This window comes from Paracoccus yibinensis, from assembly GCF_030846195.1.
GTDB lineage: Bacteria > Pseudomonadota > Alphaproteobacteria > Rhodobacterales > Rhodobacteraceae > Paracoccus > Paracoccus yibinensis.
Map to the genome: position 1 here is coordinate 1 of NZ_JAVCWH010000003.1, position 224,714 is coordinate 224,714.

The 224,714-nt window shown below is 66.1% G+C and carries 216 protein-coding genes, 1 tRNA gene and 2 pseudogenes (1 of these 219 running past the window's edge); 78 read left to right on the top strand and 141 right to left on the bottom strand.

Going from position 1 to position 224,714, the window contains the following annotated elements; all coding sequences use genetic code 11:
* Positions 1-897 precede the first annotated feature (897 nt).
* From RAH32_RS07165 to RAH32_RS07185, 5 genes are all read right to left on the bottom strand, one after another.
* Positions 898-2,607, bottom strand: coding sequence for a dihydroxyacetone kinase family protein (locus RAH32_RS07165; RefSeq protein ID WP_306606600.1), 1,710 nt, complete (start codon positions 2,605-2,607; stop codon positions 898-900).
* Positions 2,608-2,715: 108 nt separating this feature from the next.
* Positions 2,716-3,531 carry a sugar phosphate isomerase/epimerase family protein gene (locus tag RAH32_RS07170; RefSeq protein WP_306606602.1) on the bottom strand — a complete coding sequence of 272 codons (816 nt, stop codon included), beginning with the start codon at positions 3,529-3,531 and terminating at the stop codon, positions 2,716-2,718.
* Between the two features lie 49 nt (positions 3,532-3,580).
* On the bottom strand, positions 3,581-4,339 hold the full coding sequence (locus RAH32_RS07175; RefSeq protein ID WP_306606604.1) for an SDR family NAD(P)-dependent oxidoreductase: 759 nt from the start codon (positions 4,337-4,339) through the stop codon (positions 3,581-3,583).
* Between the two features lie 21 nt (positions 4,340-4,360).
* Positions 4,361-5,401 carry a transketolase family protein gene (locus tag RAH32_RS07180; RefSeq protein ID WP_373429681.1) on the bottom strand — a complete coding sequence of 347 codons (1,041 nt, stop codon included), beginning with the start codon at positions 5,399-5,401 and terminating at the stop codon, positions 4,361-4,363.
* A 5-nt stretch (positions 5,402-5,406) separates the two neighbouring features.
* Entirely contained in the window at positions 5,407-6,261 is an 855-nt protein-coding gene (locus RAH32_RS07185; protein WP_306606607.1) for a transketolase, read from the bottom strand.
* Between the two features lie 297 nt (positions 6,262-6,558).
* Here RAH32_RS07185 and RAH32_RS07190 point away from each other — a divergent pair, with 297 nt between their 5' ends.
* The 5 genes from RAH32_RS07190 to RAH32_RS07210 all read left to right on the top strand — a co-directional run bounded on the left by RAH32_RS07190 (position 6,559) and on the right by RAH32_RS07210 (position 11,288).
* Positions 6,559-7,533, top strand: a complete 975-nt coding sequence (locus tag RAH32_RS07190) for a TRAP transporter substrate-binding protein (protein ID WP_306606609.1) — start codon at positions 6,559-6,561, stop codon at positions 7,531-7,533.
* A 1-nt stretch (position 7,534) separates the two neighbouring features.
* Complete coding sequence (locus RAH32_RS07195) at positions 7,535-8,101, top strand: TRAP transporter small permease (protein WP_306606611.1); 567 nt, start codon at positions 7,535-7,537, stop codon at positions 8,099-8,101.
* An 8-nt stretch (positions 8,102-8,109) separates the two neighbouring features.
* Positions 8,110-9,357 (top strand): TRAP transporter large permease, encoded by a 1,248-nt coding sequence (locus RAH32_RS07200; RefSeq protein WP_306606613.1) that lies wholly within the window; start codon positions 8,110-8,112, stop codon positions 9,355-9,357.
* A gap of 7 nt (positions 9,358-9,364) precedes the next feature.
* Complete coding sequence (locus RAH32_RS07205; protein WP_306606616.1) at positions 9,365-10,252, top strand: NAD(P)-dependent oxidoreductase; 888 nt, start codon at positions 9,365-9,367, stop codon at positions 10,250-10,252.
* Between the two features lie 61 nt (positions 10,253-10,313).
* Positions 10,314-11,288 (top strand): LysR substrate-binding domain-containing protein, encoded by a 975-nt coding sequence (locus RAH32_RS07210; RefSeq protein ID WP_306606619.1) that lies wholly within the window; start codon positions 10,314-10,316, stop codon positions 11,286-11,288.
* A 28-nt stretch (positions 11,289-11,316) separates the two neighbouring features.
* On the opposite strand, the pseudogene RAH32_RS07215 reads toward RAH32_RS07210, so the two are convergent.
* A pseudogene (locus RAH32_RS07215) lies at positions 11,317-11,432 on the bottom strand (IS5/IS1182 family transposase); the annotation flags it as partial.
* Positions 11,433-11,632: 200 nt separating this feature from the next.
* Here RAH32_RS07215 and RAH32_RS07220 point away from each other — a divergent pair.
* Complete coding sequence (locus RAH32_RS07220) at positions 11,633-12,634, top strand: TAXI family TRAP transporter solute-binding subunit (protein ID WP_306606621.1); 1,002 nt, start codon at positions 11,633-11,635, stop codon at positions 12,632-12,634.
* A 79-nt stretch (positions 12,635-12,713) separates the two neighbouring features.
* Positions 12,714-14,777, top strand: a complete 2,064-nt coding sequence (locus RAH32_RS07225) for a TRAP transporter permease (protein ID WP_306606623.1) — start codon at positions 12,714-12,716, stop codon at positions 14,775-14,777.
* A 91-nt stretch (positions 14,778-14,868) separates the two neighbouring features.
* On the opposite strand, the gene RAH32_RS07230 is transcribed toward RAH32_RS07225, so the two are convergent.
* From RAH32_RS07230 to RAH32_RS07265, 8 genes are all read right to left on the bottom strand, one after another.
* A complete protein-coding gene (locus RAH32_RS07230) occupies positions 14,869-15,888 on the bottom strand; it encodes an FUSC family protein (RefSeq protein WP_306606625.1) in 1,020 nt (339 codons plus the stop codon).
* Positions 15,889-16,113: 225 nt separating this feature from the next.
* Positions 16,114-17,319 (bottom strand): AI-2E family transporter, encoded by a 1,206-nt coding sequence (locus RAH32_RS07235; RefSeq protein WP_306606627.1) that lies wholly within the window; start codon positions 17,317-17,319, stop codon positions 16,114-16,116.
* Between the two features lie 132 nt (positions 17,320-17,451).
* Positions 17,452-17,940, bottom strand: a complete 489-nt coding sequence (locus tag RAH32_RS07240; protein WP_306606628.1) for a hypothetical protein — start codon at positions 17,938-17,940, stop codon at positions 17,452-17,454.
* Positions 17,941-18,066: 126 nt separating this feature from the next.
* Positions 18,067-18,402 (bottom strand): penta-EF hand family protein, encoded by a 336-nt coding sequence (locus RAH32_RS07245; protein WP_306606629.1) that lies wholly within the window; start codon positions 18,400-18,402, stop codon positions 18,067-18,069.
* Positions 18,403-18,500: 98 nt separating this feature from the next.
* Complete coding sequence (locus tag RAH32_RS07250; RefSeq protein WP_306606631.1) at positions 18,501-19,127, bottom strand: hypothetical protein; 627 nt, start codon at positions 19,125-19,127, stop codon at positions 18,501-18,503.
* A gap of 54 nt (positions 19,128-19,181) precedes the next feature.
* Positions 19,182-20,024, bottom strand: coding sequence for a hypothetical protein (locus tag RAH32_RS07255; RefSeq protein ID WP_306606632.1), 843 nt, complete (start codon positions 20,022-20,024; stop codon positions 19,182-19,184).
* 320 nt (positions 20,025-20,344) lie between these two features.
* Positions 20,345-21,727, bottom strand: a complete 1,383-nt coding sequence (locus tag RAH32_RS07260; RefSeq protein ID WP_306606634.1) for an ATP-binding protein — start codon at positions 21,725-21,727, stop codon at positions 20,345-20,347.
* Positions 21,727-22,440 (bottom strand): response regulator, encoded by a 714-nt coding sequence (locus RAH32_RS07265; RefSeq protein WP_306606636.1) that lies wholly within the window; start codon positions 22,438-22,440, stop codon positions 21,727-21,729. The genes RAH32_RS07260 and RAH32_RS07265 overlap by 1 nt, the downstream gene beginning before the upstream one ends.
* A 260-nt stretch (positions 22,441-22,700) precedes the next feature.
* On the opposite strand from RAH32_RS07265, the gene RAH32_RS07270 reads away from it, so the two are divergent.
* Positions 22,701-23,129 (top strand): DUF2238 domain-containing protein, encoded by a 429-nt coding sequence (locus RAH32_RS07270; RefSeq protein WP_306606638.1) that lies wholly within the window; start codon positions 22,701-22,703, stop codon positions 23,127-23,129.
* Between the two features lie 23 nt (positions 23,130-23,152).
* Here RAH32_RS07270 and RAH32_RS07275 read toward each other — a convergent pair whose 3' ends face one another.
* From RAH32_RS07275 to RAH32_RS07295, 5 genes are read right to left on the bottom strand one after another with little or no spacing between them, the layout of a single operon-like run.
* The gene (locus RAH32_RS07275) at positions 23,153-24,196 is read right to left on the bottom strand and encodes a c-type cytochrome (RefSeq protein ID WP_306606640.1); all 1,044 of its coding nucleotides are present in this window, start codon (positions 24,194-24,196) and stop codon (positions 23,153-23,155) included.
* Positions 24,193-24,789, bottom strand: coding sequence for a cytochrome c oxidase assembly protein (locus RAH32_RS07280; RefSeq protein ID WP_306606642.1), 597 nt, complete (start codon positions 24,787-24,789; stop codon positions 24,193-24,195). Before RAH32_RS07280 ends, RAH32_RS07275 begins: the two co-directional genes overlap by 4 nt.
* Positions 24,786-25,172 (bottom strand): hypothetical protein, encoded by a 387-nt coding sequence (locus tag RAH32_RS07285; RefSeq protein WP_306606644.1) that lies wholly within the window; start codon positions 25,170-25,172, stop codon positions 24,786-24,788. The genes RAH32_RS07280 and RAH32_RS07285 overlap by 4 nt, the downstream gene beginning before the upstream one ends.
* 11 nt (positions 25,173-25,183) lie before the next feature.
* The gene (locus tag RAH32_RS07290; protein ID WP_306606646.1) at positions 25,184-27,730 is read right to left on the bottom strand and encodes a cbb3-type cytochrome c oxidase subunit I; all 2,547 of its coding nucleotides are present in this window, start codon (positions 27,728-27,730) and stop codon (positions 25,184-25,186) included.
* The gene (locus tag RAH32_RS07295) at positions 27,727-28,719 is read right to left on the bottom strand and encodes a cytochrome c oxidase subunit II (protein ID WP_306606648.1); all 993 of its coding nucleotides are present in this window, start codon (positions 28,717-28,719) and stop codon (positions 27,727-27,729) included. Before RAH32_RS07295 ends, RAH32_RS07290 begins: the two co-directional genes overlap by 4 nt.
* Before the next feature lie 745 nt (positions 28,720-29,464).
* Here RAH32_RS07295 and RAH32_RS07300 point away from each other — a divergent pair.
* On the top strand, positions 29,465-29,632 hold the full coding sequence (locus RAH32_RS07300) for a hypothetical protein (protein ID WP_306606650.1): 168 nt from the start codon (positions 29,465-29,467) through the stop codon (positions 29,630-29,632).
* Positions 29,633-29,806: 174 nt separating this feature from the next.
* Here the strand turns inward: RAH32_RS07300 and RAH32_RS07305 are convergent, their stop codons facing one another.
* Positions 29,807-31,477 (bottom strand): electron transfer flavoprotein-ubiquinone oxidoreductase, encoded by a 1,671-nt coding sequence (locus tag RAH32_RS07305; protein ID WP_373429682.1) that lies wholly within the window; start codon positions 31,475-31,477, stop codon positions 29,807-29,809.
* Positions 31,478-31,705: 228 nt separating this feature from the next.
* Here RAH32_RS07305 and greA point away from each other — a divergent pair, with 228 nt between their 5' ends.
* Positions 31,706-32,176: a transcription elongation factor GreA gene (gene greA / locus RAH32_RS07310; RefSeq protein WP_306606651.1), complete on the top strand. Its 471-nt coding sequence runs from the start codon at positions 31,706-31,708 to the stop codon at positions 32,174-32,176.
* A gap of 4 nt (positions 32,177-32,180) precedes the next feature.
* A complete protein-coding gene (locus RAH32_RS07315; protein ID WP_306606653.1) occupies positions 32,181-33,095 on the top strand; it encodes a hypothetical protein in 915 nt (304 codons plus the stop codon).
* Here RAH32_RS07315 and RAH32_RS07320 read toward each other — a convergent pair whose 3' ends face one another.
* Positions 33,096-33,578 (bottom strand): GNAT family N-acetyltransferase, encoded by a 483-nt coding sequence (locus tag RAH32_RS07320; protein WP_306606655.1) that lies wholly within the window; start codon positions 33,576-33,578, stop codon positions 33,096-33,098.
* Positions 33,579-33,706: 128 nt separating this feature from the next.
* Between RAH32_RS07320 and RAH32_RS07325 the strand changes: the two genes are divergently transcribed.
* Positions 33,707-34,414 (top strand): AzlC family ABC transporter permease, encoded by a 708-nt coding sequence (locus RAH32_RS07325; RefSeq protein WP_306606657.1) that lies wholly within the window; start codon positions 33,707-33,709, stop codon positions 34,412-34,414.
* The gene (locus tag RAH32_RS07330; RefSeq protein ID WP_306606659.1) at positions 34,411-34,743 is read left to right on the top strand and encodes an AzlD domain-containing protein; all 333 of its coding nucleotides are present in this window, start codon (positions 34,411-34,413) and stop codon (positions 34,741-34,743) included. The genes RAH32_RS07325 and RAH32_RS07330 overlap by 4 nt, the downstream gene beginning before the upstream one ends.
* On the opposite strand, the gene RAH32_RS07335 is transcribed toward RAH32_RS07330, so the two are convergent.
* Genes RAH32_RS07335 through RAH32_RS07350 form a run of 4 tightly spaced genes read right to left on the bottom strand, consistent with a single transcriptional unit; the run spans position 34,731 to position 38,300 of the window.
* Entirely contained in the window at positions 34,731-35,354 is a 624-nt protein-coding gene (locus tag RAH32_RS07335) for a hypothetical protein (protein ID WP_306606661.1), read from the bottom strand. The two genes, RAH32_RS07330 and RAH32_RS07335, sit on opposite strands and share 13 nt — an antisense overlap.
* 19 nt (positions 35,355-35,373) lie before the next feature.
* Positions 35,374-35,532: an aa3-type cytochrome c oxidase subunit IV gene (locus RAH32_RS07340; RefSeq protein ID WP_306606663.1), complete on the bottom strand. Its 159-nt coding sequence runs from the start codon at positions 35,530-35,532 to the stop codon at positions 35,374-35,376.
* Positions 35,533-35,586: 54 nt separating this feature from the next.
* Complete coding sequence (locus RAH32_RS07345; protein WP_306607702.1) at positions 35,587-36,603, bottom strand: MBL fold metallo-hydrolase; 1,017 nt, start codon at positions 36,601-36,603, stop codon at positions 35,587-35,589.
* Entirely contained in the window at positions 36,603-38,300 is a 1,698-nt protein-coding gene (locus RAH32_RS07350) for an acyl-CoA dehydrogenase (protein ID WP_306606666.1), read from the bottom strand. Before RAH32_RS07350 ends, RAH32_RS07345 begins: the two co-directional genes overlap by 1 nt.
* 111 nt (positions 38,301-38,411) lie before the next feature.
* Between RAH32_RS07350 and RAH32_RS07355 the strand changes: the two genes are divergently transcribed.
* On the top strand, positions 38,412-39,359 hold the full coding sequence (locus RAH32_RS07355; protein ID WP_306606668.1) for an L-threonylcarbamoyladenylate synthase: 948 nt from the start codon (positions 38,412-38,414) through the stop codon (positions 39,357-39,359).
* 67 nt (positions 39,360-39,426) lie between these two features.
* Here the strand turns inward: RAH32_RS07355 and RAH32_RS07360 are convergent, their stop codons facing one another.
* Positions 39,427-40,854, bottom strand: a complete 1,428-nt coding sequence (locus RAH32_RS07360; protein ID WP_306606670.1) for a Glu/Leu/Phe/Val family dehydrogenase — start codon at positions 40,852-40,854, stop codon at positions 39,427-39,429.
* A 229-nt stretch (positions 40,855-41,083) separates the two neighbouring features.
* Between RAH32_RS07360 and RAH32_RS07365 the strand changes: the two genes are divergently transcribed.
* From RAH32_RS07365 to RAH32_RS07380, 4 genes are all read left to right on the top strand, one after another.
* On the top strand, positions 41,084-41,734 hold the full coding sequence (locus tag RAH32_RS07365) for a TetR/AcrR family transcriptional regulator (RefSeq protein WP_306606673.1): 651 nt from the start codon (positions 41,084-41,086) through the stop codon (positions 41,732-41,734).
* A gap of 103 nt (positions 41,735-41,837) precedes the next feature.
* Positions 41,838-42,200 carry a hypothetical protein gene (locus RAH32_RS07370; protein ID WP_306606675.1) on the top strand — a complete coding sequence of 121 codons (363 nt, stop codon included), beginning with the start codon at positions 41,838-41,840 and terminating at the stop codon, positions 42,198-42,200.
* 4 nt (positions 42,201-42,204) lie between these two features.
* Positions 42,205-42,492 carry an I78 family peptidase inhibitor gene (locus RAH32_RS07375; protein WP_306606677.1) on the top strand — a complete coding sequence of 96 codons (288 nt, stop codon included), beginning with the start codon at positions 42,205-42,207 and terminating at the stop codon, positions 42,490-42,492.
* A 63-nt stretch (positions 42,493-42,555) separates the two neighbouring features.
* A complete protein-coding gene (locus RAH32_RS07380) occupies positions 42,556-42,888 on the top strand; it encodes a DUF2794 domain-containing protein (protein WP_306607704.1) in 333 nt (110 codons plus the stop codon).
* 10 nt (positions 42,889-42,898) lie between these two features.
* On the opposite strand, the gene hrpB is transcribed toward RAH32_RS07380, so the two are convergent.
* Complete coding sequence (gene hrpB / locus RAH32_RS07385) at positions 42,899-45,358, bottom strand: ATP-dependent helicase HrpB (protein ID WP_306606678.1); 2,460 nt, start codon at positions 45,356-45,358, stop codon at positions 42,899-42,901.
* A 111-nt stretch (positions 45,359-45,469) separates the two neighbouring features.
* Here hrpB and RAH32_RS07390 point away from each other — a divergent pair, with 111 nt between their 5' ends.
* The 4 genes from RAH32_RS07390 to nagA are packed head-to-tail and all read left to right on the top strand — an operon-like array spanning position 45,470 to position 49,871.
* Positions 45,470-46,837, top strand: coding sequence for a YcjX family GTP-binding protein (locus RAH32_RS07390; RefSeq protein ID WP_306606680.1), 1,368 nt, complete (start codon positions 45,470-45,472; stop codon positions 46,835-46,837).
* Positions 46,834-47,889: a YcjF family protein gene (locus RAH32_RS07395; protein WP_306606682.1), complete on the top strand. Its 1,056-nt coding sequence runs from the start codon at positions 46,834-46,836 to the stop codon at positions 47,887-47,889. Before RAH32_RS07390 ends, RAH32_RS07395 begins: the two co-directional genes overlap by 4 nt.
* Positions 47,890-47,913: 24 nt before the next feature.
* The gene (locus RAH32_RS07400; RefSeq protein WP_306606684.1) at positions 47,914-48,750 is read left to right on the top strand and encodes a glucosamine kinase nucleotide-binding domain-containing protein; all 837 of its coding nucleotides are present in this window, start codon (positions 47,914-47,916) and stop codon (positions 48,748-48,750) included.
* A complete protein-coding gene (gene nagA, locus RAH32_RS07405; RefSeq protein ID WP_306606686.1) occupies positions 48,747-49,871 on the top strand; it encodes an N-acetylglucosamine-6-phosphate deacetylase in 1,125 nt (374 codons plus the stop codon). The genes RAH32_RS07400 and nagA overlap by 4 nt, the downstream gene beginning before the upstream one ends.
* Here the strand turns inward: nagA and ilvD are convergent.
* The 3 genes from ilvD to RAH32_RS07420 all read right to left on the bottom strand — a co-directional run bounded on the left by ilvD (position 49,858) and on the right by RAH32_RS07420 (position 52,680).
* Positions 49,858-51,696, bottom strand: coding sequence for a dihydroxy-acid dehydratase (ilvD, locus tag RAH32_RS07410; protein ID WP_306606688.1), 1,839 nt, complete (start codon positions 51,694-51,696; stop codon positions 49,858-49,860). The genes nagA and ilvD overlap by 14 nt on opposite strands.
* A gap of 92 nt (positions 51,697-51,788) precedes the next feature.
* Positions 51,789-52,103: a DMT family transporter gene (locus RAH32_RS07415; protein WP_306607705.1), complete on the bottom strand. Its 315-nt coding sequence runs from the start codon at positions 52,101-52,103 to the stop codon at positions 51,789-51,791.
* 91 nt (positions 52,104-52,194) lie between these two features.
* Entirely contained in the window at positions 52,195-52,680 is a 486-nt protein-coding gene (locus RAH32_RS07420; RefSeq protein ID WP_306606690.1) for a pyridoxamine 5'-phosphate oxidase family protein, read from the bottom strand.
* 156 nt (positions 52,681-52,836) lie between these two features.
* On the opposite strand from RAH32_RS07420, the gene RAH32_RS07425 reads away from it, so the two are divergent.
* From RAH32_RS07425 to RAH32_RS07435, 3 genes are all read left to right on the top strand, one after another.
* Positions 52,837-53,625 carry an inositol monophosphatase family protein gene (locus RAH32_RS07425; RefSeq protein WP_306606692.1) on the top strand — a complete coding sequence of 263 codons (789 nt, stop codon included), beginning with the start codon at positions 52,837-52,839 and terminating at the stop codon, positions 53,623-53,625.
* Between the two features lie 52 nt (positions 53,626-53,677).
* Positions 53,678-54,676, top strand: a complete 999-nt coding sequence (locus tag RAH32_RS07430) for a DMT family transporter (RefSeq protein ID WP_306606694.1) — start codon at positions 53,678-53,680, stop codon at positions 54,674-54,676.
* A gap of 78 nt (positions 54,677-54,754) precedes the next feature.
* Positions 54,755-55,129 (top strand): hypothetical protein, encoded by a 375-nt coding sequence (locus tag RAH32_RS07435; RefSeq protein WP_306606696.1) that lies wholly within the window; start codon positions 54,755-54,757, stop codon positions 55,127-55,129.
* 3 nt (positions 55,130-55,132) lie between these two features.
* On the opposite strand, the gene RAH32_RS07440 is transcribed toward RAH32_RS07435, so the two are convergent.
* Complete coding sequence (locus tag RAH32_RS07440; RefSeq protein WP_306606698.1) at positions 55,133-57,202, bottom strand: lytic transglycosylase domain-containing protein; 2,070 nt, start codon at positions 57,200-57,202, stop codon at positions 55,133-55,135.
* Between the two features lie 109 nt (positions 57,203-57,311).
* Between RAH32_RS07440 and dapA the strand changes: the two genes are divergently transcribed.
* On the top strand, positions 57,312-58,187 hold the full coding sequence (gene dapA, locus RAH32_RS07445) for a 4-hydroxy-tetrahydrodipicolinate synthase (RefSeq protein WP_306606700.1): 876 nt from the start codon (positions 57,312-57,314) through the stop codon (positions 58,185-58,187).
* Positions 58,188-58,281: 94 nt separating this feature from the next.
* Entirely contained in the window at positions 58,282-58,455 is a 174-nt protein-coding gene (locus RAH32_RS07450) for a hypothetical protein (RefSeq protein WP_306606702.1), read from the top strand.
* An 11-nt stretch (positions 58,456-58,466) separates the two neighbouring features.
* Here RAH32_RS07450 and RAH32_RS07455 read toward each other — a convergent pair whose 3' ends face one another.
* Complete coding sequence (locus RAH32_RS07455) at positions 58,467-59,066, bottom strand: HNH endonuclease (RefSeq protein WP_306606704.1); 600 nt, start codon at positions 59,064-59,066, stop codon at positions 58,467-58,469.
* A gap of 185 nt (positions 59,067-59,251) precedes the next feature.
* Between RAH32_RS07455 and RAH32_RS07460 the strand changes: the two genes are divergently transcribed.
* Positions 59,252-59,677, top strand: a complete 426-nt coding sequence (locus RAH32_RS07460; protein WP_306606706.1) for a VOC family protein — start codon at positions 59,252-59,254, stop codon at positions 59,675-59,677.
* A gap of 52 nt (positions 59,678-59,729) precedes the next feature.
* Here the strand turns inward: RAH32_RS07460 and RAH32_RS07465 are convergent, their stop codons facing one another.
* Genes RAH32_RS07465 through RAH32_RS07475 form a run of 3 tightly spaced genes read right to left on the bottom strand, consistent with a single transcriptional unit; the run spans position 59,730 to position 61,646 of the window.
* Positions 59,730-60,383 carry an alpha/beta hydrolase gene (locus RAH32_RS07465; RefSeq protein ID WP_306606708.1) on the bottom strand — a complete coding sequence of 218 codons (654 nt, stop codon included), beginning with the start codon at positions 60,381-60,383 and terminating at the stop codon, positions 59,730-59,732.
* The gene (locus RAH32_RS07470; RefSeq protein WP_306606710.1) at positions 60,380-61,027 is read right to left on the bottom strand and encodes a DNA-3-methyladenine glycosylase family protein; all 648 of its coding nucleotides are present in this window, start codon (positions 61,025-61,027) and stop codon (positions 60,380-60,382) included. Before RAH32_RS07470 ends, RAH32_RS07465 begins: the two co-directional genes overlap by 4 nt.
* A complete protein-coding gene (locus RAH32_RS07475; protein ID WP_306606712.1) occupies positions 61,020-61,646 on the bottom strand; it encodes a GntR family transcriptional regulator in 627 nt (208 codons plus the stop codon). The genes RAH32_RS07470 and RAH32_RS07475 overlap by 8 nt, the downstream gene beginning before the upstream one ends.
* 59 nt (positions 61,647-61,705) lie before the next feature.
* On the opposite strand from RAH32_RS07475, the gene RAH32_RS07480 reads away from it, so the two are divergent.
* Genes RAH32_RS07480 through RAH32_RS07490 form a run of 3 tightly spaced genes read left to right on the top strand, consistent with a single transcriptional unit; the run spans position 61,706 to position 63,842 of the window.
* On the top strand, positions 61,706-62,404 hold the full coding sequence (locus RAH32_RS07480; RefSeq protein ID WP_306606714.1) for a pyrimidine 5'-nucleotidase: 699 nt from the start codon (positions 61,706-61,708) through the stop codon (positions 62,402-62,404).
* Positions 62,405-62,449: 45 nt separating this feature from the next.
* The gene (locus tag RAH32_RS07485) at positions 62,450-62,635 is read left to right on the top strand and encodes a hypothetical protein (protein ID WP_306606716.1); all 186 of its coding nucleotides are present in this window, start codon (positions 62,450-62,452) and stop codon (positions 62,633-62,635) included.
* 7 nt (positions 62,636-62,642) lie between these two features.
* Positions 62,643-63,842, top strand: a complete 1,200-nt coding sequence (locus tag RAH32_RS07490; RefSeq protein WP_306606718.1) for a UbiH/UbiF family hydroxylase — start codon at positions 62,643-62,645, stop codon at positions 63,840-63,842.
* A 17-nt stretch (positions 63,843-63,859) separates the two neighbouring features.
* Here the strand turns inward: RAH32_RS07490 and RAH32_RS07495 are convergent, their stop codons facing one another.
* On the bottom strand, positions 63,860-64,774 hold the full coding sequence (locus RAH32_RS07495; protein WP_306606720.1) for a LysR family transcriptional regulator: 915 nt from the start codon (positions 64,772-64,774) through the stop codon (positions 63,860-63,862).
* A 90-nt stretch (positions 64,775-64,864) separates the two neighbouring features.
* On the opposite strand from RAH32_RS07495, the gene metF reads away from it, so the two are divergent.
* Positions 64,865-65,734 carry a methylenetetrahydrofolate reductase [NAD(P)H] gene (gene metF / locus RAH32_RS07500; protein ID WP_306606722.1) on the top strand — a complete coding sequence of 290 codons (870 nt, stop codon included), beginning with the start codon at positions 64,865-64,867 and terminating at the stop codon, positions 65,732-65,734.
* Between the two features lie 71 nt (positions 65,735-65,805).
* Here metF and RAH32_RS07505 read toward each other — a convergent pair whose 3' ends face one another.
* Positions 65,806-66,960: a type III PLP-dependent enzyme gene (locus tag RAH32_RS07505; RefSeq protein ID WP_306606724.1), complete on the bottom strand. Its 1,155-nt coding sequence runs from the start codon at positions 66,958-66,960 to the stop codon at positions 65,806-65,808.
* A 173-nt stretch (positions 66,961-67,133) separates the two neighbouring features.
* Between RAH32_RS07505 and RAH32_RS07510 the strand changes: the two genes are divergently transcribed.
* Positions 67,134-67,565 carry an Lrp/AsnC family transcriptional regulator gene (locus RAH32_RS07510; protein ID WP_306606726.1) on the top strand — a complete coding sequence of 144 codons (432 nt, stop codon included), beginning with the start codon at positions 67,134-67,136 and terminating at the stop codon, positions 67,563-67,565.
* Positions 67,566-67,569: 4 nt separating this feature from the next.
* Here RAH32_RS07510 and RAH32_RS07515 read toward each other — a convergent pair whose 3' ends face one another.
* Positions 67,570-68,199, bottom strand: coding sequence for a winged helix-turn-helix transcriptional regulator (locus RAH32_RS07515; RefSeq protein ID WP_306606728.1), 630 nt, complete (start codon positions 68,197-68,199; stop codon positions 67,570-67,572).
* An 86-nt stretch (positions 68,200-68,285) separates the two neighbouring features.
* On the opposite strand from RAH32_RS07515, the gene RAH32_RS07520 reads away from it, so the two are divergent.
* The 4 genes from RAH32_RS07520 to RAH32_RS07535 all read left to right on the top strand — a co-directional run bounded on the left by RAH32_RS07520 (position 68,286) and on the right by RAH32_RS07535 (position 73,601).
* A complete protein-coding gene (locus RAH32_RS07520) occupies positions 68,286-69,014 on the top strand; it encodes a DUF1428 domain-containing protein (RefSeq protein ID WP_306606730.1) in 729 nt (242 codons plus the stop codon).
* Complete coding sequence (locus RAH32_RS07525) at positions 69,014-69,802, top strand: VOC family protein (RefSeq protein WP_306606732.1); 789 nt, start codon at positions 69,014-69,016, stop codon at positions 69,800-69,802. The genes RAH32_RS07520 and RAH32_RS07525 overlap by 1 nt, the downstream gene beginning before the upstream one ends.
* Complete coding sequence (locus tag RAH32_RS07530; RefSeq protein WP_306606734.1) at positions 69,799-70,440, top strand: glutathione S-transferase family protein; 642 nt, start codon at positions 69,799-69,801, stop codon at positions 70,438-70,440. The genes RAH32_RS07525 and RAH32_RS07530 overlap by 4 nt, the downstream gene beginning before the upstream one ends.
* Positions 70,441-70,511: 71 nt before the next feature.
* The gene (locus tag RAH32_RS07535) at positions 70,512-73,601 is read left to right on the top strand and encodes a valine--tRNA ligase (protein ID WP_306606736.1); all 3,090 of its coding nucleotides are present in this window, start codon (positions 70,512-70,514) and stop codon (positions 73,599-73,601) included.
* 72 nt (positions 73,602-73,673) lie between these two features.
* On the opposite strand, the gene RAH32_RS07540 is transcribed toward RAH32_RS07535, so the two are convergent.
* The 23 genes from RAH32_RS07540 to cyoA form a co-directional block, all read right to left on the bottom strand.
* On the bottom strand, positions 73,674-74,774 hold the full coding sequence (locus RAH32_RS07540; RefSeq protein ID WP_373429697.1) for a pyridoxal phosphate-dependent aminotransferase: 1,101 nt from the start codon (positions 74,772-74,774) through the stop codon (positions 73,674-73,676).
* The gene (locus tag RAH32_RS07545; RefSeq protein ID WP_306606740.1) at positions 74,771-75,007 is read right to left on the bottom strand and encodes an Lrp/AsnC ligand binding domain-containing protein; all 237 of its coding nucleotides are present in this window, start codon (positions 75,005-75,007) and stop codon (positions 74,771-74,773) included. The genes RAH32_RS07540 and RAH32_RS07545 overlap by 4 nt, the downstream gene beginning before the upstream one ends.
* A 28-nt stretch (positions 75,008-75,035) precedes the next feature.
* Positions 75,036-76,406: an MATE family efflux transporter gene (locus RAH32_RS07550; RefSeq protein ID WP_306606742.1), complete on the bottom strand. Its 1,371-nt coding sequence runs from the start codon at positions 76,404-76,406 to the stop codon at positions 75,036-75,038.
* Positions 76,407-76,484: 78 nt separating this feature from the next.
* Positions 76,485-76,832, bottom strand: a complete 348-nt coding sequence (locus tag RAH32_RS07555) for a hypothetical protein (protein WP_306606744.1) — start codon at positions 76,830-76,832, stop codon at positions 76,485-76,487.
* A gap of 1 nt (position 76,833) precedes the next feature.
* The gene (locus RAH32_RS07560; protein WP_306606746.1) at positions 76,834-77,763 is read right to left on the bottom strand and encodes a DnaJ C-terminal domain-containing protein; all 930 of its coding nucleotides are present in this window, start codon (positions 77,761-77,763) and stop codon (positions 76,834-76,836) included.
* A gap of 57 nt (positions 77,764-77,820) precedes the next feature.
* Positions 77,821-78,879 (bottom strand): aldo/keto reductase, encoded by a 1,059-nt coding sequence (locus RAH32_RS07565; RefSeq protein ID WP_306606748.1) that lies wholly within the window; start codon positions 78,877-78,879, stop codon positions 77,821-77,823.
* 60 nt (positions 78,880-78,939) lie between these two features.
* Positions 78,940-79,692: an ABC transporter ATP-binding protein gene (locus RAH32_RS07570; RefSeq protein WP_306606750.1), complete on the bottom strand. Its 753-nt coding sequence runs from the start codon at positions 79,690-79,692 to the stop codon at positions 78,940-78,942.
* Positions 79,693-79,762: 70 nt separating this feature from the next.
* A complete protein-coding gene (locus tag RAH32_RS07575; protein WP_306606752.1) occupies positions 79,763-80,641 on the bottom strand; it encodes an ABC transporter ATP-binding protein in 879 nt (292 codons plus the stop codon).
* Positions 80,638-81,543, bottom strand: a complete 906-nt coding sequence (gene nikC / locus RAH32_RS07580; RefSeq protein WP_306606754.1) for a nickel transporter permease — start codon at positions 81,541-81,543, stop codon at positions 80,638-80,640. The genes RAH32_RS07575 and nikC overlap by 4 nt, the downstream gene beginning before the upstream one ends.
* Positions 81,540-82,499 carry an ABC transporter permease gene (locus tag RAH32_RS07585; protein ID WP_373429698.1) on the bottom strand — a complete coding sequence of 320 codons (960 nt, stop codon included), beginning with the start codon at positions 82,497-82,499 and terminating at the stop codon, positions 81,540-81,542. Before RAH32_RS07585 ends, nikC begins: the two co-directional genes overlap by 4 nt.
* Positions 82,500-82,607: 108 nt before the next feature.
* Positions 82,608-84,206: an ABC transporter substrate-binding protein gene (locus tag RAH32_RS07590; RefSeq protein ID WP_306606755.1), complete on the bottom strand. Its 1,599-nt coding sequence runs from the start codon at positions 84,204-84,206 to the stop codon at positions 82,608-82,610.
* A gap of 92 nt (positions 84,207-84,298) precedes the next feature.
* The gene (locus tag RAH32_RS07595; RefSeq protein WP_306606757.1) at positions 84,299-85,459 is read right to left on the bottom strand and encodes a hypothetical protein; all 1,161 of its coding nucleotides are present in this window, start codon (positions 85,457-85,459) and stop codon (positions 84,299-84,301) included.
* Complete coding sequence (locus RAH32_RS07600; protein ID WP_306606758.1) at positions 85,453-86,067, bottom strand: hypothetical protein; 615 nt, start codon at positions 86,065-86,067, stop codon at positions 85,453-85,455. Before RAH32_RS07600 ends, RAH32_RS07595 begins: the two co-directional genes overlap by 7 nt.
* A complete protein-coding gene (locus tag RAH32_RS07605; RefSeq protein ID WP_306606760.1) occupies positions 86,064-86,963 on the bottom strand; it encodes a vWA domain-containing protein in 900 nt (299 codons plus the stop codon). Before RAH32_RS07605 ends, RAH32_RS07600 begins: the two co-directional genes overlap by 4 nt.
* Positions 86,951-87,898, bottom strand: a complete 948-nt coding sequence (locus RAH32_RS07610; protein WP_306606762.1) for a VWA domain-containing protein — start codon at positions 87,896-87,898, stop codon at positions 86,951-86,953. The genes RAH32_RS07605 and RAH32_RS07610 overlap by 13 nt, the downstream gene beginning before the upstream one ends.
* Complete coding sequence (locus RAH32_RS07615) at positions 87,895-88,233, bottom strand: hypothetical protein (RefSeq protein ID WP_306606764.1); 339 nt, start codon at positions 88,231-88,233, stop codon at positions 87,895-87,897. The genes RAH32_RS07610 and RAH32_RS07615 overlap by 4 nt, the downstream gene beginning before the upstream one ends.
* Positions 88,230-89,075 carry a DUF58 domain-containing protein gene (locus tag RAH32_RS07620; protein WP_306606767.1) on the bottom strand — a complete coding sequence of 282 codons (846 nt, stop codon included), beginning with the start codon at positions 89,073-89,075 and terminating at the stop codon, positions 88,230-88,232. The genes RAH32_RS07615 and RAH32_RS07620 overlap by 4 nt, the downstream gene beginning before the upstream one ends.
* Positions 89,069-90,028: an AAA family ATPase gene (locus tag RAH32_RS07625; RefSeq protein ID WP_306606769.1), complete on the bottom strand. Its 960-nt coding sequence runs from the start codon at positions 90,026-90,028 to the stop codon at positions 89,069-89,071. Before RAH32_RS07625 ends, RAH32_RS07620 begins: the two co-directional genes overlap by 7 nt.
* A 326-nt stretch (positions 90,029-90,354) precedes the next feature.
* A complete protein-coding gene (locus RAH32_RS07630; protein ID WP_306606771.1) occupies positions 90,355-91,038 on the bottom strand; it encodes an SURF1 family protein in 684 nt (227 codons plus the stop codon).
* Positions 91,035-91,451, bottom strand: a complete 417-nt coding sequence (locus RAH32_RS07635; RefSeq protein ID WP_306606773.1) for a cytochrome o ubiquinol oxidase subunit IV — start codon at positions 91,449-91,451, stop codon at positions 91,035-91,037. Before RAH32_RS07635 ends, RAH32_RS07630 begins: the two co-directional genes overlap by 4 nt.
* Positions 91,451-92,068 carry a cytochrome o ubiquinol oxidase subunit III gene (cyoC, locus tag RAH32_RS07640; RefSeq protein WP_306606775.1) on the bottom strand — a complete coding sequence of 206 codons (618 nt, stop codon included), beginning with the start codon at positions 92,066-92,068 and terminating at the stop codon, positions 91,451-91,453. The genes RAH32_RS07635 and cyoC overlap by 1 nt, the downstream gene beginning before the upstream one ends.
* 3 nt (positions 92,069-92,071) lie before the next feature.
* Positions 92,072-94,078: a cytochrome o ubiquinol oxidase subunit I gene (cyoB, locus tag RAH32_RS07645; RefSeq protein ID WP_306606777.1), complete on the bottom strand. Its 2,007-nt coding sequence runs from the start codon at positions 94,076-94,078 to the stop codon at positions 92,072-92,074.
* A gap of 9 nt (positions 94,079-94,087) precedes the next feature.
* On the bottom strand, positions 94,088-95,275 hold the full coding sequence (cyoA, locus tag RAH32_RS07650) for a ubiquinol oxidase subunit II (protein ID WP_306606778.1): 1,188 nt from the start codon (positions 95,273-95,275) through the stop codon (positions 94,088-94,090).
* A 226-nt stretch (positions 95,276-95,501) separates the two neighbouring features.
* Here cyoA and RAH32_RS07655 point away from each other — a divergent pair, with 226 nt between their 5' ends.
* Positions 95,502-96,821: an MFS transporter gene (locus RAH32_RS07655; protein ID WP_306606780.1), complete on the top strand. Its 1,320-nt coding sequence runs from the start codon at positions 95,502-95,504 to the stop codon at positions 96,819-96,821.
* A gap of 9 nt (positions 96,822-96,830) precedes the next feature.
* Here the strand turns inward: RAH32_RS07655 and RAH32_RS07660 are convergent, their stop codons facing one another.
* The gene (locus tag RAH32_RS07660; protein ID WP_306606782.1) at positions 96,831-97,721 is read right to left on the bottom strand and encodes a LysR family transcriptional regulator; all 891 of its coding nucleotides are present in this window, start codon (positions 97,719-97,721) and stop codon (positions 96,831-96,833) included.
* A gap of 167 nt (positions 97,722-97,888) precedes the next feature.
* Here RAH32_RS07660 and RAH32_RS07665 point away from each other — a divergent pair, with 167 nt between their 5' ends.
* On the top strand, positions 97,889-98,782 hold the full coding sequence (locus RAH32_RS07665) for a DMT family transporter (protein ID WP_306606784.1): 894 nt from the start codon (positions 97,889-97,891) through the stop codon (positions 98,780-98,782).
* On the opposite strand, the gene RAH32_RS07670 is transcribed toward RAH32_RS07665, so the two are convergent.
* The 8 genes from RAH32_RS07670 to cls form a co-directional block, all read right to left on the bottom strand.
* Complete coding sequence (locus RAH32_RS07670) at positions 98,745-100,937, bottom strand: malate synthase G (RefSeq protein WP_306606786.1); 2,193 nt, start codon at positions 100,935-100,937, stop codon at positions 98,745-98,747. The two genes, RAH32_RS07665 and RAH32_RS07670, sit on opposite strands and share 38 nt — an antisense overlap.
* A 127-nt stretch (positions 100,938-101,064) precedes the next feature.
* Positions 101,065-102,360 carry an AI-2E family transporter gene (locus RAH32_RS07675; protein WP_306606788.1) on the bottom strand — a complete coding sequence of 432 codons (1,296 nt, stop codon included), beginning with the start codon at positions 102,358-102,360 and terminating at the stop codon, positions 101,065-101,067.
* Between the two features lie 22 nt (positions 102,361-102,382).
* Positions 102,383-103,609: a saccharopine dehydrogenase family protein gene (locus RAH32_RS07680; RefSeq protein WP_306606790.1), complete on the bottom strand. Its 1,227-nt coding sequence runs from the start codon at positions 103,607-103,609 to the stop codon at positions 102,383-102,385.
* A gap of 35 nt (positions 103,610-103,644) precedes the next feature.
* Entirely contained in the window at positions 103,645-104,745 is a 1,101-nt protein-coding gene (nspC, locus tag RAH32_RS07685; protein ID WP_306606792.1) for a carboxynorspermidine decarboxylase, read from the bottom strand.
* Positions 104,746-104,831: 86 nt separating this feature from the next.
* Positions 104,832-105,179, bottom strand: a complete 348-nt coding sequence (locus tag RAH32_RS07690; RefSeq protein WP_306606794.1) for a hypothetical protein — start codon at positions 105,177-105,179, stop codon at positions 104,832-104,834.
* A gap of 10 nt (positions 105,180-105,189) precedes the next feature.
* Positions 105,190-105,960, bottom strand: a complete 771-nt coding sequence (locus RAH32_RS07695; protein ID WP_306606796.1) for a DUF6478 family protein — start codon at positions 105,958-105,960, stop codon at positions 105,190-105,192.
* 56 nt (positions 105,961-106,016) lie between these two features.
* Entirely contained in the window at positions 106,017-106,295 is a 279-nt protein-coding gene (locus tag RAH32_RS07700) for a 4a-hydroxytetrahydrobiopterin dehydratase (RefSeq protein ID WP_306606798.1), read from the bottom strand.
* Between the two features lie 6 nt (positions 106,296-106,301).
* The gene (gene cls, locus RAH32_RS07705) at positions 106,302-107,729 is read right to left on the bottom strand and encodes a cardiolipin synthase (RefSeq protein WP_306606800.1); all 1,428 of its coding nucleotides are present in this window, start codon (positions 107,727-107,729) and stop codon (positions 106,302-106,304) included.
* A 91-nt stretch (positions 107,730-107,820) separates the two neighbouring features.
* Here cls and accD point away from each other — a divergent pair, with 91 nt between their 5' ends.
* Together accD and RAH32_RS07715 are read left to right on the top strand one after the other, a co-directional pair.
* Complete coding sequence (gene accD / locus RAH32_RS07710) at positions 107,821-108,741, top strand: acetyl-CoA carboxylase, carboxyltransferase subunit beta (protein WP_306606802.1); 921 nt, start codon at positions 107,821-107,823, stop codon at positions 108,739-108,741.
* Positions 108,742-108,801: 60 nt separating this feature from the next.
* Positions 108,802-110,073 carry a bifunctional folylpolyglutamate synthase/dihydrofolate synthase gene (locus RAH32_RS07715; RefSeq protein ID WP_306606804.1) on the top strand — a complete coding sequence of 424 codons (1,272 nt, stop codon included), beginning with the start codon at positions 108,802-108,804 and terminating at the stop codon, positions 110,071-110,073.
* A gap of 253 nt (positions 110,074-110,326) precedes the next feature.
* On the opposite strand, the gene zapE is transcribed toward RAH32_RS07715, so the two are convergent.
* Positions 110,327-111,436 carry a cell division protein ZapE gene (gene zapE, locus RAH32_RS07720; protein WP_306607709.1) on the bottom strand — a complete coding sequence of 370 codons (1,110 nt, stop codon included), beginning with the start codon at positions 111,434-111,436 and terminating at the stop codon, positions 110,327-110,329.
* Between the two features lie 101 nt (positions 111,437-111,537).
* On the opposite strand from zapE, the gene RAH32_RS07725 reads away from it, so the two are divergent.
* Together RAH32_RS07725 and RAH32_RS07730 are read left to right on the top strand one after the other, a co-directional pair.
* Positions 111,538-112,185, top strand: a complete 648-nt coding sequence (locus tag RAH32_RS07725; RefSeq protein ID WP_306606805.1) for a 5'-methylthioadenosine/S-adenosylhomocysteine nucleosidase — start codon at positions 111,538-111,540, stop codon at positions 112,183-112,185.
* Positions 112,186-112,236: 51 nt separating this feature from the next.
* Positions 112,237-114,033 carry an ABC transporter transmembrane domain-containing protein gene (locus tag RAH32_RS07730; protein ID WP_306606807.1) on the top strand — a complete coding sequence of 599 codons (1,797 nt, stop codon included), beginning with the start codon at positions 112,237-112,239 and terminating at the stop codon, positions 114,031-114,033.
* On the opposite strand, the gene RAH32_RS07735 is transcribed toward RAH32_RS07730, so the two are convergent.
* Complete coding sequence (locus tag RAH32_RS07735) at positions 114,034-114,468, bottom strand: CAP domain-containing protein (protein WP_306606809.1); 435 nt, start codon at positions 114,466-114,468, stop codon at positions 114,034-114,036.
* 269 nt (positions 114,469-114,737) lie between these two features.
* Between RAH32_RS07735 and lysM the strand changes: the two genes are divergently transcribed.
* The 6 genes from lysM to RAH32_RS07765 all read left to right on the top strand — a co-directional run bounded on the left by lysM (position 114,738) and on the right by RAH32_RS07765 (position 119,818).
* Entirely contained in the window at positions 114,738-115,253 is a 516-nt protein-coding gene (gene lysM / locus RAH32_RS07740) for a peptidoglycan-binding protein LysM (protein ID WP_306606811.1), read from the top strand.
* A 140-nt stretch (positions 115,254-115,393) separates the two neighbouring features.
* Entirely contained in the window at positions 115,394-117,277 is a 1,884-nt protein-coding gene (locus tag RAH32_RS07745; RefSeq protein ID WP_306606812.1) for an acyl-CoA synthetase, read from the top strand.
* 89 nt (positions 117,278-117,366) lie between these two features.
* Positions 117,367-118,476 (top strand): glycosyltransferase 61 family protein, encoded by a 1,110-nt coding sequence (locus tag RAH32_RS07750; RefSeq protein ID WP_306606814.1) that lies wholly within the window; start codon positions 117,367-117,369, stop codon positions 118,474-118,476.
* The gene (locus RAH32_RS07755; RefSeq protein ID WP_306606816.1) at positions 118,473-119,321 is read left to right on the top strand and encodes a glycosyltransferase; all 849 of its coding nucleotides are present in this window, start codon (positions 118,473-118,475) and stop codon (positions 119,319-119,321) included. Before RAH32_RS07750 ends, RAH32_RS07755 begins: the two co-directional genes overlap by 4 nt.
* Before the next feature lie 3 nt (positions 119,322-119,324).
* Positions 119,325-119,603, top strand: a complete 279-nt coding sequence (locus RAH32_RS07760) for an HNH endonuclease family protein (protein ID WP_306606818.1) — start codon at positions 119,325-119,327, stop codon at positions 119,601-119,603.
* 71 nt (positions 119,604-119,674) lie between these two features.
* Positions 119,675-119,818, top strand: a complete 144-nt coding sequence (locus tag RAH32_RS07765; RefSeq protein ID WP_306606820.1) for a hypothetical protein — start codon at positions 119,675-119,677, stop codon at positions 119,816-119,818.
* A gap of 244 nt (positions 119,819-120,062) precedes the next feature.
* Here the strand turns inward: RAH32_RS07765 and RAH32_RS07770 are convergent, their stop codons facing one another.
* The 9 genes from RAH32_RS07770 to RAH32_RS07810 all read right to left on the bottom strand — a co-directional run bounded on the left by RAH32_RS07770 (position 120,063) and on the right by RAH32_RS07810 (position 130,060).
* Positions 120,063-121,055 (bottom strand): hypothetical protein, encoded by a 993-nt coding sequence (locus RAH32_RS07770; protein ID WP_306606822.1) that lies wholly within the window; start codon positions 121,053-121,055, stop codon positions 120,063-120,065.
* Positions 121,052-122,707, bottom strand: a complete 1,656-nt coding sequence (gene ettA / locus RAH32_RS07775) for an energy-dependent translational throttle protein EttA (RefSeq protein ID WP_306606824.1) — start codon at positions 122,705-122,707, stop codon at positions 121,052-121,054. Before ettA ends, RAH32_RS07770 begins: the two co-directional genes overlap by 4 nt.
* Before the next feature lie 58 nt (positions 122,708-122,765).
* Positions 122,766-123,608 carry a sulfotransferase family protein gene (locus RAH32_RS07780; RefSeq protein WP_306606826.1) on the bottom strand — a complete coding sequence of 281 codons (843 nt, stop codon included), beginning with the start codon at positions 123,606-123,608 and terminating at the stop codon, positions 122,766-122,768.
* Positions 123,609-123,622: 14 nt separating this feature from the next.
* Positions 123,623-124,258, bottom strand: coding sequence for an MT-A70 family methyltransferase (locus RAH32_RS07785; RefSeq protein ID WP_306606827.1), 636 nt, complete (start codon positions 124,256-124,258; stop codon positions 123,623-123,625).
* A gap of 79 nt (positions 124,259-124,337) precedes the next feature.
* Complete coding sequence (rimO, locus tag RAH32_RS07790) at positions 124,338-125,714, bottom strand: 30S ribosomal protein S12 methylthiotransferase RimO (RefSeq protein ID WP_306606829.1); 1,377 nt, start codon at positions 125,712-125,714, stop codon at positions 124,338-124,340.
* Positions 125,715-126,291: 577 nt separating this feature from the next.
* Positions 126,292-127,062, bottom strand: a complete 771-nt coding sequence (locus RAH32_RS07795) for an ABC transporter permease (RefSeq protein WP_306606831.1) — start codon at positions 127,060-127,062, stop codon at positions 126,292-126,294.
* Positions 127,059-128,000: an ABC transporter ATP-binding protein gene (locus RAH32_RS07800; RefSeq protein ID WP_306606834.1), complete on the bottom strand. Its 942-nt coding sequence runs from the start codon at positions 127,998-128,000 to the stop codon at positions 127,059-127,061. Before RAH32_RS07800 ends, RAH32_RS07795 begins: the two co-directional genes overlap by 4 nt.
* Positions 128,001-128,012: 12 nt before the next feature.
* A complete protein-coding gene (locus RAH32_RS07805) occupies positions 128,013-128,594 on the bottom strand; it encodes an NADPH-dependent FMN reductase (RefSeq protein ID WP_306606835.1) in 582 nt (193 codons plus the stop codon).
* 197 nt (positions 128,595-128,791) lie between these two features.
* Positions 128,792-130,060 carry a 4-aminobutyrate--2-oxoglutarate transaminase gene (locus tag RAH32_RS07810; protein WP_306606837.1) on the bottom strand — a complete coding sequence of 423 codons (1,269 nt, stop codon included), beginning with the start codon at positions 130,058-130,060 and terminating at the stop codon, positions 128,792-128,794.
* A gap of 122 nt (positions 130,061-130,182) precedes the next feature.
* Between RAH32_RS07810 and RAH32_RS07815 the strand changes: the two genes are divergently transcribed.
* Positions 130,183-130,605 carry an META domain-containing protein gene (locus RAH32_RS07815; protein WP_306606839.1) on the top strand — a complete coding sequence of 141 codons (423 nt, stop codon included), beginning with the start codon at positions 130,183-130,185 and terminating at the stop codon, positions 130,603-130,605.
* A 4-nt stretch (positions 130,606-130,609) separates the two neighbouring features.
* Positions 130,610-131,335, top strand: coding sequence for a rhomboid family intramembrane serine protease (locus RAH32_RS07820; RefSeq protein ID WP_306606841.1), 726 nt, complete (start codon positions 130,610-130,612; stop codon positions 131,333-131,335).
* Here RAH32_RS07820 and mnmC2 read toward each other — a convergent pair.
* Positions 131,332-132,003, bottom strand: coding sequence for a tRNA (5-methylaminomethyl-2-thiouridine)(34)-methyltransferase MnmC2 (gene mnmC2, locus RAH32_RS07825; RefSeq protein WP_306606843.1), 672 nt, complete (start codon positions 132,001-132,003; stop codon positions 131,332-131,334). The two genes, RAH32_RS07820 and mnmC2, sit on opposite strands and share 4 nt — an antisense overlap.
* A 10-nt stretch (positions 132,004-132,013) precedes the next feature.
* On the opposite strand from mnmC2, the gene RAH32_RS07830 reads away from it, so the two are divergent.
* On the top strand, positions 132,014-133,060 hold the full coding sequence (locus tag RAH32_RS07830; RefSeq protein WP_306606845.1) for an NAD(P)/FAD-dependent oxidoreductase: 1,047 nt from the start codon (positions 132,014-132,016) through the stop codon (positions 133,058-133,060).
* Positions 133,061-133,114: 54 nt separating this feature from the next.
* On the opposite strand, the gene RAH32_RS07835 is transcribed toward RAH32_RS07830, so the two are convergent.
* Positions 133,115-133,636 (bottom strand): NnrU family protein, encoded by a 522-nt coding sequence (locus RAH32_RS07835; protein WP_306606847.1) that lies wholly within the window; start codon positions 133,634-133,636, stop codon positions 133,115-133,117.
* A gap of 67 nt (positions 133,637-133,703) precedes the next feature.
* On the opposite strand from RAH32_RS07835, the gene RAH32_RS07840 reads away from it, so the two are divergent.
* Positions 133,704-134,267, top strand: a complete 564-nt coding sequence (locus RAH32_RS07840) for a DUF4202 domain-containing protein (protein ID WP_306606849.1) — start codon at positions 133,704-133,706, stop codon at positions 134,265-134,267.
* Positions 134,264-134,944: a CbiX/SirB N-terminal domain-containing protein gene (locus RAH32_RS07845; RefSeq protein ID WP_306606851.1), complete on the top strand. Its 681-nt coding sequence runs from the start codon at positions 134,264-134,266 to the stop codon at positions 134,942-134,944. Before RAH32_RS07840 ends, RAH32_RS07845 begins: the two co-directional genes overlap by 4 nt.
* On the opposite strand, the gene RAH32_RS07850 is transcribed toward RAH32_RS07845, so the two are convergent.
* Positions 134,939-135,652, bottom strand: coding sequence for a GNAT family N-acetyltransferase (locus RAH32_RS07850; RefSeq protein ID WP_306606853.1), 714 nt, complete (start codon positions 135,650-135,652; stop codon positions 134,939-134,941). The genes RAH32_RS07845 and RAH32_RS07850 overlap by 6 nt on opposite strands.
* A complete protein-coding gene (locus RAH32_RS07855; RefSeq protein ID WP_306606855.1) occupies positions 135,652-136,392 on the bottom strand; it encodes a competence/damage-inducible protein A in 741 nt (246 codons plus the stop codon). Before RAH32_RS07855 ends, RAH32_RS07850 begins: the two co-directional genes overlap by 1 nt.
* A 106-nt stretch (positions 136,393-136,498) precedes the next feature.
* Here RAH32_RS07855 and map point away from each other — a divergent pair, with 106 nt between their 5' ends.
* Entirely contained in the window at positions 136,499-137,296 is a 798-nt protein-coding gene (gene map, locus RAH32_RS07860; protein ID WP_306606857.1) for a type I methionyl aminopeptidase, read from the top strand.
* Positions 137,297-137,308: 12 nt separating this feature from the next.
* Here map and RAH32_RS07865 read toward each other — a convergent pair whose 3' ends face one another.
* The 4 genes from RAH32_RS07865 to kynU all read right to left on the bottom strand — a co-directional run bounded on the left by RAH32_RS07865 (position 137,309) and on the right by kynU (position 143,767).
* On the bottom strand, positions 137,309-140,359 hold the full coding sequence (locus RAH32_RS07865; protein WP_306606859.1) for an efflux RND transporter permease subunit: 3,051 nt from the start codon (positions 140,357-140,359) through the stop codon (positions 137,309-137,311).
* Positions 140,356-141,453, bottom strand: a complete 1,098-nt coding sequence (locus RAH32_RS07870; RefSeq protein WP_306606861.1) for an efflux RND transporter periplasmic adaptor subunit — start codon at positions 141,451-141,453, stop codon at positions 140,356-140,358. Before RAH32_RS07870 ends, RAH32_RS07865 begins: the two co-directional genes overlap by 4 nt.
* Positions 141,450-142,514 (bottom strand): efflux RND transporter periplasmic adaptor subunit, encoded by a 1,065-nt coding sequence (locus RAH32_RS07875; RefSeq protein ID WP_306606863.1) that lies wholly within the window; start codon positions 142,512-142,514, stop codon positions 141,450-141,452. Before RAH32_RS07875 ends, RAH32_RS07870 begins: the two co-directional genes overlap by 4 nt.
* A 65-nt stretch (positions 142,515-142,579) precedes the next feature.
* Entirely contained in the window at positions 142,580-143,767 is a 1,188-nt protein-coding gene (gene kynU / locus RAH32_RS07880) for a kynureninase (RefSeq protein ID WP_306606865.1), read from the bottom strand.
* A 16-nt stretch (positions 143,768-143,783) separates the two neighbouring features.
* On the opposite strand from kynU, the gene RAH32_RS07885 reads away from it, so the two are divergent.
* Positions 143,784-144,623: an alpha/beta hydrolase gene (locus RAH32_RS07885; RefSeq protein WP_306606867.1), complete on the top strand. Its 840-nt coding sequence runs from the start codon at positions 143,784-143,786 to the stop codon at positions 144,621-144,623.
* Here the strand turns inward: RAH32_RS07885 and RAH32_RS07890 are convergent.
* Entirely contained in the window at positions 144,613-145,083 is a 471-nt protein-coding gene (locus RAH32_RS07890; protein ID WP_306606869.1) for a YbaK/EbsC family protein, read from the bottom strand. The two genes, RAH32_RS07885 and RAH32_RS07890, sit on opposite strands and share 11 nt — an antisense overlap.
* Positions 145,084-145,160: 77 nt before the next feature.
* Between RAH32_RS07890 and RAH32_RS07895 the strand changes: the two genes are divergently transcribed.
* Both RAH32_RS07895 and RAH32_RS07900 read left to right on the top strand, forming a co-directional pair.
* A complete protein-coding gene (locus RAH32_RS07895; RefSeq protein ID WP_306606870.1) occupies positions 145,161-145,502 on the top strand; it encodes a DUF8846 family protein in 342 nt (113 codons plus the stop codon).
* An 87-nt stretch (positions 145,503-145,589) separates the two neighbouring features.
* Complete coding sequence (locus tag RAH32_RS07900) at positions 145,590-146,846, top strand: lytic murein transglycosylase (protein WP_306606872.1); 1,257 nt, start codon at positions 145,590-145,592, stop codon at positions 146,844-146,846.
* 55 nt (positions 146,847-146,901) lie between these two features.
* On the opposite strand, the gene RAH32_RS07905 is transcribed toward RAH32_RS07900, so the two are convergent.
* The 8 genes from RAH32_RS07905 to RAH32_RS07940 all read right to left on the bottom strand — a co-directional run bounded on the left by RAH32_RS07905 (position 146,902) and on the right by RAH32_RS07940 (position 154,850).
* Positions 146,902-147,621, bottom strand: a complete 720-nt coding sequence (locus RAH32_RS07905; protein ID WP_306606874.1) for a ZIP family metal transporter — start codon at positions 147,619-147,621, stop codon at positions 146,902-146,904.
* A gap of 60 nt (positions 147,622-147,681) precedes the next feature.
* A complete protein-coding gene (locus tag RAH32_RS07910; protein ID WP_306606876.1) occupies positions 147,682-148,173 on the bottom strand; it encodes an RNA pyrophosphohydrolase in 492 nt (163 codons plus the stop codon).
* Positions 148,166-149,596: a S41 family peptidase gene (locus RAH32_RS07915; RefSeq protein WP_306606878.1), complete on the bottom strand. Its 1,431-nt coding sequence runs from the start codon at positions 149,594-149,596 to the stop codon at positions 148,166-148,168. The genes RAH32_RS07910 and RAH32_RS07915 overlap by 8 nt, the downstream gene beginning before the upstream one ends.
* A gap of 17 nt (positions 149,597-149,613) precedes the next feature.
* Positions 149,614-150,795 carry a murein hydrolase activator EnvC family protein gene (locus RAH32_RS07920; RefSeq protein WP_306606880.1) on the bottom strand — a complete coding sequence of 394 codons (1,182 nt, stop codon included), beginning with the start codon at positions 150,793-150,795 and terminating at the stop codon, positions 149,614-149,616.
* Positions 150,792-152,309, bottom strand: coding sequence for a 2,3-bisphosphoglycerate-independent phosphoglycerate mutase (gene gpmI, locus RAH32_RS07925; RefSeq protein WP_306606882.1), 1,518 nt, complete (start codon positions 152,307-152,309; stop codon positions 150,792-150,794). Before gpmI ends, RAH32_RS07920 begins: the two co-directional genes overlap by 4 nt.
* A 205-nt stretch (positions 152,310-152,514) precedes the next feature.
* A complete protein-coding gene (gene rlmH, locus RAH32_RS07930) occupies positions 152,515-152,982 on the bottom strand; it encodes a 23S rRNA (pseudouridine(1915)-N(3))-methyltransferase RlmH (protein WP_306606884.1) in 468 nt (155 codons plus the stop codon).
* 12 nt (positions 152,983-152,994) lie between these two features.
* Complete coding sequence (gene rsfS / locus RAH32_RS07935; RefSeq protein WP_306607711.1) at positions 152,995-153,360, bottom strand: ribosome silencing factor; 366 nt, start codon at positions 153,358-153,360, stop codon at positions 152,995-152,997.
* A gap of 134 nt (positions 153,361-153,494) precedes the next feature.
* Positions 153,495-154,850: a mechanosensitive ion channel family protein gene (locus tag RAH32_RS07940; RefSeq protein WP_306606886.1), complete on the bottom strand. Its 1,356-nt coding sequence runs from the start codon at positions 154,848-154,850 to the stop codon at positions 153,495-153,497.
* A gap of 215 nt (positions 154,851-155,065) precedes the next feature.
* Between RAH32_RS07940 and leuC the strand changes: the two genes are divergently transcribed.
* On the top strand, positions 155,066-156,502 hold the full coding sequence (gene leuC / locus RAH32_RS07945; RefSeq protein WP_306606888.1) for a 3-isopropylmalate dehydratase large subunit: 1,437 nt from the start codon (positions 155,066-155,068) through the stop codon (positions 156,500-156,502).
* A gap of 45 nt (positions 156,503-156,547) precedes the next feature.
* Here the strand turns inward: leuC and RAH32_RS07950 are convergent, their stop codons facing one another.
* Positions 156,548-157,132, bottom strand: coding sequence for a hypothetical protein (locus tag RAH32_RS07950; RefSeq protein ID WP_306606890.1), 585 nt, complete (start codon positions 157,130-157,132; stop codon positions 156,548-156,550).
* Between the two features lie 99 nt (positions 157,133-157,231).
* On the opposite strand from RAH32_RS07950, the gene leuD reads away from it, so the two are divergent.
* Positions 157,232-157,837, top strand: coding sequence for a 3-isopropylmalate dehydratase small subunit (leuD, locus tag RAH32_RS07955; RefSeq protein WP_306606893.1), 606 nt, complete (start codon positions 157,232-157,234; stop codon positions 157,835-157,837).
* Between the two features lie 88 nt (positions 157,838-157,925).
* Here the strand turns inward: leuD and RAH32_RS07960 are convergent, their stop codons facing one another.
* From RAH32_RS07960 to RAH32_RS07980, 5 genes are all read right to left on the bottom strand, one after another.
* Positions 157,926-159,032, bottom strand: coding sequence for a site-specific DNA-methyltransferase (locus tag RAH32_RS07960; protein WP_306606894.1), 1,107 nt, complete (start codon positions 159,030-159,032; stop codon positions 157,926-157,928).
* A 114-nt stretch (positions 159,033-159,146) separates the two neighbouring features.
* Positions 159,147-159,779 (bottom strand): ribonuclease HII, encoded by a 633-nt coding sequence (rnhB, locus tag RAH32_RS07965; protein WP_306606897.1) that lies wholly within the window; start codon positions 159,777-159,779, stop codon positions 159,147-159,149.
* Positions 159,776-160,255: an ureidoglycolate lyase gene (locus RAH32_RS07970; protein ID WP_306606898.1), complete on the bottom strand. Its 480-nt coding sequence runs from the start codon at positions 160,253-160,255 to the stop codon at positions 159,776-159,778. The genes rnhB and RAH32_RS07970 overlap by 4 nt, the downstream gene beginning before the upstream one ends.
* A gap of 21 nt (positions 160,256-160,276) precedes the next feature.
* Positions 160,277-161,983 (bottom strand): glycosyl transferase family 90, encoded by a 1,707-nt coding sequence (locus RAH32_RS07975; RefSeq protein WP_306606900.1) that lies wholly within the window; start codon positions 161,981-161,983, stop codon positions 160,277-160,279.
* Positions 161,980-163,206 (bottom strand): MFS transporter, encoded by a 1,227-nt coding sequence (locus RAH32_RS07980; protein ID WP_306606902.1) that lies wholly within the window; start codon positions 163,204-163,206, stop codon positions 161,980-161,982. Before RAH32_RS07980 ends, RAH32_RS07975 begins: the two co-directional genes overlap by 4 nt.
* A gap of 205 nt (positions 163,207-163,411) precedes the next feature.
* On the opposite strand from RAH32_RS07980, the gene hutC reads away from it, so the two are divergent.
* The gene (gene hutC, locus RAH32_RS07985; protein ID WP_306606904.1) at positions 163,412-164,098 is read left to right on the top strand and encodes a histidine utilization transcriptional repressor HutC; all 687 of its coding nucleotides are present in this window, start codon (positions 163,412-163,414) and stop codon (positions 164,096-164,098) included.
* On the opposite strand, the gene RAH32_RS07990 is transcribed toward hutC, so the two are convergent.
* On the bottom strand, positions 164,095-165,234 hold the full coding sequence (locus tag RAH32_RS07990; protein WP_306606907.1) for a TRAP transporter large permease subunit: 1,140 nt from the start codon (positions 165,232-165,234) through the stop codon (positions 164,095-164,097). The genes hutC and RAH32_RS07990 overlap by 4 nt on opposite strands.
* A gap of 244 nt (positions 165,235-165,478) precedes the next feature.
* Between RAH32_RS07990 and RAH32_RS07995 the strand changes: the two genes are divergently transcribed.
* Both RAH32_RS07995 and RAH32_RS08000 read left to right on the top strand, forming a co-directional pair.
* Complete coding sequence (locus RAH32_RS07995) at positions 165,479-166,756, top strand: L,D-transpeptidase family protein (RefSeq protein ID WP_306606909.1); 1,278 nt, start codon at positions 165,479-165,481, stop codon at positions 166,754-166,756.
* The gene (locus RAH32_RS08000) at positions 166,753-167,517 is read left to right on the top strand and encodes an extensin-like domain-containing protein (RefSeq protein ID WP_306606911.1); all 765 of its coding nucleotides are present in this window, start codon (positions 166,753-166,755) and stop codon (positions 167,515-167,517) included. The genes RAH32_RS07995 and RAH32_RS08000 overlap by 4 nt, the downstream gene beginning before the upstream one ends.
* On the opposite strand, the gene RAH32_RS08005 is transcribed toward RAH32_RS08000, so the two are convergent.
* The 10 genes from RAH32_RS08005 to RAH32_RS08050 form a co-directional block, all read right to left on the bottom strand.
* Positions 167,518-168,258 carry a Crp/Fnr family transcriptional regulator gene (locus RAH32_RS08005; protein ID WP_306606913.1) on the bottom strand — a complete coding sequence of 247 codons (741 nt, stop codon included), beginning with the start codon at positions 168,256-168,258 and terminating at the stop codon, positions 167,518-167,520.
* 99 nt (positions 168,259-168,357) lie between these two features.
* On the bottom strand, positions 168,358-169,692 hold the full coding sequence (locus tag RAH32_RS08010; protein WP_306606915.1) for a FliI/YscN family ATPase: 1,335 nt from the start codon (positions 169,690-169,692) through the stop codon (positions 168,358-168,360).
* 167 nt (positions 169,693-169,859) lie between these two features.
* Positions 169,860-171,080, bottom strand: a complete 1,221-nt coding sequence (locus RAH32_RS08015; protein WP_306606917.1) for a winged helix-turn-helix domain-containing protein — start codon at positions 171,078-171,080, stop codon at positions 169,860-169,862.
* Positions 171,081-171,247: 167 nt separating this feature from the next.
* Positions 171,248-172,885, bottom strand: a complete 1,638-nt coding sequence (locus tag RAH32_RS08020; protein ID WP_306606919.1) for an AAA family ATPase — start codon at positions 172,883-172,885, stop codon at positions 171,248-171,250.
* Between the two features lie 76 nt (positions 172,886-172,961).
* Positions 172,962-173,756 (bottom strand): hypothetical protein, encoded by a 795-nt coding sequence (locus RAH32_RS08025; protein WP_306606921.1) that lies wholly within the window; start codon positions 173,754-173,756, stop codon positions 172,962-172,964.
* Between the two features lie 23 nt (positions 173,757-173,779).
* The gene (locus RAH32_RS08030) at positions 173,780-175,084 is read right to left on the bottom strand and encodes an HlyD family type I secretion periplasmic adaptor subunit (RefSeq protein WP_306606923.1); all 1,305 of its coding nucleotides are present in this window, start codon (positions 175,082-175,084) and stop codon (positions 173,780-173,782) included.
* Positions 175,085-175,116: 32 nt separating this feature from the next.
* Complete coding sequence (locus RAH32_RS08035) at positions 175,117-177,093, bottom strand: cadherin-like domain-containing protein (RefSeq protein WP_306606925.1); 1,977 nt, start codon at positions 177,091-177,093, stop codon at positions 175,117-175,119.
* Entirely contained in the window at positions 177,090-178,841 is a 1,752-nt protein-coding gene (locus RAH32_RS08040; protein ID WP_306606927.1) for a type I secretion system permease/ATPase, read from the bottom strand. The genes RAH32_RS08035 and RAH32_RS08040 overlap by 4 nt, the downstream gene beginning before the upstream one ends.
* 75 nt (positions 178,842-178,916) lie before the next feature.
* A complete protein-coding gene (locus RAH32_RS08045) occupies positions 178,917-188,210 on the bottom strand; it encodes a peroxidase family protein (protein WP_306606929.1) in 9,294 nt (3,097 codons plus the stop codon).
* A 1,019-nt stretch (positions 188,211-189,229) separates the two neighbouring features.
* Complete coding sequence (locus RAH32_RS08050; RefSeq protein ID WP_306606930.1) at positions 189,230-189,541, bottom strand: hypothetical protein; 312 nt, start codon at positions 189,539-189,541, stop codon at positions 189,230-189,232.
* On the opposite strand from RAH32_RS08050, the gene RAH32_RS08055 reads away from it, so the two are divergent.
* The 10 genes from RAH32_RS08055 to RAH32_RS08100 all read left to right on the top strand — a co-directional run bounded on the left by RAH32_RS08055 (position 189,513) and on the right by RAH32_RS08100 (position 195,180).
* Positions 189,513-189,899: a FlgB family protein gene (locus RAH32_RS08055; RefSeq protein WP_306606931.1), complete on the top strand. Its 387-nt coding sequence runs from the start codon at positions 189,513-189,515 to the stop codon at positions 189,897-189,899. The two genes, RAH32_RS08050 and RAH32_RS08055, sit on opposite strands and share 29 nt — an antisense overlap.
* Entirely contained in the window at positions 189,899-190,291 is a 393-nt protein-coding gene (gene flgC / locus RAH32_RS08060; protein WP_306607712.1) for a flagellar basal body rod protein FlgC, read from the top strand. Before RAH32_RS08055 ends, flgC begins: the two co-directional genes overlap by 1 nt.
* Before the next feature lie 12 nt (positions 190,292-190,303).
* Positions 190,304-190,588, top strand: coding sequence for a flagellar hook-basal body complex protein FliE (gene fliE / locus RAH32_RS08065; RefSeq protein WP_306606933.1), 285 nt, complete (start codon positions 190,304-190,306; stop codon positions 190,586-190,588).
* Positions 190,589-190,591: 3 nt separating this feature from the next.
* The gene (locus RAH32_RS08070) at positions 190,592-190,858 is read left to right on the top strand and encodes a flagellar biosynthetic protein FliQ (protein ID WP_306606935.1); all 267 of its coding nucleotides are present in this window, start codon (positions 190,592-190,594) and stop codon (positions 190,856-190,858) included.
* Between the two features lie 2 nt (positions 190,859-190,860).
* The gene (locus tag RAH32_RS08075) at positions 190,861-191,577 is read left to right on the top strand and encodes a flagellar hook-basal body complex protein (RefSeq protein WP_306606937.1); all 717 of its coding nucleotides are present in this window, start codon (positions 190,861-190,863) and stop codon (positions 191,575-191,577) included.
* Between the two features lie 11 nt (positions 191,578-191,588).
* Positions 191,589-192,374, top strand: a complete 786-nt coding sequence (gene flgG, locus RAH32_RS08080; protein WP_306606939.1) for a flagellar basal-body rod protein FlgG — start codon at positions 191,589-191,591, stop codon at positions 192,372-192,374.
* Positions 192,371-192,787 carry a flagellar basal body P-ring formation chaperone FlgA gene (gene flgA / locus RAH32_RS08085; protein ID WP_306606941.1) on the top strand — a complete coding sequence of 139 codons (417 nt, stop codon included), beginning with the start codon at positions 192,371-192,373 and terminating at the stop codon, positions 192,785-192,787. The genes flgG and flgA overlap by 4 nt, the downstream gene beginning before the upstream one ends.
* Before the next feature lie 9 nt (positions 192,788-192,796).
* A complete protein-coding gene (gene flgH / locus RAH32_RS08090; RefSeq protein WP_306606943.1) occupies positions 192,797-193,522 on the top strand; it encodes a flagellar basal body L-ring protein FlgH in 726 nt (241 codons plus the stop codon).
* 8 nt (positions 193,523-193,530) lie between these two features.
* Positions 193,531-194,142 carry a hypothetical protein gene (locus RAH32_RS08095; RefSeq protein ID WP_306606945.1) on the top strand — a complete coding sequence of 204 codons (612 nt, stop codon included), beginning with the start codon at positions 193,531-193,533 and terminating at the stop codon, positions 194,140-194,142.
* A 63-nt stretch (positions 194,143-194,205) separates the two neighbouring features.
* Positions 194,206-195,180 (top strand): glycosyltransferase family 2 protein, encoded by a 975-nt coding sequence (locus RAH32_RS08100; RefSeq protein ID WP_306606947.1) that lies wholly within the window; start codon positions 194,206-194,208, stop codon positions 195,178-195,180.
* Here the strand turns inward: RAH32_RS08100 and rfbA are convergent.
* The 10 genes from rfbA to RAH32_RS08150 all read right to left on the bottom strand — a co-directional run bounded on the left by rfbA (position 195,150) and on the right by RAH32_RS08150 (position 205,809).
* Positions 195,150-196,028 (bottom strand): glucose-1-phosphate thymidylyltransferase RfbA, encoded by an 879-nt coding sequence (rfbA, locus tag RAH32_RS08105; protein WP_306606949.1) that lies wholly within the window; start codon positions 196,026-196,028, stop codon positions 195,150-195,152. The two genes, RAH32_RS08100 and rfbA, sit on opposite strands and share 31 nt — an antisense overlap.
* Positions 196,025-196,882: a dTDP-4-dehydrorhamnose reductase gene (rfbD, locus tag RAH32_RS08110; RefSeq protein ID WP_306606951.1), complete on the bottom strand. Its 858-nt coding sequence runs from the start codon at positions 196,880-196,882 to the stop codon at positions 196,025-196,027. Before rfbD ends, rfbA begins: the two co-directional genes overlap by 4 nt.
* Positions 196,879-197,919 carry a dTDP-glucose 4,6-dehydratase gene (rfbB, locus tag RAH32_RS08115; protein WP_306606953.1) on the bottom strand — a complete coding sequence of 347 codons (1,041 nt, stop codon included), beginning with the start codon at positions 197,917-197,919 and terminating at the stop codon, positions 196,879-196,881. The genes rfbD and rfbB overlap by 4 nt, the downstream gene beginning before the upstream one ends.
* Positions 197,916-198,476 carry a dTDP-4-dehydrorhamnose 3,5-epimerase gene (gene rfbC / locus RAH32_RS08120; protein WP_306606955.1) on the bottom strand — a complete coding sequence of 187 codons (561 nt, stop codon included), beginning with the start codon at positions 198,474-198,476 and terminating at the stop codon, positions 197,916-197,918. Before rfbC ends, rfbB begins: the two co-directional genes overlap by 4 nt.
* Positions 198,477-198,565: 89 nt before the next feature.
* Positions 198,566-199,666: a flagellar basal body P-ring protein FlgI gene (locus tag RAH32_RS08125; protein WP_306606957.1), complete on the bottom strand. Its 1,101-nt coding sequence runs from the start codon at positions 199,664-199,666 to the stop codon at positions 198,566-198,568.
* A complete protein-coding gene (locus tag RAH32_RS08130; RefSeq protein ID WP_306606959.1) occupies positions 199,666-200,676 on the bottom strand; it encodes a flagellin family protein in 1,011 nt (336 codons plus the stop codon). Before RAH32_RS08130 ends, RAH32_RS08125 begins: the two co-directional genes overlap by 1 nt.
* 3 nt (positions 200,677-200,679) lie before the next feature.
* Positions 200,680-202,131, bottom strand: a complete 1,452-nt coding sequence (gene flgK / locus RAH32_RS08135; RefSeq protein ID WP_306606961.1) for a flagellar hook-associated protein FlgK — start codon at positions 202,129-202,131, stop codon at positions 200,680-200,682.
* Positions 202,132-202,143: 12 nt separating this feature from the next.
* On the bottom strand, positions 202,144-203,460 hold the full coding sequence (locus RAH32_RS08140) for a flagellar hook protein FlgE (RefSeq protein ID WP_306606963.1): 1,317 nt from the start codon (positions 203,458-203,460) through the stop codon (positions 202,144-202,146).
* A gap of 69 nt (positions 203,461-203,529) precedes the next feature.
* Positions 203,530-204,267 (bottom strand): flagellar motor protein MotB, encoded by a 738-nt coding sequence (locus tag RAH32_RS08145; protein ID WP_306606965.1) that lies wholly within the window; start codon positions 204,265-204,267, stop codon positions 203,530-203,532.
* A 93-nt stretch (positions 204,268-204,360) separates the two neighbouring features.
* Complete coding sequence (locus tag RAH32_RS08150; protein ID WP_306606966.1) at positions 204,361-205,809, bottom strand: aldehyde dehydrogenase family protein; 1,449 nt, start codon at positions 205,807-205,809, stop codon at positions 204,361-204,363.
* A 154-nt stretch (positions 205,810-205,963) separates the two neighbouring features.
* Here RAH32_RS08150 and RAH32_RS08155 point away from each other — a divergent pair, with 154 nt between their 5' ends.
* Entirely contained in the window at positions 205,964-206,620 is a 657-nt protein-coding gene (locus RAH32_RS08155; protein ID WP_306606969.1) for a peroxiredoxin, read from the top strand.
* On the opposite strand, the gene RAH32_RS08160 is transcribed toward RAH32_RS08155, so the two are convergent.
* The 9 genes from RAH32_RS08160 to RAH32_RS08200 form a co-directional block, all read right to left on the bottom strand.
* Positions 206,621-207,547: a glycosyltransferase family 25 protein gene (locus tag RAH32_RS08160; protein WP_306606972.1), complete on the bottom strand. Its 927-nt coding sequence runs from the start codon at positions 207,545-207,547 to the stop codon at positions 206,621-206,623.
* Positions 207,447-208,202: a hypothetical protein gene (locus RAH32_RS08165; RefSeq protein WP_306606974.1), complete on the bottom strand. Its 756-nt coding sequence runs from the start codon at positions 208,200-208,202 to the stop codon at positions 207,447-207,449. The genes RAH32_RS08160 and RAH32_RS08165 overlap by 101 nt, the downstream gene beginning before the upstream one ends.
* 1 nt (position 208,203) lies before the next feature.
* A complete protein-coding gene (locus RAH32_RS08170) occupies positions 208,204-209,100 on the bottom strand; it encodes a hypothetical protein (RefSeq protein WP_306606976.1) in 897 nt (298 codons plus the stop codon).
* 119 nt (positions 209,101-209,219) lie between these two features.
* Positions 209,220-211,364 carry a polyribonucleotide nucleotidyltransferase gene (gene pnp, locus RAH32_RS08175; RefSeq protein WP_306606978.1) on the bottom strand — a complete coding sequence of 715 codons (2,145 nt, stop codon included), beginning with the start codon at positions 211,362-211,364 and terminating at the stop codon, positions 209,220-209,222.
* Positions 211,365-211,659: 295 nt separating this feature from the next.
* On the bottom strand, positions 211,660-212,217 hold the full coding sequence (locus RAH32_RS08180) for a hypothetical protein (protein ID WP_306606980.1): 558 nt from the start codon (positions 212,215-212,217) through the stop codon (positions 211,660-211,662).
* Positions 212,218-212,382: 165 nt separating this feature from the next.
* Positions 212,383-212,652, bottom strand: a complete 270-nt coding sequence (gene rpsO / locus RAH32_RS08185; RefSeq protein WP_306606982.1) for a 30S ribosomal protein S15 — start codon at positions 212,650-212,652, stop codon at positions 212,383-212,385.
* Positions 212,653-212,792: 140 nt separating this feature from the next.
* Positions 212,793-213,713 carry a calcium-binding protein gene (locus tag RAH32_RS08190; protein ID WP_306606984.1) on the bottom strand — a complete coding sequence of 307 codons (921 nt, stop codon included), beginning with the start codon at positions 213,711-213,713 and terminating at the stop codon, positions 212,793-212,795.
* A gap of 164 nt (positions 213,714-213,877) precedes the next feature.
* Positions 213,878-214,003: a type B 50S ribosomal protein L36 gene (gene ykgO / locus RAH32_RS08195; protein ID WP_028725484.1), complete on the bottom strand. Its 126-nt coding sequence runs from the start codon at positions 214,001-214,003 to the stop codon at positions 213,878-213,880.
* Between the two features lie 77 nt (positions 214,004-214,080).
* Positions 214,081-214,155 (bottom strand) — tRNA-Val (locus RAH32_RS08200).
* Between the two features lie 155 nt (positions 214,156-214,310).
* Between RAH32_RS08200 and RAH32_RS08205 the strand changes: the two genes are divergently transcribed.
* The 3 genes and pseudogenes from RAH32_RS08205 (at position 214,311) to RAH32_RS08215 (ending at position 216,051) form a co-directional block, all read left to right on the top strand.
* Positions 214,311-215,177 (top strand): N-formylglutamate amidohydrolase, encoded by an 867-nt coding sequence (locus RAH32_RS08205; protein WP_306606987.1) that lies wholly within the window; start codon positions 214,311-214,313, stop codon positions 215,175-215,177.
* Positions 215,178-215,189: 12 nt separating this feature from the next.
* A pseudogene (locus RAH32_RS08210) lies at positions 215,190-215,794 on the top strand (SPFH domain-containing protein).
* On the top strand, positions 215,791-216,051 hold the full coding sequence (locus RAH32_RS08215; RefSeq protein WP_306606989.1) for an NfeD family protein: 261 nt from the start codon (positions 215,791-215,793) through the stop codon (positions 216,049-216,051). The pseudogene RAH32_RS08210 and the gene RAH32_RS08215 overlap by 4 nt, the downstream one beginning before the upstream one ends.
* A gap of 50 nt (positions 216,052-216,101) precedes the next feature.
* Here RAH32_RS08215 and RAH32_RS08220 read toward each other — a convergent pair whose 3' ends face one another.
* Together RAH32_RS08220 and pyrF are read right to left on the bottom strand one after the other, a co-directional pair.
* Positions 216,102-216,836, bottom strand: coding sequence for a DUF998 domain-containing protein (locus RAH32_RS08220; RefSeq protein WP_306606991.1), 735 nt, complete (start codon positions 216,834-216,836; stop codon positions 216,102-216,104).
* Between the two features lie 46 nt (positions 216,837-216,882).
* Positions 216,883-217,566: an orotidine-5'-phosphate decarboxylase gene (pyrF, locus tag RAH32_RS08225; RefSeq protein ID WP_306606993.1), complete on the bottom strand. Its 684-nt coding sequence runs from the start codon at positions 217,564-217,566 to the stop codon at positions 216,883-216,885.
* 154 nt (positions 217,567-217,720) lie between these two features.
* Between pyrF and clpB the strand changes: the two genes are divergently transcribed.
* Positions 217,721-220,357, top strand: a complete 2,637-nt coding sequence (gene clpB / locus RAH32_RS08230; RefSeq protein ID WP_306606995.1) for an ATP-dependent chaperone ClpB — start codon at positions 217,721-217,723, stop codon at positions 220,355-220,357.
* 275 nt (positions 220,358-220,632) lie between these two features.
* On the opposite strand, the gene dxs is transcribed toward clpB, so the two are convergent.
* The 5 genes in view from dxs to RAH32_RS08255 are tightly spaced (at most 42 nt apart) and all read right to left on the bottom strand, a layout consistent with a single transcriptional unit that may run on beyond the window.
* Positions 220,633-222,549 carry a 1-deoxy-D-xylulose-5-phosphate synthase gene (gene dxs / locus RAH32_RS08235; RefSeq protein WP_306606997.1) on the bottom strand — a complete coding sequence of 639 codons (1,917 nt, stop codon included), beginning with the start codon at positions 222,547-222,549 and terminating at the stop codon, positions 220,633-220,635.
* A 42-nt stretch (positions 222,550-222,591) separates the two neighbouring features.
* Positions 222,592-223,452: a polyprenyl synthetase family protein gene (locus tag RAH32_RS08240; RefSeq protein WP_306606999.1), complete on the bottom strand. Its 861-nt coding sequence runs from the start codon at positions 223,450-223,452 to the stop codon at positions 222,592-222,594.
* Positions 223,452-223,688, bottom strand: a complete 237-nt coding sequence (locus RAH32_RS08245; protein WP_154764573.1) for an exodeoxyribonuclease VII small subunit — start codon at positions 223,686-223,688, stop codon at positions 223,452-223,454. The genes RAH32_RS08240 and RAH32_RS08245 overlap by 1 nt, the downstream gene beginning before the upstream one ends.
* Positions 223,685-224,605 carry a histone deacetylase family protein gene (locus RAH32_RS08250; protein ID WP_306607003.1) on the bottom strand — a complete coding sequence of 307 codons (921 nt, stop codon included), beginning with the start codon at positions 224,603-224,605 and terminating at the stop codon, positions 223,685-223,687. Before RAH32_RS08250 ends, RAH32_RS08245 begins: the two co-directional genes overlap by 4 nt.
* 11 nt (positions 224,606-224,616) lie before the next feature.
* On the bottom strand, positions 224,617-224,714 hold the 3' end of the coding sequence (locus tag RAH32_RS08255; protein ID WP_306607005.1) for an MFS transporter. It continues 1,531 nt past the right edge of the window; 98 of the gene's 1,629 nt are visible here — the last part of the coding sequence; its start codon lies beyond the right edge, outside the window; it ends in the stop codon at positions 224,617-224,619.

Below are 224,714 nucleotides of genomic sequence, written 5' to 3' on the forward strand. Positions count from 1 at the left end.
TCCGTGTTCCTCTCCGCCCCCGCCTCCGACTACATCAACGGCGCCGTCCTCAACGTCGATGGAGGCTGGCTTGCAAGGTAGGCTGTATCGGGAGTTCTTGATTTATCACTTGCGCCAGACCGATTGAATCAGGTGTTCAGTCCCGGCATCTGGTGGATCGGGTCCATGGGAAATTGATCTGGCTCTGATCTTGCAGATGTCTTCGTGAAGCGCAGGGCTCGAACCGATGGAGCCACGACGGCTCGCTCGATACCAACGAAAAGGCAGAGCTTGCCTTCAGCGGTCTGAAGTTCGGCAATGTCGATGTGACCCGCAGGTCCACGAAGCGGAAGAAGCCGATGAGGGAGCGATGACGTTCTGAGGTTTCGGCTGGTCCCCCTCGGGGTCCGGCAGTCGCGAAATGGCATGGCTACGGACACCGGTGCAATGCTGAGCGTTTTCAGATGGGCGACGGACGGCTGAAGGGCGTAGCCCCCCACAGTCAGCTTCGGTCGGGGTCGTTGAACGAGGTTCCCTGGGCCGGTCATAAAGTTCTCGACTTTCGCCCCTTGCACCCTGCGCCACCATTTTCTGATTGATGCCCAGCTCTCTGCCCAGCGTCGCGAGGGAGGCGCGCAATCGTTGTCTCGCAGGTGGGATGGCGTGCGTGGTCGTGACGAACCTGTCCCATACGCCCGTCCTTTCCTGCCGCCATTGAAGCTGCTTCCCGGAAGGCATGCCGGCAATGTCTGGAGCGGATCGGAAATCCAGGGTCAGGCGATCATCGTCACGGAACTCGCTTCCTGGAGTGTGCGAGAAAGCCGTGCATATACCATTTTACATCGGATCCAGACTATCAAGGCCGATACAAGTGCCGGTTTGGACAGGGCGGACGCCGGCCGCGCCTGCCCCAAGGCCTTATTCCGACAGGTTCGCACCCACCACCCGCGCGCACAGCGCCAGCGACACCGCGCCCGCGTCGGGATGGCCCAGGCTGCGCTCCGCCAGGGGGCGCGCGCGGCCCAGGCGGGGGACCAGTTGCGCGGTGGCGTCGGCGGCCTCGGTTGATCGCGCGGCGGCGGCGGCCCAGGCCACGCCCAGGGTTTCGCCCGCAGCGACCTGGTCGTTCAGCACCCGGACGAAGGGCACAAGCGCATCCACCAGCGTCTTGTCGCCGACCTGGGCACCGCCCAGCCGGACGATGGCCTCATGCGCCGCCTGCGCGCCTTGCGCGATGGTCTGGGCCGAGGGCTTCTCGGCATCGCCAAGCACCTGCCCCCATGCCCGCAGCGCCACGCCCCACAGCGCGCCCGAGGTGCCGCCCGCGCGGTCCGCCCAGGCATCGCCCGCCAGGGACAAGATGGTCCCCGCCCCGGCCCCCGCGATCACCGCCTGCTCGGCGGCAACGGCGGCGGCGGCCGAGCCGCGCGCCATGCCCTGCCCGTGGTCGCCATCGCCCGCCTGCGCATCGATACGGCCCAGTTCCTCTTCGGCATCGGCCAGGGCAGCCGCGACATGGCCGATCAGGGCTGCCACGCGGCGCCCGGCTTCCTGCGATGCCGGGCTGCCGGGGACGATCTCGGCCAGGGCCTCGGTGCCCGCCTCCACCGCTTCCGTATCCAGCGGGCGCGTCACGCTGCCCTTGCGGAAGGCAGGCGCGTCGGCGGGCGCGCGCCAATAGCCCTCAAGCTCGTCGTCCAGCCAGGTGAGGGTCAGCGAACAGCCCGCCATGTCGAGGCTGGTGACGAACTCGCCCACCTCGGGCTCGACCACGGTCAGGCCCGCATCCGCCAGCATCCCCGTCAGGTGGTGCCAGAGGACGAACAGTTCCTCGTATTTCGTGCGGCCCAGGCCGTTCAGGATCACGGCCACGCGGCCGTCATGGCCCGCCGGGCGTTCGGCCAGCAGCGGCTCCAGCAGCGTGCGCGCCAGATCCATGGCGGGCATCATCGCCTGCGTGCTGATGCCCGGCTCGCCATGGATGCCCAGGCCCATGCCGACCTGGCCCGTGTCCACCGTGAACAGCGGCCGGCCCTGCCCCGGCAGCGTGCAGCCGTCGAAGGCCACCCCGAAGGACACAGTGGCCTCGTTGACCTTGGCCGCGACCGCCATCACGGCATCCATGTCCAGCCCGGCTTCGGCGGCAGCACCGACGATCTTGAAGACCGGCACGTCGCCCGCGACGCCCCGCCGCTTGCTGCGCTCATCGGCCCCCGCACTTGCCACGTCGTCGGTCACGGCCAGGATGCGCGCGTCGATGCCCTCGGCCCGCAGCCGTTCGGCAGCCGCGCCGAAGTTCAGCACGTCGCCCGCATAGTTGCCAAAGCCCAGGATCACCCCGCCGCCCCGATGCGCCGCCTTGGCCACGCCATGGATCCAGGCGGTCGAGGGAGAGGCGAAGACATCCCCCGCCACAGCGGCGTCGGCGAACCCTGTGCCGACATAGCCCAGGAAGGCCGGGTAATGCCCGGACCCGCCGCCCACCAGCAGCGCCACCTTGCCGCGCGCGCCCGGCGCGGCCCGCACGGCGCCGTGCGGGACCATGGTGACCCGGTCGGCATTGGCTGCGCAAAAGCCCTTCAGGGCGGTTTCGGCAAATTGCTCGGGCCGGTCAAAAACCTTCGTCATGTGCAGACGGTCCTCCCCCTCAGGATCTCTCGGATATGATCGTGGTTCCGGGCGCAGACCCCCAACGCCCGTCACCGCCATGATGTTCGCCCAGAAAGGGGCCGAAGCCTATCGCCCCGCCACCAGCGTTTTCGCCGCGGCGACCGTGCGGCCAAGCCATTCGTGCTCCAGTGCTCGCGTAGCCTCCATGTCGTCGGAATGGGGCAGCCAGTGTTCCAGGATCACGCTCATGTCGGGATCGCGGTCCGACAGGGCGTCCAGAACCTGCGTCAGTTCGGCGCGGCCCTCGCCCAGGGGCGTTCCGTGGATGCGGAAGCCCACGCCATAGGGGTCGGGCGTGATCTGGTAATCCTTGAAGTGCAGGTTGATGGCATAGGGCGCCAGCATCCGCACCGTTTCCATGGGCCATTCGCCCGCGCAGATGGAATTCGCCACGTCCAGGCAGACGCCAAGCGCATCGTCGGCCACCGTATCCAGCAACTGCACCATGCGGGGCGAGGGATAGTTGAAGTGGTTCTCGATGGCGAAGCGCAGGCCCGCCGCCTTGCCGTCGGGCAAAAGCTCGCGCAGTTGCGCGGCCAGATCGGGGACCGGGATCAGCGCGTCCTCGGCGTCTAGGGCGACGCGCAGGATGTTCGACCCGATGCGTTGGCCGATGGGGATATAGCGGGCCAACTCCTCGGAGTTGAAGGACTGGGTGCCGACTTCCAGCGTCATGCCGTATGCGTTGGCGCGCGCCTTCAGCGCCAGATGGTCCTCGGCAGACAGGCGGTCCAGCGGCAGGTTGTCGGCATACTGGACGACCGACAGGCCGTGGCCATGGGCGATCTCCAGCACCTCCATGGCCGTCATGGGCGTAGGCGGCTGCCTGTCCTTGATGCCGATGGACCAGCGAAAGGCATAGCTGCCGAGGCCGAGTTTCATGTCTTTCCCCCCGTTGAAAGGGCGCCGGTTTCCCGGCGCCGCAAAAGCCTCAGTGGATCAGCGATCCGCCGTTCACATCGACCTCGGAGCCGGTGACATAGGACGAGATGTCGGATGCCAGGAACAGCGCGCAGCCCGCGACCTCGTCCGCGGTGCCGGGGCGGCCCATGGGGATGCCTGCGTTGATGGTCACGCGCATCTCGTCGGTCAGTTTCCCGGCGGTGATGTCGGTGGCGATGAAGCCGGGGCAAATCGCGTTGACGCGGACGTTGTCGGGCGCCAGTTCGCGCGCCATGGCCTTGGTCAGGCCCAGGACGCCCGCCTTGGCCGCCGAATAATGCGGCCCGCCGAAGATGCCGCCGCCGCGCTGCGCGGACACCGACGACATGTTGACGATCTTGCCCGACTTGTTTTCGCGCATGTGCGGGATCACCGCCTGGCTGCAATAGAGCGTGCCGCGCAGGTTCACGTCCAGCACGTCGTCGTAGTTCTTCGGGCCGATGTCCATGATCTTCAGCGGCTGGGTTATCCCTGCGTTGTTGACCAGGATGTCGATGCGGCCCCACCGCTGGATCAGCGCCTCCATCACCTGCCTCACGCCCTCCTGGTCGGTGACGTTGCAGGCCATGCCGACGTGGTTTTCGCCCAGGCTTGCGGCGGCTTCCTTGGCAGCACCCTCATCCAGATCCAGGATCGCGACGGTGGCGCCGTGCTGCGCGAACAGCCGCGCGGTGGCCAGGCCCAGGCCGCGTTTCGACGCGGCGCCGGTGATGACGGCGTATTTGCCGTCCAGCAGTGCTGTGGTCATGGGTTTCCTCCCTTCAAGAATTCAAAGCCAGCCGCGAACCTGGCGGATGATCGCCTCGGTCGAGATGCCGTAGCGGTCGTGCAGCGACGGCAGCGCGCCCGCGTCCAGAAACTGGTCCGGCAGGCCGATCATGCGGAACTGCGGCGTCACGCCATGGGTCAGCAGCGTCGATGCCACCGCCTCGCCCAGGCCGCCGACGACGGTGTGGTTTTCCGCCGTTACGACCAGGCGGCCGGACTTGCCGGCCTCGGCCAGGATGGTCTGCACGTCCAGCGGCTTGATCGTCGGGCAATGCAGCACGGCCACCGATGTGCCGTCCTTTTCCATCGCCACGGCGGCGTCCAAGGCGCGCATGGTCATGAAGCCGGACGAGATGATCAGCACGTCTGTCCCGTCGCGCAAAAGCTTGGCCTTGCCCAGTTCGAACCTGTAGTCGGGGCAATGCTTGCGGATCACGGACGGGACGTTGCCGCGCAGCAGGCGCATGTAGACCGGGCCGGGATGGGCGGTGATCGCGGGCACGGCCTCGGCCACGTCGATGGCATCGCAGGGGTCCACGATGGTCAGGTTGGGCAGACCCCGGAAGATCGCCAGATCCTCGGTCGCCTGGTGGCTGGGGCCATAGCCGGTGGTCAGGCCCGGCAGGGCGCAGACGATCTTGACCGGCAGGTATTCCTCGGCGATCGCCATGGCGATGAAGTCATAGGCGCGGCGGGACGCAAAGACCGCATAGGTGGTGGCGAAGGGGATGAAGCCCTCGCGCGCCATGCCGGCGGCGGCGGAGACCATCACCTGTTCGGCCATGCCCATCTGGTAGAAGCGGTCGGGGAAGGCTTTCGCGAAGACATGCAGGTCGGTGTATTTGGCAAGGTCAGCCGTCAGCCCGACGATGCGGTCGTTCTTCTTCGCTTCCTCAACCAAAGCGTGCCCAAAGGGCGCGGGAACGGCGTCATAGCCTTCCGCCGCCAGCGAGGCGATCATGGCCGAGGTCTTGCCCCCGCCGCCCCCAGACTGGCGCGGTTCCCATTTGCGATGCGGGTCATAACGGTGCTGGATGGTCATGGGCGTCACTCCGGCCGGGTTTCGTCAAGAACGGTCAGGGCCTTTTGCCATTCGTCGGCTTCCACGCGGACGAAATGCGTGATCTCGCGGCTTTCCAGGAAGGGCACGCCCTTGCACATCACCGTGTCGCAGACGATGGCGCGGGGACGGTCGTCCTGAAGGGTGCGGGCGGCGTCGAAGGCCGCGACCAGGGCGTCGATGTCGTTGCCGTCCACGCGCTGCACATGCCAGCCGAAGGCCGCCCATTTGTCGGCCAAGGGTTCGGCGGACAGGGTTTCGGTGGATTTGCCGTCGGCCTGCTGGTCGTTGAAATCGACGATGCAGATCAGGTTCGACAGCTTGTGGTGCGCGGCGGCCATCGCGGCTTCCCAGGTGGACCCTTCCCCCAGCTCGCCGTCCGACATCAGGTTATAGACGAAGGCGAGGTTGCCCTTGGCCTTCAGGCCCATTGCCATGCCGACGCCGATGCCAAGGCCCTGGCCCAGCGAGCCGCCGGTGATCTCCATCCCCGGGGTATAGGCGGCCATGCCGGACATGGGCAGGCGGCTGTCGTCGGCGCCATAGGTTTCCAGTTCCGCCTCGGGCAGGACGCCCGCCTCGATCAGCGCGGCATACAGCGCGATGGCATAGTGGCCGATGGACAACAGGAACCGGTCGCGGCCTTCCCATTCGGGATCGGCGGGGCGATAGTTCAGCGCGTGGAAATAGGACACCGCCAGAACGTCCGCGACGCCCAGGGCCTGTCCGACATAGCCTTGTCCCTGAACCTCGCCCATGCGGACCGCCTTGCGGCGGATTTCCCAGGCACGGCGCGCAAGACTGGTGTTCGACAGCATCGCTGCCGAGCGTTCATGTTGCATGATTCCTCCTCCGGCGGCAGGTCGCGTCGGGACCCACGGCGCCTTTTAGGAAGCGCCAAAGCCCCGCCGTTTCAATTAAGATTTCCTGCAGACCTGCTAAGCACAGCTTAGGTGACGCAGCGGCGGGAATCAGACAGGGTTCCTTCCAGCCGGGCGAGGAGGACGCTTTGGCCCCCAACCTTGTGCAGCCGATCCTGAACGCCGCAAGCCTGTTCACGCCTTGACGCCAGGACCGTTGCACATGACCGGGGTCTGCCTTCCTCTGGCCTGGACAGCAACAGCTCTGGGAGGGGCCACATGAAACTTCGTCACATCCTTGCCGCCACGGCGATCGCGCTTTGCGCGGGTCCGGTCGCGGCCCAGAACTTCCAGTTGTCGCACAATGCGGCGGCGGGCAATCCCAAGGACGTCGCGTCCGAGAAATTCGCCGAACTCGTCAAGGAAAAGTCCGGCGGCCGGCTGAACATCGACGTGGGCGGTTCCGCGCAGTTCGGCGATGACGCCGAGACGATCACCAACATGCGCCTTGGCACCATCGCCTTTTCCGCGAACTCGCAGGGCGCGACATCCGCCGTGGTGCCGGAAATGGCGCTGCTGGGCCTGCCCTTCCTGTTCCAGACCCTGGACCAGGCCGAGGCGGTGATGGATGGCCCCGTGGGCGACAAGATCGAGGCCGCGGCCGAGGCGCAGGGCCTGGTCGTGCTGGGCTGGTGGAACAACGGCATCCGCCAGGTGTCGAATTCGAAACAGCCGGTCACCACGCCCGCCGACCTGGCCGGCATGAAGATCCGCACGCCGCCCGATCCGATGACCATCGACATCTTCACCGCGCTTGGCGCCTCGCCCACGCCGATGGCGTTCTCGGAACTGTATATCGCCTTGCAGCAGGGCGTGGTGGACGGCCAGGAGAATCCGCTGATCAACATCCACTCGTCCAAGCTGCACGAGGTCCAGCCCTATATCTCGCTGACCAACCACAAATACGAGGCGACGCCGCTTCTGGCCTCGAAGATGGTCATGGACACACTGTCGCCCGAGGACCAGCAGATCATCCGCGACGCCGCCCAGGAAGCGGGCGAGTTGAACCGCCAGATGGTCAAGGACCAGACGGAATCCCTGAAGGGCGAACTGGAAGCCTTCGGAATCAAGTTCAACGAGGTCGATCCCGCGCCCTTCGTCGAGGCGACGCAGCCGGTTTACGAGAAATGGCGCGGCCAGTTCCCCGACCTGGTGGACGAGATCGTCGCCGCCGCCAAGGCCGCGGGCCAGTAAGATGCAGGCGGCGGGAATCCCCTTGGGCAACGGCAGGGCGGATCCCGCCGTCTTGCGCGTGGCCAATGCGGTCGGCCTGGTGCTTGACCGCATCGCCGTCCTGATCGCCACCACGGCGGTCGTGATCATCTTCCTGGCGCTGATGGCCGAGGTCGTCGTGCGCTACATGACATCGGCCGGTCTTGGCTGGCCGAACGAGGTGCCGAACGTGCTGTTCCCCTGGCTGATCATGGGCGGCATCGTGATCGGCGCGCATCGCGGCGCCCATATCGCGGCAGAATTCATCCGCGGGCACCTGTCCCGGTCGCAACTGCGGGTGCTGATGATCTTCATCCACCTTCTGGTCGGGGCGGTCTTCGCCGCGCTGGCCTGGCTGTCGCTGGGCGTGATCCAGATCACCAGGACGCAGGTCTTCCCGATCACCGGCATCGGCCAGGCCTGGGCCTATGGCTCGATGCTGTTCGGCTTTGGCGGCATCGCCATCGCCTCGCTGGTGAACGCGGTTCGCGTGGCCCATGCCGCCGATCCCGGCGCCCTTGACCACACCGATACGGAGCACATGACATGACCTTCGTCATGACAGGCCTTTTCGCCGTCTTCCTGGTGCTGTCGGTCCCGGTCGGCTATGCGCTGATCGTCGCCGCGGGCACCGCGATCCTGTGGCAGGGCGGCACGCCCACGGTGCTGGCCGTGGTCAAGCTGTTCCAGCCGACGCAAAGCTTTCCGCTGCTGGCGATCCCCTTCTTCATCCTGTCCGGCTCGCTGATGATGTCGGGCACGCTGGGCCAGAAGCTGGTGGCCTTCGCAGCCGCCATGGTCGGCCGCTTCCACGGCGGCATGGGTCAGGTGACGGTCGTGGGATCGACGATCTTCGGCGGCGTCTCGGGGTCCGCCGTGGCCGAGGCCTCGGCCCTGGGATCCATGCTGATCCCCTGGCAGAAGCGCGAGGGTTATCCCGGCGGCTTCGCGGCGGCCGTGACCGCCTCCTCCTCGACCATCGCCGGGCTGATCCCGCCGTCGATCCCGCTGATCCTGTATTCGACGGTCTCGAACGCCTCGATCGCCTCGCTGTTCTCGGCGGCGATCCTGCCGGGGCTGATGCTGGCTGCGGGCTTCATGGGGGTCTGCTACTTCTCGGGGCGGCTGCGGAACTTCCCGCGCCTGACCGACCGGTCGCAGTTCAAGGGCTTCGGCGCATCGGTCCTGGCCGCGCTGCCGGCCCTGGCGATGCCCTTCTTCATCATCGTGCTGCTGCGCGCGGGCATCGCCACCCCCACCGAGGTCAGCGTCATTGCCGTCTTCTATGCCCTGGTGGTCAGCGCGCTTCTGTATCGCGACCTGACGCTGGCGCGGATCAAGGATGCGCTTGTCGGCACGGTCATCACCACGGGTGTCGTGATGCTGGTCATCACCGCGTCAAGCCTGGTGGGCCATGTCCTGATCACGGAGCGGATCCCTGCCATCGTCGCCACCTGGTCGCAGCAGACGCTGGGCACGGCGGTGCTGATCATCCTGATGATGAACATAATCATGCTGATCGTCGGCATGTTCCTGGACCTGCCGGCCGCGATCCTGCTGCTGGGTCCGACCTTCGTGGCCATCGGCGCGGCCATCGGCATGGACCCGATCCAGCTGGGCGTGATGATCTGCATCAACCTGTCCATCGGCCTGTTCACGCCCCCCATCGGCACCACGCTGTTCATCGGCGCGGCCATCGCCCGCGTGCCGATCGGCGCCGTGGTGAAAGAGTTGTGGCCCTTCTACCTGGTGGCTTTTGTCGTGCTGATCCTGATGTCCTATGTCCCTGCCTTCACCATCTACTGAGGCCGCGATGACCGACGCAAAGACAATCGCCTTCGTGGGCCTCGGCTCGATGGGCCTGCCCATGGCGGGGAACCTCGCGAAGGCGGGGCACCAGGTGCGCGGCTTCGACAGGCGCAAGGCCGCCATGGACAGCCTGGCCGCGCAGGGCGGGATCCGCGTGGCCGACCTGGCCGGGGCCTGCGAGGGCGCGGATCTTCTGGTGCTGATGGTGGTCAATGCCGATCAGGCGCGCTCCGTGCTGCTCGACGAAGGCGCCTTGGCGGCCTTGCCGCAGGGCGCGCGGGTCTGCCTGATGGCGACCTGCCCGCCCGACGAGGTGACGCGGCTTGCGGCCGATGTCGCCGCCCAAGGGCGAGAGTTGATCGACTGCCCCGTCTCGGGCGGGGTGGTGGGCGCACAGGGCGGCACGCTGACCATCATGGCGGCTGCCCCCAGGGCCAGCTTCGAGGCCGTGGCCCCGGTCCTGCGGGCCATGGGCGACAAGCTGTATCATGTGGGCGAAACCCCCGGGCAGGGCGCGACCGTGAAGGCGATCAACCAGCTTCTCTGCGGCGTCCACCTGGCCGCCGCTGGCGAGGCGCTGGCGCTTGGCCGCAAGGCGGGCGTCGATGGCGCGACCCTGCTGGAGATCGTGGGGGGATCGGCCGCGTCCAGCTGGATGCTGAAGGATCGCGGCCCGCGCATGTTGCAGGACGATCCCCCCGTCACAAGTGCGGTGGACATCTTCGTCAAGGATCTGGGCATCGCCCTGGCCGCAGGGCGCGGGGCGGGAATGGCGCTGCCGCTGGCGGCTGCCGCGCACCAGATGTTTCTGGCCGAAAGCGGATCCGGCAACGGCCTTGCCGACGACAGCCAGGTCATCGCCGCCTATCGCCGGCTGAACGGCATGTCCTGAATCAGGCGGGGGCGTCTTGACGGTTGCCCCCGCGCACGGTCCTGTGGTGTCGGAGGATCCGATGCCGCTGAACCCCAACCTGAACTCCCTGGCCTATTTCGAGGCCGTGGCCCGCACCGGCCGCGTGACCGACGCGGCAGCGGAATTGGGCGTCTCCACCGCCGCCGTCAGCCAGCAGTTGAAGCAGCTCGAAGAGCAATGGGGCGTCAAGCTGTTTCGCCGCCAGGACCGCCGCCTGTCCCTGACGCTGGACGGCGAGATGCTGTTCCAGACGACCACCGCGGCCTTCCGCATGATCCGCGGGGCGCGGTCGGCGGTGCTGCGCCAGAACGACAACCAGCAACTGTCCATGCGCTGCAGCCCCAGCTTCGCCGTGCGCTGGCTGACGCCGCGTCTCAAGGATTTCCTGGATCTGAACCCGGACTGGGGGGTGCGCATCGACGCCTCGCCCGATTTCTCGGACTTTGAAACCGAGACGACGGATCTGGACCTGCGATACGGTTCGGGCCATTGGCCGGGACTGCATGCGGAATGCATCATCAGCGACTATGTCGTGCCCTTGTGCAGCCCCGATTACCGCGACCGGCTGCGCAGCCTGTCGGACGATCCTGCCCGCCAGCTTGCCGGGGCGCGGCTGATCCATTCGGTCAAGGCGCGGTATCAGTGGGATCTGTGGCTGGCGGTCCATGGCGTGGATTTCCCGGTCAAGCAGGCGCCGCTGCGCTTCGACAGATCCTCGATGGCGATCCAGCTTGCCCGGGACGGGGCGGGCGTGGTGCTGGATTCGGTCACATTGGCCTTCGACGAGATGGAACGGGGAACCCTGGTCCCGCTTTCGACAGGTTTCCCCGCGGTCGAGTTTCCCGCCTACTGGATCGTCTGCCCGGCGCGGCACATGAACCGGCGTATCGTGCGGCTGTTCATCACCTGGGTGCAGGCGAACGGCGCCCGATTCCAGATGGCGTCGCGACAGCTTCTGGAAAGGACGGGCTGTTCGATCCGGATGGCGGAGGCCGGCGAACCGGGCCTGCTATAGGCAACCACCCCGCCTTGCTGTCCCAGAAGCCGCAGCCCAACTCCACCGGCAACATGCGCCAAGGACAGCCGCTCTGCAGGACAAACATGATCCTGTCAGGGCAACGCGATCCCGGATCCGGGGCCGCCACTTTCGCGGCGCGGGAATGCCGCGTCAGTCGCGGGTCAAACGCCGCCCGAAAGGCGCGAAAGACGCGCGTGATTGGCATGAAACAGCCGGTCATTGCCAGGGATCAAGCCGCAAGGGTCTGGAAGCAGGCTCTCAAGATTACCATGGCTAATGGTTGTGACCGCCGCTTCCTGTGCTAACCTGCGAGTGAATTGGCAATAAACCAGGTCGAGGTCATGAAAATCAAAGCACTTCTTGCAGCATTCGCAATCGCAGTCTCGCTGGGTCAGGGAGCCTCTGCGCAGGAAATGTCGTTCTTCCGCATCGGCACCGGCGGCACGGCAGGCACCTATTACCCGATCGGGGGACTGATCGCGAACGCGATTTCGAACCCCCCGGGATCGCGGGCCTGCGAGGACGGCGGCTCTTGCGGCGTGCCGGGACTGGTGGCGACCGCCGTGGCCTCGAACGGGTCGGTGGGCAATGTCAATGCGATCAACGGCGGCGCGATGGAGGCGGGCTTCACCCAGTCCGACGTCGCCTATTGGGCGCAGACCGGCACCGGCTTGTGGGAAGGCCAGCCCGCGGTCGAAAAGCTGCGGCTGATCGCGAACCTTTATCCCGAAAGCATCCATCTGGTCACGCGCGCAGATGCGGGGATCGAGTCCGTGGCGGATCTGAAGGGCAAGCGCGTTTCGCTGGACGAACCCGGATCGGGCACGCTGGTGGATGCCAAGATCATCCTCGAAGCCTATGGCCTGTCGGAAGCCGACGTGACGGCGGAATACCTCAAGCCCGACCAGGCGGCGGATCGGATGCGCGACGGCGCGATGGACGCCTTCTTCTTCGTGGGCGGCTATCCGGCCGGCGCGATCGCCGAACTGGCCAGCCAGCATGACGTGAAGCTGGTTCCGATCGCCGGCCCCGAGGTCGAGAAGCTTCTGGAAACCTATGACTTCTTCGCCACCGACAACTTCCCGGCGGGCACCTATGAGGGCCAGGAGGCCGACGTTCCCACCATCTCGGTCGGTGCGCAGCTTGTCACCTCGGCCGACCAGCCCGAGGAATTGATCTACGGCATCACCAAGGCCCTCTATAACGAGAACACGCAGAAGCTGTTCGCGGCGGGCCATGCCAAGGGCAAGCAGATCACGCTGGACAGCGCGACGCAGGGCGCGGGCATTCCGTTCCACCCGGGCGCCGAGCGGTTCTACAAGGAAGCCGGCAAGCTTCAGTAAGCGCGGGTCCGAACCGGTTCGAAGGACGCGGGCCAAGGCCCTGCGTCCTTTTTCCGTTTCCTGCAACAAGGAATGATCCATGAGTGAAACGTCCCGCCCCATGTCCGAAGCGGAACTGCGCGCCCTCGAAGAGGAATACGACCCCGAGGCCCGCTTCCGCACCGTCCTGCGCCCCGTCGCGATCCTGACTGCGGTGATCCTGTTCCTGCTGTCGGTTTATCACTTCTACACGGCGGGCTTCGGCATCCCGCGCGCCACGACCCATCGTGGTCTGCACATGGGCGTGTCGCTGTTCGTGATCTTCCTCAGCTTCGCGGCCTTCAACAGCGGCCGCCACAAGACCACGGGCTTCGTCATCCTGGGCATCCCGGTCTATGACTGGCTGTTCGCCATCGCCGGGGCGGTCAGCGCCTTCTATGTGCCCTGGATCTATGACCAGTTGGCCTTTCGCGTGGGCAACCCGCTGACGCTGGATATCGTCATGGGCACCCTGCTGCTGCTGACGCTGATGGAGGCCGTGCGCCGGTCGATGGGCTGGCCCCTTCCGGTGATCGCCCTTCTGTTCATCGCCTATGCCTATTGGGGCCAGTCGATGCCGGGGATCCTGGTCCATCCCGGCGCGGACTGGAACACGATCATCAACCACCTGTATCTGACCTCGCAGGGGATCTATGGCACTGCGCTTGGGGTGATCGCGACCTATGTGTTCCACTTCGTGCTGTTCGGGGTGATGGCGCAGAAGATCGGCCTGGGGCAGCTTTTCATCGACCTGGCGACCGCGTTGACCGGCCGCTTCTCGGGCGGGCCTGCCAAGGTGTCGGTCGTGTCCTCGGCCATGCTGGGCACGATTTCGGGGTCGTCCATTGCCAACACGGTGACGACGGGCGCGCTGACCATCCCGGCGATGATCAAGATCGGCTTCCGCCGCCATTTCGCCGCCGCGGTCGAGGCCGCGTCCTCGACCGGCGGGCAGATCACGCCCCCGGTGATGGGGGCGGTGGCCTTCCTGATGGTGGAATACCTGGGCATTCCGCTGCGCACGATCCTGATCGCGGCCATCGTGCCTGCCTTCATGCATTTCTTCGGCGTGCTGGTCCAGGTCCACCTGGAAGCCAAGCGCCTGGGCATCCGCGGCCTGACCAAGGAGGAACTGCCCAAGGCCGGCAAGGTCCTGCGCGAAGGCTGGCTGTCGGTCGCGCCGCTGATCCTGCTGGTCTGGATGCTGATGTCCGGCCGCACGCCCTTCCTGTCGGCCTTCTGGGCGATCACGGCCTGCATGGCCGTCTATCTGATCCAGCGGGTCATGGCGTCTGGCCCCGTGGAAGGCATCAAGGAAACAGCCGCCGGCATCTTCGACGGCTTCGTGTCCGGCGCGCGCCAGTCGCTGTCGGTGACCGCCGCCGCCGCCCTTGTGGGCGTCGTCATCGGCATCGTCACGCTGACGGGGGTGGGCTTCAAGATCGCCTTCATGGTGACCTCGGTCGCGGCCAGCGGGGCGGCGGATTTCCACGCCTTCCTGGGCTTTCTGCCGTTCGAACTGTTCAGCGTCCAGACCCTGACCCTGCTGTTCACGCTGGTGATGACGGCCGTGGTCTGCATCCTGATGGGCTGCGGGGTGCCCACGACCGCCAACTATATCATCATGGTGGCCGTCGCCGCGCCCGTGCTGGGGATGTTGAACGTGGAACCGCTGGTGGCGCATTTCTTCGTCTTCTACTTCGGGGTGCTGGCGGATGTGACGCCGCCCGTGGCGCTTGCCGCCTATGCGGGGGCGGGGATCGCGGGGGCCAACGGCTTCAAGGCGGGCAACACGGCCTTCCGGCTGTCGATGGGCAAGGCCCTTGTGCCCTTTGTCTTCGTCTTCTCGCCGTCCTTGCTGATCGTGACGCAGGCCTTCACGCTGCCCGACTTCCTGCTGGCCTTCACCGGCGCGGTCCTGGGCATCGTGGCGCTGTCGGTCGCGATCACCAACTGGCTGTTCGCCCCGCTCTGGGTGATCGAGCGGATCGCCCTGGTCCTGGCCGCGATGCTGCTGATCGCGCCCGAGCCGGTTTCGACCGCCCTGGGCTTTGCGATCCTGGCTGCCGTGACGGCGCGGCATTATCTGGGACGGCGCGACACTTCCGCAACCTTGGCACCCTGACAAGACACACCTGCCGGAGGAGCAGCATTCCCTGCCCTCCGGCGCCTGGACGCTTGCGCGATCATCGTCATCAGGACGTATTTCCGCCGGATCAGCCTTGCCTCTGACAAAGGGTGGCAAGTTCTGATAATGTCTTTCGCACCTGGAGAAGCCCGAAAGCCAAGGCACTGCGGTTCTGGTGCTGGTCGGAACGCGGATTATCCTCCTCCAGCACCGCCCTGAGGCTTTTCAGCGCCTCGTCGATCTCATGGGTTCGCTGCTTCCATCCTTTCTCTCCTTCTGCCAAGGCTCTCAGCAGGGCGCAGGTCTGACGGCGGAGGGTGCTGACCTCCTCCTCCATGTCGGAGGTGTGTGTGGCAGATGCCGCATCGGGTTCGGCGGCACGGTCGAGGATGATGATCGAATTGTAAAGCCGGCGAAGCGCCTCGAGACGGCGCTGCCGTTCCGCGCAATCGGCAAGCTTCACGGCGCCCAGGGCTTCCTGTGCCTGCTGGATCGCCTTGTGGTAATCCGAGACGTGATCCGGCGGCGCAGCGTCCGCTCCCTCCTGCGTCACGGCCTCCAACGCATCCTCCAGGCGCGTTGCCGTTGCCAGCAAGGCCGTGCGGAAATGGCGATCAAAGCGCGATTCGGCGCGATCCGGCCAGACCAGCAACGAGACGAACACCCCCAATGCCGCCCCCAGGCCGATGGCCAAGGCCCTTGCGCCCGCCGTCCCCAGGGCCTCTGCTTCCGGGGCCAGGGCAATCGAGACCGCTGCAACGGCGCCATAGGACCAGTCAGGACGCAACCCGGCAATGCCACCGACGACCAGCAATGACAGGAAAAGCGCCGCGGATGCGCCCCAGACATCGGGAAGCAGGGTGACGCAGGCAAGACTGATCAGGCTGCCTGTCACCGTCGCCTGCAGGCGCGTCCAGGCTGCACCCATCGTTCCCCCCACCGAAGGCTGGATGATCAGCACCGCGCTGAGGATGGCCAGGAAAGCCTCTGCAGGGTTCAGCCGGGTCATGATGAGATAGGTCGCCAAACCGGCAAGGGCCGATTGCAGCGCCCGCCGCAGCATGTCGCGCGCGTCGACGCGGGACGGATGGATGAACCGTTCTAACAACGTTGCCTCGTCAGTTGCCTGTCATGTGCCAACAAAAGAGAGAAGCGCCTCGAAGCACAAGTCTGGCGTCATCCACGGGGTCATTGGCCCTGACTCTCCGAGAAACGGCAGCAGGGCCTGCAATTGACCAGGCCAGAACAGTCACCAGTTGCACATGCTCACTGTCTGCTGGCGCTCTTGCCAAGACGGAACCAGCCTTTTCCGGGTTAGATAACGGAATAGCCGTCAATCGGGATGAGTCACCTGCTGGTCCAGTTCTTCAAGGTCGCCAAGATTGCTCAGCATCAGCGCAAGGGGCCGCAGGTGTTCGACATGCAGGCAGACGACCATCACCGTGATGGTCAGCGGCACCGCCAGGATTGCACCTGCAATTCCCCATATCCAACCCCACAGCAGCAGCGAAATCAGCACGACAAGAGAGGACAGCGAGACCTGCCTGCCCTGCACCCGCGGATCGACATAGTTGCCCATCACCTGCTCGATGACCAGAATCCCGGCTGCGACGACGACCGCCGTGCCGGGATCCTTCTGCACCACGGCGTAGAGGATCGGCGGGACCCCGGCGATGATCGAACCAAGCGTAGGCACATAGTTGAGGGCGAACGCCAGAAGACCCCAGACCACAAGCAGGTCCACCCCCAGAAACCACAGCCAACCGACGTAAAGGGCTGCCGTGATGACCCCGAGGATCGTGCGCGCGATGAGATAGCGCCGCAGCAGGGCAGAGATGACCGCGATCGCATCCACGGCCGCGTTGCGGGTGGAGGCGTGCAGGACGCTGTCGATCTTTCGGCGCCACTCCGGCGCCTCGACGAGCATGATGAGCGTCAGAAAGATCACGAGCAAGGTGGCAACCAACGTTGCACTGGCCGCGCCCAGGATCTTCGTGGCGATCCCGGATGCCCAGGACCCCAGTTCCTCGACAGCGGCGCCTTTTGAAAGGATCTGGACAATCCGGTCGTAAAGGTCCTGAAGATCTTGGGGGTGCGAGCCAGCGGAAGAGCGTCCGGGCTCCTGCGCGGCGGAGGCGGACATGGCTGTCGCCGAGGCATCCGCGGGGGAATTTCCCAGAATGCTTCGAAACTCCTGTCCGAACTGGGGCAGCAGGCTGCCACCAGCGCCTGGTGAAGGAAAGCGTTCGACAAGCTGTTGTGCCGCCATCCAGATCATGCCGACAAGCACCAGCAGGAAAACAAGGATCGCGCCCATTGCGGCGACATGGCCGACCCAGGTGAACCTGGGGGGCATCCGTTCCGCGACGCGCCGGTCCAGGGGCGCCACCAGCAGGGCGAGGAGAAAGGAAAACGCGACGGGAACCATGAAGGCAGCCGTTACATGCAGTGCCCAGCCCACCAGGATCACCGCAATGACGACCAAGGGCGGCCGGAAAGACGCGCGGGAAGCCTGCCGGGATGTCCTGGGGGTCTTCATCTTGCGTCTTTCCTGAGGGTCATTGCCGACAAGGTTGTCAGCCGCGGGCGCATCCGGCACAGGAGTCCTTCTTGTCCTGCCTTTCCTCCGCCGGAACCGACCGCCCCGGCAGAAGGATGGGCCAAGCGCGGATCAGTTTTCGGCCACTTCTCCGGCGGCGGCACGCGTGCCAAGTTCAAGCTGCCGTATCGCGCTTTCGACTGCCACGGGATCCCACATGTTCGGCGTGGCCGGCTGTGCCTGCGTTGCCATGAAGCCTTCCTCGGCAGGCTCTCCCGCCTTGGAGGCAGCGCCGGTGCTTTCGTTGCCCGAGGGCGCGGCCTGGGCCGCCAAACCTTCTGCAGATCCCGATGGCGCGGGCAGAGGCGCGGCAAGTGCGAGCAGGTTCCCCGCAGGTCCGACGATCATGTAAAGGACAGAGTCGGTCGCGGATGTCCCCTTCAGGACGCTGGACCCCGTCACCTCCTCGACGTCGCGCATTCCGACCTTTTCGGCCTCGTTCTTGGCGGCCTCGCTGCCGGTTTCCTGCGGCTGCTGCGCCCACAAGGGCGTGGCTGCCAGGGCCAGACCAAGCGCCGCGGCAATGCCCGTGCTGCTTCTTTTCAAATTCTCCGTCATCATGAGGGTTCTCCTGCAATCGGATTACTGGATCCACCGGCCACCTGCCTTGGGTGGTTTGCCCGGCATCAAGCCGGACGGGCGGTCGAGGCAGGGCGGGCCTCGAGGCCTGCCCTGCGCAGCGGACGGTCAAACGTCCCAGAAGCCTTCGTCGCCCAGATCGTCGCCGATGGCTCCGAACTCCGGCTCCTCGATCACGCCGCTGTTGTCCCGGTCGTAGGAATCGAACACGCCGGCATTGTATTCGTCCTCGCTCAGCGCGCCGTCATCGTCTTCGTCCCAGGCGTCGAAGGCAGTTTCGTTCTCGCCGAAGGCGGAACTCCAGCCGTTGCCGAATTCGTCCTGGTTCAACGCGCCGTCGCCGTCGCTGTCCCATTCGGTCATGTCCTGGGCCAATGCCGGGGTTGCGGTCAGGGCTGCAAGGATGGCGCCAATTCCGGCGATCTTTTTCAGTTCCAAGGTCATGTTGTCCTCCAAATCATCGTTCAGGCGGTGTCTGCCGCCGCTTGCTTGACCGACTGCGCCGCATGATCTTCCGATCCCGGCGCAGCCCGGGCCGTCGTTCAGACGTCCCAGAGGCCTTCGTCGCCCATGTCATCGCCGATATCGGCAAGCTCGGGTTCTTCGATCAGGCCGTCGTCGTCGTCGTCATACCGGGCGAAGATCCCTTCGCTCAGCTCCTCCTTGGTGACGCCGCCATCGGCCGTCGTGTCGAATTCGCCAAAGGTGCCCCAGGTCTGGAAGCCGGTCTGGAATTCGTTGCTGAGGATGATCCCGTCGCCGTCGATGTCCCAGGCCTCGAAGCCGATCACGTCCTCGGCCGGCTCTGCCTCGGCATCGGCCTCCGCGGTCACGTCCGGGTGGTGGAAGTGCCAGAAACCGCCATCGCCGAAGTCACGTTCGAAGGCCCCGTATTCGGCTTCTTCGATCGCATCGGTCGAATCCGCGTCATAGCGGCTGTAGATCCCGCCACCAAATTCGGTTTCCGAAAGGACGCCGTCGCCATCTTCGTCCCAGCCGGCAAAGTCCACCCGCTCAAGGAAGCCTTCGCTGAATTCCTCGACGCTCAGGGTGCCGTCCGTATCCGCGTCCCAGGCGTCGTATTCCCAGGCAGCCTGGGCAAAGGCTGGCGCGGTGAACAGAAACAAGGCCAGAAGGCCGGTTCCGGGCAGTTTGATGCGATTCATCATGATCTTTTCTCCAATTTGCTTGAATGCAGTGTGTCAGGGGTTTCCCGACGCGGTTCAGTTCCCGGTCTGGGCACCGCTGGTCCCGTCTTCCGGGGTGGCCGGATCGGCCGGGGCGTCTGCGTCCTGGCTGGCGCCGCCAGCCTGATCCGCATTCGCCTGGTCCGCAGCCGCGCCCTCGGGCGGCTGGCCCGTGGCAGAGGCAGCGCCGCCCGTGTCCTGCTGTCCTGAACGCGGCTTTCCGTCGGGGCCATAGAACGTGATGTCCGCCCCGGTCAGCAGGGACGCCTCGATGTCCTTCACGGCCAGGCGGCGCAGGCTTTCCTCGATCTGCGACCGCACCTGGTCCAGCGGCGGCACATCGTCGGACGTGACCGCCTGCAAGGCCGCATGGGCCTGTTCGACGGCAGCCGGTGTCACGCGATCCTGCAATTCGCGCCGCAGCCAGACCTGCACAAGGGCGCTCTTCTCGGCGGCTTGCGTGGCCTGCGACACCAGCGACTGGACCTCGGGATCCTGTGCCAGGTTTTCGGACCGTGCCTTCTGCACGATGGCTTCGCGCAGCAGCAACTGCTGAAGCGCAAGCGAGGCCACGATCTCGGGCGGCTGGGCGCTGAGGGGCGGCGGAAGCGCGCCGATCGCCGTCAGCAGATCGGAATTGCGTATCTCTGCCCCGCCGATGGTTGCCAGCAGCGCGTTGTCGATGGCGGCCGGGGAAGACTGCCCTTCGGCATCCTGAGCCGGTTCCTCCATGGGCTGCGCCTGCCCGGCGCCTGCCGTGTCTGCCTCTGCAGCAGGGGTTTCCTGGGCCAGGGCGGCGCCCGCCCACAAGGGAATGCCCAGCATTGCTGCAGCGGCGGAATTGATCAGTCTGGTTCTGGCACAAGCGGTGAAAGCCATGTCCATCTCCTTTCGGCTTTGGTCTGCAAGACGTGCGGCCCCGCCCTGGGGAAAGCCGAAGCCGCACCGGCACGATGGCCGCACCCCCAACCTTAAGCGATGGGGGCAAGCCGGATTCGGGTCATGTTTGTCGAGGCTGTGACAGCATGTGACAGGCAGAGCCGCCGACACATCTTGACGCCATCTGCCGCCGAAAAACCGATGGCAGAGCAACTTGGGTCACAGTTGACCAGCAGGGAACGAATCAACGGGAACGCCGCGCCGCGCCTGGGCGGCGGGGAATGTTCGCGCCCGCCGACTGCGGACCGGAGCCGGGCCGGTCACAGGGGAAGGACAAGCTGGGCGCAAAGCCCCCCCTGGCTGCGATTGCTCAACCGCACCTCGCCGCCGTGATCCTCGGCGATGGCTTGCGCGATGCTCAACCCAAGCCCGATCCCCCCCGAACCGGCGGATCGGGCCTTGTCGCCGCGATTGAAGGGCAGGAACACCCCTTCAAGCTCGGACGCGGGAATGCCGGGTCCGCGATCCTCGACCGAAATGATGACGGCATGGGGGGTGGCTTGGATGCTCACGCGGGCCTTCTGACCGTATTTGAGGGCATTCTCGATCAGGTTCGTCACCGCCCGCTTGATGCCCACGCGCTTGCAGGACAGGATGACCCCGGACGCGCAGTCGCAATCGATCATGGCGCCGCTGTCCGACAGATCGTCGCAGATGCTGGCGACCAGGGCGCCAAGGTCGATGCGGCTCTTGACCTCGGCATCGTCCGTTGTCCGGGCGTAATGGAGGAAGGTGCCGATGATGGCGTCGATGTCGTCAAGCGCCCGCAGGTTCTTGTCGCGCTCGGGAGAGGCAGGCATCATCTCGGTCCGCAGCCTGATCTGGGTGACGGGCGTTCGCAGATCATGGGAAATGGCCGCCAGGAATTCCGTCCTGCCGCGGATGAGGCGTATCAGGCGGCGCTGCATCTTGTTGAAGGCCGTTGCCGCCAGGACCACCTCGCTTGGGCCGGAAACAGGAAGCGGCGCCGAGAACAGGTTGCGTCCCAGCCGCTCGGACGCCTCGGACAGACGGGCAAGCGGCTGTGTGACCCGCCTGACCAGCCAGAACGCGACCAGGGCGATGGCGATCGCGCTCGAGATGATGTTGGCAAGGAAAAGACTGGGAAGGGACACCCGTTGCGGGCCAAGAAGGCCGATGAAGTTGATCCATTGCCGGTCGTCGTGCCGCATCGAGATGGTCAGCGCGGACCCCTTGTCGGGATCGTTGCGGGCATAGGCGGGCGATCCCGCGCGCCCCGACGGATCGAATGGCGGGGGCGTGATCGGGTATTCCTCGGCTTCGATGAAGCGGACGCGCAGGTCGCCTTCGGCGATGCGGGGCACCTGGGTCCGCAGATAGGCCGCGATGTCGCGTTCCGTCCTGGTCGGTTCCGGCACGACCACGGCGGGTTTGTCCGACAGCCAGACGCGCAGGTTCCGGCTGTCCGAGAAGGATATGATGCTGTCGTGCCAGTCCGCAGGCACTTCATGCAGAAGGCGGCTGATGTCGGCGGCCCGTTCGGCCCGGTCCACGGCCTCGGTCACTGCAAGCGTATCGCGCCGGTCGAGGGCATAGAAAAGCAGGCCGGCTGCATGGGACAGGATGAAGCTGGCGACGATGATCGCAGCCGTGCGGAACCGCATGCTGGCGTAGAAGGCCATCAGGTCACGTCCGGCGTGAACAGATAGCCGTCGCCCCAGATCGTCTTGATGATGCGCGGCTCTCGCGGGTCGTCGCCCAGCTTGCGGCGCAGCCGGCTGACCTGGATGTCGATGCTGCGGTCCGAAATGATCGCCGAACGGCCATGGGTGGCGTCCAGAAGCTTCTCTCGCGACAGCACGACCTGCGGCCAGGTGAGAAAGGCGATCAGCAGTTCGTATTCCGCGCTGCTGAGCAGGACGACGATCTCGTCGGTGGAGATCAGTTCCCGCTTGCCGGTATCAAGGCGCCATCCGTCGAAGGAAACGAACCTGGAGGCCGGTTCCGTGGAAGCGGGCCTTTGGCTGTTGCTCCGGCGCAGCACGGCCTTGATGCGGGCCAGCAGTTCGCGCCCGTGAAAGGGCTTGGGCAGATAATCGTCGGCCCCCATCTCGAGGCCAAGGACGCGATCGAAGTCATCCCCTTTCGCGGTCAGCATGATGATCGGGGTCATGACGCCGGTCGCCCGCAGCTCTCGGCAGAAGGTCAGGCCGTCCTTGCCGGGCAGCATCAGATCCAGGACCATGAGGTCCACCGCGTTCCGTTCAAGCATCCGTTGAGCGGACCGGACATCCGAGGCCTGACTGGCCTGATAGCCGTCGGCCGCGATGACCTGTGACACCAGATCGCGGATTTCGGGATCATCATCGACAATCAGAATATGATGATCAGACATTTCCCTGCGCCTTTGTTGGTGGACGTCGCTTGCTATCGCCCAAGTATGCCCCGGGCGCCTGCGGAACGCAGGGAAAAGTGGTGACAGAATGTGTCCGCAAGCGCGGCCTGTCACAAACTGGCACAGCTTGGAAAAAATCGCCGCGCATCTTTGCGGGATTATGCCTTAGACAGGTCTGGTGATTTCAGAGCGGCCCTTATGGGAAATGCAGGCGTCCGGTGGCCAGAGGCGGTTGCCGGGGGTATCAGATGAAGGGAACGATGATGCAGTCTACCTTGCAAGGGCGGCTTGTCGCCTGGATCTGCGCGGCGATCCTGATTGTCGCCAATGTGGCAGGCTATGCCTTCGACCTTTATGCCATGGCCTGGTGGTTCGACCGCGTCCTCCATGCCGCCACGATCTTTGCTTTGACCCTGTGGCTGGCGCTGATCATCTGCGCGCCGGCATTCCGGCCGGGCCAGCCTCTGCTTGCCGCAGTCCTGATCGCCGGCCTGGGCGTGGCGATCGGCGCCTGGTGGGAGGTGGCCGAGTGGTTCTATGACATGCTGGCGCCCCAGAATGTCATCAAGGGCAAGGACGACACCGTGATCGACATCATCATGGATACGTTCGGCGCCGGTCTTGCCGCGGCACTGGCCCTGCGGTTCATGCGGCCGGACGGGACCACCCGGCCGGTATCGGCGGGCTGACCCGCAACTGCCCCTGGCGTGCCTCATTCGGGGTCGTTTCGGTCCGGCACGCCCCTTTCGGCGAAATAGGCCGCAAGCGCCCGGATCTGCACATCGGTCAGGGCATCAGCCGCCTCGTGCATCAGCACCGCACGGGCGCCGCCCCCGCGGCGGCCGTCCCGCCACAGGAACAGCTGCTGTTCAAGATAGGCCCGCACCTGACCGTCAAGCGAGGGAATGAGCGGATTGCGGTTGCCGGGACCGTGGCAGGACAGGCAGGCGGGAATGTCGATGGACCCGGTGCGGGCGATGGCCTCTGCATCGGCGGCGGGGGCCTGACCGTTTTCGTCCCGGGGTGCCGGAGGCAGGTCGGACAGGTCGGCCGCCAAGCGGGCATCCGCCGCCGGGTCCACCTGGCTGATGGCATGGGCCATGATGCCGCTGGGCCGGGCGCCCGTGCGATAGGCCCGCAGGGCGGTGGCGATGTATTCGGGCGACAGGATGTCCAGCCGGGGTGCCCGGACCGTGCCCTGGCGCCCATGGCAGCCCGCGCAATAACCCTGCGGCGACGGTTCGGTCAGGGTGGCATAATCGGCGGGGCCGAGGCCGCGCTTGACTGCCGAGAGGAAGGCAACGACGGCCCAGACCTCGTCCCCCCGCCCTTCGGCGGGCCAGGCGGGCATCCCGGACATCTTGACGCCCTGTTCGACGATCCAGTGCATCTCGGCCGGCTGCCAGTTCGCCGTGGCCCGTTCGATCTGCGGCGGCGGTGGCACCATGGCCCTGACGGTGGCGCCGGCCACCTGGCCGGGGCTGGCATGGCACATCCGGCAGGCGCTGTCGAAATGCCGGGCGCCGAGTTCGATCAACGCCGGGTCCTCCAGATCATCCGGGACCGCCTTTGGCGGAGGGGCACGCAGTTCGACTGCGTTTTCAAAGGTCGTGTGCAAGACCCAGCCGGTGATGGCCCAGTGCCCCGACTTGGCCGACGTGTTGTAAAGGCCCAGGAACACCACCGCCGCCCCGGCCAAGGCGGCGATCCCTGCTGCGGCAGCCAGGGTGACGGCGATGACGCGCAGACGGCTCATGACGCCGCCTCGCGCAGGGACAAGGCCCGCGCCGCAAGCGCGACCCCCGCCGCCAGATAGACGGGCGTGCCGATGGCCAGCATCAGCATTCCCCCGACCGCCTGCGCGTCCAATGCGGGGACCGTGCCGCAGAAGTCGGCATAAAGATCGCGTGGCGCCAGCGTCAGCAGGGCCCCCAGCAGGGTCATGTGCATCGAGGTCAGCAGCAGGCCCCCTGCCCCCGCAAGCGCCAGTCCAGGATCGTCCTCCATGGCGCCGCGCAGGCAACTGCCCCAGACGCACAGCCCGGCCAGCAGGAAGCTGGCCTGTTCCGCTGCAAAACCCGCGGGCAGCCGATAGGCCAGGCCATGCGCGACAGGCAGGTGCCAAGCCCAGACAAGCGCGAATTCCAGCGCAGCCGCCATGAGCGGCGGGATCGCAAGCCACCGGCCAAGCGCCGGGAAGCCCAGGACCAGCAGCGGGGCGGCCAAGGCCACCAGCACCATATGCCGGATCATGTGCAGGGGAAAGCGCGGGCCGTCAGGCAGCGGCAGCAGCCAGATTGCCGACAAAAGCAGAATGCCGCCAAGCGCATATGGCCACCGTGTCGTCATAGGCAGCTTCCGATGAACAGCGCCGGCATGGCGACATAGACGACGCCCACGAACGAGATGACCGACAGCAACAGCGCGGCATGTCCCAGAAAGCGATGGGAACCCTCGACATGATCGTCATGGTCGTGGGGCGCCCATTGCCGATAGGATCGCCAGCCCTGCCAGGCGATGGCCAGAAGCGCCAGCACCGTCAGCCCCGCGATGGACAGGCGCAGGAAGGCGATGCCCCCCGGCGTGCCGAATTTCGCGCACCACACGGCCGCGCCGGCGTAGCAAAACAGGAAATGGAAGGCCCAGATCGTCGGCGCCAGGGCGATGCGGAACAGGCTTCCGGTGGCGCCGCGGAACTCGTCCTGGTCCTGGCGGTGGCTGATCCCGGTCACGCGGTCCCCCTTCATAGCAGCCTCGGCGCAAGGCCGATGACGGCGGCGGTGACAAGCACCGTCAGCACATGAAAGTGCCAGAACAGCGAGACGTTCCACAGATCGGCGTCGTGGTCGGGGTCGATCTTGCCGAAGACCAGCCCGGCCAGGCAATAGCCCTGCATGAGCACCCCCACCAGCACATGCGCGCCCGTCCAGATCACCAGGGCGCAGATCACCGCCGGATAGACATGGCTGGTGGGAGACAGGTCCAGGACCGACAGGACCAGAAGCCCGCCGCCCGCCAAGGCGGCCAAGGGCGCCGCGACCAGGGCGGCCCGCGCGCCCGTGACGCTGCCCCGGCGGTTCAGGCGCCGTGCCGCCATCGTCATCGCCCATGAGACGGTCAGCAGCAGCGTGGACAGCAGCACCAGCATTCCATCGGCATGGTCCGCCCCCGCTGGGGGGAAATCGGTGCCGGCCGTCCAGTAGAAGAAAAAGCCGAAGACGATCGAGGCAAAGGCCGTCGCGTCCCCCAGCATGGTGATCCACATGGCCCACCACCCGACCGACTGCGGCCCGGCCGCATAGGTGGGCAGCCGCAGCCCCAGCCCCGCGTCCTTCATTTCCTTGTCGGGGATCCGCGCGGTCGAGGTCCACAGCCAGTAGATGATGCAGGCCACACCCAGCAGACCCGAGATTGCCCCCGCGACATACAGATGGAATGTCGGAAGGATGAAGCAGCCGCCGATGAAGACGGCAGCGGCCAGGGTGATCCAGGCATCGCCGGTGACGCGTTGGACCTGCACGGGCTGGCCGTCGATGACGCTGGTCACCAGCGTCTCGCGGTGTCCTTCGGGCGCGTCGGGCAGGTAGTATCGCCCCTCGGCCATGCGCTCGACCAGCCTGGGCTGATCCCACAGCGGATAGCGCGAGGTGATGAACGGGATCGAACGCACGCCCCAGTCCTCGTCCGACAGGGTCGCGCTCCATTCCAGGGTGCCGGCCTTCCAGGGGTTCGGATCTTGCAGGCGGGGTTTTCCAGGGCGCAGCAGGTCCCAGGCAAAGACCAGAAAGCCCGCCGCGATGATGAAGGCCCCCACGGACGACACCAGGTTCAGCATGTTCCATCCCAGGTCCGGCTGATAGGTGAAGACCCGGCGCGGCATTCCCAGAAGCCCGGTCAGGTGCATCGGCAGGAAGGTCAGGTTGAAGCCGCCGAAGATCAGCCAGAAGGCCCAGCGGCCCAGCCGCACCGACAACTGGCGCCTGGTGAAGAAGGGAAAGAAGTAATAGACCCCCGCCATCACCGGCAGGACCATCCCCCCGAACAGCGTGTAATGCAGATGCGCCACGATGAAATAGGTGTCGTGCACCTGCCAGTCGAAGGGCGCGATGGCCAGCATGATCCCGGTCAGCCCGCCCGCGGTGAAGATCGCAAGGCCCCCCGCGATCCACAGCAGCGGCAGGCTTTTCTGCACGCGTCCGACCATCAGCGTGACAAGGAACACGAACAGCTGGATGCCGGTGGGGATCACCACCGCCTCGGACGCGGCGGAAAAGAAGGCCAGCGAGATCATCGGCAGGCCGGTGGTGAACATGTGGTGGACCCACAAACCGAAGGACAGGAACCCCGTCCCCACCGCCGACAGCACGATCCAGGAATAGCCCACGATCGGACGCTGGGCCATGGTCGGCACGATCATGGCCGCAATCGCAACCGAGGGCAGGAACACGATATAGACCTCGGGGTGGCCGAAGATCCAGAACAGGTGCTGCCAGAAGATAGGATCGCCCCCGCGCGCCGGATCGAAGAAGGGCCAGTCAAGCGCGCGCTCAAGCTCGAACAGCAGGTCGCCGGCGATCAGCGGGGGAAAGGCGAACAGGATCATCCCGCCCACGACCAGCACATACCAGGCGTAAAGCGGCATGGTGTTGATCCGCATCCCCGGCGGACGGCATTTCAGCACGCCCACGATCAGCTCGACCGCCGCGGCGATGGATGCGATCTCGATGAAGGACAGGCCCAGCAGCCAGATGTCCGATCCGACGCCCGGATCCTCGGTCGCAAGGGGCGGATACATGAACCAGCCGGACTTGGGCGCCGCGTCGAACAGCACCGATCCAAGAACGAACACGCCGCCGATCAGAAAGGACCAGTAGCCGAAGGCCGACAGGCGCGGAAAGGGCATGTCGCGCGCGCCCAGGAAGGCCGGAAGGATCAGGATCGCCATCGCCTCGAACAGGGGCACGGCGAACAGGAACATCATCGCCGAGCCGTGCATGGTGAAGAACTGGTTGAAGCGGTCGGCGTCCAGGAACTGCATTCCCGGAAAGGCCAGCTGCACGCGCATCAGCAGCGCCAGGACCCCGGCCGACAGCATGAAGGCAAAGCAGGTCAGCGAATACCACTTGCCGACCTCGGAATTGTTGACCGTCATTAGATAGCGGATGCCGGTCTTGGTCTTCCACACCCGCCGCAGCCGGTCTTCCTGGGCGTCCCGGACATCCTGGGGCACCGGCTCGGCCAGCATCGCCTCGGTCGGGGGATAGATGCCCTGGGGGGTGCGGTCGATCATTCGAGGCTCTCCAGATACGCGGCCAGGGCGGCAAGTTCCTCGGCGTCCAGCCAGTCATAGGGGGGCATGGCGACCTGGGGCTTGATGTCGCGGGTATGGGCGATCCAGCGCATCAGGTCGTCGCGCTCGACCTCCATGATGCCTGCCGCCAGCGAATGGCGCGATGCCAGATGGGTCAGGTCGGGACCGACGCTGCCCGTGAACTCGGTGCCCCGGATGGCATGGCAGGCGCCGCAGCCCTCGTCGCGGAAGATGTCCTGCCCCCGCACCTGCATCGGCGTCTGCGGCCGGGATGCGGGCGCGGCTTCGTGCGCAAGCCATGCGTCGAAGTCGTCCGGGGCCATCACCACCGACTCGAATGCCATCATGGCATGGGACGCGCCGCAGAACTCGGCGCATTGGCCGCGATAGAAGCCTTCCAGGTCTGGATGCAGCGTCAGCACAGTCTCGCGGCCGGGGATCATGTCCATCTTGCCACCCAGCGAGGGGATCCAGAGAGAGTGGATATAGGTGCGTGCCGTCAGGCGCAGCTCGGTGCGGCTGCCGGCGGGAAACCGGATCTCGTTGGCCGAGACGATCGGGGCATCTGCCCCCGGCGGCCAGTATTCGACGCGCCACCACCATTCCTCTCCGGTGACGCGGATGACCAGCCCGTCGCCCGGCGCGCGCTGCGAGGGCATGATCGACAGGCCCCAAGCCAACAGGCTGCCGACGACGACCGTGGGCAGGATCACGCCCGCCCCGATGATGATCCTGTTGCCGTGCCGCAGCGAGAACTGCTGCTGGTTGACCCGCGTGAAATAGAAGAACAGCCCGTTCAAGGCGAGCCAAAGCACAACTGCGCCCACAAGCATCACGACAAAAAGCAGGTAAAGCTGCGCGGCATCCTGCCCGCCGGGCCGAAGCGCGGATTGCGGCCCATCGCAGCCGCCCAGCAACAAGGGCAGGGCGACAGGGTGCAACGCCCGGATCCTGCGACAGATGCTCATGCAGCGGTGGTCCTTCGATGACTTCGGCCCATGCGGGTTAAAGCAATCGCAAAGTTGTGAGGTTCCGTGATGTCGCAGGATCTTTGCCGCCGGTTGATGTAATCCGCCTGTTCAAACTGTTGTGGCGCCAGGCCAGACGGACAGGCGTCCCCTCGTTCTGTCCGGCCCAGGCTGATCCTGCGGGCGGCCGCTCACTTGGGCCGGGCAAGGCGACCAGTTGATCGGCCCCTGGGGCTTGATGATGGAATTCCGCCTGCCGGGAAGACCACATACTGGCGGCCTTTGCAGCCATGGACCGCCGGGTCTGACACCGCAGGCCGCATCGACCTGGCCCTCCGGGCTTTGCCGGAACAACGATCCATGCTGTGGCGCTTACCGGCACTGTCTGCAGAACCCTGTCGAGAAGCTGGGTCTGCATTTGCCGATCCTGACCTGACCTTGCCCGGCATTACCTCCCGGCGGGAGGCCAGGTGCGAGCGCCCGCCGCGGCAAGAGCAAGTGGTATTCCTCGACCGTCAGGATGCTGCTGCACAGGGCGGAAAAGAGGGGGATGACATCCTGACCGTTGCGTGGCTTGAAGACCGGAACACAGGCGTTACAGGGTCGGCAGACTTTCTATCACGGTCCTGCCCCGCCAGTCCGCTTGGCGCAGGTAGCACCCAGTCACACTATCTCTTCAAAGGAGATTGCCATGACTGTTAAATCTTCGATTCCGTGCAGGACCTTCAGAAACTCCAGGAGCTTCTTGAAAAAACGGCTTTACCTGCCTGGGCGCCAGCCAGACGACAAGCTGCAGATGATGAACATCAAGGGTGGCGGCCCGTCATCATCCTTCATCACGATGTCAGCGGTTGATGCCGTCTGGCAAGAGCTTCGTCAGGAGCGCAGCCAGTGGCTGACAGAGGATGCCTAACTCCATCGGCCACCTCGTGGCTGAACGGGATTATGGAACAGACACAAGATTGCAGGAAGTTCTTTCCGCAGCGGAAAGGACTTCCCTCTGCCGTTCTTATGCGCCTGAGTTTCCCCGTGAAAAAGTGATCATCTCGGGTGAACTATCGCCCAACAGGCAGGTCCGCCCTTCTCATCACATATTCGGGTAATTCGGCCCGTCGCCGCCCTGGGGGGTTGTCCAGACGATGTTCTGGGAGGGGTCCTTGATGTCGCAGGTCTTGCAGTGGACGCAGTTCTGGAAGTTGATCACGAAGCGCGGGCCTGACGCGTCCTCGACCACCTCATAGACGCCGGCCGGGCAATAGCGCTGCGCGGGCTCGGCATATTCGGGCAGGTTCACGCGGATCGGGACCGTGGGGTCCTTCAGCCTCAGGTGGCAGGGCTGGCTTTCCTCGTGGTTGGTGAAGGAAAACGCCACGTTGGTCAGCCGGTCGAAGGACAGCTTGCCGTCGGGTTTCGGATAGTCGATCGGCTTGAACTGCGCAGCCTTGCCGGTGGCCTCGGCATCCGTCTTGCCGTGCTTCCACCCGCCCAGGAGGTTGCGGCCCGTCAGCCCCGCGCCCCACATGTCCATGCCGCCCAGCACCAAGGACGGCCACAGGCCGTAGCGCGACCAGGCGGGCTTGACGTTGCGCACCTTCCTCAGGTCCTGGCCGATGGCGCCCGTCCGCACCGCGGTGTCATAGTCGGTCAGCCGGTCGCCCGCGCGCCCCGCCGCGATGGCCGCCGCAGCCGCTTCCGCCGCCTCGATCCCCGAGATCATCGCGTTGTGGTTGCCCTTGATGCGCGGCACATTGACCATGCCCGCCGAGCAGCCCAGAAGCACCCCGCCGTTGAAGGACAGTTCCGGCAGCGACTGCCAGCCCCCTTCGCTGATCGCGCGCGCGCCGTAGCTGATGCGCTTGCCGCCTTCCAGCAGTTCGGCCACCATCGGGTGGTGCTTGAAGCGCTGGAACTCCATGTAGGGATAGAGATACGGGTTCTCGTAGTTCAGGTGCACCACGAAGCCCACCATCACCAGGTTGTCCTCGTAGTGATAGATGAAGCTGCCGCCGCCGGCGTTCTTGCCCAGGGGCCAGCCCATCGTGTGCACCACGCGGCCCTTCTGGAACTTCTCGGGGGCGACCTCCCAGATCTCCTTCATGCCGAGGCCGTATTTCTGCGGCTCGTGGCCTTCGGACAGGCCCAGGCGGTTGATGATCTGCTTGGCCAGAGACCCGCGCACGCCCTCGCCGATGAAGACATACTTGCCGTGCAGTTCCATGCCGGGTTCATAGTTCGGGCCGGGGGTGCCGTCGGACTGCAGCCCCATCTCGCCCGCGACCACGCCCTTCACGCGGTCGGAACCATCTTCGTTCCTGGCCCAGACGACCTGGCTGGCGGCCATGCCGGGAAAGATCTCGACGCCCAGTGCCTCGGCCTGTTCGGCCAGCCAGCGGCAGACGCTGCCCATCGAAACGATGTAGTTGCCGTGATTGTTCATCAGCCGCGGCATCGGCCAGTTGGGCACGCGGACTTGGCCCGCCTCGCCCAGGACATAGAAGTTGTCGTCCACGACCTCGGTGCGCACGGGGGCGCCGCGGTCCTTCCAGTCGGGGATCAGCCGGTTCAGCCCGATGGGATCCAGAACCGCCCCCGACAGGATATGCGCGCCGACCTCGGACCCCTTTTCCAGAACCACCACCGACAGGTCCGGGTCGATCTGCTTGCACCGGATCGCCGCCGACAAACCCGACGGACCCGCCCCCACGATCACAACGTCATACTCCATCGACTCGCGTGCAGGCTGCGTGATGTCGGTCATGGCGCGCTCCTCCCAAGGCTGGCTTGCTGTTCATGTAGCGTTTCCGCCGCATCGCGGCAATGCTGACGCGACGGCCGAAATCTGCCACTTTCGGCGCGGGCGGGCTTGCAAAGGCGCGGCGATTCAGGTCACGGTGCCGACAACTGGGACGCGCCCCTGCCATCCGAATGGCGGGGGCGTTGCCTTAGGATTTGGACGAAACCGCATCCCGCAAAGGACAGGGCAGCGATGGACAAGATTCCGATGACCCGCAGCGGCTATGCCGCGCTGGAACGCGAACTGGGCGAGCTGAAGTCGAAGGAGCGCCCCGCGATCATCCGTCAGATCGCCGAGGCCCGCGAACATGGCGACCTGTCGGAAAACGCCGAATACCACGCCGCCCGCGAAAAGCAGGGCTTCATCGAAGGCCGCATCAAGGAACTGGAATCCATCCTGTCGCGGGCCGAACAGATCGACCCGGCAAAGCTGTCGGGATCCATCAAGTTCGGCGCCATCGTCCATCTGGTCGATGAAGACACCGACGAGGAGCGCACCTATCAGATCGTCGGCGAGGCCGAGGCGAACATCGAAAGCGGGCTTCTGAACATCCGATCCCCCCTGGCCCGTGCCCTGATCGGCAAGGATGTCGGCGACAGCGTCGAGGTCGCGACCCCCGGCGGTCAGCGCAGCTATGAAATCCTGGCGATCCGGTTCGAATAAGCCGATGTCGCTGGTTGCACGCATCGCCACCCTGACCCGGCGGGACGCCCTGACAGCCACCGGCATCGCCCTGAGCGCCGCCTGGCTGTTCCTGGTCGCGCTGTTCTGGCTGCTGGCGCCCGAGAGCGAGGCGGCCGAGGGCGGCATCGCCCGCCTGGCCACCGTCATGGGCACGATCCTGCCGCTGGCGCTGATCTGGCTGGCAATCGGCATGGCCCGCGCCCTGGCCGTCCTGCGCGCCGAAGCCGAGGATCTGCGCCTGCGCCTGACGCAGTTGCGCGACATGGCCGCGACCAGGGGCGCCCCGCCGCCCCGTCCCACCCCCGAGGCGATGATCGCCGAAGATGCGGACCCGCAGCCCCGCGCGCCCGTGGCCCCTCGCCCCGCGCCTCGTCCGGTCGTCGAGCAGCGCCAGCAGGCGACGCGGCTGGACAGCACCCCTCCGGTCGATGTCGATGGGGAAACCCTGATCCGTGCGCTGAACTTTCCCGACGGCGCCGATGATGCACCCGCCATCGCCGCGCTGCGGCTGGCCCTACAGGATCCCGAACACGCCCGCGTGCTGCGGGCCGCGCAGGATGTGGTCACGCTGCTGGCAGGGCAGGATCTGTATATGGACGACCTGCCGCCCGATCCGGCCCCCGTTGCCGTCTGGCGGCGCTTTGCCCAAGGCGAACGCGGCAGCGCCGTCGCCCCCCTGGGCGGCATCCATGATCCCGTCGCGCTGGACATCACGTCCAGCCTGCTGGATCGGGACGAAATCTTCCGCGACACGGCCCATCACTTCCTGCGCCATTTCGACGCCATGCTGACGCGCCATCTGCCGCAGATGGACGATGCACAGGTCGCCGTCTTGGCGGAAACACGGTCAGCCCGCGCCTTCATGCTGCTGGGCCGCATTGCCGGGACGTTCGGCTGATCAGACTGGCCGGTGCAGGATCGCCACCGGCCCCGACCAGGGCCAGCCAAAGAAGCCACGGCCGATTTCCACAAAGCCGGTCGCTGCGTAGAAGGCCATGGCGACGGTGTTCCGCACCTCGACCTCGGCCCGCAGGCCGGGACGGCCCGCATGGCGGGCAACTTGGGCAGCCCGGTCCAAAAGTGCGCGACCAATGCCCAGCCGGCGGTCATCGACCACGATCCCGTCGATCACCAGATCGGCAGTGGGCGGGGCCATGCGGTACAGAACCCGCGCCAGCCAGGGCTGATCCGCCAGAAACCCGCCCCTGTGGTCGCGAATCCCCGCAACCCCGCCCAGGCGTCCATTCGCCCCGATCGCCGCTATGCCGTGACAAGGGCGCAGCCTGGGCTGCCTTGCCCCCAGCGGAGGCGCGAAGGCCCTGGCCCACAGAAGCGCCGCATCGGCAAGATGCCGGTCGGGAATGGGACTTGCGATCTGCACCCGGCCTTGCCTTATCCTTGCGCGTCGTGCAACGAAGGTGCCGCGCTCCGGTCCCATGCGAAAGCCCCATGTCAGCCACATCTGATCCCCGCCCCGATAGTCGGCGGCCCCTTGCCGAAGACGGCGCCATGCGCACCGCGCGGGAAAGCTTCTGGCGGGGCGCGGTCCAGTCGCTGCCCTTCCTTATCGTGATGATCCCCTTTTCGGCCCTGTTCGGCATTGTCGCGACCGAGGCGGGGCTGGACGTGGCGCAGGTCCTGGGCTTTTCCGTGCTGGTCCTTGCCGGCGCGTCGCAGTTCACGGCCGTGCAGCTTTTGTCCGACAACGCTTCCGTTGTTATCGTGATCCTGTCCTGCCTGGCGGTGAACCTGCGCATGGCGATGTATTCGGCATCACTCGTGCCTTGGCTGCGAGGGGCGACGGGCGGGCAAAGGGCCTGGCTGGCCTATGCCCTGGTGGATCAAAGCTATGCCCTGTCGATCCAGGAATACGAAAGGCATCCCCGCCTGGGAATGCCGCAGCGGCTGGCCTTCTTCCTGGGCGTGGCCGTCGTGGTCTGCATTCCCTGGATGATCGGATCCTGGCTGGGCGCGACCCTGGGGCGTGCGATCCCGGACGACATCGCCCTGGATTTCGCCATGCCGATCACGTTCCTTGCGATGATCGCGCCGATGCTGCGCACGCCTGCGCATCTGGCGGCCTGCTTTGTCGCCGTGGCGGGGTCGCTGCTGCTGGCAGGGCTGCCGTCCGGCCTTGGCCTGCTGATCGCCGCGCCTGTGGGAATGGCCGTCGGGGCGATCGTGGAAACCAGGACAGCACGAAGGGCGCAGGCATGAACAGCGGCGTATCCGACCTGACCGTCTGGCTGGTGATCGTGGTGCTGGGCATCGGCACCTTCCTGATCCGCTGGTCCTTCCTGGGGGCGCTTGGCGACCGGGACATGCCGTCCTGGGTGCTGCGGATGCTGCGCTATACTCCGGTGGCGGTGCTGCCCGCGCTGGTCGCGCCGCTGGTCGTCTGGCCCGCCGCGACGGGGGGCCAGCTTGATCCGGCGCGAATGGCCGCAGCCGCGGTGACCGTGGCGGTCGGCCTTTGGACAAAGAACATGATCAGCGCCATCCTGGCGGGCGCGATCACGCTCTTTGGCCTGCTTTACATGTTGTAGCCGACGATCCGGCCGTCCTTCTGGCGCAGCAGCACGTCGTGGTTGTTGGCCGGATCGCCGTCCATGTGGCGCTTGGACTGGACGTTCGGCAGGGTCAGGAACCAGTTCCGCAACCTGATCGGGCTGAATCCCGTCGGCGCGTTCTCGAACCCCGGCACGCGGCGCAGGGCCTGCCCGCTGTTCACCGCGCAATAGCTTTTGGGCGACGCGCCCTGCTGCTCGACCGCACGGATGGCGGCATCGGCCACCTCGCGGCTGACGAAGACCGTATCCTCGGCCACCCAATAGGTGCTGCGGGCATGGTAATCGAGATAGAAGTTCTTGAAGTTGTCGGTGATCCCGTAAAGCACGTCGTTGCGTTCCGGGATGCGGGGATGTTCCCAGCTTCCCGCCGGGTCATAGATCACCCGCTGACTGCCGTTGATCATCAGCCCGGAATGCCCCCCTTCGCCGCGCGGGATGCCGATGACCGTCAGCAGCGTGATCGAGGGTGGCTCGTCGGACACGAAGCGTGCGGCCCGCAGTTCCTCGTCGGTGGCCCAGATGCTTTGGGCGCCGCAGGCGGCAAGGGCGGCGGGCAAGGCCGCAGCCAGGAAAACGCGTCTTTTCATGGGAAATCCGGTCCGGCGATCAGGCGTTGACCAGGGCCATGAAGATCAGCACCAGAATCGACAGGATCGCGGTCCAGGTGGCGAACTTGATGAAGCCCGCAAAGGTGCGCTGCTGTTCGGTGATGTCCATGGTGCCGACCTTGTGTTCGGTGACCTCGTGGTTGTGATGCTGGGCCATGCGCCGTTCCTTCTGTTCCCGTTGCCAAGGCGATAGCCGAAACCACCCGCCCTGTCACGCCCCCCACAGCAGGGCGCCGTCACTCTCGCCCGCCTGTGTCACGATGCCTTGCTTGCGCAGGTGGTTCACATGGGCCACCGCCTCGATCAGGGCCAGACCGAATTCGCCCGCGCCGATCCGGCGCCTGAACAGGATGTCGAAGCAGCCGACCGCCGTGCGCGGTCCTTCCCGCAGCGCCGCCGTCATCCGGTCAAGCGCGCCGTGGTGATTGTCGATCAACTGCCGCAGCCGGGTGGGCAGGCCGGTGAAGGGCAGCTTGTGGCCGGGCAGGACAAGGTGCCGGGCCTCGGCCAGGTCCATCATGCGGTGGCAGCTTTCCAGCCATTCGCCGACCGGATCGGCCTCGGGTTCCGTGGGATAGACCCCCAGGTTGGGCGAGATCGAGGGCAGCAGCTGGTCGCCCCCGATCACCAGGTCGTCGTCCAGCGACCAGAAGGTCGCGTGGCAGGGCGCGTGGCCGTGTCCCATGGCGACCCGCCAGCGCCTGCCCCCGAAGCTGACCTGCTGGCCGTCGCTCAGGCGGGTGAAGCCCAAGGGAATCGGATGCACCACATCGGCGAAATTGAACGGCCGTTCCGCCGAACGTTTCTCCAGAAGGTCGGCAGGCATTCCGGCCCGGCGCCAGAAGGCCAGCGATTCGGCCGTGGCGCGGTCCTGCCGGTCCAGAACCAGCATCCGCGCCGTCAGCCAGGCGGTGCGGCTGATCAGGAATTCCGCGCCCTGCCCGATGAACCAGCCCGCAAGCCCGATATGGTCGGGATGGTGATGCGTGCCGATCACCCGCCTGATGGGCCTTCCTTCCAGCGGTCCGGTCCGCAGCGCCTCCCAGTCTTGGCGGCTGGCAGGGGTGTCGAAGCCGGTATCCACCACGGTCCAGCCGTCCCCGTCATCCAGGGCATAGACATTGACGTGATCCAGCGCCATCGGCAGAGCAAGACGCATCCACAGCACGCCCGGCGCGACCGTCACCGCCTGATCCGCCTGGGGCGGGGTTTCGAAAGGATAGGCGATCACGCGGCGATTTCGCCCGCAAGCGCCGCGTCGCTGATACTCGCCAGGTCGTCAAGCCCTGCCAGGGCCTCGGCCAGATCGGACGCATGGCGTGGCAGCACGCGGGCCATGAAGACGCGGGCCAGCGCCAGATGCGAATCGCCCCCGGCCTGGGCCGCGCGCAGATGGTAAAGCCCCCCCAGGACCCGCGCAAAGGCCGACAGATAGGGAACGGCCCCGGCGAAACGCTGCGGCAGGTCACGCTCCAGCAGGGTCTGGGTCGCCTCCCGCAGGGTTTCCGCCGCCTGCCACAACTGGTTGGCCATCTGCGGATGATCGGCCTGCGCGGCCTTGGCGCCGTCCGCGACCTCGTCCAGCAGGCGCAGGGCGGCGTCGCCGCCATCCGACAGCTTGCGGCCCACCAGATCCATCGCCTGGATACCGTTGGTGCCTTCGTAGATAGGCGTGATTCGCACATCGCGCAGATACTGCGCGGCGCCGGTTTCCTCGACATAGCCCATGCCGCCATGGACCTGCACGCCGATGTCGGCCACCCGGCAGCCGACATCGGTGCCATAGGCCTTGGCGATCGGCGTCAGGAAGGCCGCACGGGCGGCGTGGACGGCGTCGCCCGTGGCGCGCTCAAGGTCGATGGCGGTCGCGCAGGCAAGGCCGATGGCGCGGGCGGCAAAGACCTCGGCCCGGGCGGTGGCCAGCATCCGGCGCACGTCGGGATGCTGGATGATCGGTCCCATCTGGTTGCGGTCCTGGGCATAGGCCACGGCCTGCTGCAACGCAGCCTCGGCCACGCCGACGCCCTGCATGCCCACGCCCAGTCGCGCCACGTTCATCATCGTGAACATCGCGGCCATGCCCTTGTGCTCGCCCCCGACCAGCCAGCCGGTCGCGCCCTCGAAGCTCATCACGCAGGTGGGGCTGCCGTGGATGCCCAGCTTTTCTTCCAGGCTCACGACCTTGAGGCTGTTGGCGACGCCAGGGCGGCCCTGGTCGTCGGGGATCAGCTTCGGCACCATGAACAAGCTGATGCCCTTGGTCCCCTTGGGCGCACCCGGCAGACGGGCCAGCACCAGATGGCAGACGTTTTCCGTCACGTCGCTGTCGCCCCAGGTGATATAGATCTTCTGGCCCGTCACCCGGTATGTGCCGTCGCCCTGCGGCTCGGCCTTGGTCACAAGCGCGCCGACATCGCTGCCAGCGCCGGGTTCGGTCAGGTTCATCGTGCCGGACCATTCGCCGGAAATCAGCTTGGGCAGATACAGCGCCTTCAGATCGTCGCTGGCGTGATGCTCAAGCGCCTCGATCTGGCCCTGGGTCAGCAGCGGGTTCAGTTGCAGCGCAAGGCAGGCGCCCGACATCATCTCGGCCACGGCCATGTTCAGCGCCTGGGGCAGGCCCATGCCGCCATGTTCGGGATCGGCCGAAAGCCCGATCCAGCCGCCCTCGGCAATGGCGCGGAACCCTTCGGCATAGCCGGGCGAGGACCTCACGCGGCCATTCTCCAGCACTGCCGGGGTTTCGTCACCCGCGCGGTTCAAGGGGGCCAGCACATTGGTCGCAAGCTTCCCGGCTTCGCTCAGGATCGCCGATGCGGTCTCGGTCGTCGCCTCGGCAAAGCGGTCGGTTCGGGCAAGGTCGGGGAACGGCACGACATGGTTCAGGATGAAGTCGATCTGCGCAACCGGCGCCTTGTAGCTCATCTGGATCCCTCTCCCTGGCGCCTTGGCATTCGGTCCCGGCGCGACTATCAGACTGTCACAAGCCATCTTATGGGGCTTGGGACAAGGCTCAACCGAAACCCGGCGTCACGGATGCAGACCGAACACCTGTTGCCAGACCAGATGGGCATGGCCCGCGCGGCGATCCTGCTGGCGGCGGGCCAAGTCATGGCGATCCCGACCGAGACGGTCTATGGCCTGGCGGGCGACGCGCGCAACGGCCAGGCGGTCGCCCGGATCTACCAGGCCAAGGGACGCCCGTCGTTCAACCCGCTGATCGTGCATGTGCCCGATATGGATGCGGCGCGCAGCATCGCCCAGATGTCGCCCGAGGCCGAGACGCTCGCCGCAGCCTTCTGGCCCGGCGCGCTGACCCTTGTGCTGCCGCTGCGCCCGGATGCCGCCATCGCATCGCTGGTGACGGCGGGCCTTGATACGATCGCGATCCGCGTCCCCGCCCATCCGGTCGCGCAGGCCCTGCTGCGCCTGACCGGCCCGCTGGCCGCGCCGTCCGCCAATGCCTCGGGCCGGATCAGCCCCACAAGCGCGGCTCATGTGCTGGACCCCGATGGCGGCCTGGACGGCCGCATCGCCGCCGTCCTTGATGCTGGTCCCTGCCCGGTGGGCCTCGAATCCACCATCATCGGCTGGCCCCAGGGCTGCGCCACCCTGCTCCGCCCCGGCGGCATCCCGGCCGAGGCGATTGCCGCAACCCTGGCCCACCCGCTTGCGGACCATCACGCCGACCCCGCCGCCCCGAACGCGCCGGGGCAACTGACCAGCCACTATGCCCCGCAGGCCCCGCTGCGCCTGAACGCGCCCGATCCCACGCCCGACGAAACCCATATCGCCTTCGGCCAGCCCGGCCCCTTCACCCTGTCGGAAACCGGCGACCTGACGCAAGCCGCCGCCCGCCTGTTCGACACCCTGCGCCGCGCCGACCGCGAGGGCCGCCCGATCTCGGTCGCCCCTATCCCCGACCATGGCCTCGGCGCCGCGATCAACGACCGCCTGCGCCGCGCCGCCGCTCCGCGCGGCTGATCATCTTCTGTGAGAAAATATCCCGGGGGGAGTCCGCAGGACGGGGGGCAGCGCCCCCCTGCCCCGGTCACAACCCCAGCGAACCATACACATTCGCAATCCGCCGGATCGCCACGACATAGCCCGCGGTGCGCATGTCATCCACCTTCGGGTTCGACATCCACACCTCCTTCATCTTCTTGAAGGCCTCGCGCATGGTGTCGTCCAGGCCCGACCGGACCAGGTCCAGTTCGTCCGCGCCATGCAGGAAGGCGTCCTTGAAGCCCCGCGCCAGTTCGAAATTCGTGCCGGTGTCGGCCGAGATGCGTTCCAGTTCCTCGATCAGCATCCGCGCGCGGGCTTCCTCGTGGCGGCGCTCCAGACGGCCCAGGCTGATCTGCGACAGGTTCTTGACCCATTCGAAATAGGAAACGGTCACGCCGCCCGCGTTGGCATACATGTCGGGGATGATCACGATCCCCTTGCGCTTCAGGATCTCGTCGGCGTCGGCGGTGACGGGACCGTTCGCGGCCTCGATGATCAGCTTGCAGCGGATGCGGTCGGCGTTTTCGGCGTGGATCACGCTTTCGATCGCGGCCGGGATCAGGATGTCGCAGTCGTCCTCCAGCGCGGCCAAGCCGTTTTCTCGATAATCGCCACCCACGAAGCCCTTGATGCCCCCGGTCGCGCGGATATGGCCGCGCAACGCGTCGATGTTGATGCCCTGCGGATTGCTGATCGCGCCGTCGCGCTCGATGACGCAGGTGATCAGGGCCTTGTCCTCGACCGACAGGAACTGCGCCGCATGATAGCCCACGTTGCCCAGGCCCTGCACGATCACCCGCTTGCCCGCAAGCCCGCCTTCCAGGCCCGCCTTCTTCATCACGTCGGCGTGGCGGAAGAACTCGCGCAGCGCGTATTGCACGCCCCGGCCCGTGGCCTCGACCCGGCCCTCGATCCCGCCCGCATGGCGCGGCTTGCCGGTGACGCAGGCCTTGGCGTTGATGTCGTCGGGATGCAGCCGCTTGTAGGCGTCGGCCATCCAGGCCATCTCTCGCTCGCCCGTGCCCATGTCGGGGGCCGGCACGTTCTGGCTGGGCGAGATCAGGTTCCTGCGCGACAGCTCATAGGTGAAGCGGCGGGTGATGCGTTCCAGCTCATCCTCGTTCCAGGCGCGGGGATCGATGCACAGCCCGCCCTTCGATCCGCCGAAGGGCACCTCGACCAGGGCGCATTTATACGTCATCAGCGCGGCCAGCGCCTCGACCTCGTCCTGGGTCACGTCCAGCGAATAGCGGATGCCGCCCTTGACCGGCTCCATATGTTCCGAATGGACGGACCGATAGCCGGTGAAGGTGTGGATCTGCCCGCGCAGGCGAACCCCGAAGCGCACCGTATAGGTCGAGTTGCAGACCCGGATCTTTTCTTCCAGGCCCGGCTGAAGATCCATCAGGCTCGCGGCATGGGTGAACATCCGCTCGACCGAGTCGCGGAAAGAAGTATGGGGGATCGTCATCGGCTGCTCCTGACAGTTAGGCCGGTTGGTGACGTTTGGGACGCTATGCCAGCCCGGCCACGGGTGCCAAGGCCGATTTGAACAAAAACAAGGCATTTCCGAAAGACCTGTGCCCCGATGACCTCAGCCGGCCGCAGAACTGCCGGCCCCCCCTTGCAACCAGAAGGCATGTTCAGGGATTGAACCTGTCGGCACTGGTAAGAAGCAGTGCTGAGTTGGGAATTGAGAGATGGCGAAGAATCAACCTGTTAGCCAAGGTCGCAAGTTCAGTCAGGTCATACAGGGGGCCAGCGCGATCTTCCTGCGCGACGGCTATGCCGGGGCCAGCGTCGATGACATCGCGCAGGCCGCGCATGTCTCGAAGGCAACGCTCTACAGCTATTTCCCTGACAAGTCACGAATGTTCCACGAAGCCATGCAGGCCGAGACCGCCCGCCTGGACGGCAGCTTCTCGCTGGACATCCCTGATGACCTGCACCCCGGGCAGGCGATACCGCTGATGACCGCCCGCATCGCGGAATGGCTGGCCGATCCAGACCGGGTGCGTCTTTATCGCGTTCACGTGGCCGAGGCGCGGCGCTTTGCCGCCCTGTCGGGCAGCTTCCACGATCGGGTCCTGCACATCGTGCACGACGCGATCCGCCCGTATCTGGTGCGCTGGGTCCAGTCGGGCCATCTTTGCATCGAGGATACCAGAATCGCTGCCGAACAGCTGATTGCCCTGGCAAGCGCAGGGCTGATGGATTCGCTGCTGCGGGACCGGGAAAGCTTTCCCTCGGACAGCGACGTCCAGACGATATCGCAATCCGCAGCCCACCTGTTCCTGCGAGCAGCGCTGCCTGCGCAGACCGACCTTCTCATGGCTGCGGGCAGCCGCTGATGCAATCGTGACGGCCAGGGCGCCTTCTCAAGCCCCGGCCGTCTCTGTATCATCGCCCCACAACCCCGCAACAGACGGGCACCCCGAGGGAATACAGACGATCATGAAGACCACCACCTTTCTGCTGCCGCTGATTGCCGCCGCCACGCTGGTGTCGGCCTGCATGGCCCCGGCGCCTGCACCCGCGCCGATGCCGGCGCCTGCCCCCGTGGCCTATGTCCCGCCTGCGCCGGAACCGGTTGTGGGCGTGGCAGGCCTGACGGAACGCAAGCCCGACCTGTGCGGGGCGACCAAGAATTATGCCTCGACCGTGGGCCAGCCCGGCAGCGTGATCCCGACGCTGGGCATCACCAAGGACTACCGGGTCGTCGAATACCGCGGGATCGAGCCGCAGGAATACGACCCGAACCGGATCGTCTTCCGCCTGGATGCGGCGGGCATCATCACCAACGTCGATTGCGGATGACATCATGAATCCCAGAACCCTGATCCTCGGACTGTCCGCCGCCGCCCTGCTGGCCGCCTGCGAACCGATGCCTGTCGAACCCCTGCCCGAGGCTGCGCCGCCCGATGACTGCCGCGCCTCGGCCTATCAGGGGCTGGTAGGGCAGCCGGTCTCGGTCCTGGCCGCGATGACCTTCCCGATCGGCACCCGCCAGATCGGACCGAACGATGCCGTGACCTCGGACTTCCGGCCCGAGCGTCTGAACATCGAATACGGCAGCACGGGCCGGATCGAAAAGGTCAGTTGCTATTGATCGCCGGATGGCGCCCTTTTCGGCATTGCCAGCCGGATGGCGGGCTGTCACCATCCTGTCATGATGGATGCAGGCCCGCCGTTTCCTCCCGCCCCTGATCGCGTCGTCTTTGACCGGGCGGAACTGTCGCTGATCCTGTCGGTCTATGGCCGCTTCGTCGCTGCGGGGGAATGGCGCGACTATGCCATGTCCTTCCTGCGCGACGCCGCCGTCTTCAGCGTCTTCCGCCGGGCGACGGAACATCCCCTGTATCGGATCGAAAAGCGTCCCCGCCTGCGCAACGCCCAGGGCGCCTATTCCGTGATCGCCATGGACGGGCGCATCCTGAAGCGCGGGCACGACCTGGCGCAGGTGCTGCGCGTCCTCGACAAGGCGCTGATCCGCGCGGTGGACTAGACCCTGGCGACTAGGTGCCGCGTGGCTTGGCGCGGGTGGTGGGATCGGCTTTGCGCGGATCGTCGGGCCAGGGATGGCGGGGATAACGGCCGCGCATGTCCTTTCGCACCTCGGCATAGGACGACGCCCAGAACCCCGGCAGGTCCGTCGTCACCTGCACGGGCTTGCCGCCCGGCGACAGCAGGCTGATCCGCAGGGGCCGCCCACCCACGACGGGGTGCCGCGTCACCCCGAACAGCTCCTGCAGGCGCAGTTCGATGGACGGCTGCTCGTGGTCATAGTCGATGGGCACCTTGCGGCCCAGGGGCGTCACGAAATGCGCCGGAACCTCTCGGTCCAGTCGCTGCTGGCCGTCCCAGCCGATCCGCGTCTTCAGCGGCTCGACCAAATCCAGCCCGCGCAGATCGGCCAGCGTCCGCGCGCGCCCCAGCCAGGGCAGCAGCCAATCCCCGTCCTCCAGCAGGCTCGCGTCATCGACTGGGCCCAGGTCCGGCAGCAGCGCGACCCGCGCCCGCAGCCGCGCGGCAGCCGGAGTCCAGGACAGGCCATCCAGCCGCAACCCCTCCAGGGCGGCCCGCGCGACGGCTTCGGACAGCACGTCAGGCCAAGCGCGGTCCGACAGCACCAAGGCCCCCAGCCGTTCCTGCACCCGCGCCATGACCCTCCCATCGCGCCGCGACCATTCGCAGATCTCGACCTTCTCGATCCGATCGCCATGCAGCGCGCGCAGATCGGCCTCGTCCAGCCGGGCAGCCATGCGGATCCGCGCCTCGCGCTGATCGCCGTCCAGATCGGCCGCGACAACCAGCCGCTGCCCGGCCATGGGATCGCCCGCCTCCATGACGGCGCCCTTGCCCCCCGACAACACGTATCGCGGATCATCCCCCTTGCGCCGCAGCCCGATCCGGTCGGGATAGGCCAACGAGACCATCCCGCCCACTTCTTCTTCACTCAAATATCCTCGGGGGGTGCGGGGGGCAGAAGGCCCCCCGCCATCGCGGGACGCAACCAGCCGCCGCAGCCGGGCAGCCTCATCGCGGATTTGCTGGATCACCGCCCGGTTCGCCTCAAAGGGATGCCGCGCCGCAAATCCTTTCGGATCGCGCACCGCCGCCAGCCGCAGCGCCAGATCCACCGGAGCGCCGCGCAAGGGATCGCGGCTGGACAGCAGCGCCGCGACATCGGCCGCCTCCGGCCCTGCGCGCAACAGCATATGGGCCAGCCGCGGATGCAGCGGCAACCGCGCCAGGGCGCGCCCGTGGCCGGTGATCCGCCCTCCGGCGTCCAATGCCTCAAGTTCCCGCAGCAGGGATCGCGCCTCGGCCAAGGCACCATCAGGGGGGGGCGTCAGGAAGGCCAGCTCGCCCGCCTCGGCCCCCCAGGCGGCCAGTTCCAGGGCAAGCCCCGCCAGATCCGCCACGACAATCTCGGGCGGGGCAAAGGCCGGCAACGCGCCTTCTTCGGCCCGTGCCCACATGCGATAGCAGATGCCCGGGGCCACACGGCCCGCGCGGCCGCGGCGCTGATCGGCCTCGGCCCGGCTGACGCGTTCGGTCACCAGCCGCGACATGCCCGACCCCGGATCAACCCGTGCCCGCCGCGCCCGGCCCGCATCCACCACCACCCGCACTGCCGGAATGGTCAGCGATGTCTCGGCAATCGCCGTTGCCAGCACGATCCGCCGCCGCGCGCCCGGAGGCGCCAGCGCCGCCCGCTGCTCGGCGGGCTTCAGCGCACCATACAGCGGCAGCACCTCGCAGCCGTCGCCAAGCTGGGCCATGACCCGCCGGATCTCGCCCTCGCCCGGCAGGAAGGCCAGCACCGTGCCGCCGGTCTGGCGCGTCTCGGCTTCTGCCAGCGCGATCAGCCATGCGGCTTCGTTGACCAGCCGGGCGCCCGCAGGCAGCGGGCGAGGCAGCCAGCGCGTCTCGACCGGATAGCTGCGGCCTTCGGAGCGGATTACGGGCGCGCCGTCCAGCAGCGCCGCCACGGGTTCGGCATCCAGCGTGGCCGACATGACCAGCACCGCCAGATCCTCGCGCAGGGCACCCCGTGCCTCCCACACCAGGGCCAGGCCCAGGTCGGCGTTCAGGCTGCGTTCGTGGAATTCGTCGAAGATCACGCAGCCAACGCCGTCAAGCGAGGGGTCGGACTGGATCATCCGCGTCAGGATGCCCTCGGTCACGACCTCGATCCGGCTGCCAGCGATGCTCTCGCCGCGCATCCGGTATCCGACGCGCGCGCCCACCGCTTCGCCCAGTTGCTCGGCCAGCCGTTCCGCCGCCGCCCGTGCGGCCAGCCGCCGCGGCTCCAGCATCACGATCTTGCCCGCAACCTGGTCCAGCAACGCCAACGGCACGCGCGTCGTCTTGCCCGCCCCCGGCGGGGCGACCAGCACCGCGCGGCCATGCGCGGCCAGGGCCTCGCTCAGGGCGGGAAGAACATCGTCGATGGGCAACCGATCCAGCATCACCGCGTTATGTCGCAACGGCGGGCCAAGCGGAACCCCGGCCCGCCGCCCTATTCAAACCCCCTGCCGGTGTCTATCTTACGGCAAAGACGAAACAAACAGGCAGGCGGCATGGGCATCGGCAGCACATTGATGGCAGGCATCGGCCTGGGCGATCCGGTGATCCGGCTGGGCGTCACAGGCCTGTCCCGCGCGGGCAAGACGGTGTTCATCACCTCGCTGGTGGCAAACCTGATGGACCGGGGCCGGATGCACGCCCTGCGCGCAGCCGCCGACGGCACCCTGAAGGCCGCCTGGCTGCAACCCCAGCCCGACGATACCGTGCCGCGCTTCGACTTCGAGCGTCACCTGTCCGCTCTGACCGGTCCCCAACCGCACTGGCCGGAAGGCACGCGTCATGTCAGCCAGTTGCGCCTGTCCCTGCGCCTTGACGGCAAGGGTCTGTTTGGGGGCCTGACCGGGCCGCGCACCCTGCACCTGGACATCGTCGATTACCCGGGCGAATGGCTGCTGGATCTGCGGCTGATGGAAAAGGATTTTTCCGAATGGTCGGCCGAGGTGCTGGACCGCATGGAAGGCCGCCCCGGCGCCGACGAATACCAGTCCGCGCTGTCGAATGTGGACGGCGACCGCTTCGACGAACCGACGGCCCAGCGGCTGGCCCAGACCTATACCGCCCACCTGCATGCTGCGCGGGACGCGGGCTGGTCCGACTGCACCCCAGGCCGCTTCCTGATCCCCGGAGAGATGGAGGGCTCGCCCGCGCTGACCTTCGCCCCCCTGCCGGCATCCTTTGCCGAAGGACGGCTGCACAAGGAATTCCGCCGCCGGTTCGATGCCTACAAGTCACGTGTGGTGAAGCCCTTCTTCCGCGAACATTTCGCCCGCATCGACCGTCAGGTGGTGCTGGTCGACGTGCTGGGCGCAATCCACCAGGGCCCCCGCGCGGTCGAGGACATGCGCCGCGCCATGGCCGACGTGCTGACCGCCTTTCGCCCCGGCCGCGCGGGCTGGCTGGCGCAGCTTCTGGGCACGCGGCGGGTCGAACGCATCCTGTTCGCTGCGACCAAGGCCGACCACCTGCACCATGTCCAGCACAACCGCCTGACCGCGATCCTGTCTGCCATGCTGCGAGAGGCGCGCGACCGCGCCGATTTCAGCGGCGCCCGGACCGAGGCCATGTCCATCGCCGCCCTGCGCGCCACGACCGAGGACACGATCCGCCAGAACGGCGAGGAGCTGCCCGCCGTGCGCGGCCGTCTTCTGGACGGGCGGCAGGCGGCCTTCTATCCCGGCGAACTGCCCACGGATCCGGCGGCGCTGCTGCATCCCGCGCGGGACGGCGCGCCGCAATGGCTGGATGGCGACTATGCCATCATGAACTTCGCCCCCGCCCCCATGACCGCGCGCCCTGGCGACGGACCGCCCCACATCCGGCTGGACCGCGCCGCCGAGTTCCTGATCGGAGACAGGCTATGAGCGACACACCCCGCCGTGGCCCGGTCCTGATCGAACTGGAAGTGCCCACCGGCGACACCCGCCCGGGTCCTGCGACCGAGGCGCGGGACGACACGCCGAACCCCGCCGACGCGCCCCCCATCGACGCGGCGGATCCCGCTCTGCCCCGTCCCCGCACGATGGAGATGGTGACGCGCCTTGTCGGCCGCCCTCCGTCGAAACTGACGCGCTTCTTCATTAACTCGGGCGTGGCGCTGTTCACCTTCCTTTTGTCCATCGCCGCGCTGAACTTCATCAACGACCTGTTGAACCGCTATCCGGTGCTGGGCTGGATCGGGGTGGCGCTGTTCGCGTTGTTCACGCTGGCGGCGCTTGGCATGGCTTGGCGCGAATACCGGGCCTGGGCGCGGTTCGCGCGCATCGACGCCATCCAGCGGCAGGCGGGCGCGGCCCTGGCCGATGACAGCATGGACAAGGCCCGCGCGGTGACGAACGGCCTGCTGGCGCTTTACCGCGACCGGCCTGAACTGGAGTGGAACCGCAAGCGCCTGGCCGACAATCGCGGCGATGCCTTCGACGCCCGCACTTTGCTGACGATGGCGGAAACCGAACTGCTGGCCAGCCTCGACCAGGACGCCCGGCGCGAGATCGAGGCCGCCGCCCGCACTGTCGCCACTGCCACCGCGCTGATCCCGCTGGCACTTGCCGATGTCGCCGCCGCCCTTGCCGCGAACCTGCGGATGATCCGGCGGATGGCCGAAATCTATGGCGGTCGCGCCGGGGCCGTGGGCGGCTGGCGGCTGGCGCGCACGGTGATGACGCATCTGGTGGCTACCGGGGCGGTCGCGGCGGGCGACGACCTGGTCGAAACCATCGCCGGGGGCGGGATCCTGTCCAAGGTATCCCGCCGCTTTGGCGAGGGCGTGGTGAACGGGGCGCTGACCGCCCGCGTCGGCATCGCCGCGATGGAGGTCTGCCGCCCCCTGCCCTTCATCGCCCAGCCCCGACCCAAGGTCGGCAACCTCGTGACGCGCGGGCTTCGTGGGCTGTTCGGGTCCGACGAACGCGGCTAGAACATCCCCGAAGGGGGACAGCGGATGACGTTCTTTCTGGGAATCGACGGCGGCGGCACGGGATGCCGCGCTGCGGTGGCGGATGCGGATGGGCGCATCATGGGCCAGGGACAGGGCGGGCCTGCCAACATCAACACCGATGTCGATGCTGCGGCGGTCAACATCCTGGCCGCGACGGCCCAGGCGCTTGAAGGCACGGGCGCCGATCCCCGCGACCTGATCGCGACGCTGGGCCTTGCGGGCGGCACGATGGCGGCAGCTACGGAACGGCTGGCGGGGTTGCTGCCCTTTGCCCGGATTCAGATCGTCAACGACGGGGTGACGGCGGCACGTGGCGCCCTGGGCACGCAGGACGGCATTCTGGCCGCGATCGGCACGGGCTCGGTCTTTGCCGTGCAGCGTGGGGGCGATCTGCGCCAAGTCGGCGGGCGCGGCTTCCTGATGGGGGACGAGGGATCGGGCGCTGTCCTGGGCCGCGCGCTGCTGTCGCTTGCCATGCGGGCCGAGGACGGATTCACGGACATGACCCCCCTGCTGCAACAGGTGCTGGAAGAGTTCGGCGGGATCGAGGGCATCATCCGTTTCGGCAACGGGGCGCGTCCCGTGGACTTTGCCGAATTGGCCCCTCGCATCGTCAGGTCCGACGATCCGGCGGCGCGGCAGGTCTTTGACGGTGCCGTGGCCGAGGTGCGCCACAACCTGACCGTGCTGCAGCGAGATGCGCCGCTGCCGGTGGTCTTCGTCGGCGGGCTTGGTCCAGCCTATGCCGCGCGGCTGACGGACTGGCCGCAGCGCCCGGCGCTCGGGTCCGGCGTCGATGGCGCGCTGCTGATGGCGCGGCAGATGGCCGGGGCGGCATGACCGTTCTTGCCGCAACCCGCATCTTCGACGGCCAACGCTTTCTGGAAGACCATGCCGTGGTGATCGAGGGGGACCGCATCACGGCGGTGGTCCCGCTGGCCGAGGCTGGCCCGACCACGCGGCTGGACGGCACGCTCGCCCCCGCTTTCCTGGACTTGCAGGTGAATGGCGGCGGCGGGCTGATGGTCGGCGGCGACACCGACCCCGCCGCGCTGCGCCATATCTGCGCCACGCATCAGCGCCTTGGCTGCGCGGGGGTGCTGCCGACGCTGATCACTGATACGCCCGACGCTACCGCTGCCGTCATCGCGGCGGGCATCCGCGCCATCGGCACGCCGGGCTTCCTGGGCCTGCACCTGGAAGGCCCGCACCTGGACCCCCGCCGCCATGGCGCGCATGACCCGGCCCTGATCCGGCCCATGGAGGCGGACGACTTGGCGCGCCTGTGCGATGCCGCCCGCGCCTTGCCGGTCCTGATGGTGACGCTGGCACCCGAAGCGGTGACCCCGGACCAGATCGCGGCCCTGTCGCAAGCGGGCGCCGTGGTCAGCCTGGGCCATACCGACTGCGACTACGACACCGCCCGCGCAGCCTTCGCGGCGGGCGCGCGTTGCGCCACGCATCTGTTCAACGCCATGAGCCAGATGGGTCATCGTGCACCTGGCCTTGTCGGCGCGGTGCTGGCGGGCGATGCCCAGGCCGGGTTGATCGCGGATGGGGTTCATGTCCATCCCGCCGCCATGCGCGCCGCCCTTGCGGCGCGGCCCGAAGGCATCTTCCTGGTCACGGACTGCATGGCATTCGCCGGGACCGACCTGACCGAGATGCCGTTGCAGGGCCGCACCATCCTGCGTCGTGACGGGCGGCTGACGCTGGCGGACGGGACGCTGGCGGGGGCGGACCTGCGCATGGATCAGGCGATCAGAGTGTTGGTGGATCAGGTCGGCATCTCACCGGAACGCGCGCTTGCTATGGCGACGGCGGAACCGGCGCGCGCCGCCGGGTTGTCGAACGAATACGGCGCGCTGCGGGAACGCAGGCGCGCCGATCTGGTTCTGCTGGACGATGCCTGGACGCTGCAATCCGTATGGATCGCGGGCCAGCCAGTCACTCCGGGATGACGCGCACCGCGCCGCGGGCGGCACTGGTGGTCATCGCGGCATAGGCGCGCAGCGCAGTGGAAACCTGACGCTGGCGCGGCCTGGCGGGCTTCCAGCCCTCGGCGTCGCGCTGCGCGCGCCGGGCGGCCAAGGTCGCGTCGTCCACATCCAGGTGGATCACCCGGTTCGGGATGTCGATCACGATCCGGTCGCCCTGTTCGACCAGGCCAATGGTGCCGCCCTCGGCCGCCTCGGGCGAGACATGGCCGATCGACAGGCCCGACGAGCCGCCCGAGAAGCGGCCGTCCGTCACCAGGGCGCAGGCTTTCCCCAGGCCCTTGGATTTCAGATAGCTGGTCGGATACAGCATTTCCTGCATCCCCGGCCCGCCGCGCGGGCCTTCGTAGCGGATCAGGACAACCTCTCCGGGTTTCACCTTGCCGGTCAGGATGGCGCTGACGCTGTCATCCTGGCTTTCGAAGATATGGGCCGGGCCTTCGAACTTCAGGATCGATTCGTCCACGCCCGCCGTCTTCACGATGCAGCCATCCTCGGCCAGGTTGCCATAGAGGACTGCCAGCCCGCCGTCCTGGCTGAACGCGTGTTCCGCCGTGCGGATCACGCCCGTCTTGCGGTCGGTATCGACCGAATCATAGCGGCGTTCCTGCGAGAAGGCGACCTGCGTGGGCACCCCACCCGGTGCCGCGCGATAGAAGTCGTGGACCGTGGCCGCGTCGGTGCGCATCACGTCCCAGCGGTCCAGCGCCTCGGCCAGCGATCCTGCATGGACGCTGCCCACATTGGTATGCAGCAGCCCCGCGCGGTCCAGTTCGCCCAGGATGCCCATGATGCCGCCGGCGCGGTGGACATCCTCCATGTGGACGTCGTCCTTGGCGGGCGCGACCTTGCACAGCACCGGCACGCGGCGCGACAGGCGGTCGATGTCGGACATGGTGAAGTCGATGTCGCCTTCATGGGCGGCGGCCAGCAGGTGCAGCACCGTGTTGGTGGACCCGCCCATCGCAATGTCCAGCGTCATCGCGTTCTCGAAAGCCTCGAAGCTGGCGATGGAGCGTGGCAGGACGGATGCGTCGTCGCCTTCGTAGTAACGCCGCGCAAGGTCCACGATCAGGTGGCCCGCCTCGACGAACAGGCGCTTGCGGTCGGCATGGGTTGCCAGCGTGGATCCGTTGCCCGGCAGGGCCAGGCCAAGCGCCTCGGTCAGGCAGTTCATCGAATTGGCGGTGAACATGCCCGAGCAGGACCCGCAGGTCGGGCATGCAGACCGCTCGATGACCTCCACCTCGGCGTCCGAGATGCGGTCGTCGGCGGCGGCGACCATGGCATCGACCAGGTCCAGCGCCTTGACCTTGCCGTCTTCCAGCACGACCTTGCCGGCCTCCATCGGCCCGCCGGACACGAAGACGACCGGGATGTTCAGCCGCAGCGCAGCCATCAGCATGCCCGGCGTGATCTTGTCGCAATTGCTGATGCAGACCATGGCGTCGGCGCAATGGGCGTTGACCATGTATTCCACGCTGTCGGCGATGACCTCTCGCGAGGGCAGCGAATACAGCATCCCGTCATGGCCCATGGCGATGCCGTCATCGACCGCGATGGTGTTGAATTCCTTGGCGATGCCGCCTGCGGCCTCGACCTCTCGGGCGACAAGCTGGCCCAGGTCCTTCAGGTGGACATGGCCGGGCACGAACTGGGTGAAGCTGTTGACGATGGCAATGATCGGCTTGCCGAAGTCGCTGTCCTTCACCCCGGTCGCCCGCCACAGGCCGCGCGCGCCCGCCATGTTGCGGCCGTGGGTGGTGGTGCGGGAACGATAGGCGGGCATGGCTGTGACTCCTTTGGCTGGCGCGTTGATTTAGCACCAACAGGCGCGGAAGGAAATTGCCGAATTCGTGCGTTTTCGGTTCGTTTCGGCCGTCAGGACGCCAGTTTCATGGTGATGATGCCTGCGACGATCAGTCCGGCGGCCAGCAGGCGGGCGGGTGTCACCGGCTCTCCGAACAGGGTGACACCGATCAGGAAGGCGCCGACCGCGCCGATCCCGACCCATACGGTATAGGACGTGCCCAGCGGCAGCGTGCGCATCGCCACGGCCAGCAGCCAGAAGGACGCGATCATGCCCGCGACCATGATGCCCGTGGGCAGGATACGCGTGAAACCGGCGGACTGCTTCATCGCCGTCGCCCAGACGATTTCCAGAAGACCGGCAAGCAGAAGATAGAACCAGGCCATGACGACCCCCAATGATGCCGGGTCGTCCCGGCGCATCCGCCCATGATGGGGAGGTCGTCCTCTGCCGCCCTAGATACGGACGGCGGCCGCGTCATTCAAGGCGATCGACCTTGGCGTTCTCGACCAGTTGGGTCTTGGCGCCGGCCAGGCGTTCCGCCAGGATCTTGGCGCCGCTGATCAGAAGATTGCTGCCGTCCCACAATTCGGCCGAATCCGGGCGCACGGCGATGACGCGCAGATCGGGATTGTCGGGGGACTTGAAGAAGGTCTCGTCGGAAAAGCGCCAAACGTCGCGCGCCTTGTCGGGATCGTGGCGGATTTCGGCGGTGCCGTTGATCACCACATAGTCATTCGCGCGCTCATCCGAAAACGCCAATGAGACGTTGGGATTGGCCTCGATCTGGTCCAGCTTGCAGCCCTTGGTGTCGGACAGGATATAGATCGCCCCTTCGTCGCGCCTGACGCGGGCATAGACGGGGCGAACGCGCATGCCGTCGCCGGCGCGGGTGACGAACATGCAGGGATCCAGCTTGTCGGCCATGGTCCAGATGCGGTCGGTCACGTCGGGGTCGGTCATGGCATCCTCCGGTCGGTCTGGTCACGACGAGAACGCCCGGGGCAGTTTGATGTTCCTTTCCCCGGCGGCTGGCCTGTGGGCCAGGGGCGCGGAACGCTTCACATTCCCCCCGCTTCCCCCTATGACGCCACCAATCCCAGTTTCCCGAGGTATCCGATGGCAAGCGCCAACCTGAACGTCATGATCAAGGCTGCCCGCAAGGCGGGGCGCAGCCTCGTCAAGGATTTCCGCGAGGTCGAGAACCTTCAGGTCAGCGTCAAGGGCGCGGGCGACTTCGTCAGCCGCGCCGACCAGGAGGCCGAGCGGATCATCAAGGAAGAACTGCGCGGCGCGCGCCCGAATTACGGCTGGCTGGGCGAGGAAACGGGCGAGGACGCTGGCGAGGATCCGACCCGCCGCTGGATCGTCGATCCGCTGGACGGGACCACGAACTTCCTGCACGGCCTGCCCCACTGGGCCGTCAGCATCGCGCTGGAACACAAGGGCGAGATCGTCGCCGCCGTGATCTTCGACGCCGCCAAGGACGAATTGTTCGTGGCCGAAAAGGGCGGCGGCGCCTTCATGAACGACCAGCGGCTGCGGGTGTCGGGGCGCCGCCGCCTGGACGAAGCGCTGTTTGCCACGGGGATTCCCTTCGCGGGCCGGGGTCCGCTGCCTGCCGCCTTGCAGGATCTGGCGCGGCTGATGCCGCTGACGGCCGGCGTTCGCAGGCTGGGTTCGGCGTCGCTGGATCTCGCCTATGTCGCGGCGGGGCGGTATGACGGATACTGGGAACGCGGCAACAAGCCCTGGGACGTGGCGGCGGGCATCCTGATGGTGCGCGAGGCCGGCGGCTTTGTCGAAGGCATCCGCGACGGCGACGATCCCCTTGAATCCGGTCGCCTGATCGCCGCGAACCCGCAGATTTTCGAACCGCTGGCAAAGATCATCCGCACCCGCGACTGATTTGCACGTCCTGCAAGGCAGACTTGCCTTGACCCTGCGTCAGGACGGGCGCATGGCGGAACCGACCGGGGAACGCGCCATGCCAGACGACCAGAACAGACTGCCTTATGCCGCATCGGCAGCCGCCGCCGCGGCAGTGCCGCCATTTGCGCCTGCAACGCCGGGGCCGAAGGACCGAACCGGCCTGGGCATTGCGCTGATGTGCGCGACCAGCCTGATCTTCGCGTTCCAGGATGCGTTTTCGCGCCTGCTCGGGTCGGAATATCCGCCGGTCCTGGTGGTGATGATCCGCTACTGGGTCTTTGCGTTGTTCGTGATCGCCATGGTATCGCGCCAGCCTGGCGGGCTGCGCCGCGCCATCCGCACCAGGCGGCCCAAGACGCAAATCCTGCGCGGCGCGATCCTGGTGGTCGAAACCACCCTGATGGTCGAAGCCTTCGTGCGCCTGGGTCTGGTCGGCACGCATGCGATCTTCACCGCCTATCCCCTGCTGGTCGCGGCGCTGTCTGGGCCTATCCTGGGCGAAAAGGTCGGCTGGCGTCGCTGGTTGGCCATCGGAGCGGGCTTTGTCGGCATCCTGATCATCCTGAACCCTGGCGGCACGGAACTGAACCTGGGCGCGGGGATGGCCTTCTTCTGCGCGCTGCTGTTCGCGATCTATGGGCTGCTGACCCGGCATGTCTCGCGCGACGATCCGGCCCAGGTCAGCTTTTTCTGGACCGGAATCGCCGGGGCCGTCACGGTGACGGTGCTGGGCATCCGCCAGTGGGAATGGTTGGCGCCTATGGACTGGATCTGGATGGCGATCCTGTGCGGGCTTGGGATCGCGTCGCACTGGCTGCTGATCCGCGCCTATGAACTGGCCGAGGCATCGGCCCTGCAACCCTTCGCCTATACGCAGCTTGTCTGGGTCAGCTTCATCGGCGTGCTGGTCTTTGGAGAGGTGCTGCACATGAACGTGGTGATGGGGGCCGCGATCGTAGTCGCGGCGGGGCTTTTTACGCTGTGGCGGGCGCGGGTCACGGCAAGCAAGCTCCGTTCCGGCAAATAGCCGCCTAGTCCGAAAGCCGTGATGCTGCCTTCTGCGAAACAAGGCGTTAGAGCGTTCAGGTCTGATAGAGGAGCGGTCATGAAAACCCTGTTCGCATCAATTCTGGTTGGCGCGCTTTGCACAGCCCCTGCCCAGGCCGATCCGGGGCGCGGTCATGGCCAGGGTCATGGCCATCATGGGCACCAGGGCGCGCATTGTCCGCCGGGGCTTGCGAAGAAGAACCCGTCCTGCACGCCGCCAGGTCATGCGCGCAAGAAGGCGCATCATCGCCACCGCGTTGGCGACACGCTGCGCGGCGGCGACTATGTCCTGGTTCAGGACCCACGACGCTATGCCTTGGATACACGGCCGGACTGGCGCTATTACCGCGACAACGACCGGCTTTACCGCGTGGACAGCAATACCCGGAAGATCCTGGCCGTCCTGAACCTGATCGACGCCTTCACGAACTAGGCCTCAGTTCGTGGCGGGCGTTTCCTCCCGCCGCGCCTCGATGGCGACCGGTTGCCATCCTTCGGGCAGGCTGGGTCCAATGAAGGGCTTTGCCACGGGTCGCGCCGACAGGGCCAGCGTCAGCCGCGCCACAGGGGGCGGCATCAGCCCGCCACCGGTCAGGTCCCAGGTCGGCACGATGGGCGCGGGACGGCCCAGGATGCGGGCGCGATAGACGGGCATCGCCTCGGTCACGCGCATGACGTAGTTGCGGGTTTCGTCGAAGGGGATCAGCTCGACCCATTCGACTGGGTCCATGTCCCGGCGCAGGTCGCCGAAATCGCGCAGCCATCGCGCCGGACGCCCCGGCCCCGCGTTATAGCCCGATGCCGTCAGCGCCGTCGATGCGCCGAACCGGTCGCGCAGACCCGCCAGATAGGCGGCCCCCAGGCGGGCATTATAGGCGCCATCGCCGGTCAGCCGCCCGACGTCAAAGGGTTCGCGGATCTGGCGGGCCATCTGACGGGCGGTGTCGGGCATCACCTGCATCAGCCCGCGCGCGCCGACATGGCTTTGCGCCGCCGGATTGAATTCGGATTCCTGGCGGGCGATCGACAGGACCAGTTCGGGCGGGATGCCGAAGTCCGTCTCGTGCAGCCCGGTCAACGGGAAATGGGCGGCGGGATGGATGACGCCCTTGTCGGCGGCGCGCTTGGACAGGCGCAGCCCGTGCCAGGGCATCCCGGCTTCATACATCAGCCGGGCCATGCGCAGGCTGTCCTGGGGATCGGCGGTTTCCGACAGGTGCAGGAAGAATCGCTGCGCCTCGTCCGGGCGGCCGGTCGCCAGCAGCCACAGCCCGGCCCGGAACACGCTGCTGTCGCCAAGCGGCGCCCCCCGCCAGTCCGGCAAGGGTCCGGGCGCGGCATATTCGGCGGGCATCGTTGCCCCGATCCGTTCGGCGGCAAGCTGTCCGTAATAGGTGCCGGGCATGGCCGCCGCCTGCGCATAGGCGGCATCCGCCGCCCCCTGGTCCCCAAGCGCCCCATGCGCGCGCCCTTGCCAATAAAGCGCACGGGACCGGCTGATCTGGCTGCCGACCACGGTTTCCAGGTGCCGGAAATGCGCCAGCGCCCGATCCGCCGCGCCCTGCTTCAGCGCGGCAAAGCCTGCAAGCCATTCCAGATCGGCGTAATGGCGGTTGTCCTGCGGCAGGAAATGCGGGCGGGCAAGCGCCTCGGCCCGTGCCCAGTCGCCGTTGCGCATGGCAAGGCGGGCGTAATCCACCCGCATGGATGCCCAGGCCGCCGGATCGCGCAAGGCTTCGGCACTGGTGGATGCCTCCAGCATCAGCGCCTGTGCGCCTTCATGCTGCTTGGCGCGCACCCGCCACAGATAGCGGTCCATCGTCAGCCCCGGATCCGCTCTCGCCGCATCCGGCAAGGCCAGGATCAGGTCGTCCACGCCCGCCCGGCCCGCCTGCAACGCAATCCGCGCGGCAAGCAGCGGTCGGTCTGCTTCAGGCAGACGTGTCAGCAGGCGTTCGGCCTGCGCCCACTCCTGCCGGTCAAGCATCGCGACGGCCCGCGCCGTCATCAGGGAGGTCAGTTCGGCTTCGTGCGCGGCCAGGAAAGCCGCCTCCTCGGGCGCGGTCAGGGGCACGCTGGTCCAGAACCGCGCCCGTTCCGCCTTGGCGGCCGCAGGATCAAGCATGGCGAGAAAGGCGTTTTCCGCCGCCAGCGTGTCCGGCAGCCGATCCCCGAACCAGTCCCGGATATCCTGCGCAGGCAGGTCGGGCCGCATCTTCGCATCGCCCCGTTCACGCAGCAGCGCCAGCCCCGGCCAGTCGCCATGGGCGCGCACGAAGTCGATGTAATCGCCCGGGGCGCCGTGGCCCGCGCGCAGCGCCTGCCAGCCCACCAGGGCCTCTGCCATCGGTCCCGAGCGGCGCGCCGCATCGCGGGCCGTGATCCAGTCGCGCGCCTCCGCCGCCGACAGCGCCAGGGCCATCGCGCCGGCATCCTCGGCCCCGGCGGGGGCAAGGGGGGCCAGCATCAGCAGCCCGGCGGCAATCATGTCGCGCAGAAGTCGCATCACCCGCCTTGTGTCGCCGCCCCATGCGCCCGACGCAATACACAACCTTGGCAAGTTCCGCCCGCCCCGCTAATCAGGCGCGCAAACCAAACCTGCAAGGAAGCGTGTCATGTTCAAGGGATCCCTGCCCGCACTGGTCACGCCGTTCACCCCGGACGGCGAACTGGATCTGGACACGCTGAAAAAGCTGGTCGAATGGCATATCGACCAGGGCAGCCATGGCCTGGTCCCCGTCGGCACCACCGGCGAAAGCCCGACGCTGACCCATGACGAACACCGCCTGGTGATCGAGGAGGTCGTGCGGGCCGTGGATGGCCGTATCCCGGTGATCGCGGGCGCCGGGTCGAACAGCACCCGCGAAGGCATCGGCCTGATCCGCCACGCGGCCGAGGTTGGCGCCGATGCCGCGCTTGTCGTCACCCCCTATTACAACAAGCCCACCCAGGCTGGGCTGATCGCCCATTACACCGCCCTGGCCGAGGCCTCGGACCTGCCCATCATCATCTACAACATCCCCGGGCGGTCGGTCGTGGACATGACGCCGGAAACCATGGGCGAACTTGCCAAGCTGCCCACGATCATCGGCGTCAAGGACGCCACCGGCAAGCTGGAGCGGGTCAGCCAGCAGCGCATCACCTGCGGCCGCGATTTCGTGCAATTGTCGGGCGAGGACGGCACGGCCCTTGGCTTCAACGCCCATGGCGGCGTGGGCTGCATCAGCGTCACGGCCAATGTCGCGCCAAAGCTTTGCGCGGAATTCCAGGAAGCGACGCTTGCGGGCGACTATGCCAAGGCCCTGGAATACCAGGACCGGCTGATGCCGCTGCATGTCGCGATCTTCATCGAACCCGGCCTGGTCGGCGCGAAATACGCGATGTCGCGGCTGGGCCTGTGCGACGAACAGGTGCGGCTGCCATTGGTGCCCTTGACCGATCCGACCCGCCGCCTGATCGACGCGGCGCTGGAACATGCCGGCCTGATCTGACAGGCAAATGCGCGCCAATTTGACGCGCATTTTCCGCATCGTCTTTTCAAAGCGGAATCTTCATCCCATATTGAGGATGAGGAGACGACCCGCCATGCCCTTGCCGCACTTCCTGGTCCTGATCGTTGCTGTCATCCTTGTCGCCGCCTTGACCCTATGGGCGGCCTTTTCGGCTGGTGCGCCCGTGGTGGTCCTGGCCATGGTCACGCTGTCGGCCGCAGCCGCCCTGCACCTGTCCCAGGGCGACCGGCACGACCACGACACCTGACGGCTGACCCTTCAGCTTTCCAGTTCGGCGTCCCAGTAAAGGTAATCCATCCAGCTGTCATGCAGGTGATTCGGCGGGAATCGCCGGCCCGCCGCGTGCATTTCCTCGGGCGAGGGCTGACGCGGCTTGCGCCGCAGGCTCATTCCAGAATGGCGCAGGCTGCGGTTGGCCTTGCGCAGGTTGCAGGGCGAACAGGCGGCAACCACGTTGTCCCAGCTGGTGACGCCCCCGCGCGAGCGGGGCACCACATGATCGAAGGTCAGGTCGCCCTTGGCCCCGCAATACTGGCAGCAGAATTCGTCCCGCAGAAAAAGATTGAAGCGCGTAAAGGCTACGCGCTTCTGGGGTTTCACATAATCTTTCAACACGACGACCGAGGGCAGCTTGAACACCTGGCGCTGACTTCGCACCACCTCCTCGTATTCGGCGATGATGTCCACGCGATCCAGGAAAGCGGCCTTGATCGCCTCTTGCCAGGGCCACAGGGACAGCGGGTAATAGGACAAGGGCCGGTAATCCGCGTTCAGCACCAGGGCGGGATGATGGCGCAGGCTTGCAGGCTCGCGCACGAACTGGGTTCGGAAATCCGTCTGATGTCGCTGATCCAGCATGTCGCCTTCCCGCCTGCCCCCCTGGGTGGCCGGGGGCGCCCCGTCAGATCCGTTCCCCTGACTATATATCGCGTCCGGCATCTGGCAAGCCCCCGGATCTATTTGGCCTGAGGCAGGGATAATCCGCGCCGGTGACAGGGGCATGACGGTTGCCCCCTGCCCCCGGGAATGGCAGGCTGCGCTTCATGACGCAGACGACGCCCCCCGTGCTTGGAACCCTGGAATCCGCGCTTTATGCCGACGATCTTGACGCGGCCACCGCCTTCTGGCGCGACGTGATGGGATTAAGGCCGTTCCAGACCGTGCCTGGCCGGCATGTGTTCTTTCGCGTGGCGCCTGCGCAGGTCCTGCTGGTCTTCAACCCCGCAGCCACCGAACAGCCACCAAAACCCGATGCCCGGCTGCCCGTTCCCCCGCATGGCGCGCGCGGGCCGGGCCATTTCTGCCTGGCCGTGGCCCCAGATCGGCTGGACGCCTGGCGCGACCACCTGGAAGCCCAGGGCATTGCCATCGAGGCGGATTTTCACTGGCCAAACGGCGCGCGGTCGATCTATCTGCGCGACCCGGCGGGCAATTCCATCGAACTGGCTGATCCGGCGATCTGGTCCTGATCTTCTGTGCCCAAATATCCCACGGGGGTCCGGGGGTGTGAAACCCCCGGCTTCACTTCCCCAGGCGGTCCTTCAGAAAGCTCAGCGCCACTGACAGCCCGTCGGGCGAAATGCCGTGCCCGGTGCCCTTCATCACATGGCCATAGACGTCGAAGCCCGCCTTCTCCAGCGCCTCGCCGGCAAGCTGCATGTCCTGGAACGGCACCATCGGATCCTGGTCGCCATGCAGCAGCAGGACCGGCGGCTTGACCTTCGCCTCGGTCGCCAGCAGTTCGGGGACCAGCAGGCGGCCCGAAAAGCCGATGATCCCGGCCACGGGCCGGTCGCGGCGCGGCAGGACATGCAGCGCCATCATCGTGCCCTGCGAAAATCCCACCACGACCATGCGGTCCGCCGTCAGCCCTTCATCGGCCAGCACCTTGTCCAGCCAGGCGTTCAGCAACCCGATGGACCGACCCATCGACTCCTTGGCCTGCGCCTCGGTCGATCCGTCCAGCCAGGGGATCGGAAACCACTGGTATCCGAACGGATTGTTGATGCTGCGCTCGGGCGCGTCGGGGGCATGGAAGGCCACGCCCGGCAGATGCGGCGACAGGGGATCGGCCAGGCCCAGCAGGTCGGCGCCATCCGCGCCGTATCCATGCAGAAAGACAACGACCGCATCGGCCTTGGACGGACCCTTGCGGGCGGATTTCAGAACGGTCATCGGATTCCCTCGCGGCCTTTAGCCCGAAGGTAATAGGCCCAGAGTCCACGAGCCGCAACCGCGCGCCAAGGCCGCCAGGGTTCCGCCATCCGCCGCAGGCCGGCCGCAGTGGGGCGGGCATCCAGACCATACATCATCCGCACGGCTTCTTGCAGGGCAAGATCGCCCGCCGCGAAGACGTCGGGCCGGCCAAGTGCCATCTTCAGATAGATCTCGGCAGTCCAGGCCCCGATGCCGGGCAGCGCGGTCAGGGTGGCGATGGCCTCGTCATCAGACATCGCCCGCAAGCCGTCCCAGTCCAGGCCGGCAGCCGCGATCCCCTTCAGGTAACGGACCTTGGGACGTGACAGACCCGCCGCGCGCAAGGTTTCGTCGGGCGCGGCAAGGATCGCCTCGGGCGTCATCAGCCCCGCAGCCGCCAGCCGGGCCGAGATAGCGGCCGCGGCCGAGGTCGAGATCAGTTGCCCCACCACGGCATCGGCCAGGGCTTCGAAACCATCCGCGCGCCGCAACAGCGGCAGCGGGCCCAGATCCGGTGCGACCCGCGTCCAGACGGGGCAGACCGCGACCAGATGGGCCACGCCCTCGGCAAGGTCGTCTTCGGTCTGGATCAGTCGCGGCCCGCCCTGGGGCGCGTCAGTCACGGTCCACCGCCGCCTCCAGCTTCAGCCGCGTTTCCCAGGCCATCGAGATATGCTGCCGCAGCGCCTTGTCCGCCGCCGCCCCGTCGCCCACTGCTATGGCATCGACGATGCGCTTGTGTTCGGCAAGCGCGGTCTCGCCTCGCCCTTCGGCGGCAAGCGAGGTCTTGGCCATCAGCGCCATGGTCCGATGCACCAGGTCAAGCTGCTGGACCAGATAGCGGTTGTGGGATGCCAGATGGATCTGATGGTGGAAGCGCTTGTTGGCGCGGGCTAGGGCCTCGGGGTCGCGGACGGCCCGCTGGTCCTCGGCGACCATCTGGGCCAGGACGCGCACCTCCTCGGGGGTGGCATGGCGGGCAGCAAGGCGGGCGGCCAGGGCCTCAAGTTCGGCCCGGACGGTGTAAAGCTCGGCCAACTGATTGTGGTCCAGGGATGCCACGATCAGGCTGCGCCCGTCGCGCACCAGCATGGCCTGGGTTTCCAGCCGCTGCAAAGCCTCGCGCACGGGGGTGCGGCTGACGCCGAAGCGTTCGGCCAGTTCCGATTCGACCAGCCGGTCGCCGGGGCGATAGGTGCCGGCTTCGATCGCGGCCAGGATCAGGGAATATGCGTCCTTCATGGGCCGCACGATTGGCCGGGCTTTGGCCGATTGCAAGGGCGCTGTTGCCGGGCTAGGCCATGGCCATGGATTTCGCGCATGTCGATACCTGGATCTTCGATCTGGACAACACGCTCTACCCGCCGGACATGGCGCTGTTCCCGCAGATCGAATCGCGGATGACCGATTATGTCATGCGCACGCTGGCGGTCGAACGCGACGCCGCCGATCAGATGCGGCGCGACTGGTGGACGCGGCACGGGACGACGCTGGCGGGGCTGATGGCCGAACATGCCATCGACCCGCTGGCCTATCTTGCGGATGTCCACGACATCGATTTCGCACCCCTGCTGCCCGCCCCAGACCTGGCAGCCGCCATCGCTGCCCTGCCGGGGCGCAAGCTGGTCCATACCAACGGCGATTCCGCCTATGCGCAAAAGGTGCTGCGCGCACGCGGCCTGGGCCTGGTGGGCAGCGACGCGCCCGCCCCCATCTTCGAGGCGATCTACGGCATCGCCGAGACGCATTTCCATCCGAAGCCGCGCGAGGAGGCCTTTCGCATCGTGATCGACGCCGCGCGCATCGACCCCGCCCGCGCCGCCTTCTTCGAGGACGACCCCCGCAACCTGGCCTATCCCCACCGGGTCGGGATGCGCACGATCCTGGTCGGGCCGGGCCGCCACGGGCCGGATCTTCTGGCCGCGCCGGTGCCCGCCCATGTCGATCACCACATCCACGACCTGACTGCGTTCTTGCGTCGCATTGCGGCCAAGGGGTGATTGCGCCACAATGGCCCCCGACGCGCGCCCATCCCGAGGCTTCCCATGACCCATACTGCCGACCAAGGCGGAAATCGCCTGACGCTCCGTATCATCGCCCTGCTGCTGGCCGTTCTTGCGATTGCCGTTCTGGCCGTCATCCAGTTCGGCCTTCCCGTGCTTGGCCTGCTTGGCCTGATGCTGACCGTGGCCGTTTTCGCGGTCATGCTGATGTTCACCGCCGGGAACTGAACGGCACATGGTGGCAGGCGACATCGATGCCGTCGATATCCTGGTGTCCGGCGGCGGCATCGCCGGGCTGATCGCCGCGGCGGCTTTCGGCGCGCAGGGATTTTCCACGATCTGCGTCGATCCGGCCCCCCCGGTCACGGATGAAGCGGCCGAAGGCGCCGACCTGCGCACCACGGCTTTCCTCACGCCCTCGGTCGCGCTGTTGCGGCGGATCGGGCTGTGGGACCGCCTGGCTCCTCATGCCACCCCGTTGCAGGTCATGCGCATCGTCGATGCGGGCGGCGCCACGCCCGTCCCGCGCCTGACGCGGGATTTCGACGCGACGGAAATCGGCGACCAGCCTTTTGGCTGGAACCTGCCCAACTGGCTGCTGCGGCGCGAGATCACCGCCCGGCTGGCAGAGATGGACAATGTCCGCTTCCAACCCGGCACCGGCACGGCCGGCGTTCTGGTGCGCGATACGGGCGCCATCGTCACGCTGACGGATGGGCGGCGCATCCAGGCGCGGCTGCTGGTCGGCGCGGACGGGCGCGATTCGCCGGTGCGGCAGGCGCTTGGCATCGGGGTGCGGACCTTCCGCTATGGCCAGAAGGCGCTTGCCTTCGCCGTCACGCATGAAGTGCCGCATGGAAACATCTCGACCGAAATCCACCGATCGGGCGGGCCGTTCACGCTGGTGCCCCTGCCTGATCGCGATGGAAAGCCCTGCTCCGCCGTGGTCTGGATGGAAAACGGCCGAGAGGTCGCACGCCTTGCCGCCCTGCCCCCCGATGCCTTCGAGGCTGAACTGAACGCCCGGTCCGCCGGGGTTTTGGGGCCGCTGAGGCTGGTGACGCGCCTGACGCAATGGCCGATCATCAGCCAGATCGCCGACCGCTTCACCGGTCCCCGCACTGCCCTGATTGCCGAGGCCGCGCATGTCGTGCCGCCCATCGGCGCCCAAGGCCTGAACATGAGCCTGGCCGACCTGTCGTCGCTGCTGGACCTGTCGGGCGACGATCCGGGCAACCCCGACGGCCTGACAGCGTTCGACCGCGCCCGCCGTCCCGAAGCCTTCGCCCGGTTGCTGGGCATCGACGCGCTGAACCGCGCCAGCCAGGCATCCCTGCGCCCCTTGCGCGATCTGCGCGCGGCGGCGCTTGGCGGTCTTTACGGCATCGCCCCGGTGCGCCGCCTGATGATGCGCGCCGGACTGGGAATGCGCTAAGCCCTTTCGCCGCCAGCCTACGCCGCCGCGCCGCGCAGCATCCGCAGCGGCTCCGTCCGCGACAGGCGCAACACATGGGCCATATAGGGCTGGGACAGGTCCTCGGCCCGCACCGCCGCATAAAGCCGCCGGATGATTCCGCCCCGCGTCAGCGGCAGCATGGCGATTTCCGCATTGGCGGATTCGCGGCGCAGCACCCAGTCGGGCATAACCGCCACGCCGCGCCCCGAGGCGACCAGCATCAGCGACACGGCGGTCAGTTCCACCGTGCGCTGCCGGGCGGGTTCCACGCCGGCGGGCGTCAGGAACTGGCTGAACACGTCCAGCCGCGCCCGGTCCATCGGATAGGTAATCAGGGTTTCCCCCGCCAAGTCATGCGGTTCGGCGAAGCCCTTGGCGACCAGCGGGTGATCGGCGGACACCACCAGCGTGGGCGAATAGTCGAACAGCGGCTGAAAGACGATGCCCGGCAGATCCTCGGGGTCGGACGAGATCACCAGATCGACCTCTTGCCGGGACAGCGCGGGCAGTGCGCCAAAGGCAAGCCGCTGGCGGATGTCCAGGTCCACCTCGGGCCAGGTGCGGCGGAAGATGTCCAGAACCGGCAGCAGCCAGTCGAAGCAGGCATGGCATTCCATCGCGATGTGCAGCCGCCCGATGCGGCCCGCCTCGACACCCTTGAATTCGTCCTCGGTTGCCTGGACCAGCGGCAGCACCTGTTCCGCCAGCCGCAGCAGGCGCATCCCGGCGGGCGACAGGCGCATGGGCTTGGCGCGGCGCACGAACAGATCGACGCCCGCCTGTTCCTCCAAAGCCTTGACCTGATGGGACAGGGCCGATTGCGTGATGTTCAGAACCTCGGCCGCGCGGGCAAGGCCGCCCTGTTCGTGGATCGCGCGGACGGTCCGCAGATGGCGCAGTTCCAGATGCATGGTGAGGCAGTCTCATGTTGATCTTGAGGATTATGAATTTGTCTCACGCCACTGCGCGTGGCACAAGCGGCGAAAGCCAAAGGAATCGCCATGTCCCGCCCCAAGATCAGCTTCGAGTTCTTTCCGCCGAAGACGCTGGATGCGTCCTTCCGGCTGTGGGAAACCGCGCGGACGCTGGCGCCGCTGGCCCCGGACTTCGTATCCGTCACCTATGGCGCGGGCGGCACCACCCGCAAGCTGACGCATGAGGCGGTGACAACCATCCACCGCCACTACGGCATCCCCGTCGCCGCCCACCTGACCTGCGTGGAGGCCACCCGGTCCGAGACGATGGAGATCGTGCAAGCCTATGCCGAGGCCGGGATCCAGGAGATCGTGGCCCTGCGCGGCGATGCGCCCAAGGGACAGAACCGGTTCACCCCGCATCCTGAGGGCTTTGCCAACACGGTCGAGTTGATCGAGGCGATCGCCGCGCGCGGCGACATGACGATCCGCGTCGGCGCCTATCCCGAGCCGCACCCGGACAGCAGCGGCACCGATGCCGACGTGTTTTGGCTGAAGCGCAAGATCGAGGCGGGCGCGACCAGCGCGATCACGCAGTTCTTCTTCGATGCCGACACCTTCTTCCGCTTTCGGGACAAATGCGCGGCGGCGGGCATCGACGCGCCGATCATCCCCGGCATCCTGCCGATCCAGGGCTGGGCCGGAGCCAAGCGGTTCGCCGCGACCTGCGGCACCAGTGTGCCGGCCTGGGCCGAGGAGGCGTTTTCGAAAGCCGCCGCCGAAGGTCCGGCGGCGGAACGCGCCCTGTCGGAACGGGTCTGTGCGGATCTGTGCCGCGCCCTGCTGGACGGCGGCGTGGACCGGCTGCATTTCTATACACTGAACCGGCCCGAGATGACGCTGGCGGTCTGTTCGGAACTTGGGGTCGAGCCGCTGAACCTGGGCGCGGTGGCCTGAACCGCATCGTGGCGACGAGGGGTTTTCCACCCCCCGACCCCCGGAGGATATTTGCACACAGAAGATGTGGCTTATTCGAAGCCCATCACCGTGGCGCGGGTCATGGCGCCGAAGCCGTTGAAACGGGTGTTGGTCACGACCGAATAGGCGCCCGCGCCGTGGAAGATGACGTAATCATCTTCGGCGATGTCGTCTGGCAGGCCAAGTTCGCCTGGCAGACGGTCCACCGAATCGCAGGTCGGCCCGAAGATCACGCGGCCGTTGCGGTCGCCAGTTCGGGGCTTGCCCTGGGGGGTCAGAACTTCGATCCGGTCGATGTTGCCGATGATCGGCAGTTCCGCCAACCCGCCATAGACACCGTCGTTCAGGAACACGCTGGTCCCGTCGCGCACGCCCTTGACGCGGGCGATGAGCGCATAGGCATCGGCGCAGAGGCCGCGGCCCGGTTCGCAGACGAGGGCCGGCGCATCGTCGCCGAAGCATTCGGACACCGTGTCGCCGATCTCGGTGAAGATCGACTGCAGGTCGGGTTCAACGCCCACCACACGATGCGACGGAAAGCCGCCGCCGACGTTCAGACGACGCGCCCGGACGCCCGCCATATCGCAGATCTCGCGCGCGACGCGGATATAGCTTTCCCAGGCGATCGGATCGGTGCATTGCGTGCCCGGATGGAAGGTCAGCGACGCGACATAGCCGCGTTCCGCCACCAGCCGCAGCAATTCCGCCGCCAGTTCCGGCGTCGCCCCGAATTTCGAGCCGAAGTCATAGGCCGCGCCCAGCACCGGCAGCTTGAAGCGGGGCGAGATCTCGACCCCCTGCCCGTCCACCTGGGTCGGCACCTGTTCGAACAGCTTGTCCAGTTCGCTGCGGCTGTCCACCGACCAGGCGAGGATCCCCTCGCGCACGCCATGGGCGATCTCACGACGCGAGCGGACAGGGTTGTGGTAATGGCGCGCGGCGCGGGGGGCCAGGCGGCCGATCAGGTCGATCTCGAACGGGGATGCCACGTCGAAGCCCTGGATGCCGGCCGTCACGAGGTTCTGGATCACGGCCTCATCGGGGTTGGATTTCACGGCATAGGTGACAAGACCCGGAAAGCCGGTCAGGAACTGCCGCGCCCGGTCCTGCAACACCGTGGGCGCGAAGGCCATCACCGGATGGTCGGGCTGAAGATGGCGGATGATCTCGGCCGGATTGTCCCAGACGGTCTTCTGTGTCCCCATTGCACGGGATCCTTTCGCGCGTTCGATGTGATCGGGTCGCGGGCATGAAGCCCCATAACCCAAGGTGGCGCTTTTCGGTTCCAGTTTCACCGATGAAAAGGGTAGATTCGCGCTCTTTCCCGGCTATTATGACGAACTTTATGTTATTTTGACGACGACACTGGATTACAGCGATGGATGACCTGGATCGCAACATCGTGGCGCTGCTGTCGCAGGATGCCCGCATCTCGATCGCGGTACTGGCAAGGCGGCTGAAGGTCGCGCGATCGACGCTGCAGGCGCGGCTGGAACGGCTGGAATCCTCGGGCGCGATCGCCGGCTATACCCTGCGGCTTGGCGATGCGGCCAGGCTGGGGCGTATCCGCGCGACCGTGCTTCTGGCCATCGAGCCGCGCAGCCAGCCTGCCATCCTGTCGCGGTTGAAGGCGATGTCCCAGGTGGAACGCATCCACACCACCAGCGGGCGCATCGACCTGCTGGTCCAGATCGTCAGCGGATCGACCGCCGAACTGGACGAGGCGCTGGACCGCATCGGCGCCTTGGACGGGGTGCGGTCGTCAGAAAGCCTGATTCACCTGACGACCAAGATGGACCGGGCGGTATAGGCGTCTAGCGCAGCCGGAACAGGTCCACGAAATCCTGGGCGGCCTGCGCATCGCCCGCCAGCCCGATCACCCCCTCCTGCGCCAGCCGGGCCAGCGGCACCGGGCCATAGACCGCCCGTGCCAGGCTGTTGCCGTTGCCCGACAGCGTGAAATCCGAAGCCCCGGCCCCGGTCTGGGGGTGCAGGACGCCATTCGCCAAGCGCAGGGTAAAGGCTTCGTGCCCCATTTCCATGCCCGCCGTCGCCTGCGCGTCATTGGGCAGCATCATCGCCGTCATCGAGATCACCAGGGCCGCCGGGCTGATGAAGCGGCGCGGATCGTGCCCCGGATGCAGCGCGGCCCAGCGGCACATCGCCTGCAGGACCGGCATCAGCCCGCGCCCGGATTCGGTCAGCCCATACAGCCCGCCGTCATGCGTGACCACGCCCGCGTCGATCAATTGCGCCAGCCGCTGCGTCAGCACCGCCGCCGTGACACCCGGCAATCCGTGGCGGATCGCCTGGAACCGCTTGGGCGCCAGCATCAGTTCCCGCACGACAAGCAGCGCCCAGCGGTCGCCGACGACGTTCAGCGCGTGGGCTGCAAGGCATCCTTCGTCATAGCGGATGCGCGGGGTCTGGCCGGCCTTTTCCATGACAGCAGAGTATCAGTTGCTTTTTCATACTGCAACTGACAGGCTGCGACTCATCTGCCCCAAGGGGCTGAATGGGAGGGAATGTCATGACCTATATTTCGGGTTTCGTCGCTGCGGTCCCCCAGTCGAACAGGGACGCCTTCATCGCCCATGCCAAGGCAGGCTGGCCCTGGTTCGAGAAACGCGGCGCGTTGCGCATGGTGGAATGCCTGGGCACGGACGTGAAGCACGGCAAGCAGACCGATTTCTATCGCGCGACCCAGGCCAAGGACGATGAGGTGCCGCTGTTTTCCTGGATCGAATGGCCCGACAAGGAAACCTGCGATGCCGCCTGGGCCAGCATGGAAGGGGGCGATGACCTGCCCGAGATGCCCGAGATGCCCTTCGACGGCGCCCGCATGTTCTGGGGCGGCTTCGCGCCCATCGTCCAGGTGGGCGAAAGCAGGCCCGGCAGCTATGTCCAGGGCTTCGTTCTGGCCGCGCCCGAGGACCGGAAACAGGCCTATATCGATATGGCCAACAGCGCGACCGAGATGTTTGCCCGCATGGGCGCCACCTGCCAGATGGAGTGCTGGGGCGTGGACGTGCCCCATGGCAAGCAGACCGATTTCTATCGCGCGACCCAGGCCGAGGACGGCGAAGTGCCCCTGTTTTCCTGGATAGAATGGCCCGATCGCGAAACCTGCGACGAAGCCAGCCGCAAGATGGAGGCCGAAATGGCGGGAATGGACATGCCGGACATGCCTTTCGACGGAATGCGGATGTTCTGGGGCGGCTTCACGCCCGTATTCGACAGCAAGGCCGGAGGTCGCTGATGCCGCGTCTGCATGGCCACCCCATCTGGTTCGAACTGGCCACCGCGAAGGGCCAGCTTGCGCAGGCGGGCGATTTCTACGCGCGCGTCCTTGGCTGGCAGATCGGCGACAGCGGGATGGAGGGCATCGCCTATCACCTTGCCCGCGCCGACGGCCAATTGGTGGCAGGCCTGATGGAGATCCCTGACGGGATGGATGGGATGCCGCCGAACTGGACCTTGTATCTGGGAACCGAGGACGCCGATGCCACCGCCCGCGACATTCGCGCGGCAGGCGGCCGGATCCATGTCGAACCGACCGACATTCCCGGCACCGGCCGCTTCGCCGTGGCCTCGGATCCGCAGGGCGCGGCTTTCGGTATTCTGGCCCCCCTACCGATGGAAGGGGGCGGCGAGACGCGCGCCTTCGACCAGCAGAAGGCAGGCCACGGCAACTGGACCGAACTGATGTCCACCGATCCCGCCGCGGGGTTCGACTTCTATGCCCGTGTCTTCGGCTGGCAGAAATCGCAGGCGATGGACATGGGACCGATGGGCACATACCAGCTGTTCAGCCACGATGGCGCGGATATCGGCGGCATGATGGGGCTGGGCAATGCGCCGCGGCCCGTCTGGCTGGTCTATTTCGGCGTGAACAGCGTAGAGGCCGCCACCCGGCGCATCCGCGATGCGGGCGGCAACGTGCTGCACGGCCCGACCCCGGTTCCGGGCGGCGCCCATATCGCCGTCGCCACCGATCCGCAGGGGGCGTGGTTCGCCGTGGTCGGCCCGCTGGAGGAAACGCCATGACCCTGGTTCTGACCACCTATGACTGGGTGCCGGAGTTCCCGCGCGGCTTCGTGCGCGACATCCGCGTGCGCTGGCTGCTGGAGGAACTGGGGCGTCCCTACGTCGTCGAAACCGTGCCGCTGAAGGACCGGACGGCCGATCACCTGGCCCGCCAGCCGTTCCATCAGGTGCCCTTCATCCGCGACGGCGACCTGACGCTGTTCGAATCCGGCGCGATCCTGCTGCACCTGGCGGAAGGCACGGCCCTGATGCCTGCCGCGCAGCGTCCCCATGTGCAGCAATGGCTGATCGCCGCGCTGAACAGCGTCGAGCCGTTCGTCATGGCCTGGATCCTGGCCAAGTTCTTCGACAAGGACGACGCCCATGCCGCCCGGCGCGAACCCCTGGTCCGGCAGCGGCTTGCGCAGTTGCAGGCGGCCCTTGGCGACCGGCCCTGGCTGACGGGCGACGATTTCACCGTGGCCGACCTGCTGATGGCCGACATCCTGCGCATCCCGGCGCAGAACGGGCTGCTGGACGATTTGCACCCGCTTGCGGCCTATGCCGAACGCGCCACCGACCGCCCCGCCTTCCGCAAGGCGCTTGCGGACCAGATGGCGCATTGGCGGGCGGCGGACGAGGCGAGGGCTGCGGGATAGGCTGCACCGCGTCTCTTGGCCTTTGTCCCCTCTTTCGCTAATCCATCCCCAAGCGAAGGGGATCTGCCGACATGAGCATGGACAAAAGCTTTGACGCCAAGGCCGCCGAGGCCAGGATCAGCGCGGAATGGGAACGGGCGAACGCCTTCGCCGCCGGGGCCAATGCCCGACGGTCCGAGACATTCACCGTGATGATCCCGCCCCCGAACGTCACCGGCAGCCTGCACATCGGCCATGCCTTCAACAACACGCTGCAGGACATCCTGGTCCGCTGGCACCGGATGCGCGGGTTTGATACGCTGTGGCAGCCCGGCCAGGACCATGCGGGGATCGCGACCCAGATGGTCGTGGAACGCAAGCTGGCGTCCGAGGGCAAGCCCCCGCGCCGCGACTGGGACCGCAAGGACTTCACCGACGAGATCTGGCGGTGGAAGGGCGAATCCGGCGACACGATCATCAACCAGCTCAAGCGGCTTGGCGCGTCCTGCGACTGGTCGCGCAACGCCTTCACCATGTCGGGCGCACCCGGCGCCCCTGCGGGCGAGGAAGGCAATTTCCATGACGCGGTGATCCGGGTCTTCCTGGACCTTTACGACAAGGGCATCATCTATCGCGGCAAGCGGCTGGTGAACTGGGACCCGCATTTCGAGACCGCGATCAGCGACCTCGAGGTCGAGAACCGCGAAACCCCCGGCCATATGTGGCATTTCAAATACCCGCTGGCGGGCGGCGAAACCTATGAATATGTCGAACGCGACGCGGACGGGAACGTCACGTTGCGCGAGATGCGCGACTATATCAGCATCGCCACCACTCGTCCCGAAACCATGCTGGGCGACGGCGCCGTGGCGGTCCACCCGGACGACCCGCGCTATGCCCCCATTGTCGGCAAGCTGTGCGAAATTCCCGTGGGTCCCAAGGCCCACCGCCGCCTGATCCCGATCATCACCGACGAATACCCCGACCCGGATTTCGGATCGGGCGCGGTCAAGATCACCGGGGCGCATGACTTCAATGACTATGGCGTGGCCATCCGCAACAACATCCCGCTTTACGCGCTGATGGACAGCAAGGGGGCGATGCGCGCCGACGGGCTGCCCTATGCCGACAGCGCCGCCATCGCGTCGCGCGCCGCGCGGGGCGAGGATGTGGGCGACGTGTCGGACGTGAACCTTGTCCCCGAGGATCTGCGCGGTCTGGACCGTTACGAGGCCCGGCGCCTGGTCGTTTCCCAGATCAACGCCGAGGGCCTTGCCGTTACCTATCTGCACAAGGAAATCGACGAGGATACCGGGGCCGAGCATCTGGAACGCCGCCCCGTGGTCGAGGCCAAGCCCATCATGCAGCCCTTCGGCGACCGGTCCGGCGTGGTGATCGAGCCGATGCTGACCGATCAGTGGTTCGTCGATACCGCCCGGATCGTCGGCCCCGCGCTTGACGCGGTGCGTGACGGCCGGACCCGCATCCTGCCCGAGCAGCACCGGAAGGTCTATTTCAACTGGCTTGAGAATATCGAACCCTGGACCATCAGCCGCCAGCTTTGGTGGGGGCACCAGATCCCGGTGTGGTATGGCCTTGACCTGTCGCCCGAAGGCCAGGTCGATGACGACCGCGACGGCGAACTGGACGACGTGGAGATCTTCGCGCTGCTGGAAGAAGGCCTGGTCCATCGCGGAGAAATCCAGCAGGCGGCCGCGAATTTCACCGATGTCGCCGAACGGTTCCGCGACGCCATCGCCGGTCTGCCGCAACCCCTGGAAATCGCCCGCATCGTCGAATGCACGGACCGAGAGGCCGCCATCGACGCCTTCGCGCGCGGTCTGGCGGATTACAACCTGACGCAGGATCCGACCCGGCTGGTCTATCCGGTCTGGCGCGACCCGGACGTGCTGGACACCTGGTTTTCCTCGGGCCTGTGGCCGCTGGGCACGCTGGGCTGGCCCGAGGACACGCCCGAACTGCGCCGGTATTTCCCGACCGACGTTCTTGTCACCGGCTTCGACATCATCTTCTTCTGGGTCGCCCGGATGATGATGATGCAGCTTGAGGTCGCGGGCGACGTGCCCTTCCGCACGGTCTATGTCCATGGCCTCGTGCGCGACGAAAAGGGCGCCAAGATGTCGAAGTCGAAAGGCAACGTCATCGACCCGCTGTCGCTGATCGACGAATACGGCGCCGACGCCCTGCGCATGACGCTGACCGGCATGGCCGCGATGGGCCGCGACCCCAAGCTGGGGCCGAAGCATGTCGAGGGCGCGCGGAACTTCGTCACGAAGGTCTGGAACGCCACCCGCTTTGCTGAAATGAACGGCGTGCGCGGCGGCGGCGCCCTGCCGCAGCCCAGCCATACCGTGAACCGCTGGATCATCGGCGAGGTCGCACGGATCCGCCTGGCCACGGACGATGCCTTGGCAAGCTATCGCTTCAACGACGCGGCGAACGGGCTTTACGCCTTTGTCTGGGGGAAGGTCTGCGACTGGTATGTCGAATTCGCCAAGCCCCTGTTCGACGGCGAATACGCAGGCGAGACACGCGCCACGATGGGTTGGGTGCTGGACCAGTGCTATCTGATGCTGCACCCGATCATGCCCTTCGTGACCGAGGAGCTGTGGTCCCTGACCGGCGACCGATCGAAGATGCTGGTCCATGGCGACTGGCCGACCTATGGCGCCGAACTGATCGACCCCGAGGCGGATCGCCAGATGAACTGGGTCATCGCCCTGATCGAGGCGGTGCGGTCCGCCCGCGCCCAGATGGGCGTGCCTGCCGGAGCGAAGCTGGACCTGATCGTGGCCGAGGCGGACGATGCGGCCCGCGCAGCACTGACCGCCAACGGCCCGCTGATCGAGCGGCTGGCGCGCGTCAATGCGCCCGTGGACGGCGTGGCAGGACGCGGCATGATCGCGGTCGCGGCGCAGGGGGCCAGCTTCGCGCTGCCCATCGGCGACGTGATCGACGTGGCGGCGGAAACGGCTCGGTTGCAGAAATCCGTGGCGAAGTCCGAGAAGGACGCGGACGGGCTGCGCAAGCGGCTTGGCAACCCGAAGTTCGTCGAGAACGCCGAGCCCGAGGTGATTGAGGAAACCCGCGAGAAGCTGGCGGCGCTGGACGACGACATCGCCCGGCTGAAGGCGGCGCTGGCGCAGCTGGCGGCGATGTAAGCCTTTGCCGGCGGAGGCGCTTGCGGTGGGTGCAGGTGCCTCCGGCGGGGATATTTGAATGAAGAAGAAGCGTCAGAGCGTGGACAGCGCGCGCGGCAGCACCTTGGCCAGGATGTCCAGTTCCGCATCGGGCGCGCAGCTGATGCGGATGCAGCGGTTCAGGGGCGTCACGCCGGGCATCCTGATGAACACGCCTTGGGCCGCAAGCGCGTCCACCAGGCTGCGGGCAAAGGCGCCGTCGCGGCCAGTATCGACGGCGACGAAATTGGTGGCCGAGGCCAGCGCAGCCATGCCGTTGTCGGCCGCGATGGCGCCGATCCGGGCGCGGGCGGTCGCCACCTGAGCCACGGTCTGCGCTAGCCAGTCACGATCCTGCAACGCCGCAAGGGCACCCGCCTGGCCAATGCGGTTGACTCCGAAATGGTTGCGCACCCGGTCGAAGGCTGCGATCAGGTCGGGGTGGCCGATAGCATAGCCCACGCGTGCGCCCGCCATGCCGTAGGCCTTGGAAAAGGTCCGCATTCGGATCACGCGCGGATCGTCGGCGGCAATGTCCGGGATGGCGTCGGCCGGGGCGAATTCGGCATAGGCCTCGTCCAGGATCAGCAGGGTGCCTTCGGGCAGATCGTCCAGCATCGCCCGGATCACGGTGCCATCGTGCCAGCTTCCCATCGGGTTGTCGGGATTGGCCAGATAGACCAGCCGCGCGCCCACCTGTCGGGCGCGGTCCAGCAAGGCCTGCGGATCCTCGGCGTCGTTGCGATAGGGCACCTTGTCCAGGCTGCCGGCGAAGCCCGCGACGTGGAAGTTGAAGGTCGGGTATGCCCCGTCCGAGGTCACGACCGCATCGCCCGGCGCGACGGTCAGGCGAACCAGCAGGCCCAGAAGCCCGTCGATGCCCTCGCCCACCACGATATTGTCAGGGCGGACGCCGTGCTGGGCGGCAAGGGCCTGGATCAGGTCGTGATTGGTCGGGTCGCCGTACTTCCAGACCTCGCCCGCCGCCGCCTGCATCACGGCAATGGCGCGGGGGCTGGGGCCGAAGCCGTTTTCATTGGCGCCAAGGCGGGCGGCGAAGGGCTGGCCTGCCTGGCGTTCCAGCGTCTCGGGACCGACAAAGGGAACCGTGGCGGGCAGGCCCGCCGGGATCGGGGCAAGGCGGATCATCGTCAGAAGGCGCGGAAGGTCATGGTGGTCAGCGTGCGGCTGATATGGGGGATGTCGAACAGCCGTTCCGACAGGAAGCGGCCCACATCCTCGTCTTCCGGGATATAGACCTTGGCGATCAGGTCGTAGTCACCCGAGGTGGAATACAATTCGCTGACGACTTCGCGGTCATAGATGGCCTCGGCGACCTGATAGGTCTTGCCGGGATCGCAGCGGAACTGGACGAAGACGGGTCGCATGGTAGCCTCCTTTGCAATCGGGCGCAGGTTAGACCGCCAGTGCCGGACGGGTCCAGACCCCGCGCGCGTGTCCACCCCAGAACCGCGCCATCAGCAGCACGGCCGCAACCGTCAGGCCCACACACAGCCCCAGCCACAGCCCGGCGGGACCGTAGCCAAGCGGGAAGGCCAGCCCCCAGGCGACCGGCATTCCCACCACCCAATAGCTGAAGCCCGCGATCCACATGGGCACGCGTGTGTCGTGGACGCCGCGCAGGAACCCCAGGGCCAGCACCTGCATCGCGTCGGCAAGCTGGAACAGGGCCGCGAAGAACAGAAGCCCTGCGCCGATCCGAACGATGGCCTCGGCCTGCGGATCTGCCGGGTCGAGATAAAGCCGCACCAGCGGCACCGCAGCGCCTAGAAACAGCAGGATCGTCAGGCAGGCGAAGGCCAGCGACATCCAGGTGACGGTCATCGCCGCATCGCGCATGAAAGCGGAATCATAGCGTCCCTTGGCCTGTCCCACACGGATCGTCGCGGCATTGGACAGCCCCAGATGCGCCATGAAGGCGATCGAGGTGATCTGCAGCGCGATCCCATGCGCGGCCAGCTGCTGCGTGCCGATCCAGCCCATCATGATGTTCGATCCTACGAACAGACCGCCTTCGGCCACCATGGTCAGGCCGATGGGCAGCCCGATCGAGGCCACCCGGCGCAGCGCCGACCAGTCGGGCCGCCATAGCCGCTGGAACAGGTTGTACTTGCGCGCCATCGGCAGCCAGGACGCATAGGCCACCAGCAGGAACAGTTGCAGCCACTGCACCGTCAGGCTGGCAATGGCCGCGCCCCGAACGCCCAGTTCGGGCGCGCCCAGGTTGCCGAAGATCAGCACCCAGTTCAGCGCGACATTCACGGGCAGGCCGGCAAGTGTCACCCACATCACCACCTGCGTCCGCTCCATCGCGGCAAGATAGGAATTCAGCGTCAGCTGGCACAGGACGACCGCCAGGCCCCAGCCGGCGATGCGCAGGTAATTCTGCGCATGGGCCGCGACGACCGGGGATTGTCCAAGCGCGGACAGGATCGGTTCGGAAAACCACATCAAGGGCATGACCGCCAAGCCGAAGCCGCTGGACAGCCACAGGGCCATGCGGGTTTCGCGGCGCACCTCGGTTTCGTCGCCGCGGGCGATGGCCGTGGCGATCAGGCCAAGGACGCCGGTTCCGAATCCCATGCCCAGAAAGAACAGGATGTGGAAAAAGGACGTGGCGATGACCAGGCCCGCCAGGGCCTCGACCCCGTACCAGCCGACCATCACGGTGTCGCCCACGCCGATGGCCATGCGTGCCAGATGGCTGCCGATCAGGGGCAGTCCCAGCGACAGGGTCGCGGCGATATGGGGCAGATAGCGGGACATGAGATTGCCTTAGCGCGGCAGAGTGTCATGCACAATCTGCAACATCGGCGGGCAGTTTATCGGGGGCGTTGAAAGACCTCAGCCCTTGCCCGTCACCCTGACGCTGCGGACATAGGTCATGATGCGGCCACGCACCTCGTCGGGTTCGGTCGCGACGGCCTGGATCAGCGCGCGCATGTCGCCGCGTGCGGTGTTCAACTGGTCGATCAGCGACATCACCATGGTCAGCGCATCGTCGGGCAGGTCATAAACCTCGCTCAGGTCGCAGAGCAGTTGCAGCCGCGCCAGATCAGGCTCGCTGAAGGCATTGCCCTGGGGGGTCTGCACGGGTGTCACGACGCGGGCGGCCACGAAGGATCGCAGCCGGGCCGGGTTCAGGTCGTCCAGGATCGCGACCACCTCGGTTTCCGAGAAATGACGGGTCATGTCACTTGCCCCCCATCTTCATGCCGGCGCGCGGATCATAAGGATGGTTCTTGCGCCATTCCTGGAAAAAGCGCGCCAGATCGTCGTCCACCTTGGGCGGCATCACGATCTTCAGTTCCACCTGCTGGTCGCCCCCATTGATGCCGCGCCCGCGCAGCCGCAGCTTTTGCCCGGTGGTGGCGCCCTTGGGAATGGTCAGGTTGACCGGCCCGTCGATGGTCAGGGCCGCGACCTTGCCGCCCAGCACCGCCTCGTCCAGGCTGATCGGCAGGGTCAGAAGAATGTCGTCGCCTTCGCGCCGGAAATCGGGATGCGGGGCCACACTGATCGTCAGATAGGCGTCGCCCGGCCCGCCCTGGCCCAGACCCTGCCCGCCCTTGCCTTTCAGCCGGATGGTCTGGCCGTCGCGGGTGCCCTTGGGGATCGCCACCTCGAGATCGCCCCCCTCGGGCAGAGAGATCCGGGTCTTGCCGCCCTTGGCGGCGGTCAGGAAATCGACCTCCAGCGAAAAGCGGTAATCCTGTCCGCGCACATGGAAGTTGCGCGGATCCTCGGCTCCGCCCCGGCCAAAGCCGCCAAAGCCGCGCCGCCCGAACAGGTCCGAGAAGACGTCGGACAGGTCGGGGTCGGATTCGAAGCCATAGCTGCGGGCATAGGGATTGCCCGCGGCCTCGGCATGGTCGCGCCAGGCGCGGCGCTGCGGGCGTTCCTGACCCTGCGCGTCGATTTCCCCGGCGTCGAAACGGCGCCGCTGTTCGGGATCCTTCAGCAGGTCATAGGCGGCGGATGCGGCCTTGAAGCGCGCGGTGGCCGCCGGATCGGGGTTCAGGTCGGGATGGTCCGACTTGGCGATCCGGCGATAGGCCTTCTTGATCTCGGCATCTGTTGCCGACTTCGTCAGCCCCAGGGCCTCATACGGATCGCCCGCCATCACCTGTCCCCCGTTTCATCGCCTGTGTTCAACAAGATAGGCGATGGCCGCGTTTCATCAATAGGGCAGCGGATACTGCTTGTGCAGCCGGTCGATGGCCTTGCGCAGGTCGTCCGGCAAGGGTTTTCCCAGGCCCGCGATCAGACGGTCAAGCTGGTCCATCCGCGTGGCCCCGATGATCGGGACGGTCTTGAAGGGCCGGGTCAACTGCCAGGCGATAGCCATGTGGATCGCGTCCCAGCCATGATCCGCAGCCAGCTTGTGATAGGCTTGCGTGGCGGCGATGGCCTGCGGGGTCTTGCGCCCGCCCAGGTTGCCCTGCCCGCCCGTGGCCTTGTCCACCGCCGCGCGGCTGCCGTCCGGCATTGCGCCGCCGGAATACTTGCCCGTCAGCAGGCCAGCGGCCAGGGGCGAATAGGACAGAAGCGTCACATCCTCGTTCACCGCGACCTCGGCCAGATCGGTGTCATAGAGGCGATAAAGCAGCGAATATTCGTTCTGGATCGACGCCATGCGCGGCGCGCCGATCCGGTCGGCCATGTCGCACCAGCGGGCAAGACCCCAGGCGGATTCGTTCGACAGGCCGACGGCGCGGATCTTGCCGGCCTTGCGCGCATCCGACAGCGCCCCCAGTACATCGGCCATGTGGTCAAGCGTCTGCTGCTTCGACTGCTTCGAGGGATCATAGCTCCAGTTCTGGCGGAAGGCATAGCTGCCCCTGACCGGCCAGTGCATCTGGTAGAGGTCGATCCGATCCGTCTGCAGCCGCTTCAGCGAGGCGTCAATGGCCGCAGCGACAATGGCACCGTCATAGGGCGCGCCGTCCCGGACCATCTGGCTGGGGCCGGTGATCTTGGTGGCGACCTCGGCCCGGTCGCGATTGCCGCTGCGGGCCAGCCAGTTGCCGACGATGGTTTCGGTCAGCCCGATGGTTTCGCGCCGGACGGGGTTCACGGGATACATCTCGGCCGTGTCCAGAAAGGTGATGCCCACCTCCAGGGCGCGGTCGATCTGGGCATGGCCCTCGGCCTCGGACGTCTGGTTGCCGAAGGTCATGGTCCCCAGGCAGATTCCGCTGACCTCGACATCGCTGCCGCCCAGTGTCACGCGCTTCATGATGGTCCCTTTCCTTGTGTCGCGCGCACGTTAGCGATAGCGCGCTGGGACGCAAGCGGGTCAGGCGCGGGCATAGCCTTCGGAGGCGGCGATCAACTGGCGGGTATAGTCCTGCTGCGGGGTGCCCTGGCGCAGGACGTCGACCGCCATCACCTCGACGATGCGGCCGCCCTGCATGACTGCCAGCCGGTCGCACATGTGGCCCACCACGGCCAGGTCATGGCTGACCATCACATAGGTCAGCCCGTGTTCGGCGCGCAGGTCCGACAGCAGGTTCAGGATTTCCGCCTGCACGCTGACATCCAGCGCGCTGGTCGGCTCGTCCAGCAGCAGCAGGCGCGGTTCGGCCGCAAGCGCGCGCGCGATGGCCACGCGCTGGCGCTGCCCGCCCGACAGCTGGTGGGGATAGCGGAAGCGGAAGCCCCGGCCCAGGCCCACATCGTCCAGAAGCCGCGCGATGCGGCGGTCGATGTCGTCCATGCCTTGCAGGCGCAGGGTTTCGGACAGAACCGCATCGACGGAATGGCGGGGATGCAGGCTGGCATAGGGGTCCTGGAAGACCATCTGAACGGTCTTGTAGAAGGCCCGGTCGCGGCGTCGTGCAGTCAGGAACTTGCCCGCGACGTCGATGGTGCCGGACCATGTGTCGATCAGGCCGGCGATGGCGCGCAGGATGGTGGATTTTCCCGATCCTGATTCGCCCACCAAGCCGAAGCTTTCGCCCTGGGCCACGGTGAAGCTGGCGTCCTTGACTGCGTCCACGCGGTCGGGAGGATGGCCGAACCAGACGTTCAGGTGATCGACCGTCAGCATGGGCGGCACCGTTGCAACGGGGGTTTTGCACCCCCGCACCCCCGCAGGATATTTAGGTGAAGAAGAAGCATTAGAGGCCCCCCGGAAATTCGGTTTCCAGGCTTTCGGTGATCGTGGCGCCGTTTCGCCAACTGTCCTGGCGCTGCAGGACCGGAAGGCGGTCCACCGGCGCATCGAGGCGCGGCAGGCTGTTCAGCAGGCCTTGCGTATAGGGATGGCGGGCCTGGTGCAGGTCCTTGGCCGGCAGCGTTTCCACAATGCGCCCTGCATACATGATCAGAACCCGGTCGCAGAATTGCGCGACCAGGTTCAGGTCGTGGCTGATGAAGATCACGCCCATGCCCCGGTCGCGGACGAGCCGGTCCATGATGTTCAGCACCTCGGTCCGCACCGAGACGTCAAGCGCGCTTGTCGGTTCGTCGGCGATCAGGATCTCGGGGTCGGGGGCCAGCATCATCGCGATCATGATCCGCTGGCCCATGCCGCCCGACACCTCGTGCGGGTAGGCGCCCATGACCCGTTCAGGATCGCGGATCTGGACGGCGGCCAGCATGTCGAGCGCCTTTTGCCGGGCGGCGGCGCGGTTGCCGCCGGCATGGAGTCGATAGGCCTCGACGATCTGGTCGCCGATGGTCATCACCGGGTTCAGGCTGAATTTCGGGTCCTGCATGACCATGCTGATCCGCCTGCCCCGGATCTTGCGCATCCGGCGTTCCGGCAGGTTCAGGATCGATTGGCCCTCAAGGTCGAGGCGGTCGGCGGTCACGCGGCCGGGCGGACGGACAAGGCCCAGGATCGCGCGGCCGGTCATGGACTTGCCCGACCCGGATTCGCCCACGACCCCCAGCCGTTCCCGGCCCAGATCGAAGCTGATGCCGCGCACGGCCTCGAACGTGCCGTGGCGCGTGGGAAAGCTGACACGCAGGTTCTGGACGGACAGCAGGGTCATTCCTTGGCCCCCTTCGGGTCCAGCACGTCGCGCAAGCCGTCGCCCAAGAGGTTGAAGGCCATCGAGACGATGAAGATCGCGATCCCCGGCATGGCGGCGACCCACCAGAAATCCAGGATATAGGTCCGCCCGTCGGAAATCATCGCGCCCCATTCCGGCATCGGCGGTTGCGCGCCAAGGCCCAGGAAGCCCAGGCCCGCCGCCGACAGGATGATCCCCGCCATGTCGAGCGCCACCCGCACGATCAGGGAACTGATGCACAGCGGCCAGATATGCTTGACAAGCAGCCGCAGCGGCCCCGCCCCTTGCAAGCGCGCGGCGGCGATGAAGTCGGCGTTGCGGATGGTCAGAGTCTCGGCCCGCGCCAGCCGCGCATAGGGGGGCCAGGCGGTCAGGGCCAGGGCAAGGACCGCGTTGGTGATGCTGGCGCCCAGGGCCGCGACGAAGGCCAGGGCCAGGATCAGCTTGGGGAAGGCCAGGAAGATGTCGGTGATCCGCATCAAGACCTGGTCCACCCAGCCACCGGCAAAGCCCGCGACCGTGCCGATGAACAGCCCGATCACCGGCGCGATCAGCGCCACGGTGCCCACGATGAACAGCGTGATGCGCGATCCATGGATCAGCCGCGACAGGATGTCCCGGCCCAAATGGTCGGTGCCCAGCCAATGCGCGGCCGAGGGCGGTTGCAGCCGGTTCGCCAGATCCTGCGCAAAGGGGCTTTGCGGCGCGATCCATGGCGCCAGGATCGCCATGGCGATCAGCAGGACCAGCACGACCAGCCCCAGCATCGCCAGCTTGTTGCCCCGGAAGGTCAGCCAGCCCTGATACAGCGCGCCCATGCGCGCCTGCCTGCGGGTCTGGGGCGCATCCGACAAAAGCCATTCGCGTCTGGTCTGGTTCATTTCGACCTCGGGTCCAGGACGCGATACAGGATGTCGCTGAGCAGGTTCAGCAGCACGAAACAGGTGCCGACCACCACCGTGCCGCCCAGGACCGCGTTCATGTCGCCCGACAGCAGCGCCTTGGTGATGTATTGGCCAAGGCCGGGCCAGCTGAAGATGATCTCGGTCAGGACGGATCCTTCCAGCAGCGATCCGAAGGACAGCGCGATCACCGTCACCAGCGGGATCGAGATGTTGCGGAAGGCGTGGCGCCAGATCACCGCGCGTTCCGACAGGCCCTTCACGCGGGCGGTGGTGATGTATTCAGCCGAAAGCTGTTCCAGCATGAAGCTGCGCGTCATCCGGCTGATATAGGCGAGGCTGAAATAGCCCAGCAGGCTGGCGGGCAGGATGATGTGGGAAAACGCATCCTTGAACGCCCCCCAGTCGCCCGCGATCAGCGAATCGACCAGGATCAGCCCGGTCACAGTGGGCACCATCCCGTCATAGATGATCCCCTGCCGCCCAGGACCCCCGACCCAGCCCAGGATGCCGTAGAAGACCAGAAGGCCCATCAATCCCAGCCAGAAGATCGGCATGGAATAACCCACAAGCGCCACCACGCGCGCGATCTGGTCGATGATGCCGCCCCGGCGCGCGGCGGCGATCACGCCCAGCGGCACACCGATCAGGACGCCAATCAGCGTGCCCAGCGTCGCCAGTTCAAAGGTGGCTGGAAAGACCCGCAGGATGTCGTCCACGACCAGTTGCCCGGTAGAGATCGAGCGCCCGAAATCGCCGGTCAGCACATCGCCCAGGTATCGCGCGAACTGCACATACAGCGGCCGGTCCAGGCCCATGGCCTGATAGGCGGCGTCGTATTGGGCCTGGCTGGCGCGGTCGCCCACGACCTTCAATACCGGGTCGATCGGCATCACCCGCCCGATGATGAAGGTCACCAGCAGCAGGCCCAGCATGGTCAGGATCAGCGACAACAGCGTGCCCGCGATGCTGCGGGCGCGGCGGCGGCGGGCGGCGGCACGGCCGTCGCCCTGCCCCCTGTCGGTGTCGGTCGCGGCCAAGCCTTATTCGCCCTTCGTCACCTGACGATACATGACCGAGGTCACCGACCCGCCCGAGTTCCAGTTCTGCACATTCTCGCGCAGCCCGGTATTCTCGACCCGCTGGAACAGCGGCACGATGGGCGCCTCGGCCTGATACTGGCGCTGGATGTCCTGATACATCTGCGCGCGCTTGTCGGCGTCCTGTTCCAGGGTGGCGGCCACCGTGGCCTCATTCATCTCCTCGGGCACGGCATAGGCGTTGCGCCAGGCCAGAAGGCCGGTCGCCTGCGCCTCATCGCTGTTGTCGGGGTTATAGGCGAAGGTCGCGGCGTTGGTGTTCGGGTCCGAATAATCCGGTCCCCATTCGCCCAAAAAGATCGGCACGTCACGGGCGCGATAGGCGTCCAGCACCTGCGCGCCGGTCATCTGCTGGATTTCCAGCGTCAGGCCCGCTTCGGCCATGGATGCCTGCAGGGCCTGGGCCACGTCCACATATTCGCGCAGGTCGCGGACCTTGGTGGTGATGGTCTTGCCGGACATCCCCGCCTCGTCGATCAGCGCCTTGGCCTTGGCGACGTCATAGGTCCAGGGCATGTCTTCCAGCGCGCCCAGATAGCCCTTGGGCAGGAAGGACTGGTGCGGCACGAAGGTGCCCTTGAGGAAGCTGTTCGCGATGCCGTCGTAATCGACCAGATACTTCATCGCCTCGATCACGGCGGGGTTCGACAGCACGGGATCCTTCTGGTTCAGACCCATATAGAGGATCCGGCCGCGCGGTTCGTCCTGGATCTTCACGCCCTCCACCGCGCTGATGGACTCCACGTCGGTGGGCGACAGGTTGCGGGCCGCATCGATGTCGCCCTGTTCCAGCAGCAGCCGCTGTGCGCTGGATTCGGCCACGTTGCGCACCACCACGCGCTTCATTTCGGGCGCGCCCTGGAAATAGTCCTCATAGGCGGTCAGCTGCACAGCCTCGTTCGGACGCCAGCCGGCCAGGACATAGGGGCCGGAACCCGCCTCGTTCGTGTTCAGCCAGGTGTTGCCCAGATCCTCGCCCTCGGCATTGGCCATCACGGTTTCCTTGTCCACCACGCTGGCGATGTTGGCGGTCAGGCAGTTCAGCACGAAGGTCGGCGCATAGGGCTTGTCCAGGTGCAGCGTCAGGGTCTTGTCGTCGAAGGTGATCTTTTCCTCGACATTTTCGGGGGTGAAGCCGAACTGGGTCAAGATGAAGGCCGGGGTCTTGTCCAGCTTCACCGCGCGCTGCAGCGACCAGGCGGCGTCCTCGGCCCGGACCGGGTTGCCGGAATGGAAGGTCACGCCGTCGCGCATGGTGAAGGTGATGGACATGCCGTCTTCGCTGACCTCCCAGCTTTCGGCCAGGGACGGCTTGAAGCCTGCCTCCATGTCCAGCGGGTCGAAATCGACCAGCCGGTCATAGGTGTTCTGGTTCACGTCGTTGCCCGAGAACTCGAAGCTTTGCGCCGGGTCCAGGCTGATGATGTCGTCGATGGCCGCGGCCACGACCAGCGTGTCGGCGGGGGTTTCCGCGTAAGCCGCGGGCGCGATGGCCAGGGCCGATGCCAGCAGGATCGCGCGCGGAGTCAGAAGATGTTTCATGGTGTTCCCTGTTTCCCTGGTCCCCGCGTCGGGGCGGGGTTGCATGACATGCAGGGTGGCCCAAGGCGGAACGGCTGGCAAGTCCTAGGTGGTCAAGCCTGCCGCAACGTCCGCCTGAACGCCGCCAGCCAGCGGCGGGCGTCGAAGCCGGGCGGGGGATCGGGCGCGTAAAGCTGACGGTCCAGGTCGGCCAGGATCGGCGGTGCAGGTTGGCCGCGCCAACGCAGGTGCCGGTCGGCGGCACCCCGCAGGGCGGCCAGATCCCCGGCAGCGGCGGCCCGGCGCATCGCCTGGGTATGCGGGCCGGGCAGCAGGCGGCGGACACGCGTCCTGACAGCCGCCAGGGGCAGCAATCCCTGCCCGTGCAGCATCAGGGTCAGCGATGCCGCCATGCCCCCGCCCAGGGCCAGCGCGGCTAGCGGCCAGTTGCGCCAGACCACCTGGTCGGACGCGCCGAAGTTCGACCCGAAGCCCGCAAAGCCGAAGGGGATGGGCTTCAGCGGCGCGACCTCGACCTGCCGGCTGTCGGTGTCGAACCAGGGGAAGGCCTCGGCATGAAGGATGGCCGGTTCGCCGGTGCGGGGGCGCAACTGCCATTCCCAGACCACGCGCGCGACCGGTCCCGCCTCGGTCAGCACGGTTTCGCGGTGTTCGGGCTGACTGAACAGGATCAGCCAGGGTTCGGACAGGTCGGGACGCGCGGGCAGGTGATGGGCCAGGGCGCCGACCGCCTCGATGGTGACGCGGCGGGTCAGGATCTCGTCCTTCTTCAGGCGGCCCGGTTCGGCGGACAGTTCGTCGGTCAGCACCAGCCGGCTGGCCGACAGGGGCGGCGCGTCAGTGGGAAAGGGCTTGACCCCCAGGGTGACGGGCGCGGCGGTGACGGTGGTTTCCGCCCGCTGGCCGTTGTTCTGGACATAGGTCAGCCTGTGGCTGATCGGGCCGACCTTTATCGCCCCGTCGCGGCGGGGGAACAGGGCGATCTTGCGTTCGAAGATCTGCAGCAGCCGCCCGTTCACGCGTTCCTTGTGCCAATCGTCCCGCGCGATCTGGATCCAGTCGTAATCGGGCGAATTCGGGAACTGCATGTCCTCGAGCGAGACGGTCAGGTCGTATTCGCCCCGGATCGTCAGTTCGATCATTTCCGACACGACCGGGTTGCCATGGTCATGCAGCACCATCAGCCGCGTGTCGCCCTGGGCCAGCACTGCGCCTGCCATGACCAGCCAGGCCAGGATGATGCGGATCACCATGGATCGCCCTCCTCGGGGCGGATCAGGCCCATCTGGGCGCGTCGGTCGAATTCGGTGCGGATTCGCAGCTTCAGGAACTCGCCCGGGTCGTCGGTGATGGCGTCCAGCCATTGATCCGTCGCGGCCAGGCCCTTGGCGTCCAGCCGCCGTTCCCATTCCGGCCCCGATGCATTGGCCAGAAGATCCGAGATCGGGATATCCCCCGCGTCCAGCCCCCCCGCCCCCTTGATGCGGCCCGGCACCGTGGAATCGCCGCGTTCCGGCGGATACATCGTGGCCACAAGGTCGCGGTTGCGCCGCGCCTGTTCGTCGGCGGGATTGGCAAACAGCATCGCGTCGAAATAGGCGACCGACAGCGGGTAATCCCCCACCGCCGCCAGCGACAGCCCCCGGTTATAGGTCTGCGTCCGTCCCGCCTGGGCAAAGGCCGCATCGGCACCCGCATGATCGCCCAGCCGATACAGCGCCACGCCCCGCGCCGCCGGGTCGGACAGCAGCCAGGCAGCAGGGCGGTCCAGCCCGGCATGCAGGGCCAGCCGTCCAAGCGCGCCAGGCCCCGCGACCGCAAGGGCGGCAAGACCGGCCAGGGCGACCAGCAGTGGCCTCATTCCAACCTCCGCAACATGACCAGCAGGGGCGGAAGCGCCAGCAGCGCCAGCCAGGGCCCGAGGTCGCGGTATTGCAGGGCTTGCAGGACCGGATCGCGGACGGACCCGCCGCTGCGGATCAGCCGCGCCGCCAGCCGGTCCGACTGGTCCCAGGCGGCGGCCTCTCCGTCACGCAGCAGGCGGTCGAGCGCATCGGGGGCGGGCGCCGGGGCATCTGCCGCGCGTCCCTCCAGCCGCAGGGCCGAGATGCGCACCCCCTGCCCCGCCAGCCGGTCCGCCTCGGCCACGGCCTGGTTGTCCACCCCGCCGCCGTCGGAAATCAGCACCAGATCGGCCCGCGGCAGCCCGGCCAGCATCTGTGTGGCCATGCCGATGGCCGCCGCCGGGCGGCTGCCCTTGCCGGGCATGGTTTCCGCGTCCAGGACGCCGATCTGCGTCTGCAATGTCGCGACATCCAGCGTGGGCGCGGATGCGGTGAACGCCTCGCCGCCATAAAGGATCAGCCCGACCGGCCGGCCGGACAACCCCTGCGCCAGTCCGGCAGCGGCGATCTTGGCCTGATCCAGCCCCGCCCCCTGCGCGACCGAGGGCGACAGATCCACCGCCAGCACCACTGCATCCGCCTGCGCCAGCACCGGCGCGTCGGTGCGCGGCAGGGCCGGACCCGAAAGCCCGCAGATCAGCACCGCTAGTGCCAGGGGCGCCAGCAGCCGCATCCACAACGGCTGCCGGCCGCCCAGATGCCCCAGCGCCTGCATCGCCCGCAACATGTCGTGCGGCATCACGCCTTCCCATCCCCCGGCATCGGGCGACCGCGCCAGCCGCAGCAGGACCAGCCCCGCCAGCGGCAGCAACGCCAGCAGCCACCAGGGGCGCAGCAGGATCAGCCCGTCCATCCGCGCCGCCTCCCCGCGATCAGGAACAGACACAAGGCGGCGACGGTGGCGGGCCAGACCCACAGGGGCTGCCACAGCCGCATTGGCGGGCGGGCCGAAGGGTTCGGCTCCAGACGGTCCAGGCTTTGCGCCACAGCCTGCAGGTCGGCGGTGCCGCGCACGCGGAAGCTTTCGCCATCGGCCACCTGGGCCACCGCGCGCAGGGTTGCCACATCCACCGCATCGCGCGATTGCGGCTGGTTCTCCAGATCCTCGGGGCCAAGGGCGATGGAATGGACGCGGATGCCGTGGTCATGGGCAAGCCGCGCGGCCTCGACCGCAGGCACGGTGCCGGAGGTGTCCACACCGTCCGACATCAGCACGATCACCCGCGTGGGCGCATCGCTGCGCGACAGGCGCTTGGCGGCAAGGCCCAACCCGTCGGAAATCGCGGTCCCGCGCCCCGAGATGCCGATCTGCGCTTCGTCGATGGCGCGGGCGACGGCATCCACGTCGAAGGTCAGGGGGGCCGCGAAATAGGCGCGCTCGCCAAAGATCACCAAGCCGATCCGGTCCCCCCGCCGCGCGGCGACAAAGGCCGAGGCCGTGCGCTTCACCGCCTCCAGCCGGGTGACGGGCTGATTGTCGAGGTAGAAGTCCTCTTTCAACATGCTGCCCGACAGATCCATGACCAGCACGATGTCGCGCCCCGATGCCGGGATCACGTCACTGGCGACCTCGATCCGGGGACCGGCCAAGGCCAGGACAAGGGCAACCCAGGCCAATCCCGCCAACCAGGGGCCGCGCCTGCGCGCCGAAGAGGCCGGGCGGGCCGCTTGCAGCAGATGCGGCGGCAGCGTCAGGGCCGGTCGGGGCACGTCCAGGGGCGGCAGCAGGTGGCGGAACGCCAGGGGCAGCGGCAGCAGGATCAGCAGCCAAGGCCACGCAAGGCTCATCCGCGGTGGGTCCGTCGCAGGGCGATGCGCTCGATGGCGTCATCATCGGGGGCGGGGGCCGCGCCATAGGCTGCGGCACGCAGCGGACCTGGCAGCCCTCCCAGGATGCGGGCGACGGCCAGGATCCGCGCCTGGGGTGCCATGCCGCGCGTGGCACGGATCAGGGCGCGGCGTGACGGCTTGCGGGTCATCAGCGGCCGGAGGGCCAGGGCCATCAGCAGCCCGGTGAGCAGACCGAGACCCAGCAGCGCAAGCCCCTCGCGCCAGCCAAGCACGGCCATGTCCAGCGGCAGGCGCGGCGGCGAAAGCTGGGCCAGCAATTCCTCGCGGCTCATGGCAGGACCTCGGTCACGGTGGCGCCAAGGGCGCGCAGCCGGGACAGGTCCGCGGCCAAGTCGGGAACCGCCAGCCGGGCCAGGCGGCTGCGATGCCCGTCGCTGACGGCCAGGGACCGGCCGGGGGGCTGCAACTCGGCCTCGTCCATGATCAGCGCCAGGGTCAGGGAACGGCGACGGGCCAGCGACGCCAGCATCGGCTCGGCCCCCTGCCAGCCATCGGGACCGGTGGCCACCAGCACCTGCCCGCCCGACGGCGACAGCCGCAGGACACGCGCCAGGCCCTCGGCCAGCGGCGGGTCCGCAGGGGCCGCCAGCGCCTGATCATGCTGATGGGCCAGGGCCTTGCAGATCGCGGACATGTGCCCGTCCCCGCCCGCGCCGGTGATTTCGGCCGCCCGCCCGCCCGCCAGCGTCAGCGCCGCGACCGCCCCCCCCCGCGCTGTCACGCGCCAGCCCGCCTGGGTCAGGTGCCGCGCAGCACGGACAGACCGAAGCGCGGCGCCCGTGCCCCACAGCATCGGCGCGCGGAAATCGGCCACCAGCAGGATCGTGTCGTCGCGGTCCTCGTGCAGGCTGCGGATATGGGGATGGCCGGTGCGCGCGGTGGCAGCGGGGTCCAGCCGCCGGGGATCGTCGCCCGCGACATAGGCGCGGATTTCGCGCAGATCCATACCCGCACCCGCCATCCGCGCGGGAACCGCCCCCGCCCGACGGGTCAGGGGACGATGGCGCTGCCTGCCCGGCGCCTGATCGCGCAGGGCCAACAATTCGGCCGCCGTCAGGCGGATGCCGGGCGCGTCGGGCAATCCGGGGGGCAGGCTTGCAGAAAGGGCTACCACGGCCGCACCTGGGCCAGGATCTCGGCCACGAGGCTGCGGCCGGTGCGCCCTTCACCGCTGGCCGACCAGGCGGGCACAAGGCGATGCGACAGGGCGTCGGCGGCCAGCGCCTCGGCATCCTCGGGCAAGCCGTGGTCGCGGCCGTGCAGCCAGGCACGCGCCCGCACGCCCGCCGCCAGCGCAAGCGTGCCGCGCGGCGACACGGGATGTTCCACCCATTCCGCCACCGCGCCGCCGGACCGCGTGGCCATCACCAGCCGGACGATGAAATCCTTGAGCGCGGGGGCTAGATGGACCCGCGCGACCTCGGCCCGAGCACGCGACAGGTCGGCGGCCGATACCGTCGTGCCGCGCGGCGGTGCGGGCGCGACCGCCTCGGCCTCGACCAGGTCCAGGATCGCGCGTTCCGCGTCGGCCCCCGGCAGGTCAAGCCGCAGGTGCAGAAGAAAGCGGTCAAGCTGCGCCTCGGGCAAGGGGAAGGTGCCCTCATGCTCGATCGGGTTCTGGGTCGCCACGACCATGAAGGGATCCGGCAGCGGGCGGGTGGTGCCGCCTGTCGTCACCTGCCCCTCGGCCATCGCCTCCAGCAGCGCCGACTGCACCTTGGGCGGCGCGCGGTTGATTTCATCGACCAGCACCAGGCTGTGAAAGATCGGGCCGGGAATGAAATCGAAGCCGCCGGTTTCCGGCCGGAACACCTGCGTGCCGGTCAGATCCGAGGGCAGAAGGTCGGGCGTGCACTGGATGCGCGCGTGGCTGCCCGGCAGGTGGGCTGCCAGCGCCTTAACCGCACGGGTCTTGGCGATGCCCGGCGGGCCTTCGATCAGCACATGGCCGCCCGCAAGCAGGGCGATCAGCAACCGTTCGACCAGAACATCATGGCCGATCAGCGTCGCGCCGATCTCGGCCCCCAGGCGGCGGACGGCATGGGCCGGTTCGCTGTGATTGTCCATCGCTTTCTCCCCTCGCGCTGAACATGCCTAGTGTGCAACTCCGAGGGAGGCTGTGCCAGCGTTAAAGGGGAATTTCGCCTGCCACTTTGGTCGGAAAGTGCATGGGACGAACGGGCGGAAGCAGAAAACGCACGGCGTTTTCCCGCCCGCGTGAGTGGGTCCCATCAGAAACCGTGCCATCCAAGCCCACGAGAGGCCAGCGCCCGACCCGGTGGGCGTGAAGCGCCCGCCGGTGGCGGGGGGGGCGCTGGCCGGGCCTTTGAGGCCCGGCGGCTTGGATGGATAGGACAGCGCGTGGCAAAGGCGATGGCCTTTGCCATGTCGGGTCATCGCCGCAGGGCATAGATCGTCAGCACCACCAGACCGCCCGCCATGACGAACCAGGTCAGCGCATAGGACAGGTGGTGGTTTCGAAAGGCGATCACGGTCAGCCCGCCGATGGGCTGGCCTTCGCCCGCCCGGTCGGCATCGATGAAATAGGGCGCGACCTCGGGCAGGTCCAGGCTGGCCGCAATGGCCCGGGTGTCGCGGGAATACCAGCGGCCCGCCTGCGGATCGTTGGCGCGCAGGAAGGCACCGTCGGGCTGGGTCAGGCGCAGCAGCCCCGTTACGCTCTGCGGGCCTTGCGGCAGCGGGCGGTCGTCGCGCCGGTCGGCGGCGACGAAGCCGCGATTGACCAGCACGGTCCAGCCCTCATCGGTGACAAGCGGCGTCATGACCCAGAAGCCCGCCCCGCGTTCCGTCACGGCCTGCACCAGCACGTCGCTGTCCGGGCGGTATTCGCCCCCCACGATGACGCGGCGGTATTCGGCATTCTCGGCCGTCAGCCCCGCCCAGTCCGAGGGCGGCGGCGCGGGGACCGGGTCCGCCGCCACCCGCGCGTCCACGCGGGCGATCAGGTCGGTCTTCCAGGCCAGCCGCTGCACCTGCCAGCCGCCCAGGCCCATCAGGACCAGGAAGACGATCCCTGCCGCGACCAGCAGGGTGATGGGGCGGCGGCGGGCGGTCACGATCCCAGGCCCAGGGCCTCGTGGTTCATCTGGGGCATCATGTTGGTGTTCATGTTGTACATGACCCACAGAGACCCGGACAGCACGATGACCAGGATCACGACGGTGAAGATCAGCGCCATCATGGTCCAGCCTTCGTCGCTGCGCGTGTTCATGTGCAGGAAATAGACCATGTGGACCAGGATCTGCACGATCGCCATGCCCACGACCACGGCGGCGGTCAGGAAGCGGCTTTCGAAGCCGCCCGCCATCACGATGGCAAAGGGGATTGCGGTCAGGATCACCGACAGGACGAAGCCGGTCAGATAGGACCGGACGCTGCCATGGTCGTGGCCGTCGTCGTGTTGGTCGCCATGCGCCTCGGCCTGGCGTTCCGCGCGATGCTTGTCGCCCTGGGCTTCAATCGAGGTCATCAGATCATCCCCAGCAGATAAACGAAGGTGAAGACGCCAATCCAGATCACGTCCAGGAAGTGCCAGAACATCGACAGGCAGGCCAGGCGGCGGCGGTTGGCGGGGATCAGCCCGCGCTGACGGATCTGGATCATCAGCGTGACCAGCCACAGGCAGCCAAAGGCCACGTGCAGCCCGTGGGTTCCCACAAGCGCGAAGAAGGCCGACAGGAAGGCCGACCGCTGCGGCCCGGCGCCCAGGTGGATCAGGTGGTTGAACTCATAGATCTCGACGGCCAGGAACAGCAGACCGAAGACCAGCGTGATCCCCAGCCACATCAGCGTGCCGCGCGTGTTTTCCTTGACCATCGCCAGCATGGCAAAGCCATAGGTGATGGACGACAGCAGCAGGAAGGCCGTGTTCAGCGCCACCAGTTCCAGGTCGAACAGGTCCTTCGGCCCCGGACCGGCGGCATAGCTGCCGCCCAGGACGCCGAAGACCGCGAAGAGGACCGCGAACATCAGGCAGTCGCTCATCAGGTAGATCCAGAAGCCGATGCTTGTGGACGCGCCCTCGTGATGGTGATGCGGCTCGACTTCCCAGAAATCGCCGGGGGCCGCTTGGGTGACGGTGCTCATGGATCAGACCCCTGCGCTTGCCAGCTGGCGGTCGCGCGCGTCTTCCGTGGCGCGGACCTCCTCGGCCGGGATGTGGTAGTCGCGGGCATAGTTGAAGGTATGCAGGATCGAGGCGATCACGATGCCCGCGAAGGACAGCGCCGCCAGCCACCAGATATACCAGACCAGGGCAAAGCCGCAGATCGTGGACAGGCCCGCGACGATGACGCCCGTCCCGGTGTTCTTGGGCATGTGGATGGGGACATAGGCGGCGCGCGGCCGGGTCTGGCCGTAACGCTTCATGTCCCACCAGGTGTCCAGCCCGTGGCTGACCGGGGTGAAGGCGAAGTTGTAGGCGGGCGGGGGCGAGGATGTCGCCCACTCCAGCGTGCGCCCGTCCCAGGGATCGCCCGTCTCGTCGCGCAACTGGTCGCGGCGTGCGATGGAAACCCCGAACTGGATGAACATCGCGGCGATGCCGATGGCAATCAGGACCGCGCCAAAGGCCGCGATGACGAACCAGATCTGCAGGCTGGGGTCGTCGAAGACCCGCACCCGGCGCGTCACGCCCATCAGCCCCAGGATGTAAAGCGGCGCGAAGGCGACCCAGAAGCCCACCACCCAGAACCAGAAGCTGACCTTGCCCCACCACGGATCCAGCCGGAAGCCGAAGGCCTTGGGCCACCAGTAATAGACCGCCGCGAACAGGCCGAACAGCACGCCGCCGATGATGACATTGTGGAAATGCGCCACCAGGAACAGCGAGTTGTGCAGCACGAAGTCTGCGGGCGGCACGGCCAGCAGCACGCCCGTCATGCCGCCGATCACGAAGGTCAGCATGAAGGCGATGGTCCACATCATCGGCAGTTCGAACCGGATGCGGCTGCGATACATGGTGAACAGCCAGTTGAAGATCTTGGCGCCCGTGGGCACCGAGATGATCATCGTGGTGATCCCGAAGAACGAGTTGACGGACGCCCCCGACCCCATCGTGAAGAAGTGGTGCAGCCAGACCAGATAGGACAGGATGGTGATGCAGACCGTCGCATAGACCATCGAGGTGTATCCGAACAGCCGCTTGCCGGTGAAGGTCGCCACCACCTCGGAATAGACACCGAACAGCGGCAGGATCAGGATATAGACCTCGGGGTGGCCCCAGATCCAGATCAGGTTCACATACATCATGGCGTTGCCGCCAAGATCGTTGGTGAAGAAGTTGGTGCCGACATAGCGGTCCAGCGTCAGCAGGACCAGCGTCGCGGTCAGCACCGGGAAGGACGCCACGATCAGGATGTTCGTGCAAAGCGAGGTCCAGGTGAAGATCGGCATCCGCATCATGGTCATGCCGGGCGCGCGCATCTTGATGATCGTCACCAGCAGGTTGATGCCGGACAGCGTCGTCCCGACCCCCGCGACCTGAAGGCCCCAGATGTAGTAATCAACGCCGACATAGGGGCTGTAGCCGATCCCCGACAGCGGCGGGAAGGCCAGCCAGCCGGTCTGCGCGAATTCGCCCACGAACAGCGACATCATCACAAGGACGGCGCCGCCGACGGTCATCCAGAAGGACAGGTTGTTCAGGAACGGGAAGGACACGTCCCGCGCGCCGATCTGCAGCGGCACGACATAGTTCATCAGCCCCGTGACGAAGGGCATCGCCACGAAGAAGATCATGATGACCCCGTGGGCCGAAAAGATCTGGTCGTAGTGATGCGCGTTCAGATAGCCCTCGGACCCGCCAAAGGCGATCGCCTGCTGAAGCCGCATCATGATCGCGTCGGCGAAACCGCGCACGAACATGATCAGCGCCAGCACGACATACATGATGCCGATCTTCTTGTGATCGACCGTCGTGAACCATTCGTGCCACAGGTATGACCACAGGCGATACTTGTGCAGCATCCACAACAGCCCGGCGCCGCCGATGGCGACGACCACGCCGGTGGCCCAGACGATCGGATCCTGCGGAATCGCGTTCCAGTCCAGGCGGCCCAGAAGAAAGGTGGTTTGGATGTCGGAAGGGACTGCCATCTTCGGCCTCTACAGGTTCTGGTCGGCGCCGGCCGGCGGCGTCGCTTGGGTCAGGCGGTTCGGGATCAGGTTGCGGCCCAGGATGCCCTGCGGCGCCTCAAGCGCGCGCCCGCGCAGGGGCGACATGTCACGCGGCGTGCTGTCGGCCGGGGTGGCGCTTGCCAGCATCTGGTCCAGTTCCTCGACCGTGCAGATGCCCGTGACCTGGAAGGGCGGCAGGCCCAGGACGGGGCGCGGCGTCCCGCGGCCGGGTTCCGCCAGGGCCGCCACGTTGGCGATGCCCGGCAGGCCCAACCCGCCTTGCGCGTCATAGGCCATCATCTCGGCCATGCACATGCGGCCTTCCTCGACGCACATGTTCACGACGCGGCTGAAAAGCTGGGGATCGACGGGGGCGAAGACCATGGGCGGCACGTTCTCGCTGGGTTCTTCCAGTTCCAGATAGCGGGCGCGGTCCAGAGTCTCGCCGCTGTCGGCCGCCTCGGCGACCCAGGCGTCGAAGCCCGCGCCGTCAAGCGCATGGGCCTTGAAGCGCATCCCCGAAAACCCGGCGCCTGAATAATGCGAAGCAAGGCCCTGGTATTCGCCCGCCTCGTTGAAGACGCCATGCAGCGTGGTCTGCATTCCGGGCATGGCATAGATCATTCCCGCCATCGCCGGGATATAGAAGGCGTTCATCACCGAGGTCGAGGTCAGCGTGAACTGGACCGGCCGGTCCACCGGCACCGCCAGTTCGTTGACGGACGCCACCCCCTGTTCGGGATAGATGAACAGCCATTTCCAGTCCATCGCCACGACCTGCACCTGCAGGGGCTGCTGGTTGCTGACCGGGGTTTCCGCGTCGATTCTGTCCAGCGGACGATAGGGGTCCAGCAGATGCGTGCCGACCCAGGTCAGCGCGCCAAGGCAGACGATGATCAGCAGCGGAATGGCCCAGATCACCAGCTCCAGCTTGGTCGAATGATCCCAGTCGGGGTTGTAGGTCGCCTGCCGGTTCGACGCCCGGTAACGCCAGGCGAACCAGACCGTCAGCGCCATCACCGGCACGATGATGATCAGCATCAGCAGCGTCGATTGCACCAGCAGTTCCGCCTGCCGCGCCGCGATGTCGCCCGACGGGGACAGCACGACCGCCTCGCAACCCGCCAGCAGCGGCAGCGGCGCCAACCAGGAAAGACGTTTGAAGAGATGTGTCATGTGGTGATGACCCCTTGACCGCGCGAATCGCGCCGTTCGGACGACGACGCCCTGAAGTTGCAGCCGAAATAAGTTCTTTGATCTGGATCAAACATAAGACAATTTGTCGCGTATCCATCCGCAGTATTTTGTAGCATTGATCGTCCCGACCAAGGGCGAATCCCGCCGGGATTCCGCCTGCCTTTGCCCTTCATGCCTTCTGGCCCAATCCAAAGTGGTTCACGCAATGGCGACATCTGCCGAAACCCCTGACCGTCAAAGCCCCGGCAAGGACGCCGACGACATCCATGTCTCGCCCTCGGACATCGCGGTGGGCGTGGTGATCGGGCGCACGTCGGAGTTCTTCGACTTCTTCGTCTTCGCCATCGCCTCGGTCATCGTGTTCCCGGCGCGGCTGTTTCCCTTTGCCGATCCGCTGACGGGAACGCTGCTGTCCTTCATGCTGGTGCTGCTGGCCTTTGTCGCCCGGCCCGTCGGCACGGCGATCTTCATGTATGTCGACCGCAAGCAGGGGCGCGTCGCCAAACTCACGCTGGCCCTGTTCCTGCTGGGCACGTCCACGGTCGCCATGGGGCTGGTGCCGTCCTATGCGGTGCTGGGCGAATGGGCGATCATCATCATGGCGGTGCTGCGCATCGGCCAGGGCCTTGCCCTCGGCGGCAGTTGGGACGGTTTGTCGTCACTGCTGGCGCTGAGCGCGCCCAAGGAAAAGCGCGGCTTCTATGCGATGGTGCCGCAGTTGGGCGCGCCGATCGGGCTGATCGTGGCGGCGCTGTTGTTTTCCTATCTGGTCTCGACCCTTTCGGCCGAGGATTTCCGGGACTTCGGCTGGCGCTATCCGTTCTTCGTGGCCTTCTCGGTCAACGTGGTGGCGCTGTTCGCCCGGTTGCGGATCGTCGCCTCGCCCGAATTCCAGGAAGCCTTCGAAACGCGCGAGTTGCAGCCGACCCGCATCCGCACGACCTTCCGGTCCGACTGGCGGGCGATCTGGCTTGCATCCTTCGTGCCGCTGGCAAGCTTTGCGATGTTCCACATGGTGACGGTGTTCCCGCTGTCCTGGGTGTTTCTCTATACCGACGAGACGCTGACCTTCTTCCTGAACCTGACGGCCCTCAGCGCGGCTTTCGGCCTGGTCTCGGTTCTGGTGTCGGGCTGGCTGTCGGACCGGTTCGGACGGCGGCGGGTGCTGCTGTGGGGTTCGCTTGGCATTGGCGTCTTCAGCCTGATGGCCCCCTTGCTGCTGAGCGGCGGCAAGACGGGCGTTTCCGCATACATGATCCTGGGCTTCCTGGTCCTGGGGATCAGCTTCGGCCTGTCGTCGGGCGCGGTGGCGTCGATGTTCAACAGCCGCAACCGTTACACGGATTCCGCCTTTGCATCCGCCCTGGGCTGGCTTTTCGGCGCCGGGCTGGCGCCCCTGACGGCGCTGTTCCTGTCCACGACGCTGGGGCTGTTCGCGGCGGGGCTTTACCTGCTGTCGGGCGCGGTCGCCACGGCGGTTGCGCTGTGGCTGGCCCGGCAGATGGAGTTCCAGAAGCAGGGGTGATCCCCTGTTTCAGCCCGCCAGCATCAGCCCGCCATAGCGGCCGATCTCGCGCTCGATCTCGGCCACAAGCGTATCCAGCGCGGGGTTGCGGGTCTTGCGCGCGCGCCGGATGACATAGGCCAGATCCGGCGGATCGGGAAGACGGCCCCTGACCACCTCCATCTCGGGGCGCAGGTGCCGGTCGTTCAACAGGCCCATGCCCATGCCCGCCGTCACCGCCGCCACCACACCCGCCGCGCTGGCACATTCGAAGACCGTCTCCAGCATGTCCTCGGACCCCTGGCCGACGCCGGACGCCCAGCGGCGATAAAAGCACTGTTCGTCGAAGGACACGAACGGGATCGGGCCTTCGGCGGGCAGCACCAGATCCGGCGCCTTGACCCAGTTCAGCCTTTCGCGGAACAGCACCACGTCGCCTGCCCGCAGTTCATGCGCGAAGACCTGCACGATGGCGGCGTCCAGTTCACCGGCATCCAGCATGACCTGCTGGACCAGGCTCATGCGGACCTTGCTGCGCACCGTCACGTCCGGGTGCAGGCGGCGGAATCGGCCCAGGATGCGCGCCAGATCGGAACAGGCGGTGTCCTCGGTCATGCCCAGGGTGATGCGTCCAGACAGGGGCGTCCTGGACAGGGACAACAGCGCCTCGTCATGCAGGCCAAGGATGCGGGCGGCATAGTCCAGCAGATCCTCTCCGACGGTGGTGAAGACGGCCACGCCCGGCTTGCGGTTCAGCAGATCGCAGCCAAGGCTCGTTTCCAGCCGCCTGATCTTGTGGCTGACGGCGGATTGCGACAGGCCAAGCGCCTCGGCCGCGCGGGTGACGCCGCCGTGATGGCGAACGGCCTGCAAGGCGCGAAGGGCATCGATTTCCAGACGGCGGCCGTTGAGATTGGTCATGACGTTTCCACGAATATGGTTCGGTAACTCTAGCGTATCATAACGTAAAAGGCTTCCGATCATGCCATCCGAAAATCCAACATCATAACCTGATCTAAATTTGTCATGTCCTTTCCCGGAAGGTGCAACCTACCAAGACAGGACGACACCCTGCCAAGGATCGCTCCATGACCCTCACCGCGCGTTCCCTGCCCGTTTCGCGGCACCCGCTTCTCTGGCCGGTCATGGCCACGCTTCTGGTGATCAGCTGGAGTTCGGGCTTCGTCGGCATCCGCTTTGCCAGCGAGGAGGCAAGCATTGCCGTGCTGCTGTTCTGGCGCACGCTGTTGTCGGGCCTGATCCTGCTGCCTTTCGCCCTGATCTTCGGGCCCAGACTGCGGCCACGTCAGATCCTGGACCAGATGCTGTTCGGGGTGATGTCCGTCTTTCTCTATCTGGGCGGTTTCGCCTTGGCGATCGGGCAGCGGGTGCCGACGGGGCTGGTCGCGCTGATCTCGGACCTGCTGCCACTGGCTGTCGCCGTGCTGTCGCAACCGGTCCTGGGCGAAAGGCTCAGCGCGCGGCAATGGCAAGGCACCGCCCTTGCCGTCCTGGGCGTGTTCATCGTGTCCTTTGACAGCCTGGGCCTTGGGACTGCTCCGCTCTGGGCCTATGCCGTGACAGTGGGATCGACCCTAATCTTCGCCTTGGCGACGGTGCTGCACAGGAAGCGGCCGGGCCTGCGCCTGCCGGTGCATCAAAGCCTGTGCATCCATTCCCTGACCGGCGCGGCGCTGTTCGGCCTTTGCGCGGCATGGCAGGGCGACGTGGCCCTGCCGATGACGCAGGATTTCGCCATCGGCATGGCCTGGCTGGTGGTTCTGGGCACCTTCGCAGCTTATGGCGTTTATTACACCATGCTGCGCCTGTTCCCGATGGCCAAGGTCAGCGCCGCCATCTATCTCAGCCCGCCAGTGACGATGCTGTGGGCCTGGGCATTGTTTTCTGAACCCCTGACCGCCACCATGTTCGCCGGCCTTGGCGTCACGCTGGCTGGCGTATGGATGACGACGCGGTGCTAGCCCGCAGCGCCTTGGCTTGCCTGCGCCGCGCGTGCAGCGCGGGTTCTGTATAGCCCGAGGGCTGCGTCGTCCCCGTCAGGACCAGATCCCGCGCGGCCTCGAAGGCGGGGCCGTCGAAGCCGGGGGCCATCGGGACATAGCCGGGGTCGCCCGCGTTCTGTTCGTCCACCTTCAGAGCCATGCGGCGCAACGCGTCCTCGACCTGGTCGCGGGTGATCAGCCGCTGTTCCAGCCAGTTCGCCAGCAGTTGCGCGCTGATGCGGCAGGTGGCGCGGTCCTCCATCATCGGCACGTCGTCGATGTCGGGAACCTTGGAACAGCCGACGCCCTGATCGACCCAGCGGACCACATAGCCCAGGATACCTTGGGCGCTGTTGTCCAGTTCGCGCAGGATCGCGTCCTGCGACAAGGGCGCGTCGCCCATCAGCGCAGGGGTCAGCAGCATATCCAGGTCCGGCACCGGCTGACCTTCCAGTTCGTCCTGGCGCGCGGCCACATCGACCATGTGGTAATGCAGCGCGTGCAGCGTTGCCGCGGTGGGGCTTGGCACCCAGGCGGTGTTCGCACCCGCGCGGGGGTGGCCGATCTTGGCCTCCAGCATCTCGGCCAGGGCGTCGGGCTTGGCCCACATGCCCTTGCCGATCTGGGCCTTGCCACGCAGGCCCGCGTTCAGGCCGATCAGCACGTTGCGGTCCTCATAGGCCTTGAGCCACCCAGATCTCCGCGCGGCATCGCGCCCGGCAAAGGCGCCCGCCTGCATCGAGGTATGGATCTCGTCCCCCGTACGGTCCAGGAAACCGGTGTTGACGAAGAACAGCCGGTTCCGCAGGGCATGGATGGTCGCGGCAAGGTTCGCGCTTGTGCGGCGTTCCTCGTCCATCAGGCCCAGCTTGACGGTGTTTGCGGGCAGGCCCAGGATTTCCTCGACCCTGGTGAAGGTGCGGTCGGCGAAGGCGGCCTCGTCGGGGCCGTGCATCTTGGGTTTCACGACATAGATCGCACCCACGCGGCTGTTGCGCGGCCCGTCAGACTTCTTCAGGTCATGGATGGCACAGGCCACCGTGACCATCGCGTCCATCAGCCCTTCCGGCGTGTCCTGCCCGTCAAGGCGGACGGCGTCGGTGGTCATCAGCAGACCCACATTGCGCACCAGCAGCAGCGCGCGGCCCGGCAGGGTGATGGTGCTGCCGTCGGGGCGCGTGACCTGGCGATCCTCGGCAAGGCGGCGGGTCATTTGCTTGCCGCCCTTCTCGAAGGTGTCCGTCAGGTCGCCCTTCATCAGGCCCAGCCAGTTGGCATAAACGCCGACCTTGTCCTCGGCATCGACCGCGGCCACGCTGTCCTCGCAGTCCTGGATTGCGGTCAACGCGGCTTCCAGGATGACGTCGCGCAGCCCCGACGGGGATGCGGCGCCGATGGGATGATCGGGATTGATGACCAGTTCCACATGCAATCCGTGATGGCGCAGGACCAGGCCGGTATCCCCACCCTCGACCCGGCGGCCGACAAAGGCCGAGGGATCGCGCAGCGTCACCTCGGACCACTCGATCGTGGCCTTCAGGCCCTCGGCATCGGCGCGATAGCCCGACACCTCGGCATGACTGCCGGTGGTCAGGGGGAAGGTCTCGTCCAGGAACTGTGCCGCGCGCGCCACCACGGCGTCACGGCGGGCCGGATCCAGCGGTCCGGGTGCCGGGGGCGGTCCCATCACGTCCGACCCGTAGAGCGCGTCGTAAAGCGATCCCCAGCGGGCATTGGCGGCGTTCAGCGCGAAGCGGGCATTGCTGACCGGCACGACCAGCTGCGGCCCGGCGACCTGCGCGATTTCGGGGTCGATCCGGCCGTTGTCGATGGCGAAGGGCGCAGGTTCGGGGACAAGATAGCCGATGTCCGTCAGGAAGGCGCGATAGGCGGCGGTATCCCAGGGCTGGTTGCCGCGAGCCTTGTGCCAGGCGTCGATCCGGGACTGCAATTCCGCGCGGCGATCCAGCAGTGCGCGGTTCTCGCCCGAATACTCGGCCAGCAGACCGGCATAGCCCGACCAGAAGCGATCCGCATCGACACCGGTTCCGGGCAGCACGCGATCCTCGACAAAGGAGGCCAGTTCCTCGGCCACGTCCAGGCCATGCCTTTGGGTGTAACGGGTGTCGGTCATCGCATTCTCCTTCGACGTCAGGCAACGGTATACCATTGCGCACTTTGGCATCACTTACGGCATGAAAGCCCCTTTTCCAAGACGGGTGAAAAATTTTTCTGGGCTTCGGAAAATGTTCAGTGGCGGTCTAGACTGTCTCCTTGTCCTCGACCACTTCGGCCGTGACCACCCGCGCGGCAGCATGGTCTTCGGCTTCGGAGCCGGCCTCAACGATGTCACGGGCCTCCTCCTCGTCCTCGTCTTCGATGGCGGGGGGATCCTCGCCTGCCAGGAAATTGCCGAACTTTTCCCAGCCGGGCACATAGTCGGCCAGAACCCGCATGACGACCAGGACGGGAACGGCGATGATCATGCCGATCACCGACCACAGCCAGGCCCACAACGCGACGGCCAGGAACACGACCACCGTGTTCATCTGCAACCGGCGCGACACGAAATAGGGCGTGATCACCTGCCCTTCCAGCGCGGTCAGCAGCATATAGGTCCCCGCCACCATCATCGGCCAAAAGACCCCGGGCATCACCACCAGGGCGACAAGCCCCGCCGTGGCGACTCCGGCAATCGCCCCCAGATAGGGAATGAAGTTCAGCACGAAGGCACCCAGGCCGAACAGCAGCGCGCCGGGCATTCCCCAGGCAAACATCGCCAGCCCTATGGCCAGGCCCAGGCCCGCGTTGATGATGGTGATCGCGCCCAGGTAATTGCCCAGCGAATCCTCGATCTGGCGCAGGGCCAGATAGGCGCTTCGCTTCTCGGACATGGAATCGAAGCTTTGCACGATCTTGAGATACAGAAGATCGCCCGAGCCCAGCATGAAGAACAGCAGGACCAGCGTGAACACAACCTGCCCGGCAATGGCAGGCGTGAACTTGACCAGCGATTCCAGTGTGCTGTCGGTTTCCTGTTCGACGGTTATGCTAGGGGTGGCATCGCTGCCGCCGCTCTGAACCTCGTCGATCCTCTCGGCTGCCTTCTGCAAGTCCTCGATCGAGGCGCGTATTTCGTCGAACTTATGCTCCAGCCGGGTGCTGATCATGGGCAGGTTATGCGCCGCCTGATTGACCGGACCACTGGCGGCATAGGCGATCAGCGCGACGGTCAGGACAAGCCCCAGCGTCACGCCCGCGGCGGTCAGCCAGTCAGGGACCCCGCGCCGCCGGGCCAGCCGCCGCAATGGCGTGAAGACGAAGAACAGCAGGACTGCGAGCGTGACCGGCATCAGGAAATCGCGGCCAGCCGCGATGGCGGCAAAGGCGAGGATCAGGAAGATTCCGATGACGGCCCAGTTCGCCGCGCGTTCGCTGGCGCCGCTGCCATCCGCGCCGAAACGCGGGAAGCTGTATCGCTTGTCGGCCAACGCGCCCCCCTGCACCAGTGCCGGGTTCGAAACGCAAGCGGCGGCCCGGACGTTCCGGGCCGCCATCGATGCCTGCCGGGCAGGCGCGTCAGATCGGGTGGTCGCCCGTCGCGTCGATCACGCGCGTGGGCAGGCCCATCTGCCCCAGCAGGTCAAGGAAGGGCCGCGCCGGCAAATCCTCGACGTTGACCATTTTCTTCACGTCCCAGGTGCCACGCGCGACCAGAATGGCGGCGGCAACCGGGGGCACGCCCGCCGTATAGCTGATGCCCTGGCTGCCGACCTCGGTGAAGGCTTCCTTGTGGTCGGCGACGTTGTAGATGAAGACCTCGCCCTGCTTGCCGTCCAGGCTGCCCTTGACCAGATCGCCGATGCAGGTCTTGCCGGTATAATCGGGGGCCAGGCTGGCCGGATCGGGCAGCACGGCCTTGACGACCTTCAGGGGCACGACCTCTTGCCCTTCCGCGGTTTTCACCGGCTGCTCGGACAGAAGGCCCAGGTTCTTCAACACGGTGAAGACGTTGATGTAATGGTCGCCGAAACCCATCCAGAAGCGCACGTCCGCATCCTTGTAACGGGCGGACAGGCTGTGGACCTCATCGTGCCCCGAAAGGTATGCCTTCTGCTTGCCAACGACGGGCAGGTCCCATTCGCGGCCGACCTCGAACATCTTGTTCTCGCGCCATTCGCCGCCCTGCCAGGAATAGACCACGCCGGTGAATTCGCGGAAATTGATCTCGGGGTCGAAGTTGGTGGCGAAATACCGGCCGTGCGACCCGGCATTGATGTCCACGATGTCGATGCTGTCGATCTTGTCGAAATACTCGTCCTCGGCCAGGCGGGCATAGGCGTTGACCACGCCCGGATCGAAGCCCGCGCCCAGGATGGCAGTGATGCCGGCCTGTGCCACATCCTCGCGCCGCTTCCATTCGTAGTTGCCGTACCATGGCGGCGTTTCGCAGATCTTGGCGGGATCCTCGTGAATGGCCGTGTCGATATAGGCGGCGCCCGCGCGGATGCAGCCTTCCAGCACGGTCATGTTGATGAAGGCCGTGCCGACGTTGATGACGATCCCCGCATCGATCTTGCGGATCAGCGATTCAACCGCGCCCGCATCCATCGCGTCCAGTGCGTGACTGGTAAAGGGCATGTCATGGCCCTTGTCGCGCAGGGTCTGGATAATCGCGTCAGCGCGTGCCTGCGTGCGGTTGGCGATGTGCAGGTCGCCGAATTCCGCAGCCCATTGCGCCGCCTTGTGCGCCACGACTTGCGCGACGCCACCCGCGCCGATGATGAGGACGTTCTTCTTGGCCAATTACGGATCCTTTCCGGGGTTGCAGAGAGGGTGCCTTAGGACAGGCTGGACTTGTAGTCTTCATAAGGGAATTCGCGGACGGTGCGAATGGTGCCGTCGTCTTCCCGGATGGCGATGGCGGGCATGGCCACGCCGTTGAACCAGTTCTTCTTGACCATGGTGTAACCCGCCGCGTCCGCGATGCTGATCCGGTCGCCGACGGCCAGGGGCTTGTCGAAGCGCCCGTCCCCGAAGATGTCGCCCGCAAGGCAGGTCTTGCCCGCGACCTGATATTCATGGTCGCCGTCCTGCGGCAGCTTGGCCGTTTCGCGATAGATCAGCAGATCGAGCATGTGTGCTTCGATGCTGCTGTCCACGATGGCGACCTTCTTGCCGTTGTCCACGATGTCCAGGACGCTCACCTCCAGCGAGGTGGTGCGGGTGATGCTGGCCTCGCCCGGTTCCAGATAGGCCTGGACGCCGAAGCGATCCTGGAACGCCTTCAGGCGGTCGGCCAGCCGGTCGATGGGATAGCCCTCGCCGGTGAAATGGATGCCGCCGCCCAGGGAAACCCAGTCCAGGCGCTTCAGGATGTCCCCGAATTCGGTTTCCATCCGGGTCAACTGGCTGTCGAACAGGTCGAAGTCGCGGTTTTCGCAGTTGTAATGGATCATCACGCCGCTGATGCGGTCCATCGCCTGTTCCAGCCGCGACAGATCCCACTCGCCCAGGCGGCTGAAGGGCCGCGCCGGGTCGGCCAGGTCGAAGCCGCTGGTGGAAAAGCGCGGGTTCAGGCGCAGGCCGCGCGCGATCCCCGCCGCCCTGTTGTCGAAGCGGTCAAGCTGGGACAGGCTGTTGAAGATGATCTTGTCGGCATAGCTGACCGCCTCGTCGATCTCGTGATCGGCCCAGGCGACGGAATAGGCGTGGGTTTCCTTGCCGAATTCCTCGTGCCCCAGGCGCAGCTCGAACAGCGACGACGAGGTGGTGCCGTCCATGTAGTCGCGCATGAAGTCGAAGACCGACCATGTCGCAAAGCATTTCAGCGCCAGCAGCGCCTTGGCTCCCGACGCTTCGCGCAGGCGGGCGATCTGTTCCATGTTGCGGCGAAGCGCCGGCTTGTCGATCAGATAGAAGGGCGTCTGCATCGCGGCCATGCGAACCTTTGGCTGAAAGCGGAAGGGCCGATATAGAGACGGCAGGGGCTTTTCGCAAGAAAGCGTGTCAGGCCCGTGACATCGCCTCAGCCGCCCGCCGCAAGGCGGCGGAACTCTCGTTTCAGCAGATCCAGTTCGGCGCGAAGTTGGGCTACCTCGGCCAGCAGGTCGTCGCCCGCAACCATTCCCGCAATCAGGGTCAGGCTGGCCAGCACGCTGTCCCCGGCCACCAGCAACAGGCTGTGGACGCCGTTGTCGATGACCGAGGGTGGAAGATCGGCCGACACCGCCCAGACGCCGGGGCCTGCTTCTTGCACAGTGGCCTCGGTGACCACCGATCCGCGATGGGTCACGGACAAGGGGGCGGGGGGGCTGTCGGATTGCAGCGTGCCGGTCCAGCATCCACCCGATACGCCATGGCTTTCGAACGTCATGCCCATCCCCTTAGGCCTGCGCACGCGGACGGCCCGACAGGACCGCATCGTTGACGGTGACGGCGTTCATGCGCGGGGCCTCGAAGATCAGGTCCAGCCAGGCCCGTTCAATCGGGCGGTTGGCCAGGTCGGCATAGGCCAGGTCGAATTCCGCCTGCCGCGCCGCGCCCTGCCCCCCGACCGGGTGGCCAAGCTGGCGCAGCACCGTCTGGGTGTTCGGTCCCTGAACCAGGTTGATCCGGGCATAAAGGGTGATCGGCCGTTCCGCATCCACCACCGTATCCAGCCGCAGGATCCGCTCGGCCGCCAGGCCGTTCAGCGCCTCGGCCGGCAGGTCCAGCGCCAGCGACAGGAAGCTGCCGGAAAAGCCCAGCATCTCGATCGTTAGGCCATGGCAGGCCGCCTGCCTCGGACGGGGACGGAATTGTTGACGCAGAATCAAGGCCTTGTGCCCACAGTCGTGCCACAGGGCCGCATCCTCGCCCAGCCGGTGGCCGTTCCCGGGGGCGGCGATGGCTTGCGGGCTGATCCGGCCCATGAACAGGCGGGGACGCCAGTGCCAGTCCGTGCCGGGCGGCAGATCCGCATCCGGCACCCCGACCGGGCGCAGCATCCAGGGGTCCGATGCTTGCAGGAAGCGCCCCAGCTGGCGATGCAGGACCTGCGCTCGTTCCCGCAGTTCCGGATCGACGGGACGCGGCTTGCGATCCTGGCGATCGGCCAGACGCGCCCAATCGACGCGGCTTCGGTCCGATTGCAGGATCTCCAACAAACGCTTCATCGCGGCCCCTTTCCTTGCGCTGTATGAATAAACCGCAACCGGAAGGCGAACAAGCGTCACGCAACCAGTTCGTCCAGACGCGCGGCGCAGGCGAAATCGGCCTCGGTCAGGCCGCCCGCGTCATGGGTCGTGAAAGACACCTGGCAATAGCCCCAGCCAAAGGCGACATCGGGATGGTGGCCCTGCTTGTTGCCCAGCCAGGCCGCCAGGTTCGCCATCTCGACCGCCTTGGCAAATCCCTTGAAGTCGAAGCGCCGGGTGATCGCGCGTCCGTCGGATGAAAGCGTCCATCCGTTCAGCCGGGACAGGCGCGCGGTGATGTCGTCTTGCTCCATGTTTCCTCACAACAGGGGCGATGCCAGCGCCAGCAGGTTGTTGCGCAACCGGCGCAGGACGGACCAGTTGCGAACCTCCTCCAGCGTGATCTCGCGCGAGCGTTCGACATAGCTGTCCTGCCGCGCATCCAGTTCCTCGATGAATTCCAGGTCGAAGACGGCCATGTTCACCTCGTAGTTCAGCTCGAAGCTGCGGCGGTCCAGGTTGGCGCTGCCGACCATGCCCATGCGGCCATCGACCGTCATGATCTTGGAATGCAGCAGCCCGTCCTGGAACAGCATGATCCGCGCCCCCGCCGACAGCAGCCCGTAATAGAACCCCTGGCTGGTCGCGCCCACCACGATGGAATCGTTGCGGGCGGGCAGGATCATCGTCACCTCGACGCCCCGACGGGCGGCGGCGCGCACCGCGGCATCCAGGGCCGTGTCGGGGACATAGTAGGGGGTCGTGATGACCACCCTGTCGCGCGCCGCGTGCAGCATCCCGGCCAGGCAGTCGGAAATCGACCCCTGCCGTCGGTCCGGCCCGGTGGCGATGACCTGCGCGATGTCGCCCGGATCGGCGACGGGTGCCACGGGCTGCAGCATGTCGCCCAGGTCCTTGCCGGTATAGCTCATCCAGTCGCCCAGAAAGACCGACTGGAACTGCCGCACGACCGGGCCTTCGACCGTCATCACGATATCGACCCAGGGCGCGAAGCGCGGCTTGATGGCAAAGGCCATGTCGGCGCAGTTGCGGCTGCCCGAAAAGGCGATGCGGTTGTCCACCACCAGGATCTTGCGGTGGTTGCGCAGATCCAGCCTGCGGAACAGGACGCTGATGAAGGGCAGGCCCCAGGGGAAGGCCGTGACGCATTCGGCCCCGGCTTGCTGCATCTGGGTCCACAAGGGGGACCTGACCAGCAGCCGCGATCCAAGCGCATCGACGATCACCCGGCATTCGACCCCGCGGCTGGCGGCGCGGGCGACGGCCTCGGCCACCTTCTGCCCGGAGTGATCGGGCAGCCAGATATAGAACAGGATATGGACCTGATCCGTGGCCCGGTCGATGGCGTCGATCATCCGGTCGATGGCCTCGTCGCCTTCCTCCAGCAGGCGGATGCGGTTTCCGGTCAGCGCCGACATCCCCCCCACGGCGGCATTGGCGGCGACCACGGGCAAGGCGTAATGCGGGGGTTCGGCGATCACGGCGGGGTTCGGGATGCGCAGGTTCGTCAGCCGGTCACGCACGTCGGCCATCCGCTGGACCTCGGCCTGGTTCAGGCGCACCTCTCCGAACAGGACATAGGACAGGATGCCAACGACCGGCAGCGCCTCGATCACCATGATCCAGGCCAGGCGGACCGACGGGTCCAGCCGCGGGCGGATCAGGACCCGCGCGATCAGGGCCAGCGTGACCGTCGTATGCAGCATGACGAGGAATGAGGCCCACATGCCGTGCATCATTCCCGCCCGCCACGGCAATTGCAATTCCCCCCGTCGCGGCCTATCTCGGGGGCTTGAAAACAGCCAAGGGCCGCCGCGCATGAACTGGATTACCAACTATGTCCGCCCGCGCATCAATTCGCTGTTCTCGCGCCGCGAGGTGCCCGAGAACCTGTGGACCAAATGCCCCGAATGCGGCACGATGCTGTTTCACCGCGAACTGTCGGACAATCTGAACGTCTGCACGAACTGCGACCACCATCTGGCGATCAGCCCGCGTGACCGTTTCGCCGCGCTGTTCGACGGCGGCGCCTTTGTCGAGGTGAAGGTGCCCGAACCCACCGCCGACCCGCTGGGCTTCCGCGACCAGAAGAAATACCCCGACCGCATGAAGGCCGCGCAAAAGGCCACCGGAGAAAAGGAAGCGATGCTGGTCGCCGAGGGCGAGATCGGCCGCACCCCGATCATCGCCGCCGCCCAGGATTTCAGCTTCATGGGCGGGTCGATGGGCATGTATGTGGGCAACGCGATCATAGCCGCCGCCGAACGGGCCGTGAAGACGAAACGCCCGCTGATCCTGTTTTCCGCCGCGGGCGGCGCCCGGATGCAGGAAGGCATCCTGTCCCTGATGCAGATGCCCCGCACCACCGTCGCGGTCGAGATGCTGCGAGAGGCGGGCCTGCCCTATATCGTCGTGTTGACCCATCCGACCACGGGCGGCGTCACCGCCAGCTATGCCATGTTGGGCGACATCCAGATCGCCGAACCCAACGCCCTGATCTGCTTTGCCGGCCCCCGCGTCATCGAGCAGACGATTCGAGAGAAACTGCCCGAAGGCTTCCAGCGCGCCGAATACCTGCTGGAACACGGCATGCTGGACCGGGTGACACATCGCAAGCAGCTGCGCGACGAACTTGTCTCGATCCTGCGCCTGCTGGGCGGCCTGTCCGCGCCGACCCGCGCCGACCTGCCCGCGCCCGCCGCCCAGCCGATCCAACCCGAACCCGCCCCGGCCGAATAGGCTTCTTCTTCATCCAAATATCCCGGGGGTCCGGGGGCTGGCCCCCGGCTTTTTGCCGCCATGAGCCATTCCGACGCCATCCTCGACCGCCTGATGTCGCTCCACCCCAAGGTCATCGACCTGTCGCTGGACCGCATGCACCGGCTGCTGGCGGCCCTGGGCAACCCCGAACGCCGCATCCCGCCGGTGATCCATATCGCGGGCACCAACGGCAAGGGCAGCACCCAGGCGATGATCCGGGCGGGGCTTCAGGCGGGTAGCTGCCGCGTCCACGCCTATACCTCGCCGCATCTGGCGCGCTTCCACGAACGCATCCGGCTTGCGGGCGATCTGATCCCAGAAACCGACCTGGCCGCGACGCTGGAGGAATGCGAGGCCGCGAATGACGGCCAGCCCATCACTTTCTTCGAGATCACCACGGCGGCCGCCTTCCTGGCTTTTTCCCGCACGCCCGCCGACTATACCCTGCTCGAGGTCGGCCTTGGCGGCAGGCTGGACGCCACCAACGTCATCGACGCCCCGCGCCTGACGGTCATTACCCCGGTCAGCATCGACCACACGCAATACCTGGGCGACACGCTGCCGCTGATCGCAGGCGAAAAGGCCGGAATCATCAAGCGCGGCGTGCCCGTGATCATCGGCCCCCAGCAGGACGAGGCGCTGCGGGTGATCGAGGCCAAGGCATCGGGCCTGACCGCGCCGGTCTTCGCGCATGGCCAGCACTGGATGATCGCGCGCGACCGGGACGGCATGGTCTATCAGGACGACCACGGCCTCTGGGACCTGCCGCTGCCGAACCTGATCGGCCCGCACCAGATCCAGAACGCCGGGACCGCGCTTGCCGCGCTGCGGCACCTGGGCGCGACGGATGCGCAAGCCCGCGCGGCGGTGACGCAGGCCGAATGGCCCGCCCGGATGCAGCGGCTGCGCCACGGCCCGCTGGTTGATCTGGCAGGCCCTCAGGCGGAACTGTGGCTGGACGGCGGCCACAACCCGGCGGGGGGCGAGGCTTTGGCCGCGACGCTCGCCGCCATGCCGCAGCGCCCGACGCATCTTGTCTGCGGGATGCTGAACACCAAGGACATCGCAGGTTATCTGCGGCCCCTGGCGGGCCATGCCCGTTCGCTGACCGCGATCGACATTCCCGGAGAGCCGAACACCCTACCCGCCGAGACGACGGCAGAGGTGGCCGCCAGCGTTGGCCTGGATGCCGCGATCGCGCAGGATGCCGCTGCGGCCATCAAGGGGATCGTGGACAGCGATCCCAAGGCGCGGATCCTCATCTGCGGGTCGCTGTATCTGGCGGGGCGGGTGCTGCGGGAAAACGGGTAATTCCCCAAGATACGATCAATAGACAGCAAGGGCAGCTTCCGCATGGGCGGGACAAGGAAACGCATGCGTTTCCCCCGCCCGCGTGATCGGGTGCCATCAGAAACGGTGCCATCCCGCGACCCCGGTAGGCCGGCGCCCGCCTCGGTGGGCGTGAAGCGCCCGCCGGGGGCGGGGCGGACGCTGGCCGGGCTTTTGAAGCCCGGCGGTGCAGGCTCCACCGGCAACACGCAGCGAAGGCGATGGCCTTCGCTGGTCAGGGCTGGCTACTCCCCCCGCCCCAACCCGCATCCTGCATCTCGCGCAAGCGGCTGGCCGTCCGCTCGAACTCGAAGCTGCCTTCGCCCTCGTTATACAGTTGCTCGGGCTGGTCCGCCCCGCTGGCGATCAGCCGGACCTTCGCCTCATAAAGCGCATCGATCAGCGTCACGAAGCGCTTGGCCTCGTTGTAATTCGACGCCGACAGCCGGGGGATGCCGTCGATCATCAGCACCTGGACCCCGCGCGACAGGGCCAGGTAATCCGCCGGACCCAGCGGCTTGCCGCAGAGATCCCAGAACCCCGACCGGCCGGCGCCACCTGCGAACAAGGGCAGCGTGAAGCTGCGCCCGCCAACCTCGATCCGGCGCGGCTCGCCTGCGGCCCCGCCTGTCAGGTCGTCCCAGATCACGTCCATCGCCGCCTTCGCTGCCGCATCCGCCGGGCAGAACCAGACCTGCCCGCCCGTCAGGCGCCCCTGCCGGTGGTCCACGGGGCTGTCCAGGCAGACGACCTCCAGCCGCTGGCGGATCAGGTCGATGAAGGGCAAAAACAACTGTCGGTTCAGTCCGTGCTTGTATAGATCCTCGGGCACCCGGTTCGAGGTGGTGACGATCACCACCCCTTGTTCCAGCAGCACCTGGAACAGCCGCCCCACGATCATCGCGTCGGCAATGTCGGTGATCTGCATCTCGTCAAAGCACAGAAGACGGACCCTGGCCGCGACCTCAAGCGCGACGGGGCGAACGGTGTCCTGGTCGCCCCGCTGGCGCGCGCGGTTCAGGCCCGCCTGGATTTCCTGCATGAATTCGTGGAAATGCACGCGGCGCGCGGGCACCGTCGCGGCCTCGGCCAGCAGGTCCATCAGCATCGACTTGCCGCGTCCGACCCCGCCCCAGAGATAAAGCCCCTTCGCCGCCGGGGCGGGGGGCGGTGGGCTGCCGACGCCCAGGAAGACCCGCCAGGCCGACCGCTTTTCGGGCGCGGGCGTGGCGGCGATGTCGTCCAGAACCCGGTCCAGATGCGGCAGCACGGAAATCTGCGCCGGATCCGGCTCGATCCGGCCCTCTGCCACGCGCTGCCGATAAACTTCGCTGACCTTTCCCATGGGGCGCAACTGCCACGGATGCCAAAGGCCCCGCAAGGGCCAATGCTTGACCCGCAACCCGCCCCGTGCCACCCCTGCCAAGGCAAGCGCCACGAGGTTTCATGCCCAAATCCCCCACCCTGATCGCGGATATTCCGGTCCTGTTCGTCATGGCGGCCGAGGCCGAATACGGTCCCGCCCTGCGCGCCCGGATCGATCCCCTGATCACCGGCATCGGTCCGGTCGAGGGTGCGGTCCAACTGACCGCCGCCCTGGCCGGGATGCGCGACCTGCCCCGGCTGATCGTGTCGCTGGGTTCGGCCGGATCGGCGCGGCTGGAACAGGCCGAAGTCTATCAGGCCACGGCCGTGGCCTATCGCGACATGGACGCATCGCCCCTGGGCTTTGAAAAAGGGCGCACGCCGCTGCTGGATCTGCCGGTCCGCGTCGCCCTGCCCCATCGGGTCGAGGGGATCCCCACCGCCACCCTGTCCACCGGCGCCAACATCGTCAGCGGCGGCGCCTATGACACCGTGGCCGAGGACATGGTGGACATGGAAACCTTCGCCCATCTGCGCGCGGCCCAGCATTTCGGGGTTCCCCTGATCGGCTTGCGTGGCATTTCGGACGGCGCTGCCGAATTGCAGCACCTGTCGGACTGGACGCAATATCTGCACATCATCGACGAAAAGCTGGCCCTGGCGGTGGACCGGATCGCGGACCAGCTTGCGAACGGAAGGCTGATCCCCGGCGCCCCGCGCTTGTCCTGACGACGGTCAGCCCCTAAACCCCTGTGGGCACAGCTACCGGACAAGGCAGACATGGCACGCGGCACGACAATCATTCACGACCGGCCCACCAGCAAGCGCGTGGGCGCCCTGCGCGCGCTGTGGCCGTTCCTGCGGCCCTATCGCCTGCAGGTGGTGCTGGCGCTGCTGGCGCTTGCCGCGACCTCGGCCATCAGCCTGGTCCTGCCGCTGGCCGCGCGTCGGGTGGTGGACAATTTCGACGACGGCGCGGGGCTGCTGGACGAATATTTCGGTGCGGCCCTGCTGATCGTGGCGGCATTGGCGCTTGGCACGGCGGCGCGGTATTATTTTGTCACTCGCCTGGGCGAACGGGTCGTGGCCGATATCCGCAAGGCGGTCTTCGCCCGCGTCGTCACCCTGTCGCCGGCCTTCTTCGAACGGGTGATGACCGGGGAAATCCTGTCGCGCATCACCACCGACACCACCCTGATCCAGTCGGTGATCGGGTCATCCCTGTCGATCGCGCTGCGCAACATGATCATCCTGGCGGGCGGCATGGCGATGCTGGCCTTCACCTCGTTGAAGCTGATGGGCCTTGTGCTGCTGATCATCCCCGTCATCCTGGTGCCGATCATCGTGCTGGGCCGCCGGCTGCGAGGGCTGTCGCGCGCAAACCAGGACTGGATCGCGGCGTCCTCGGGTGCGGCGTCGGAAACCCTGCTGGCCGCACAGACGGTGCAGGCCTATACTCACGAAGGACGCAGCATCGCGCGGTTCGACGACGTGACCGAGCGGTCCTTCGGCGTGGCCCTGACGCGCATCCGCACGCGTGCGTTGATGACGGCCATCGTGATCTTTCTGATCTTCGCGGGCGTGATCGGCGTCTTGTGGGTGGGCGCACGCGACGTGCAGACGGGCGCGATGACCGCGGGGCAACTGGTGCAGTTCGTCATCTATGCGATCCTTGTCGCCGGATCGACGGGCGCCTTGTCGGAAATCTGGGGCGAGTTGCAGCGCGCGGCGGGCGCGACCGAACGCCTGGGCGAATTGCTGGCGGCCGAGGATGCGCTGACCGACCCCGCCCGGCCTGTTCCCCTGCCCCGCCCGGTGCGCGGCCATATTGCGCTGGAAGGCGTCAGCTTCCGCTATCCCACGCGGCCCGATGTCTCGGCCCTGGAAGGGGTAGGCCTGACCATCCAGCCGGGCGAGACAGTGGCCCTGGTCGGCCCCTCGGGCGCGGGCAAGACGACCGTGATCCAGCTGATCCAGCGGTTCTGGGATCCGGCGGCGGGCCGGGTCACGCTGGACGGCATCGACCTGCGCGACATGGCGCGGGCCGATTTCCGCCAGGCCATGGCCCTGGTGCCGCAGGACCCGGTGATCTTCGCCACGACCGCGCTTGAAAACATCCGCCTTGGCCGCCCCGACGCCTCGCCCGAGGAGGTTCAGGCCGCTGCCCGTGCAGCCCACGCCCATGACTTCATCACCGCCCTGCCCCAGGGTTACGACACCCCCCTGGGCGAACGCGGGGTGATGCTGTCGGGCGGGCAGCGCCAGCGGATCGCCATCGCCCGCGCCATCCTGCGCGATGCGCCGGTCCTGCTGCTGGACGAGGCGACAAGCGCACTGGATGCAGAATCGGAATCCCTGGTCCAGGCCGCCGTCAACCGCCTGTCCGAAGGCCGCACCACGGTCGTCGTGGCGCACCGGCTGGCCACGGTGAAGAAGGCCGACCGCATCGTGGTCTTCGACGGCGGCCGGATCGTCGCGCAGGGCACGCATGATGCCCTGGTGGCCGAAGGCGGTCTTTACGCGCGGCTGGCGCGGATGCAGTTCACGGACATGCCGGTCCTGCCGGAGTCGGCCTGATCATTTCGGCGCGGCATAGACCGCTGCCCAGAACCGCGTCTTGCCATCCGGCCCGATCGCCTGGCCGATCCCGTAATCGCGCACCTGCGGGATCAGGATATTGGCCCGGTGCCCGTCGGAGGCGTTCCATTCCGCCAGAACCCGTTCCTGCGAGAACGGCCCCGCGGCGATGTTCTCCGCCGTGACGCTGGGCGCATATCCCGCCGCCTTGACGCGCGGGCCGGGACCGGCCGTCCTGCTGCCAATATGGGTCATGCGGCCGCGCTGCGCCATGTCGCAGGCGTGCTGCGCAGCCACGCGGGCCAGCACCGGATTGGGGCTTACAGGGGGCAATCCGGCCGCGCTGCGCATCGCATTCGTGGCCGCCGCGCCATGGTCGTTCTGGCCGGAACTGGTGGCCAGGCAAGTCGCCTGTCCCGCAGGCATCAGTTGCATGGCATGTGGATCATCGCCAAAGGTCTTGAGATCTGGCGCTGTCTGTGCGCACCCCGCCAGGACGGCACAGACCAGGACGGCAGACAGTCGCATCGAATGAAGCATGGTTTCACCTTCTGAAGCAGGTGCATCCTAAGGGTGAAATTATTAACGATTTAACAATGCACGGTTGTTCTATGCCAGAAATCAAATGAGGTCGCCACAAGGAACGCTTGCGGCGAACCCGCGTTTTTAATCAAATCGTTCCAAAACATCCGAAAGGACGGATCATGGCCATCTGGGATTTCGTCAAGGACGCGGGGAAATCGGTCTTCGGCAAGGCCGAAGCCGCCGAGGCAAAGTCCGCCGCAGCCCCTACTGCGGCCCCTGCGGCAGCCAATGCTCCGCAGGATCCCGAAACGGCCCGCAAGGTCGCGGCGCTCAAGGCGGAACTCAAGGCGCTGAACCTGGACAAGGACGATGTTCACCTGACCCTGCGCGGCGGCGACACCGTCAAGGTCGAAAGCAAGGGCGCCGACCGCGAAACCCTTGAAAAGCTGATCCTGGCCCTGGGCAACATCGAAGGCATCGCCAAGGTCGAGGCCGACCTGCCCCAAGCTGGCCCAGAGGCGGGCAAGGCCCCGATCTTCCACACCGTCAAGAAGGGAGAAACCCTTTCGGCCATCGCCAAGGCCTATCTGGGCAGCGCGAACAAATACAACGCCATCTTCGAGGCGAACCGGCCGATGCTGTCGGATCCCGACAAGATCTATCCCGGCCAGACCCTGCGCATTCCGCAGGAATGACCGCCTGACGCGGCGTCGGGAATGACCTGACGCCGCGTTTCGCCGCGCCCCGCGGACAAGGCTATTGCCCCCTTTCCCGCCGATAGCCCATTGTATTGAAAAGCGGGATCAGGAGGGTGATCCTGGTGGGAGGGGGAACTATGACGCGCTTTCGCAGCTATGACGACCGCAACGCCCTGGAAGGGGAAATGCCTTACGAGGCACGGGGCTTGCCGGTCACGATCCATGGCTTTCTGGCCCGCACCGCCGAACGCTTTCCTGACCGGCCCGCGATCAGCTTCCAGCTTCTGTCCGATCCCAAGAGCCACGCCACGACCCTGACCTGGCAGGACTTGCTGGAACGCGTTACCGAAACCGCCAACCTGTTTCGCAAGCTGGGCGTCGGCCCGACCGATACTGTCGCCTATCTGCTGCCCAACAGCATCGAGACGCCTGTCGTCCTGCTGGCGGGCGCGACCGCCGGGATCGTCAACCCGATCAATCCGCTGCTGGACGCCCAGCAGATCGCAGGCATTCTGCGCGAAACCCGCGCCAAGGTGCTGGTGACGCTGCGCGCCTTCCCCAAGACCGACGTGGCCCAGAAGGCGGCCGAGGCCGTGGCCCTGGCCCCTGGCGTCACCCATGTGATCGAGGTCGATCTGAACCGGCACCTGCGCGGCCTGAAACGCTGGATCGTGCCGCTGATCCGTCCGCGCGTGAAGGTGCGCCACAAGGCCAAGGTTCTGAACTTCGAGGCTGCCACCAGTGCCGAAAAGCACACGCGCCTGGATTTCGAGGACGTGCAGCAGGATCGGGTCGCGGCCTATTTCCACACCGGCGGCACCACCGGCACGCCCAAGGTCGCGCAGCACAAGTATTCGGGCATGATCTATAACGGCTGGCTGGGCGGGTCGCTGCTGTTCGACGAAAACGACGTGCTGATGTGCCCGCTGCCGATGTTCCACGTCTTCGCGGCCTATCCGGTGCTGATGTCCTGCATCGCGTCGGGGGCGCATGTGGTGATGCCAACCCCGGCAGGATACCGGGGCGAAGGCGTTTTCGACAACTTCTGGAAGCTGATCGAACGCTGGCAGGCGACGTTCCTGATCACCGTGCCGACCGCGATTTCCGCGCTGATGCAGCGGCCGGTCAATGCCGACGTGTCATCGCTGAAGACCGCGATCTCTGGTTCAGCCCCCCTGCCGATCGAGCTTTACAACCGCTTCAAATCCGCCACCGGCGTCGAAATCGCCGAGGGTTACGGGTTGACCGAGGCGACCTGCCTGGTCAGCTGCAACCCTGTCGACGGGCTGAAGAAGGTGGGATCCGTGGGAATCCCCCTGCCCTATACCCAGGTCCGCATCCTGCGCCATGACGACGCGGGCCACGTCCATGAATGCGCAAGCGACGAGGTGGGCGAGATCTGCGTGGCAAATCCCGGCGTCTTTCCCGGATCCACCTATACCGAATCCGACAAGAACAGCGACCTGTTCGCCGACGACCTCTATCTGCGCACCGGCGACCTGGGCAGGCTGGACCCGGACGGCTATCTGTGGATCACCGGGCGGGCCAAGGATCTGATCATCCGCGGCGGCCACAACATCGATCCCGCCGAGATCGAGGAGGCGATGCTGTCCCACCCCGCCGTGGCCTTTGCGGGCGCCATCGGGCAGCCCGACAGCTTCGCGGGCGAACTGCCCTGCGTTTATGTCGAACTGGTTGCGGGCGCCGAGGTCACCACGCACGAGCTTCTGGAACACGCGCGCGACCATATCCACGAACGCGCGGCATATCCCAAGCATGTCGAAATCCTGCCCGAACTGCCCAAGACGGCCGTCGGCAAGATCTTCAAGCCCGACCTGCGCCGTCTGGCAATCAAGCGCGTTTATGACAAGGCGCTGAAAGGCACCGGCGCCCATGTGGCCGAAGTGGTCGAGGACAAGAAACGCGGTCTGGTGGCGCGGCTTGCCCGCGACGGGTCGGTGGACGAAGCCGCGGTCAAGGCGAAGCTGGGGGAATTCACCCGACCCTGGGATTGGGCCTGACGGCCCATCAGGATCCTGCTTTAATTGCAACGCCCGATTGTCTAAGACCGATCTGTGCGGAACGGATCGGCCGGGGGCAAGAACAGGCGATGAGCGAACCACTCCCCGATACCGGCTGGTCGCGTGAGATCGTGACCATCAGGAACGCCTGGGTCTTTCCGCCCGATCAGGCGGTGGGGCGCCCCTGCTGCGGTGTCGTGACGGCCGAGGGGGAGGACGTGCTGCACGCCTCGACCTGGCGCGGCGGCATCCGCATGACGCGCGCCGTGGAAAAGCCCGCAAGACCTGCCGCCATCCTTCCGGGCCGGCATCTGTGGGGCGGTCTTTATTACGGACATTTCGGGCATTTCATGACCGAAACCATGTCCCGCTGCTGGGCCTATGACCAGCCCGACATCGACAGCATCCTGTTCGTGCCCAAGCATGACAAGCTTCTTGCGTTCCAGTCCTATCAGACGCAGTTCTGGGGCCTTCTGGGCGTGACGGCGCCGGAGCGCCTGATCCGGGAACCGGTCGTGGTCGAGGAACTGGTGGTTCCGGGGCAAGGCTTCGGACTGGGAAGGATCGCCAAGGGAACCCCGGAATTCCGCGACACCATGAAGACGATGGCGCAGGCGCTGCCCCAAGATCCGCCGCGCAAGGTCTATATCTCGCGGACGAAGTTCAACGGGCGCGGCGGCGTCCTGTGCGAACGGACCATCGAACGCAACATGATCGAAAACGGCTATACGATCATGCATCCCGAAAAGATGGAATTGCGGGACCAGTTGCGGTTCTACAAGTCGGCGACCCATATCGTCGGCGTGGACAGTTCCGCCTTCCATATCGCCGGGATGGTGGCCGATCCCTCGAAGACGATCGTCTTCATCCTGCGCCGTGACAACAAGGCCCATGAATCCATCGCCGCCCAGATCAGCGGCATGATCGGCCGCGATCCGGTCATCATCGACGCCCTTGCGGCGAACTGGGTGGAAAACGGCGCGGCGTCCTCGAACCACCTGAGCTGGGGAGAGCTTGATCATGCCGCCCTTGCGATGGGATTGCACCAACACGGGCTTATCGACGATCCGGCGCGATGGCAGGGGCCGACCGAACAGGACATGGCCGAAAGCCTGTCGGGGATCACGGCGAAGCATCAGGGCGATCTTGTCCGCATCGGGGTGGGGCCGCATCACATGAATCCGAAGGACAGGCCATGAACGACCGCGATATCAGGATCCTGGGCGTCTGCCGCTTTTCCATGCTGGGCCGGGGGGACTGGAAGGCCTATCGGAACCAGCCTGACGAGGCGCTCGAGGCGATCTATCTGGAACAGTCGAAGGACCTGTTTTCGCCCGAACGCCTGGAATCCCGACTGGCGACATTCGAGCACCTGACCCTGCGGTCGCTTGCCAATCAAAGCGATGCGGATTTCCGTCTGCTGGTGGTGTCCTCGGACAGGATGCCGGACATTCATCGCGCCCGGCTCGAGGATATCTGCCGGGGCGTGGAACAGGTCGTGCTGCGCTTTCTGCCGCCCATCCATGTGTCCGAGGCGATCCACCAGGCTGCCCCCGACATCGGACTGGATCTGGCCGATACGGTCCAGTTCCGGCTGGACGACGACGACTGCGTGTCTAGGGACTATATCCGCCGGCTGCGCCGCCATGCCGCCTGCATGTGGCGCAATGCCCATTTCGCGGTCAGCTTTCCGTCGATCTTCTATTGCATCACCGATGGCCCGACCGAAGGCATCTACAACTGGTACAGCCCCTTCTTCAGCGCCGGCGCCGCGATCCGGCATTCGTCACGGACGATCTTCGACTATGGCCATTACGCCATCCCGACGCGTCTGGTCGCCGTCACCGACCCGCATTTCCCCAATATCGTGACCCATCGCGGCGACAACGACACCCCCCGCCACGCGCCCGAGATCCTGCGCAAGCGCGGCATGTCCAAGGCCAGCCGGACCGATGTGGAACGCGCCCTGGAGCGGCATTTCGATTACCTGACAGCCGCGGGTCTGGCGCTGTGCAGTTTCGACCGGATGCTGGCTGAGGCATGACCGGTGGCGGATGATCCGGTCTGCCCGCTGTGCCTGCGCCCGATCCCGCCGGGCGTGCCGCAAAGCCGCCACCACCTGATCCCCAAGCTGCGCGGCGGCAAGGGCGGCGAGACGGTGCTGCTGCACCACGTCTGCCACAAGACCATCCACAAGACGCTGAGCGAGACGGACCTGGCCCGCAACTATGCCACGGTCCAGGCCCTGCGCGCCCATCCCGAGTTGCGGCGCTTCTTCGACTGGGTGGGCAAGCGTCCGCCGGGTTGGACGGGCAAAGTCCGGTAACGCGGCTGTGTGTTTGCGGGTGACGCGATTCGGGTCACGCTGCGTTACCCAATGACAGGAAAGGAACGTCCATGAAGAAGCTTGCCCTGACGACCCTGACCGCCTGCCTGCTGGCAGCCCCGGCCCTCGCCGCGCCGACCATGGCGCCCGAGACCGCCGCGCCCGGCACCACGATCCTGGCCCAGTGCCCCGGCAAGCCGCCAGTCAACGCCTGAAGGCTGCGCAACGCCGAAAGGCGTTGCGTGCTCGTGGGTGGTTTGTGGTGGGTAAGAACTCCACCCTATAGTCATAGGTAGGGTGCGTGATTTCACGCACCTTCTTGAGCCGGGGTGGTGCGTGCGAAGCATGCATCCCATGCTTGCTGTTGCGGTATTGCGCATCTCGAGGATGAGTAGGGTGGGGTTTTACCCCACCGCTGCACGCGACAGATGGTGGGGTGAAACCCCACCCTACGGGTTGCTACAAGTAATCTTCGATCTGCTCGGTGCGATCCAACTGGTCCTGCAAGGTTAGAAAGCCCGGCACGCGATCAGCGGCACCGTATCGGTCGGCGAGGACGAGAGGTCGGGACGGATCGGCGACAAGGTAGTCAAGGGCCGATCCGAAGTCGATCGCGTAACCGCCTCGGCGCCGGAACTGCATGCCGACCAGCTTTGTCCAGATTCCTCCCGCGATCAGGCAAGGTTCGCCCGGATATGCGGGCTTCAGATGGTCGTAAATAGCGCGCCATCGCTGCCACAAGAAAGAATGATTGCCGCCAAGTTCGCCCTCGACCTCGGGATAGGCGGGGCAGCTGTAAACCCTCAGGCGCTCGCCCAACCGTTCGGCGAGCGGCCGGATAACATCGCTGCGCGAGGACACCACCGCGATGGAGGGGCTGTGGCGCAGAAGGGCAGATATCAGGCCGTTTTCGGCAAGACCGACATGGATCCACGCGTCGGTGAACAGCGCCGTCGCCTTGAACGCCGTGTCCTCGATGGCGCATCGTGTCTTTGCCAGGCGAAGCGCATCCTGCGGGGAGGCGCCCTTTTCCACCTCGCGGATAGGATAGTTCCTCAGGAGATACGGGAGGAGTTCCTCGCTCGCGCCATCGAAGATCGAGCGATCGATCGTGGGTCCAATCAGGTCGCTTCGCAACCCTATGATGTCCGCTTCAAGGTTGGCTCGCAGAAGCGCGCGAGCGAACCAAAGCGCCTGCCCGCGGGTGAGATCCTTTCCCAGAAAGCGCCGAAGATAGGCGAAACCGTAGCTGCCTGGCTCGGGGCGGGAAAGGATCATGCCGCCTGTGTCGCCCATGCGGAACAGCGATCCGGGGCGTCCGTCAAGCACCGCCTGCGCCACCTCGCGAGCAACCTCGCGTGCGCTTAGAAGGTCTGACGGCTTCATTGGGATGGCAGCGCGGCTGCGGGGCAGTCGCGCCGTCAAGCGGTTCAGCGCGCCGGGCAGCCTCACCTCGCAAACTTCTTATACTTTACCCGCTTCGGCTCAATGCTGTCCGGCCCCAGCCTGCGCACCTTGTCCTGCTCATAGGCCTCGAAGTTCCCCTCGAACCACTCCACATGCGCGTCGCCCTCAAACGCCAGGATATGCGTGCAAAGCCGGTCCAGGAAGAAGCGGTCGTGGCTGATGATCACCGCGCAGCCCGCGAAATCCTCCAGCGCGGCCTCCAGGGCCTGCAGGGTTTCCACGTCCAGGTCGTTGGTCGGTTCGTCCAGCAGCAGCACGTTGCCCCCGGATTTTAGCAGTTTCGCCATGTGGACGCGGTTGCGTTCGCCGCCCGACAGCTGGCCCACCTTCTTCTGCTGGTCGCCGCCCTTGAAGTTGAAGGCGCTGCAATAGGCGCGGCTGTTCATGGTCGCGTCGCCCAGCACGATCTGCTCGGCCCCGCCCGAGATCTCCTCCCACACGGTCTTTTGCGCGTCCAGTGCATCGCGCGACTGGTCCACATAGGACAGGTGCACGGTGTCGCCATACGCGATCTCGCCCGCGTCGGGTTGTTCCTGGCCGGTCAACATGCGGAACAGGGTCGATTTGCCCGCGCCGTTGGGGCCGATCACGCCGACGATGCCGCCGGGCGGCAGGGCGAAATCCAGATCCTCGATCAGAAGCTTGTCTCCCATGGCCTTCTTCAGGCCCTGGACCTCGATCACGCGATTGCCCAGGCGTTCGCCGTTGGGGATGATGATCTGGGCGCGCGACAGCTTCTCGCGCTCGGACTGGCTGGCCAGTTCGTTATAGGCGTTGATCCGGGCCTTCTGCTTGGCCTGCCGGGCCTTGGCGCCGGCGCGGATCCATTCAAGTTCGCGTTCCAGCGTCTTCTGCTTGGACTTGTCCTCTCGCGATTCCTGTTCCAGCCGCTTGGCCTTCTGTTCCAGCCAAGCGGAATAGTTGCCTTCGTAGGGGATGCCGCGGCCGCGATCCAGTTCCAGGATCCAGCTGGTGATGTCGTCCAGGAAATAGCGGTCGTGGGTCACGATCAGGATCGTGCCCTTGTATTCGATCAGGTGCTTTTGCAGCCAGGCGATGGTTTCCGCGTCCAGGTGGTTGGTCGGTTCGTCCAGCAGAAGCATGTCGGGCGCTTCAAGCAGCAGCTTGCACAGCGCCACGCGCCGGCGTTCGCCGCCCGACAGGTTGTTCACGTCGGCATCGTCAGGCGGGCAGCGCAGCGCCTCCATCGCGACATCGACCTGACTGTCCAGATCCCACAGGTTCTCGGCGTCGATCTCGTCCTGGAGCTTGGCCATCTCCTCGGCCGTCTCGTCCGAGTAGTTCATCGCCAGCTCGTTATAGCGGTCGAGCTTGGCCTGCTTGGCCTTCACGCCTTCCATCACGTTGCCGCGCACGTTCAACGCCGGGTCCAGTTCCGGCTCCTGCGGCAGGTATCCCACGGTCGCGCCCTTGGCGGCCCAGGCCTCGCCCGAGAAATCCTTGTCCCAGCCGGCCATCACGCGCAGTAGGGTCGATTTACCCGCGCCGTTGACGCCCACCACGCCGATCTTGACGCCGGGCAGGAAGTTGAGGCGGATGTTTTCGAAGACCTTCTTGCCGCCGGGATAGGTCTTGGACACGCCGTCCATGTGGTAGACGAACTGATAGGACGCCATCGGAATCTCCTGCCAAGGGTTTGCGGCTATGTAGGCGAAAGCGGGGGCCGGGAAAAGGTCACCGTGTCCGGGCCAGGAAATCGGCACCCAGATGATCGGTCAGGAAGGCCAGTTGCGGAGCCAGGCGGGCTTTCAGCACCGCGATGGCCTGCGAGGGAAGTTCCAGCGGATCGCGGTTGGCAAAGACCCTTTCGGTCATGTCCTCATAGGGCCAGGGGTCGATGCCCAGACAGGCCTCGACCGCATCCATCACGGCCTGCGGTTCGCGGGCGATGCTGCCGAAGGGCAGGACCAGCATGTCGGGATATCGCGCCTGCCAGCGGGGAAGGTAGCTGGCATAATCGCCGCGGTCGTAAAGCACCGGATTGTCGAGTTCCGCCATCCAGTCGGCAAGCGTCCGGGGCTGGCGCCTTTCGCGTTGCAGGTTCATGCGCAGTTGCGAAACGGCCCGGTCCACCGGATGACGGATCAGATAGATGATCTTGGCCTTGGGCAGGAGGTTTGCCACATAATCGACGCCCTCGACCGGCAGGGTCGAATATTCCGGGGTAAAGTCCATGGGCATTGCAGCGGATGGCGCAGGGGCGAAGATGCGCTTGTACCACTGGTTGTGGAACATCTTCCCCCGCGTCACGCCGTTCAGATAGGCATCCAGTTCCTGCGGCATTGGAATGCCGCGCCGCGCGTGGCGGTCGCGGATTTCCTGCGGCTTCTGGCGGTAATGCCAGGCGATCCAGCGGCGGTGTTCGGGGATGAACAGGTGGTTGAAATACTGCACCTCCTTGAAGGGGGGGATCCAGACCTGCGGGTGCTGGCCCAGCATCTGCGCCAGCCAGCTTGTGCCCGCCTTTTGCGCGCCGATGCACAGCGCGCCCGGCTTGCGCGGCCGACCGTCGGGCATCGGCCCCTGATCGCTCAACGCAGCTTCACCACATCGCTTTGGGAGTGGTTGGAATAGGTCGGCCAGTCAGGTTCGTATTCCTCGGCCTGGTTGCCCCAGACGGTCCATCCCTTGCGCGGGCCACGCGCGAACATTTCAAGCCGGGGTCCCCAACTGCACGCCTCGATCAGGTCGTATTGCTCATCCGGTTTGCGCGAATGTTCGCGCTTCTGCGTGGCGATGACGTTTTCCTGGCTTCGGCCAGGATCCAGGGTGCGCACGTCACGGCCCCGCACGCCGAACAGCAGGATTTCCGTGACGTTGCGGAAGTAGAAGCCCACGCCGCGCCGGTCGGGGCCGCCGTCCTTGCGGGTCTTGTACCAGATCAGGTTCGACTTGTAGGTGAATCCCCAGCTTTTCATCACCTTCAGCCCCTCGGGCAGAAGGGCATTGGGCACCCACAGGTAAAGGTGCGACCGGGCGCCGGCGATGGCCGCGACAGGCAGGGCGCAGATGTCCTCCAGCGTCATCGTCGGGTAACGCGACAGGCGCTTGTGTTCGGGGGCCATCTTGCCGGTGCGGTTCTGGAACTGCCAGGGGGGGTCGGCCAGGACCGTGCCGAAACGGACCGCGCCGGCGGTGGCCAGAAGATCGTCGGACGCGCTTGTCAAACCGGTCTCCGGTCAAGGGCTTTGCACTTCCGAACAGCATTAACGGACCGGCTACTCTGCCGCCAGCGTCAATTCGGCGTCACAAACGGCCCCAAAGGTCGTATTCCCCCGCCTCGTCCACCGTCACGGTCACGATGTCCCCGGGGGTTAGCGCCTCGAAACCTTCGTCGATGAACAGGTTGCCGTCGATTTCCGGCGCGTCGGCCTTGGTGCGGCAGGTCGCGCCCTGGTCGTCAACGCTGTCCACGATGACCTCGATGCGGCTGCCAACCTTGGCTTGCAGCTTGGCCTCGGAAATGGCCTGGGCCTTTTCCATGAAGCGCTCGAACCGCTCCTGCTTGACTTCGGCGGGAACGTGGTCGGGCAGGTCGTTGGCCCGCGCGCCCTTGACGTTTTCGTACTGGAAGGCGCCGACGCGATCCAGTTGCGCCTCGTCCAGCCAGTCCAGCAGGGTCTGGAACTCGGCCTCGGTCTCGCCGGGATAGCCCACGATGAAGGTCGAACGCAGGGTGATGTCCGGGCAGATGGCACGCCAGGCGGCGATCTCGTCCAGCGTCTTCGCGGCAGCGGCGGGGCGGGCCATGCGCTTCAGCACATCCGGGTGGGCGTGCTGAAAGGGAATGTCCAGATAGGGCAGCACCAGCCCCTCGGCCATCAGCGGGATCAGGTCGCGGACATGCGGATAGGGATAAACGTAATGCAGCCGCACCCATGCGCCAAGCGAGCCCAGGTCGCGCGCCAGGTCGGTGATATGGGCGCGGTGCCCCCGGTCCGTTGCGTGCCGCAGATCCAGGCCATAGGCACTGGTGTCCTGTGAAATCACCAGCAGTTCGCGTACCCCCGCCTGCACAAGCTTCTCGGCCTCGCGCACGACGGCATGGGCGGGGCGGCTGACCAGGCGGCCGCGCATGTCGGGGATGATGCAGAACTTGCACTTGTGGTTGCAGCCCTCCGAGATCTTCAGATAGCTGTAATGGCGCGGGGTCAGGCTGACGCCCGAGGCGGGCAGCAGGTCGATGAAGGGATCGGGCTGCGGCGGCACGGCGGCGTGGACCGCGTCCAGCACGGCCTCGTACTGATGCGGGCCGGTGACGGCCAGCACCTTGGGATGGGCACCGGTGATGTATTCGGGTTCCGCCCCCAGGCAGCCGGTGACCAGGACCTTGCCGTTCTCGCGCAGCGCCTCGCCGATGGCGTCCAGCGATTCCGCCTTGGCGCTGTCCAGGAAGCCGCAGGTGTTCACGATCACCGCGTCCGCGCCCTTGTAGTCGGGGCTGATCGCGTAACCCTCGGCCCGCAGGCGGGTCAGGATGCGTTCGCTGTCCACAAGCGCCTTGGGACAGCCGAGGCTGACCATGCCGATGGTCGGCTGGCCTTCGCGGCGCCCCAGAAGGCTGTCATCGGAAATGCGGGCGCGGGCCAGGTCGGGGCGCAGGTCGGGCGGGTTCATGTGCATCCGCCGCAGATAGGTGATTCGGCGCCGCCGGAAAAGGGGGATGCGCTGCCCCCCGGCCGAAAGCCTTCGCCGGAACGTGATTTCCCCCGGACAGCCCAATCGGCAAGATGGCCCCATGAGCCGATTTCGCCTGATCCTGACCCTTGCCGCCGCGCTGAGCGCGGCGGTTCCCGCCGCTGCCCAAGCCGACATCATCGAGCGTGGCCCCTTCATCGACGTGGTGGACCATCGCGGCGGCAACGTGATCCAGATGATCCAGTTGCGCGAACGATTGGCCCGCTCGGGCAAGACGGTGCGGATCAGGGGCTATTGCCGGTCGGCCTGCACGATCCTGACGACGCTGCCCAATGCCTGTCTTGGGGGCATGTCGCGCATCGGTTTCCACGCCCCGCGCATTCCCAACACCCAGATCATCCCGCCCCTGGTGGACGAGATCATGGGCAATTACTATCGCGGCGGCATCCGCGACCGCTGGTTCGGCGGCTGGAACCGGTCACTGGAAATGCAGGTGATCACCGCCCAGCAATACGTCAGGCTGGACCCGCAGGCCAGGATCTGCCGGGGCCAGCAGACCGGCTCACTCTCGCAGCCGCCAGCCGGTCGCAAAGATCCAGCGGATCGCCAGGCAGCAGACCGCGATCATCAGGCCGACCGCCACCAGGGACACGCCGACCGGCACGTCGGCAAGGCCGAAAAACGACCAGCGAAAGCCCGACACAAGGTAAAGGACCGGGTTCAGCTTGGCGATGCCTTCCCAGAATGGCGGCAGCATGTCCGACGAATAGAACGCGCCGCCCAGAAACACCAAGGGCGTGATCACCATCATCGGCACGATCTGCAACTGCTCGAAGCTTTTCGCCCATAGCCCGATGATGAAGCCCAAAAGGCTGAAACCCGTGGCCGTCAGGATCAGGAAGGCCAGCATCCAGAACGGGTGCAGGATATGGACGCCGACGAAGAAGAAGCTGGTCAGCAGGATCACAAGCGCGATCAGCACGGCTTTCATGGCGGCGGCGCCGACGAAGCCCAGCGTCACCTCGATCCAGCCGACCGGAGACACCAGGTATTCATAGATCGTGCCGCTGAACTTGGGGAAATAGATCCCGAAGCTGGCATTGCTGACCGATTGCTGAAGGATCGTCAGCATCATCAGGCCGGGCACGATGAAGGCGCCGTATTCCACGCCCTCGACCGACTGGATGCGCCCGCCGATGGCCGCGCCGAAGACCACGAAGTAAAGCACCGTGGACAGGACCGGCGACAGCAGCGACTGCATGACCGTGCGGAAGAACCGCGTCATCTCGTGATGGAAGATCGCCCAGACGCCGGGCCAGTTGACACCGCTCATGCCGTCACCTCCTGACGCGGTTCGCTGACCAGCGTCATGAACACCTCTTCCAGGCTGGATTGCCGGGTCGATACGTCGCGCACCATGATCCCCTGCCCCGCCAGATCGCCCAGAAGATGCGCGATGCCGGTCCGTTCGGCGCGCGTGTCGTATTCATAGGCCAGCGACCGCCCGTCGGGCGACAGGCGCAGCGGACGGTCCAACAGGGCCTGTGGAACGACGGCCAGCGGTTCCATCAACTCGATGGTCAGGGTCTTCTTGCCGAATTCGCCCATCAGGTCCGCCGTGGGCTTGACCAGCAGAAGCTGGCCCTTGTTGATGACGCCGATGCGGTCGGCCATTTCCTCGGCTTCCTCAAGGTAATGGGTCGTCAGGATGATGGTCACGCCGTCGCGGCGCAACTGGTCCACGACCTCCCACATCTCGCGGCGCAGCGCCACATCCACGCCCGCCGTGGGTTCGTCCAGGAACAGGACCTTGGGCCGGTGCGCAAGCGCCTTGGCGATCAGCACGCGCCGTTTCATGCCGCCGGACAATTCGCGGGTCATGGCGTCGCGCTTGTCCCACAGGGCAAGGCTGCGCAGCACCTGTTCGATATAGGCATCGTCGGGGCCTTCTCCGTAAAGGCCGCGGGTGAAGCGGACGCAGTTGATGACCTTCTCGAACGGCTCAAGCGCGATTTCCTGCGGCACGAGGCCGATCAGCTTGCGCGCCGCGCGCCAGTCGGTGCGGATGTCGTGGCCGCCCACCAGCACCCTGCCCCCGGTCGGGACCACCAGCCCGCAGATGATCGAGATCAGCGTGGTCTTGCCCGCCCCGTTCGGACCCAGCAGGGCGATGATCTCGCCCTCTTCGATCGACAGGGACACGTCGCTCAGCGCGCGGGTGCCGCTGTCATACTGCTTGGACAGGTTCTCGATCTGGATGATCGCGGTCATCGTCTTGTCCTTTCACTCGTCCTCGGGGTGATAGGGGCGGGCGTGGCGCGCATTCGCCAAGGCCTCGACCCACCAGTCCAGCCGATGCGCAAAAACCGCCATCGCCGCCTCGGCCGCGGCGGCGTCGTTCGGATCGGTCATGTGCCCCAACTCGTCGAACTTCCGCCAGGGCGAGGCGAAGCTGACGGTGTCGCGCAGTGTGACGGTATGCAGTTCCGCCAGGATGATCCGCAGGGCCTCCAGCGCCCGCAACCCGCCCGAAATGCCGCCATAGCCGATCAGCCCCACGGGCCGGCCCCACCATTCGGCGGTGACAGAATCGATCAGCGTCTTCAGATGCCCCGGTTCGGCGTGGTTGTATTCGGGCGTCACGATGACAAAGCCGTCGAGGTCGGCCATCCGTTCGCGCAGGCGCTTGATGGCGGCGGCATCGCCCATCTGCACCGGCAGCAGGTCGGGATCGGCGGGGTCGATGGTGCGCGTGGCGAAGCCGTGGATTTCCATCTGGCGGATCACCCAGGATGCCACACGGTCGTTGATGCGCCCTTCCCGGATGGACCCCAGGATCACCCCGATGCACTTGCGTTCCGCCATGGCCGTTCCTTGAATTCCTGATCGGGCTGCGCCCCTAAAGACAATCGTCCTTGGTCAAGAACAAGGCGAAAATCCACCGGCTCCTTGCATGTAATCGGCGAAGCCGGGCCAGCAAGGGTGCAGGGGGTGATTTGCATGGATGGCTTGAGTGGCGAAAGCAAGGGCCTGCCTGTTTCGGCAGGCCCTGCGTCCATGCCCTACCCTCGCGCGGCCAGCAGGCTTTCGTCCAGGATATCCAGCGCCTCCTCGAAGACCGCGTCCGGGATCGTCAGCGGCGCCAGGAAGCGGACCACGTTGCCGTAGACGCCGCAGGTCAGCAGGATCAGGCCGCGCTTCAACGCCTCCTCGCGGACGCGGTTGGTGAAGTCGGGGTTGGGGCTGTCGCTGCCGGGCAGGTTGAATTCGACCGCGTTCATGAATCCGGGCCCGCGGATGTCGGCGATCTGCGGGATCTGGTCGCGCGCCGCGGCCAGCCGCTGCTTCAGCCGCTGGCCCAGGCGGGTGGCGCGGTCGCAAAGCCCTTCTTCCTCGATCACGTCCAGCACGGCATGGGCCGCAGCGACGCCCAGCGGATTGCCCGCATAGGTGCCGCCCAACCCACCGGGGTTGGGGCTGTCCATCACTTCGGCCCGGCCCGTGACGGCGCTGATCGGCAAGCCGCCGCCCAGACCCTTGGCCATGGTCACGAGGTCGGCGGCGACGCCGTGATGCTCCATCGCGAACAGCTTGCCGGTGCGGGCGAAGCCGGTCTGCACCTCGTCCGCGATCAGCAGCATCCCGTGATGATCGCACAGCGCGCGCAGTTCCGCCATGAAACCCTGCGGCACCTCGTAGAATCCGCCCTCGCCCTGCACAGGCTCCACGATGATGGCGGCAACGCGCGCCGGTTCCAGGTCGGCCTTGAACAACTGCTGCAATGCCTTCAACGCATCTTCCTTGCTGACGCCGTGCAGCGGGTTCGGGAAAGGCAGGTGCCAGACATCGGGCATCATCGGCCCGAAGCCCGCCTTGTAGGGCTGGACCTTGCCGGTGAGCGCCATGCCCATGAAGGTCCGTCCGTGGAACCCGCCCGCGAAGCTGACGATGCCGGGCCGTCCGGTGTAATGCCGGGCGATCTTGATGGCGTTTTCCACGGCCTCGGCGCCGGTGGTGGCGAAGATCGTCTTCTTGTCGAAATCACCAGGCACCAGCCGGTTCAGCCGTTCCGCAAGCGCGACATAGTTTTCATAAGGCACGACCTGGTGGCAGGTGTGGGTAAAGCGGTCCAATTGCGCCCTCACCGCCTCGACCACCTTGGGATGGCGGTGTCCTGTGTTCACGACCGCAATGCCTGCCGCAAAGTCGATATAGCGGTTGCCGTCCTTGTCCCAGATCTCGGCATTCTCGGCCCGTTCGGCATAGATCTGGGTGGTCATGCCAACGCCGCGCGAAATGGCGGCGTTCTTGCGGTCGGTCATGGTCGTCATCGGAATCGCTCTCCCTTCGGGTTTGGCGGATGCTAGCGCAGCCTTCTTGCCCCGAACAGGCCCGCCCTTGCGCCGGACGACCGGGCGGGCGATGCTGGCACCGCCCACTGTCCGAGGACCGCATGACGATCGCCCGCCCCCTTGCCCTGTTTGCCGCCATGGCCAGCCTTGCCGCCTGCCAGGACGCGGGCGAACGGTCGGTCGCCATGCTGCGCCCCGGCGACACCTTCACCGTGGCCCGCATCGACGGCGCCCCCGCCCCCGCCGGCGTGACGCTGGAGGTTGGCGAAGGCGGCCGCGTCACCGGGCGCGCGCCCTGCAACCGCTACAGCGGCCAGTTGACCGAAAGCGGTGGCGCCATGGCCGTCAGCGGCCTGGTGATGACCCGCATGGCCTGCATGGAGCAAGACCGAAACATGGCCGAGATGCGCTTCGGGAACGCCATGGGCAGCATCACGGGCGCCCGCCGCACCGCCGACGGCATCGCCCTGATCGACCCCGAGGGGCGCGAACGCATCGCCCTGACCAGGCCTGCGGGGCAATAGCCCGGTGTTTCCGATCCGGGACCATAATCCGTCGGAACAAAAGCCATGGATCACCTATGGGCTGATCGCGGCCAACATCCTCCTGTATCTGTCCACCCTGCCGATGGTGGCGGGCGGCGAATGGCTTTGGGTGCGGCTGGCGCTCTATCCGCTGGCCGTGGTGCAGGGGGAATTGCTGTGGGGGCTTGTGACCCACATGTTCCTGCATGGCGGGATCATGCATCTGGCCGGCAACCTGCTGTTTCTGTACATCTTCGGCGACAACCTGGAAGAACAGCTTGGCCGCGCGGGCTTCCTGATCTTCTATCTGCTGGCGGGGCTGGTGGCGGCTGCGGCCCAGATCGCGGCAGATCCGTTCTCGACCATTCCCATGGTCGGGGCATCGGGCGCCATTGCGGGCGTCATGGGCGGCTATCTGCTGCTGTTTCCCCGCGCCAAGGTCGATATCCTGGCGATCTTCATCATCTTCTTCAAGGTCTTCACCCTGCCCGCCTGGATCGTTCTGGGCGTCTGGCTGGCGATCCAGATCTTCGGTGGCTACACCACGCCGACAGACGGGGGCGGGGTCGCCTACTGGGCCCATGCAGGCGGATTTCTGGCGGGGGTCACGCTGGCCCTGCCCCGGTTCCTGCGGCTGGGCGGGCCGACCTTCTGGGCGCGCACCCACGGCCATCCCCCACACCCCGATGCGGTCTATGCGCCCACCCGGATCCCGCGGGTGGGCCGCTAGGGCTTGACGCCCACGCTCATGTGACGCTTGCGGCCAAAGCCGGGGCGGCGTTCGACCCGGAACCCAGCATCGGTCAGCGCCCGGCGCACCGCACCCGCCGCCGTATAGGTGGCAAAGCTGCCGCCGGGTGCGGTGCAGCGCCCGACATGGGCCATGATCGCCTCTCCCCACATTTCCGGGTTCTTCGCGGGTGAAAAACCGTCGAGGAACCAGGCATCGGCGCGGCCCTGCCAGGCGGGCAGGGTCTGCGCCACATCGCCGACCACCAGCCGCAATTCGACGGGGCCGACCCGGATCACCTCGCGGCCCCAGCCTGAGCGAAGCTGCGCCGACAGATCCGCCAGTTCCGGGAAGGCCGCATGGGCCTGTTCAAGCTGCGGCAGGCTCATCGGCCAGGCCTCGAAGCTGGTCATGGTGACGGGCACCGCCGCGACCTGTGCCAGGGCCAGGCAGTTCAGCCCGGTTCCGAAGCCAAGTTCAGCGACGTGAAAGCCCGGCCGCAACCGCGCGGGCAGGTTGTTACCGTCCAGAAAGACATGCCGCGTCTCGGCCAGCCCACCAGCAAGGCTGAAATAGGGATCGTCGAAGCGGGTGGACACCGGCACGCCGCCCTCGCGCCAGTCAAGCTGCGGGTGGCGGGCGGGGTCTGGATCGGATAACGCGCTCATGCCCGTAGCTATGGGAAAGGGACATGTCTTGACAAGCGTCACGATCATCGGCGGCGGCATCTTCGGCCTGACTTGCGCGTGGGAGATGACCCGGCGCGGCGCCCGTGTCCGCCTGATCGAGGCGCATCGGATCGGCGCCGGGTCATCCGGCGGCCATGTCGGCGCGCTTGCCCCCCATGCGCCCGAAAACTGGAATTCGAAAAAGGCCTTCCAGCTGGACAGCCTGCTGATGGCCCCCCCCTTCTGGGCCGGGGTCGAGGAGGCCGCGAACCTGCCCACCGGCTACGGGCGCACCGGCCGGCTGCAACCCGTGGCCGATGCCGCAGCCGCAGACCGCTTGGCCGACCGCATCGCCGCCGCATCGCAACGCTGGCCTGAAGACTGCGCCATGCGCCTGACCGACGCCCCGGACGGCAACCTTTTGCCCGACAGCCCCTCGGGGCTGTGGCTCTTCGACGGGCTGACCGCGCGCCTTGCGCCCCGGGCGGCAGGCGCGGCCCTTGCCCATGCCATCCGCAACCGGGGCGGAGAGATCACCGAGGGTCAGGCCCCCGGCGACCCGGACGGCCCGGTCCTCTGGACGACCGGCACGGCAGGCCTTGCGGATCTGTCGCGCGACCTGGGGCGGGCCATCGGCAAGGGCGTCAAGGGCCAGTCGGCGCTGCTGCGATACGCCGCGGCCGATGCGCCGCAGATCTTCGCCGATGCGCTGCATATCGTTCCCCATGCCGATGGAACGGTCGCCATCGGCTCGACTTCGGAAAATGACTATGACCACCTTGACCCCGACGACCAGATCGACATCCTGATCGCCAAGGCCCGCGCCATCTGCCCTCCATTGCGCGATGCCCCGGTGACCGACCGCTGGGCGGGCGCCCGCCCCCGGGCAAGCAGCCGCGCCCCGATTCTCGGACCCTGGCCCGGCCGCCCCGGTCACTTCGTCGCCAATGGCGGCTTCAAGATCGGCTTCGGCATGGCGCCCAAGATCGCTCAGGTGATGGCCGACCTGATCCTGGACGGCCACGACGCCATTCCCGATGGCTTTCGCCTGACCTGATTTTGCCTTGGTTCAAATATCCTCGGGGGGTCCGGGGGGCGAAGCGCCCCCGGCTTAAACCGGCAGGGGCGAAACCCCGATCACCAGCGGATGCAGGTGCAAAAACGCCGCCCAGATCACCACCGCCACCGCCAACCTTCGCCAAGTCACGCGAAACGCGCCTGGCAGCCCCGACCGCGCCACGCCGGACAGCGCGAAGATCAGCATCCCGCCGAAGAAGATCGCATGGGCCAGATCGCCATTGGCGACCAGATGCACGCCGGCCCAAAGGGCAAAGGCCACCACCAGCCCCGACATGCCCACCGTAAGCGCCCCTGCCAGGACCGCCAGCGGCATGGCGATGTTGACAAGCCACCGGCTCCACAGGGGCTGGTCCCACAGGTGGACATAAGGCGCGCGGCCCGCCGCCAGGATCAGCCAGTACAGCAGCCCGATCGACAGGATGCTGAACGCCGCCAGATACCCCCGCCGCCCCAGCCTTGCCACCAGCCAGCCGCGCGGCCCCGGCAGCGCGGGAATCATGTGGGCGCCCAGAAAACAGGCCCAGGCGGCGATATATTCGATCCATCCAGTCATGCTTCCATCTAGCCGCTTGCAGCCGGAACCGCCAGCGGGTGAAACTGCGGCAAAAAGGACGCGCCCCATGACCACCCGACTGGACCATGCCTTTCAGGCCATCGACGCCGCCAATGCCCGCGATCCGAACCTGGACGAGGGCAAGCCCGCCAACCTGCTTTATGGCCAGCGCATGACGGAACAGCAGCAGCACCTGTTTCCCCAGGCTTCGGACGCGCTGCGCATCGCCTGCCGGGGCCAGCACATCGAACGCTGGCTGTTGCCGCGCGACGCCTATCCGATGGACCGGGCGGGCTATCTGCAATGGCGCCAGGAACAGGGCCGCCGCCATGCCGAGCGCATCGCAGGCATCATGGCGGATGCGGGATACGGCGAAGACGACATCGCCCAGGTCCGCAAGATGCTGACCAAGCAGGGACTCAAGCGCGACGATCAGGTCCAGGCGCTGGAGGACGTGATCTGCTTCACCTTCATCCGCTGGTATCTGGGCGACTTCATGGCGGCGATCCCCGACGAGAAGATGGACCGCATCATCCAGAAGACCGCCGCCAAGATGTCCGCAGAGGGGCGCGCGCGGGCGCTGGAAGAATTTCCCATGCCCGAGGCCCTGGCCCGGCATTTCCGTCCATGATGCGGGCCGTCATCGTCTCCCACGGCCAGCCCGGCGATCCCGGCCCGCAGCAGCAGGCCATCGAGGATCTGGCCGGCCGTGTCGCCGCCTGCGATCCAGGCTGCCCGGTCGCGGGCGCCACGCTGGCCATGCCGGGCGCTCTTGCAGCGGTCGCGGACCTCGACAGCCTGATCTATCCCATGTTCATGGCCGAGGGCTGGTTCACCCGCAGCGAACTGCCCCGCCGCCTGGCCCAGGCGGGTGCAGGCGGGGCGCGGGTGATGCGCCCCTTCGGCACCGACCCCGCCCTGCCCGGCCTGATCGTCGCGCAAGCCCATGCCGCAGCCGCTGCCCGAGGCTGGGCACCGGGGGATACGACGCTGCTGCTGTCCGCACATGGGTCGCAGCGATCGCAGGCGTCGTTCACGATCACCAATGCGCTTGCCGACCGGATCGCCCCTCATTTCGCCCGCGTCGTCACCGGCTTCGTGGAACAGGAACCCTTCATCGCCGACGCCGCGCGGGGGCTGGAGCGCGCCGTCAGCCTGCCCTTCTTCGCGCTGCGGGCGGAACATGTCCTGGACGACCTGCCCGAAGCCCTGGATCAGGCGGGCTTCACTGGCCCGCGCCTCGACCCCATCGGCCTTGCGCCCGAGGTGCCCGCCCTGATCGCCGCCAGCATCCGTGCGGCGCTATAGGTTCCTGGCGTAATAGGCATAGCCCGCGACCTCGATGAAGCCCAGCCGGTCATAGGTCGCCCGCGCGCCGGTATTGGCGCGGCTAACGGCCAGGCCGATCCGAGTGGCGGCCTGCTCGGCAGCCCACAAGGCCACCTGCCGCATCATCCAGCCCGCAAGGCCTCGGCGGCGGAAAGAGGGCAGCACCTCGACCGCTTGGATCATCGCGACCCCTGCCGCAACCGCGGCGAAGGCCGCCCCAGCCGCACGGTCGTCGATGCGGCCCAGGATGGCGGTCCTTGGAACGGACACCCGGTCCATGACCGCCTGCCGCATCGGGTCGATATTGCCGGCGGCCCAGATGTCCCGCTGGATCGCCAAGGGCGGCCAGATCGCAAAGGTGGTCACGGGGGGAATTGTCTGCCCGGTCAGCAAGGCGACCGGTGCCTGCATGATCGCGGTCGGCGTCTCGCGCCGGTATCCGGCTGCCGTCAGGGCGGCGATCAGGGCCGCATCCCCGTCCAGGGCGCGGAACATCGGCCGCTGACCCCAGCCGCGATGGATCGCCTCGGCCCTTGCGATGTCATCCGGCATCCAGGGGCCGATTGCGCGGGCCGAACTGACCCGCCCGCCCGCACCAAGGCCCCGGCCCACGCGGAAACCCCCGGCATCGGCGTATTCCGCTGCCGGCCAGGTATCCTCGAAGGCCTGGGCCAGGGCCGCGTCCATCACAACCCGAGCCGCTGTTTCAGCGCCGCCATCGCCTGGGCCACGCGATCCGCATCAAGGCCCCGCACCACCAGGTTGGTGCCCCAGCCGGTCGGATCCTGGAAGGGATAGGAGCCCAGCGACAGGTCGGGATAATCGTCCGCCACGGCCCGCAACCCCTCGGCCACATCGCTTTCGCCGCGCCGGACTTCGACGCTTTCCGATTGGACGGGGCGGCCTGCGGACAGGCGGGGGATCAGCCAATCGACCATGCCGCGAAACACCTCGGGGACGCCCGCCATGACATGCGTGTTGCCGATGGAGAAGCCCGGCGCACCCGAGACGGCATTGTGGATCAGCGTCGCGCCCACTGGAATGCGGGCCATGCGCAGCCGGTTCTCGGTCAATTCGTATCCCAGCCGGTCGTATCGGGCCTGCAGGATGGCGCGCGCCTCGGGGTGGATCTCGACCGTGGTGCCATGGGCGTCGGCCACGGCATCGGCGGTGATGTCGTCATGCGTGGGGCCGATCCCGCCGCTGGTGAACAGCAGGTCGTAATCCCCGCCCAGGCTGCGGTCCAAGGCACGGATGGCCGCGACGATGCGGTCGTGATCGTCGGCCACCACGCGGATTTCGCGCAGGTCGAAGCCCGTCGCGGTCAGCACCTGCGCCAGGTGATGCGCGTTCCCCTCGCGCGTGCGGCCGGACAGGATTTCGTCCCCGATCACCAGGATCGCCGCCGTCGGATTGTCGGATTGCATCGTTCCGCCCCCTGAAACCTGTGCTGCCCGCATCTATGCGCACGCACGGGGCTGGAACAAGTGGCCTTCCGGGTCTATCTATGCGGCCAGACGAAAGGGATCTTCGATGGACCAGAGCCACATCACCAAGGAAGGCATCCGCATCCACGCGCGCGAGGATTTCGCCGGGATGCACAAGGCGGGTGCCGTGGCGTCGCAGATCCTGGACGAGGTGGGGCCGCTGGTCCAGCCCGGCGTCACCACCGGCGCGCTTGACGAATTCATCACCCGCCGCATCGCGGAGCTGGAGGTCACCTCGGCCACCATCGGTTATCGCGGCTATGAACATGCAAGCTGCATCAGCGTGAACCATGTGGTCTGCCACGGCATTCCGGGCGACAAGGTTCTGGCGAATGGCGACATCCTGAACATCGACGTGACGGTGATCGTCGATGGCTGGTATGGCGACACCAGCCGGATGTATGTGGCGGGCAAGGCCCCGATCAAGGCGAAACGGCTGATCCAGGTCACGCATGACGCGCTGATGAAAGGGATCGAGGCCGTGCGTCCCGGCGCGACCTTCGGCGATATCGGCGCGGCGATCCAGGCTTACGCCGAAGGGCGCGGCATGTCGGTGGTGCGCGATTTCTGCGGGCACGGGTTGGGCCGCGTCTTCCACGCCCCGCCCAATGTGCTGCATTTCGGCCGCCCCGGCAAAGGGCCGATGCTGGAAGAAGGCATGTTCTTCACCATCGAGCCGATGATCAACCTGGGCCGCCCCGAAACCAAGGTCCTGGCCGACGACTGGACCGCCGTGACTCGCGACAAATCCCTGTCGGCGCAGTTCGAACACGCGATCGGCGTGACCGCCGACGGATGCGAGATTTTCACGTTGTCCGACAAATTCTTTCCCGAACTGGACTGACCGCCCCCGCGATCAGCCCCGGCCCTGCGGTTCCGGCTTGACCCGCATCACTGCGCAATACAGCGCCGGCACGAAAACCAGCGTGATCAGCGTGCCCGCGATGATGCCGCCCATCATCGAAAAGGCCATCGGCCCCCAGAACACCTGGCGCGAGATCGGGATCAGCGCCAGCGACGCCGCCGCGGCTGTCAGCAGGATCGGCCGGGCACGGCTGTCTGACGCCTCGAACACGGCCTGCCAGGGGCTGCGGCCCTTGTGCAGCAGTTCCTGGATCTCGTGGACCAGGATGACCGAGTTGCGGATCAGGATGCCGATCAGCGCAAGGATCCCCAGGATCGCGACAAAGCCCATGGGCACGCCAAACGGCACCAGCACCGCGACCACCCCGATCAGGCCCAGGGGCGCCGCGGCAAAGACGATCAGCGACAAGCGGAAGCTTTGCATCTGGGCCATGACCAGAAAGGCCATGATCAACAGCATGACGGGCACCACCGCGGCGATGGGTTCCTGGCTGTCGCCCGAGGTTTCGACCGTGCCGCCCACCGTGATCGTCACGTCCGAGGGCAGGCTGTCCTGGAACTCGGCCACGGCGGGGGCAAGGGCGTTGACCAGCGTGGCGGGCTGGTCCTTGGTCGCCACATCGGCCTTGACCGTCACGGTGGGAAGCCCGTTGCGCTGCGCGATCAGCGGCTGTTCGGTCGCATAGTCCAGCGACACGACCGAGGACAGCGGCGTTCCCTCGCCATTCGGCAGCCGCAGTTGCAGGTTGCGGATCGATTCGATCGAGGTGCGGTCCTCGGCCTGCCCCCGTCCCACGACGTCGATCAGGAAGATGTCGTCGCGCAACTGGGTGATGACCTGCCCCGAGAACAGCGCCGACAGCGTATCGGCCACGTCCTGGCTGGTCAGGCCCAGCCGCCGCACCTGGTCCTGGTCGATTTCCAGCCGCACCACGCGGGCAGGCTCGTTCCAGTCCATCGAGATGTCGCGCAGCCGCGGCTCCCCGGCCAGCACGGCCGCAAGGCGGCGGGCGGTGTCGCGGGCGGCATCCGCATCGGGGGCGCTGACGCGGTATTGCACCGGCTTGCCGACCGGCGGCCCAATTTCCAGGTTCTTCACATAGATGTCCACGCCGGGAAACTCGCGCGCCGCCTTGTCCATCAGCAGCGCCTTCAGCCGGTCGCGCGCCGCAAGGTCGGGCGTCTGGATCACGATCTGGCCCATATAGGGTCCGGGCGTCGGCACATCCATCGCCAGCACGAAGCGCGGCGCGCCGGTGCCGACATAGGATGTCCAGAACAGCACGTCCTCGTTCCCCGCCAGGACCTGTTCCAGGCGGTCCATGTCGTCGCGCGTCCGGGCGATCGAGGTGTTCTGGCGTTCGACGATATCGACCAGAACCTCGGTCCGGTCCGAGGTCGGGAAGAACTGCTGTTCCACAAAGCGCATCCCCCACAGGGACAGGGCGAACAGCGCCAGCGTGACCGCGATCACGATCCACTTGAAGCGCATCGACCACAGCAGCAGCGCGTGGAAGCGGCGGCGCAGCCAGCCGGGCTTCAGTTCATGATGGGCGTCATAGCGGCGCAGGAAGGTCACCCCCAGAAGCGGCGCGAACAGCACGGCCACGATCCAGGACACCACCAGCGACACGGCGATCACCACGAACAGCGAGAATGTGAACTCGCCCGCCGCCGAGCTGTTCAGCCCGATCGGGATGAAGCCGGCAACGGTCACCAGCGTCCCCGTCAGCATCGGAAAGGCGATCGAGGTCCAGGCATAGCTGGCGGCTTTTTCCAGTGTTTCGCCGATCTCGAGCCGGGATATCATCGTCTCGATCGCGATCATCGCATCATCGACCAGCAGCCCAAGCGCGATGATCAGCGCCCCCAGCGAAATGCGCTGCAGGGTGATGCCGTAAAGATCCAGGATCACGAAGGTGATGGCCAGGCACAGCGGGATGGTCATGGTCACGACCATGCCGGCGCGCAGGCCCAGGCTGATGAAGCTGACCACAAGGACGATGATCACGGCCTCGGCCAGGGCCGTGACGAAATGGCCCACGGCATCCTCGACCACATGGGGTTGGTCGGCAACCTTGGCCATCTCGATCCCCACGGGCAGTTCAGCGGCCACGCGCGACATCAGCGCGTCCAGATCCTTGCCGAATTCCAGAATGTTCTCGCCTTCGCGCATCCCGACCTGAAGGCCGATGGCGGGCTTGCCGTTATAGCGGAACAGCGATTGCGGCGGGTCTTGGTAGCCGCGCCGCACGCTTGCCACGTCGCCCAGGTTGAAGAACCGTTCGCCCACCCGCAGGTTCACGGCGGCGATGGCATCCGCATCGTCGAACTGCCCGCCCACGCGGACCAGCACCTGTTCCGGCCCCGCCTGGATCACCCCCGACGGCACGATGGCGTTCTGCTGGGCCAGCGTGGCCACGACCTGCTGCTGGTTCAGCCCCAGGGCTGCCAGCCGCGCGGCCGAGAATTCAAGGAAGATCTGCTCGGACTGCTCTCCCAGAAGCTCGGTCCGGCCGGCGGCGTCCAGGGCGGCCACCTGCTTGCGGATGCGTTCGACCCGGTCGCGCAATTCGCGCGGGCTGTATCCGTCGGCGGTAAAGGCATAGATGTTGCCGAAAACGTCGCCGAAATCGTCGTTGAACTGGAAGCCCGCGAATTCCTGCGGAAACTCGGGCCGGATATCGGACATCATCTCGCGCACGCGTTTCCAGATGTCGGGCACCTGCGGGCCGCGCGTGGTCGGCAGCAGTTCCAGATAGACGACCGCCTGTCCCGGCATGGTGACAGAGCGGGTGAAATACAGTTCGTCCAGTTCTTCCAGCTTCGTTTCGATGCGGGTCGTGACCTGGGTCAGCGTTTCTTCCACGGTGGCGCCGGGCAGGGCCGCGCTGATCACCATGATCTTGATGGTGAAGTTCGGGTCTTCCTCGCGGCCCAGGTTGTTATAGCTGATGGTCCCCGCCACCAGCGAGATGATCAGCAGGAACCATACGAAGCTGCGATGGTTCAGCGCCCAGTCCGACAGGTTGAAACGCTTCACGGCTGGACCCTTTCCCCGACCGGCTGACCGTCCGTCAGGGAATTCACGCCCCGAATGACCACCTCGTCCCCTGGCTCCAACCCCTGTCCAAGCAGGATGCGGCCCTGGAAATCGCCGGCGGCGGTAATCGGCACGGCCTCGACATGGGCGCCGTCGTCGCCGCGCTGCACGCGCCAGACATGGGGGATGCCGTCCCGGTGGAAGATGGCGGTGCTGGCCAGGGTCAATACGGGTTCACTGGCGGTTCCCAGGCGCGCCCGGATCAGGGCGCCAAGGCGAAAGGGCGCATCCGCCGGAAGGGTCAGATACAGCCTGCGCGTGCGGGTCGCTGCGTCCGCGACGGGATCGACCCGGTTCAGGACCGCCCGCACCTGGCGGTCGGGATCGGTCCGTTGCCAGATCGAAAAGACCGCGTCCGCAGGCAAGCCCGCAAGGGCCGCTTCGGGCAGGTCGATCACGGCTTCGCGTTGATCCTCGGCCGACAGTTGCAGGACCGGCGTTCCCGCGCCCAGAACGCTGCCGGGAACTTCGTAGATGGCGCTGACCACGCCCGAAAAAGGCGCGGTCATGCGCGCATAGCCCTGGGCGTCGCGGGCCTGGACCAGGGCCGATCGGGCCTGTTCGGCCCCGGCCTCGGCGGCGGCGGCGGCGCGTTGGGCCTGTTCCAGTTGCGCGGTGCTGGCCACGTTGCGGGCGACCAGGGCCTCGGCGCGCTCCAGAGTGAGGCGGGCGGTGTCGCGTTGAACCTCGGCCGCGGCCAGGGCGGCTTCGGCGGCGCGGGTCGTCGCGGCCAGATCCTCGGCCGCGAGGTTGGCCAGCACGTCGCCCTGCCTTACGCGGTCGCCCAGATCGACAGGGCGCGACACCATCCGGCCAAGCGTCTGGAAGGCCATCGTCACCTGCGTCCGGGACGCCACCACGCCGGGAATCCAGCGTGCGTCCTGACCCCGATCCTCGACGATTTCAGAAACTACAGGCCGGGGGGGAAGGGTTTCCTCGGCCTGCGACGTGAAATCCAGCCATGACGGCAATTCCAGCGCATGGGCGGGCAAGGACATTGCCAGGACTGCCGACAGGACGACCAGCACCTTCACGGCAGCACCTCGGCCTTCTGGACCTGGCGTCCGGGATACAGCAACTGCGAGCCAGCGCCCACCACGACGTCGCCCGGCGCGATGCCGTCGGACAGATACACGACGCCATTGGCGAACTGGCCGATGGTGACGGGCACAAGACTGACGCGGTTGTCGGCATCGACGCGCCAGACGGCCGGATGGTCGCCGTCGCGCATCAGCGCCGTCCAGGGCACCGCGATGCCCCGATCGACGGCAATGTCCAGATGCCCCCGCACGGCCGCGCCCAGCAGGGCGGTATCGGCGGACATATCCTCGATGGCGACGCGGATCGTCACCGTTCCTGTCGCAGGATCCACCAGGGGCGAGATTTCCGTGACCCGGCCCTGCATTTCCGGGTGGTCGATGTCGATGGTGTCAAGCCGGACCGGGCTGCCCATGGCGCTGTCCAGCCGGGGGTGGTCGGGGGCGTCGAACACCGCCTCCAGTCCGTCCAGAACCGCAAGGGTCAGCACCGGTTGCGCGGCGCCGACGATCTGGCCCGGCGCCATGTCCCGGGCGGTCACGACCGCATCCCGGGGCGCGCGCAGGATGGTGTCCTGAACCGCCCGCCGGGCCTGGTCCAGCGTGCTTTCAGCACGCTCGAGCGCTCCCTGCGACTCTGACAGGGCGCGCAGGGCATCATCGCGCGCGGCACGGGTGCCGACGCCACGCGCAAGCAGGCCTTCGGCACGATCGCTGGCCTGGCGGGCCTGGGACAGCCCGGCCCGTGCGGCATCCAGCCCCGCTTCGGCCACGCGCAGGGCCTGATCCTGCTGGACCGAATCAAGCCGCGCCAGTTCCTGCCCCCGGGCCACCCGGTCGCCTTCGTCCACCAGCACGCGGGTCACGCGCCCGGCTTGGCGAAAGCTCATCTGCACGCTGTCGGTGGCGGCGATGCTGCCGGACAGCTGCAGGTCGAACCTAACCGTCTGTTCCTGGGCAGCGACCAGTTCGACACGCAGCAGGTCACCTTGCGCAAGCGCCGGATATCCGGGCAGGCCCAATACGAAGACGACCCATGCAAACCGACCCGACCACATGAAACAGATCCTACCAAATGTCGCATATGTGCGGCACAAACAGGCCCGGGGGAAGCCCTCTGCCCCTACGTCACGGCGGCCCTTTGCTGAAACCTTTCAACATTCCAGCTGCCGTCGCGCAGAATACGGGCCAAGGCATCCACTGCCCGTCCGACATCGTCCAGATCGTTGTAAAGCGGCGCGAACCCGAATCGCAGCACGTCGGGGGCACGAAAATCGCCGATGACCCCTGCCGCGATCAGCGCCTGCATGACCGCATAGCCCTGGGGGTGGCGGAAGCTGACCTGCGATCCGCGCCGGGCCGGATCGCGCGGGGAATTCAGCACGACGTCCGGGCAGGCCGCCTCGACCCCTGCGATGAAGGCTTCGGTCAGCTCGATCGACCGGGCGCGCAGGTCGGCCAGGCCGACATCATCCCACACGTCCAGGGCCGCGTCCAAGGCGGTCAGGGCAATCACAGGGGGGGTGCCGACACGCATCCGCTCGATCCCCGGCGCGGGCCGATAGCCCAGGTCAAAGGCGAAAGGCGCGTCATGGCCCATCCAGCCTTGCAGGATCGGCTGGGCGGCATCGGCATGGCGGGGATGGGTCCAGATAAAGGCCGGCGCGCCCGGCCCGCCGTTGAGATACTTGTAGGTGCAGCCGACCGCGAAATCGGCATCCGCGCCCGTCAGATCCACATCGACCGCCCCTGCGGAATGGGCCAGATCCCACAAGGCCAAGGCCCCGGCGTCATGGGCGCGGGTCGTCAACGCGGCCATGTCGTGGCGGCGGCCGGTGCGGTAATCGACCTCGGTCAGCATCAGGACGGCGAGGTCGCCGGTGATCGCGGCCTCGACCTCCTCTGGCGCGACGACGCGCAATTCGGCGCCAACCGCGCGGGCCAGCCCTTCGGCCACATAAAGATCGGACGGGAAATTGCCGCTGTCCGACAGGATCACCCGGCGGCCGGGGCGCAGGGCCAGCGCGGCGCTGAGCGCCTGGAACACCTTGATCGACAACGTGTCGCCCATCACCACCTGCCCCGGCCCCGCGCCGATCAGGCGGGCGATGCGGTCGCCGACCTTGCGCGGCTGGACATACCAGCCCGCCTTGTTCCAGCCGGTGATCAGCATTTCCGACCATTCCTCGGCCATCATCCGGGCGACCCGTTCGCTGGCCGCGACAGGCATCGGTCCCAGCGAATTGCCGTCCAGATAGGTGATCCCCTGGGGCAGGTGAAAGGCGCGGCGGGTGGCGGCAAAATCGGTCATGGCAAGGTTCCCTGTCTTGACCGCAGGCTATCAGCAGCCTTTCCTGCCGAAAAGAGAGGGCAGCATGATCTATCACGTCACAGACTGGGACGACGCCTATGCGAACGGCGCCCATATCCCGCAGGCCGAAAGCTTCGTGCCCCGCTGGCAGTCCGCCGCCGCAGCATTCAGGGAAACCCACCCGCCCAGGCCGTTGGGACGCGGGCATCTGTTTCATCCTGACGGTATGCCGAAAGGGCTGATGATCTTCATCCACGGCGGATACTGGATGCGGTTCGAGCCCGGCATGTGGTCGCATCTGGCCGCGGGTGCCCTTGCGCGTGGCTGGGCGGTGGCCATGCCTGGCTATGCGCTGGCCCCACAAGCCCGCATCGGGCAGATGGTGACCGAGGTGGCACAGGCGATCACCCAGGCGGCGGCACAGGTGGACGGCCCGATCGCGCTGACCGGCCATTCGGCGGGCGGACATCTGGCCGCGCGGATGGTTTGTGACGACGGCACGCTGCCCGATGCGGTGGCCGCGCGGGTGAGGGCTTGCGTCCCGATTTCTCCTCTGACCGACCTGCGCCCGCTGATGCGGACCGCGATGAACGAGACGCTGCGCCTGGACGTGGCCGAGGCCGCAGCCGAAAGCCCCGCCCTGCTTATCCCGCGCCCCGGCATCCCCGTCACCACCTGGGTCGGCGGGGCAGAGCGTCCCGAATTCATCCGCCAGGCGCGCCTGCTGGCGAATGTCTGGGCGGGTCTGGGCGCCCCGACTGAGTGCGTGATCGACCCCGGCCGCCACCATTTCGACGTGATCGACCAGCTGGAACAGCCCGGCAGTCCCCTGCTGGAGCGGCTGCTCAGCCGGTGAAATCAGCCAGCCTCGCACCGGTCAGGTCCAGCAGCCGGTTGGGCGCGATGGCGAAGATGTGGCGGGGCGTCCCCGCCGCCGCCCAGACGCGGTCAAAGTCCAGAAGGCGCGGGTCGAAGAAGGCCGTTACCGGCTTCAGGTGCCCTACCGGGGCCACGCCGCCGATGGCAAAGCCCGTTTCCTCGCGGATCAGCACGGCATCGGCCTTGCCCAGCGGCTGCCCCGCGACGGCCGAGGCGCGGGCCGGATCGACCCGGTTGCCGCCAGCGGTCAGGAACAGGACGACATGGCCCGTATCCTGCCCCCGGAAGATGATCGACTTGGCGATCTGATCGACCGCGCAACCCGCCGCCCGCGCCGCATCCTCGGCGGTGCGGGTGCTGTCAGGCATTTCCAGGATCTCGGTCGCCACCCCTGCCCCGTCCAGGGCCGCCCTGACCCGCGCCACGCTCTTGCTCATCCTGTCCCCCGCGCCATGCGCCTTGCGCTTTGGCGTCAGCCGTGTTGTTGCAAGACCGATCATCACCGGAGATCGCCATGAACGTCTATACCCTTCTGGTCGAGGTGGGCCGGGCCAAGAACGACGGCCTGCCCGACGGCTCGACCGGCGCCGCGCTGATCTGCTATGCCGCCGGAAAGGACGAGTCCGAGGCGGTGCGCGAAACCGTGGCCATTCTGAAGCAGGCGGATCTCGCGCCCCTGGACGTGACCGGCTACGGCACTCTGGACGAGCGCCTGGCCGAAGGGCACGAGATCGACGACGAGGAACGCGCCCTGATGCAGCGCGCCCTGGACGAAAATTCGGTCATCATCGCGCAGATGCAGCCCTTCTTCAAAGGCTGCGAAGGGGCGTCGGACGACGGCGAAACGCTGCACTGAAGGGCCTGCGGGCCTATTCAACCCGCATCCCATTCGCTAGACTGCCCTGCAACCAGAACAACAGCAGTTACACGGACAGGCGATCCTATGACCATCACCCGCATCTTCCTGACCACCGCATTGGTGGGGGCCCTGGCATCCTGCGCAGGCCCGATGAACCGCGCGCCCGGCGCCATGTCGGGCAGCGCCCCGGTCACGCCCGCGCCGATCCCCGCGGCATCCGCCGGGGACGAAGCGGGGTTGCAGCGTTTCGTGCAGTCCTTCCGGTCGCGCGCCGTGGCCTCGGGCGTGTCGCCCGCCACCTATGACCGGGCCATGCGCATCGCGCGCTATAACCCCGAGGTGATCCGCCTGGACCGCAAGCAGGCCGAATTCAGCCGTCCCGTCTGGCTGTATCTGGACAGCGCCGTGTCGGACGTGCGCGTGACCACCGGCCGCCAGAAGGCGGCGCAATTGTCGGGCACGCTGTCGCAGATCGAGGCGCGCTACGGCGTCCCGCGCGAGATCGTCCTGGCCGTCTGGGGGATGGAATCGAATTTCGGCGCCAACCGGGGCAAGATGCAGATCATCCCGTCGCTGGCGACGCTGGCCTATGACGGCCGGCGGGGCGAGATGTTCCAGAACCAGTTGATCGCCGCGCTGCGCATCCTGCAGGCAGGCGACACCGATCCCGAACACATGCTGGGAAGCTGGGCCGGCGCGATGGGCCACACGCAGTTCATGCCCACCTCCTATCTGGACTATGCGGTCGATTTCACCGGCGATGGCCGCCGCGACATCTGGTCCGAGGATCCGACCGACGCGCTCGCCTCGACCGCGAACTATCTGCGCCGCAATGGCTGGGTGCCGGGGCAGGCCTGGGGCGCCGAGGTGCAGTTGCCGTCGGGCTTCAACATGGGGCTGGTGGGCAAGGGCACGCGGCGTTCGGACTGGGCCGCGCAGGGCGTGCGCCGGATCGGCGGCGGCGCGCTCCCCTCGGGCAACGGGTCCATCATCATGCCGGCGGGGGCCAATGGCCCGGCCTTCCTGATCCTCGACAACTTCCGGTCGATCCTGCGCTACAACAACTCGGACAACTATGCGCTTGGCGTGGCCTTCCTGGGCGAACGCATCGCGGGCCGCGCGGGCATCCAGGGGTCGTGGCCCCGGAACGACCGTCCGCTGTCCACGTCCGAGCGCCAGGAAATCCAGCAGCGCCTGCGCGCCAAGGGCTTCTACCAGGGCGAGATCGACGGCCTGTTCGGATCGGCCACGATGGAATCGGTCGCGGCCTACCAGCGGTCGATCGGGGTCACGCCGGATGGTTACCCGACCTCGATCCTGCTGGGTCAGTTGCGCAACTGACCAAACAGCCTCCGGCCCGGGCAGGCAGTGCATCTGCCCGGGCCGGCAAGACGTCCTATATGGCCAGCAAGAGGGCCATGTAACCTGCTCCTCCCAGAAGAAATGGCACGAAACGGCTTTCGCGTTCTTCGGGCAGTTCTTCCTTGAGGACGTTCAGAACAACGCCGCCCGCCAGAAACGCAAACAGCATCCCGATGGCCGTTTCCGAAATCGTGATGGCGTAGCCCATCAGCCAGCCGGCAAGAACCGCCCCGGCCAGTATCCACCGCGCAAGGTGATCATAGCGCGCCTTGTGATCGCTGCGCAGGCTGAAGTCGTTGGTGATGAAATGCACCGTCATCGCTGTGCCATAAAACAGCAAGGAACGAAGGCCCCCCTCCTCGCGGTGCAGCAGCAGATACCCGATGATGAAATTGTAAACCGCGAATGAGCCGATATGCAGCCAGAAGGCTCCGGCAGTTCCATCGGGTTGCGCGTTTTTCTTGCGCGATCTCTTGACGACACGCTCAAGTCCATAAAAGGCCGCAAGTCCCGCGAAGGCCAATCCATAGACGATGTCCTCGGCAGTGCCGCCGGACGTATTCAGCGCATCCGCAAAGGTGTCTCTGTGTGAACTGAGTTCGGGAAGAACATGCAGGAACACATAGGCCACCGCGATGCCGCCGGCAGCAGACAGCCATCGGCTTCGAGGCGTCTTGTCAAGAAACCGCAAGACTCCGATGCCCAGATGGACCAGGGCAAAAAGAATGGCAAAGGCAAATGTCACGACGATCATTCCAGAACAACCGTCAAGCCGGCCAAGTGTTCCTGCGTGCCGCCACGCGGCGGCCCAGGATCAGGCCAAATGGTCGCCAAATGCCGCCAGCACCTCCTCGTACACCCCGCGCTTGAACGGCACGATGTTCTCCAGAAGCGCGGCCGCCGGCATCCACCGCCATTCCTCGAACTCGGGGTGATCGGTGTCGATGCGGATGTCAGTATCGCTGCCCAAAAACCGCATCAGCACCCATTTCTGGCGCTGCCCACCGTATCGGCCCTTCCAGACCTTGCCCAGAAGTTCGGGCGGCAGGTCGTAGTAAACCCAGCCGGGGGTTTCACCCAACACCTCGACCTTGTCGGGGGAGACGCCGGTTTCCTCGACCAGTTCGCGCAGGGCGGCCTGGCGGGGATCCTCGCCCTTGTCGATGCCGCCCTGGGGCATCTGCCAGGCGCCGGGCATGTCGATCCGCTGGCCCGCGAAGACCAGCCCCTCGGCGTTGATCAGCACGACGCCCGCGCAGGGCCGGTAGGGAAGTCCCCCCGGCCCCGTCCGTTCCGCATCAGCCATTCGTCTTGGCCGCCCCGGTTCCCTCGGTTCCCGAACCCTCGCCCGTGACGGCAGGGGTTGCCGCAGTCGGCACCTGATCGGCACGGAAATCGACCGCAGCCAAGCCCTTGAGGATATCGACCGCATAGGCCAGCTGATAGTCTTCCTCGCGCAGCTTTGCGGTGGCCTCGACCTCGGCGGCCTCGTCCTCGATCTGCTTCTTCTCGTCCTCGCTGACCGAATCGTTGTTCAGCGCGCCGCGCAGATCAGCCTCGGAGCGGCCGAAGTTCGACTGCGTGCGCGGGCCTTCCTCCTCATCCTCGGGTGTGGCCGGGGGGGTGGGCTGGGCCACCAGGATGTCGGGCTGGATGCCCAGCGACTGGATCGAACGCCCCGACGGCGTGTAATAGCGCGCCGTGGTCAGGCGGATGGCGCTGTCGGCGGTGACCGGCATCACCGTCTGGACCGAACCCTTGCCGAAGGTCTTTTCGCCCACGACGATGGCACGGCGGTGATCCTGCAAGGCGCCCGCGACGATTTCCGAGGCACTGGCCGAACCGCCGTTGGTCAGGACAACCATCGGCTTGCCCTGCGCCAGATCGCCGGGTTCGGCGTTCCAGCGTTCGCTTTCCTCGGGGTTGCGGCCACGGGTGGAAACGATCTCGCCCGCATCCAGGAAGGCGTCTGACACGCTGATCGCCTGGTTCAGAAGCCCGCCGGGATTGTTGCGCAGATCCAGCACGAAGCCCGTCACCTTGTCGATGCCGCCCGCCTCGGCCACGGCCTTGTCCAGTTCGGATTTCAGCGTATCATAGGTCTCGTCGTTGAAGGTGGACACGCGCAGCACGACCGACTTGCCCTCGATCCGCGTCTTGACCACGGTCAGCTTGATCGTGTCGCGCGTCATGGTCAGGTCAAAGGGTTCCGTCTCGCCCTCGCGCAGGATGGTGACCGTGATCTCGGACCCGATGGGACCGCGCATCATGTCCACCGCCTGGTCCAGCGTCAGGCCCATCAGCGATTCGCCGTTCACATGGGTGATGAAGTCGCCCGACTTCACGCCGGCTTCGGCAGCCGGAGTATCATCGATGGGAGAGACGACCTTGACCAGCCCTTCCTCTTGGCTGACCTCGATCCCCAGGCCGCCAAAGCTGCCGCGGGTCTGGGTCTGCATGTCCTCGTAATCGTTGGCCGACAGGAAGGACGAATGGGGGTCAAGCGAGGTCAACATCCCGTTGATCGCGGCCTCGATCAGTTCCTTGTCGTCGGGTGCCTCGACATAATCGGCGCGCACCCGTTCGAACACGTTGCCGAACAGTTCAAGCTGCTCATAGATCGAGGCATTGCTGCCGGTTTCCTGTGCCACCAGCGGCCCGGCGATCTGGGTGGTCAGCAGCGCACCGGCCAGAACGCCACCCACGCCTGCGATCAGATAATGTTTCATGACGGCCTTTCCTGCCTTCAATCCTGTTCAGGCTCCACGACGGGATTCAGCACGAACCATTCCGCCGGGTCCAGAGTTTCCTGTCCCTTGCGCAATTCAAGATACAGGGATTCGGTCCGCCCTGCATTGCCGCCGATAGCGGCATCGGCCACGAATTGCGCGCCGAATTCCTGCGCCGATGCCTCGGTCCCGCCCATCAGGCCGATCGGATCGCCCGCCTGCAGAACGTCGCCAACCTCTCCGAACACCTGCGACATGCCTGCGAAGACCAGAAGATAACCGCGCGCGGGCTCTATGATCATCACATTGCCGTAATCCAGAAGCGGACCCCGATAGCGGATCGTGGCGGCCCAGGGCGTCGTGACCAGGGCGGCCGGGGGCGTGGCGATCACCCAGCCGGGACGTTCGACACCCGCCGCGTCAGGCTGGCCGTAAAGGCGCAGGATCGTGCCCACCACCGGCAGCGGCAGGGTGCCCTGCGCGCCCTCGAAATCCTCCATCGGGGGGCCGACATCCAGTTGCAACCGGGAAACGCCCGCCGCGAATTCGTCCAGGGATTGCGCCGCGTCGCGCAGCTTCTGCAGTTCCGCAGGCGCATCGGCATAGCGGACCGGCAGGCTGGACCGGTCGGTGACGGCGCTTGCCAGAAGCCTGCGCGCCTCCTGGACCGAAGCCAGACCGGCGCCCAGCATCTGCGCCGCGCCGGCCTGAAGGTCGCGCACGGTGGCGATCTCGGCCAGGTCTTCTTGCAGCCGTTCGGCTTCCGCCCGCAGGCCAGGGGTGACGTCGCTCATGACCATGCCCGACCGCGCATTGGCAAGCGCGCCCGCCGGATGCAGCAGCATGGTTGTCTCGGGCGCCTGCTGCAGCGCCGTCATCGCCCCCAGGACCGAGACCAGGCGCCCGCGCTGCGCTTCGAACCGGGCGCGAAGCTCGGCCTCCCTGGCGCTTGCCTGTCGCAAGCCGTCGCGCAGGGCGGCAAGGCCCTGCTCATAGCCCCGGATCACCTCGGTCAGCGCCACCACCTGATCATCGGCGGAAACCGCATCGGCCAGTTTCTCCACGGCCGCGCGCAACTGGGCTGCGGCGCCCTCGGCCTCGGCCACGGCGGCCGTCACCGAAGGCTGGGTTTCCTGGGCCGTTGACGGGGGTGCGACCGCAATCAGCGCGGCAAGGATCAGGGAGAAAAGCGGCTTCATGAGGTCACGATCAGGCTTTCGCCGGTCATTTCAACGGGTTTGTCCAAGCCCATCAGATGCAGGACCGTGGGCGCCAGATCGGCCAGGCGGCCGTTGCGCAGCCGGGCGCCCGCCGGGCCGTTATAGACGATCACCGGCACCGGGTTGGTGGTATGGGCGGTATGCGGCCCGCCGGTCGCGGGATCGATCATCGTTTCGCAGTTGCCGTGGTCGGCGCAGATCACCGCAGCCCCGCCGGCGCGGTCCAAAGCCTCCAGCATCCGGCCCAGGCCGCGATCCACGGCCTCGCAGGCCAGGACGGCGGCGGACAGGCTGCCGGTATGGCCGACCATGTCGGGATTGGCGAAATTCACGACGATCAGGTCATAGCCCGCGCCGATCACCTCGACCAGCTTGTCGGCCACCTGATCCGCCGCCATCTCGGGGGCAAGATCGTATGTCGCGACCTTGGGACTGGCGGGCATGAAGCGGTCCTCTCCCGGCTCGGGCGTTTCCTTGCCGCCGTTCAGGAAGAAGGTGACATGGGGGTATTTCTCGGTCTCGGCCAGGCGGAACTGGCGCAGGCCCTTGGCGGCAACCCATGCCCCCAGCGTGTTGGCCACCTGCCGCTTGGGATAGGCCGTTGTCATGAATTCGTTGTGCCGGGTGCTGTAATCGACCATCCCCAGAAGAGCCGCCCATTCGGGACGGTCGCTGGTGTCGAAATGGTCGAAGGCCGGATCGGCAAGCGCGGTCAGGATCTCTCGTGCACGGTCGGCGCGGAAGTTGAGGCAGAAGAACCCGTCCCCATCCAATGCGCCGTTATAGCCGTCGATGATGAAGGGCTGGATGAATTCATCCGTTTCCCCGCGCGCATAGGCGGCGGTCACGGCCAGATCGGCGGACGGCGCGGCCTCGCCCTGCCCGGTCACGATGGCGCGATAGGCGCGCTCGACCCGTTCCCAGCGGTTGTCGCGGTCCATGGCATAGTAGCGCCCGATCACCGTCCCGATTCGCGCGCCTTCGGGAAGCGTGCCCTGCAATTCGGTGATGAAGCCCATCGCCGATTGCGGGGCCACGTCGCGTCCGTCGGTGATGGCGTGCAGGACGACCGGCACGCCCGCCTCGGCAATGGCGCGGACGGCGGCCTGGACATGGACCACATGGCCGTGGACGCCGCCGTCTGACACGACCCCCATCAGATGCGCGGTCCCCCCCGTGGCGCGCAGCCGGTCGACAAAGCGGGCCAGGGCTTCGTTGCCGACGAAGCTGCCATCCTCGATCGCCAGGTCGATCTGTCCCAGATCCATCGCCACAACACGGCCCGCGCCGATATTGGTATGGCCGACCTCGGAATTGCCCATCTGACCGCGTGGCAGGCCCACGTCGGGTCCGAAGGTGGTCAGCGTCGCATGAGGGCAGTCGCGCATCAGCCGGTCGAAGTTCGGCGTCGCCGCCTGATCCGGCGCGCTTTGCTCGGGCCGGTCCGAGATCCCCCAACCGTCAAGAATGCACAGGACCACAGGTTTCGTCATATCGCCCCTCGGATGATTTGCGCCTTGTTACGCTGGCGCGGCGGTTGCGGCAACCGGCGAAGCCGGGGGCGCTTCGCCCCCCGGACCCCCAGAGGATATTTGGACCAAAATGAAAAAGCACATTCACCTTTGCTCAAATATCCTCGGGGGTGAATTGGCCGCAGGCCAAGAGGGGGCAGACAGCCCCCCTGCTCGGTCGCCGCATTCACTCACGATGATAGGGAGAGCCTGCCAGGATCGTCGCCGCGCGATACAGCTGTTCGGCCAGCATCACCCGAACCAGCATGTGCGGCCAGACCATGCGGCCCAGGCTGATCTGCCAGTCAGCCCGCGCCCGCAACCCAGGGTCCAGCCCGTCAGCACCCCCGATCACAAAGCAGAGATCGCGTGCCCCGTCCCGATATCCCGCCAGCCGCCGGGCAAACTCGGGCGAGGTCGGCTGCTCGCCCCGTTCGTCCATCATCACCAAGGCCGCGCCCTGCGGGATCGCGCGCGTCAGAAGCTCGGCCTCGGCGGCCATGCCGCCGCCGCGCTTGTCCTCGACCTCATGAATGGTGATGGGCGGCAGGCCGAGGCTGCGCCCGGTCCTGGCGAAACGGTCCAGATAGTCTGCCACCATCGCGGCCTCGGGACCCTTGCGCAGCCGCCCGACCGCGACGATGTCGATGCGCATTCCGCCTGCCGGTCAGTGCGCCGGGCGGGCCTGGTCGCGGACACGGCTCAGCGCATCGGCAGGCATCCACATCTTCTCAAGCTGATAGAACTCTCGAACCTCGGGGCGGAAAACGTGGACGATCACGTCGTCGGTGTCGATCAGCACCCAGTCGCCGGTATCCTTGCCTTCGATCCGAGGGGTGCGGCCGGTCAGCTGCTTCATCCGCTCGGCCAGCTTTTCGGCGATGGCACCCACCTGGCGCGCGCTGCGGCCCGATGCGATCACCATGTGATCCGCCATGGCCGATCGTCCGCGCAGGTCGATCGTGACGATGTCCTCGGCCTTGTCGTCGTCAAGCGAGGACAGGATGCGGGCAAGGATCTGGTCGCTGGTCAGATCCTGCGGCGCGGGGGTCGCAGCCGGCCCCGTGGCCGGCGAGACGTCTTGTGACAGGGTTACATCCTCCGGTCAGCGCGCCGATCGCCCCCGGCGCAGGGGATGGATCAAAGATAGCAACTTTTCAGCCCATCTCAATGTTCCCGGCCCGATTCCGTTTCATCGGGCCGCGGTGTGACCCTCTGGACCCGCAGGGGCGGATTGACAAGCCGAACTTCCCGCTGCGGAAAGGGAATGGTGATTCCCTGGTCCTGGAAGGCGTCCCACAGCGCCAGATAGACCTGCCCGCGCACGTTGGTCAGTCCCTTGGAGGCATCGTCGATCCAGAAGCGCAGGACATAGTCGATGGCGCTGTCGCCGAAGCCCGTGACCCAGCAGACCGCCTGCCGGTCCGACATGACGCGCGGCACCGTCTTGACGGCGGTGATGGCAATGGCGCTGACCTTGTGGGGATCGTCGTCGTAGGAAGTCCGGAACTTCAGGTCCAGCCGGACGAAGTTGTCGGTATGGGACCAGTTTACCACCTGCCCAGTGACCAGATCCTCGTTCGGGATCAGGTATTCCTTGCCGTCGCGCGTGACCACGCTGACATAGCGGGCGCCAAGTTCCTGGATCCAGCCGAAGGTGTCGCCCAGGCTGATCACGTCGCCGGGCTTGATGGACTTGTCCAGAAGGATGATCACCCCGGACACCAGGTTCGAGACGACCTTCTGCAACCCGAAGCCCAGGCCCACACCCACCGCGCCGGAAAAGACGGCCAGTCCCGTCAGGTCGAAGCCCACCGCCCTCAGCCCGACCACGACCGCCAGGCTGAACAGCACCACCTGCAAAAGCTTGCCGGTCAGCACCCGCATGGTGGGCGAGATGTCCTCGTTGCGCGCCAGCCTGCCCGTGATCATCCGCGACAAGGCCCGCGCGGTGGCGATCAGCAGCCCGGTCACGACCAGGGCCTTCAGCACGGTCAGCGCGGACAGGCGCAGATCGCCCATGGTGATGGCGAAGCTGTCCAGGAAACCGGCCGCCGGCTCGGTCAGGTCCAGCAGGAACAGCGTGACCCAGATCCAGGCGGCCCAGCTGACGATGCGGCGCAGCAGGCGGTTGGCGATCAGACGCACCACGAAGAAGATCACCAGCCAGGCCGTCGCGATGGAAGCCGCGAGCGCGATCAATGCGCTGCGCGAAGGCCAGGTGATTTCCCGCATGACGATGACCACGGTCCAGGCCAGCAGCGCGAAGATGATCAGGGCCATGCGCCGCCCGATCAGCACCCCCAGCCGCAGCCGCCATTTGGGCCAATCGACGCGATCGTGCAGCCAGGCGTTCCAGTGCCGCGATGCGAGCCGGCCCACCAGCCAGGACAGCAGGGCCAGCCCGGCGATGGCCGCCAGCTGATACAGCCGCATGGGCAGGATCATCATCTCGAAAAACAGGGCGATGCGCGACCACAGCCCCTGGGCGGCATCCACGACGTTCGGACCGATTGGCTCCATCCCTCGCCTTTCCGACAATATTGCGTCAACGCGGAAAGGGGCATAAAAGATCGCCCATGTCCGGGTTCATCTATTTCGACATCCATGACCGCGCGCGCCTGCCTTCGCGGTTCTTTGGCGAAACGCGCGGCGTGACGGCGCGACTGTGACGGGCTGCGGTTCTGCCGCAGCCGATCCTTCGCCACGACTCCCTCACAGCCGAAAGCCAGACAGCCATGATCCCCGAATCCGCACGCACATCCGCACGCACGCTTTACGACAAGATCTGGGACGCCCATGTGGTGGACCGCCAGCCCGACGGCACCTGCCTTCTGTATATCGACCGCCACCTGGTCCATGAAGTCACCAGCCCCCAGGCCTTCGAAGGCCTGCGCATGACCGGCCGCAGCGTGCGCGCGCCCGAACGCACCATCGCCGTGCCCGACCACAACGTGCCCACCACCTGGGACCGCGAACAAGGCATCGACAACGAGGAATCGCGCATCCAGGTCGAGGCGCTTGACCGCAACGCCCGCGAATTCGGCGTGGTCTATTACCCGGTCAACGACATCCGCCAGGGGATCGTCCACATCGTCGGCCCCGAGCAGGGCTGGACCCTGCCCGGCATGACGGTGGTCTGCGGCGACAGCCACACCGCGACCCACGGGGCCTTTGGCGCCCTGGCCCACGGCATCGGCACCAGTGAGGTCGAGCATGTGCTGGCGACCCAGACCCTGATCCAGAAGAAATCCAGGAACATGAAGGTCGAGGTGACCGGCCGCCTGGCCCCCGGCGTCACCGCCAAGGACGTGGTGCTGGCGATCATCGGCAAGACCGGCACGGCGGGCGGCACCGGCCATGTCATCGAATATTGCGGCGAGGCGATCCGCAGCCTGTCGATGGAAGGCCGCATGACCATCTGCAACATGGCCATCGAGGGCGGCGCCCGCGCAGGCCTGATCGCGCCCGACCAGACGACCTTCGATTACGTCAAGGGCCGCCCCCATGCGCCGAAGGGCGCGCAATGGGAAGCGGCGGTCAACTGGTGGAAGACACTTTACAGCGACGACGGCGCGCGTTGGGACAAGGTGGTCACCCTGCGCGGCGAGGATATCGCGCCGACCGTCACCTGGGGCACGTCCCCCGAGGATGCGCTGCCCATCACCGCCACGGTCCCCGCCCCCGAGGATTTCACCGGCGGCAAGGTCGAGGCGGCGCGCCGGTCGCTGGACTACATGGGCCTGACGCCGGGCACGCGCCTGACCGATATCGCCATCGACGCGGTCTTCATCGGCAGTTGCACCAACGGCCGGATCGAGGATCTGCGCGCCGCGGCCGACGTGCTGCGCGGTCGCAGGCTGGCCCCTGGCGTGCGCGGCATGGTCGTGCCGGGTTCGGGCCTTGTGCGCGCCCAGGCCGAGGAAGAGGGCTTGGACCAGATCTTCAAGGACGCGGGTTTCGAGTGGCGCCTTGCGGGCTGTTCGATGTGCCTTGGGATGAACCCCGACCAGCTTGCCCCCGGCGAACGCTGCGCGGCCACCAGCAACCGCAACTTCGAGGGCCGCCAGGGCTACAAGGGTCGCACGCACCTGATGTCGCCCGCCATGGCGGCGGCGGCGGGCGTGGCCGGGCATCTGGTCGATATCCGGGAATTTGCGGCCCAGTCGGCCTGAGGGGCCGTGATGGCGGGAACATTCATCCGGTTTGCGGCGGGGCGCTCAGCCCCGTCCCGTAGCGCGTGCCGTGCTGCGGCGCGCGGGATGGCGCAACAATACGGCGGCATTCAGGACAATCAGGGCAAGCCCGCTGTTCTCCAACAGGAAATTCACGCTGATCCCATGATCGCGAAGGCCGATCAGGCGGTCGAAGTGATGAAAACTCAGCGCCCTGATGGCGACGAAGGCGCACAGGACCGCCAGCCCCGTCAGCGCCACCGCGTTGCGCCGCATCTGCCCCCGCAGGCTGCGAAGTCCGGCAAGCAGGCCCACCGCCAAGACCAGCAGCACCCCCGCGATGAAGGCCAGTTGCACCAGGCGACGGTCGTCATACCATCCCTGCACGCGCGCCAGGCATTTGCCGGTCATGGTCACGGCGGATTGCAGGTCCAGTTGCTTGTTCACCGCAAGGCAGGCCAGGATCAGCGTCATCACGGCCCAGAAGCCCTTGCCCTGACCTTTGGGCAGGCGGCGCCAGACCGAAAAGGCCGAAACGGTGCCCAGGCCATAGATCAGGACCGTCAGCCACCCGGTTGCGGTCGGATCCCCGATTTGCGGCGCCCAGCGGGCGCTGACACAGTCGATCAACCAGTTTCCAACCACGATCCCGTTCCGCCCTTTGCAATGACGCCTGCCCTGGGCCTCTGACGCAACGGGGGCCCGGATACAACCACCCAAGGAACCACCATGGACAAGTTCACCACCCTGACCGGCATCGCGGCGCCCATGCCGCTGGTCAACATCGACACCGACATGATCATCCCCAAGCAGTTCCTGAAGACGATCCAGCGGTCGGGCCTTGGGGTCAACCTGTTCGACGAACTGCGCTATGACCGGGAAGGCAACGAACTACCCGACTTCGTGCTGAACCAGCCCGCATACCGCGATGCGCAGATCCTGGTGGCGGGCGACAATTTCGGCTGCGGATCGTCGCGCGAACACGCGCCCTGGGCGCTGCTGGATTTCGGGATCCGCTGCGTCATCTCGACCAGTTTCGCCGACATCTTCTTCAACAACTGCTTCAAGAACGGCATCCTGCCCGTGGTGCTGCCCCAGGACGCCGTTGACACGCTGATGGAGGATGCCCGCAAGGGCGCCAATGCCCGCATGACGGTGGATCTGGAAAACCAGACCGTCACGACATCCGACGGGGTTTCCTTCGCCTTCGAGATCGACCCCTTCCGCAAGCATTGCCTGCTGAACGGGTTGGACGATATCGGGCTGACCATGGAAAAGGCCCCCAGCATCGACAGCTTCGAAACGCAGATGGCGCAGGCCCGGCCCTGGGTCTGACGGCGTGAAAAAGCCCCGCCATGCGTGATGGCGGGGCAAGGGGGTTCCACCTTGGCGGCAGCCGGGGGAACCTGGCGAACCGTCGATTTCAGTTCGGGCGGGACACCTCGCCCTCCATCTCGGCGCGGATTTGCTGGCGCAGGATGTCGATGGGGATCATCTTGCCCTCGCGCCGGTAATGCCAATAGGTCCAGCCGTTGCAGGACGGGGCGCCTTCCAGCGCCGCGCCGACCTGGTGGATCGACCCCTTGACGTCATTGCCGATCAACGACCCGTCGGCGCGGACCTTAGCCTTGTGGCGGTTGTTCATGGAATAAAGCTCCTCGCCCGGTCGCAGCATCCCGCGCTCGATCACCTGGCCGAAGGGGATGCGCGGCTCCGCCCGCTTGGCACGGGTGGTGGCCAACGCCTCGGCATCCAGGCGGCGGATGCGGCCGATGCGGCGTTCGGCAACCTCGCGATAGGCCGCCTCGCGCTCGATCCCGATGAAATCGCGGCCCAGCATCTTGGCGACCGCGCCGGTGGTGCCCGTGCCGAAGAACGGGTCCAGCACCACGTCGCCGGGATTGGTCGTGCCGATGATGACGCGGTGCAGCAGCGATTCCGGCTTTTGCGTCGGATGGGCCTTGTCGCCCGCCGCGTCCTTCAGCCGTTCGCCGCCGTTGCAGATGGGAAGCACCCAGTCCGACCGCATCTGCGTGCCTTCGTTCAGCGACTTCAGCGCCTCGTAGTTGAAGGTGTATTTCGAGGACTCGGACTTCGCGGCCCAGATCAGCGTTTCATGGGCGTTGGTCAGCCGCTTGCCGCGGAAATTCGGCATGGGGTTCGACTTGCGCCAGATCACGTCGTTCATGATCCAGAAGCCCTGGTTCTGGATCTCGGCCCCCACGCGGAAGATGTTGTGATAGCTGCCGATGACCCAGATGGCACCGTTGGGCTTCAGCAAGCGGCGCGCGGCGGCCAGCCAGTCGCGGGTAAAGGCGTCATAGCTGGCAAAACCGGAGAACTGGTCCCAGTGATCATCGACGGCATCGACCTTGGAATTGTCCGGCCGGTGCAGATCGCCCCGCAGTTGCAGGTTATAGGGCGGATCGGCAAAGATCAGGTCCACGCTGGCTTCGGGAAGCGCATTCATCACCTGGATGCAGTCGCCTGCCAAGACTTGATTGAGGGGCAATGGTCGCGCGGCTGCCATGCGCTGATCCTTGGTCTTTATCATCTCTGCCTCGACGGGGAATGCCGGCTTGGGCCGGTCTGATATCCCGTTAACATGATTCAGACCCGAATCGGCGTCAATTTCTTTTTTGAATCAAGGGTTTGGTTCCAAGGCTTTACACAAGATGTTGTGGACCGGCTCGAACGAACGCCTATGATAGGGGGTGATCCCCAAATCTAGCAGGGCCTGCTTGTGCGCGGGGGTTGCATAGCCCGCGTTCGCCTCCCAGCCATAGCCGGGATATTGTTGCGCCAAATCCACCATCAGCCGGTCCCGCGCCACCTTGGCCAGGATGGATGCGGCGGCGATGGTGACGCAGCGCGCATCCCCCGCGACGATGGCCTCGCCCGGACAGGACAGGTCGCGAGGAACGCGGTTGCCGTCCACCAGGACGTGACAGGGCCGTTCGCGCAGGCCCTTCACCGCCAGGCACATCGCCAGATGCGCGGCGTGATAGATGTTCAGCCGGTCGATCTCCTCGACGCCGACATGGACGATGGAATGGTCGCAGTTTGCGGCCAGCCATTCGGCCAGGACCTCGCGCCGCTTTGCCGTCAGCTTCTTGGAATCGTTCAGCCCGTCGGGGATGTTGTCCGGGTCCAGCACCACCGCGGCGGCGGTCACGGGACCGGCCAGGGGACCGCGCCCGACCTCGTCCACGCCGGCGACGCGGCGGGCGCCTCGGGACAGGACAGTCAGTTCGACGCTGAAATCGGGCAGGCTCATGCGGTGACGGTTACAGGGGCGATGGTGACTTCTTCAAGGTTCACGCCCTCGCCTTCCCGGTCCACCACCAGGAAATCGGCGGGCCGGTCCAGCGGCGTCAGCACGCCATGCCAGACGCCCGCGCGCAGGTTCACGCCCATGCCTGCCGGCACCAGAAAGGCGCGGGGCGCGCCCGGCCTGCCATCCACATCGGGCGCGACCACCGACATCCAGGCATCCGGTCCCAGCGGCATGAAGGCCTGGCTGCCCAGGGGATGCCGTTCCAGCAGCGTGCAGTCGTAAGGCAGGCTGACCGCCTCGGACCGGAAAAGCGAGATGATCGCATCCCCGCCCCCGGTTTCCACCGTGGCAAGCGCGTGGTGGCGTTCGCAGCGCCCCGCATTGATCATGCGGTCCGGGACGGCGCGCGGGGCCAGCAATTCTCCGAAAGGGGCAAAGGCTTCGGCGGTGATCGGTTCGATGCGGATGGTGGTCATGGATTCCTCCTTTGTCCTGCCTTACCCCGCCGCCGCCAGACCGTCGAGGATCCGTGCCATGGTTGCACGCCGGGTCGGCAGATGGCGCAGCAAGGCGGCCTCGGCCCGGGCGGCGGCGGACATGGCCTTGCACTGCTCGGGATTTTCCCGTGCCCAGGCCAGTTTTTCGGCGATGTCGGCGCAATAGCGTTCCAGCGGTATATAGTGTTTCCACGGCTGGAAGCAGCTGGAATAGAAGACTTCCCAGCCGTCCTCCTCGGCCAGCAGGACGGACTGGCTGTCGATGGCTGCGATGAAATTCGAGCCGTGGTCATAGCCCGTCATGCACAGCTGATAGCGGAAGCGGTGGAAGAACCCGCGATCCTGGCGCGGCGTGCAGTAAGGCGCCAGCAGCGGATCGGTCGCGAACTGGCGAAAGCCCCAGGCCATCACCACGCCCAGGTCGAAATCGGGGTGATCGAACCATTGCCGCACGAAGGCCAGCCGGTTGGTGTTCGACAGCCGGTTCCAGGCCGCCTGCCGCCCCCCAGGATCGTCGCCTGCCGCCGCGAGGTCGCGCAGCAGCACATGCGAAGCCGCCCCCGGCCTGACCCCGCCCGTCCTTTCGCTGCCCGAGATCATGCCCCGCCAGACGACCCGATCCAGTTTGTCCTCCCACGGGATCGGGTCGGGTACGGCCGCGGGATCGAAGCCCGGCAGTCCGATGGCATGCTGATCCGGCAAGGGCCACAGCACGGCATTCGTCGCCCCCCTGCGGCGGTTGTGGCACAGCGTCGGCGCCGCAAGGGGATCGCCCTGCGGGGAGCCAAACCACCGCGAATCCTCCATGTCGATGCGCAGGGGCATGGGGCGGGCCAGGCGCAGGGCATCGTTGATGACCGCCTCGGCCCGGATCAGCTTGAAGGGACGGTCGGGCGCGGACACCGCCACGTTGTCCAGAACCGCCATGCGGCGCCTGCTACCGTGCCGGTCTCTCACGATATTCCGGCCGTCCCACGTGGAAAAATATTCCGAGAGACCGCCCTGCCCGACACCCAATTCGCGGCGCCCCAGGCAGAAATCCGCAACCCGATCCACATAGGACAGGTCCACCTGTTCGGTCTTCCCGCACGAAGACACGCCCGCCGCACCGACATGCGACGGATCGCCAGGCGTGGGAAACCAGCCCTGCTGCCACCCGGCATCCGGCAGAGGCAGCATCGGGTCCAGCCTGGCCGCCAAATCGGCGGGCGTCTCGCGGTCCAGATCAACGCGGATGAGGCAAGGATCGTCGCCGAAGAACGCCTCGACCGCAGCCTGATGGGCGTGCCAGTCAGCCTCCCACAGGGCGGGAAGATCGGCTGGGTCGCAATTGCGGTGATGGGCGTGGCAGCGCGCCGCCGCCCCGCCGTCGCGATTCAGGCGGTCGAGGATCCAGTCGCCCGGCGCCCGCTGCGCCAGGATGAACCGCGCCCGGGGAAAGCGGTCGGCCAGCCAGGGGAAATGGCGCCATGCCTCCAGCGGCGGACGCCAGTGCGGGGCGTGGCGGTAAAGGCCCGAGAACAGCACCGTTCCCGGCCAGCGGGTCAGGGGATCGCCGCCGCTGGCCTTGGCAAACAGGATATCCTCGGCCAGGCGTCCGTTGTCGTGGCAGACGGCCGCATGGCCGTTGCGGCGGAACAGCCGGGCCAGCCGCGCCTCTCCACAGCCTTCGGGACTGATGTGGAAGAACAGCGGCCCCGGCGTCATCCGCCAATCAGCCGCCCCGGCCGTGGCAGGAAGACCGTCAGGACGCCCAGGACCGGCAGGAACGAGCAGAGGAAGAAAACCCGCTCGATCCCATGGGCATCGGCCAGCACGCCCAGGGCGGCGGCGGCGATGCCGCCCATGCCGAAGCTGAAGCCGAAGAACAGCCCCGCGATGGTGCCGGTGCGGCCGGGCACCAGTTCCTGCGCAAAGACCACGATGGCCGGGAAGGCCGAGGCCAGGATCAGCCCGATGATGACGGCCAAGGCCCCGGTCGCCACCAGGCCCACATGCGGCAGCATCAGCGTGAAGGGCAGCACGCCCAGGATGGAAAACCAGATCACCCGCAGCGGCCCGATCCTGTCGCCGACAAGGCCGCCCAGCATCGCCCCCCCGGCCATGCCTCCCAGGAACAAAAACAGCATGATCTGCGCGCCCTGCGTGGAAAGGCCGAACTTCTCGATGGTGAAGAAGGTGAAATAGCTGCTCATCGAGGCGGTGTAGATGTTCTTCGTGAAGGTCAGGATGGCCAGCACGGCGATGGACCGCATCACGAGGCCGCGCGGCAGGCGCAGCGCGGTGTCGGGTCTTGCGGTCGCGGCGCGGCGGCGCCCCTCGGCCCAATGGCCCACATGCCACAGCAGGGCCGCACCCCCCGCCGCGGCCACGGCAAACCAGGCCACAGCCGGGCGACCCAGCGGCACGACGATGAAGGCCGCCAGCAGCGGACCCAGCGATTGCCCGAAATTGCCGCCCATCTGGAACAGCGACTGCGCCGTCCCGAAGCGCCCACCCGATGCCAAGCGCGCCACGCGCGAGCTTTCGGGATGGAACACCGCCGATCCGACCCCGATCAGCATCGCCCCCGCCAGCAGCATCCCATAATGGTGGGCAAAGGCCAGAAGCAGCACCCCGCAAAAGGTCGAGGCCATGCCGAACGGCAGCGAACGCGGCTGGGGATGGCGGTCGGTCGCCATGCCGATCAGCGGTTGCAGCAGGGACGCCGTGACCTGGAAGGCAAAGGTCATCACCCCGATCTGCGCATAGGTCAGCGAGAATTCGACCCGCAGCAACGGATAGATCGCCGCCAGCATCGACTGCATCACGTCATTGACCATATGGCACAGGCTGATGGCGGTCAGGATGCCCCAGGCGGTGCCGGGGGCAACCATGGGATTGGCGGCGGTGGCATTGGCGCGCATCATCACCCCTGGGTTTGTCTGCATATCATGCAATAGCAGCCATGCGGGCGGGCGCAAGCGGGCTTTGGCCAAAGCCTGCCCACTGACGATTTGGACAGCTTCCCTTAACGTCGCCCGCCCCCGACAGTAGGAGGGTATATGTTTCGAGTAAAAAGTTAAAATGGCAAAGATTCCAGGCAATCTTGTCCGCTCGCTGCGTTCGTCCGGCGCGGCGGGGGGAGGAAGGCGCATGAATACCTGGCAATCCGTTCGGGCCGATGTCCTGGAACGGATCCGCAGCCGGGAATGGCCGCCGGGGGAACTGATCCCCACCGAACAGGAACTGGCCGTCAGCCTGGGCTGCGCGCGCGCCACCGTGAACCGGGCGCTGCGCGAACTGGCCGACAGCGGCATCATCGAACGCCGCCGCAAGGTCGGCACGCGGGTCGCCTCGACCTCGGCCCGGCGCACCGTGCTGGACATGCCCGCGATCCGCACCGAGATCGAGGCCACGGGGGCGGTCTATTCCTATGAACTGGCCAGTTTCACGACCCAGCTTCCCACCCCGGCCGCTGCCCGTGCGCTGCAGGTGCCCGCATCCCAGGAACTGCTGCTGATCAAGGCCAAATACACCGCCGACGGGCAGCCGCATTGTTGCGAGGCGATCTGGCTGAACACGCGGAGCCTTCCCCCCCTGGCGCGCCGGGATGTCGAAGACCAGTCGGCGCATGAGTGGCTGGCCAGCCGGGTCGCCCTGACGCATGGCCGGTTCTCGATCCTGGCGGACGCCGCCAAGGGGGATTGCGCGCGGCACCTCGATATCGCCGAGGGCACGGCGGTGCTGACGATCGAACGCACGAACTGGTCCGACACGACGCCTGTGTCCTTTGCCCGCCAGTTCTATCCCCCCCAGCACCGCCTGGTTTCCGAGGATTAGGCCAGCACCGGAAACAGCGCCAGGGCCGCAAGGACCAGAAGGTCCGGGAAAAGGAAGCGGCCCACGCCGGCAAGAACGCTGCGCAACGGCATGTCGCGGACGGCCGCCGCGATCACCAGGGCGTTCAGCCCCAGAGGGGGCAGGATCAGCGCGATCTCGATCATCTTGACCAGCAGGACGCCTGCCCAGACCGCATCAAGGCCATAGGCCCTGGCGATGGCCAGCGCGAAGGGCAGGATCAGGACCAGCATCACCATGGGCTTGGCCAGCAAGCCCAGAAGGACGCAAGCCAAGCCCAGCAACAGGATCACGGCCAGGCGCGGCAACCCCTGGGTCATCGCTTGCGCCAGCAGATCAGGGACGCCGGTCATGTCCAGAAAGAACAGAAACAGCCGCGCCGCGATCAGGGTCAGCAGGATGATGCCCGTCTGCCACAGGCAATCCCGCAGGGCGGCCCCCAGCGTTTCGGGTGTCAGGCGGCGCTGGAGGGCGGCGAAAGCCAGAGTCATGATCGTGCAGGCCGACAGCGCGGCGGTCGGAGACAGAAGGCCGGACCAGATCCCGCCCACCAGGATCCCGAACAGGACAGGCGCCGGCCAGACGGCGCGCAACGCGTCATTGCGCGGCAAAGACATGGATTGCGACGGGGGCGCGGCTTCCGGCTCGTGGTGGACCCACCACAGCACGACCGCGATCATTCCCGCCAGCGACAGGGCTGCGGGCAACAGCCCCGCCAGAAACATCGCGGCAACCGGCGTGCCGGTCAGCAAGCCCCACAGGATCAGCAGCATCGAGGGGGGCAGCAGCGCCCCCAGCGTGCTGCCCACTGCAACCGAAGCACCTGCCAGTCGCGGATCATACCCCGTGCGCAGCATCGGCGGGACGGCGATGCGCGACATGGTGGCGGCACAGGCGACGGACGAGCCGCAGGTCGCGGCAAAGCCCGCGCATCCCAGGATCGCCGCGATGGCAAGCCCGCCGCCCCTGCCCTGCAACAGCACGGCGGCGGCATCATGGACCCGCGTGGCAAACCCCGCGTAAAAGGCCAGGTTGCCAAGCAGCAGGACCAGCGGCACCGTCAGCAAATCCGGCGCCGCAAGAAGCGCGACCGCCTGGCCCCACGCCTGTTCCAGCATCAGCGACATCACCGCAGGGATTTCAGGGAGATCAAGGCGATCGTCATGGCCACGGCGGCAAGTCCCATCATCTCCATGGTCGAATTGGTCCGCCCACCCTGCCCCCGGATCCGCCAGCGCAGCGGCAGGCTAGTGCGGCGATGCGGCAAACTCAAACTGGAATTGACCGGAATGTGACTGGCGGTCTATCTGGCGGTTCCGCGAAAGACGCGGAATGCTGCGCCTGTTCCCGACGGAGATTCTGATGCCGCGATTCACCCTTCGAATCCCGCTTGCCCTGATCCTGGGGGCGCTGTCGGCCCTGCCCGCGACGGCCCAGACGGATCTGCCCTTCACCGCCGCCGATGTCGAGGCCGCGTCTTACGCCGGGGGCGATCTGCCCTCGGGGCGGTCGGCGCTGACGACCAGGGTGCAGGTGCTGCTGGACCGCTCGGGGATCTCTCCGGGGGTGATCGACGGCTTCAAGGGCGGCATGAGCCAGAGCGCGATCATGGCCTTTGAACGCCGCTCGGGCCTGCCCATCGACGGGGTGATCGATCCGCATGTGTGGAACCTGCTGCAGTCCTTCGCGGCCCTGCCCGCGACCAAGGATTACACCATCACGGCGGAAGACGCGCAGGGCCTTGTGGACGCGATTCCGACCGATTACGCCGAAAAGGCGCAGATGGCCGCCATGGCCCACACCAGTGTCGCCGAACGCCTGGGCGAACGGTTCCACATGGACGAGAAATTCATCGCCTTCCTGAACCCCGGCGTGGATCTGGTGCCGGGGGCCACGATCAAGGTCGTCGATACCGGCAGCCGGATGCGCGGCAGCGTCGCGCGGATTCTGGTCGATGTGAACACGCGCCGGGTTGCGGGCTTCGATGCGAACGGAAGGCTGCTGGTGGATTATCCCGCGACCATCGGATCGTCTGCGACCCCGTCGCCGTCGGGGTCGCACCATGTGAAGACGGTCGCGCTGAACCCGAACTATACCTATGATCCAAAGAAGAACTTCCAGCAGGGCGACAACGACAAGGTGCTTGTGGTGCCGCCAGGACCGAACGGGCCGGTGGGAACGGTCTGGATCGGTCTGTCCAAGCCCACCTATGGCATCCACGGCACGCCCACGCCGTCGCAACTGTTCCGCAACCAGTCGATGGGCTGCGTGCGGCTGACCAACTGGGATGCCGAGGAACTGGCCCGCATGGTCGGCACGGAGACGACCACGGTGGAATTCCTGCCCCAGGGCATGACCATTGCCGACGCCACCGGCGGCACCGTTGCGCCTGCCCCTGCATCCGCCGAACCGGCCGAGGCGGCCGAAACCGCGGCGGCACCTGTCGAAACAGCCCCCGCAGCCCCGCTGGATTATGCCGATCCACTGGCGGCCAAGCGCGCCCCGGCCGAGCCGGTGTATGAAAACACCTCCGAGGAGGAAGCGGATGCCCTGGCTCCGACTGGCGATCCGCTGACCGACGCCCTGACGGGCGCCCTTCCCAGCGGCTTCGTGGTGCCGCCCGTGGACGAACAACCGTGATCTGCTGGCGCGCGATCCTGTCCGCCTTGGCGCTGTGCCAGCCGGCACTTGCCAGCGCGCAGGACCGCCCGCCCGAACGGCCCGGTTCAGAGCAACCGCAACCGCAACCGCAGTCTCAGCCGGCCATTCCGCAAGAACCGGCTCCGGTCTTTGGCCCGCCTGCCCCGCCCCGCTGGTTCGGGCTGCGGGAAACGGATCAGGAATACGCCGCCTGCACGCTGGCCCTGTCCTTTCTGGGGACCGTCTATGCCGAGGAACCAGCCGTCATCGATCCCGATGATCCCGATTGCGGCATCGCCCGCCCGATCCGGGTGGAACGGATCCTGCCCGACCTGACCCTGGAAGGCGGTGCGGTCATGCGCTGCGACACGGCGCGGGCGCTTGGGTTCTGGGCGCGTGACTTCGTGCGCCCGGCGGCGATGATGCTGCCCGGCGCACCGCGTGTCACGGGGTTGCAACTTGGCACCACCTATGACTGCCGGCCGCGCGTGGGGACCGGCGCGGACCAGCCCAAGCTGTCGGAACATGCGCTTGGCAATGCCATCGACATCGCAGGCTTCGTGCTGGAGGGTGCCGATCCGCTGATCGTCCAGCAGCGTGCCGATTCAGGCGACCTGGCCGAGGCGTTCCAGCGCGCCGTGCGCGCGGCGGGATGCCTGTTCTTCACCACCGTGCTTGGCCCCGGCTCGAATGAGGCGCATGACGACCACCTGCACCTGGACGTGGCAGCCCGGCGCGCCGACTGGCGGCTGTGCCAGTGATCAGCGCGGCGCGCGTTCCAGATCCAGATAGGACGGGTCGAAGCGCGCCAGCAGGGCCAGCCCGTTCCAGTCGATGATGGTGATATCCGCGCCCAGCCAGCGGATCAGCCCCCGGTCGCGCAGATCCCGGACCGCGCGGTTCACATGGATCGGCGAATAGCCCAGGATATCCGCCAACTCGCGCTGCAGCAGCGGCAGGTGCAACTGGCGATCCGAGGCCACCCCCACGGTATGCAGCCGGATGTAGATCTCGCACAGAAGATGAGCCAGATGGGCACTGGATCGCAAGGACGCGGCCGCGACCAGCCATTGCCGGTGAATAGCCGCATCCAGCATGGTCGTCATCCACAAAAGCCGGGCCAGATGGGGATAATTCCGGGTGATTTCGGTCAGTTCGGCATGATCGATGAATTCCACCTCGGCCGGGCCTATGGCGATGATGGAATGATCCAGCTTTGACATGATGAAGGCATGAAGATCAACGAAATCTCCGGGAACGTGCAGTGCCGTGATGACGCGGTCGTCGGGCCGGCCGAAAAGGGAGTGGGACCGCGCCGACAATCCGCGCAGCATCATGCAGCTGCGGCTGGGGCTGCTGCCGGCAGGAACGATAACCTCGCCCGCAGCAAAGCTGGCATGTTCGGTTTTCAACCTGCGCAGACGTTCCAGGTCATCGGTCCCGAGACTGTCACGCTGTTGAAGATAGCGGATAAAATACTCGGTAATCGCCAATTCTGTCACCACCCTTTCCCATGGTGTGGCAAATCGCCCTGACCGACGCAATGGCGGCGCAGTCGATCTAACATTCATTAAGCTAACTCAATTGCTTGGCTGCCGGTTTCACCCGCGTGGCATTTGCCGGGCTTGGGCGGGGACCCGTAGGGCCGCGGCAAGCGCGGCAAAGCTTTCGGTGATGCCGGGGGTCCTGACCGTGACCAGATCGTCAAGCTGGGAAAACAGCTTCACCGCCTCGTCCAGGCGAGGATCGGCACCCGCGGCGTAAAGGCCCGCGCGGATCATCAGTTCGGATTCCGCATAAGCGCCAAGGGCGGCCCTGGCCTTGCCGATCATCCTGTTCTCGTCAGTGGTGGCGGCATCGGGCAGGGACCGCGACACCGACTTGACCACGTCGATCGCTGGAAAGCGCCCGCGTTCCGCGATCGTCCGGTCCAGCACGACATGCCCGTCCAGGGTGCCGCGCAGGATGTCGGCCACCGGCTCCTCCATGTCGGAACCGGCCACCAGCACGCTGAAGATGCCGGTGATATCGCCCGTCCCTTCCAGCCCCGGACCGGACCTTTCGGCCAAGGCCATGATCAGGTTCGACACCGACGGCGGAAAGCCGCGATAGCTGGGGGGTTCGCCAGCGGCCAGGGCAATCTCTCGATGCGCTTCGGCAAAGCGGGTGATCGAATCGGCCAGGAACAGCACATGGCGGCCCTGGTCGCGGAAATGTTCCGCCACCGCCATCGCGGCCCAGGCGCAGCGCCGCCGGATCAAGGGGGAACGGTCGGAGGTCGCGGCAACGATGACCGCCCGCGCCATGCCCTCTGGTCCCAGGGTTTTTTCGACGAATTCGCGCAATTCGCGTCCGCGTTCGCCGATCATGGCGATCACCACGACATCCGCCTGAACACCCTTGGCCAGACCCGACAACAACGTGGATTTGCCGACACCCGATCCGGCGAACAGCCCGATCCGCTGGCCCGTCACCAGGGGCAGCAGCGTATCGAAGACCGCAAATCCCGTCGGCAGACGGGTTCCCAAGCGTTTGCGGCGCACCGCCGGGGGGGCTTCGCGGCGGTAAGACAGGGGTTCGCGGCCCAGGGTCAGGGGCCGTCCGTCCAGCGGCTGTCCCAGCGGGTCGATGATCCGTCCGATCCAGGCATCGCAAGGCGCAATGGTCGGCGCGAACAGCAGTTCGACCTCTGCCCCGACGGAAAGTCCTTCGGCATCGCCTTCGGGCAGCACGTCGGCATGGCGGGGCGCAAGCCCCACGATCTCTCCCGCGACCTGGCCCTTTTGCAGGGAAATCATCACCCTGTCTCCGACCGAGGCATGGCAGTTCAGCCCCTCGACCCGGATCAATCCGGCCTGCATCGAATGCACGCGGCCGAAATGCCGGGTCATGCGCATGTCGGCGATGCGCGCCGCGATCGAGGTCAATTGATCCATGTCCGCCTTCCGTTCGTCAGCCTGCCGGACATCACAGATCTTCGGTCAGCGATGATGGTGGATCCCGCATGCCTGCTGCCAGCCTGGCAGCACATGCCGCCATAGAGATATCCTGGCGCAGAATCGGAAATAATGGGTTAACATCTCCCCCTGCCCGGACCTCGGGATCAGGCCGATGCCGCCTGATCGCCCCCTTCCTTCAGCCAGCCGGGGGCAAGGCGAACCTCGGACGCCCCGGCCAGAGGCAGGACGCGTTGCAGTTCGGCCAGAAGTCCCGCTTCTCTGGCGCGACCCAGTCTGACCCCTTTTTCTGGCCAGAAGGCCCGAACGTCCAGCACGCCCGCATCGCGTTTCGCGTCAAGCCGTCCGATGAGCCGGTCGCCCTGCATGACCGGGAACACGTAATAGCCATATCGGCGACGCGGCGCGGGCACGAAGATCTCGATCCGGTAGTGAAAGCCGAACAAACGCTCGGCCCTTGCGCGATCACGCAAGGCGGGATCGAAAGGCGACAGCAGCCGCACCCGCTGTGACGGCGGGGGCAACATGGACAGTGTATCCAGCATTGCAACTGTCGAGACGCTGCGCCGCCGGGTTCCGTCGGCCATCTCCACATCGATTTCGACGATCCGACCTGCGGCAAGGGCGTCGGCGCACCATTCCTTCGCCTCGTCACGGGTGGCTATCTCGAAGAAGGCCGCCAGTTCGCCGCTTGTGGCAAAGCCAAGCCGGTCCAGGGCGGCCGACAAGGCCCAGTCGATGATCTGCGGGGTATCGAGCTGAATGTTGCGGTATTCGGCCGGAATCACCCGTTCCGACAGGTCGTAGATCTTGCGAAATCCTGTGCGGTGGCTGATAGCCAGCCGCCCGGACCGCCAGAGATATTCGAGCGCCGTCTTCGAAGGGTGCCAGTCCCACCATCCACCCCCGCCGCGCCCCTTGTCCGGCCCGACATCCGTGGTGCTGGCCGGTCCGTGATCGGCAATCCGTCGCAGGATGGCATCAATCTCTCGATCCCAGCCCTCGCCGCGCCAGGCAGGCCAGCGATGCCGCATCCTTGCCTCGTCTCGCATGAACTTCAGCCGCCACATCGGATAGAACTGCATCGGGATGATGGCGGCATCATGGGTCCAGTGCTCGAAGGCAAGGCGCTGGCGGGCGACAAGACGATCAAGCGCCAGGGGACGATACCGGCCCCGTCGTGACCACAGGATCAGATCATGCGCGCGCGCCAGCGTGTTGACGCTGTCCACCTGGACAAAGCCCAGTTCCGTCAGCACGCCCAGCAGATCGCCGCCCACAGCCTGGCCGGGCTGCGGGCGCAACAGCAGGTGTCGGTCCAGAAACAGCCGGCGTGCATCGGCGTTTGTCAGCAGGGGTGACTTCATGCGGGGCAGATTAGACGCACAGGACAAAACCGCAATCGAACAGCGACCCGTCGAATGTCAGGCGCGGTTCGAACCGGTGCAGTCGCAGGTCACGGCCTTGGCCGTGATCCTTGCGAAGGACTTACCCCGAAGCATCCAGAATGGCCGGCAGCCGTGATTGCCGCCGATCAGCGCGGCCCGGGATCAAGCTGTGACCAGGCCGAGGCGGGGCTGGTCGTCCCGTTTTTATACACGGCCATGACCCGCCATGCCGCCACAGGCTGCGGGATCAGCACGGCCGACAGCGCCGTATCCAGATGCTGCACCTGGCCATTGCTGCCTGCGGGAATGTACTCGACCCGGAACTGACCGGCTTTGGCTGGTCCTTGCCAATGCAGTTCCGTCTTGCCGGTGGCGATCAACCGCTGCAGGACCGGGACCGGGGCACTGGCGGGTTCGGCTTGGGACAGGGGCACCCCCATCTGGGCCAGCCGGTCGGCGGCGGCGTCTATGCCGGTAGCGGCCTCGTACCAGGCGCGTGCGCGGGCCGGATCGGAGTCCACGCCCACGCCGGTTTCGTAAAGCTGGCCCAGGTAATAGGCCGCCCGGCCATTGCCCCACAGCGCGGCCCTTGCATAAAGCTGTGCCGCGCGTTCGGGATCCGTGTCGCCCAAGGCCAGACCCTCGGCCAGCAGGTGACCGGCGACCGGGGGATGCTCCAGGGGTGCCCGGCGCGACAGCGGAGAACGGGCCTGCGCGGGAAACGGCAGCAGGTTTGCCGCCATCACGGAATCCGTCGCGCCCGGCGCTGTATGGTATCCGGGAAACACCGCCAGAATCCCCGCAAGCATGGCGGCAAGGCCGGTCCGAAAGGTGCGCCTATGGGCCGGCACGGGCGGGTCGGACCTGTTGACGGCGGGTGGCGGGCAAGTCCGCTTCACCGACGGCCGCGATGAGACGGCGAAGGGCACCGGAGCCGCCACTATCGCAGGCACCTGGCTGGAAGGTCCGGCTTTCGCGGCTTGAGAATGCGCCATCGCCCCTTCGGGGGGCGAAGGAGCCATGCAAGTCTGAACGAAATCCCTGTCGAAGTAGGTCCGGCCGCTTGATTGCGCCTGGGCCAGGCAGCGATCCACCACAAGGTCTATCGTCCGGGGAATGCCCGCTGACAGCAGGTGAAGCTGCTCAAGGCCAGTTTCGTCGAAGCTCAGTCCTGAATCGCTGGTGTCAGGCGCGTTGATCAGCCGCTGCGAGACATAGGCCGCCGTTGCATCCCTATCCAACGGCAGCAGGCGGAACCGCCCGCCGATGCGAGCACGCAATCGGTCGAGACCGGGCCTGGCCAGACGCGCCTCCAAATCCGCCGGGCCGACCAGCAGAAGGGCAATCTCGGCCGCTGCTTCGACCAACCCGGTCAGATAGGCGAATCCCTTGTCGGGCAGGTCCTGCGCCTCGTTGACGATCAGCAGGTATCTGTTGCCCCGGCATGCCTTTGCCAAGGCCTTGAAACCCGTCTTGGGATGGTCAAAGGCCGGGGAATGAGGAATGCCCATGGCCCTGGGAAGATGGTGGTGAAGATCGGCCAGGGGGGCGCCAGTTCCGCCGATCTGGACCATGCGCCTGCCTGCACACAGGACGCCTACCTGCTCGACCAGCCTGGCCTTGCCCGTCCCCGGCTCGCCGGTCAGGACGAGGACGGACCGTTCACCGCCGATGCGGAACAGGATCTCGTCCAGGACCTGCTGATGGGCGTCAGCCAGATACGCCTGTCCAGGCACCGCCGCAGAGCTGATGTCCCTTGGGAAAGCGGTGTTGAACGAATTCACGATCCAATCCTCTCTCATGCCCTTCTGTCTGCCCCACAGCCGCCAGGGATAAGGCGCCAGAGGCCTGCGGCCGATCCTACAGGGCCTGCCTGCGCCTGGCGCGCCCCAGCCAGGCCAGCATGGCCATGCCACCGCCCAACAGGACACCCGCGGCCGGAATCGGCACGGGCGCGATCGCATCGTAATACACGCTTCGGACCGAAAAGCCTGCGGTGGAACTGGTTGCCGTCGTGGTGATCATGAGGCTGGAAATGGGCGCTCCGTCCGATCTCGACAGCGCGTCCCAGAACTTGCCGCCGTATCCATCCGGCACATTGGCTTCATCGAACGCAGTGGGCATGATCGTCTCTTCGGTGCCGTTCGCGCTGAACAGCGTATAGGTTCGCCCGGGATTGCCGTTGATCGCGCCGACATTGATCCGAAGGTCGCGCACCGCACGTCCGAAATCCAGGCGAACAATCTCTCCCGAATTGATCCGGGCATGGGCCTGATTTCCCGCACCGCCATAGACGCCGACGCCCTGTGGGCCAAAGGTCAGCTCGGCGCCCGAGCCGATGCTGGCGAGCAGGATATCGAAGTTGTTGACGGTATCCTGAAGCGTAATCTGCTTCGTGTCCGCCGGCCCTTCCGTCAGGCCGATGTTGACCGTCGCCGCCATGCCTGCGGCGGGCATGATGAAAAATGCCAGCGCGACAGCCCTGAGTCCCGATTTCATGTCCATTCCTCCCCTGCAAGTTCCTTTGCTTCGTTTAGTGGCCGTCATTCGGCAATGCACATCGCCTTGACGAACGCCAGTTTCGATCCTCCACCAGCCGGTCATGGTCCGGGACATGCCCAGACCGGAAATGACGCCTTTTACGTTTTCGATCATTCCTGTTGATGTCCCTGTCACGGTCAGCGTTCCCGGAATGCACGATTGAACTGGTCAGAGATCGGCTTGGCGAAATAGGAAAAGGCGGTCCGCTCCTCGGTCTGGACATAGACTTCGACTGTCATGCCCGGCAGCAGGCGCTGCGACGGCAGTTTCTCAAGTTCCGACTGCGCGACGTCTATCTGTGCGACGAAGAAATGCTGGCCTGTCGCGGGGTCAAGCGTGGTGGCGGGCGAGACATGCAGCACCTGCCCGACAAGCTCCGGCGTCGTCCGCTGGTTGAACGAAGTGAATCGAAGCCGGGCCGGATGACCTTCGGCAACCTGGTCGATGGACACCGGGGCAAGCTGGATCTCGACCTTCAGCCTCGCCTTTCGGGGAACGATCGTGGCCAGGACTTCGGCCGGCGTCACGATGCCGCCGATCGTATAAACCGTCAGTTCGTTCACGACGCCCGCGATCGGCGCCCGGATGTCCGTGCGCGACAGGCGATCCTCGACCGCCATCTCGCGGTCCTTCAGTTCCGAAAGACGGGTTTCCACCAGGCTCAGTTCCCGCTGCGCTTCGGTTCTTGCCTCCTCGTCGATGGCAAGGATCCTCAGGCGGATCTCGCTGATGCGGGCGTCGGCCCGCGCCAGTTCGGCATCGATCTCTCCGACCTCGCCGTCAAGCCGCGCAAGTTCCCGATCCAGGCCGGAAATCTGCGAGGCCTGCACAAGCCCCTTGTCGAACAGGGCTGTCATCTTGCCGTGCTCGTCGCTGACCAGGGCGATCTCTTTTTCCTTGGAAACGCGCTGCGCCGTCAGGCCCCTGATCTCATCCCCGATCTGCCGTATGCTCAGTTCAAGCTGTTGCTTCTGGCTTTCCCGGCTGGTCCGGTTGCCGTCGAACAGGCGGGTTTCGCCCAGGATCAGGGCTGCGATCCCTGCATCGGATCGATCCAGGTCCGGGGGGAACTCGATCATGTCCAGGCTGTCGCGTTCGGCCAGAAGGCGGGCGCGCTTGATCCTGTTTTCGATCAGTTGCGACCGGATGATCGACCGTTCGGCCCTGGTCTGCGCATCCTCGAGGCGGATCAGGATCTGCCCTTCCTCGACCTCGTCCCCCTCGCGCACCGCGATCTCGCGCACGATGCCGCCATCGCGGTGCTGGATCGCCTTCAACTCCTCGTCCACGACCACCGAACCCTGGGCGATCACCGCGCCGGACAGCCTGGCCGTCGCAGCCCAGCCCCCGGCCCCCCCGACAAGAAGCACCGCAAGCAGCGCGCCGACGGCGATGCGCCGCCCGATGCCAAAGGACATCCCCTTGCCATCAGGTTCATCCATTTCGTTCCAGCCCATCCCCATCATCCCCGTCCTTATGTCTCGACAAGCACTAGGGCATGGCGCCCATTGAGAACGATCGCGGTTTCGAAGACATTGTCCTTGTCGAGATCGGCCTCGATAAGCGTTTCGTTGTCGGTCTCGGCCCATTCGTTCTGATAGCGGATGGGAACGCGGTTGCTGTCGGCATCATTGCCATAGACCTTGTCGAACCTGTCCTCGACCGCCTCGAAGACTTCCTCGAATATCTCCCAGGTGGACAGCTTGAGACGGTCGCCGACCTTGAAATCCTCGATTTCATAGCGCGTCGCGCTGTTGGTCGCGCTGTTCGCCACATCCCGTTCGGGCGCCTCGAACTGGAATATGTTCCATCCGTCGCCGCCGCCCATGGTGACCGCGCTGCCTCCGAAGCGGATGATGTCGTCGCCCGATCCGGCCAGGACGCGCTCGAACCCGGAAAACTGATCTCCACCGATCTCGGCGCCGCTGACGCGTCCTGCGGCGATGTCGATCAGCAGGGCGGATTCCGCGGCCGAATAATCAAGAAGATCATCGCCCCGACCGCCCTCATAGACATCCCTGGCGCCATCCTGCGCCGCGACGATCCGGTCGTCTCCGTCATCCCCAAGGGCAACATCGGTGCCCAGCCCGTCGCGGATGGTGTCATTCCCCGGTCCCCCGGCAATCCGGTCTTGGCCCTCATCGCCATCAAGCACATCGCTTCCGGCTCCGCCCATAAGCTGGTCGTTGCCCAGACCGGCCATGACGAAGTCGTTGCCCTCTCCGCCCTCGATCGTGTCGTCGCCGTCGTCGCCGAACAGCATGTCGTCGCCGGCATCGCCCATCAGGCGGTCATGGCCTTCGCCGCCGGAAAGATGATCGTTGCCGATCCCGCCCATCAGCAGGTCGTCACCTGACTCGCCGAACAGCCGGTCGTCGCCCGCCTGACCGAACAGCCGGTCGGACCCCGGCCCGCCGCGCAGGTCGTCGTTTCCGTCGCCACCAAAGACAAGGTCGTCGCCCGCATCGCCCCACAGACGATCGTCGCCGCCCTCGCCCAGGATCGTGTCGTTGCCCGAACGGCCTTCGACCAGATCCTGTCCACCGCCCGCCTCGATCTGATCGGCATCCGCTTTCCCGATCAGGGTATCGTTGCCGTCGGTTCCCGCGATCACGCGCGACGGCAGGACCACGAAGTTGAGCGTCTGGGCCACGCTCGCCTCGCCGTCGCTGATCCGATAGGAGATCCTGACCGGGCCGGGGTCTTCCCCCGCCGTGAACATCCAGATCCCGTGGCCCATGTCCTCGATCTTGCCCGCCGATGCCGCGACCCCCTCGACCATCAGCTTGTCGCCGTCAGGATCCCCGGCGCCGCGCAGGAAATCGGACAGCCCGATCACCATCACGGTCGATGCCGACACGTCCCGCAGATGAACCGGCCCGGTCACGCGCGGGGCGCGGTTCGGATTCGGGTCGGATGGGATGGGGTCCCTTTTCATGTCAGGCACCGCTTTTCCAGCAGTCGCAGGGGCCAGCAATGTCGGCGCAACGGGGACCAGAGCGGGCATCGCGGGGCCGTTCAAGGCGGGCGGCGCATTGTCGTTCGCCAGCCGCGCCAGATAGGCGACCGGCTGAAGCATGGGCGAACCAATCCGATGCGGCGTTCCGAAGGCGATCGTGTCTTCCTGCGGCGTGAACTCGAAGGGGGCCGGCTCCGGCAGGTCGGCCTGTCGCTGGCTGCCCGGCAATCCGCCTTCGGGTGCATCGTCCTCAAGGCCGCCCGGTATCACGGACACCCGGGGCGCCCGAGGTTCGTCCTGCGGCTGCTCCTCGGGCGCGGTCTCCTGCGCCTCGGCCTTGCCGGTCAGGAACACCTTCAAGGCAACGGTGATCGCCGCCAGAAACACGGCCAGTCTGGCGACCACCCCCTGCTTTTCCTCGGGCTTCTGCGCATAGGGGGCGGCCGGGTCGGCCGGATCGGCGGTCTGCCTTGTTCCCTTGACGCTGATCATGATGCCACCGTGACCTTGGCGCCCTCTTTCACGGGCGCCATCTTCGCGGCGGAAACGCGGGCACCCCCGATGACCTGATCGCGCGGCCCGAAGGCGGACATCTTCCCGTTCTGCACCACCGCCACCAGATCCACCGCGGCAAGCGCGCTTGGCCGGTGCGCGATTACCACGACGATCCCGCCGCGCGCCTTCACGGCTTCGATCGCCTCGGTCAGGGCGGCCTCGCCTTCGCCGTCGAGGTTCGAATTCGGCTCGTCCAGAACCACCAGGAAAGGCTCTCCGTAAAGTGCACGCGCCAAGCCAAGCCGCTGTCGCTGGCCCCCCGAAAGCGCGGTGCCGTTCGGTCCCAGATCGGTGTGATAGCCGTCGGGCAGGCGCACGATCATTTCATGGACATTCGCCGCCCGCGCCGCCGTGATGATCCGCTTCGGATCGGGATCTTCCTCCAGCCGGGCGATGTTCTGGGCGATGCTGGTGTCCAGCAAGGCATATTCCTGCGGCAGATAGCCCATCACCGGTCCCAGTTCCTCCTCGTCCCACTGGGTCAGATCGGCGTCGTCCAGCCGGACGCTGCCGCGAAGCACCGGCCAGATGCCGGTCAGCGCCCGCACCAGCGTCGTCTTGCCCCCGCCCGAGGGGCCGATGATGCCCAGGGCCTGCCCGGCCTGCACCTCAAAGCTGACCTCGCTCAGCAGGACGCGGCCCGATCCGGGCGCCGCCACGGTGATGTTCTCGACCTTGAGCGACTTGACCGGGCGCGGCAGGCTCATCCGCTTTGTCGCCTGGTCCAGGATCGCCACCGTTCCCTTCAGCCGGTCGAAGGCGGTCCGCGCGGAAACCACGTTCTTCCAGTTGCCGATCGCAAGGTCGATCGGCGCCAGCGCCCGCGCCGAGGCGACCGAGGCCGCGATGATCGCACCCGCCGAAAGGCTGCCCTGGATCGTCAGATAGGCGCCGAGGCCCAGGACGGCGGATTGCAGGATCATCCGCAACACGCGAGAAATCGCCCCGAAGGTGCCGCTGATGTCGTTGTTGCGGGTCTGCAAATCCAGATGTTCGTCGTTGGCGGACCGGAACCGGCGCAGGGCACGGGGCGCCATGCCCATCGCCCGCAGGCATTCCGCATTGCGCGTGTTCGAATCCGCGATGGCGTTGCGCTGGACATAGGCCTTGTGCGTGGCCGTGCTGAGCCGCCGGGTCAGAACCTCGGCGATCAGGGTCATTGCCGTCAGGACGACGGCCCCGCCCAGTGTGAGCGCGCCCAGCATCGGGTGAAGGACATAGACGAAGATCAGGAACACCGGCACCCAGGGCAGGTCGAACAGCGCCATCGGTCCCTGGCTGCCCAGAAAGCTTCGCACGGTGTCCACGTCGCGGCCCCGCGCCAGGGCTTCGGCGCTGGAAAAGCCGAAGCGCGGCATGTCGATGGCGACCTGATGTGCGGCGGGCGCGATCTTGCGATCCAGCTTGGCACCGACACGGATCAGGATTTGCGAGCGGACGATGTCGAAAAGCCCCTGGAAGAAATAAAGCCCGATCGCCAGCGCCGAAATCGCCAGCAGTGTGGGAATGCTGCCGCTGGACAACGCACGGTCATAGATCTGCATCATGTAGAAGGATCCGGTCAGCGCCAGGATGTTGATGATGCCCGAGATCATGAACAGGAACAGAAAGACGCTGCCGAATCCGCGGGTCAGTTTCTCGCCGGTCTTGCGCTTGGCTTCCGCTTTTGCCTCTTGGCTGGCCATTCGATTTCACCGCGTTGCACCATGAAAGAACAGGATGGCAGCGGGCGGCGCATACCGCCCGCTGCCTGCGATCACCTAAAGGCCAAGCTGCGCTTCGGTGATCTGGTGGGTTCCGCGAATGCTGATCGAGAACTCGGCCTCGTCATCATTGTCGGTGTTGCCGCTTAGAACGGTATAGGCGCCGTCCTCCCGGACCTCTTGGGACACCATCACCTGCCCCGCCTCCGTCAATGCGCCGGAAACAAGGGTGAAGTTCTGGTTCCCCTTGAGGCCGATATTGGCGTCGATCGAGGTCAGGTCGATCCGGTCGCCAGGCTGGAACCCGACGATGCTGTCGCCATCGGCATGTTCGGACAGCAGGAAGCGGAAGACGTCCTTGCCGTCGCCGCCGTCCATCACGTTCACCGCGTCGGATGCGGTGATCTGGTCGTCGCCCGATCCGGTCACGATATTCTCGATGTTGTAGAGAATGTCCCTTCCGGTTTCGGAACTTGTCGCCGAGCCGCCTTTTCCGGCGCGGCTGCCAAGATCCGCCGTGATGTTGGCAAGGATCGACGACATGTCCAGCGTATCGCTGCCAAAGCCGCCATCCGCATTGTCGCCATGATAGGTGTCGTTGGCATCGCCAGCTTCCGCCAGGAAGGTGTCGTTGCCTTCCCCGCCGAACAGTTCGTCGCCGCCCGCCCCGCCACGAAGCAGATCGTTGCCCCCTTCACCGAACAGGCGGTCCCTGCCGACGTCGCCGTGGAGAGGGTCGTTCCCCGCGCCGCCCATCACTTCATCATTGCCGCTGCCGGCAAGGATCACGTCGTTGCCGGCACCGCCGGACATGACGTCGTTCGCCTTGCTGCCGTTGCTGACGCCCGCACCGGCCTGGGCCACCATCGCGTCGAAGCCGGCCACCCCGGGAGGAACGGCATCCGTTCCGGCGGGGGGCTGCTGTGCCGGGGGTTGCGGCACGGGGGGCTGCTGCGGCGCGGATCCGGTCGTGTCCGACTGGAAGCCGGGCAGGCCGCCATCGCTGCGGAAGGTGATCGAATGGCCCTGGGTCGAGATCGTGGTCGAGCCATCCGGGTTGGTGGTGGACACGTAATCGTCGATCGTCTTGCCGGGCAGCAGTTCCACCACATCCTGCGGCCGCAGGGTTCCCACGATGGTGTCGTTGCCGCCGGCGCCCTTGAAGACGATCCGGTGGTTCGACAACAGCGAGGATATGTTGACCGTGTCGTTCCCGCCTGATCCCTGGATGGTGATCGTGTCAGGGCGCAGGCTGGTGGTGACATCGAAGTTGCCATACATCTCGATGGTGTCGCCACCGATCTGCGTGTTCCCGCTGACCCCGCCGCCGTTGACCATGATCTCCTCGATCTCGGTCAGTTCGGCGATGACGGTCTCGGCGCCGCCCGCGACCTGGCGGGTGACGACGATCTCGCTTTCGTCGCTGCCGGCAAAGCCGATGCGGGCGACAGCTTCGTCATATGTGTAGATGCGATAGGTTTCGGCCTGGGTATTGCCGACGATCTGGAACAGGTCGCCGTTCGTCCCCTCGGTGCCGCCGTTGATGATGTCGGTGCCGTCGCCCGGACTCCACAGGAAGATGTCGTCGTCAAGCTGCGGCTCGGCGGTGTCGTCATCCGCGTCGCCGAGGTCATGACCGTTCAGGACGTCATCGCCTACGCCGCCGATGATGATATCGCCGCCGCTGCTGCCGATGATGGTTTCGCCAGCGGCGGTGCCGAAGATGATCGACGCGCCGGTCGCCACCGCGCCGCCGGTGACGATGGACCGGGTAACGCCATCGCCGAACCGGATCTGCTCGATGCCGGTCAGGGTGTCCGTATTGCCCCCCGCCCGGTGGATGACCCTCGCAAGCCCGGTTCCGGTGACGTCGAAGGTATAATCGCTTGCGGCGCCGGCGAAGACTGCCGTGTCCGTGCCCGCCCCGCCGTTCACCCCGTCATTTCCCGCACCCCCTTCAAGCACGTCGTCGCCGTCGCCGCCAAGCAGGTTGTCGGTGCCGGCATTGCCGATCAGGATGTCGTTGCCACCAGCACCGGTCAGAGCGTTGTTCCCCGAGTTCCCGGTGATCTCATTCGCCTGGGCGGTTCCGGTCCCGCTGTTGTTTCCGGTGCCGGTCAGCACAAGGTTCTCGACAGCGCCGTCGACATGCACCCCGCTTGCGTCCAGGCTGATCGAGATCGCGGACAGGATGGTATCGGTGCCGTCGCCACCCGTCTCGTTCACGCGATCACCAGCCTGAGCGACGATATAGGTGTCGTTCCCGGCGCCGCCGTTCATCGCATCGGCGCCGATGCCGCCATCCAGGATGTCGTCGCCGCCATTGCCGTTCAGGACATCGTTGCCACCGAAGCCCAGCAGCAGTTCCCTTTCGTTGCCGCCCGCGACGGCGCCGGTCCCGGTGTTGCCGCCATTCGTGCCGCGCACGAAGGTATAGGCCACGCCGTCGAACTCGACCCGCTCGATCCTGTTCCCAAGCGTGTCGGTGCCGCCCCCCGCGCTTGTCACCTGGAAGGTTCCAGCGGCCATGGCGAAGGTGTGGCTGGTGATGCCGCCGGCAAGCACCAGGGTGTCAATGCCGCCCCAGCCTTCGAACACGTTGTTGCCCGCGTTGCCGGTGAAGCGGTTGTCAAGGGCATTGCCCTCGCCGTTGAAGGCGCCTTCGGCAAGCACCAGGTTTTCGACGTTGTTGCCCAGGACATAGTTGGCCAGAGAGGACCGGACGGTGTCCGCGCCGGCATTCGCCCCTTCGGTCACCTGGTCGCCGGTGTTATCGACGGCATAGGTGTCGTCGCCCGCGCCCCCGGCCATTGCGTCCGCACCCGCGCCGCCGTCGATGAGGTTGGCACCCGCGTTGCCGGTCAGCGTGTCGTTCTGGGCGCTGCCCACGAGGTTCTCGATATCGATCAGCCGGTCAGTGCCCGCGCCGATCGTAGGCTGCTCCTCGAAGCTTGGACGTCCGTTTTGTCCCAGCAACGAAACGGTAACGCCTGCGGAAGCACCGGCATATGAGGCTGTGTCAACGCCCGCGCCGCCATCGATGCGGTCGTCGCCGTCACCGCCGTTCAGAAGATCATTGCCGTCATCGCCATACAGATCGTCATTGCCGGCAGCGCCAAGAAGGGTGTCGTCACCGAAGCCGCCGCGCAGGATGTCGCGGCCTCCTCCACCGTCGAAGTTATTGTCGAGGCTGTTGCCCGTCAGCACATCGTTCCCGCCGCCGCTGGTGACGTTCTCGACCCCGCGGGTCAGCGAGAAGCCGGTGGCCGCCCCGGACAGCAGGTTCACCGTCACGTTGCCGGCGGTGTCATAGACCAGCCTGTCGGTGCCGCCCCCCAGGTCAAGCTCGTTTGCCTCGATATTCGTCACCGTCGTGCCATTGACCTGCGCGATGGTGCTGCCCGACAGGGTGACGGTGACCGTGTCGGGGTTGCCCATGACGCTTTCAACGATCCGCAGCCGGTCCTGACCGGCGCCGCCGTTGACGGCATCGCTGCCTTGGCCGTTGCCGTGGATGATGGTGTCGTTGCCATCGCCGCCATTCACGGCGTCGTCGCCAGCGCCGCCGTTCAGGGTGTCGTCGCCAGTGCCGCCGTTCAGGACGTCGTTCCCTCCGCCGCCATTGGCGGTGTCGTTTCCAGCCCCGGCATCGACGGTGTTGTTGCCCGCTCCGCCGACAACGAAGTCATCGCCGACGGTCGTGCCGCCCTCGCTGTCTCCGTTACCCGCATCGATCGCTGCGGCATCGCTCTGGATGTGGTTGCCGACGATCTCGGTCACCTCGGAATAGACGGTCTCCTCGTTCAGAAGGTCGTCCTGATAGACCACCCGCATCCGCAGATGCTGGCCGACCAGGGCCGCGCCCGGAACGAAGCTGCGATCGTTGCCGCCCGACTCCGCCGGCACGTCCTGCCATCCGGTCGTGCCATCCGCCGAGAACTGCCATTGATAGCTCAGCAACCCTTCCTCGAAGGCATCCGTCATGCCGTCGGGGTCGGTAAAGGCGATGGTCGCGGTCAGCGGCTGGCCTTCGGTGGGGGACATGTCGCTGATCAGAAGCCCCCCGGTGGTCGGGCCGTCATTGACGCCGCCCACCGGATCGGTCGGCTGCGACGAGACTATCTCGGTCACGCCGCCGCCATCGACATAGGTGCCCAGCACCCGGATCCGCAGCCCGTCGTGGTCGTTGGTCGGGGTGAAGGTGTTGCCCCTGGCGCCGGGAATGTCGATATAGTCGCCGGTGCCGTCGTTCCGTTCGATCTGCCAGCGGAAGCTGATCGAGTTCGGGCTGACCCTGCCATCCGGGTTGTTCAGGTCGCGGATCTGGTCCGCACTGACGGTCAGCATCTGGCCTTCCCTTGCAGGCAGGCCGGTGATGGTCAGGCGCCCGGTCGGATCGACGTTGCCGGTTTCGCGGATGGTGTACATCCCATCGGCAAACTGGATCCGCTCGATCCCGATCAGGGTGTCGGTCCCTTCGTCGATGGCGGGGTCGATATTTTCATTCTCGCGCCGCGCCACATAGGTCCGGTCGCCGACCTGGGTGATCTCGTACCAGTCGCGGTTGCCCGCGAAGATCGCCGTGTCGGTGTCGTCGCTGGCATCCTCGGCATACTTGATCTCGCGGACGATATGCATCTGGCTGGGCTTGATCGCCCGCGCCAGCAGCAACTCGCTGAGGGATTTGCCCGCCGACCCTGCGGGAAGCCCCAGGGCGCTCGCCTCGGCTTGGCTGAACACGTGCTTCAGCGTATCGACCGTTGCGAGTTCGTTCTCGGGGGTGTTGGCCTGGCCGTCGCCGACGATGCGGATGCGGACGTTCAGCCAGGCGTCGCCGTGGATGAAGTCGTCGGCCCCGCGCCCTTCGAAGGTGTCGCTGCCGTCACCGCCCAGCAGCAGGTTGCCTTCGGCCCAGGCGACCACGCTTTCCAGATCCACGTCCGGGTCCGTCGGCGCGTCCTCGATGCTGATGCCAAGCAGGTTGCGCAACCCGTCGATGCGGTTGACGCCTGCCTGGGTCAGCCCGTGGTTCTCAAGGCTGAACTCGACCTCGATCTCGCCGTCGGCACCGCGGTCGTCGCCGCGCAGCATGTCATTGTGGATCCAGCCCGACAAGGCCTCGGTCTGGTCGAAGCGGTCGCGCAGGATGTCGTCGAAGACGGTGGTGAAGAACGGGATGCGCATGTCGGCATCCGCCGCAACCGCGCTGCCCTTGTAGATCGCCCAGTCGAAGCCGAACATGCCCTCGTTGCGCATGACGCTTTCGCCCTGGACCATGATGTCGTCGCCGGATTCGGCGTCGAAGTCATTCTCGTTCTCGCCCGCGAACATCACGTCGTGGCCAAGGATGGTCGAGTTGAAGAACAGTTCCGAGTTGTCGCCGTTCAGGATGTCGAAGCCGTCGCCGCCCTCCATCCAGTCGTCGCCCTCGCCGCCGATCAGGAAGTCGTGGTCAAGGCCGCCCAGCATGAAGTCGTTGCCTTCGCCGCCAAAGACCTCGGTAGCATCGACGCCGACCAGGAACACGTCCTTGCCATCCCCGCCCATGAGGACGTCGAGACCGTTCGAATTCGCGATGACGTCGTCGCCGCTGCCACCCTTGAGGAAGTCGCCGGTATCCCCCGAATCCGTGATGATGTCGTCGCCTGCCCCGCCGATGACCAGATCGACCCCGTGGCCGCCTTCGATCCGATCGTCGCCATTGCCGCCCCAGATGCCATCATCGCCGTCGCCGCCGATGATCGTATCCGCGTATTCGGTGCCGCCCATCACCATATGCTCGCCGCCGGTGAAGCGGAGATAATTGGTGTCGGCCCCCGGCGTGTTGGGATCGTTTCTCTGCACCTTGGGACGGATCGCGTTCATGAACGGATCGTCGCCTTCGGGATCCAGCGCGATCTGCGCGGCTTCGCTCACCTCGAGGACGCCGTCGTACTTGGCGAAGGAATCGACGCCGATGTGATGCGTGACGACGTCGTCGTCGGTCCCGCGGATGCCGTCCGGGCCCGGCTGGGTCAGGTCGGTGTTGGCCATGATCATCTTCGAGAACGTGTTGTCTTCAAGCTCGGTCAGGAAGTTGAGGCCCTGGGTCCGCGACAGATAATAGAAGCGGTCGCCTTCCTGAAGGTTCTCCATCTGCAGTTCGAATACGGCATTGAAGGTCGAGCCGAGCATGCCGCCAAAGGGCATGATCCTTTCGGCCAGGCCGCCGATCCACAGGTCGACATGGTTCAGGCCGGTTTCCACCCCGGCCCAGGCGCCGGTGCCGTTGAGGAAGGCCAGCCGATCCTCGATCACGCTGGGCCGCACGATATCCAGGCGCACGTCGTCGATCAGGATCTGGTCGCCCGTGCCGCCTGGATGCACGATCTCGATCCGCAGCCCAAGTCCGGCCTGGGCGGGGGTGATCACTGCGGTTTCCAGCGTGACGGTGGACCAATTTCCGTCAACCGGGGTCGGCAGCACGACGCTTGCCAGGACATTCCCGTTCGAATCGACAAGACGCGCCTGACCGCCGGGCCAGCCCAGGTCGGCCCGATCGCCCACATCGACCGTCAGGCGATAGCTGGCCCCCTCCTCCAGCGTCAGGCCGGTGGTTTGGGACAGCACGGCGCCGTTGCGGATCCATGCCACGGCGGTCCCGTCGATGCCCGCCTGGTTGATGACGGGGTTGGCCGGGTCGATCAGGCCGCCCTCGCCGCCCGTCAGCGTCCAGCCGGTCGGTGCGGACGTGGTATAGTTGCCGTTCGGGTGCGTGATGACGCCCGGCTGTCCAGAAGCAAGTGAATCCGTTTCGAAGCTGGCATTCGCAAGCGTTGCAGCCTGGGTAGAGGTTCCGCTCGATTCGCCGAAGCCCAGCAATTCCATCGCGGCTTCGCGCTTCTCCTCCAGCGTAGTCGCGTTGAGGATGGCGGGATGGGTGCCATAGGCTGCCAGGAAGTTGATGATCGAGGCAGGCGTCTTCAGGTTGGCGCCGAAATCCGCCCAGCTTTCATAGGGCTTGAGCCAGCTTGAATTGCTGGCAGCATAAAGCTGTTCCCGCGCCTCGTTCAGGGACGGCACGCCGGCGTCGCGGCCACGGGCGATGTTGATCGCGGCAAGATCCAGCGGCAGGCCCAGCAGGTTGTTGCGCAGCGATTCCGTCGTGAATTCGTCGATGGCATTGCCATGCACATAGGTCATGCCGCGAATGATCGCGCCAGCGGCCTGTTCGGGCGTGATGGTGCCATCCCGATCATACAGGACCGGGTTGAGGAAGGCCTCGATCAGGCCGACATCCACGCCCCAGCCATCCTTGGCATCCGTGACGCCGTCGCCGTTCGTGTCCGACAGCGGATTGCCATCCGGCCCAACCGGATTGCCGTTGGCATCCAGCGGCAGAAGCTTCAGGTGGTCGGTCAGCATCGAATGGCCGAACCGATAAACGGTATGCGCGAACTCGGCGAAGATCGCCGGGTTCACGTCGGTGATGGTGTTGAAGACGAACAGGTCGATGTTCGGCTGGATCTTGCGGCCGAATTCCTCGAAAACGAGATGCTGATACTGCATCTCGGTCGCGAAACGGCCCGTCTGGAACAGGCGCTCGCCATCCCATTGCAGGTTGTCCACAACGTTCGGGTCGGTCAGATCCACGTTCTGCGCAACATCGACAAGCAGCCATTCGTTCAGGAAAGCGACATCCGCAGCCCTGCCGCTCTGGGCGATCTCGATGATCTGTTTCTTGACATCCTCCACCTGCCGGTTGTGTTCGGAATGGAAGACATGGTGGACGGCGGTCAGGCCGATATTCTCGTTTCCGCGCCCGTCGCCGGTGATGAAATGCCGGTCAAGCAATTCGTTGTCGTAAACGGCGGTTCCCGGAGGGGGCGGCGGCAGAGGATTGCCGAACTCGTCGGTTTCGGTGTCGATGTCGGGCTGCAGGATCGACGGCCCGCTGCCGAACGGGTTCGCGTTGTTGGCGATGTCGTCCAGGAACTGGTGCGAGGTGCGGACCGGGCCAAGTCCGCCGTTCAGCGTTGTCAGGTTCAGCGGTGTGTCCGGCGTGCCGCTTGCCGTCAGGTCGTCTGCAGTGTTCGGGATCCCATCGGGACCGACGTTATAGACCACCTGCGGAAAGCCGTTCGCGTCACGGATGAATTCGCCATAAGGATCGGTGCGCAGCAGCGGCACGCCGATGATGTCGTAATCGGTCAGCTCGATCCCCAGCTTCTCGGCCGCCTGCTTCTTGACATCCGCCCAGGTCGCAAGCCCGCCATTGGCTCCGTCCAGCAGATGGCCCGTCGCCATGGGCTTGCCGTCCACCATCTTGTACTCGCGCAGGAACACCTGGTGCGAGGGATGCGAGGTATAGGTCTGGTTCTGGTCGACGAAGGGCGTGGTCTTGTTCTTGGCCTCCATCGTATCGTCGGCGGTGCCCAGCACCCCGTCCGCGCCCGGACCCGCCTCGGGCTTCAGGCGCGTGATCGCCATGAAGGCCCGGCTGGGCGGCACCTCGTCACCACTGCCCGCGATGCCATCCGGGCCGTGGGTGCGAAGCGGGTCATCGGCGGCCAGGGGGACGAAGATCGTGCCGTTGTCGCCCTTGTGGATCAGGTCCAGCCCGTGGTCGAAGAACTGGCCGAAGAAGGTCATCCAGCCGTTGAACGGCGCCGAAAGCCCCTCGTCCGGGGCCACGTTCGGCAGCACGACGCTGTTGCCGTCCATCTCGATGCCATAGTCTTCGGACAGCCGGTCATAAAGCGCGGTCTTCAGGCCAGCAATCTCGGGCGACGCGATGGCGGCAGCGGCCGCCGCAGCCTTTTGCGCCGCAGTGGCCCCCGGGGCAAGCGCCTCAATCGCCGCCTGCACTGCGGCGCCGGCGGCATCTACATAGGCGTCATGCTCGGCCTGGATCGAAGCCACGGCTTCCAGAATGCTCGTCTCGCCATTGGCGGCGGGATTGTATTCGGCATATTGCAGCGCCGCGATGATCACGGCGGGGTTCTTCAGCGTCTGGTCCGAAATGAGGTTCGTGATGATGCGCGGATCGGTATCGACCACGTCGCCATCGGCGCCATAGTCGGTGTTGCCAAGCTGTCCCCCCGGCGCCGGCCCGTTCAGGTCGATCGGATTCTCGTCCTGTTCGTTCAGCCATTCCGGATCCAGCATCCGCGGCATGATCTGGTCCGAGGCACCCCAGAGTTCGCGGCCTTCGATCAGGTTGTTATAGCTGCCATCGACCGTCCGAAGCCCATAGGGAAGATGCGGTTGCGCAATCTGCTGATCCAGCGGCGTTCCCGCGGCATGCGCTTCTGCGATCTTGATTTGTTTCAAAATGAACTGCAGGTCGTGTTGGTTCAGTTTTACAGCCATGGCACCCTCCCTTTCAGGCGCAAACACACGATTTTCTAATCCGGCTGATAAGTCAGGCGGATTTGGTTCATTATCGAATGTCGTGATTTCCACAAAGGAGCCGTGTTACGTTGCAAAACGGCCATGCCGTTCGTGGGCAACGCTTATTCCCCACCCAGTGAGGCACCTGTGCAGACAGCACGTACACGTTATACATCCCGGGAGGCCATTGAAAATCGCTCCTGGGAAGGGCTACAAAATCGTCAGGCGATGATCCCTCTCCACCTCTCGTCCTTTGATTAAGGACTTCAGACTTCCGTCTGTCTAGAATAAAATTTAGTCCGGGTCCAAAAGGCCGAAAATTCAGCCCTTCGTCATAATACCAGCTAACTTATTATTGCTGCATTCCTTGCAAGAGACGTTTCTGTTTCAACCATCGGTTTAAATTACAAAAGTGGTTATTCTTGGCGAGGGTGGTGTCGAATCACCATAAAATGCATTTGTACAAGGTTTAGAGCTCTGCCAATCAATTTCCCGACAGCAAAAGTTAACCTATCTGAGTCCGTTGGCGGATGACCAAACAAGGCCCGCCCGTTCTGCAGGCTGCTTTGGCAACGTGCCTGCATGTTGGATCATCTCAGCCTAAAGTCGCAGATCATGGGGGACTTAATGCAGGACACTGCATCCATAGGTCCGAACGGCAGGCGGGGCATCGACGACGCGGGCGAGCTTTGGCCGACAACCGGCCAGATTTCCTGAAGCTTGGATGATCCTGGCGCTGGAGCGGGTGAACGTTATCAGTGCAAGTGAGTCTGGCCGACCAAAGCATGGCGCAGAGTTCGAAGAGGAGGCAGAGTTAACCCTGTGCCCTCCGCATGAAATGGATGTCTGCCATCCGGCTTCCGATCGGAGCCATCCGAAGCACAGTCCTGTGCCGCCAGACTGGCCGGCCATGCGGATCAGGAAACGATGGGGGACCGCTTCCCAAGTGGCGGCCAAGCATCGTCATTGTTCATGGGGCATGATGCAAGGAAGCTCCATCAGTTGACCCGCCCACCCGCCGGAATCACCCGCGGCGGATGCCCCTTGGAATCGGACGCCCTCCTCGGCTCTCGGCCGGCGATCTCCGAGTCTTTCTGGGTTGGTTCGATCTTGCCGAGTTGATGTCGAGGCTTCGATTCCAGGGACTTGGTGGTTTTCCGAAAGATTAAGCAACTGGCAAGATTGAGGTTCTCCGGCACGTCGCGCCAAATTTCTGGCTTCTCAACCGTTTCTAAACGAATCGCGGTTAAGACCGGGTTATCGCCAATGAGGAGAAGCCTCATGTTTGAAAAGATCGAAATGATGCGCATGGCCCGCGCCTTGGGGGCCCATGCCAGCGAACGGCATCTTGTCGTGGCCCGCAACGTGGCCAATGCCGATACCCCCGGGTTCAAGGCCAAGGATGTGGCATCCTTCGCCGACAGCTATCGCAGCGCGGCGTTCTCCGCGATGCGGACCACCGACCCGCGCCATCTGGCCACGCCCGAATGGTCGCCCCTGACACGCCAGACGGCCAATGAAACGGGGGTGTCGCCCAATGGCAACTCCGTGTCGCTCGAGGAGGAGATGCTGAAGGCGGCCGAGGTCAAGCGCGGCCACGATCTGTCGCTGGGCATCTACAGCTCGGCGCTGGATCTGATGCGCACCAGCATCGGGCGGAGGGCATGATGGATCGCCCCGTTTCCGCCCTGCACCTGGCCGCCTCGGGAATGCGTGCGCAAAGCGAACGCCTGCGCCACACGGCCGAAAACATCGCCAATGCCGACACACCCGGTTATCGCCGCAAGCTTGTCACCTTCGAGGAAGCGACCAGCTTTGGCCGTCCGACCGGCGAGGTCGAGGCATCGAAGCTGCGATTGGACCAAAAGGAACTGCCGCGCCTCTATGACCCCTCGCATCCGATGGCCGACGAGGACGGCTATTACCTGGGGTCCAATGTCGATCTGGTCATCGAGATCGCGGATTCCCGCGAGGCGGGCCGAAGCTACGAGGCCAACCTGAAAATGTTCGAGCAGACGCGCCAGATGGGCGCATCGCTCATGGAACTTCTGCGCCGCTAGAAAGGGACGCCCATGTTTACCAGTTTGAATGCAGCCAGTGCCTATTCCGCCGCCCGCACCGCCGTGGCGCCGGGCCAGCCCGCCCCCGCCGTTCAGGCCCTGTCGAACGCCGCAGATGATTTCGCAGCCCAGATGGGCAAGGTCGATCAGGTCGCGACCGGCGCCATGACAGGACAGGTGGAAACCCACCGCCTGGTCCAGACCATCGCCGAAGCCGAGGTCGCCCTGGAAACCGTTGTCGCCATCCGCGACAAGGTGGTCGAGGCGTATCAGGAAATCCTGCGGATGCCGGTGTGATCCATGGATGAGACGCTGCTGTTCGACATGCTGCGCCAGGCGCTGCTGATCTCGGTCCGCATCTCGGCTCCGATGCTGGCCGTCGCGCTGATCGCGGGCGTCGTGATCGGCCTGTTCCAGGCGCTCACCTCGGTGCAGGAGATGACATTGACCTTCGTGCCCAAGGTGGGGCTGATGCTGGCCGTCTTCTGGGTCACGATGAGCTTCATGACCACCGCGCTGTCCGACTTCTACGTCGGGCAGATCATTCCCCTGATCGCGGGAAGCTGACCATGGATAACGCGATCTATGCGACGCTGACCCGGCAGGCCGGGCTGATGGCGGAAATGCGGGTGGTGGCCAACAACATCGCGAATGCCAACACTACCGGCTTTCGCCGCGAAGGGGTGATCTTCGCCGAACACCTGTCGGCGCTTGATCGCGGTGGCGATACGCTGTCGATGGCCCATGCGCGCGGGCGGATGCTGGATCTGAACCAGGGCGTGCTGACCCAGACCAACGGCAACTATGACCTGGCCATCGAAGGCGACGGCTTCTTTCTGGTCGAAACGCCCGACGGCAACCGCCTGACCCGCGCGGGCGCCTTCCTGCCATCCGCCGAGGGCGAACTGATGACCGCCGACGGCTTCCGCCTGCTGGATGAGGGGATGGCACCGATCATCGTTCCCGCCGGCGCCAGCGAGGTCGCGGTCGGCGCGGACGGTACCCTGTCCGCAAACGGCGTGGCCTTCGGCAAGATCGGCGTCTTCACCGCCCCCGTGGATGCGCAACTGACCCACCAGGGCGGCACGTCCTTCACCACCGACGACCAGCCCGAGCCGGTAGAGGATGCCCGCATCCGCCAAGGCTTCCTTGAAGAATCCAACGTCGATTCCGTCTTCGAGATCACCCGCATGATCGAGGTCCAGCGCGCGTATGAACTGGGCCAATCCTTCCTTGACCGCGAAGATCAGCGCATCCGCAGCGCGATCGCCGGCATGACCCGCTGAAAGGACCACCGATGAGAGCCTTGCAAATCGCCGCCACCGGCATGAGCGCCCAGCAGACCCGCGTCGAGGTCATCTCGAACAACCTGGCCAACATGTCCACCACCGGCTACAACGCCCGGCGCGCGGAATTTGCCGACCTGCATTACCAGCAGGCGACCCGCCCCGGCACGGTCACGGCCGCAGACGGCACCGTCATTCCGGCGGGCGTCCAACTTGGCCTGGGTGTACGCCCCACGGCGGTCAGCGTCAATCTGCAACAAGGCGCGCTGACCCAGACCGGGGGCGACCTGGACCTGGCCATCGACGGCGAAGGCTACATCGAGGTGACGCTGCCTTCCGGCATCTCGGCCTATACGCGCGACGGCGGGTTGAAGCGGTCGCCTGATGGGCTGATCGTGACGTCGGACGGATATCCGGTGGTGCCGGGCATCACCATCCCCGACGACGCCAGCACCATTTCCATCAACGCGGCGGGCGAGGTTTACGCCTATTTCAGCGACCAGGTCGAACCTGAACTGCTGGGCCAGCTGACGCTGGCAGGCTTTTCCAACGAAAAGGGGCTGGAAGCGATCGGGTCCAACCTGTTTCTGGAAACCGCTGCATCGGGCACCCCCCAGGTGACCACACCTGGCGTGGACGGGCTGGGCACGCTGCGCCAGGGCTATCTGGAGGACAGTTCGGTCGATTCCGTGCGCGAGATCACCGAACTGATCAAGGCACAGCGTGGATACGAACTGAACGCCAAGGTCATCACCGCCGCCGACCAGATGCTGGCGGCCACCACGCAGGTGCGATGATGCGCTGGCTGGCACTGCTTCTGGCCCTTGCGCCCCTGCCCGCCTCGGCCGCGGTCCTGGCGGCGGCGCGCACCCTGCCTGCGGGCACGGTCATCACGGCAGGCGACCTGCGCGCCATCGACGGCGACCGACCCGGCCTCTCGGACCCATCCGAAGCGATCGGTCTGCAAACCCGCATCACCATTCACGAAGGCCGCCCGCTGCAAGCCTCGCTTTTGCAGGCGCCCAAACTGATCGGGCGCAACCAGATGCATCCGCTGGTCTTCCAGCGGGGCGCCCTGCGGATCGTCACCACCGCGCGGACGCTGTCGGACGGCGCGGCGGGCGACGTGATCCGCGTCATGAACCTTGAATCCCGTGCAACGATCAGCGCCGTCGTCCAGCAGGACGGCAGCCTCCTGGCGATGAAGTAAGGACCACCGATGAAAACGATTCCCCTGCTCTGCCTTGTTCTGGCAGCGTCGGCCTGCGCACGCGCCGATCACATGGGCAAGCCGCCCAGCCTGACCTCTCCGCGCAACAGCGAGGAATTCATCGCCATGACCAACCCGCCGCTGGAGATTCCCGTCGATTCGGGCCGTCCCGAGGCCGCAGCGTCACTTTGGGCCGGCACCACCTCGTCCCTGATCAGCGACAGGCGGGCGGCCACGCGTGGCGATATCCTGACCGTGGTGATCGAGATCGACGACGAGGCGCAGATGACCAACACCTCGGGGCGCAGCCGCCAGTCGGGCGAAAGCGTTTCCATCCCGCAGATGATCGGCATCCCGCAGCGCCTGAACGAGAAGCTGCCCGAAGGCGCCAGCTTCGACACCCTGGCCGAGGCGGAGTCCTCCTCGACCTACAAGGGCACCGGCAATATCACCCGCCGCGACAAGCTGACGCTGCGTGTCGCCGCCACGGTGATCGACACCCTGCCCAACGGCACCCTGCAGATCGAAGGCACGCAAGAGGTGCGCGTGAACTATGAACTGCGCGAACTGACCGTCAGCGGATTCGTGCGTCCCGCCGACATCGATCGCAGCAACGAGATCGCCTATGACCGCATCGCGGGCGCACGGATTTCCTATGGCGGGCGCGGGCAGATCACCGATGTCCAGCAGCCCCGCTTCGGCCAGCAGATCGCCGACGCGATCCTGCCTTACTGAGGTCGCCCATGAAGAAATTCCTGCCCATGCTGATTCCCGTTGTGGCCCTTGCCGGGGGCGTCGCGGCGGGCGACATGCTGCGCCCCATGCCCGAAGGGGCCGACCATGCCACAGCCGAAGCCCCTGCCGGCGAACATGGCGGCGCGGAAGCCGCCGACCCGGGCACCGCTCATGCGGCCGAGGAAGCCTCGGATCACGCAGCCCCTGCCCCGGCCGAGGACCACGCTGCCGCGGCGGCCGATCATGGTGGCGGCGATGACAGCGGTGGCGGGCATGGGGGCGAGGGCGCGGTTCCGGCCGAAGGATGGTTCACCTTCCCGTCCCAATTCTTCGTGCCCTTGATGCGCAACGGCGACATGGGCGCGGTGATGATCCTGACCCTGACGATCGAGACGGGCGGCGCCGATCTGCCCGCCATGAAGCAGCAGGAACACCGCCTGCGCGATGCGCTGCTGCGCGAATTGCTGATCCACGCCAATACAGGCGGATTCGACGGCAACTTCACGTCCGAAGCCCGGCTGGCCCCCTTGCGCGAACGACTGCAGAAGGCGGCGCAGGCCAGCACCGACCTGACCGTCAAGGCAGTGCTGATCGAGGATATCGCCCGACAGGCGGGCTGACGGTTGCATCGGCGCGGACGGCAGGGCAGAAACCGGCCCTGCCCGACTCCAAGGACATAGCCGGTGGACCGATCTGCCTTTCCTGCCCATGACGATTGCGTCACGATCCTTCTGGCCAGCTATTGCGGCGCATCCTTCATCAAGGCGCAGTTGGACAGCATCGCCGCGCAAACCCACCGCAACTGGCGACTGATCGTCTCGGATGACGGATCGGAAGACGGGACTGGCGACATTGCAACGAATTTCGCCGCCACGCGCCCTGCAGGGCAGGTGCGGATCATAGCCGGACCGTGCCGGGGCGCCACCCAGAACTTCCTGCACCTGCTGTCGACGGCACCAGACGGCATGATCGCCTTTTGCGATCAGGATGATGTATGGTTTCCCGACAAGCTTGCCCGCGCCGTGGCCGCCCTGTCACGACACGAAGGTCCCGCCCATTACGCAGCCCGCACGATCATCACCGATGCGGCCCTGGTTCCGATAGTCGAATCCCGCCATTTCCTGCGGCCTCTGGGATTTCGCAATGCCCTGGTTCAGGCGATCATGGCGGGCAATACCTCGGTCTTCAACGCGCAGGCTGCAGCTATCCTGCGCCGTTGCGCCCCAGAGGCCCAGGCGCGGAATATCGAGTCGCATGACTGGTGGGCCTATCAGATCACCTCGGGCGCGGGCGCGGCGCTGATCCATGATCCGCGACCCGCCTTGTTCTATCGCCAGCATGCCCGCAGCGTCATGGGACGCAACGATACGGCAGCTGCAATGTCGCAGCGGATCGCCATGCTTCTGGCCGGGGATTATGGCGGCTGGCTGGCCGCCAACCACGCGGCCCTGGATGCCGTCCGATCGGAATTACTGCCGGAAAATTGCCGGATCCTCGATGGTTTCGGCGCAGCCCTGGGGCAGCACGGGCCGCTTGCCGCGTGCAGCATGGCACGTCTGGGGCTTTACCGGCAGACCGGCGCGGGGACCGCGGCCCTGTTTGTCGCGGCCTTGCTGGGCAGGCTGCGTCAGCGTGCCCCCAGCAATCCCATCAGGTAACGGCCATAGGCATTCTTGGAAAACCGTTGCGCCTGTTCGCGCAAGGCATCCTCGGAAATCCAGCCGGCCTCGAAGGCGATTTCCTCGGGGCAGCCCGTCTGCAACCCCTGGCGCTTTTCCAGCGTCCGCACGAAGTTTCCCGCATCCAGCAAGCTGCCATGGGTGCCGGTATCCAGCCACGCAAAGCCACGCCCCATCTTTTCAACCGTCAGGCTGCCGTCGCGAAGATAGCTTTCCAGAAGCGTCGTGATCTCAAGCTCGCCCCGTTCGGAAGGCTTGACTTGCCGAGCACGTTCCGGCGCCGTGCCGTCCAGAAAATAAAGGCCCGTCACGGCAAAGTTCGACGGCGGCAGTTCCGGCTTCTCGATGATCGCGCGAACCCGGCCGTCGGATTGGAAATCGACCACGCCGTACCGTTCGGGATCCGAAACGCGATAGCCGAAAACAGTCCCGCCGCTGATCCGCTGATCCGCCGCCTTCAGCAGTTCGGGCAGGCCATGGCCGAAGAAGATATTGTCACCCAGGACCATGGCCGATGGCGCACCCGCCAGGAAATCCTCGGCCAGCAGATAGGCCTGGGCCAGACCGTCGGGCGAAGGCTGGATGATCCACTCGAACCGCAGTCCCCACTGCTCGCCCGTTCCAAGCAGCCGCTGAAACTGCGCCTGATCCTCGGGCGTGGTGATGATCGCAATCTCACGGATTCCGGCCAGCATCAGCACGCTGATGGGGTAATAGATCATTGGCTTGTCATAAAGCGGAAGAAGCTGCTTCGAAACGCCCATCGTGATCGGATAAAGGCGCGTCCCCGACCCGCCCGCGAGAATGATGCCCTTGCGTCCCGTCATTTTTGGTATCCCAGTTGCTTCAAGACAGTGTCGAGATCCATTCGCCAGTCCGGGCGGTCTATCCCGAAATCACGTGCGATCCTTGTACAATCCAGCCGCGAATTGGCCGGACGCCGCGCAGGTGTGGGATAATCGCTGGTCGGGATGTCGCGCACGGCGCAGGCCAGCCCGGCGCGATCGAAAATCGCGCGTGCGAAATCCGCCCAGCTGACGTCGGGCGATCCGGCAAAATGGTAAAGGCCCCCCGACTTCGTGTCGGCCCGCATCCGATCCGCCATCTTGAGCAGGGCGGCAGCGATCCGGCTGGCCTCGGTCGGACCGCCGATCTGATCGGCCACGACATTGATCTGGTCACGCCCGGCCCCCAACCGCAGCATGGTCTTGACGAAGTTCGAGCCATCCGGCGAAAATACCCACGAGGTGCGCATCACTGCCCATTGCCCGCCCGCCGCCGCGACCTGCCGCTCCCCGTCCAGCTTGGTCCGGCCATAGACGCTTGCGGGTGCGGTGGCGGCGTCCTCCGCCTTTGGCAGGTCGCCCGTCCCGTCGAAGACATAGTCGGTCGATACATGCAGGAACGGAATCCCCAGTTCGGCCGCCGCCCTGGCCAACAATCCCGGCGCTGTGGCGTTCAGGATGGACGCGGCCTCCGGCTCGCTTTCGGCGCGATCGACGGCGGTATAGGCAGACGCGTTGATGATCCCCCAGGGCCTCAGCGCATGGATGCGTGGAATGACCGCGTCGGGAAAGGAAAGATCTGCGTCCTCTCTGCCCCAGGCGATCGCCTCGGGGGCAAGGCGCATCAGGGCCTGCGCAAGCTGCCCGGACTTTCCAAGGATCAGCAGGCCGGTCATTTCGCCTGACCAAGCCGCTGGCCGACCCCGTCGCGCGACAACAACGGCTGCCACCAGTCACGGTGGTTCAGATACCATTCGACCGTCCGCCGCAGTCCCTCATTGACCGTGACCGAGGGGCGCCATCCCAGTTCCGTGCGGATCCGGGTCGGGTCGATCGCATAGCGTCGGTCATGGCCCGGCCGATCGGTCACAAAGGTGATCAGATCGGCATGAGGCGCACCTTCGGGATGCAGGTCATCCATATGCGCGCAAATCGTGCGGACCAGGTCGATGTTCCTGGCCTCGTTCTCGCCGCCGATGTTGTAACTGCGACCGACCTGTCCCTTTTCGACAACCAGAAGCAGCGCGTCGGCATGATCTTCGACGTAAAGCCAGTCGCGCACATTGCCGCCGTCGCCATAGACCGGGATCGGCTCTCCTGCCAGCGCCTTCAGGATGACGACGGGCACGAGTTTTTCGGGGAAATGATACGGTCCGTAGTTGTTCGAACAGTTCGTCAGCACCACCGGAAGGCCATAGGTCTCGTGCCAGGCCCGCACCAGGTGGTCCGACCCTGCCTTGCTGGCAGAATAGGGACTGCGCGGATCATAGGGGGTGGTTTCGGTGAACTGTCCCGTGTCGCCCAACGAACCAAAGACTTCATCCGTCGAGATGTGGTGAAAACGGAAGGCATCCGGCCTGCCATTCGCCGTCCAGAAGTTGCGCGCGGCCTCCAGCATATTGAACGTGCCGATCACATTGGTCTCGATAAAGGCCGCAGGCCCGTCGATGGAACGATCAACATGGCTTTCCGCCGCCAGATGCATCACCGCATCGGGCCGGTGGGTTTCAAAGACACGGTCCAGTTCCGCACGGTCGCGTATATCGACATGCTCGAAGCGATAGAGCGGGCTTTCGGCAGCATCAGCCACATTCGCGGGATTGGCGGCATAGGTCAGCGCATCGACATTGACGACCTCATGCCCGCGCGAAACGGCAAGGCGAACCACTGCCGAACCGATGAACCCCGCTCCTCCGGTCACGAGAATCTTCATGCTGCGCCTTTGTATTCAAAAGGTGACGTCCAGTCGGCGAAGGCAGGGGCATCCCGGTCCTTGTCGGAAAGCAAAGGAGCCTCTACCCCCCAGTCTATTCCCAGGCTGTTCCACAGGACCGCCCCATCGCTGGCGCGGTCATAATAAGCGGTGCATTTGTAGACGATCTCGGTATCGGGTTCCTGGGTGACGAACCCATGAAGAAAGCCTGCGGGGATCCAAAGCTGTCGCCCATTGTCTGCGGTCAGTTGAACCGCAATCCATTTGCCGTATGTGGGACTGCCCCGCCGCGCATCGACAGCCACGTCCAGAAGCGCCCCCCGGCCGCAGCGTACCAGCTTTCCCTGGGCAAAGGGCGGCGCCTGATAATGCAGACCGCGAACGGTCCCGACCCGGAAAGACAGGGAGTGATTGTCCTGGACGAATTCGGGGATTTCCAACCCGGCATCGGCTAAGGTCTTTCGATTCCAGCTTTCTGAAAAGAAGCCGCGTTCGTCGCCAAAGCGCGCCGGCGTCAGGACAAGGACATCGGGCAAGGCAGTGGCTTCTATCTTCATCGGACCGATCCAAGGCTGAAAACGTCGCCCCCCCTCTATGCGATGGAACAAGGCGTGTCACTCACCCGCCAGCGAAAATCCTGGATAAGTCACTCGATCACCAGATCAGCGTGAAGCGCCCCTGCCGCATGGATGGATTTGAGAATATCGATCATCTCTCGGGGGCGGACCCCCAGGGCGTTCAATCCCTCCACCAGATCGCTGAGAGAGGTTTCCCCGGCCACCTCGGCAAAGCCGATGCCCGGTTCATTGCGCAATTCCGCCACCGTCCGGGGCACGGTGACGGTTTCCCCCCTTGCAAAGGGATTAGGCTGCGAGACCATGGGCGCCTCGCTGACACTCAGCGTCAACGACCCTTGGGACACGGCAACCCGGGAGATGCGCACCCGCTCTCCGATCACGATGGTGCCGGACTTGTGGTCGATGACGACCTTCGCGCGGTCTTCCGGTTCGACGGTCAGGTTTTCGATGCGCCCCAGAACACGGGCGGGGTTCACATCGCCCAGCTGCCTGAACTCGACCAGCACGGTGCCGCTGTCCTGGGTGATCGCGACCCTGCGATCGAAGTCGCGATTGATGGCATCTTCGATCCGTGTTGCCGTCGTGAAATCCGCGTTCCTCAGGGCGACGCGGATGTTCTGGATGCTGGCGAAATCGAACTCGACCTCCCGCTCCACCCTCGCGCCGACAGGGATCTTGCCCGAAGTCGGCACCCCTTCGACCACCCGCGCGGCCTCGCCCTCGATCGCGGCGCCGCTGGCGATGATGGAGCCCTGGGCCACGGCGTAGATATTGCCGTCTGCCGCCTTGAGCGGAGTCATGACCAGCGTGCCCCCCAGCAGGCTCTTGGCGTCACCGATCGTGGATACGCTGACGTCGATACGGCTGCCCGACCGCGCAAAAGGGGGCAGGGTCGCGGTGACCACGACGGCGGCGACATTGCGGGACCGCAGCGCCTCATCAGTGACATTGACTCCCAGCCGTTCCAGCAGTCCGGCCAGCAATTCTTCGGTGAAAGGGGCATTGCGGAAGCCATCCCCGGTACCATCCAGGCCAACGACCAGGCCATAGCCGACCAGGTCGTTGCCCCTGACCCCGTCGAAATCGGCCAGATCCTTGATCCGGACCGGAGCCGCCGCCGCGATCGCGGGCAGCAGGACCATGGCGATCATAACCAGGAAGCGACGCATCACAGATAATCCACCAGCTTGAGTTGCGACAGCCGCCCGATCACGGAATACAGCGTTTGCAACTTGGTTTCCGCATCCGATATGGCGGCCGCAGTCGCCAAGGGGTCGGCCTCGCGCAGCGTGTTTCGCGCGGTCTGCAGGGTGGCGGATGCTGCATCGCCTTCGGTCTGCGCCGTGGCGATGACCTGCTGGGAATAACCCAGACGGGACATTTCCGCGATCAACGGAGGAGAACTCTCCAACAGGGCCTTGCCGGCCGCTTGCAGAAGCTTCCTGCCCTCGACCCCGTCCCCCGCCAATGCGCCCCGATCCAGCATTGCTGCAGTCGCCAAGCCCTTCAGGCTGTCGCGGACAGAGGGGGACAAGGCGGTCGTGGTAAGGGTGATCGTCGTCTCCTCGCCGATGGGCGTCGATTGGCCGCCTGCTCCGCCATGATAGGCCATATCGGCAAAGCCGCCCATGCCGGGGGCTGCGTCAAACCAATCCGACACCGCCTGCGACACATCCTGGGCCGTGGTCAGCCCGGCCACATGCGTGGTCAGCGCGGTCAGGATCGTGTCCGCCGATGCCAGAGGCTGTGTGTCGCTGCGCGCACCTGAAAACAGGAAGCGTTGCCCGACCGTGCCGTTCAAATGACCGATCGCGGTTTGCAAAGCCGATGCGGCCTCGGCTGAACGAGCCGCCATGAGTCCATCCGAGGTGGCTTGGGGTTCCAGATAAAGGCCTTGTCCCATATCCTCGATGATCGACCGAACCGATGTCAGCGCATTCTGCATGCCTTGGGTATGGGCCGCAGCCTCGGCTGCGTTGGACTTGAACTGCGCCAGCATCGCAAGCCGCGATTCGATCCCTGCCAGATCCTGCGTGTTGCCTTGCAGCCTGGCGCCCAGATCCGCCACCTCTCCGCTGGACAACTCGGCCGTCAGCGTGGCCAGAGTGGTCTTGATCCTGTTCGACGCGGCCTGCATGGCAAAGGCGCGGGCCTGATCACCGATGGATTGCACCGTCATCCGTCATATCCCCAGTATCTGATCCATCATGGTCTGAATGGCCTGAATGACCCGCGCATTGGCGGCATAGGCCTGTTCGTATCGCAGCAGACGCTGCATCTCTGCATCGCTGTCTACGCCATCCGCGGCCAGCCTGGACGAGATCGTGTCGGCTTGACTGTTCCGGATCGCGGCGTCGGACTGTGCGTTCACACGAGCGGTGGACACCAGCGACTCCACCGTTCCAAAGCGGTCGGTCAGGGATGCCTTGCCGCTGAAGCCCGTGCCGGAGACCAAGGTGGCACGATCAAGCGCTTCCGAGATCGCAACCAGCAGGGTCGAATCGCCGACCGCACCTTCCGTGCCGGCTTCCAGCCCCGAACGCAGCCGCCAGGCCGCCCCTCCAGCGTTCTCGGCCACGGCGTCGTTCACGCCGATACGCCCTGCCAAGCCTGTCTTGCCTGCCAAGCTGGCGCGGGCGCCACCGTCCGTGAACAGGCCGGCCGAGGTCGCGGTCAGGGTGCCATCGACGGCCGGATCCGCAAGGCGTTCATGCAATTCAAAGGCCAGATCGTCCAGCGAGGCTTGGACGGCAGGGGCCAGTTCGTCACGAATGGCGAAATTCGCAGCCAGGGAGCCGCCCGCGTAAAGCTGCATCTGCGATTGCGTCAGTTCGGCACCGTTCTGCGTCAGCAGCGCCAACCCGGATCCCGCCGCCTGACCTGCAGTCACCTGCCCCGCGGCCGTGAAGGACAATTCAGTCGGGGTGGTTCCGTCAAGAAGCACCGCACCCTCGGCCGTGAACAGCGCCACGGCTCCGGCAGGGCGCGTCACCTCTTGCACGGGAACGATCTTTGAAATTTCGCTGATGATCCCCTGTCTTTGATCCAGAAGCGACGAAGGGTCCGAGCCATCGGCCTCCAGCACGGCGATCCGGCGGTTGAGATGCGCGACTTCGGCAAGTGATTTGTTCAGCCGGGCGACATCGGCGGCGATGGCCTGATCCGCTGCGCTGCGGGCAGCCTGAACCTGATCCGAGGCTGCATTCAGCCGGGTGGCCAGTATCTGCGCCTTGTCAACAGCCTGCGTCAGCCGGATTTCGTCATCGGGGCGACTGGCTGCGGACGACAGAGCCGTTCGAAAATCGCTGAGTGCCGCGCCCAGACCGCCGGTGTTCCCGGCAATCCCAATCCGATCCTCGATCTGCTTGGCAAAGGCCAGCCGGGTCGAGGCTTCGGCCCGCGCGGCCTCGGCCAGGCGGGATTCCGACAGGACGCTGGCATTCACCGCACGCGTGACGCCATCGATGCGCACGCCCCCTGCATTGCCGCCCGCCGTCTGGGCACTGACCGCCATCTCTCGCCGGGCATAGCCAGGGGTGGCGGCATTGGCCAGGTTTGCCGCCACGGTTTCGGTGCCCCGCGCCGTGGCCGTCAGGCCCGACATGGCATTTCCAAGGGCGCGCGCGATGCTCATTCAACCTATCCCTCAGCGTTTGATGTTCGTTGTTTCCTGCAACATCTCATCGACGGTCTGGATGATCTTTGCGTTCGACGAATAAGCGCGCTGCGTCAGAATCAGGTGGGTCAGTTCCTCGGCCACATCGGTGGTCGACTCCTCCAGAGCATACCCCTGGACCGAACCCGTCGGGCCGTCGCCCGCACTCCACAGGAAGAAGCTGCCCGAGGTGGGCGATATGGTGAAGGCTTGCGAGTCGACGGACACCAAGCCGTTCGGATTGGGAACATCAACCAGCGGGATCTGATACAGGGTCTTGACGAAGCCAGTGTCATAGCTGGCCTTCAGAAAGCCGTCCGCGTCCACTTCCACAGTGGTGAGGTTGCCGACCGGAGATCCATTCTTGGTGATGTTCGTGGGCGAGAAATTGGCTGCAAGCTGCCGCAGGCCCGTCGTTCCGCCGGGCGTACCGATGACCAGATCCATCGCGCCGCCCTCGACGGTCAGGCCGATTGCCCCCGTCGCCGGGTCATAGGCACCGCCAGCAAGCGTGGTCACGCTGGCGATGCTGCCGCCATTTGCCTGACTGTCGTCAAAGACGATGCGATAAGACCCGATCAGGTTCGAGGCCGGATCCGAGGCGGAATCGCGGACCTCCATCACCCAGGTATTCGACATGCCGGTCGGATCCGAAGTGTCCGGGGTGAAGGTGATGTTCAAGGACTCTGACGTGCCCAGGTTTCCAAAATATTCGACCTTCAGGGCCAGGGGATCGCCTGAGGCGGTGGATAAGGTCTGGCTTGCGGGCAGGTTGACGCCCAGGGATACCTCGGTTGTGGGATCGCCTGCAGTCTGGTTTGCGCTGATCTGGACTGGAGTCAGGCCGGTCATGGTATCGCGGGACATCAGCGGGATGGTCCCGTCAGCCTGGGCAGGCCAGCCCATCAGGACCAAGCCCGAACTCGTCTTCAGGACACCTTCGGCATCGGGACGGAACGACCCCGTGCGGGTCATCATGAAAGGCAGGTCCGTGAACCCGTTGTCCAGGTCCACCGCCGACGTGACCGGCAGCATTCCCCGGCCCGATATGGCGATGTCCAGCGGATGCGTGGTCGTGGACAACGCACCGTCATCCTCGATCACCCTTTGCGTGGTGGCTGTGACACCGCCTGCCGAATACATGCCCGCAACGCGGTGCTGGTTCAGCACAAAGGAATTGAAGTCGGTTTCCATGCGCTTGTAGCCATAGGTCCCCGAATTCGCGATATTGTCCGAAATCGTTGCAAGACGGGTGGAATTGGCCGCCAGCCCCGAAACACCGGCGCTCATCGCGGAAGACATTGACATGGCATCACCTTTTTCAGTTCACCCCCGATCATCCACCGCAGGACTTAAGATTCGCCTAATCGCCCCCGACTATCTGAGTAAAATCACCTCTATCCGGTTATTGGTCGGATCCATGGGGTTCCCGGTCTTGTTCTTGCGGTCGGCATAGCCTGTAACCCGCTGAATCCGCTGGGCATCGAGGTCGGAACCCTCAAGCAGGCCCCGGACGGCATGTGCGCGGGCATCCGACAGGGGCCAGACAGGGGAGTCCACCAGCGTTTCAGGATAGGCCCGGACATGGCCGGAAATGGCGATCTGGTTGCGCGTCTTGGTCAGCACCCTGCCGATGATTCGGGTCAGTTCGGTCAGAACCGGCTGCGGCTGGCCGGAATCTTCGACAAACAACGGCTGGTCCGTCAGATCACCTAGTTCGATGACCAGCCCCTCGTCCGTCATGCGCGTGACGACATGGCGCAGCAGGTTGGTCAGTTGCTGCGATTCGCCACCGCTGGCACGAAGCTGACGCTCGATCTCCTCGGCCACCTGCTCCAGCGTAACGTCGGAGGGTTCCTTGCCCTGCTGTTCGACCCCCTCGCCCGAGGCTCCGGGCGTTCGGACGATGGTGGGGTTGAAATAATCGGCCAAGCCCGAACGCTGTTGTTCGGTCGTGGCATTCAGCAGCCACATCAGCAGAAAGAATGCCATCATGGCGGTCACGAAATCCGCATAGGCGACCTTCCAGGCGCCGCCATGGTGACCGCCGTCGCCCGAGGCGGTCACCCGCTTGATCATGATCGTGGGGCCTGCCGCCCCCTTCTGCCTTGCCATTGCACACCGCCATCGATTTCCTGACGGAATGTCGCGGCAAGTCGGCCCTGGAACAAGCCGACCCCTCAAATGCTAGGCATTATCCCGAAAGGTTCAGTCCTTGTGCCAGCCGCTGATGGCCTTGGAGTCCATGAATTCCTCAAGGCCCATGACGCCGCCCTCGCGGGCGCGGCCCGACATCTTGACCCCGCCGAAGGCCGATCCTGCGCCGCGTGACTGGCCGTTCATCTCTACCATGCCGGACCGCAGCCTCCGCGCCACGCGGTTGCGCCGCGCCCCGTCCCCGGACTGGACATAGTTGGTCAGGCCATAGGGCGTGTCGTTGGCGATCTCGATCGCCTGTTCTTCGGTGTCGAAGGGGATGATCGACAGGACCGGACCGAAGATTTCCTGCTGGGCGATGGTCATGTCATTGCTGACATCGGCGAAAACGGTCGGGCGGACGAAATAGCCGCGGTTCACCCCTTCCGGCAGGCCGGTGCCGCCCGCGACAAGGCGCGCGCCTTCGTCGATGCCCTTCTGGATCAGATCCTGGATCTTGTCCCACTGCTGCTTGCTGACCACCGGACCGATATGCTTGCCCGGCTGATGGGCGCTTGCGACCTGCGTTTCCTGGGCGACCTTGGCCGCCGTCTCGACGGCCTGGTCATAGACCGACCGTTCGACCAGCATCCGGGTCGGCGCGTTGCAGGACTGGCCGCTGTTATAGAAGCAATGCCGCGCGCCGCGCACCACGGCCTTGTCGTCGGCATCGGCAAAGACGATGTTGGCCCCCTTGCCACCCAGTTCCAGCACCACCTTCTTCAACGTGTCGGCCGCAGCCTTGGTGATCGCGATCCCGGCGCGGGTGGATCCGGTGAAGCTGATCATGTCCACGTCCTTGTGTGTGGAAAGCTGTGTGCCCACCCCCGGCCCGTCGCCGTTCACCAGGTTGAAGACACCCTTGGGCAGGCCCGCCTCGTCCACGATCTCGGCAAAGAGCATAGAGGACAGGGGCGCGATCTCGGAGGGCTTCAGGACACAGGTATCGCCTGCCAGGATCGCCGGGATCACCTTCAGCGTCACCTGGTTCATCGGCCAGTTCCAGGGCGTGATCAGGCCGACCACGCCGACAGGCTCCCACGCGACCATCGAGGTGGGGGCATGGTCCCCAAGCGGACGGATGAACTCGAAATCCTTGAATGCCTTGATGAAGTTCTCGATATGATAGGTTCCGGCAGCCACCTGGTCGCCCAGGGACATGTCCTGTGGCGCGCCCATCTCGTGGCTGATGGCCCAGGCCATGTCCTGCGCCCTGCGGTTGTAGATCTCGAGGATCTTCTCGACATGGGCCAGCCGCTCGCCCGGTTCCGTCCGAGACCATCCTGACAAAGCGGCCTTGGCGGCCGACACTGCCCGGTCCGTATCGGCCTGGTCGCCCAGGCTGATGACCGCCACCGCTTCCTCGGTCGAGGGGTCGATCACCTCGAGATCATTGGCCCGCTGGGGATCCACCCATGCCCCGTCGATATAGAACTTGCGCTTGTCCAGAAGCTCGGTCATCGCGATCTCTCCAATCCAATTGGCGACAAGGTGAAGCGGCGGCAAGACCTGCGCAACCCTTGTTAAATCTCGATTCAAACCATCGATAAAACTCTGGCATTCCTGCCGCTTTGACCTATCTTGCCCGAAATTCCCGATTTGAAGGAAGCGGCCCATGTCCCTGCGCATCAATGACATTGCCCCCGATTTCACCGCCCCCTCGACCGAGGGCGAGATTCGGTTCCACGACTGGCTGGGCGACAGCTATGGCATCATCTTCAGCCATCCGCGCGACTTCACGCCTGTCTGCACGACCGAATTCGGCGTCGTCGCCCAGTTGATCCCCGAATTCGAAAAACGCAGCACCAAGGTTCTTGGCGTCTCGGTTGATTCGGTCGAGGACCATGGAAAGTGGAAGCGCGACATCGAGGCCGTGGCCGGCGCCTCGGCCGATTTCGCGATGATCGACGACCGGGACCTGGCGGTGGCCAAGGCCTATGACATGCTGCCGGCGGACCACTACCTGCCCTCCGAAGGACGCACGCCGGCCCATTCCGCAACGGTGCGCAGCGTCTTCATCATTGGTCCCGACAAGAAGATCCGGCTGACCATGACCTATCCGATGTCGATCGGCCGGAACTTCGCCGAGATCCTGCGCACCCTGGATGCCGTGCAGAAGACCGACGGCGTGCCCATCGCTACGCCTGCAAACTGGATGCCGGGACAGGACGTGATCGTGGCCCTGGCGCTTGACGACAAGGCGGCCGAGGAACGCTATGGCCCCCTGGACATCAAGCTGCCCTATCTGCGCTTTACCAAGGATCCGGCCTGATCAGGGATCCAGGTCCGCGGCCTTGCGGCGACGCGCCAAATCGCGCTTATGACGCCAGGCGATCAGCTTGTTCACGATCTGCCGGCGCTGCTTGATCAGCCCGTAAAGAGGGTGCCGCCCCTGGGCCGAACGCTTGCCCTGGCCGTCCTCGATATCGCTTTCCGCGCCGGTTGTCGTGACCAAGGGCGGCCAGACCGCCAGCCCGCTGTCGCTGCGGGTCAGCCAGTGACGGAAATGATTGTCCACGCCCCGCGTGATGCGGTCGTGGCTGCGCACAAAGGTTTCCGCCCCCTTCCGCGACCAGATCAGCGCCGTGGCCGTCATCGGAAAGTAGTGGGCGCGGGTCAGTTCGTGATGCCGCCCGGCAACCCTGAAATCCATGACCGGAGTATAGATCTTGTGCTGGGGCGAGCCGAGATTGATCAGATCCCAGTCGCCATTATGGCGGTCCAGCCAGTCCAGAAGAACGGCGATCCCTTCGGCAAAGCCGGGCTTCAGTTGAACGTCGTCTTCGAGCACCATCCCCCATGGGGCACCACTATCCAGAATGCGACGCGCGCCATCCAGATGGCTGAGATAGCAGCCGATCTCGCCCCCGCGCAGGGGCCGGCCCATATAGGCCATCGCACCTGCGGGATCGTAGTCGGGAAATTCGTCCATCCGCAGCACCCTGCCGTCGAATGCCGGGACGCGCTCGAAGGCTATACCCTCGTCGGCCAGTTGCCGCGTGGCAGAACGAAGACGTTCGTCAGAACCGTCAAGATTGATGAGGTAAACGGGACACCGTGTCCCACCCCCCTGATGACCAGAACCGCGATCCGCCACGTCAGGATGTCCCGGCAGTGTCGTCCCACCATCCGGTCCGGTCGCGGTGGTGAAGCGCCCGCAGCCGGGCAAAGGCCGTGTCGTTGACCTGCATCCGGTCATAGATGGTCTTGAGGATCAGCCCGACTGCCCCGGCCGCGAAAAACGGCTCCAGCCGCCAGTACATGTTGCGCAGGGTATCGTCCGTGCCGACGGTAAAGACCGATGTTCCCTCGAACAGCGGGACCAGGTCGGTCTGAAGTTTCTCGATCCGGTCGGGCAGTGGCGCCAAGGCCTCTGCTCCGTGGATGTAACGGTCCGATTCCGCGATCTTTACCGTATTTGCCAGCATCGAGGCCATCATCCCGATCGCGCGGTCCTGAGGATCCGTGCCGTGGTCGGCAAAGGTATCGGCAGCAGAAATCAGCCAGCGGAGGTTCAGGTTCCGGCACAGAAACTCGGCCTCTTGCGACCAAAGCGCAGCGAAGGCGGCCAGGCTTTCGGTCAACCGCACCTCGCGGCGGATCAGGACGATCAGCGTTGCGTGATGCAGAAGAAGCTCGGACTGGCCGGAAAACTCGCTTCTCAGGTTGGCCAGGTGCCGGTCCAGCGACTTTACCGATCCGCGCGTCTGCACCGCCTCGCCCGCATTGACGATGCGACCGCGCATCGCGGCAAGGTCGGGATCGGCGACGACATGGCGCCGTCCGCCCCAGCGTTTGCGATGCTGGTTGAGCGAGAAGAACCGCTCGAACCGCGATTTCCGGCGCGTGACCATCCTAGTCCCGCCCTGACACGACCGCATCCAGCCGCCCATCGAAACCGAAATCATAGGACGCCAGGGCGACGCGATAACCCGCGCTCAGATCATCGGTACCGATCTCGTTCCTGGGCCGCTCCGAGGCGTTGATATAGGCCTTGAGTTTGCGCGAAGCCTGTTTCTGGTCGATGAAGGGGCGGATCTTGCGACGGGTCGGATAATAGAAAAGCTGATCTCTCAGGTCGCGGATCCTGGGCCGCGGCGTCCGGGAAATGCCGCTGTTCAGCCACTGGCTTGCCATTGCCCCATCGCGGGCGGTGCGAAACCAGGCAAGGCTGAACAGCACCTGGTCCCACACATTGGGGTGTTCGTCGCACAGCCGGACCCATTCGGCCAGCAGCCTGCCCACCACCGGCGTCGTGTTGAGATAGATGAGATACGAGATGTCTTCCCAGCCATCGCGGCGGACAAAGGCCACGTCGAAGGGGTTGCCCATCAGAAAGCTGGGCGTCCGCAGGATCGCGGCATCGGCGTCGATCCAGCAGATAGGACGGTCGCTTTCATTCCAGACTGTCTGAATCACCCGTGCCTTCAGACCGGTATTGGCGACCCAGGAACCGCGTGAGGCTACCGGCTCGATCCGGTGCGGCAGGCCGTGCCGGTCAAGGGATGCGCGCAGATCGGCGGCAAGGTCTTCATAGGGGGTGCCGGTGGTGTAATAGGACACGAACAGCGGCGGTTCGCCCCGTGCGGTTTCATAAAGCCCGATTTCCCCGCGAAGGTCGGTCGTGCAGGCCAGATCGACGGAGCCGGGACGCCGCAAGTGCGCCAGAATCCTGCCCTGCGGCTGGCTCAAAGCCTCGGGCAGCGGCCGCACGGAAAGTCCCGCCCCGGCCAGATAGTCTGAAACATTCATGCGCGCCCTGCCCTGCTGTGCGGGTCAGGTGTTGCAGCAGAAAGGATGGCTGTCAATCGGTGGGGCGGGATCAAAAAAGGCCCCGCCGATGCGGGGCCTTCCAGTGTTTTTCGAAAGGATCAGCCCTCGGCCGCTTCTTCCTTGGCTTCGGTGATTTCCTGGCCGGTTTCCTGGTCCACCATCTTCATGCCCAGGCGGACCTTGCCGCGGTCGTCGAAGCCCAGCAGCTTGACCTTGACCTCCTGGCCTTCCTTCAGGACCTCGTTGGGATGGTTCAGGCGCTTGTTGGCGATCTGGGACACGTGGACCAGGCCGTCGCGCTTGCCGAAGAAGTTCACGAAGGCGCCGAAATCGACCAGCTTGACGACCTTGCCGGTATAGATCCTGCCTTCTTCCGGCTCGGCCACGATCGAATAGATCATGTCATAGGCCTTCTTGATCGAATCGGCATTGGCCGAGGCGATCTTGATGGTGCCGTCGTCGTTGATGTCCACCTTGGCGCCCGAGGTTTCCACGATCTCGCGGATGACCTTGCCGCCCGAACCGATCACCTCGCGGATCTTGTCGGTCGGGATCTGCATGGTCTCGATGCGCGGCGCATGGGCCGAGAACTCGCGGCGGCCTTCGGACAGGGCCTTGGCCATCTCGCCCAGGATGTGCAGACGGCCTTCCTTGGCTTGCGCCAGGGCCTGTTCCATGATGGCGGGCGTGATCCCCGCGACCTTGATGTCCATCTGCAAGGACGTGATGCCTTCAGCGGTGCCCGCGACCTTGAAGTCCATGTCGCCCAGGTGATCCTCATCCCCCAGGATGTCGGTCAGGACCGCCCAGTTGTCGGCATCCTCCAGCACCAGGCCCATGGCCACGCCGGCGACCGGCGCCTTCAGCGGAACACCCGCGTCCATCATCGCCAGCGAACCGCCGCAGACCGACGCCATCGAAGACGAGCCGTTGGACTCGGTGATCTCGGACACGACGCGGATCGTATAGGGGAAGTCGGTCGGCGCGGGCAGCACGGCCTGAAGGGCGCGCCAGGCCAGCTTGCCATGGCCGATCTCGCGGCGGCCGGGGCTGCCGACGCGGCCAACCTCGCCCACCGAATAGGGCGGGAAGTTGTAGTGCAGCAGGAAGTTCGACCGGAAATTGCCATGCAGCGCGTCGATGATCTGTTCGTCATCGCCGGTGCCCAGCGTGGTCACGACCAGGGCCTGCGTCTCGCCGCGGGTGAACAGCGCCGAACCATGGGTGCGCGGCAGGATGCCGACCTCGCTCTCGATGGCGCGCACCGTGCGGTTGTCACGGCCGTCGATCCGGGCGCCGCCACGGATGATGTCCCCGCGCAGGATGCCGGATTCCAGCTTTTTCAGCGCCGAACCCAGGTTCGGATCGGCCAGTTCTTCCTCGGACAGGCTGGCGACGATCTTTTCGCGCACCGCCTGGATCGAATCGCGGCGATCGGACTTGTCGACGATGCCGTAAGCAGTGCGCATCTCGGCTTCGCCCAGTTCCTTCACGCGGGCATAAAGCGTGCCGTAATCCGGCGACTGGAAGTCGAAGGGCTCCTTGGCGGCCACCTCGGCCAGGTCGATGATCAGGTCGATCACGGGCTGCATCGCCTCATGGCCGAACTTGACGGCGCCCAGCATCTCCTCCTCGGTCAGCTCATAGGCTTCCGATTCGACCATCATCACGGCATCTTTCGTGCCGGCGACGACCAGGTCCAGGCGCTGTTCCGGGTTGGCGCGCAGGTTGTCCATGTCGGACACTTCGGGGTTCAGCACATACTGGCCGTTCACGAAGCCCACGCGGGCCGCGCCGATCGGACCCATGAAGGGAACGCCGGAAATGGTCAGGGCGGCAGATGCCGCGATCATCGCAACGATGTCGGGATCGTTGACCAGGTCATGCGACAGGACCGTGCACATGACCAAGGTTTCGTTCTTGAATCCCGGCGCGAACAGCGGGCGGCAGGGCCGGTCGATCAGACGCGCGGTCAGCGTCTCCTTCTCGGTCGGGCGAGCCTCGCGCTTGAAGAAGCCGCCGGGGATCTTGCCGGCAGCATAGTATTTTTCCTGATAGTGGACCGTCAGCGGGAAGAAATCCTGCCCGGGCTTCGGTTCTTTCGCGAAGGTCACGTTGGCCATGACGCTGGTCTCGCCCAGGGTGGCGATCACCGTGCCGTCGGCCTGACGGGCAACCTTGCCCGTTTCCAGCGTGAGCGTTTCCTGGCCCCACTGGATAGATTTCTTCACTTCATCAAACATCTGGTTTCCTCTGGGCCGCGCCAGCCCTCTGGCCACGCCCGTGTCCTATGGCGACCCCATTGCCGCCGCCCCTATCCTTCGCATGTGCCCCGGGGCATGGGCGTCACGTCACAGATGGCGGGGCCTTACAGGAAAACAAGGGGTTTGGGAAGTGGGACGGGCGGCGCGCGGCGGCCAGGGGCCGGAAAGGCCGGGCGACCGGCAGGCCAAGGGAATGCCGCATGACCCGCCACGACAAACGCCCGTGGCCGAAGGCAACGGGCGTCTTCCTGGTGTTCCGGGCAAGGACCTGTCGTCAAGCATCGTCCTTGCGGTCGGGTGCGGCCTGAACGAAGGGCTGCGCGGCGGTGTGTTCGGCCACCTCTTTCTCGGCCGGGTCCGCCTGTGGCGTGACCTTGAGCCTCTCGACCAGATCCAGCAGCTTCCCGCGTTCCATCCCGCGGATGGCCCAGGCACGGGCGCGTTCCTCCTCGGACGGATCGCTTGGGGCAAGTTCCCGGCTGACCACCGGGGCGGCTTTCTCCTCGGCAGGCTTGTCGGTCATCGATGCCCCGCGGGCCGCACCCGACGATGCGCCGGCAGACGTGACGGGCGTCTGCGCGGCCGCATCCTGGGCAGGCGAAGCCGATGCCGCGGATTGGGCCGCGGCCGCTTCTTCGACCTGTTGCAGCGCCTTGTCGGACAAATCGAATACAACGCCTTCGGACTGATCGACGCCGGGCTGCGTTGCCGCCTGCTGCGCGGCAGCCTGGGCTTCAGCCGCGCTTCTTGCCACGGAGCTTTCAGAGGCTGCATTGGACGCTGCCGGACTTAGCAGGGGGTTCAGAACGGGTTTCAAGATACCAAGTACCATTCGCGACTCCTTTTTACTGACAGCTTATTTTTTAAGCTGCAGGTCAAAGGGATCTACCAAAAAGCCTGTCGTATTTTAACGAAGTGTTAACCCCTTCAAGGCGCTGAAACGAAAAGCGCCCGCAGCCTGGGGCTGCGGGCGCTTGCCTGTCCAGACGGTCTGCGATCAGCGGCGCAGGCCCAGCTTGCCGATCAGGTCGGTATAGCGGGCTTCGTCCTTCTTCTTCAGATAGTCCAGCAGCTTGCGGCGCTGCGCGACCAGCTTGAGAAGGCCACGACGAGAGTGGTTATCCTTCTTGTGGGTCTTGAAATGCTCGGTCAGGGTGGCGATGCGCGACGACAGGATCGCCACCTGCACCTCGGGCGAACCGGTATCGCCGGCGGCGGTGCCGAATTCCTTGATGACGCGGGCTTTTTCTTCGACGGTGATCGACATCGGGGTCTCCTTTCAAAAAGGGATTATGGCGCAGGCCGGGATGTCGTCCAGCACTGGCCCGTGGAGCATCCGCCCGGCAGAGCGGAACGGATGCGCGCCAATACAGGAAAAGCGCGATCAGGGAAAGGGGTTTCGCAGCCTCAACCCGGCGTGCGGACGATCACGATATCCGCGACTGCCAGGCCGCCGCCTTGCAGCATCCTGACCACGGGATCGCCGTTCACCGTCACCAGCATCGTGCCGTCCTGATCCTGGACAAGACCGACCTGCGCCTCCTGCGCCACGCTGCCGGGCAGGTGCAGGATCATCTGATCCTCTTTCGCGTCGAAGTCGGCAATCACCGGCAGGGTCGCCGCGCCTTGCTTCACGACGAAATCGTCGGCTCCGGCCTGTCCCTCGGCGAAATCGGCGCTGCCCGGCATCAGCGTGTCGTCACCCTCGCCGCCGTGCATCCACACGGTCTGGGGATCATCGTCGCCCACCAGAAGGTCGTTGCCGCGGCCACCGTCAAGATCGTCTCCGCCCCCGCCCGCGACAAGAATGTCGTCCCCGTCATTGCCGGAAAGCCAATCGTTTCCGGCCCCGCCGAACAGCGTGTCCTGCCCTTCGCCGCCATAGATCGTGTCGTCGTCATCCTCGCCCCAGATGATGTCGTCGCCACCTTGCCCGACCAGCGAATCGGCACCCGCGCCGCCCCAGATCTCGTCCGCGCCGGCCGCATCATATTCGCCGTCGCCCTGGATCCAGTCCTCGCCCGCCCCGCCGACAACCGTATCATTGCCCCGCCCGCCATGCAGGTTGTCCGCAGAGGCACCGCCTTCGATCAGTTCATCTTCGGCTTCAGCGTCGGGCAGCGGGTCAGGAGGCGGGAGAACAGGCTCCTCGGGCAATTCGCCCAGTTCCGGGGTGCCGGAACTGACATCGCCCACCTCGCCTGGATCGGCCTCGCCCAGGGTCGGGGGAAGGCCATCGGTGTCGTCGTCGTCATCGGTGCGGCTGGGGGCCAGGTCAAGCGCGGCACCGGCCGCAGCAAGCGCCATCAGACTGGCAAGCACGAACATGGCGGAACCCCGAACAGAGACACAACTTGGTACTACAACCGCAAGGCGACATTAACCAAGACAATTGTAAAAAAAGGGTTAATCCGTGTCAGAAATCACGCACTGGACATGAAAAAACCCGCCCAGGGGGCGGGTGGTTTCGTTTTCGACGTGATCGCGCCGGATCAGCCCTGGCGGGCCTTGAAGCGGCGGTTGGTCTTGTTGATCACGTAGATGCGGCCCTTGCGGCGCACGATCTGGCAGTCGCGGTGCCGGCTTTTCAGCGAGCGGAGCGAATTGCGAACCTTCATCGGTTTTTCTCCATCACGCGGCCCGCAGCCGCAGGAAAACGAAATGCCCCCGACATCGGCCGGGGGCGGCGAAAACATGGTGGGCGGTACTGGGATCGAACCAGTGGCCACTACGATGTCAACGTAGTGCTCTACCGCTGAGCTAACCGCCCGTCCTTGGGTGATCCCGGAAACATCCTGCGACAGGTCCGGCACCGCCTTTCGGTCCGCGTGTCTATATAGGGGGGCACCGGGGGTTTCAAGCCCTATCGCAGCAGGAAAATAATCGCTTATATGGGAAAAAGGAAACCGCCCGCCGGGGACTGACTTGACCGAATCCGACCTGCCTGTCCTGATCGACCGGCCCGGACCCTGGGCCAGCGGCGTCATCTTCGGATCGCCTCATTCGGGCCGGGCCTATCCCGACTGGTTCCTGGAAGGCACGAAGCTGCCCGCCGAAACCCTGCGGTCCTCCGAGGATGCCTTCGTGGACCGCCTGATCGCCTGCGCACCCTCCTTCGGCGCGGTGACGATTCGCGCCCAGGTGCCGCGCGCCATCGTCGATCTGAACCGCGCCCCGGACGAGATCGACCCCCTGGTGGTCCGCGGCGTGCCGCGCCATCCGCTGAACCAGCGAACGCTGGCGGGCCTGGGGGTGATCCCCCGCGTCGTGTCCCAGGGCCGGGCCATCCTGGAACGCCCCATAGACCGGGCCGAGGCCGAACGCCGCATCGACGCCTATTGGCGGCCCTATCACCAGGCCCTGACCAGCCTGATCGCCGAGGCGCGATCGCGGTTCGGCCAGGCGATCCTTATCGACATGCATTCGATGCCCCATGACGCCCTGAACCATCTGCACGGGGCGCGTCCCGACATGGTGCTGGGCAATCGCCACGGGCTGTCCGCCGCCGCCCGCGTGTCGGACGCCATCGTCGCCGCCGTCGAGGCCGAGGGCTGGCGGATCCGGCGCAACTCGCCCTTTGCGGGGGCCTATATCTGTTCCGCCTATGGCCGGCCTGGCCAGAATGTCCATGTGGTCCAATTGGAAATCGATCGGGCGCTGTACATGGACGAAAAGACGATTACTCCGCACGAGGGCTTCGGCGATGTCGCCGCCCGTATGGCGCGGGTGATTCGGACGCTGTCGGTCCTGGATGCCGACGGCCGGTCCGACGCGGCGATCGCCGCCGAATAACAGGAGCGCGCGATGGACGACCTGCCTGCCCTGATCGGCCAGAACCTTGCCCTGATCGTCCTGACGGTCCTGATCCTGATGGCCGCCCTGTCTGCCGTGAAGATCGTCCGGCAATCCGAGAAATATGTGGTTGAACGATTCGGACCGCTGCATTCCGTCCTGGGACCGGGAATCAACCTGACGGTGCCAAAATGGTCGGCGACTGGGGGACCGAAGTGACCCGGGCCGAGATCCTGGACGTGAACCTAGACCAGGCCACCCGCGCCGCCATGCTGCAACAGTTGAACGCCGAACGCGCCCGCCGCGCCCCGGTGACCGAGGCCGAGGGCAAGCGCCGCGCCGTCAAGCTGGCCGCCGATGGCGAGCTTTACGCGGCCGAGCAGCTGGCCAAGGCCAAGCGCGTGCTGGCCGACGCCGAGGCCTATGCCACCGCCGCCATCGCTGCCATCGCCGAGGCGATCTCGAAGAACGGACTGGAGGCGGCGCAGTACCAGATGGCGCTGAAGCAGGTCGAGGCCCTGGCCGATATCGGCAAGGGCCAGGGCAGGCAGGTCGTTCTGGTGCCGGCGGCGGCGCTTGACGCCTTCGGCCTTCTGCGCGGGCGGTCGTCCTCATGAACGGCTGGTGGTGGCTGATCGCGGCCTTCGTGCTGGCGGGGATCGAACTGCTGGTGCCGGGCTGGGCGTTCATGGGGCTGGCGGCCTCAGTCGGGCTGATGGGGGTGCTGATGCTGGCGGGGCTGTGGTCGGCGGGGCTGCCGGTGACCTTGGTGATGACCGCGCTGCTGTCGAGCCTGGCTTGGCTGGTGTTCCGCCGTCTGTGGCCCACCAGCCGGGGGGATCGGCGCATCTGGGACCGCGACATCAACGACTGACGGCGCAGTTGGCAGGCCGAAGACGGGTATTGGGGCAAAGAAGAAACCCCTCAGCGCAGCGCCGCGACCCCGCGCACCAGGGGCTGCATCGCATCGCCCTTGACCATCCAGCTTGTCGCGAAGGCGAAGGTGGCGATGGTTTCCAGCCAGAAGACCGGGCGCAAGCCTTTCAGGCTGTCGTCCAGGCCGGTCGCGAACAGCACCCCCACCAGACCGATGCTGATGATGATGATCCAGCCGCAGACACGGTAAATCCGGTTGGAGGCCTGTTTCTCTGCACCATCCACCGCGCCCTTGGTAAACAGGACCAGGCAATAGACCGCGAGGGCGCCAAAGAAGACCGCTGCCGAGACCAGATGCACCAGCGACGACCAATCCGCGTTGCCACGATCCAGCAGGCATTGCAACAGCGTGCAAAGCGGTTCGGAGGCATCCTCGGGCGCCTTTTCATCGGGGTTGGTGGGCGCCAAGGCCACCAGGGCGATGGCCACGGCTGCCACGCGCGCGGTGCCCTTGTCCGTGATCCAGTCGCCCGCATCGGGGCGGAACCCCTCATAGCTCCACAGGAACACCGCCTGGGCCATCAATGTGCCGACGAAAACCTCGCGCATCGGGGTGTAATAGGCCGACGAGATGCTGGGCAGCAGGTCGCCCCGGAACAGGCCATAGGCCAGCAGCGTCAGCGGCAGGAAGAAGCCCAAGCCCCCGATGGCCCGCCGAACCGCGAGGAAGGACAGGACCAGGTCGTTATGGGCCTTTTGGGAAATGCCGCTCTTGTCCGCCATCCTGCCCCCTTTTCGCCAGACTGGCGCGGATGGCACGATCGGTCAATCAGCCGCGCATTTCCGCCAGGATGGCCTCCGCCGCGGCGCGGGGATCGGCGGCCTGCCAGATGGGACGGCCGACAACGATGTGATCGGCCCCCGCCGCGATGGCGCTGGCGGGCGTCTCGACCCGCTTCTGGTCGCCAAGCGCCGCCCCGGCGGGCCGGACGCCCGGCGTCACGATCAGCCGCGACCCCGGCAACGCGCGGATCGCCTGCGCCTCGCGCGGGGAACAGATGATGCCGTCGGCGCCCGCCTCGAAGGCGCGGGCGGCGCGTTCCACGGTGATGTCGTGGATGTCGCCCGGCTGGATCATGCCCGCGTCCAGATCGGCGCGTTCAAGCGAGGTCAGCACCGTCACGCCCAGGATCTTCAGGTTCGATCCCGCCGCCCCTTCCTTGGCGGCCCGGACCACATGCGGATCGCCATGCACGGTCAGGAAATCCAGCTTGAAGCGGGCCAGCCCGCGCACGGCGGCCTCCACCGTGGCGCCGATGTCGAACAGCTTCATGTCCAGAAAGATCCGCTTGCCGTGGTCCTGCTTCAATTCGTTCGCAAGCGCCAGCCCGCCGCCGGTCAGCATTCCCAGGCCGATCTTGTAGAAGCCCACGGCGTCGCCCAGCCTCTCGGCCAGGTCCAGTCCCGCAAGGGCATTCGGCACGTCCAGTGCCACGATCAGCCGGTCATCCATCGCCCTGCCCTTTCAGCAAAATCGCGGCGTTATGGCACATCGCCAGGCGGCTTGAAAGCGCCGCAAGACTTACCAGATCATAGTCGAAGACCCGGACCGGGGCGCGCCGCGACAGGGCGCCAGCGACACGGGGGCTAACAAAGGAGAAGTGCCGATGAACATGGAAAAGTTCACCGAACGGTCGCGCGGCTTCATGCAGGCCGCCCAGACCATCGCGATCCGCGAGGAAAACCAGCGGGTTGTCCCCGAACATCTGCTCAAGGCGCTGATGGACGACGACCAGGGGCTGTCCGCCAACCTGATCACCCGCGCGGGCGGCGATGCCCGGCGCGTGAAGGAAGCCGTCGATGCGGCCGTGGCCAAGCAGCCCAAGGTCAAGGGCGGCAATGGCCAGGTCTATGTGGACCCCAGCCTGGTGCGTGTCCTGGACGAGGCCGAGCAGATCGCCAAGAAGGCCGGCGACAGCTTCGTGCCGGCCGAGCGCATCCTGATGGCGCTGACGATGGTCAACACCAATGCCCGCGACGCGCTGACCGCAGGTGGCGTGACCGCGCAAAAGCTGAACGCGGCCATCAACGACATCCGCAAGGGCCGCACCGCCGACAGCGCGTCGGCCGAGGACAGCTATGAGGCGCTGGAGAAATATGCCCGCGACCTGACGCAAGCCGCGCGGGACGGCAAGATCGACCCGATCATCGGCCGGGACGAGGAAATCCGCCGCGCCATGCAGGTGCTGTCGCGCCGCACCAAGAACAACCCGGTGCTGATCGGCGAACCCGGCGTGGGCAAGACGGCGATTGCCGAGGGCCTCGCCCTGCGCATCGTCGATGGCGATGTGCCGGAATCCCTGCGCGACAAGAAGCTGATGGCGCTGGACATGGGCGCGCTGATCGCCGGTGCGAAATACCGGGGCGAGTTCGAGGAGCGGCTGAAGTCGATCCTGAAGGAGATCGAGAACGCCGCGGGCGAGATCATCCTGTTTATCGACGAATTGCACGTGCTGGTCGGCGCGGGCAAGACCGATGGCGCGATGGATGCCGCGAACCTGATCAAGCCCGCGCTGGCGCGGGGTGAGCTGCATTGCGTGGGCGCCACCACCCTGGACGAATACCGCAAGTATATCGAAAAGGACGCGGCCCTGGCCCGGCGCTTCCAGCCGGTCATGGTCGAGGAGCCGACGGTCGAGGACACGATCAGCATCCTGCGCGGCATCAAGGAGAAGTATGAACTTCACCACGGCGTCCGCATCTCCGACGCGGCCCTGGTCGCGGCGGCCACGCTGAGCCACCGCTACATCACCGACCGCTTCCTGCCCGACAAGGCCATCGACCTTGTGGACGAGGCTGCCTCGCGCCTGCGCATGGAGGTGGACAGCAAGCCCGAGGAGCTGGACCAGCTTGACCGCCAGATCCTGCAGATGCAGATTGAGGCCGAGGCGCTGAAAAAGGAAGACGACACGGCCTCGAAGGACCGGCTGGAACGGCTGGAACGCGACCTGTCCGACCTGCAGCAGCGCAGCGCGGAAATGACCGCCCGCTGGCAGGCCGAACGCGACAAGCTGGAAGGTTCGCGCAACCTCAACGAACAGCTTGACCGGGCGCGCGCCGAACTGGACCAGGCCAAGCGCGAGGGCAACCTGGCCCGCGCGGGGGAGTTGTCCTATGGCATCATCCCCGGCTTGGAAAAGCAGTTGGCCGAGGCCGAGAACGGCGGCGACGGCTTGATGGTCGAGGAAGCCGTGCGCCCCGAGCAGATCGCCGAGGTCGTGGAACGCTGGACCGGCATCCCCACCAGCAAGATGCTGGAAGGCGAGCGCGAGAAGCTGCTGAAGATGGAGGAGCAGATCGGCGCGCGCGTCATCGGCCAGCAGGAAGCCGTGGTGGCCGTTTCGAACGCCGTCCGCCGCGCGCGGGCGGGCCTGAACGACGAGAACCGTCCCCTGGGCAGCTTCCTGTTCCTGGGTCCGACCGGCGTCGGCAAGACCGAACTGACCAAGGCCCTTGCCGAATACATGTTCGACGATGACAGCGCGATGGTCCGCATCGACATGTCCGAGTTCATGGAAAAACATTCCGTGGCGCGGCTGATCGGCGCTCCTCCGGGCTATGTCGGCTATGACGAAGGCGGCGTCTTGACCGAGGCCGTGCGGCGGCGTCCCTATCAGGTGATCCTGTTCGACGAGGTCGAGAAGGCACACCCGGACGTGTTCAACGTGCTGCTTCAGGTGCTGGACGACGGGCAGTTGACCGATGGCCAGGGCCGGACGGTGGACTTCAAGCAGACGCTGATCATCCTGACGTCGAACCTGGGGTCGCAGGCGCTGTCGCATCTGCCGGAAGGATCGGATTCGACGGATGCGCGGCATCAGGTGATGGAGGCGGTGCGGGCGCATTTCCGGCCCGAGTTCCTGAACCGCCTGGACGAGATCATCATCTTCCGCCGCCTGTCGCGGCAGAACATGGACGGCATCGTCAAGATCCAGTTGCGGCGGCTGGAGCAGCGGCTTGCAGGACGCAAGATCACCCTGGACCTGGACGAGGATGCGCGCAAGTGGCTGGCCGACCAGGGCTATGACCCGGTCTTCGGGGCGCGTCCCCTGAAGCGGGTGATCCAGCGAGCGTTGCAGGATCCGCTGGCCGAACTGCTGCTGTCGGGCGAGGTGCTGGATGGGCAGACGGTCCATGTCAGCGCCGGGCCGGACGGACTGATCGTGGAAAACCGCATCGGCCGCGCGGGGCACAAGCTTGGGGCCGTCGGTGAAGGCCCCAAGCCCGAGGCAACCGTTCACTGAACATGAAAAGCGCGGGATGACGGAAAAGTCCCGCGCTTTTCCTTGCGAGAGGGGCCGCCAAAGACTTCGCAGGGAGGAGGGCGCGTCTCTGGCGGCCTTGACGGCGGGGGGACCGTCTTGGTCGGAGGTTTGCGGACATATCCTGCCCGCATGTTCATGATACACCAGAGGCTTTCCGGTATCCCGTCACGCGGCCAAGATCATGCTGCGATGCAGCAAAAATCCTGCGCCTTGATCTGGAAATCGGCAAGCTGCCCGCAGTGCGGGCAGTCAGATCATGCCGTCTTGCCTGCCAGCCGCGCCACGCCCATGACCTCCAGCACCTTCGCCTCGATATGGGCGGCGTTCAGGGCGGAGGTGTCATACATCGCAAAAGGCGCGTCGTGATCGACGAAGCGATCCGGCAGCACCATGGACCGGAAGCGCAGACCCCGGTCGAACACGCCCTCGTCCGACAACAGTTGCGCGACATGGCTGCCGAAACCGCCGACCGCGCCTTCCTCCAGCGTGATCAGCGCGTCGTGACCGGCCGCCAGCCGCAGGATCAGGTCGCGATCCAGGGGCTTGGCGAAGCGTGCATCGGCGATCGTGGGGGTGATCCCGCGTGCGCCCAGCGATTCGCAGGCCTTCTGCGCCTCGGACAGGCGGGTGCCGAAGGACAGGATCGCGACGCCCTTGCCCTGTTGCACGATGCGGCCCTTGCCGATCTCCAGCACCTGCCCGCGTTCGGGCATTTCGACCCCGGTGCCCTCGCCGCGTGGAAAGCGGAAGGCGATGGGGCCGCTGTCATGGGCGGCGGCGGTGGCGACCATGTGCATCAGTTCGGCCTCATCCGCGGCGGCCATCACCACCATGCCGGGCAGGTTTGCCAGGAAGGCGATGTCATAGGCGCCCGCATGGGTCGGCCCGTCCTGCCCCACAAGACCCGCGCGGTCGATGGCAAAGCGCACCGGAAGCCCCTGCACCGCCACGTCATGCACCACCTGGTCATAGCCGCGCTGCAGGAAGGTCGAATAGATCGCGCAGAAGGGCTTCATGCCCCCTGCCGCAAGCCCGGCCGCAAAGGTGACGGCGTGCTGTTCGGCGATGCCCACGTCAAAGGTCCGGCGCGGGAAGCGTTCGGCGAACTGCTTCAGCCCCGTGCCGTCCGGCATGGCGGCGGTGATGCCCACGATCTTGTCGTCGCGCCCGGCTTCGTCGATCAGGGCGCGGGCAAAGACGGCGGTATAGCTGGGCGCGTTCGATTCCGCCTTGGCCTGCACGCCCGTCACCATGTCGAACTTGCCCGTCGCATGGCCCCGGTCGGCGGCGTTTTCGGCGGGCGCATAGCCCTTGCCCTTGCGCGTCACGGCATGGATCAGCACCGGGCCGGTCGCGCGCGACTTCACCGTGCGCAAGAGCGGCAGAAGCTGGTCCAGGTCATGGCCATCCACCGGGCCAATATAGGAAAAGCCCAGCTCCTCGAACAGGGTGCCGCCGATGGTCATGCCCTTCAGCATTTCCTTGGCCCGGCGCGCGCCTTCCTGGAAGGGTGGCGGCAACAGGCCCACGGCGCCCTTGGCGGCGGCGCGCAGATCCTGGAAGGGACGGCGGGTGTAAAGGCTGGTCAGGTATGAGGACAGCGCCCCCACCGGCGGGGCGATCGACATCTCGTTGTCGTTCAGGATCACGAACAGGCGCTTGCCCAGGTGGCCCGCGTTGTTCAGCGCCTCGAAGGCCATGCCCGCGCTCATGGCGCCGTCGCCGATCACCGCGATGGCATCGCCCGGATCGCCGCCCAGGTCGCGCGCCACGGCAAAGCCCAAGGCCGCGCTGATCGAGGTCGAGGAATGGCCCGCGCCGAAGGGGTCATAGGGGCTTTCGGCGCGCTTCGTAAAGCCCGCCAGCCCGCCGCCCATGCGCAGGGTGCGGATGCGGTCGCGCCGGCCGGTCAGGATCTTGTGGGGATAGCACTGGTGGCCCACGTCCCAGATGATCTTGTCGCGCGGCGTGTCGAAGACCGCGTGCAGGGCCACGGTCAGTTCCACCACGCCCAGACCCGCGCCCAGGTGCCCGCCGGTGACGCTGACCGCGCTGATCGTTTCCGACCGCAGTTCGTCGGCAAGCTGGTGCAGCTCGCGGTCGCTGAGCGACTTCATGTCCGAGGGCAGCTTGACCCGGTCGAGGATCGGCGTCTTGGTCAGGTCGGTCATCGGCTGGCCCTTCGGGAGAGTGATTGCAGGGGCGGGCGTCGTTCAGGTGTCGCGTTCGATAACGAAACGCGCCAGTTGGCGCAAGTTTCCGGCATCCTTGCCATAGGGCACAAGGGCCGCATCGGCGGCGGCAACAAGGCGCGCGGCCTCGATCCGGGCGCCGTCAAGGCCCAGCAGGGACACGAAAGTGGCCTTGCCCGCCGCCATGTCCTTGCCGACGCGCTTGCCGGTCACATCTTCGTTTCCGGTCACATCCAGGATGTCGTCGGCGATCTGGAAGGCCAGTCCCACGGCATCAGCGTAAGCCGCCAGGGGCGCGGGATCGGCATCGGCGATCAGCGGCCCGGCCAGGGCGGCAAAGCGGATCAGCGCGCCGGTCTTGCCGCCCTGCAACTGGGTGATCTGGTCCAGCGTCAGCGGTTCTGCTGCCGTCTCGGCCGCGATGTCCAGCGCCTGCCCCCAGACCATCCCCGCCCCGCCCACGGCCTGCGCGAAGGCCGCGACCAGCCGGCGCGTCGCGGCATCGCCGATGGCCGGGTCGGCCAGCAGCCCGAAGGCCAACGATTGCAGCGCGTCGCCTGCAAGGATCGCGGTGGCCTCGGACCATTTCACATGGACGGTGGGCAGACCCCGGCGCAGGTCGTCGTCGTCCATCGCGGGCAGGTCGTCATGGACCAGCGAATAGGCGTGCAGCGCCTCGACCGCCGCCGCGACCGGCAGCGCGGCATCGTCGGCCACGCCATGCAGCCGCGCGGCTTCCATCACCAGGAAGGCCCTGATCCGCTTGCCGCCCGCGCAGGCATAGGCCATCGCATCGCGCAATTCGCCCTCTGGCAAGGCGCCGATCGCCCGGTCAAGCGCGGCCTGGACCTGGGCTTTCACCGCCCCCAAGCGATCCTGCATCACAGCCCCTCGGCCGGTTCCGTTCCCGTGGGCTGGCCATTGGCCGCAAGGGTGATCTTTTCCACCCGGTCCTCGGCCTCGCGCAGGCGTTTCTCGCAATGCTGGCGCAGGGCGGCGCCGCGTTCGTAAAGGCGGATCGATTCATCCAGGCTGGCATCGCCGGTTTCCAGCTTGCCGACGGTGGCCTCCAGCTCCTTCATGGCTTCCTCGAAGCTCATGGTCGCGATGTCGTTCATTCTCGGGCCTCCAGCAGGACTTGGACATGGGCGCGGGCGGACCGGCCCAGGGCGTCCAGATCATAGCCACCTTCCAGGCAGGATACCACCGGGGCCGACAGATCCGCCGCCATGTCGCAGATCATCCGGGTGATGGCCGCGAAATCATCGTCGTCCCAGTTCAGTTGCGCCAGCGGATCGGCCGCGTGGGCGTCGAACCCGGCCGATACGATCACCAGTTGCGGCGCGAAATCCCGGCAGCGGGCCAGGATGTCGCGCCACGCCGCCTGCCCCGCCGCGCCGTCCGAGCCGGGACGCAGCGGCACGTTCACCATCTGCCCGTGCGCACCTTGTTCGCTGGCTGCCCCCGTGCCGGGATAAAGCGGCATCTGATGGGTGGATGCGAAGAAAGCGCGGCGTTCATCCCACAGCAGCGCCTGCGTGCCGTTGCCGTGATGCACGTCAAAATCCAGCACTGCGACGCGGTCCAGACCGTGATGATCCAGGGCGCGCATCGCCGCAATGGCCGCGTTGCCGAAGATGCAGAAGCCCATTGGCGTCTCGCGTTCGGCATGATGGCCGGGCGGGCGCATGGCGACAAAGGCATTCGCGACCTCGCCCGCCAGCACGGCATCCACCGCCGCCACGGCCCCGCCGACCCCGCGCAGGGCGGCATCCAGGCTGCCGGGCGACAGATGGGTATCGGCGTCCAGCATTTGCCAGCCTTCTTCGGGGACGGCCGCGCGGATGCGTTCCAGATAGGACTGCGGATGGCAGCGCAGGATATCGGCCTCGTCGGCTCGCGGCGCCTCGCGACGGTCAAGGGCCAGGTCGGCAAGCGCGTCAAGGACCGCGGCATGGCGTGCGACCTGCTCGGCATGGCCGGGGGGCGTGATATGGCGTTCGGCGTCGGGATGCGTGAACAGGGCAGTGGTCATGGCGGCCTTTCCTATACGTCCATCTTGCCGATCAGGGGCAGGTCATCCTCGGGACCGACGCTGTGGCGCTCGATCATGCGGTGGACCAGCGGATCGCCCTCGCCCTGGT

Excerpts from the sequence above, each read along its gene's own strand:
- cyoA (WP_306606778.1), bottom strand. The coding sequence starts at position 95,275 with ATGACACATCTCTTCAAACGTCTTTCCTGGTTGGCGCCGCTGCCGCTG.
- RAH32_RS07565 (WP_306606748.1), bottom strand. The coding sequence starts at position 78,879 with ATGAAGCGCGTGACACTGGGCGGCAGCGATGTCGAGGTCAGCGGAATC.
- RAH32_RS07995 (WP_306606909.1), top strand. The coding sequence starts at position 165,479 with ATGCCGCGATTCACCCTTCGAATCCCGCTTGCCCTGATCCTGGGGGCG.
- pyrF (WP_306606993.1), bottom strand. The coding sequence starts at position 217,566 with ATGGATGACCGGCTGATCGTGGCACTGGACGTGCCGAATGCCCTTGCG.
- RAH32_RS07615 (WP_306606764.1), bottom strand. The coding sequence starts at position 88,233 with ATGAGCCGCGAGGAATTGCTGGCCCAGCTTTCGCCGCCGCGCCTGCCG.
- RAH32_RS07915 (WP_306606878.1), bottom strand. The coding sequence starts at position 149,596 with ATGAAACATTATCTGATCGCAGGCGTGGGTGGCGTTCTGGCCGGTGCG.
- RAH32_RS07960 (WP_306606894.1), bottom strand. The coding sequence starts at position 159,032 with ATGGCAGCCGCGCGACCATTGCCCCTCAATCAAGTCTTGGCAGGCGAC.
- cls (WP_306606800.1), bottom strand. The coding sequence starts at position 107,729 with ATGTGGGCCTCATTCCTCGTCATGCTGCATACGACGGTCACGCTGGCC.
- RAH32_RS07700 (WP_306606798.1), bottom strand. The coding sequence starts at position 106,295 with ATGGAGCAAGACGACATCACCGCGCGCCTGTCCCGGCTGAACGGATGG.
- RAH32_RS08015 (WP_306606917.1), bottom strand. The coding sequence starts at position 171,080 with ATGAAGTCACCCCTGCTGACAAACGCCGATGCACGCCGGCTGTTTCTG.
- RAH32_RS07180 (WP_373429681.1), bottom strand. The coding sequence starts at position 5,401 with ATGACCATCCAGCACCGTTATGACCCGCATCGCAAATGGGAACCGCGC.
- RAH32_RS07265 (WP_306606636.1), bottom strand. The coding sequence starts at position 22,440 with ATGTCTGATCATCATATTCTGATTGTCGATGATGATCCCGAAATCCGC.
- RAH32_RS07545 (WP_306606740.1), bottom strand. The coding sequence starts at position 75,007 with ATGCGACCCGTCTTCGTCCAGTTCCGCTGCGATCCCGGCAAGACCTAT.
- RAH32_RS07205 (WP_306606616.1), top strand. The coding sequence starts at position 9,365 with ATGACCGACGCAAAGACAATCGCCTTCGTGGGCCTCGGCTCGATGGGC.
- RAH32_RS07170 (WP_306606602.1), bottom strand. The coding sequence starts at position 3,531 with ATGAAACTCGGCCTCGGCAGCTATGCCTTTCGCTGGTCCATCGGCATC.
- RAH32_RS07380 (WP_306607704.1), top strand. The coding sequence starts at position 42,556 with ATGGATGCAGGCCCGCCGTTTCCTCCCGCCCCTGATCGCGTCGTCTTT.
- RAH32_RS07515 (WP_306606728.1), bottom strand. The coding sequence starts at position 68,199 with ATGGAAAAGGCCGGCCAGACCCCGCGCATCCGCTATGACGAAGGATGC.
- RAH32_RS07200 (WP_306606613.1), top strand. The coding sequence starts at position 8,110 with ATGACAGGCCTTTTCGCCGTCTTCCTGGTGCTGTCGGTCCCGGTCGGC.
- RAH32_RS07750 (WP_306606814.1), top strand. The coding sequence starts at position 117,367 with ATGAGCGAACCACTCCCCGATACCGGCTGGTCGCGTGAGATCGTGACC.
- RAH32_RS08150 (WP_306606966.1), bottom strand. The coding sequence starts at position 205,809 with ATGACCGAGCTTCTGGACAAGCGCAAGTTCTATATCGACGGGGCATGG.
- flgH (WP_306606943.1), top strand. The coding sequence starts at position 192,797 with ATGAAAACGATTCCCCTGCTCTGCCTTGTTCTGGCAGCGTCGGCCTGC.
- RAH32_RS07895 (WP_306606870.1), top strand. The coding sequence starts at position 145,161 with ATGAACGTCTATACCCTTCTGGTCGAGGTGGGCCGGGCCAAGAACGAC.
- RAH32_RS08245 (WP_154764573.1), bottom strand. The coding sequence starts at position 223,688 with ATGAACGACATCGCGACCATGAGCTTCGAGGAAGCCATGAAGGAGCTG.
- RAH32_RS07745 (WP_306606812.1), top strand. The coding sequence starts at position 115,394 with ATGACGCGCTTTCGCAGCTATGACGACCGCAACGCCCTGGAAGGGGAA.
- RAH32_RS07600 (WP_306606758.1), bottom strand. The coding sequence starts at position 86,067 with ATGAGGCCACTGCTGGTCGCCCTGGCCGGTCTTGCCGCCCTTGCGGTC.
- RAH32_RS07270 (WP_306606638.1), top strand. The coding sequence starts at position 22,701 with ATGATGCAGTCTACCTTGCAAGGGCGGCTTGTCGCCTGGATCTGCGCG.
- RAH32_RS07535 (WP_306606736.1), top strand. The coding sequence starts at position 70,512 with ATGAGCATGGACAAAAGCTTTGACGCCAAGGCCGCCGAGGCCAGGATC.
- cyoB (WP_306606777.1), bottom strand. The coding sequence starts at position 94,078 with ATGGCAGTCCCTTCCGACATCCAAACCACCTTTCTTCTGGGCCGCCTG.
- RAH32_RS07480 (WP_306606714.1), top strand. The coding sequence starts at position 61,706 with ATGGCCATGGATTTCGCGCATGTCGATACCTGGATCTTCGATCTGGAC.
- RAH32_RS07195 (WP_306606611.1), top strand. The coding sequence starts at position 7,535 with ATGCAGGCGGCGGGAATCCCCTTGGGCAACGGCAGGGCGGATCCCGCC.
- RAH32_RS07590 (WP_306606755.1), bottom strand. The coding sequence starts at position 84,206 with ATGAAACATCTTCTGACTCCGCGCGCGATCCTGCTGGCATCGGCCCTG.
- RAH32_RS07765 (WP_306606820.1), top strand. The coding sequence starts at position 119,675 with ATGAAGAAGCTTGCCCTGACGACCCTGACCGCCTGCCTGCTGGCAGCC.
- RAH32_RS07585 (WP_373429698.1), bottom strand. The coding sequence starts at position 82,499 with ATGCTGGGCCTGCTGCTGGTGACCTTCATCATCGGGCGGGTGATGCCG.
- RAH32_RS08095 (WP_306606945.1), top strand. The coding sequence starts at position 193,531 with ATGAAGAAATTCCTGCCCATGCTGATTCCCGTTGTGGCCCTTGCCGGG.
- RAH32_RS07875 (WP_306606863.1), bottom strand. The coding sequence starts at position 142,514 with ATGTGGTCGGGTCGGTTTGCATGGGTCGTCTTCGTATTGGGCCTGCCC.
- RAH32_RS07360 (WP_306606670.1), bottom strand. The coding sequence starts at position 40,854 with ATGACGATCCCCCATACTTCTTTCCGCGACTCGGTCGAGCGGATGTTC.
- pnp (WP_306606978.1), bottom strand. The coding sequence starts at position 211,364 with ATGTTTGATGAAGTGAAGAAATCTATCCAGTGGGGCCAGGAAACGCTC.
- RAH32_RS07990 (WP_306606907.1), bottom strand. The coding sequence starts at position 165,234 with ATGCTGGAACAGGCGTGGGGCCAGGCGGTCGCGCTTCTTGCGGCGCCG.
- RAH32_RS07335 (WP_306606661.1), bottom strand. The coding sequence starts at position 35,354 with ATGAAAAGACGCGTTTTCCTGGCTGCGGCCTTGCCCGCCGCCCTTGCC.
- RAH32_RS08045 (WP_306606929.1), bottom strand. The coding sequence starts at position 188,210 with ATGGCTGTAAAACTGAACCAACACGACCTGCAGTTCATTTTGAAACAA.
- RAH32_RS07575 (WP_306606752.1), bottom strand. The coding sequence starts at position 80,641 with ATGACCCTGCTGTCCGTCCAGAACCTGCGTGTCAGCTTTCCCACGCGC.
- RAH32_RS08130 (WP_306606959.1), bottom strand. The coding sequence starts at position 200,676 with ATGACGGTGCAATCCATCGGTGATCAGGCCCGCGCCTTTGCCATGCAG.
- RAH32_RS07850 (WP_306606853.1), bottom strand. The coding sequence starts at position 135,652 with ATGGACGCGGCCCTGGCCCAGGCCTTCGAGGATACCTGGCCGGCAGCG.
- RAH32_RS07255 (WP_306606632.1), bottom strand. The coding sequence starts at position 20,024 with ATGGCTTTCACCGCTTGTGCCAGAACCAGACTGATCAATTCCGCCGCT.
- RAH32_RS07355 (WP_306606668.1), top strand. The coding sequence starts at position 38,412 with ATGCAGACCGAACACCTGTTGCCAGACCAGATGGGCATGGCCCGCGCG.
- RAH32_RS07330 (WP_306606659.1), top strand. The coding sequence starts at position 34,411 with ATGAACAGCGGCGTATCCGACCTGACCGTCTGGCTGGTGATCGTGGTG.
- RAH32_RS07855 (WP_306606855.1), bottom strand. The coding sequence starts at position 136,392 with ATGCAATCCGACAATCCGACGGCGGCGATCCTGGTGATCGGGGACGAA.
- RAH32_RS07175 (WP_306606604.1), bottom strand. The coding sequence starts at position 4,339 with ATGACCACAGCACTGCTGGACGGCAAATACGCCGTCATCACCGGCGCC.
- nspC (WP_306606792.1), bottom strand. The coding sequence starts at position 104,745 with ATGGCCGCGATGCAGACGCCCTTCTATCTGATCGACAAGCCGGCGCTT.
- RAH32_RS07220 (WP_306606621.1), top strand. The coding sequence starts at position 11,633 with ATGAAAATCAAAGCACTTCTTGCAGCATTCGCAATCGCAGTCTCGCTG.
- fliE (WP_306606933.1), top strand. The coding sequence starts at position 190,304 with ATGTTTACCAGTTTGAATGCAGCCAGTGCCTATTCCGCCGCCCGCACC.
- RAH32_RS07250 (WP_306606631.1), bottom strand. The coding sequence starts at position 19,127 with ATGATGAATCGCATCAAACTGCCCGGAACCGGCCTTCTGGCCTTGTTT.
- RAH32_RS08040 (WP_306606927.1), bottom strand. The coding sequence starts at position 178,841 with ATGGCCAGCCAAGAGGCAAAAGCGGAAGCCAAGCGCAAGACCGGCGAG.
- RAH32_RS07605 (WP_306606760.1), bottom strand. The coding sequence starts at position 86,963 with ATGGACGGGCTGATCCTGCTGCGCCCCTGGTGGCTGCTGGCGTTGCTG.
- kynU (WP_306606865.1), bottom strand. The coding sequence starts at position 143,767 with ATGACCGATTTTGCCGCCACCCGCCGCGCCTTTCACCTGCCCCAGGGG.
- rimO (WP_306606829.1), bottom strand. The coding sequence starts at position 125,714 with ATGCACATGAACCCGCCCGACCTGCGCCCCGACCTGGCCCGCGCCCGC.
- RAH32_RS07455 (WP_306606704.1), bottom strand. The coding sequence starts at position 59,066 with ATGCTGGATCAGCGACATCAGACGGATTTCCGAACCCAGTTCGTGCGC.
- RAH32_RS07830 (WP_306606845.1), top strand. The coding sequence starts at position 132,014 with ATGGGAAAGGGACATGTCTTGACAAGCGTCACGATCATCGGCGGCGGC.
- RAH32_RS07780 (WP_306606826.1), bottom strand. The coding sequence starts at position 123,608 with ATGCCCGACGGTCGGCCGCGCAAGCCGGGCGCGCTGTGCATCGGCGCG.
- RAH32_RS07980 (WP_306606902.1), bottom strand. The coding sequence starts at position 163,206 with ATGCAGACAAACCCAGGGGTGATGATGCGCGCCAATGCCACCGCCGCC.
- dapA (WP_306606700.1), top strand. The coding sequence starts at position 57,312 with ATGTTCAAGGGATCCCTGCCCGCACTGGTCACGCCGTTCACCCCGGAC.
- flgC (WP_306607712.1), top strand. The coding sequence starts at position 189,899 with ATGGATCGCCCCGTTTCCGCCCTGCACCTGGCCGCCTCGGGAATGCGT.
- RAH32_RS07675 (WP_306606788.1), bottom strand. The coding sequence starts at position 102,360 with ATGGCGGCCCGGAACGTCCGGGCCGCCGCTTGCGTTTCGAACCCGGCA.
- RAH32_RS08025 (WP_306606921.1), bottom strand. The coding sequence starts at position 173,756 with ATGATCGAAAACGTAAAAGGCGTCATTTCCGGTCTGGGCATGTCCCGG.
- RAH32_RS07245 (WP_306606629.1), bottom strand. The coding sequence starts at position 18,402 with ATGACCTTGGAACTGAAAAAGATCGCCGGAATTGGCGCCATCCTTGCA.
- RAH32_RS07260 (WP_306606634.1), bottom strand. The coding sequence starts at position 21,727 with ATGGCCTTCTACGCCAGCATGCGGTTCCGCACGGCTGCGATCATCGTC.
- RAH32_RS07460 (WP_306606706.1), top strand. The coding sequence starts at position 59,252 with ATGACGCAGACGACGCCCCCCGTGCTTGGAACCCTGGAATCCGCGCTT.
- rfbB (WP_306606953.1), bottom strand. The coding sequence starts at position 197,919 with ATGAAGATTCTCGTGACCGGAGGAGCGGGGTTCATCGGTTCGGCAGTG.
- RAH32_RS07635 (WP_306606773.1), bottom strand. The coding sequence starts at position 91,451 with ATGACCTCGATTGAAGCCCAGGGCGACAAGCATCGCGCGGAACGCCAG.
- RAH32_RS08035 (WP_306606925.1), bottom strand. The coding sequence starts at position 177,093 with ATGATCAGCGTCAAGGGAACAAGGCAGACCGCCGATCCGGCCGACCCG.
- rfbC (WP_306606955.1), bottom strand. The coding sequence starts at position 198,476 with ATGAAGATAGAAGCCACTGCCTTGCCCGATGTCCTTGTCCTGACGCCG.
- rfbD (WP_306606951.1), bottom strand. The coding sequence starts at position 196,882 with ATGACCGGCCTGCTGATCCTTGGAAAGTCCGGGCAGCTTGCGCAGGCC.
- RAH32_RS07695 (WP_306606796.1), bottom strand. The coding sequence starts at position 105,960 with ATGAAGCGTTTGTTGGAGATCCTGCAATCGGACCGAAGCCGCGTCGAT.
- flgG (WP_306606939.1), top strand. The coding sequence starts at position 191,589 with ATGAGAGCCTTGCAAATCGCCGCCACCGGCATGAGCGCCCAGCAGACC.
- RAH32_RS08140 (WP_306606963.1), bottom strand. The coding sequence starts at position 203,460 with ATGTCAATGTCTTCCGCGATGAGCGCCGGTGTTTCGGGGCTGGCGGCC.
- zapE (WP_306607709.1), bottom strand. The coding sequence starts at position 111,436 with ATGGGAAAGGTCAGCGAAGTTTATCGGCAGCGCGTGGCAGAGGGCCGG.
- RAH32_RS07340 (WP_306606663.1), bottom strand. The coding sequence starts at position 35,532 with ATGGCCCAGCATCACAACCACGAGGTCACCGAACACAAGGTCGGCACC.
- hrpB (WP_306606678.1), bottom strand. The coding sequence starts at position 45,358 with ATGCTGGATCGGTTGCCCATCGACGATGTTCTTCCCGCCCTGAGCGAG.
- RAH32_RS07845 (WP_306606851.1), top strand. The coding sequence starts at position 134,264 with ATGATGCGGGCCGTCATCGTCTCCCACGGCCAGCCCGGCGATCCCGGC.
- RAH32_RS08165 (WP_306606974.1), bottom strand. The coding sequence starts at position 208,202 with ATGGTCACGCGCCGGAAATCGCGGTTCGAGCGGTTCTTCTCGCTCAAC.
- RAH32_RS07475 (WP_306606712.1), bottom strand. The coding sequence starts at position 61,646 with ATGAAGGACGCATATTCCCTGATCCTGGCCGCGATCGAAGCCGGCACC.
- RAH32_RS07725 (WP_306606805.1), top strand. The coding sequence starts at position 111,538 with ATGCCCAAATCCCCCACCCTGATCGCGGATATTCCGGTCCTGTTCGTC.
- rfbA (WP_306606949.1), bottom strand. The coding sequence starts at position 196,028 with ATGACGGGACGCAAGGGCATCATTCTCGCGGGCGGGTCGGGGACGCGC.
- metF (WP_306606722.1), top strand. The coding sequence starts at position 64,865 with ATGTCCCGCCCCAAGATCAGCTTCGAGTTCTTTCCGCCGAAGACGCTG.
- RAH32_RS07920 (WP_306606880.1), bottom strand. The coding sequence starts at position 150,795 with ATGAAGCCGCTTTTCTCCCTGATCCTTGCCGCGCTGATTGCGGTCGCA.
- RAH32_RS07425 (WP_306606692.1), top strand. The coding sequence starts at position 52,837 with ATGGCAAGCGCCAACCTGAACGTCATGATCAAGGCTGCCCGCAAGGCG.
- RAH32_RS07800 (WP_306606834.1), bottom strand. The coding sequence starts at position 128,000 with ATGACCGCGATCATCCAGATCGAGAACCTGTCCAAGCAGTATGACAGC.
- rnhB (WP_306606897.1), bottom strand. The coding sequence starts at position 159,779 with ATGAGCCTGCCCGATTTCAGCGTCGAACTGACTGTCCTGTCCCGAGGC.
- RAH32_RS07975 (WP_306606900.1), bottom strand. The coding sequence starts at position 161,983 with ATGACGCCGGGGCCGCTGTTCTTCCACATCAGTCCCGAAGGCTGTGGA.
- RAH32_RS07570 (WP_306606750.1), bottom strand. The coding sequence starts at position 79,692 with ATGCTGACGGTCGATCACCTGAACGTCTGGTTCGGCCATCCTCCCGAC.
- RAH32_RS07940 (WP_306606886.1), bottom strand. The coding sequence starts at position 154,850 with ATGGAGCCAATCGGTCCGAACGTCGTGGATGCCGCCCAGGGGCTGTGG.
- RAH32_RS08070 (WP_306606935.1), top strand. The coding sequence starts at position 190,592 with ATGGATGAGACGCTGCTGTTCGACATGCTGCGCCAGGCGCTGCTGATC.
- RAH32_RS07275 (WP_306606640.1), bottom strand. The coding sequence starts at position 24,196 with ATGAGCCGTCTGCGCGTCATCGCCGTCACCCTGGCTGCCGCAGCAGGG.
- RAH32_RS07185 (WP_306606607.1), bottom strand. The coding sequence starts at position 6,261 with ATGCAACATGAACGCTCGGCAGCGATGCTGTCGAACACCAGTCTTGCG.
- RAH32_RS07810 (WP_306606837.1), bottom strand. The coding sequence starts at position 130,060 with ATGACGACCATGACCGACCGCAAGAACGCCGCCATTTCGCGCGGCGTT.
- RAH32_RS08180 (WP_306606980.1), bottom strand. The coding sequence starts at position 212,217 with ATGGTACTTGGTATCTTGAAACCCGTTCTGAACCCCCTGCTAAGTCCG.
- nagA (WP_306606686.1), top strand. The coding sequence starts at position 48,747 with ATGACCGTTCTTGCCGCAACCCGCATCTTCGACGGCCAACGCTTTCTG.
- RAH32_RS07560 (WP_306606746.1), bottom strand. The coding sequence starts at position 77,763 with ATGGCGGGCGATCCGTATGAGGCCCTGGGGCTGACGAAGTCGGCAACA.
- RAH32_RS07465 (WP_306606708.1), bottom strand. The coding sequence starts at position 60,383 with ATGACCGTTCTGAAATCCGCCCGCAAGGGTCCGTCCAAGGCCGATGCG.
- ettA (WP_306606824.1), bottom strand. The coding sequence starts at position 122,707 with ATGGCGTCCTATCAGTTCGTCTACCACATGGACGGCGTGTCCAAGACC.
- RAH32_RS07490 (WP_306606718.1), top strand. The coding sequence starts at position 62,643 with ATGGTGGCAGGCGACATCGATGCCGTCGATATCCTGGTGTCCGGCGGC.
- RAH32_RS08220 (WP_306606991.1), bottom strand. The coding sequence starts at position 216,836 with ATGGCGGACAAGAGCGGCATTTCCCAAAAGGCCCATAACGACCTGGTC.
- RAH32_RS07555 (WP_306606744.1), bottom strand. The coding sequence starts at position 76,832 with ATGACCCGTCATTTCTCGGAAACCGAGGTGGTCGCGATCCTGGACGAC.
- RAH32_RS07505 (WP_306606724.1), bottom strand. The coding sequence starts at position 66,960 with ATGGGGACACAGAAGACCGTCTGGGACAATCCGGCCGAGATCATCCGC.
- RAH32_RS07970 (WP_306606898.1), bottom strand. The coding sequence starts at position 160,255 with ATGACCACCATCCGCATCGAACCGATCACCGCCGAAGCCTTTGCCCCT.
- RAH32_RS07240 (WP_306606628.1), bottom strand. The coding sequence starts at position 17,940 with ATGATGACGGAGAATTTGAAAAGAAGCAGCACGGGCATTGCCGCGGCG.
- RAH32_RS07815 (WP_306606839.1), top strand. The coding sequence starts at position 130,183 with ATGACGATCGCCCGCCCCCTTGCCCTGTTTGCCGCCATGGCCAGCCTT.
- RAH32_RS07400 (WP_306606684.1), top strand. The coding sequence starts at position 47,914 with ATGACGTTCTTTCTGGGAATCGACGGCGGCGGCACGGGATGCCGCGCT.
- RAH32_RS08215 (WP_306606989.1), top strand. The coding sequence starts at position 215,791 with ATGAACGGCTGGTGGTGGCTGATCGCGGCCTTCGTGCTGGCGGGGATC.
- RAH32_RS07610 (WP_306606762.1), bottom strand. The coding sequence starts at position 87,898 with ATGAGCCTTGCGTGGCCTTGGCTGCTGATCCTGCTGCCGCTGCCCCTG.
- RAH32_RS07485 (WP_306606716.1), top strand. The coding sequence starts at position 62,450 with ATGACCCATACTGCCGACCAAGGCGGAAATCGCCTGACGCTCCGTATC.
- RAH32_RS07395 (WP_306606682.1), top strand. The coding sequence starts at position 46,834 with ATGAGCGACACACCCCGCCGTGGCCCGGTCCTGATCGAACTGGAAGTG.
- RAH32_RS08170 (WP_306606976.1), bottom strand. The coding sequence starts at position 209,100 with ATGAATGTTTCAGACTATCTGGCCGGGGCGGGACTTTCCGTGCGGCCG.
- RAH32_RS07900 (WP_306606872.1), top strand. The coding sequence starts at position 145,590 with ATGACCATCACCCGCATCTTCCTGACCACCGCATTGGTGGGGGCCCTG.
- RAH32_RS07655 (WP_306606780.1), top strand. The coding sequence starts at position 95,502 with ATGGCGACATCTGCCGAAACCCCTGACCGTCAAAGCCCCGGCAAGGAC.
- RAH32_RS08145 (WP_306606965.1), bottom strand. The coding sequence starts at position 204,267 with ATGGCAAGGCAGAAGGGGGCGGCAGGCCCCACGATCATGATCAAGCGG.
- RAH32_RS07905 (WP_306606874.1), bottom strand. The coding sequence starts at position 147,621 with ATGATCGTCGTGACATTTGCCTTTGCCATTCTTTTTGCCCTGGTCCAT.
- RAH32_RS07325 (WP_306606657.1), top strand. The coding sequence starts at position 33,707 with ATGCGCACCGCGCGGGAAAGCTTCTGGCGGGGCGCGGTCCAGTCGCTG.
- RAH32_RS08075 (WP_306606937.1), top strand. The coding sequence starts at position 190,861 with ATGGATAACGCGATCTATGCGACGCTGACCCGGCAGGCCGGGCTGATG.
- RAH32_RS07420 (WP_306606690.1), bottom strand. The coding sequence starts at position 52,680 with ATGACCGACCCCGACGTGACCGACCGCATCTGGACCATGGCCGACAAG.
- RAH32_RS07690 (WP_306606794.1), bottom strand. The coding sequence starts at position 105,179 with ATGACGTTCGAAAGCCATGGCGTATCGGGTGGATGCTGGACCGGCACG.
- RAH32_RS07280 (WP_306606642.1), bottom strand. The coding sequence starts at position 24,789 with ATGACGACACGGTGGCCATATGCGCTTGGCGGCATTCTGCTTTTGTCG.
- RAH32_RS07435 (WP_306606696.1), top strand. The coding sequence starts at position 54,755 with ATGAAAACCCTGTTCGCATCAATTCTGGTTGGCGCGCTTTGCACAGCC.
- RAH32_RS08240 (WP_306606999.1), bottom strand. The coding sequence starts at position 223,452 with ATGCAGGATCGCTTGGGGGCGGTGAAAGCCCAGGTCCAGGCCGCGCTT.
- greA (WP_306606651.1), top strand. The coding sequence starts at position 31,706 with ATGGACAAGATTCCGATGACCCGCAGCGGCTATGCCGCGCTGGAACGC.
- ykgO (WP_028725484.1), bottom strand. The coding sequence starts at position 214,003 with ATGAAGGTTCGCAATTCGCTCCGCTCGCTGAAAAGCCGGCACCGCGAC.
- RAH32_RS08010 (WP_306606915.1), bottom strand. The coding sequence starts at position 169,692 with ATGGATCAATTGACCTCGATCGCGGCGCGCATCGCCGACATGCGCATG.
- RAH32_RS07755 (WP_306606816.1), top strand. The coding sequence starts at position 118,473 with ATGAACGACCGCGATATCAGGATCCTGGGCGTCTGCCGCTTTTCCATG.
- RAH32_RS07890 (WP_306606869.1), bottom strand. The coding sequence starts at position 145,083 with ATGAGCAAGAGCGTGGCGCGGGTCAGGGCGGCCCTGGACGGGGCAGGG.
- mnmC2 (WP_306606843.1), bottom strand. The coding sequence starts at position 132,003 with ATGAGCGCGTTATCCGATCCAGACCCCGCCCGCCACCCGCAGCTTGAC.
- RAH32_RS07510 (WP_306606726.1), top strand. The coding sequence starts at position 67,134 with ATGGATGACCTGGATCGCAACATCGTGGCGCTGCTGTCGCAGGATGCC.
- RAH32_RS07665 (WP_306606784.1), top strand. The coding sequence starts at position 97,889 with ATGACCCTCACCGCGCGTTCCCTGCCCGTTTCGCGGCACCCGCTTCTC.
- RAH32_RS07530 (WP_306606734.1), top strand. The coding sequence starts at position 69,799 with ATGACCCTGGTTCTGACCACCTATGACTGGGTGCCGGAGTTCCCGCGC.
- cyoC (WP_306606775.1), bottom strand. The coding sequence starts at position 92,068 with ATGAGCACCGTCACCCAAGCGGCCCCCGGCGATTTCTGGGAAGTCGAG.
- RAH32_RS07805 (WP_306606835.1), bottom strand. The coding sequence starts at position 128,594 with ATGGCGGAACGCAAGTGCATCGGGGTGATCCTGGGGTCCATCCGGGAA.
- ilvD (WP_306606688.1), bottom strand. The coding sequence starts at position 51,696 with ATGCCCGCCTATCGTTCCCGCACCACCACCCACGGCCGCAACATGGCG.
- hutC (WP_306606904.1), top strand. The coding sequence starts at position 163,412 with ATGAATACCTGGCAATCCGTTCGGGCCGATGTCCTGGAACGGATCCGC.
- RAH32_RS07415 (WP_306607705.1), bottom strand. The coding sequence starts at position 52,103 with ATGGCCTGGTTCTATCTTCTGCTTGCCGGTCTTCTGGAAATCGTCTGG.
- RAH32_RS07305 (WP_373429682.1), bottom strand. The coding sequence starts at position 31,477 with ATGACCGACATCACGCAGCCTGCACGCGAGTCGATGGAGTATGACGTT.
- flgK (WP_306606961.1), bottom strand. The coding sequence starts at position 202,131 with ATGAGCATCGCGCGCGCCCTTGGAAATGCCATGTCGGGCCTGACGGCC.
- RAH32_RS07910 (WP_306606876.1), bottom strand. The coding sequence starts at position 148,173 with ATGGCTGATGCGGAACGGACGGGGCCGGGGGGACTTCCCTACCGGCCC.
- RAH32_RS07730 (WP_306606807.1), top strand. The coding sequence starts at position 112,237 with ATGGCACGCGGCACGACAATCATTCACGACCGGCCCACCAGCAAGCGC.
- RAH32_RS07390 (WP_306606680.1), top strand. The coding sequence starts at position 45,470 with ATGGGCATCGGCAGCACATTGATGGCAGGCATCGGCCTGGGCGATCCG.
- rlmH (WP_306606884.1), bottom strand. The coding sequence starts at position 152,982 with ATGCGCATCGACATCGTCGCGGTCGGGCGGCTGCGCAAGGGTCCCGAG.
- map (WP_306606857.1), top strand. The coding sequence starts at position 136,499 with ATGGACCAGAGCCACATCACCAAGGAAGGCATCCGCATCCACGCGCGC.
- RAH32_RS07625 (WP_306606769.1), bottom strand. The coding sequence starts at position 90,028 with ATGGACAATCACAGCGAACCGGCCCATGCCGTCCGCCGCCTGGGGGCC.
- flgA (WP_306606941.1), top strand. The coding sequence starts at position 192,371 with ATGATGCGCTGGCTGGCACTGCTTCTGGCCCTTGCGCCCCTGCCCGCC.
- RAH32_RS08155 (WP_306606969.1), top strand. The coding sequence starts at position 205,964 with ATGTCCCTGCGCATCAATGACATTGCCCCCGATTTCACCGCCCCCTCG.
- RAH32_RS07840 (WP_306606849.1), top strand. The coding sequence starts at position 133,704 with ATGACCACCCGACTGGACCATGCCTTTCAGGCCATCGACGCCGCCAAT.
- lysM (WP_306606811.1), top strand. The coding sequence starts at position 114,738 with ATGGCCATCTGGGATTTCGTCAAGGACGCGGGGAAATCGGTCTTCGGC.
- RAH32_RS07370 (WP_306606675.1), top strand. The coding sequence starts at position 41,838 with ATGAAGACCACCACCTTTCTGCTGCCGCTGATTGCCGCCGCCACGCTG.
- RAH32_RS07525 (WP_306606732.1), top strand. The coding sequence starts at position 69,014 with ATGCCGCGTCTGCATGGCCACCCCATCTGGTTCGAACTGGCCACCGCG.
- RAH32_RS07315 (WP_306606653.1), top strand. The coding sequence starts at position 32,181 with ATGTCGCTGGTTGCACGCATCGCCACCCTGACCCGGCGGGACGCCCTG.
- RAH32_RS07495 (WP_306606720.1), bottom strand. The coding sequence starts at position 64,774 with ATGCATCTGGAACTGCGCCATCTGCGGACCGTCCGCGCGATCCACGAA.
- RAH32_RS07835 (WP_306606847.1), bottom strand. The coding sequence starts at position 133,636 with ATGACTGGATGGATCGAATATATCGCCGCCTGGGCCTGTTTTCTGGGC.
- gpmI (WP_306606882.1), bottom strand. The coding sequence starts at position 152,309 with ATGACGAAACCTGTGGTCCTGTGCATTCTTGACGGTTGGGGGATCTCG.
- leuD (WP_306606893.1), top strand. The coding sequence starts at position 157,232 with ATGGACAAGTTCACCACCCTGACCGGCATCGCGGCGCCCATGCCGCTG.
- RAH32_RS07295 (WP_306606648.1), bottom strand. The coding sequence starts at position 28,719 with ATGAGCATCTGTCGCAGGATCCGGGCGTTGCACCCTGTCGCCCTGCCC.
- RAH32_RS07225 (WP_306606623.1), top strand. The coding sequence starts at position 12,714 with ATGAGTGAAACGTCCCGCCCCATGTCCGAAGCGGAACTGCGCGCCCTC.
- RAH32_RS07450 (WP_306606702.1), top strand. The coding sequence starts at position 58,282 with ATGCCCTTGCCGCACTTCCTGGTCCTGATCGTTGCTGTCATCCTTGTC.
- RAH32_RS07375 (WP_306606677.1), top strand. The coding sequence starts at position 42,205 with ATGAATCCCAGAACCCTGATCCTCGGACTGTCCGCCGCCGCCCTGCTG.
- RAH32_RS08055 (WP_306606931.1), top strand. The coding sequence starts at position 189,513 with ATGTTTGAAAAGATCGAAATGATGCGCATGGCCCGCGCCTTGGGGGCC.
- RAH32_RS07715 (WP_306606804.1), top strand. The coding sequence starts at position 108,802 with ATGAGCCATTCCGACGCCATCCTCGACCGCCTGATGTCGCTCCACCCC.
- RAH32_RS07735 (WP_306606809.1), bottom strand. The coding sequence starts at position 114,468 with ATGCAACTGATGCCTGCGGGACAGGCGACTTGCCTGGCCACCAGTTCC.
- accD (WP_306606802.1), top strand. The coding sequence starts at position 107,821 with ATGAACTGGATTACCAACTATGTCCGCCCGCGCATCAATTCGCTGTTC.
- RAH32_RS07550 (WP_306606742.1), bottom strand. The coding sequence starts at position 76,406 with ATGTCCCGCTATCTGCCCCATATCGCCGCGACCCTGTCGCTGGGACTG.
- RAH32_RS07290 (WP_306606646.1), bottom strand. The coding sequence starts at position 27,730 with ATGATCGACCGCACCCCCCAGGGCATCTATCCCCCGACCGAGGCGATG.
- RAH32_RS07350 (WP_306606666.1), bottom strand. The coding sequence starts at position 38,300 with ATGAGCTACAAGGCGCCGGTTGCGCAGATCGACTTCATCCTGAACCAT.
- RAH32_RS08190 (WP_306606984.1), bottom strand. The coding sequence starts at position 213,713 with ATGTTCGTGCTTGCCAGTCTGATGGCGCTTGCTGCGGCCGGTGCCGCG.
- RAH32_RS07670 (WP_306606786.1), bottom strand. The coding sequence starts at position 100,937 with ATGACCGACACCCGTTACACCCAAAGGCATGGCCTGGACGTGGCCGAG.
- dxs (WP_306606997.1), bottom strand. The coding sequence starts at position 222,549 with ATGACCGACCTGACCAAGACGCCGATCCTCGACCGGGTCAAGCTGCCC.
- RAH32_RS07235 (WP_306606627.1), bottom strand. The coding sequence starts at position 17,319 with ATGAAGACCCCCAGGACATCCCGGCAGGCTTCCCGCGCGTCTTTCCGG.
- RAH32_RS07190 (WP_306606609.1), top strand. The coding sequence starts at position 6,559 with ATGAAACTTCGTCACATCCTTGCCGCCACGGCGATCGCGCTTTGCGCG.
- RAH32_RS07440 (WP_306606698.1), bottom strand. The coding sequence starts at position 57,202 with ATGCGACTTCTGCGCGACATGATTGCCGCCGGGCTGCTGATGCTGGCC.
- rpsO (WP_306606982.1), bottom strand. The coding sequence starts at position 212,652 with ATGTCGATCACCGTCGAAGAAAAAGCCCGCGTCATCAAGGAATTCGGC.
- RAH32_RS08030 (WP_306606923.1), bottom strand. The coding sequence starts at position 175,084 with ATGGATGAACCTGATGGCAAGGGGATGTCCTTTGGCATCGGGCGGCGC.
- RAH32_RS07430 (WP_306606694.1), top strand. The coding sequence starts at position 53,678 with ATGGCGGAACCGACCGGGGAACGCGCCATGCCAGACGACCAGAACAGA.
- RAH32_RS07660 (WP_306606782.1), bottom strand. The coding sequence starts at position 97,721 with ATGACCAATCTCAACGGCCGCCGTCTGGAAATCGATGCCCTTCGCGCC.
- RAH32_RS08160 (WP_306606972.1), bottom strand. The coding sequence starts at position 207,547 with ATGACCGGATGCAGGTCAACGACACGGCCTTTGCCCGGCTGCGGGCGC.
- clpB (WP_306606995.1), top strand. The coding sequence starts at position 217,721 with ATGAACATGGAAAAGTTCACCGAACGGTCGCGCGGCTTCATGCAGGCC.
- RAH32_RS07365 (WP_306606673.1), top strand. The coding sequence starts at position 41,084 with ATGGCGAAGAATCAACCTGTTAGCCAAGGTCGCAAGTTCAGTCAGGTC.
- RAH32_RS07165 (WP_306606600.1), bottom strand. The coding sequence starts at position 2,607 with ATGACGAAGGTTTTTGACCGGCCCGAGCAATTTGCCGAAACCGCCCTG.
- RAH32_RS07520 (WP_306606730.1), top strand. The coding sequence starts at position 68,286 with ATGACCTATATTTCGGGTTTCGTCGCTGCGGTCCCCCAGTCGAACAGG.
- nikC (WP_306606754.1), bottom strand. The coding sequence starts at position 81,543 with ATGAACCAGACCAGACGCGAATGGCTTTTGTCGGATGCGCCCCAGACC.
- RAH32_RS07595 (WP_306606757.1), bottom strand. The coding sequence starts at position 85,459 with ATGGTGATCCGCATCATCCTGGCCTGGCTGGTCATGGCAGGCGCAGTG.
- RAH32_RS08125 (WP_306606957.1), bottom strand. The coding sequence starts at position 199,666 with ATGCGTCGCTTCCTGGTTATGATCGCCATGGTCCTGCTGCCCGCGATC.
- RAH32_RS07210 (WP_306606619.1), top strand. The coding sequence starts at position 10,314 with ATGCCGCTGAACCCCAACCTGAACTCCCTGGCCTATTTCGAGGCCGTG.
- RAH32_RS08050 (WP_306606930.1), bottom strand. The coding sequence starts at position 189,541 with ATGCGCATCATTTCGATCTTTTCAAACATGAGGCTTCTCCTCATTGGC.
- RAH32_RS07795 (WP_306606831.1), bottom strand. The coding sequence starts at position 127,062 with ATGAGCGGTGTCAACTGGCCCGGCGTCTGGGCGATCTTCCATCACGAG.
- leuC (WP_306606888.1), top strand. The coding sequence starts at position 155,066 with ATGATCCCCGAATCCGCACGCACATCCGCACGCACGCTTTACGACAAG.
- RAH32_RS08250 (WP_306607003.1), bottom strand. The coding sequence starts at position 224,605 with ATGACCACTGCCCTGTTCACGCATCCCGACGCCGAACGCCATATCACG.